The organism is Mucilaginibacter sp. KACC 22773 (assembly GCF_028736215.1).
Taxonomy (GTDB): Bacteria; Bacteroidota; Bacteroidia; order Sphingobacteriales; family Sphingobacteriaceae; genus Mucilaginibacter.
The window spans coordinates 1,672,475-1,903,160 of record NZ_CP117883.1 but is presented as its reverse complement, the minus strand read 5'-3'; the positions used below and the strand labels follow the sequence as shown (position 1 = coordinate 1,903,160).

The 230,686-nt window shown below is 43.1% G+C and carries 209 protein-coding genes, 1 tRNA gene, 1 pseudogene and 1 riboswitch (2 of these 212 cut by a window edge); of the genes and pseudogenes, 90 read left to right on the top strand and 121 right to left on the bottom strand.

Features of this window, described 5'->3' with window-relative positions:
• The 8 genes from PQ469_RS08350 to PQ469_RS08315 form a co-directional block, all read right to left on the bottom strand.
• Positions 1-2,580, bottom strand: the 5' portion of a protein-coding gene (locus PQ469_RS08350; protein WP_274212541.1) for a SusC/RagA family TonB-linked outer membrane protein. Its footprint begins 516 nt before the window's first position; 2,580 of the gene's 3,096 nt are visible here — the first part of the coding sequence; the start codon lies at positions 2,578-2,580; its stop codon lies beyond the left edge, outside the window.
• A 108-nt stretch (positions 2,581-2,688) separates the two neighbouring features.
• Positions 2,689-3,690, bottom strand: coding sequence for a DUF4961 domain-containing protein (locus tag PQ469_RS08345; RefSeq protein WP_274212540.1), 1,002 nt, complete (start codon positions 3,688-3,690; stop codon positions 2,689-2,691).
• A 34-nt stretch (positions 3,691-3,724) separates the two neighbouring features.
• Positions 3,725-4,168: a DUF5004 domain-containing protein gene (locus PQ469_RS08340; protein ID WP_274212539.1), complete on the bottom strand. Its 444-nt coding sequence runs from the start codon at positions 4,166-4,168 to the stop codon at positions 3,725-3,727.
• A 24-nt stretch (positions 4,169-4,192) separates the two neighbouring features.
• Positions 4,193-5,944, bottom strand: a complete 1,752-nt coding sequence (locus PQ469_RS08335; protein WP_274212538.1) for a RagB/SusD family nutrient uptake outer membrane protein — start codon at positions 5,942-5,944, stop codon at positions 4,193-4,195.
• A gap of 310 nt (positions 5,945-6,254) precedes the next feature.
• Positions 6,255-7,076: an alpha/beta hydrolase gene (locus PQ469_RS08330; protein ID WP_274212537.1), complete on the bottom strand. Its 822-nt coding sequence runs from the start codon at positions 7,074-7,076 to the stop codon at positions 6,255-6,257.
• Positions 7,077-7,103: 27 nt separating this feature from the next.
• Complete coding sequence (locus PQ469_RS08325) at positions 7,104-8,489, bottom strand: SGNH/GDSL hydrolase family protein (RefSeq protein ID WP_274212536.1); 1,386 nt, start codon at positions 8,487-8,489, stop codon at positions 7,104-7,106.
• A gap of 182 nt (positions 8,490-8,671) precedes the next feature.
• A complete protein-coding gene (locus PQ469_RS08320; protein WP_274212535.1) occupies positions 8,672-10,369 on the bottom strand; it encodes an RICIN domain-containing protein in 1,698 nt (565 codons plus the stop codon).
• A 107-nt stretch (positions 10,370-10,476) separates the two neighbouring features.
• The gene (locus tag PQ469_RS08315; protein ID WP_274212534.1) at positions 10,477-12,828 is read right to left on the bottom strand and encodes a GH92 family glycosyl hydrolase; all 2,352 of its coding nucleotides are present in this window, start codon (positions 12,826-12,828) and stop codon (positions 10,477-10,479) included.
• Positions 12,829-13,547: 719 nt separating this feature from the next.
• Between PQ469_RS08315 and PQ469_RS08310 the strand changes: the two genes are divergently transcribed.
• The 6 genes from PQ469_RS08310 (at position 13,548) to PQ469_RS08285 (ending at position 30,077) form a co-directional block, all read left to right on the top strand.
• The gene (locus tag PQ469_RS08310; protein WP_274212533.1) at positions 13,548-17,735 is read left to right on the top strand and encodes a hybrid sensor histidine kinase/response regulator transcription factor; all 4,188 of its coding nucleotides are present in this window, start codon (positions 13,548-13,550) and stop codon (positions 17,733-17,735) included.
• Between the two features lie 499 nt (positions 17,736-18,234).
• Positions 18,235-21,540 (top strand): SusC/RagA family TonB-linked outer membrane protein, encoded by a 3,306-nt coding sequence (locus tag PQ469_RS08305; protein WP_274212532.1) that lies wholly within the window; start codon positions 18,235-18,237, stop codon positions 21,538-21,540.
• A gap of 10 nt (positions 21,541-21,550) precedes the next feature.
• Positions 21,551-23,395 (top strand): RagB/SusD family nutrient uptake outer membrane protein, encoded by a 1,845-nt coding sequence (locus tag PQ469_RS08300; protein ID WP_274212531.1) that lies wholly within the window; start codon positions 21,551-21,553, stop codon positions 23,393-23,395.
• A gap of 102 nt (positions 23,396-23,497) precedes the next feature.
• Entirely contained in the window at positions 23,498-26,836 is a 3,339-nt protein-coding gene (locus PQ469_RS08295) for a VCBS repeat-containing protein (RefSeq protein ID WP_274212529.1), read from the top strand.
• Between the two features lie 4 nt (positions 26,837-26,840).
• Positions 26,841-28,178 carry a vanadium-dependent haloperoxidase gene (locus tag PQ469_RS08290; protein ID WP_274212528.1) on the top strand — a complete coding sequence of 446 codons (1,338 nt, stop codon included), beginning with the start codon at positions 26,841-26,843 and terminating at the stop codon, positions 28,176-28,178.
• Positions 28,179-28,253: 75 nt separating this feature from the next.
• Positions 28,254-30,077 carry a glycoside hydrolase family 35 protein gene (locus PQ469_RS08285; protein ID WP_274212527.1) on the top strand — a complete coding sequence of 608 codons (1,824 nt, stop codon included), beginning with the start codon at positions 28,254-28,256 and terminating at the stop codon, positions 30,075-30,077.
• Between the two features lie 133 nt (positions 30,078-30,210).
• On the opposite strand, the gene PQ469_RS08280 is transcribed toward PQ469_RS08285, so the two are convergent.
• The 6 genes from PQ469_RS08280 to PQ469_RS08255 all read right to left on the bottom strand — a co-directional run bounded on the left by PQ469_RS08280 (position 30,211) and on the right by PQ469_RS08255 (position 38,534).
• On the bottom strand, positions 30,211-30,903 hold the full coding sequence (locus PQ469_RS08280; RefSeq protein WP_274212526.1) for a fasciclin domain-containing protein: 693 nt from the start codon (positions 30,901-30,903) through the stop codon (positions 30,211-30,213).
• 25 nt (positions 30,904-30,928) lie between these two features.
• The gene (locus PQ469_RS08275; protein ID WP_274212525.1) at positions 30,929-32,377 is read right to left on the bottom strand and encodes a RagB/SusD family nutrient uptake outer membrane protein; all 1,449 of its coding nucleotides are present in this window, start codon (positions 32,375-32,377) and stop codon (positions 30,929-30,931) included.
• Between the two features lie 11 nt (positions 32,378-32,388).
• Entirely contained in the window at positions 32,389-35,736 is a 3,348-nt protein-coding gene (locus PQ469_RS08270) for a SusC/RagA family TonB-linked outer membrane protein (RefSeq protein ID WP_274212524.1), read from the bottom strand.
• 223 nt (positions 35,737-35,959) lie between these two features.
• Positions 35,960-37,033, bottom strand: a complete 1,074-nt coding sequence (locus tag PQ469_RS08265; protein WP_274212523.1) for a FecR family protein — start codon at positions 37,031-37,033, stop codon at positions 35,960-35,962.
• A gap of 59 nt (positions 37,034-37,092) precedes the next feature.
• Positions 37,093-37,680: an RNA polymerase sigma-70 factor gene (locus PQ469_RS08260; protein WP_274212522.1), complete on the bottom strand. Its 588-nt coding sequence runs from the start codon at positions 37,678-37,680 to the stop codon at positions 37,093-37,095.
• Between the two features lie 425 nt (positions 37,681-38,105).
• Positions 38,106-38,534 (bottom strand): SRPBCC family protein, encoded by a 429-nt coding sequence (locus tag PQ469_RS08255; RefSeq protein ID WP_274212521.1) that lies wholly within the window; start codon positions 38,532-38,534, stop codon positions 38,106-38,108.
• 197 nt (positions 38,535-38,731) lie between these two features.
• On the opposite strand from PQ469_RS08255, the gene PQ469_RS08250 reads away from it, so the two are divergent.
• The 4 genes from PQ469_RS08250 to PQ469_RS08235 all read left to right on the top strand — a co-directional run bounded on the left by PQ469_RS08250 (position 38,732) and on the right by PQ469_RS08235 (position 42,096).
• Positions 38,732-39,820, top strand: coding sequence for a DUF695 domain-containing protein (locus tag PQ469_RS08250; protein WP_274212520.1), 1,089 nt, complete (start codon positions 38,732-38,734; stop codon positions 39,818-39,820).
• A 226-nt stretch (positions 39,821-40,046) separates the two neighbouring features.
• Positions 40,047-40,979, top strand: coding sequence for a helix-turn-helix domain-containing protein (locus PQ469_RS08245; protein WP_274212519.1), 933 nt, complete (start codon positions 40,047-40,049; stop codon positions 40,977-40,979).
• An 80-nt stretch (positions 40,980-41,059) separates the two neighbouring features.
• On the top strand, positions 41,060-41,416 hold the full coding sequence (locus tag PQ469_RS08240; RefSeq protein ID WP_274212518.1) for a hypothetical protein: 357 nt from the start codon (positions 41,060-41,062) through the stop codon (positions 41,414-41,416).
• Between the two features lie 8 nt (positions 41,417-41,424).
• Positions 41,425-42,096 (top strand): DUF4272 domain-containing protein, encoded by a 672-nt coding sequence (locus PQ469_RS08235; RefSeq protein ID WP_274212517.1) that lies wholly within the window; start codon positions 41,425-41,427, stop codon positions 42,094-42,096.
• Positions 42,097-42,124: 28 nt separating this feature from the next.
• On the opposite strand, the gene PQ469_RS08230 is transcribed toward PQ469_RS08235, so the two are convergent.
• From PQ469_RS08230 to PQ469_RS08215, 4 genes are all read right to left on the bottom strand, one after another.
• Positions 42,125-42,532, bottom strand: coding sequence for a DUF6855 family protein (locus tag PQ469_RS08230; RefSeq protein WP_274212516.1), 408 nt, complete (start codon positions 42,530-42,532; stop codon positions 42,125-42,127).
• A gap of 300 nt (positions 42,533-42,832) precedes the next feature.
• A complete protein-coding gene (locus tag PQ469_RS08225; protein ID WP_274213817.1) occupies positions 42,833-43,672 on the bottom strand; it encodes an IS3 family transposase in 840 nt (279 codons plus the stop codon).
• Positions 43,642-44,031 (bottom strand): transposase, encoded by a 390-nt coding sequence (locus tag PQ469_RS08220; RefSeq protein WP_274209199.1) that lies wholly within the window; start codon positions 44,029-44,031, stop codon positions 43,642-43,644. The genes PQ469_RS08225 and PQ469_RS08220 overlap by 31 nt, the downstream gene beginning before the upstream one ends.
• Before the next feature lie 104 nt (positions 44,032-44,135).
• Positions 44,136-44,615 (bottom strand): Dps family protein, encoded by a 480-nt coding sequence (locus tag PQ469_RS08215; protein ID WP_274212515.1) that lies wholly within the window; start codon positions 44,613-44,615, stop codon positions 44,136-44,138.
• Positions 44,616-44,710: 95 nt separating this feature from the next.
• On the opposite strand from PQ469_RS08215, the gene PQ469_RS08210 reads away from it, so the two are divergent.
• The 3 genes from PQ469_RS08210 to PQ469_RS08200 are packed head-to-tail and all read left to right on the top strand — an operon-like array spanning position 44,711 to position 47,153.
• A complete protein-coding gene (locus tag PQ469_RS08210) occupies positions 44,711-45,490 on the top strand; it encodes a DUF4905 domain-containing protein (protein WP_274212514.1) in 780 nt (259 codons plus the stop codon).
• A gap of 6 nt (positions 45,491-45,496) precedes the next feature.
• Positions 45,497-46,528 (top strand): LysM peptidoglycan-binding domain-containing protein, encoded by a 1,032-nt coding sequence (locus tag PQ469_RS08205; RefSeq protein WP_274212512.1) that lies wholly within the window; start codon positions 45,497-45,499, stop codon positions 46,526-46,528.
• Positions 46,521-47,153: a uridine kinase family protein gene (locus tag PQ469_RS08200; RefSeq protein ID WP_274212511.1), complete on the top strand. Its 633-nt coding sequence runs from the start codon at positions 46,521-46,523 to the stop codon at positions 47,151-47,153. The genes PQ469_RS08205 and PQ469_RS08200 overlap by 8 nt, the downstream gene beginning before the upstream one ends.
• A gap of 109 nt (positions 47,154-47,262) precedes the next feature.
• Here PQ469_RS08200 and PQ469_RS08195 read toward each other — a convergent pair whose 3' ends face one another.
• The 4 genes and pseudogenes from PQ469_RS08195 to PQ469_RS08180 form a co-directional block, all read right to left on the bottom strand.
• Positions 47,263-47,598 carry a superinfection immunity protein gene (locus PQ469_RS08195; RefSeq protein ID WP_274212510.1) on the bottom strand — a complete coding sequence of 112 codons (336 nt, stop codon included), beginning with the start codon at positions 47,596-47,598 and terminating at the stop codon, positions 47,263-47,265.
• Positions 47,599-47,692: 94 nt separating this feature from the next.
• A complete protein-coding gene (locus PQ469_RS08190) occupies positions 47,693-48,349 on the bottom strand; it encodes a 3-oxoacid CoA-transferase subunit B (RefSeq protein ID WP_090648966.1) in 657 nt (218 codons plus the stop codon).
• 57 nt (positions 48,350-48,406) lie between these two features.
• Positions 48,407-48,756: pseudogene (locus PQ469_RS08185) on the bottom strand (four helix bundle protein).
• A gap of 81 nt (positions 48,757-48,837) precedes the next feature.
• Positions 48,838-49,533 (bottom strand): CoA transferase subunit A, encoded by a 696-nt coding sequence (locus PQ469_RS08180; RefSeq protein WP_274212509.1) that lies wholly within the window; start codon positions 49,531-49,533, stop codon positions 48,838-48,840.
• Positions 49,534-49,755: 222 nt separating this feature from the next.
• Between PQ469_RS08180 and PQ469_RS08175 the strand changes: the two genes are divergently transcribed.
• Positions 49,756-50,298, top strand: coding sequence for a hypothetical protein (locus PQ469_RS08175; RefSeq protein ID WP_274212508.1), 543 nt, complete (start codon positions 49,756-49,758; stop codon positions 50,296-50,298).
• Positions 50,299-50,475: 177 nt separating this feature from the next.
• Here the strand turns inward: PQ469_RS08175 and PQ469_RS08170 are convergent, their stop codons facing one another.
• The 5 genes from PQ469_RS08170 to PQ469_RS08150 form a co-directional block, all read right to left on the bottom strand.
• Positions 50,476-51,561, bottom strand: coding sequence for an SGNH/GDSL hydrolase family protein (locus PQ469_RS08170; protein WP_274212507.1), 1,086 nt, complete (start codon positions 51,559-51,561; stop codon positions 50,476-50,478).
• 192 nt (positions 51,562-51,753) lie between these two features.
• Positions 51,754-52,116, bottom strand: coding sequence for a DUF8817 family protein (locus tag PQ469_RS08165; protein WP_274212506.1), 363 nt, complete (start codon positions 52,114-52,116; stop codon positions 51,754-51,756).
• A 100-nt stretch (positions 52,117-52,216) separates the two neighbouring features.
• Positions 52,217-52,735, bottom strand: coding sequence for a hypothetical protein (locus PQ469_RS08160; RefSeq protein WP_274212505.1), 519 nt, complete (start codon positions 52,733-52,735; stop codon positions 52,217-52,219).
• 19 nt (positions 52,736-52,754) lie between these two features.
• Positions 52,755-55,124 (bottom strand): endonuclease MutS2, encoded by a 2,370-nt coding sequence (locus PQ469_RS08155; RefSeq protein ID WP_090648932.1) that lies wholly within the window; start codon positions 55,122-55,124, stop codon positions 52,755-52,757.
• Positions 55,105-55,620 carry a DUF4296 domain-containing protein gene (locus PQ469_RS08150; RefSeq protein ID WP_274212504.1) on the bottom strand — a complete coding sequence of 172 codons (516 nt, stop codon included), beginning with the start codon at positions 55,618-55,620 and terminating at the stop codon, positions 55,105-55,107. Before PQ469_RS08150 ends, PQ469_RS08155 begins: the two co-directional genes overlap by 20 nt.
• Before the next feature lie 139 nt (positions 55,621-55,759).
• Here PQ469_RS08150 and PQ469_RS08145 point away from each other — a divergent pair, with 139 nt between their 5' ends.
• From PQ469_RS08145 to PQ469_RS08125, 5 genes are all read left to right on the top strand, one after another.
• Positions 55,760-56,449 carry a YggS family pyridoxal phosphate-dependent enzyme gene (locus tag PQ469_RS08145; protein ID WP_274212503.1) on the top strand — a complete coding sequence of 230 codons (690 nt, stop codon included), beginning with the start codon at positions 55,760-55,762 and terminating at the stop codon, positions 56,447-56,449.
• A gap of 173 nt (positions 56,450-56,622) precedes the next feature.
• Complete coding sequence (locus tag PQ469_RS08140; protein WP_274213816.1) at positions 56,623-57,078, top strand: GNAT family N-acetyltransferase; 456 nt, start codon at positions 56,623-56,625, stop codon at positions 57,076-57,078.
• Between the two features lie 255 nt (positions 57,079-57,333).
• A complete protein-coding gene (locus tag PQ469_RS08135) occupies positions 57,334-58,128 on the top strand; it encodes an RsiV family protein (RefSeq protein ID WP_274212502.1) in 795 nt (264 codons plus the stop codon).
• Positions 58,129-59,385, top strand: a complete 1,257-nt coding sequence (locus PQ469_RS08130) for an aspartate kinase (RefSeq protein WP_274212501.1) — start codon at positions 58,129-58,131, stop codon at positions 59,383-59,385.
• A 141-nt stretch (positions 59,386-59,526) separates the two neighbouring features.
• Positions 59,527-59,682: a Sec-independent protein translocase subunit TatA/TatB gene (locus PQ469_RS08125; protein WP_147052303.1), complete on the top strand. Its 156-nt coding sequence runs from the start codon at positions 59,527-59,529 to the stop codon at positions 59,680-59,682.
• Between the two features lie 366 nt (positions 59,683-60,048).
• Here PQ469_RS08125 and PQ469_RS08120 read toward each other — a convergent pair whose 3' ends face one another.
• The 3 genes from PQ469_RS08120 to PQ469_RS08110 are packed head-to-tail and all read right to left on the bottom strand — an operon-like array spanning position 60,049 to position 62,018.
• Positions 60,049-60,750, bottom strand: coding sequence for a pirin family protein (locus tag PQ469_RS08120; protein ID WP_274212500.1), 702 nt, complete (start codon positions 60,748-60,750; stop codon positions 60,049-60,051).
• Positions 60,713-61,264 (bottom strand): hypothetical protein, encoded by a 552-nt coding sequence (locus PQ469_RS08115; RefSeq protein WP_274212499.1) that lies wholly within the window; start codon positions 61,262-61,264, stop codon positions 60,713-60,715. The genes PQ469_RS08120 and PQ469_RS08115 overlap by 38 nt, the downstream gene beginning before the upstream one ends.
• 10 nt (positions 61,265-61,274) lie before the next feature.
• The gene (locus PQ469_RS08110; protein WP_274212498.1) at positions 61,275-62,018 is read right to left on the bottom strand and encodes a dioxygenase family protein; all 744 of its coding nucleotides are present in this window, start codon (positions 62,016-62,018) and stop codon (positions 61,275-61,277) included.
• Between the two features lie 204 nt (positions 62,019-62,222).
• On the opposite strand from PQ469_RS08110, the gene PQ469_RS08105 reads away from it, so the two are divergent.
• From PQ469_RS08105 to PQ469_RS08075, 7 genes are all read left to right on the top strand, one after another.
• Positions 62,223-62,522 carry a hypothetical protein gene (locus PQ469_RS08105; RefSeq protein WP_274212497.1) on the top strand — a complete coding sequence of 100 codons (300 nt, stop codon included), beginning with the start codon at positions 62,223-62,225 and terminating at the stop codon, positions 62,520-62,522.
• Positions 62,523-62,621: 99 nt separating this feature from the next.
• Complete coding sequence (locus PQ469_RS08100) at positions 62,622-63,230, top strand: phosphatase PAP2 family protein (protein ID WP_274212496.1); 609 nt, start codon at positions 62,622-62,624, stop codon at positions 63,228-63,230.
• Between the two features lie 83 nt (positions 63,231-63,313).
• The gene (locus PQ469_RS08095) at positions 63,314-64,630 is read left to right on the top strand and encodes an IPT/TIG domain-containing protein (RefSeq protein ID WP_274212495.1); all 1,317 of its coding nucleotides are present in this window, start codon (positions 63,314-63,316) and stop codon (positions 64,628-64,630) included.
• 285 nt (positions 64,631-64,915) lie between these two features.
• A riboswitch (cobalamin riboswitch) is annotated at positions 64,916-65,116 on the top strand.
• Positions 65,117-65,283: 167 nt separating this feature from the next.
• Positions 65,284-67,590, top strand: coding sequence for a 5-methyltetrahydropteroyltriglutamate--homocysteine S-methyltransferase (metE, locus tag PQ469_RS08090; RefSeq protein ID WP_274212494.1), 2,307 nt, complete (start codon positions 65,284-65,286; stop codon positions 67,588-67,590).
• Between the two features lie 58 nt (positions 67,591-67,648).
• Positions 67,649-68,653 (top strand): beta-ketoacyl-ACP synthase III, encoded by a 1,005-nt coding sequence (locus PQ469_RS08085; RefSeq protein WP_090648886.1) that lies wholly within the window; start codon positions 67,649-67,651, stop codon positions 68,651-68,653.
• A 127-nt stretch (positions 68,654-68,780) separates the two neighbouring features.
• Entirely contained in the window at positions 68,781-69,167 is a 387-nt protein-coding gene (locus PQ469_RS08080) for an acyl-CoA thioesterase (RefSeq protein ID WP_274213815.1), read from the top strand.
• A gap of 81 nt (positions 69,168-69,248) precedes the next feature.
• Positions 69,249-70,019, top strand: a complete 771-nt coding sequence (locus PQ469_RS08075; RefSeq protein ID WP_274212493.1) for an SGNH/GDSL hydrolase family protein — start codon at positions 69,249-69,251, stop codon at positions 70,017-70,019.
• Here the strand turns inward: PQ469_RS08075 and PQ469_RS08070 are convergent, their stop codons facing one another.
• From PQ469_RS08070 to PQ469_RS08050, 5 genes are all read right to left on the bottom strand, one after another.
• Positions 70,020-70,448, bottom strand: a complete 429-nt coding sequence (locus PQ469_RS08070; protein ID WP_274212492.1) for a VOC family protein — start codon at positions 70,446-70,448, stop codon at positions 70,020-70,022.
• Positions 70,449-70,587: 139 nt separating this feature from the next.
• Positions 70,588-71,448 (bottom strand): YitT family protein, encoded by an 861-nt coding sequence (locus tag PQ469_RS08065; RefSeq protein ID WP_274212491.1) that lies wholly within the window; start codon positions 71,446-71,448, stop codon positions 70,588-70,590.
• 139 nt (positions 71,449-71,587) lie between these two features.
• Positions 71,588-72,160 carry an isochorismatase family protein gene (locus PQ469_RS08060; protein WP_274212490.1) on the bottom strand — a complete coding sequence of 191 codons (573 nt, stop codon included), beginning with the start codon at positions 72,158-72,160 and terminating at the stop codon, positions 71,588-71,590.
• A 74-nt stretch (positions 72,161-72,234) separates the two neighbouring features.
• Positions 72,235-73,500 carry an MFS transporter gene (locus PQ469_RS08055; RefSeq protein WP_274212489.1) on the bottom strand — a complete coding sequence of 422 codons (1,266 nt, stop codon included), beginning with the start codon at positions 73,498-73,500 and terminating at the stop codon, positions 72,235-72,237.
• A gap of 26 nt (positions 73,501-73,526) precedes the next feature.
• On the bottom strand, positions 73,527-73,964 hold the full coding sequence (locus PQ469_RS08050; RefSeq protein ID WP_274212488.1) for a MarR family winged helix-turn-helix transcriptional regulator: 438 nt from the start codon (positions 73,962-73,964) through the stop codon (positions 73,527-73,529).
• Positions 73,965-74,099: 135 nt separating this feature from the next.
• Here PQ469_RS08050 and PQ469_RS08045 point away from each other — a divergent pair, with 135 nt between their 5' ends.
• Positions 74,100-74,492, top strand: coding sequence for a group III truncated hemoglobin (locus tag PQ469_RS08045; protein WP_274212487.1), 393 nt, complete (start codon positions 74,100-74,102; stop codon positions 74,490-74,492).
• A 49-nt stretch (positions 74,493-74,541) separates the two neighbouring features.
• Complete coding sequence (locus PQ469_RS08040; protein ID WP_274212486.1) at positions 74,542-75,417, top strand: glycoside hydrolase family 25 protein; 876 nt, start codon at positions 74,542-74,544, stop codon at positions 75,415-75,417.
• A gap of 5 nt (positions 75,418-75,422) precedes the next feature.
• Here the strand turns inward: PQ469_RS08040 and PQ469_RS08035 are convergent, their stop codons facing one another.
• Positions 75,423-76,199, bottom strand: a complete 777-nt coding sequence (locus PQ469_RS08035) for a hypothetical protein (RefSeq protein ID WP_274212485.1) — start codon at positions 76,197-76,199, stop codon at positions 75,423-75,425.
• Positions 76,200-76,504: 305 nt separating this feature from the next.
• Between PQ469_RS08035 and PQ469_RS08030 the strand changes: the two genes are divergently transcribed.
• Positions 76,505-79,219: a bifunctional YncE family protein/alkaline phosphatase family protein gene (locus PQ469_RS08030; protein ID WP_274212484.1), complete on the top strand. Its 2,715-nt coding sequence runs from the start codon at positions 76,505-76,507 to the stop codon at positions 79,217-79,219.
• 218 nt (positions 79,220-79,437) lie between these two features.
• Here PQ469_RS08030 and PQ469_RS08025 read toward each other — a convergent pair whose 3' ends face one another.
• The 3 genes from PQ469_RS08025 to purL all read right to left on the bottom strand — a co-directional run bounded on the left by PQ469_RS08025 (position 79,438) and on the right by purL (position 83,110).
• A complete protein-coding gene (locus PQ469_RS08025; protein WP_274212483.1) occupies positions 79,438-80,124 on the bottom strand; it encodes an NUDIX hydrolase in 687 nt (228 codons plus the stop codon).
• A 374-nt stretch (positions 80,125-80,498) separates the two neighbouring features.
• Positions 80,499-80,888, bottom strand: a complete 390-nt coding sequence (gloA2, locus tag PQ469_RS08020; RefSeq protein WP_274212481.1) for an SMU1112c/YaeR family gloxylase I-like metalloprotein — start codon at positions 80,886-80,888, stop codon at positions 80,499-80,501.
• A complete protein-coding gene (gene purL, locus PQ469_RS08015) occupies positions 80,888-83,110 on the bottom strand; it encodes a phosphoribosylformylglycinamidine synthase subunit PurL (protein WP_274212480.1) in 2,223 nt (740 codons plus the stop codon). Before purL ends, gloA2 begins: the two co-directional genes overlap by 1 nt.
• Positions 83,111-83,637: 527 nt before the next feature.
• Here purL and PQ469_RS08010 point away from each other — a divergent pair.
• Positions 83,638-84,681, top strand: coding sequence for a cellulase family glycosylhydrolase (locus PQ469_RS08010; protein ID WP_274212479.1), 1,044 nt, complete (start codon positions 83,638-83,640; stop codon positions 84,679-84,681).
• Between the two features lie 171 nt (positions 84,682-84,852).
• Here the strand turns inward: PQ469_RS08010 and PQ469_RS08005 are convergent, their stop codons facing one another.
• From PQ469_RS08005 to PQ469_RS07990, 4 genes are all read right to left on the bottom strand, one after another.
• Positions 84,853-86,130, bottom strand: a complete 1,278-nt coding sequence (locus PQ469_RS08005) for a glycosyltransferase (protein ID WP_274212477.1) — start codon at positions 86,128-86,130, stop codon at positions 84,853-84,855.
• 575 nt (positions 86,131-86,705) lie between these two features.
• Positions 86,706-86,924, bottom strand: coding sequence for a UPF0175 family protein (locus PQ469_RS08000; protein WP_274212476.1), 219 nt, complete (start codon positions 86,922-86,924; stop codon positions 86,706-86,708).
• Positions 86,925-87,222: 298 nt separating this feature from the next.
• A complete protein-coding gene (locus PQ469_RS07995) occupies positions 87,223-87,774 on the bottom strand; it encodes a hypothetical protein (protein ID WP_274212474.1) in 552 nt (183 codons plus the stop codon).
• Positions 87,767-88,204 (bottom strand): hypothetical protein, encoded by a 438-nt coding sequence (locus PQ469_RS07990; protein ID WP_274212472.1) that lies wholly within the window; start codon positions 88,202-88,204, stop codon positions 87,767-87,769. Before PQ469_RS07990 ends, PQ469_RS07995 begins: the two co-directional genes overlap by 8 nt.
• Before the next feature lie 631 nt (positions 88,205-88,835).
• Between PQ469_RS07990 and PQ469_RS07985 the strand changes: the two genes are divergently transcribed.
• Together PQ469_RS07985 and PQ469_RS07980 are read left to right on the top strand one after the other, a co-directional pair.
• Entirely contained in the window at positions 88,836-89,450 is a 615-nt protein-coding gene (locus tag PQ469_RS07985) for a hypothetical protein (protein ID WP_274212471.1), read from the top strand.
• Between the two features lie 7 nt (positions 89,451-89,457).
• Entirely contained in the window at positions 89,458-89,856 is a 399-nt protein-coding gene (locus tag PQ469_RS07980) for a pYEATS domain-containing protein (RefSeq protein WP_274212470.1), read from the top strand.
• Positions 89,857-90,082: 226 nt separating this feature from the next.
• Here the strand turns inward: PQ469_RS07980 and PQ469_RS07975 are convergent, their stop codons facing one another.
• Positions 90,083-90,910: an SDR family oxidoreductase gene (locus tag PQ469_RS07975; protein ID WP_274212469.1), complete on the bottom strand. Its 828-nt coding sequence runs from the start codon at positions 90,908-90,910 to the stop codon at positions 90,083-90,085.
• A gap of 142 nt (positions 90,911-91,052) precedes the next feature.
• Positions 91,053-91,448 (bottom strand): hypothetical protein, encoded by a 396-nt coding sequence (locus PQ469_RS07970; RefSeq protein WP_274212468.1) that lies wholly within the window; start codon positions 91,446-91,448, stop codon positions 91,053-91,055.
• Between the two features lie 505 nt (positions 91,449-91,953).
• Between PQ469_RS07970 and PQ469_RS07965 the strand changes: the two genes are divergently transcribed.
• Together PQ469_RS07965 and PQ469_RS07960 are read left to right on the top strand one after the other, a co-directional pair.
• Positions 91,954-93,018 (top strand): alpha/beta hydrolase family protein, encoded by a 1,065-nt coding sequence (locus tag PQ469_RS07965; protein WP_274212467.1) that lies wholly within the window; start codon positions 91,954-91,956, stop codon positions 93,016-93,018.
• 73 nt (positions 93,019-93,091) lie between these two features.
• Positions 93,092-93,646, top strand: coding sequence for a hypothetical protein (locus tag PQ469_RS07960; RefSeq protein ID WP_274212466.1), 555 nt, complete (start codon positions 93,092-93,094; stop codon positions 93,644-93,646).
• 210 nt (positions 93,647-93,856) lie between these two features.
• Here the strand turns inward: PQ469_RS07960 and PQ469_RS07955 are convergent, their stop codons facing one another.
• The 6 genes from PQ469_RS07955 to PQ469_RS07930 all read right to left on the bottom strand — a co-directional run bounded on the left by PQ469_RS07955 (position 93,857) and on the right by PQ469_RS07930 (position 100,458).
• Positions 93,857-94,453, bottom strand: a complete 597-nt coding sequence (locus PQ469_RS07955; protein ID WP_274212465.1) for a hypothetical protein — start codon at positions 94,451-94,453, stop codon at positions 93,857-93,859.
• Positions 94,454-94,624, bottom strand: a complete 171-nt coding sequence (locus PQ469_RS07950) for a hypothetical protein (protein ID WP_274212464.1) — start codon at positions 94,622-94,624, stop codon at positions 94,454-94,456.
• Between the two features lie 214 nt (positions 94,625-94,838).
• On the bottom strand, positions 94,839-97,553 hold the full coding sequence (locus tag PQ469_RS07945) for a DUF5686 and carboxypeptidase-like regulatory domain-containing protein (protein ID WP_274212463.1): 2,715 nt from the start codon (positions 97,551-97,553) through the stop codon (positions 94,839-94,841).
• 55 nt (positions 97,554-97,608) lie between these two features.
• A complete protein-coding gene (locus PQ469_RS07940) occupies positions 97,609-99,423 on the bottom strand; it encodes a cell envelope integrity TolA family protein (RefSeq protein ID WP_274212462.1) in 1,815 nt (604 codons plus the stop codon).
• A gap of 205 nt (positions 99,424-99,628) precedes the next feature.
• A complete protein-coding gene (locus PQ469_RS07935; RefSeq protein WP_090648758.1) occupies positions 99,629-99,820 on the bottom strand; it encodes a cold-shock protein in 192 nt (63 codons plus the stop codon).
• Positions 99,821-99,930: 110 nt separating this feature from the next.
• Entirely contained in the window at positions 99,931-100,458 is a 528-nt protein-coding gene (locus PQ469_RS07930) for a hypothetical protein (protein ID WP_090648753.1), read from the bottom strand.
• Between the two features lie 170 nt (positions 100,459-100,628).
• Between PQ469_RS07930 and PQ469_RS07925 the strand changes: the two genes are divergently transcribed.
• Together PQ469_RS07925 and PQ469_RS07920 are read left to right on the top strand one after the other, a co-directional pair.
• A complete protein-coding gene (locus PQ469_RS07925; protein ID WP_090648749.1) occupies positions 100,629-101,084 on the top strand; it encodes a GNAT family N-acetyltransferase in 456 nt (151 codons plus the stop codon).
• A gap of 21 nt (positions 101,085-101,105) precedes the next feature.
• On the top strand, positions 101,106-101,906 hold the full coding sequence (locus PQ469_RS07920; protein ID WP_274212459.1) for a GNAT family N-acetyltransferase: 801 nt from the start codon (positions 101,106-101,108) through the stop codon (positions 101,904-101,906).
• Positions 101,907-102,022: 116 nt separating this feature from the next.
• Here the strand turns inward: PQ469_RS07920 and PQ469_RS07915 are convergent, their stop codons facing one another.
• The 3 genes from PQ469_RS07915 to PQ469_RS07905 all read right to left on the bottom strand — a co-directional run bounded on the left by PQ469_RS07915 (position 102,023) and on the right by PQ469_RS07905 (position 105,076).
• Positions 102,023-102,847, bottom strand: coding sequence for an energy transducer TonB (locus PQ469_RS07915; protein ID WP_274212458.1), 825 nt, complete (start codon positions 102,845-102,847; stop codon positions 102,023-102,025).
• A 326-nt stretch (positions 102,848-103,173) separates the two neighbouring features.
• A complete protein-coding gene (locus tag PQ469_RS07910) occupies positions 103,174-104,004 on the bottom strand; it encodes an energy transducer TonB (RefSeq protein WP_274212457.1) in 831 nt (276 codons plus the stop codon).
• Positions 104,005-104,209: 205 nt separating this feature from the next.
• Complete coding sequence (locus PQ469_RS07905) at positions 104,210-105,076, bottom strand: energy transducer TonB (protein ID WP_274212456.1); 867 nt, start codon at positions 105,074-105,076, stop codon at positions 104,210-104,212.
• Positions 105,077-105,372: 296 nt separating this feature from the next.
• On the opposite strand from PQ469_RS07905, the gene PQ469_RS07900 reads away from it, so the two are divergent.
• On the top strand, positions 105,373-105,729 hold the full coding sequence (locus tag PQ469_RS07900) for a hypothetical protein (protein ID WP_090648727.1): 357 nt from the start codon (positions 105,373-105,375) through the stop codon (positions 105,727-105,729).
• Between the two features lie 372 nt (positions 105,730-106,101).
• Complete coding sequence (locus PQ469_RS07895) at positions 106,102-107,409, top strand: ammonium transporter (protein ID WP_274212455.1); 1,308 nt, start codon at positions 106,102-106,104, stop codon at positions 107,407-107,409.
• Positions 107,410-107,926: 517 nt separating this feature from the next.
• Here the strand turns inward: PQ469_RS07895 and PQ469_RS07890 are convergent.
• The 3 genes from PQ469_RS07890 to PQ469_RS07880 form a co-directional block, all read right to left on the bottom strand.
• A complete protein-coding gene (locus PQ469_RS07890) occupies positions 107,927-108,520 on the bottom strand; it encodes a DUF4468 domain-containing protein (RefSeq protein WP_274212454.1) in 594 nt (197 codons plus the stop codon).
• A 216-nt stretch (positions 108,521-108,736) separates the two neighbouring features.
• The gene (locus PQ469_RS07885) at positions 108,737-109,804 is read right to left on the bottom strand and encodes a porin (protein WP_090648712.1); all 1,068 of its coding nucleotides are present in this window, start codon (positions 109,802-109,804) and stop codon (positions 108,737-108,739) included.
• Positions 109,805-109,988: 184 nt separating this feature from the next.
• On the bottom strand, positions 109,989-111,611 hold the full coding sequence (locus PQ469_RS07880; RefSeq protein ID WP_274212453.1) for an ammonium transporter: 1,623 nt from the start codon (positions 111,609-111,611) through the stop codon (positions 109,989-109,991).
• A 623-nt stretch (positions 111,612-112,234) separates the two neighbouring features.
• Here PQ469_RS07880 and PQ469_RS07875 point away from each other — a divergent pair.
• Entirely contained in the window at positions 112,235-114,409 is a 2,175-nt protein-coding gene (locus PQ469_RS07875; protein ID WP_090648705.1) for a glutamine synthetase III family protein, read from the top strand.
• 302 nt (positions 114,410-114,711) lie between these two features.
• A complete protein-coding gene (locus tag PQ469_RS07870; protein WP_274212452.1) occupies positions 114,712-115,296 on the top strand; it encodes an RNA polymerase sigma factor in 585 nt (194 codons plus the stop codon).
• 24 nt (positions 115,297-115,320) lie between these two features.
• Here PQ469_RS07870 and PQ469_RS07865 read toward each other — a convergent pair whose 3' ends face one another.
• On the bottom strand, positions 115,321-115,539 hold the full coding sequence (locus tag PQ469_RS07865) for a hypothetical protein (RefSeq protein WP_274212451.1): 219 nt from the start codon (positions 115,537-115,539) through the stop codon (positions 115,321-115,323).
• Positions 115,540-115,769: 230 nt separating this feature from the next.
• Here PQ469_RS07865 and PQ469_RS07860 point away from each other — a divergent pair, with 230 nt between their 5' ends.
• From PQ469_RS07860 to PQ469_RS07845, 4 genes are all read left to right on the top strand, one after another.
• On the top strand, positions 115,770-116,948 hold the full coding sequence (locus tag PQ469_RS07860; RefSeq protein ID WP_274212450.1) for a FecR family protein: 1,179 nt from the start codon (positions 115,770-115,772) through the stop codon (positions 116,946-116,948).
• 237 nt (positions 116,949-117,185) lie between these two features.
• Positions 117,186-120,524: a TonB-dependent receptor gene (locus tag PQ469_RS07855; RefSeq protein ID WP_274212449.1), complete on the top strand. Its 3,339-nt coding sequence runs from the start codon at positions 117,186-117,188 to the stop codon at positions 120,522-120,524.
• Between the two features lie 19 nt (positions 120,525-120,543).
• The gene (locus PQ469_RS07850; protein WP_274212448.1) at positions 120,544-122,346 is read left to right on the top strand and encodes a RagB/SusD family nutrient uptake outer membrane protein; all 1,803 of its coding nucleotides are present in this window, start codon (positions 120,544-120,546) and stop codon (positions 122,344-122,346) included.
• A gap of 99 nt (positions 122,347-122,445) precedes the next feature.
• Positions 122,446-123,567 (top strand): glycoside hydrolase family 76 protein, encoded by a 1,122-nt coding sequence (locus PQ469_RS07845; RefSeq protein WP_274212447.1) that lies wholly within the window; start codon positions 122,446-122,448, stop codon positions 123,565-123,567.
• Between the two features lie 537 nt (positions 123,568-124,104).
• Here the strand turns inward: PQ469_RS07845 and PQ469_RS07840 are convergent.
• Positions 124,105-125,499: a sensor histidine kinase gene (locus PQ469_RS07840; protein ID WP_274212446.1), complete on the bottom strand. Its 1,395-nt coding sequence runs from the start codon at positions 125,497-125,499 to the stop codon at positions 124,105-124,107.
• 508 nt (positions 125,500-126,007) lie between these two features.
• Between PQ469_RS07840 and PQ469_RS07835 the strand changes: the two genes are divergently transcribed.
• Positions 126,008-126,445: a helix-turn-helix domain-containing protein gene (locus PQ469_RS07835; protein ID WP_274212445.1), complete on the top strand. Its 438-nt coding sequence runs from the start codon at positions 126,008-126,010 to the stop codon at positions 126,443-126,445.
• Between the two features lie 230 nt (positions 126,446-126,675).
• Here the strand turns inward: PQ469_RS07835 and PQ469_RS07830 are convergent, their stop codons facing one another.
• The 15 genes from PQ469_RS07830 to PQ469_RS07760 form a co-directional block, all read right to left on the bottom strand.
• Positions 126,676-127,050 (bottom strand): response regulator transcription factor, encoded by a 375-nt coding sequence (locus tag PQ469_RS07830; RefSeq protein WP_274212444.1) that lies wholly within the window; start codon positions 127,048-127,050, stop codon positions 126,676-126,678.
• Positions 127,047-128,201, bottom strand: a complete 1,155-nt coding sequence (locus PQ469_RS07825; RefSeq protein WP_274212443.1) for a PAS domain-containing sensor histidine kinase — start codon at positions 128,199-128,201, stop codon at positions 127,047-127,049. Before PQ469_RS07825 ends, PQ469_RS07830 begins: the two co-directional genes overlap by 4 nt.
• Before the next feature lie 665 nt (positions 128,202-128,866).
• Positions 128,867-129,376: a hypothetical protein gene (locus tag PQ469_RS07820; RefSeq protein ID WP_274212442.1), complete on the bottom strand. Its 510-nt coding sequence runs from the start codon at positions 129,374-129,376 to the stop codon at positions 128,867-128,869.
• Between the two features lie 18 nt (positions 129,377-129,394).
• Positions 129,395-130,063, bottom strand: coding sequence for a BON domain-containing protein (locus tag PQ469_RS07815; protein WP_274212441.1), 669 nt, complete (start codon positions 130,061-130,063; stop codon positions 129,395-129,397).
• Between the two features lie 304 nt (positions 130,064-130,367).
• Positions 130,368-130,847, bottom strand: coding sequence for a phosphoribosyltransferase (locus tag PQ469_RS07810; RefSeq protein ID WP_274213814.1), 480 nt, complete (start codon positions 130,845-130,847; stop codon positions 130,368-130,370).
• A 20-nt stretch (positions 130,848-130,867) separates the two neighbouring features.
• A complete protein-coding gene (locus tag PQ469_RS07805; RefSeq protein ID WP_274212440.1) occupies positions 130,868-131,644 on the bottom strand; it encodes a dienelactone hydrolase family protein in 777 nt (258 codons plus the stop codon).
• A gap of 349 nt (positions 131,645-131,993) precedes the next feature.
• Positions 131,994-132,677 carry a DUF998 domain-containing protein gene (locus PQ469_RS07800; RefSeq protein WP_274212439.1) on the bottom strand — a complete coding sequence of 228 codons (684 nt, stop codon included), beginning with the start codon at positions 132,675-132,677 and terminating at the stop codon, positions 131,994-131,996.
• Positions 132,678-132,755: 78 nt separating this feature from the next.
• A complete protein-coding gene (locus PQ469_RS07795; RefSeq protein ID WP_274212438.1) occupies positions 132,756-133,220 on the bottom strand; it encodes an Hsp20/alpha crystallin family protein in 465 nt (154 codons plus the stop codon).
• 98 nt (positions 133,221-133,318) lie between these two features.
• Positions 133,319-134,419, bottom strand: a complete 1,101-nt coding sequence (locus PQ469_RS07790) for a baeRF3 domain-containing protein (protein WP_274212437.1) — start codon at positions 134,417-134,419, stop codon at positions 133,319-133,321.
• A gap of 27 nt (positions 134,420-134,446) precedes the next feature.
• Complete coding sequence (locus PQ469_RS07785; RefSeq protein ID WP_274212436.1) at positions 134,447-134,968, bottom strand: YciE/YciF ferroxidase family protein; 522 nt, start codon at positions 134,966-134,968, stop codon at positions 134,447-134,449.
• Positions 134,969-135,416: 448 nt separating this feature from the next.
• Positions 135,417-136,424, bottom strand: a complete 1,008-nt coding sequence (locus PQ469_RS07780) for a hypothetical protein (protein WP_274212435.1) — start codon at positions 136,422-136,424, stop codon at positions 135,417-135,419.
• A complete protein-coding gene (locus PQ469_RS07775) occupies positions 136,411-136,914 on the bottom strand; it encodes a P-loop nucleotide/nucleoside kinase family protein (protein WP_274212434.1) in 504 nt (167 codons plus the stop codon). The genes PQ469_RS07780 and PQ469_RS07775 overlap by 14 nt, the downstream gene beginning before the upstream one ends.
• Positions 136,911-137,435: a universal stress protein gene (locus PQ469_RS07770; protein ID WP_274212433.1), complete on the bottom strand. Its 525-nt coding sequence runs from the start codon at positions 137,433-137,435 to the stop codon at positions 136,911-136,913. The genes PQ469_RS07775 and PQ469_RS07770 overlap by 4 nt, the downstream gene beginning before the upstream one ends.
• Positions 137,436-137,474: 39 nt before the next feature.
• On the bottom strand, positions 137,475-137,771 hold the full coding sequence (locus PQ469_RS07765; protein ID WP_274212432.1) for a universal stress protein: 297 nt from the start codon (positions 137,769-137,771) through the stop codon (positions 137,475-137,477).
• 88 nt (positions 137,772-137,859) lie between these two features.
• Positions 137,860-138,339, bottom strand: a complete 480-nt coding sequence (locus PQ469_RS07760; protein WP_274212431.1) for a lysylphosphatidylglycerol synthase transmembrane domain-containing protein — start codon at positions 138,337-138,339, stop codon at positions 137,860-137,862.
• A 312-nt stretch (positions 138,340-138,651) separates the two neighbouring features.
• Here PQ469_RS07760 and PQ469_RS07755 point away from each other — a divergent pair, with 312 nt between their 5' ends.
• The 5 genes from PQ469_RS07755 to PQ469_RS07735 all read left to right on the top strand — a co-directional run bounded on the left by PQ469_RS07755 (position 138,652) and on the right by PQ469_RS07735 (position 142,989).
• A complete protein-coding gene (locus PQ469_RS07755) occupies positions 138,652-139,173 on the top strand; it encodes a YciE/YciF ferroxidase family protein (RefSeq protein WP_274212430.1) in 522 nt (173 codons plus the stop codon).
• Positions 139,174-139,177: 4 nt separating this feature from the next.
• On the top strand, positions 139,178-141,148 hold the full coding sequence (gene ftsH / locus PQ469_RS07750; RefSeq protein WP_274212429.1) for an ATP-dependent zinc metalloprotease FtsH: 1,971 nt from the start codon (positions 139,178-139,180) through the stop codon (positions 141,146-141,148).
• On the top strand, positions 141,145-141,780 hold the full coding sequence (locus tag PQ469_RS07745; RefSeq protein WP_274212428.1) for a hypothetical protein: 636 nt from the start codon (positions 141,145-141,147) through the stop codon (positions 141,778-141,780). Before ftsH ends, PQ469_RS07745 begins: the two co-directional genes overlap by 4 nt.
• Positions 141,773-142,096 carry a carboxymuconolactone decarboxylase family protein gene (locus PQ469_RS07740; RefSeq protein WP_274212427.1) on the top strand — a complete coding sequence of 108 codons (324 nt, stop codon included), beginning with the start codon at positions 141,773-141,775 and terminating at the stop codon, positions 142,094-142,096. Before PQ469_RS07745 ends, PQ469_RS07740 begins: the two co-directional genes overlap by 8 nt.
• A 203-nt stretch (positions 142,097-142,299) precedes the next feature.
• Positions 142,300-142,989 (top strand): DUF6629 family protein, encoded by a 690-nt coding sequence (locus PQ469_RS07735; protein ID WP_274212426.1) that lies wholly within the window; start codon positions 142,300-142,302, stop codon positions 142,987-142,989.
• Positions 142,990-143,287: 298 nt separating this feature from the next.
• On the opposite strand, the gene PQ469_RS07730 is transcribed toward PQ469_RS07735, so the two are convergent.
• A tRNA-Ser gene (locus tag PQ469_RS07730) sits at positions 143,288-143,375 on the bottom strand.
• A 264-nt stretch (positions 143,376-143,639) separates the two neighbouring features.
• Here PQ469_RS07730 and PQ469_RS07725 point away from each other — a divergent pair.
• The 4 genes from PQ469_RS07725 to PQ469_RS07710 all read left to right on the top strand — a co-directional run bounded on the left by PQ469_RS07725 (position 143,640) and on the right by PQ469_RS07710 (position 147,049).
• Entirely contained in the window at positions 143,640-144,611 is a 972-nt protein-coding gene (locus PQ469_RS07725; protein WP_090648540.1) for a polyprenyl synthetase family protein, read from the top strand.
• A gap of 74 nt (positions 144,612-144,685) precedes the next feature.
• Positions 144,686-145,174: a group II truncated hemoglobin gene (locus PQ469_RS07720; protein ID WP_274212425.1), complete on the top strand. Its 489-nt coding sequence runs from the start codon at positions 144,686-144,688 to the stop codon at positions 145,172-145,174.
• Positions 145,175-145,387: 213 nt separating this feature from the next.
• Entirely contained in the window at positions 145,388-146,176 is a 789-nt protein-coding gene (cdaA, locus tag PQ469_RS07715; RefSeq protein ID WP_090648530.1) for a diadenylate cyclase CdaA, read from the top strand.
• A gap of 39 nt (positions 146,177-146,215) precedes the next feature.
• Complete coding sequence (locus tag PQ469_RS07710; RefSeq protein WP_274212424.1) at positions 146,216-147,049, top strand: sterol desaturase family protein; 834 nt, start codon at positions 146,216-146,218, stop codon at positions 147,047-147,049.
• Positions 147,050-147,337: 288 nt separating this feature from the next.
• On the opposite strand, the gene PQ469_RS07705 is transcribed toward PQ469_RS07710, so the two are convergent.
• A complete protein-coding gene (locus PQ469_RS07705) occupies positions 147,338-147,697 on the bottom strand; it encodes a hypothetical protein (RefSeq protein WP_274212423.1) in 360 nt (119 codons plus the stop codon).
• A gap of 195 nt (positions 147,698-147,892) precedes the next feature.
• Between PQ469_RS07705 and frr the strand changes: the two genes are divergently transcribed.
• Both frr and PQ469_RS07695 read left to right on the top strand, forming a co-directional pair.
• A complete protein-coding gene (gene frr / locus PQ469_RS07700; RefSeq protein WP_090649487.1) occupies positions 147,893-148,456 on the top strand; it encodes a ribosome recycling factor in 564 nt (187 codons plus the stop codon).
• A gap of 73 nt (positions 148,457-148,529) precedes the next feature.
• A complete protein-coding gene (locus tag PQ469_RS07695; RefSeq protein WP_274212422.1) occupies positions 148,530-150,287 on the top strand; it encodes an ABC transporter ATP-binding protein in 1,758 nt (585 codons plus the stop codon).
• Positions 150,288-150,370: 83 nt separating this feature from the next.
• Here the strand turns inward: PQ469_RS07695 and truA are convergent, their stop codons facing one another.
• Positions 150,371-151,174 (bottom strand): tRNA pseudouridine(38-40) synthase TruA, encoded by an 804-nt coding sequence (gene truA, locus PQ469_RS07690; RefSeq protein WP_274212421.1) that lies wholly within the window; start codon positions 151,172-151,174, stop codon positions 150,371-150,373.
• A 197-nt stretch (positions 151,175-151,371) separates the two neighbouring features.
• On the opposite strand from truA, the gene PQ469_RS07685 reads away from it, so the two are divergent.
• On the top strand, positions 151,372-151,548 hold the full coding sequence (locus PQ469_RS07685; RefSeq protein ID WP_274212420.1) for a hypothetical protein: 177 nt from the start codon (positions 151,372-151,374) through the stop codon (positions 151,546-151,548).
• Between the two features lie 90 nt (positions 151,549-151,638).
• The gene (xth, locus tag PQ469_RS07680) at positions 151,639-152,415 is read left to right on the top strand and encodes an exodeoxyribonuclease III (protein WP_274212419.1); all 777 of its coding nucleotides are present in this window, start codon (positions 151,639-151,641) and stop codon (positions 152,413-152,415) included.
• A 241-nt stretch (positions 152,416-152,656) separates the two neighbouring features.
• Here the strand turns inward: xth and alaS are convergent, their stop codons facing one another.
• A complete protein-coding gene (alaS, locus tag PQ469_RS07675; protein WP_274212418.1) occupies positions 152,657-155,314 on the bottom strand; it encodes an alanine--tRNA ligase in 2,658 nt (885 codons plus the stop codon).
• Positions 155,315-155,535: 221 nt separating this feature from the next.
• On the opposite strand from alaS, the gene PQ469_RS07670 reads away from it, so the two are divergent.
• On the top strand, positions 155,536-155,751 hold the full coding sequence (locus tag PQ469_RS07670) for an addiction module protein (protein WP_274212417.1): 216 nt from the start codon (positions 155,536-155,538) through the stop codon (positions 155,749-155,751).
• Positions 155,744-156,034 carry a type II toxin-antitoxin system RelE/ParE family toxin gene (locus PQ469_RS31375; RefSeq protein WP_443192803.1) on the top strand — a complete coding sequence of 97 codons (291 nt, stop codon included), beginning with the start codon at positions 155,744-155,746 and terminating at the stop codon, positions 156,032-156,034. Before PQ469_RS07670 ends, PQ469_RS31375 begins: the two co-directional genes overlap by 8 nt.
• Positions 156,035-156,335: 301 nt before the next feature.
• On the opposite strand, the gene PQ469_RS07665 is transcribed toward PQ469_RS31375, so the two are convergent.
• From PQ469_RS07665 to PQ469_RS07650, 4 genes are all read right to left on the bottom strand, one after another.
• Positions 156,336-158,522 carry a DUF3858 domain-containing protein gene (locus tag PQ469_RS07665; protein WP_274212416.1) on the bottom strand — a complete coding sequence of 729 codons (2,187 nt, stop codon included), beginning with the start codon at positions 158,520-158,522 and terminating at the stop codon, positions 156,336-156,338.
• An 8-nt stretch (positions 158,523-158,530) separates the two neighbouring features.
• Positions 158,531-160,408 (bottom strand): transglutaminase-like domain-containing protein, encoded by a 1,878-nt coding sequence (locus PQ469_RS07660; RefSeq protein WP_274212415.1) that lies wholly within the window; start codon positions 160,406-160,408, stop codon positions 158,531-158,533.
• A gap of 199 nt (positions 160,409-160,607) precedes the next feature.
• Positions 160,608-161,138, bottom strand: a complete 531-nt coding sequence (locus PQ469_RS07655) for a hypothetical protein (RefSeq protein WP_274212414.1) — start codon at positions 161,136-161,138, stop codon at positions 160,608-160,610.
• A gap of 51 nt (positions 161,139-161,189) precedes the next feature.
• The gene (locus PQ469_RS07650) at positions 161,190-161,852 is read right to left on the bottom strand and encodes an SH3 domain-containing protein (protein ID WP_274212413.1); all 663 of its coding nucleotides are present in this window, start codon (positions 161,850-161,852) and stop codon (positions 161,190-161,192) included.
• A 128-nt stretch (positions 161,853-161,980) separates the two neighbouring features.
• Here PQ469_RS07650 and PQ469_RS07645 point away from each other — a divergent pair, with 128 nt between their 5' ends.
• The 3 genes from PQ469_RS07645 to PQ469_RS07635 all read left to right on the top strand — a co-directional run bounded on the left by PQ469_RS07645 (position 161,981) and on the right by PQ469_RS07635 (position 164,335).
• A complete protein-coding gene (locus PQ469_RS07645) occupies positions 161,981-162,313 on the top strand; it encodes a hypothetical protein (RefSeq protein ID WP_274212412.1) in 333 nt (110 codons plus the stop codon).
• Between the two features lie 181 nt (positions 162,314-162,494).
• The gene (tcmP, locus tag PQ469_RS07640; protein ID WP_274212411.1) at positions 162,495-163,577 is read left to right on the top strand and encodes a three-Cys-motif partner protein TcmP; all 1,083 of its coding nucleotides are present in this window, start codon (positions 162,495-162,497) and stop codon (positions 163,575-163,577) included.
• A complete protein-coding gene (locus PQ469_RS07635) occupies positions 163,574-164,335 on the top strand; it encodes a DUF5131 family protein (protein ID WP_274212410.1) in 762 nt (253 codons plus the stop codon). The genes tcmP and PQ469_RS07635 overlap by 4 nt, the downstream gene beginning before the upstream one ends.
• Positions 164,336-164,337: 2 nt before the next feature.
• On the opposite strand, the gene PQ469_RS07630 is transcribed toward PQ469_RS07635, so the two are convergent.
• Together PQ469_RS07630 and PQ469_RS07625 are read right to left on the bottom strand one after the other, a co-directional pair.
• Positions 164,338-166,698, bottom strand: a complete 2,361-nt coding sequence (locus tag PQ469_RS07630; RefSeq protein ID WP_274212409.1) for a TonB-dependent receptor — start codon at positions 166,696-166,698, stop codon at positions 164,338-164,340.
• Positions 166,699-167,049: 351 nt separating this feature from the next.
• Positions 167,050-167,958: a serine hydrolase gene (locus tag PQ469_RS07625; RefSeq protein WP_274212408.1), complete on the bottom strand. Its 909-nt coding sequence runs from the start codon at positions 167,956-167,958 to the stop codon at positions 167,050-167,052.
• A gap of 60 nt (positions 167,959-168,018) precedes the next feature.
• Here PQ469_RS07625 and PQ469_RS31370 point away from each other — a divergent pair, with 60 nt between their 5' ends.
• The 5 genes from PQ469_RS31370 (at position 168,019) to PQ469_RS07610 (ending at position 172,660) form a co-directional block, all read left to right on the top strand.
• Positions 168,019-168,114, top strand: a complete 96-nt coding sequence (locus PQ469_RS31370; protein ID WP_443192802.1) for a DUF433 domain-containing protein — start codon at positions 168,019-168,021, stop codon at positions 168,112-168,114.
• Entirely contained in the window at positions 168,077-168,226 is a 150-nt protein-coding gene (locus PQ469_RS31365) for a DUF433 domain-containing protein (RefSeq protein ID WP_443192801.1), read from the top strand. The genes PQ469_RS31370 and PQ469_RS31365 overlap by 38 nt, the downstream gene beginning before the upstream one ends.
• A gap of 489 nt (positions 168,227-168,715) precedes the next feature.
• Positions 168,716-169,756: a tetraacyldisaccharide 4'-kinase gene (lpxK, locus tag PQ469_RS07620; protein ID WP_274212407.1), complete on the top strand. Its 1,041-nt coding sequence runs from the start codon at positions 168,716-168,718 to the stop codon at positions 169,754-169,756.
• On the top strand, positions 169,740-170,555 hold the full coding sequence (locus PQ469_RS07615) for a purine-nucleoside phosphorylase (protein ID WP_274212406.1): 816 nt from the start codon (positions 169,740-169,742) through the stop codon (positions 170,553-170,555). The genes lpxK and PQ469_RS07615 overlap by 17 nt, the downstream gene beginning before the upstream one ends.
• 8 nt (positions 170,556-170,563) lie before the next feature.
• A complete protein-coding gene (locus tag PQ469_RS07610) occupies positions 170,564-172,660 on the top strand; it encodes a putative porin (RefSeq protein WP_274212405.1) in 2,097 nt (698 codons plus the stop codon).
• 302 nt (positions 172,661-172,962) lie between these two features.
• Here PQ469_RS07610 and PQ469_RS07605 read toward each other — a convergent pair whose 3' ends face one another.
• On the bottom strand, positions 172,963-174,144 hold the full coding sequence (locus PQ469_RS07605) for an asparagine synthetase B (protein ID WP_274213813.1): 1,182 nt from the start codon (positions 174,142-174,144) through the stop codon (positions 172,963-172,965).
• 291 nt (positions 174,145-174,435) lie between these two features.
• On the opposite strand from PQ469_RS07605, the gene PQ469_RS07600 reads away from it, so the two are divergent.
• The 3 genes from PQ469_RS07600 (at position 174,436) to PQ469_RS07590 (ending at position 176,768) form a co-directional block, all read left to right on the top strand.
• Positions 174,436-175,599, top strand: a complete 1,164-nt coding sequence (locus PQ469_RS07600; protein ID WP_274212404.1) for a PDDEXK-like family protein — start codon at positions 174,436-174,438, stop codon at positions 175,597-175,599.
• A 107-nt stretch (positions 175,600-175,706) separates the two neighbouring features.
• Positions 175,707-176,144: a peptidylprolyl isomerase gene (locus PQ469_RS07595; protein ID WP_274212403.1), complete on the top strand. Its 438-nt coding sequence runs from the start codon at positions 175,707-175,709 to the stop codon at positions 176,142-176,144.
• Between the two features lie 105 nt (positions 176,145-176,249).
• A complete protein-coding gene (locus PQ469_RS07590; protein ID WP_274212402.1) occupies positions 176,250-176,768 on the top strand; it encodes a DUF5606 family protein in 519 nt (172 codons plus the stop codon).
• Between the two features lie 224 nt (positions 176,769-176,992).
• Here PQ469_RS07590 and PQ469_RS07585 read toward each other — a convergent pair whose 3' ends face one another.
• The 4 genes from PQ469_RS07585 to rlmH all read right to left on the bottom strand — a co-directional run bounded on the left by PQ469_RS07585 (position 176,993) and on the right by rlmH (position 179,871).
• Positions 176,993-177,403: a Dabb family protein gene (locus PQ469_RS07585; RefSeq protein WP_274212401.1), complete on the bottom strand. Its 411-nt coding sequence runs from the start codon at positions 177,401-177,403 to the stop codon at positions 176,993-176,995.
• 354 nt (positions 177,404-177,757) lie between these two features.
• Positions 177,758-178,207 carry an SUKH-3 domain-containing protein gene (locus tag PQ469_RS07580; RefSeq protein WP_274212400.1) on the bottom strand — a complete coding sequence of 150 codons (450 nt, stop codon included), beginning with the start codon at positions 178,205-178,207 and terminating at the stop codon, positions 177,758-177,760.
• Between the two features lie 17 nt (positions 178,208-178,224).
• The gene (locus PQ469_RS07575; protein WP_274212399.1) at positions 178,225-179,160 is read right to left on the bottom strand and encodes a cation diffusion facilitator family transporter; all 936 of its coding nucleotides are present in this window, start codon (positions 179,158-179,160) and stop codon (positions 178,225-178,227) included.
• A gap of 237 nt (positions 179,161-179,397) precedes the next feature.
• Complete coding sequence (gene rlmH, locus PQ469_RS07570; protein ID WP_090645149.1) at positions 179,398-179,871, bottom strand: 23S rRNA (pseudouridine(1915)-N(3))-methyltransferase RlmH; 474 nt, start codon at positions 179,869-179,871, stop codon at positions 179,398-179,400.
• A 66-nt stretch (positions 179,872-179,937) separates the two neighbouring features.
• Here rlmH and PQ469_RS07565 point away from each other — a divergent pair, with 66 nt between their 5' ends.
• Entirely contained in the window at positions 179,938-181,749 is a 1,812-nt protein-coding gene (locus PQ469_RS07565; protein ID WP_274212398.1) for a MutS-related protein, read from the top strand.
• 636 nt (positions 181,750-182,385) lie between these two features.
• Here the strand turns inward: PQ469_RS07565 and PQ469_RS07560 are convergent.
• The 7 genes from PQ469_RS07560 to PQ469_RS07530 form a co-directional block, all read right to left on the bottom strand.
• Positions 182,386-184,932: a TonB-dependent receptor gene (locus tag PQ469_RS07560; protein ID WP_274212397.1), complete on the bottom strand. Its 2,547-nt coding sequence runs from the start codon at positions 184,930-184,932 to the stop codon at positions 182,386-182,388.
• Positions 184,933-185,062: 130 nt separating this feature from the next.
• Positions 185,063-186,034: an acyltransferase family protein gene (locus PQ469_RS07555; RefSeq protein ID WP_274212396.1), complete on the bottom strand. Its 972-nt coding sequence runs from the start codon at positions 186,032-186,034 to the stop codon at positions 185,063-185,065.
• Positions 186,035-186,078: 44 nt separating this feature from the next.
• Positions 186,079-186,603 carry a hypothetical protein gene (locus tag PQ469_RS07550; protein WP_274212395.1) on the bottom strand — a complete coding sequence of 175 codons (525 nt, stop codon included), beginning with the start codon at positions 186,601-186,603 and terminating at the stop codon, positions 186,079-186,081.
• Between the two features lie 32 nt (positions 186,604-186,635).
• Positions 186,636-186,845 carry a cysteine-rich CWC family protein gene (locus PQ469_RS07545; RefSeq protein ID WP_274212394.1) on the bottom strand — a complete coding sequence of 70 codons (210 nt, stop codon included), beginning with the start codon at positions 186,843-186,845 and terminating at the stop codon, positions 186,636-186,638.
• A 373-nt stretch (positions 186,846-187,218) separates the two neighbouring features.
• On the bottom strand, positions 187,219-189,591 hold the full coding sequence (locus tag PQ469_RS07540; RefSeq protein WP_090645134.1) for a ribonucleoside-diphosphate reductase subunit alpha: 2,373 nt from the start codon (positions 189,589-189,591) through the stop codon (positions 187,219-187,221).
• A gap of 168 nt (positions 189,592-189,759) precedes the next feature.
• On the bottom strand, positions 189,760-190,731 hold the full coding sequence (locus PQ469_RS07535) for a ribonucleoside-diphosphate reductase small subunit (RefSeq protein ID WP_274212393.1): 972 nt from the start codon (positions 190,729-190,731) through the stop codon (positions 189,760-189,762).
• A gap of 584 nt (positions 190,732-191,315) precedes the next feature.
• Entirely contained in the window at positions 191,316-191,678 is a 363-nt protein-coding gene (locus PQ469_RS07530) for a methionine-R-sulfoxide reductase (RefSeq protein ID WP_274212392.1), read from the bottom strand.
• A gap of 161 nt (positions 191,679-191,839) precedes the next feature.
• Here PQ469_RS07530 and PQ469_RS07525 point away from each other — a divergent pair, with 161 nt between their 5' ends.
• Entirely contained in the window at positions 191,840-192,400 is a 561-nt protein-coding gene (locus PQ469_RS07525) for a hypothetical protein (RefSeq protein ID WP_274212391.1), read from the top strand.
• 126 nt (positions 192,401-192,526) lie between these two features.
• Here the strand turns inward: PQ469_RS07525 and PQ469_RS07520 are convergent, their stop codons facing one another.
• The 8 genes from PQ469_RS07520 to PQ469_RS07485 all read right to left on the bottom strand — a co-directional run bounded on the left by PQ469_RS07520 (position 192,527) and on the right by PQ469_RS07485 (position 200,786).
• Positions 192,527-194,071 (bottom strand): serine hydrolase domain-containing protein, encoded by a 1,545-nt coding sequence (locus PQ469_RS07520; RefSeq protein WP_274212390.1) that lies wholly within the window; start codon positions 194,069-194,071, stop codon positions 192,527-192,529.
• 191 nt (positions 194,072-194,262) lie between these two features.
• A complete protein-coding gene (gene sucD, locus PQ469_RS07515; protein WP_274212389.1) occupies positions 194,263-195,141 on the bottom strand; it encodes a succinate--CoA ligase subunit alpha in 879 nt (292 codons plus the stop codon).
• Positions 195,142-195,375: 234 nt separating this feature from the next.
• Positions 195,376-195,648 carry an RNA polymerase sigma factor gene (locus PQ469_RS07510; protein ID WP_274212388.1) on the bottom strand — a complete coding sequence of 91 codons (273 nt, stop codon included), beginning with the start codon at positions 195,646-195,648 and terminating at the stop codon, positions 195,376-195,378.
• An 11-nt stretch (positions 195,649-195,659) separates the two neighbouring features.
• Complete coding sequence (locus tag PQ469_RS07505; protein WP_274212387.1) at positions 195,660-196,253, bottom strand: cupin domain-containing protein; 594 nt, start codon at positions 196,251-196,253, stop codon at positions 195,660-195,662.
• Positions 196,254-196,495: 242 nt separating this feature from the next.
• Entirely contained in the window at positions 196,496-197,971 is a 1,476-nt protein-coding gene (locus tag PQ469_RS07500) for a glycoside hydrolase family 30 protein (protein ID WP_274212386.1), read from the bottom strand.
• A 181-nt stretch (positions 197,972-198,152) separates the two neighbouring features.
• Positions 198,153-198,482 carry a hypothetical protein gene (locus PQ469_RS07495; protein ID WP_274212385.1) on the bottom strand — a complete coding sequence of 110 codons (330 nt, stop codon included), beginning with the start codon at positions 198,480-198,482 and terminating at the stop codon, positions 198,153-198,155.
• A gap of 116 nt (positions 198,483-198,598) precedes the next feature.
• Positions 198,599-199,864 (bottom strand): C4-dicarboxylate transporter DctA, encoded by a 1,266-nt coding sequence (dctA, locus tag PQ469_RS07490; RefSeq protein WP_274212384.1) that lies wholly within the window; start codon positions 199,862-199,864, stop codon positions 198,599-198,601.
• Positions 199,865-199,994: 130 nt separating this feature from the next.
• Entirely contained in the window at positions 199,995-200,786 is a 792-nt protein-coding gene (locus tag PQ469_RS07485) for a hypothetical protein (RefSeq protein ID WP_274212383.1), read from the bottom strand.
• Between the two features lie 319 nt (positions 200,787-201,105).
• Between PQ469_RS07485 and PQ469_RS07480 the strand changes: the two genes are divergently transcribed.
• Positions 201,106-204,039, top strand: coding sequence for a leucine--tRNA ligase (locus tag PQ469_RS07480; RefSeq protein ID WP_274212382.1), 2,934 nt, complete (start codon positions 201,106-201,108; stop codon positions 204,037-204,039).
• A gap of 134 nt (positions 204,040-204,173) precedes the next feature.
• Here PQ469_RS07480 and PQ469_RS07475 read toward each other — a convergent pair whose 3' ends face one another.
• Positions 204,174-205,934, bottom strand: a complete 1,761-nt coding sequence (locus tag PQ469_RS07475; protein WP_274212381.1) for a DUF885 domain-containing protein — start codon at positions 205,932-205,934, stop codon at positions 204,174-204,176.
• Positions 205,935-206,018: 84 nt separating this feature from the next.
• Here PQ469_RS07475 and PQ469_RS07470 point away from each other — a divergent pair, with 84 nt between their 5' ends.
• The 10 genes from PQ469_RS07470 to PQ469_RS07425 all read left to right on the top strand — a co-directional run bounded on the left by PQ469_RS07470 (position 206,019) and on the right by PQ469_RS07425 (position 212,624).
• A complete protein-coding gene (locus tag PQ469_RS07470) occupies positions 206,019-206,141 on the top strand; it encodes a hypothetical protein (protein WP_255369811.1) in 123 nt (40 codons plus the stop codon).
• 268 nt (positions 206,142-206,409) lie between these two features.
• Positions 206,410-206,532: a hypothetical protein gene (locus tag PQ469_RS07465; protein WP_274212380.1), complete on the top strand. Its 123-nt coding sequence runs from the start codon at positions 206,410-206,412 to the stop codon at positions 206,530-206,532.
• 91 nt (positions 206,533-206,623) lie between these two features.
• Positions 206,624-206,812 carry a hypothetical protein gene (locus tag PQ469_RS07460; protein ID WP_274212379.1) on the top strand — a complete coding sequence of 63 codons (189 nt, stop codon included), beginning with the start codon at positions 206,624-206,626 and terminating at the stop codon, positions 206,810-206,812.
• Between the two features lie 156 nt (positions 206,813-206,968).
• Positions 206,969-207,706, top strand: coding sequence for a hypothetical protein (locus PQ469_RS07455; protein ID WP_274212378.1), 738 nt, complete (start codon positions 206,969-206,971; stop codon positions 207,704-207,706).
• Positions 207,707-208,300: 594 nt separating this feature from the next.
• Positions 208,301-208,723, top strand: a complete 423-nt coding sequence (gene rpsL / locus PQ469_RS07450; RefSeq protein ID WP_090645085.1) for a 30S ribosomal protein S12 — start codon at positions 208,301-208,303, stop codon at positions 208,721-208,723.
• 19 nt (positions 208,724-208,742) lie between these two features.
• Complete coding sequence (gene rpsG, locus PQ469_RS07445) at positions 208,743-209,210, top strand: 30S ribosomal protein S7 (protein WP_090645082.1); 468 nt, start codon at positions 208,743-208,745, stop codon at positions 209,208-209,210.
• A gap of 160 nt (positions 209,211-209,370) precedes the next feature.
• On the top strand, positions 209,371-211,482 hold the full coding sequence (gene fusA / locus PQ469_RS07440) for an elongation factor G (protein ID WP_274212377.1): 2,112 nt from the start codon (positions 209,371-209,373) through the stop codon (positions 211,480-211,482).
• Between the two features lie 135 nt (positions 211,483-211,617).
• Positions 211,618-211,923: a 30S ribosomal protein S10 gene (rpsJ, locus tag PQ469_RS07435; protein ID WP_022830652.1), complete on the top strand. Its 306-nt coding sequence runs from the start codon at positions 211,618-211,620 to the stop codon at positions 211,921-211,923.
• 171 nt (positions 211,924-212,094) lie between these two features.
• Positions 212,095-212,409 (top strand): hypothetical protein, encoded by a 315-nt coding sequence (locus PQ469_RS07430; protein ID WP_274212374.1) that lies wholly within the window; start codon positions 212,095-212,097, stop codon positions 212,407-212,409.
• Positions 212,410-212,414: 5 nt separating this feature from the next.
• Positions 212,415-212,624, top strand: coding sequence for a hypothetical protein (locus PQ469_RS07425; RefSeq protein ID WP_274212373.1), 210 nt, complete (start codon positions 212,415-212,417; stop codon positions 212,622-212,624).
• 315 nt (positions 212,625-212,939) lie between these two features.
• On the opposite strand, the gene PQ469_RS07420 is transcribed toward PQ469_RS07425, so the two are convergent.
• The 4 genes from PQ469_RS07420 to PQ469_RS07405 form a co-directional block, all read right to left on the bottom strand.
• Positions 212,940-213,350, bottom strand: a complete 411-nt coding sequence (locus PQ469_RS07420; protein WP_274212372.1) for a VOC family protein — start codon at positions 213,348-213,350, stop codon at positions 212,940-212,942.
• Positions 213,351-213,435: 85 nt separating this feature from the next.
• The gene (locus tag PQ469_RS07415) at positions 213,436-213,792 is read right to left on the bottom strand and encodes an MmcQ/YjbR family DNA-binding protein (protein ID WP_274212371.1); all 357 of its coding nucleotides are present in this window, start codon (positions 213,790-213,792) and stop codon (positions 213,436-213,438) included.
• A 9-nt stretch (positions 213,793-213,801) separates the two neighbouring features.
• A complete protein-coding gene (locus PQ469_RS07410; protein ID WP_274212370.1) occupies positions 213,802-214,365 on the bottom strand; it encodes a hypothetical protein in 564 nt (187 codons plus the stop codon).
• A 1-nt stretch (position 214,366) separates the two neighbouring features.
• Positions 214,367-214,714 (bottom strand): VOC family protein, encoded by a 348-nt coding sequence (locus PQ469_RS07405; protein WP_274212369.1) that lies wholly within the window; start codon positions 214,712-214,714, stop codon positions 214,367-214,369.
• Positions 214,715-214,994: 280 nt separating this feature from the next.
• Between PQ469_RS07405 and PQ469_RS07400 the strand changes: the two genes are divergently transcribed.
• Together PQ469_RS07400 and pruA are read left to right on the top strand one after the other, a co-directional pair.
• Positions 214,995-215,189, top strand: coding sequence for a KOW motif-containing protein (locus PQ469_RS07400; protein ID WP_274212368.1), 195 nt, complete (start codon positions 214,995-214,997; stop codon positions 215,187-215,189).
• Between the two features lie 98 nt (positions 215,190-215,287).
• Positions 215,288-216,925, top strand: coding sequence for an L-glutamate gamma-semialdehyde dehydrogenase (gene pruA / locus PQ469_RS07395; protein WP_274212367.1), 1,638 nt, complete (start codon positions 215,288-215,290; stop codon positions 216,923-216,925).
• Positions 216,926-217,048: 123 nt separating this feature from the next.
• Here the strand turns inward: pruA and PQ469_RS07390 are convergent, their stop codons facing one another.
• From PQ469_RS07390 to PQ469_RS07345, 10 genes are all read right to left on the bottom strand, one after another.
• Positions 217,049-218,479 (bottom strand): serine hydrolase domain-containing protein, encoded by a 1,431-nt coding sequence (locus PQ469_RS07390; protein WP_274212366.1) that lies wholly within the window; start codon positions 218,477-218,479, stop codon positions 217,049-217,051.
• 16 nt (positions 218,480-218,495) lie between these two features.
• The gene (locus PQ469_RS07385; RefSeq protein ID WP_274212365.1) at positions 218,496-219,035 is read right to left on the bottom strand and encodes a hypothetical protein; all 540 of its coding nucleotides are present in this window, start codon (positions 219,033-219,035) and stop codon (positions 218,496-218,498) included.
• A 3-nt stretch (positions 219,036-219,038) separates the two neighbouring features.
• Positions 219,039-219,965, bottom strand: coding sequence for an aspartate carbamoyltransferase catalytic subunit (locus PQ469_RS07380; protein WP_090467170.1), 927 nt, complete (start codon positions 219,963-219,965; stop codon positions 219,039-219,041).
• A gap of 156 nt (positions 219,966-220,121) precedes the next feature.
• Complete coding sequence (gene pyrR, locus PQ469_RS07375) at positions 220,122-220,670, bottom strand: bifunctional pyr operon transcriptional regulator/uracil phosphoribosyltransferase PyrR (protein ID WP_274212364.1); 549 nt, start codon at positions 220,668-220,670, stop codon at positions 220,122-220,124.
• Between the two features lie 116 nt (positions 220,671-220,786).
• Complete coding sequence (locus PQ469_RS07370; RefSeq protein WP_274212363.1) at positions 220,787-221,182, bottom strand: ACT domain-containing protein; 396 nt, start codon at positions 221,180-221,182, stop codon at positions 220,787-220,789.
• An 8-nt stretch (positions 221,183-221,190) separates the two neighbouring features.
• Positions 221,191-221,736, bottom strand: coding sequence for an RNA 2'-phosphotransferase (locus PQ469_RS07365; protein WP_274212362.1), 546 nt, complete (start codon positions 221,734-221,736; stop codon positions 221,191-221,193).
• Between the two features lie 73 nt (positions 221,737-221,809).
• Positions 221,810-222,202 carry a type II toxin-antitoxin system VapC family toxin gene (locus PQ469_RS07360; protein WP_090645023.1) on the bottom strand — a complete coding sequence of 131 codons (393 nt, stop codon included), beginning with the start codon at positions 222,200-222,202 and terminating at the stop codon, positions 221,810-221,812.
• On the bottom strand, positions 222,181-222,396 hold the full coding sequence (locus PQ469_RS07355; protein ID WP_274212361.1) for a hypothetical protein: 216 nt from the start codon (positions 222,394-222,396) through the stop codon (positions 222,181-222,183). The genes PQ469_RS07360 and PQ469_RS07355 overlap by 22 nt, the downstream gene beginning before the upstream one ends.
• Before the next feature lie 120 nt (positions 222,397-222,516).
• Positions 222,517-224,496, bottom strand: a complete 1,980-nt coding sequence (gene rpsA, locus PQ469_RS07350; RefSeq protein WP_090646178.1) for a 30S ribosomal protein S1 — start codon at positions 224,494-224,496, stop codon at positions 222,517-222,519.
• A gap of 190 nt (positions 224,497-224,686) precedes the next feature.
• The gene (locus PQ469_RS07345) at positions 224,687-225,358 is read right to left on the bottom strand and encodes a hypothetical protein (RefSeq protein ID WP_274212360.1); all 672 of its coding nucleotides are present in this window, start codon (positions 225,356-225,358) and stop codon (positions 224,687-224,689) included.
• 169 nt (positions 225,359-225,527) lie between these two features.
• On the opposite strand from PQ469_RS07345, the gene tyrS reads away from it, so the two are divergent.
• From tyrS to PQ469_RS07325, 4 genes are all read left to right on the top strand, one after another.
• A complete protein-coding gene (gene tyrS, locus PQ469_RS07340) occupies positions 225,528-226,811 on the top strand; it encodes a tyrosine--tRNA ligase (protein ID WP_274212359.1) in 1,284 nt (427 codons plus the stop codon).
• Between the two features lie 133 nt (positions 226,812-226,944).
• On the top strand, positions 226,945-227,439 hold the full coding sequence (locus tag PQ469_RS07335; RefSeq protein ID WP_274212358.1) for an Xre family toxin-antitoxin system antitoxin: 495 nt from the start codon (positions 226,945-226,947) through the stop codon (positions 227,437-227,439).
• Positions 227,439-227,894: an RES family NAD+ phosphorylase gene (locus PQ469_RS07330; RefSeq protein WP_274212357.1), complete on the top strand. Its 456-nt coding sequence runs from the start codon at positions 227,439-227,441 to the stop codon at positions 227,892-227,894. Before PQ469_RS07335 ends, PQ469_RS07330 begins: the two co-directional genes overlap by 1 nt.
• Positions 227,895-228,137: 243 nt before the next feature.
• A complete protein-coding gene (locus PQ469_RS07325) occupies positions 228,138-229,022 on the top strand; it encodes a GLPGLI family protein (RefSeq protein ID WP_274212356.1) in 885 nt (294 codons plus the stop codon).
• A 26-nt stretch (positions 229,023-229,048) separates the two neighbouring features.
• On the opposite strand, the gene PQ469_RS07320 is transcribed toward PQ469_RS07325, so the two are convergent.
• Together PQ469_RS07320 and PQ469_RS07315 are read right to left on the bottom strand one after the other, a co-directional pair.
• Positions 229,049-229,753, bottom strand: coding sequence for a PH domain-containing protein (locus PQ469_RS07320; RefSeq protein ID WP_274212355.1), 705 nt, complete (start codon positions 229,751-229,753; stop codon positions 229,049-229,051).
• A 59-nt stretch (positions 229,754-229,812) separates the two neighbouring features.
• Positions 229,813-230,686 carry the 3' portion of a LuxE/PaaK family acyltransferase gene (locus PQ469_RS07315; protein WP_274212354.1) on the bottom strand. Its footprint extends 113 nt past the window's final position, so 874 of the gene's 987 nt are visible here — the last part of the coding sequence; the start codon falls outside the window, past its right edge — the gene reads right to left on this strand; it ends in the stop codon at positions 229,813-229,815.

The window sequence follows — 230,686 nt, the reverse complement described above, 5'->3', positions numbered from 1 at the left end:
AAACTGGTTAATCACGTGGTCGCCGTTAAGGTCTTTATACTTCACATCTCCGGCCTGTGGCGTGTAACCAACCGTGGTGGCGCTGGTGGCTGCATCCTGCGCGTTTTTAAAGAAACCTAAAGCAGTATAGCCAAATATTACGTCGTTTGATAAGCCGGTGTGCCTTAACCATGGATATGGCGCGGGCTCTTCATCGCTGAATACATTGGTTGATGTTTGGCGCGTTGCATTAGCCGTTAAAAAGTAGTTTAAATTACCGGCGTGATCCTGGTAGGTTAAGGTAAGCTCGGTACCTTTATACAGCTTCACGCCAATATTCTCGGCCGAGTAGGTAGTTCCTAACAAGGCTATGCTATTGCCGCGGGTTTGTAACAGGTCATAGTACCTGTCGTGAAAGTAATCGGCAGTAATTTTAAAGTGATCTTTAAACAGGGATATATCGGTACCAATATCCAGCTTTTTGGCGTTTTCCCAACGGATGTAAGGGTTAGCCAGGGTATTTTCATTATAGCTTTGAATTACGCTGCGGGCAGTACCCAGTGTATAAGGATAGCCGATTGACGTACCATATGTTTGCAAAAAGTTGTAGTAACCAAAATTATCAACATTGGCATTGCCGGTTTTGCCATAAGTGGCACGCCATTTCCATGAACTTATCCAGCTAATATCTTTTATAAAACGTTCCTGCCCCATTTGCCAGCCTAAGCCAACGGCGTAAAACATGCCATACTGGTTACCAGGCGGATACCTATTGTAGCCGCTGCTGTTGGCCGATGCTTCAATAAAATATTTTCCATCGTAGTTGTAGCCCAGTTTGGCTGCCCTGTTGGTGGTAACACCAGATAAGTCATAGTTTAATACAACCGACCGGGTATCATACAACAACATGCCGCTTACGGTGCCTTTTCCAAACTGCCTCTCGTAATTTAAAGCGGCCTGCGCAAAAGAATAACGGGCGCTTGATACCGTGGCAAAGCCGTTTGATTGCGATATTGGTGTACCTACAGCCGAGTACGAACTATCCTTGTTAAGCAAATAGGTATTGTTTTGCAACGACCGGTTTACCAGGCCCTGCGATTCAAATGCCAGGTTGCCCTTTAGTTTTACGGAGAGGCCTTTTGTTACGCTGCTTAAATCGTAATTAAGATCGAGGTTGGCCATTACATCGTTACTGTTGGTGCGCTGGTAGCCCGAAAACTGCGATTGCGACAACAGGTTATTGGTAAACAACGTAGTACCGCCGAATGATCCGTTAGGGTTATAAACCGGGTAGGCGTTGTTTGGCGTATTGTACAAGGTGTTCAGGATGCCCGAGTAGCCTGTTCCCGGCTGGGTGGCCTGTTGAATACGGCCAAACAATTGCAAATCAACCGTAAACTTTTTGGTAACGTTTACACTCAGATCCGAATTGATAATGTAGCGGCTAAGTTCGTTATTGGTATTATAAGTTGCAGCCGGCGAGGTTTTAAACATGCCCTGCTGATCCATATAGTTTAATGAAACACTGTACTGCGCTACGCTGCTGCCGCCGTTAACATTCAGTTTGTAGCTGCTTATTGGCGAACTGTTACGCAGCAAGGTGTTAAACCAATTTACGTCCGGGTGATGAGCAGGATCGGTATGGTTGCGATAAGCGTTAAAGTCATCGGCGCTGTAAATGGTTGGCTTACCGTCGTTTTGCAGCGCCTCGTTATATAAATAAGCATACTGGTAGGCCGGCAACGGTTTCGGCAGATCAAGAGGGTGCTGCGAACCTGCTTCGGCCGTAAACGAAATGCGGGGCGCCCCAGCCTGGCCATGTTTGGTAGTGATCAACAAAGCACCGCGCGAGCTGTTGATACCCAGCAATATATTTGATAAGGCATCCTTTAAAACCGATACCGATTCGATACTTTCCGGATCGATAGAAGAGATTTCGCGCTGTACCCCGTCAATGATGGTTATTGGCGTTTGTCCGCGCAGCGATAAACCTATTTCGGTATTATCATTTGCCGAGTAGTTGTTGTGCTGCACCACGTTGCCAATAAAATCGGCCACGGTTTGGGTGCTGGTTTGCGGGCTGGCAAAGCCACTGTACTGCTGCGTATACAAGCCCGGCAGCTGCCCCGGCAATGCATGAGTATACAACGATGCCGGTGTGGTTGTAAGCTGGTTGGTATAAATGGCAGCAACCGATCCCAGGTTTGCAGCTGCCTTTTTAGTGCCGTATAACACATTTATCGTTTCGGGCGCTTTCAAATAGGTATCAAGCAATTTTATGGTGAAAGGGCTTTTACTGCTGATTTTTACCTCGCTGGTGTAATAGTTAACCATCGTAAATACCAGCTTATCGCCGGTGGCAGCATTAATCTCGAAGCGACCGTCTTTATCAGTAAAGCTGGCATCGGTTTTACCTTTTATCATTACCTTAACCCCGTTTAATGGGTTGGCATATTCATCAAGTACAACCCCGCTTACCCAACCAGGATGGGTACTACCCCTGCCTGTGGTATCCTGCATAGCTGCGTACCCGGTTTTTACCAGCATAAGCATCAATATGACGAAACCTGTAAAGCATTTCTTTAAGTAGCAATAAGCCATAGTATAAGATTTAAATTGTTGGCAATAATTAAATATCGTTTTAGCAGCTACCTCAACCTGTGATTTTAAAAACAAGGTTAATTCAGCATCCTTTTGTATTATAATTGGTTACGAGCACTTAAAAGTGTAAACAAACGGCGCCAGTGTGTTACCATAGCCAACCTTTGCAGTGCCTGTTTTATCGGTAATGAAGTACTCTATTTTCGTGATAGTTTGCGCGGCCGTTGTATTAAAAAACGACTTGGGCCAAAACGTTAGCTGGTACTTTTTACTGTTTGGCACCGCTTGTATCATTTTGGTTTTATCTGTTTGCTCGCAAACGCTGATGGTTTTACCATCGCTGGTATAGGCGGTAGCGCACAGGTAAGTTTCGGCAGCGTTGCTTAGCGGCGTGCTAACAACAGTACCATCAAAGGTTAGCGTAATGATGTCGTTATCTAACGATTTTGGCGGGTTAACTGTGGTTAGCTGCGGATTACAAAAATCAATCAGGTCGCCGGTGCCGCCGGTAACTTCAAAGCAGGGTGTTACTACTTCGCTGTAATAGGTACCAAACTGATCGCTGGTAAAGCCGTGGCCGGTATCGGTAATGGTGTAGCCTAATTTTACCAGGTAGTTGTTATTATCGGCAGCAACCTTTGTTTTAATGGTGATATCTCCCTTAAATTCAACCCCGCCGGTGTGTGAATATGCTTTATCTGACTGATAAGCCACCCATTCCATATCGTCAATAAGGTTACCGCCAATCTGGAAAGTCTTTTTCATGTAGGCTGTCCAGGTTAAACCGTTTCCGTTTTTGCCTAAGGTTCCTTCGGGTATCAGTGTCATGTTACCGCTGCCCTGCGCGCCGGAGTATGTTACAACGGTATTTTGGGCCGCTTTCCATCCCTTGGGTACCAAAAAGCCAAACACCAGGTAGTCGGGCCCGCCATCTGCCGCCGTTGGTATAGATAGGTGTACAGTTACGGTCATTGTAGACCCCGCTGTTGCAGTTGCAGGCTGGTCAACGCTGGTTATCACCTCGCCACAGCAGGCCAGTACAATAGCCAGGGCAGTTAAGGCGCAAAACTTCCATAAACCTTTACCTTTTATATGTAAATATGATCTCATAAAATCTGTTGTATTAGTATGTTATGGTTTATGGTTAGTTAACTTTTTGCAGTACGTATACATAGCTGTTGTTTGGGCAACCTGGGCTAAAAGTGATACTCAGCTGCCTTTTACCATTCACAATAGGATAATTGAATGGTGTTGATACAGCAGTACCACCGGTTGCCGTAAACGTTATTTTAAACGGATATTCCGGATCATCGAGCGAGAATTTGCCGTTGGCGTTTACCAAAAAAGGCAGCGGGTTTTCAATGGTGTAGCCGCCATCTTTAAAGTTTACCCTGAATTTGGTAAAATCGATAAGGGTTGTAAGTTCGGTGCCGTTACGTGTTGCCCTGATCACCTGCCAGCTGCCCGTGATATCTTTGATAGATTCTTTTACCGGCAATACCTTTTCGGCTTTGCATGATGTCATCAAAATAGCCGCTATCGCTACCAGCAAAAAGCCGCACTGTTGCATTATATTATTCTTTTTCATTTGCTTTTTAGGTTATAATGATGATCAATACCCCGGATTTTGTAACATCTCAGGCGATTTAGCCACCTCCGTTTGCGGGAAAGGCCACAGGTACATAGCCGTGCGGAAGTTGCGCTTGCGCACCGGGAACGTTTTATAAGTAACCGATGCATTATTGCGGTCAACCTCCATACCGTAGGTTTGGAGGTTGTCGGTCTGGTCGGCTATTTTCCAGCGGCGCACATCCCAAAAGCGGTGCTCCTCAAACGCCAGCTCAATACGGCGTTCGTTCTGAATGGCTTTACGCATATCGGCCTGGCTTAACCCGGTTGGCAACTGGTACGGGTTTAACCCTGCGCGCTGGCGGATAGCCTCAACAGCCTGGTAAACCTGTGTGGTTGGGCCTTCATATTCGTTGGCAGCCTCGGCGTAGTTAAGCAAAATTTCGGCATAACGTATTAATGGCCAGCATCTTTTGGTTGGATGTGTAAAATCCTGCGATACAGCATCCGGATCGAGCATTTTGTTGGTGTAATAGCCTGTACGGGTGCCCACATTTACCGCATCGGGACCGGTTGATTGACCGTTATACGTACCGGTAAAAATATTAATAGGCGATTTGCCCGACGACAGCCTGTTTTGGATAAGCGTTTGATCGCGGATAACCGTATAATCTAAACGCGGATCGCGGTTGGCATAAGGGTTTTGCGGATCGTAGCCGGAAGTTGGGTCGGTGATGGCTTTGCCTGTGTTCATCGGGAATGCATCAACCAAACCCTGCAAAGGCAGGGCTCCATTTTTGCCCGTACGTGATGGTGGCTGCCACAGGCTTTCAAAATCGGCATTATTGCCGCGCATCAGCTCAAAAATGTATTCGGTATTAAAGGGCAAGGTAAACAGGTGCTGAAAGCCATAGCCTGCTGCAGTAGCGTTATCCACATTGAGTTTATAGGCTCCTGTGCCAATTACAGCAATTGCGGCATCTTCGGCCAGTTTCCAGCGTTCTTTATCGTAAGAGGCATAGCCTACCAGCTCTTTTGTAGCGCCATCACCTATCGATTGCCCATTAAATAACGGGCTTGCAGCATACAGCAAAACCCTTGATTTTAAGGCCAGGCAAGCCCCCTTTGAAGCGCGGCCATAGTTTAAGCCGCTTTGAACGGTTGGCAACTCCAGCGCGGCTGTATCGCAATCGGCCAAAATATAGTTTACCGTTTCGGCGTAGGTATTCCGTTTTGCGGGAATGGCATCTGTATAGTTATAAATCTTATCGTTAACTATATGCACCCCGCCGTAGTGTTTTAATAATATAGCGTAGTACCAGGCCCTTAAAAAATGGGCCTCGGCACGCATCTGGGTTTTGGTAAAATTATTTATAGGCGACTTTGGCAAATTGGCCAGCAGCTGGTTTACCGCGCGGATGTTAGTGTAGCTGTTTTTATAAGCATCATCGGTAACTACAGCCGCATTGATAGTACCTGATTCAAAAGCTAAAGCGGTAGAACCGGCTGATGTGTAAACCTCCGCTTCGTCCGAAGCAGCATCAAGCCCGCCGTTGGTTGTGGGCGATAAAATAGGCCCGTATAAAAAGCGGCCGGGGTTAAAGCTGAACCCTACATTACTGTAGATATTTGACAAAAACGCCACCGTATTGGCGCTATCGGCAAACACCGTGCTTTGGGTTAAGTTTGATGTAGTGGTTTGCCCCAGGAAACCATCCTTTTTACAGGATGACATGCCCCAAAGCGCAAGCCCGAACATCGAAAAAGTAAGAACCTTGAAGTAAATTTTTTTCATATTACAGGTTTATTTACAATAGCATATTTTAACACTACAAGTCCATTTAAATTAAATCAAAAAATCGATTTAGCTAAATTTGGCAGCTTTACGCAGATTGCCCTAAAAAAAAGTATATTGGTATTAGTTGGTTTATAACAGATGGTTAATCTGACTGCTAATTTAAATCATAAAAACGATTTAGCAAATTTTTCGAACACTTTTTTTTAATTTATTTTGTTTGCACTAAAAGCCGCTAAAAATTAAAAAAGTGGTTAAAAACCGGGCTAAATATTATAAGCCCGGTAATTAAATTTCGTAACACTATCCCCTACTTTATTTTGTTAAAGTAGCGGCTAAAAAACAGCGCCTGGTAAACAACCGAGTTGCTCCAGAATTCCCAGGTATGCGCTCCCGGCCTTACCGTAAAATCATGCGGAATCTTACGCGATAAAAGCTCATTATGAAAAGCAACATTCGCCGGGTATAAAAAGTCATCATAACCGCAATCAAACGTAATAAGCAGCGAGTTTGGTTTTAACAGGTATATCATATTGATAACGCTGTTTTTTTCCCATCGTTCGGGGTATTGGCTGTATTTGCCCAATACCTGCTCAATACCAAACGCGTCCGAAAAGGGCCTGATATCCAGCGCGCCGCTCATGCTGCCTGCCGCGCCAAAAGTATCCTGGTGCTTAAAGGCAATATACATGGCACCATGCCCGCCCATACTTAAGCCGGTAATAGCCCTCCCGCTCCTATCGGCAATTGTTGCGTAATGCTTATCAACCCAGTTCACCAGTTCGGTTCCAACATAAGTTTCGTATTGCCAATCCTTATTCATAGGGCTATCAAAATACCAACCGGCAAAATTGCCATCGGGGCATATTATCATCATTTGATACTCATCGGCCAGTTTGGTAATGGCTGGTACTTTTAAAATCCAATCGCTGTAATTGCCGCTAAAGCCGTGCAACAGGTACAGCACCGGGAACTTTTTGCCCGCCTGGTAACCGGCAGGCTTTATTACTACCGCCTTAATATCCTGGCGCATGGCGTTACTGTGCGTTAAAACGGTATCTACTGTAGCTGCATCAACCTTTATAAAGCTTATAAAAAAGACTATAAGGGCTATTATTGTTCTTTTATTCATATGGGTATAGGTAATTTCCGGTTATGGTTATTTGGCAGCTATAATGGTAATGCGGTGATTTTTGGGTTTGTTAATGGCATAAATCTGGTCGGTTAATACATCCGTTTCTTTTTGCCAGGCATCGCGCAGGCTTTTGTAGCGGGCGCGGCTATAGTTATCTTTATTACCATTCACAAAAATGTCTTTTACAGCGTATTTTTTTACGGTATCCATAGCGGCGTTACTATCGTTGTGCAGCAAACCTTTGCCCTTTAAAAAATCATACTGCATCCAAACATACATTCTTGTGCGGCGCTCAATATCCCAACGCTCTTCGTTCAGTTCGCGAACCTGGATGGCCTGTTGGTATTGGGGAGTTGTGGTAATTTCGGCCATATTAACGCCATCGGCCAGTTGCCGGGCCGACCAACTGCCTATCTGCTCGCCGTCAATCATCACCTTGTAATCGCCGTCCTTAAGGCCTTTAACGCTCAACAATTCCTGGTTAAACTCTTTGGTAAACGGCACTACTTTTAGGGCATCTGCCTGCTTTTTACGATTGCCCCAGCCACGCGGAATGGTATCAATAGGATAAGGCAGCGAATTGGCCAGGTAATTAAACGCAACCGAATCTGCACCGGCTGTTATATTACTGATGCGGCAGTTTACAGCTTTCAAAACTTTTTTGTTTTGGGCATTGATGCTTAAATCGGCAACATACTGATTATCCAGCCCCTGGGCTTTTAAAAACAGGTAGGCCATTACCAGGTGTCCATCGTTATCGGGGTGCACCCTATCGTTAGGCGTAAGGCTAAAAGTGGAATCCTTTGCCTGTTCGCGCTGGTTGATGGCTGCCATAGGGTGATAAAAATCTACATAACCGTAGCCGTTTCTTTTAGCCGCCTCCTGCTGAAAATCGATAATTTTTGAAAACGCTATACTTTTCTTAGGATAGATATTTTTTGTGGTGAACTTAGAAGTTTCATCGTATGGAGAACCCAAAATAAAGATCTTTTTAATAGCCGGCAATTGTTTCAGCTTATCCTCCAGCATGCCGTAATATTTATAGCTCCCCTGGATCCTTTTATCCATCACATCCTGTGCGTCGGCACGGTACCACTCAAAATAGCCACTATCATTCATGCCCCAGGTAAGGGTTAAAACGTTAGGCTTTTTATCAAGCACATCATCATCAAACCTATCATAAATCTGGCCTATAACGTCGCCGCCAATACCCGCGTTAAAACAGGTTATCCGCGCGTTGGGGTAATGCGTCATATAATACAACCAAATGTACGAGTGGTAATGCCCGCCATCGGTAATGCTGTTGCCCACAAATGCCACCCTGTCGCCCGCCTTAAACGGGGCGATTTTTTGTGCGCTGGCCCAAATGGAAAGGCTAATGCCGGCTAATAGTAAAAATGTTTTTTTCATTGTATGTTAATTCAAGTTATTTTGTTGTTACCGCCTCAATAATGAGCATTTCGAGCGATTTGAGAAACCTTATAAAACCTGCATCCAAACCTTGCATATCTGCTTTGCATATTGTATAAGATTTCTCTTTCGCCCCTGCGCTCATGCCTGCACTGCTCTTTAGAAATGACAATCTTACCCACCTACAATCCCACCAGCGAATATGGTATCCTTACCCCTTTTACCTGGTAATAATTGGGGTCCTGGTTATTATTAAAACAGGTTTGAGTTGAGCAGCTTCCACCATCGGCATTGTAATTTAGGCAATAGGTAACCAAAAGCTCGTTATGCCCATTATTAAACTCGGGATGTATTGCCGGCGTATAATATTTAGCCAGGTGCCCGTTGTACATATCATTAATGGTAAATACCAATTGCGGCGCAGTAAACGGCCCCTTCGGACTGGTTGCTGTAGATATATAAATATTGTGGTTGCCCGGATCGCAGAAGTAACCCAGATCCATTTGCATCATTACATATTTGCCGTTCACTTTTGATATGATTACGTTTTGTTGCGTTGTATTGCCCGAACCAACCGTAATTGCAGCTGTTGATGCAGATTGCAGGCTGCCCGACCAGCCTGTGCCCGTCCAGAATGTCCAGCTGGTTGGGTTGCTCACCGCAAACCGCGCCAGGAATACATTTGATGAATTAAAATAAACACTTTTGCTGCCATATACATAAACTGAATCTCCCGCCGGATTTTTCACCATCCCGTTGGAAAAACCGACATCAGTTTGGCCCGACATACCATTTGGCGTAAGCCTTGTTGCTGCACCCCAGTTTAAACCAGCCGTGTTTTGGTTAATGGAGTACACGGCCTGGTTTGCAGGGGTCGATCCGTTTGCAGATTCATAAGTATACAACAAAACCTTGCTGCCTGCCTCAATCCCAATGCCCGGCCAGCGATAAGTGCTGTTATGGTCGCCGGGGCTCTCAATGATCTCCAGGTTGCTAACGGGCGAATTTGTAGTAGTTATATTGGGCGTTAATGATTGATCCCAGCTATGACTTGCCGGCTGCAATAAAGCCGAATTATGGTATTTAAAAAACTGGCAATACAATTGGCCGTTTGATTGCAGCTGATCGGCCGCATACGCATCCTCGGTTATCCAAAGTACCTTTCCGCTATTGGCTCCATAGGTAAGGGCAATACTTTTACCTTCATCAAAAGCAACGGTACCGTTTACCCGGTGAAAAAAGTTTACCACATCATCATCACGATATGATTCGGCAGCGATGTTGTTTAATACCCATTGCTGGGAGGTGTTGCCAGATACAAAAGGCTCCTGCGTTATGGCGGTGCCATTACTGGTTGAAGCGCCCTCGTTGGTTACCGCCAGGCCGTTGCCTACATTAATAATTTTGTACACATTGGTACCTACCGATTGGATGTACCATTGCTGCGCATTGTTAGTATTGGTTTTATCCTGCCATAAGCCTACTCCCGGCGTGGTAGATGCCAGGGGTACCTCAAGGTATTTGCCGCTGGCAACATTCATGAGTTTAAATTTGGTGCTGCTGGTAATGGCGCCGGTACCTTGCTGAACAATGTACCATTTTTGATTAGGGTTTGTTGCCGTACCGCTGCCAAAATATTGGTATTGCTGGGCAGCATTGCCATCATTTAACATGCCTACGCCATTTATTTCGATGATTTTACTGCTGGATAAATTACTGATATAAAAAGTGCCATATGCGGATACAGGCGATCCGGACAACGGAATTTTGGCACCTCCGGGATTAGTTACAGGGGGCTCGGGTTTAGCCGATTTTTCGCGCTTGCAGGCAGCAACTAAAGTGGTGCCGGCAATAAGCAGGGTAAATAATTTGGTTTTCATAATTTGGTTTTGATTAATTGATAGATATATAATTTATTATTGGTTTCTATAAATCGATTTAGCATATCTTCACAATTCAACCACTCTTTATTAAAACATATTCTATATTAAATTCCCCAGTTTTTATTTGGCTTGCTGCCCATGGTAAGCTCGAGTGTGCCGCCCGCGGCTATATCTTTAAAGTCGAGGTAACACTTGTTGTAAGCCCTGCCGTTTAATTTGGCACTTTGGATATAAACGTTTGCCACCGAATTTTTGAGCGCAGTTATTGTAAACGTTTGCCCTTTGGCATACTTACGGTCGAGCCTTAAAACTACTTTATTAAATACGGGGCTGGTAATTTCCTGCCGGGTATCGCCGGGGCAAACCGGGTGAATGCCACTGGCAGCCAGCACATACCAGGCTGACATCTGGCCCACATCTTCGTTCCCAACCAGGCCTTCAACCGAATTGTGGTAGGCACGGCGGCAAATCTCCCGTGTCCATTTCTGGGTAAGCCAGGGTGCGCCCAGCCGATTATACAAAAACGGCACGTGGTGTACCGGCTCATTAGCGTGGTTGTAATAATCGTTCCACATCATGTTATCGGGGGCCTTTTCAAAAAAGTTGTTCAGGTCGGCAATGGTTTTGGCGTTGCCACCCATCATTTGGGCCATGCCCTTTACGTCCTGCGGTACAAACCAGCCTTGCTGATAGGGGTTACTTTCAATAGTACCGTACCATTGTTTGGTGCGTGCCGAATCGGGCCAGGCTTTCCAGTTGCCGTTATCATCTTTGGGCCTGTACCAGCCTTTTTCGGTATCGAACACGTTTTTGTAGGCCTGCCCTCGTTGGGCATATTTTGTGGCGTCGGCAGTTTTCCCCAGCCATTTAGCCAGTTGGCCTGCACACCAGTCGGTATAGGCGTATTCTAAAGTTAAGGATAAGCTCAAATCGCCGCCCGTAAAACCTTTATCGCCATTGCCAAATTTTTCAACAGAGCCCACCGCAAGGCGATAAGCCTCGGGCACGTTATAGTTACGGATGCCTTTGGCGTAAGCGTCGGCAATTACCGATACTGCCGGGTTACCAATCATACAACCGCTATAAGCGTTCATGATCTCCCAGCGTTCCAGGTAATCCATTTTCTTTTCCTGCGCTAATGTTACCAGCGAATTGATCTCATCGTTTACCAGGCCCGGGTTGATGATGGTTTGCAGGGGCATCTGGCTGCGGAACACATCCCATCCGCTAAAAATAGTCCGCTTGTTAAAATTAACCGCGTGATGCGCTTTACCATCGCCACCCGGATACTTGCCATCCACATCGCTTATAATCCGGGGATCTATCATGGTATGATACAAGGCTGTGTAAAAAACAGTTTTTTGCTCAGGTGTGCCGCCCTGCACGCTTACTTTTGATAAAGCCTTGTTCCAAAGTGCAACAGCGTTTTGGTGTACGGCATCAAAATTCCAGTCTTTTATTTCGGTATTTAAATTGTTCTTCGCTCTGGCAATACTGATAAAAGAGATACCTGTTTTAAGTAATACCTGCTCATTGGCGCTGGTTGCAAATTGCGTGTAAAAACCCAGGTGTTTGCCTTGTTTTTCTGTTGCGCCTTTTAATACTTCGGCTTCGGCAACCCTATCTAAATATCTTTTTCCGGTTACATCGTCCAGCTTACGGCTCCAGTCATCGGGGATATTGGCACTCCAAACACCAAAATCCTTTAGTGGCTTGCTAAATTGGGCATAAAAATAAACGGTGTAATCGGCATGTCCATCGCCATTTCCCCAGCCGCCGCCGTCGGGCGTGCATTTCATCCAGCCTTCAATAGTATGGTCATTAACAACTTTTACGTATTGCAGCGTTGAAGTACCCCCTACCCTGCGGGCCAAATCAATTTGGATCCGCGAATCGCTGCCTTGCGGAAAGGTAAAACGCAGCATGCCGCTGTGCGGGGCAGCTGTCATTTCGGCCTTAATGTTATGATCGGTCAACAAAGCACTGTAATATCCGGCCGATGCTTTCTCACTTTTTTTATCGTATAGCGAGCGATAGCCTTTCATGGAGCCATCCGGTTTACCGGCTATGGTGTACATTTTGCCTGCGGTAGGCATCACCAGGAAATTGCCCAGGTCGCCGTACCAGCCTATACCGCTCATTTGTGTCATGGCAAAGCCTTCAATACTGATTTGCTCATAACTGTAACCAGGGCCGTTATCGCCGCCTGTAATGGTATTAGGGCTTACCTGCACCATGCCATACGGTGTAGTGGCCCCCGGAAAAGTTTTGCCCAGGCCATGATATGTACCTGCATCGGCAGTACTTGTACTGGCACCTATAAAGGGATTAACGTAACCGGCGGGGCTTTGGGCTTTTAATAACGTTACACTAATGGCAAGTGCTGCAGTTAGCAATACAGTGAAATATTTTTTACCCGGCAAAGCCGCAAACACGGCCCGTTTAGTTTTGCTCATCTTTTAATCCCCGAAAAATATATTTAAGAAGCGGTTATCCTTAATTGGTAATTATCGACCAAATTATCTAATAAAAACGATTTAGCAAAATTTTGTGAGATAATTTTTACAAAGTATTTTTATTACTACGAAATACATTGCGAAGCTGTACTTATGCCGGTCCGTAAAACAGATCAACCATAGCCGTTTATTTCATGGCGGGTTTATATCGGGGAATAAACTGTAAAACGATACTCGCACCTTCAAAAAAACCGGTAAGGGACAAATGTTATCAAAACAAATTTTGAATGCAGCTACATCACAAAATATTTAAAAAGCCCGTGGTGCCGGCAACCCTTCAAAAGCGCAAAAATATGATGTTGAGGCGCAGGAAATATTTCTTTGAAATTATTTGTGTTTTTTTGCCTGTTTATGATAAAAAATCGTCTGTTAACCGCATTGGTCTACAGATAATTTGCATTTTTTTTCCACATAATTTAAATGCAGCCTGCAATACTTCCGTCAGTTTGCCAGACAAATAGCAACAGGAACGGGCCGCAAAAAGAGCAACCAGCCGGTGTATGTTTTCAAATAAAAAATCGGGAACATACAAGTGTCGAAAAACGCAGCAAACTAAATTTTATTGTTTTTGATATGTTATTTATTTTAAATAAACTACATTTGAATATGGCGTTTTTTTGAAAAACGCCTGGCCTTTCATAACCTGTTATTAATACTTAATGAGAAAATTATTACTTACCCTGGTAGGCGTATCTGCCTTTTCCCTTTGTTTTTCTCAAAATTTATTTACCAAAAAAATAACGAAATACTCATTGAAAGATGGTCTTTCTTTTGGTATAATCAATGGCATAACCCAGGATAACAAAGGATTTATCTGGTTTGCTACCAGCGATGGCTTAAACCGGTTTGATGGTACAAATTTCAAGGTATTTAAGCTGGATCCCAATAATCCATATAGCCTGCCAAGTAATTATGTTCAAAGCATATTTAAAGATACGCAGGGGGATATTTGGATATCATCCAGAAGAGGGATTTATAAATTTGATACCAACAAGGAACGGTTTATAAAATTTGCCCCCCCGGGGGTTCCTCCAACCTATTTAAACAATGTAAACAGTATTTTTGAAAATAATAAAAGCCAATTGTGGTTTTCGTGTGGCGCATCAGGGTTCTCTTCCTACAATATAAAAACTCATCAGTTTAAAAATTATACTAAAAAGGAACAACCTGGTTTATTAGGCGATTTATCAGTTACTAATGTTGTTGAAGATGCGTACGGGCTATTATGGGTAGGAACAAGGGACGGCGGCCTTAATGTTTTTAATACGAGTAATGGAGTGGTTTCAAAAAACTTGAATAGCCAGTTCGCACTTAAACTTATTCCCCAGGGCCTCATTACTTCTATTTATGAAGATCATAATCATAACATTTGGATAGCAACCAGTAAAGGGCTGGTGCTTTATAACAGAAAAGAAAACAACTTTCGCGTTTTTTTAGGCTCAACTTATAAATTGCGAAGCAACTATTTTTTTTCGCTTTTGGAGGATGAACATAAAAATTTGCTTGTTGGCCTGCTGGATGGAGGATTATATACTATAAATCTCGACAAAGCGGCAAAGTCATCCTATAAAGATATAACCATTGATCCGGTGCGATCAGAAGATAATTATAGCATTACCGCCCGTACCATCGAAACCTTATTCCAGGATCGGGATAAAAATATTTGGGTTGGCACTTATGGCGATGGAATTTATTTATTGAGCAACGTTCCGGAAAAATTTCAAAAATTCCAGAGTGAGCTGAAAGATAATTACGGCAGTAGCTTTTTAAGATATTATGGAATGTGTATGGACGACGAGGGGTACCTATGGATGGGTACCGACGGAGATGGGATATACAAGAAAAAACTGAGTGGCGAGGTTGTAAAATATTACAGGGCCGACGGACAAAAAGGCTCCTTAACCAGTAATAATATACTCTGCGCATATAAAGATCATTCCAACACATTGTGGTTTGGCTCGTACTCGCATGGATTATTCAGGTACAATAAAACAACTGATTCTTTTACTAATTTTTTTCATAAAGCAAGTGATCCCACAAGTATCTGTTTAAACGACGTAAGGTCCATCATTGATGATTCAAAAAATAATTTATGGGTTGGCACCAATGGAGGAGGCTTGAGTTTATTGCCCGCAGGCAGCGATAAATTCATTAATTACAACCCACAAAATAGCGGCATTGGATCAGATTATATCCGGGCACTTGCAGAGGATGGCAATGGCAACCTTTTTATAGGTACATCGGCATCCGGCCTTAAATATTATATAAAAGATCAGAATAAGTTTGTTAATTATTTTAGTGAAGCCGAAGCAGAAAAGTTTTTGCCCAGCCACTTTATATATGCTTTGTATTTAGATGAAAACAAAAACCTTTATATAGGTACCGAAGGAGATGGCCTTGTTGTGTATGATACACAAAACAAAAAATTTAAAAGATATACTGAAAAAGATGGATTGGCTGATAATACAGTAAACGCGATACAAAAAGATGAGGCCGGCGGCATTTGGATAAGTACTAACAGAGGATTATCGCGGATTGACCTGCAAACAGGCAAGATTATTAATTACGATAGTTCTGAAGGGCTGCAAGCCGGACAGTTTAACCCAGGTTCGTCAATGTACAGCAGTACTAAAAAGTTTATGGTATTTGGCGGTACCGAGGGTTACAATGTATTTTATCCGGCAGAGGTTAAGCAAAACTCATTTAAACCCAAAGTTTTGATTACAGGGCTCCAGCTGTTTGGCAAAGAGGTTGAAGTGGGTCAGAAGGACAGTATATTAAATGCCGGGATTAATGAATCAACCCAAATCACCTTAAAGCCCGACCAACCGGTTTTTTCGATACAATATGTGGCATTAAACTATGCTTATGCCGAAAAAAGCGAATTTGCCTATAAATTGGTGGGATTAGAGCAAAACTGGAATTATGTAAAAAATCAAAAATCGGTTACCTACCGCTATTTGCCGGCCGGCGATTATATATTTAAAGTTAAAGCGGCAAACCAGGATGGTATCTGGTTTGAAAATTATGCAACATTTAAAATAAAAATTCTGCCCCCATGGTATCAAACCTGGTGGGCATATATGAGCTCTTTGCTAATAATAGCAACATTGATTTATTACTATTTACGCTATCGCAGCAACGCGGCCCGGTTAAAGTATGAAGTAAAAATAGCACAGATATCTGCCGAAAAAGAAAAAGAGCTTAACGAGCGAAAACTGTCGTTTTTTACCAATATTTCCCATGAGTTTCGGACACCGCTTACCCTAATTATCAACCCGGTTAAAGAATTATTATTTAACCCGGGAGCAAGAGAGACTGAAACAAACAACCTGAGTATCGTTTTTCGTAACGCACGCCGGCTTTTAAGTTTGGTTGATCAGTTATTACTATTCAGAAAAGCGGAGAGCGAATCTGACAGCCTTAAAATCGTAAGGTTAAATATTGTAAACTTATGTAAAGAAGTTTTTTTATGCTTCAGCCACCAGGCCAAAAGTAAAAACATATTGTTTGACTTTGTTTCCGAGACAGACACGATAGAAGTATTTGCCGACAGGGAAAAAATCGAGATCGTTTTGTTTAATTTGATATCAAATTCATTAAAATTTACGCCGGATAATGGGATGGTAAATTGCTATATATCCCAAACAGAAACATTGGTGAATATAGAAATTAAAGATACAGGACGCGGAATTGCCGAGGATATAGGGGAAAAGTTATTTGATAAATTTTACCAGGTGCAGGATGAGACGCCACTTAGTGGTGGATTTGGCATTGGCCTTTACCTTGTAAAAAAGTTTATCGAAAGCCACAAAGGGAACATCAGTTATACCAGTTTAAATGGAGCGGGCACCATATTTAAGGTTTGCTTGTTAAAAGGAAAAGAGCATTTAAGCCCGAACTTTATTTTTGAAGATGTTATAGAAACCTCCGTTTTTTTAGACGAGCTTATTGAGAGTTATGAGGAAGTTCCGGGGCTGAATAAAGATTCAGGTGCGGCCAAAAGTAAAAAAAGTGATCCATTTGATTTCGAATCAAAATCTATGCTTATTGTAGATGACAATGCACAGATGAGACAATACCTGAAACAAATTTTCTCGGCAAAGTTCGAAATTTTTGAAGCGGCTGATGGTGCCGAAGGTTTAGATAAGGTATACCAGTTTTTGCCGGATATAGTTATCAGCGATGTTATGATGCAAGGAATAAGCGGTATAGAGTTATGCAGCAGGATTAAGGAGGACCCAATACTAAGCCATATCCCGGTCTTATTATTAACCGCCAGCTCATCTCCCGAAATAAAACTTAAAGGCATAGAAGGCGGCGCCGACGATTATATAAGCAAGCCATTTGAGCGGGAATTACTTTTAGCCCGCGTTGAAGGTATCCTGAAAAGTAAAAACAGCCTTCAAAAATATTTTTATAATGAAATTACCTTAAAATCAAATGACCTTAAAGTTCCGCCGGATTATAAGGAGTTTTTGGCGGCCTGTATCAAAGTGGTTGAAGATAACTTAAGCGATAGTGATTTTTGCATCAAAACCCTGGCCGATGAGGTAGGAATGAGCCATTCTAACCTCTATAAAAGGATCAGGGCCATTTCCGGGCAATCTGCTAATGGGTTTATACGGTTTATTCGTTTAAGAAAAGCTGCCGAAATGTTCCTTAACACCGATTGTACCGTTTCTGAGGCTGCTTATAAGGTGGGCATAAACGACCCTAAATATTTCAGAGAGCAGTTTAGCAAACTATTCGGACTTAACCCTTCTGAATACATAAAAAAATTTCGCGTTCCATTTCATGCCAATATCACCAGGAATATTGTAAAGGTTAAAATCAACAAAAATTAATTTCTTAAAAAGTAGCGAAAATTTAAATATTAAGCATTTTTTTACCAATTACCCCCTCAAGTTGTATGAATTTACCTCTCTTGGGCGGTGTTTATTTTACCCATCTTAGTACTGCCAACTATAAATGTACTAACCACATTTAATTTTATTGAAATAACGGTCGATAAGTAGTGTTAACTTGAAAAACGCAGGTTTGACTACGATATTATTTTAGACACAAAAATGTTACAAAGGCTTATCCAATTAATAGCTTAATAAAGGATAGGCGGCCTGATAGTATCACATATTGCGCCGATAAGGATACCATCCGGGTTTGCTTTTTGTAATCCATTGCCGAATACAACCAATTAATTTATATAAAACCTAAATAAGCAATATGGAAGAAAAATAAGCACAGTCACCCACAACCCGGGGGAAAATAATCGGAACGAATTTACCCCCTCCAATTATCCCGCTTTTATAGCGTGCATTAAATATTAATTAACTTAAATAAGCTAATATGGAATACAATTTACATAAGACTGTAAACTTGTTAAGGGTCTTTAAAATTGCGCTAAGTCAAATATTAATAGCATTAATATTTGTTGGTTCGTCATTCGCCGGCGCCGCAAAAATCGAAAAAACAAATTTTACAAAAACAAACGAGGGGAAGATCAACGAAAACGCCCCGATAAAAGTTACAGGAACAGTAACTGATCAGTCTACCGGCGAAACACTGGTTGGCGTATCAATATTGATTAAAGGTTCAAATGTTGGCGCGGTTACTGATGTAAAAGGAAAATTTACTATTACAGCTCCTGAAAATGCAGTGTTGGTTGTATCATACATCGGCTATACCACATTAGAGGTGCCTGTAGGTGGCAAACCTGTACTAAATATCAAGCTACAGTCATCATCAAAAGGATTAAACGAGGTTGTTGTGGTTGGTTACGGTGTGCAAAAGAGAGTAACCGTTACCGGATCAGTTACAACCGTTAAGGGCGACGAATTGGTAAAATCGCCTGCTGTTAACCTTTCTAACTCTATAGCCGGACGCATGCCAGGCGTTGTTGCCACGAATGCAAGCGGCGAACCTGGTTACGATGGTTCAACCATCCTAATCCGTGGTAGAAACACCCTGGGCAATAACGCTCCGTTACTTGTTATAGACGGGGTTCCTGCGCCTGCCGGGCAAACCAGTATAGACCGTATAAACCCTGCCGATGTTGAAAGCATCTCGGTGTTAAAAGATGCATCTGCAGCTATTTACGGTGCAAGGGCGGCTAACGGTGTTATTTTGATTACTACCAAACACGGTAAAATTGGTAAACCAGACCTTTCTTATACTTATAACAAAGGATGGGCCCGGCCAACTACTGTACCTAAAATGGCCAATTCAACAGAATATGCCACCATGGTAAATGAAATAGACCTGTATGGTTTGCCTTCACAATACTGGGCTCCTGCCTCTGCTGCATTCAAAACAGCGGGGAAATTTACCAGGCCGGATAATGGGGCTACAACAACGGCTACCTTTCAGCCAGCCGATTTCCAAAAATTTGCTGATGGATCTGATCCATGGGGACACCCTAACACAGATTGGTTTAAAGCAACAATAAAAGACTGGTCGCCTCAAACACGCCAAACTGTTCAGTTATCAGGCGGTTCTGAAAACATTAAGTACCTTACCTCAATAGGGTACCAAAATCAGGATGGATACTATAAAAACTCGGCTACAGGGTATAAGCAATATGATTTCCGTTTAAATGTTGATGCCAAAGTTAATAAGTACATCAACACCTGGGTTGGCGTATCAGGCCGCCAGGAAAACCGCTTTTTCCCGGATGGAGGAGGTGCCAATGATATATTCAGGATGTTGATGCGTGGTTACCCCTACAGGCCGGCTTATTGGCCAAATGGCTTACCTGGCCCCGATATTGAAAACGGCCAGCAGCCGGTACTTATCACTACCAATAAAACAGGTTATGCTAAGGATACCAGGTATTATGTACAAACTAACGGCAAAATAGAGATATTAGTTCCGGGCGTAGAAGGGTTAAAAATCACGGGAAATGTTGCTTTGGATAAATATATACAACAAACCAAAAACTGGCAAACGCCATGGTATGTGTACAGCTGGGATAATGTTACCAAAGATGCAAGCGGCACCCCTGTACTTACCAAAGTAGCCCGCGGGCCAGCCCAGGCGAATTTAAGCCAGGGATCTGACGACCAATTGAGCAGTTTGCTTGAGGGTATCATAAGCTATAACCACAGCTTCGGCAGCCATAACGTTGTATTGCTTGCCGGCGTAACCAAAGAAAAATCAAACGACAGCCAGTTCGCCGCCAACCGTAAATATTACAACTCTATTGCTATCGATCAATTAAGTTGGGGTGGCAACTCAGAGATAGGAAACTCCGGCAGCGCCTGGCAAAAAGCGCGATTAAATTATTTTGGCCGGGTTAATTACAACTATAAAGAAAAATACCTGGCTGAGTTTTTATGGCGGGTAGATGGTTCTTATATGTTTCCCGAGAATCACCGTTTTGGCTTTTTCCCTGGTATATCTGCCGGTTGGAGAATTTCGGAAGAGGATTTTTTTAAAAATAACATAAAATTCTTTCAAAATTTAAAATTGCGCGGGTCATGGGGACAGATGGGTAACGACAACGTTGTTAAACCTGGTACCAACATATTAGCAGAATACTCTTATCTGTCATTATACAACGTTGGCTCGTACATTGTAAACGGGGCACCGGTGCAAACATTGTCAGAGAACGTGGCGCCAAACCCCAATTTCACATGGGAAGTAGCCAATAACACTAACGTTGCGTTAGAAGGAACTGTATTAAACGGAAAATTAGATTTTACGTTGGAAGCATTTTTAAACAAACGTACGCAGATATTATGGGCGCCTACAGCTTCGGTACCTGCAACAGCGATACCAAGATGGTTGCTACCTCCTGTAAATTATGGAAAAGTAACTAATAAGGGATGGGAATTTCAATTGAATTACCATGACAGGGTTGGTGAGGTAAGCTATAATGTAGGTGTTAACGGCGGATATAACAAAAACAGGATCGATCAATGGGACGAGGCTCCCGGAGCACCCGCCTGGCAAAGATCTACCGGGCACCCTATCGGAGCTCAGCTTTATTATGTATATGACGGCATATTCTCTACCCAGGCGCAAGTTGATGCCAATACTGTTGATTACAGCGCCGTTGGTGCCAGTACGCTTCGCCCGGGCGATATGAGATATAAAGATTTGCATGGTAAAAAAGATGCCAATGGTAAGGATATTGGGCCAGATGGTAAAATTACCGGTGATGACCGTATTTGGAGCGATAAAAGCACCACGCCTACTTTCCAGGGTGGTTTTAATTTTGGGGTACAATATAAAAATTTCGACCTGACTGTTTTATTCCAGGGTGCAGCGGGTTCTCAGCTCTTCCTGCAAACAGAGTCTGGAACTATTGGTAACTTCCTGCAATATAGCTATGATCATCGTTGGACAGTTGACAACCCAAGTACAAAAGACCCGCGTACGGTTGATAGAAATAACCAGTATTTTTCAAGCGGAAACACTTATTGGTTACTAAACATGAATTATATCAGGCTAAAAAATGCCGAATTGGGTTACACGCTTCCGGTGGCGCTAACTTCAAAAGTTGGTATAAGCAATTTGCGCATATATGTAAATGGTCTTAACCTGCTTACATTCTCTAAACAGAAAATATTTGACCCTGAAGCGACCAGTTCGTCGGGTCAGTATTATATACAGGGAAAAGTTATGAATATGGGTGTAAGCGTAAAATTTTAATTTGAACGATATGAAAACATTTATAAGAAATATTTCAACAATCGCGATACTGTCGGGAGTGCTGCTTGCGTCGTGTAAAAAGGAATTTTTGAGTACGCAACCCATGAACCAGGCATCGGCAGAACTCACCTGGGCCGATCCAAACCTTTCTGAGGCCTTTGTGACGGAGCTATACAACGGCCTGCATGATGCCGGGCTGAACCAAGAGAATATGGATTGTATTACCGATAATGCGCTCTATAATTTTGGAAAGCAGAATATAATGGAAGGGAATATAAGCCCGGATAATTTAGGCTGGGTGAACAATACCTATGAATGGAACGAAATGTATGCCAGGATAAGGTCGGCTAACCTTGCTTTAGAGCAACTTGCCAAATCTAAGCTTGACAAAACGCTTGTAGACAGGCTTACCGGCGAGGCGCACTTTATGCGCGCGTATTTTTACAATCAAATGCTGCGCTATTATGGCGGCGTTCCGCTTGTAAAAACCACTTATACACTTAATACTCCTGATTTTACTATTGCCAGGAATACTTACGCAGAATGCGTTGATTTTATAGTAAGCGAACTGGATGCAGCGAGCACGTTGCTGCAAGGCAAAGATTTAGGAAAAGGCCGAGCCACAAGTGATGCTGCTTTGGCGTTAAAAGCGCGGGTGCTAATGTATGCAGCCAGTGATTTGCATGACCCCGTAAAATTAAAAACCATAAGCACCCTAACCGGTTATGCGCACCCCGAATATTTGGGCTACACAACCAGCGACCACGATGCCCGCTGGAAAAAAGCTCAGGATGCCGCATTGGTTATATTGGCTAAATCCGGCACATACGGTTATGCACTTAATTTAAGTGCACCTGCTACTGCCGCCGATGGATTTACAAATTATCAAAATTCTTATTTATCAAGAAATGGGGGCGAAAAAGAGATCTTGTTTGCCCGCTATTTCAGCAATAGCAAGGATGAATGGGGTGCATGGTACGGCAGGAACAATTGTACTAACGGATACCATGGCTGGACATCAAGCGAGCCTACTCAAAACATGGTAGATGATTATGAAATGATGGACGGCTCAAAATTCGATTGGAGCAAACCTGCACAAGCGGCAGCCCCATATACAGATAGGGACCCACGCTTTTATGCATCTGTCTTATATGATGGCGCGCCCTGGAAACCACGTACACCTGATGGCGCGGGGATAGACCCTTATAATGAAATACAAATGGGTACCTATCAAACCGGCAGTTCTGGCAGTCCTGTAGCTTATTTTGGTTTGGATACCAGGAATGGGCCTATCGAAAACTGGAACGGTACCCGTACAGGTTATGCCATCAGGAAGTTTATGGACCCTAACCCGGCCATTGTAGATCAGAACACCCGGTCGGAAGTGCCATCGCCCTTAATCAGGTACACCGAAATTGCGTTCAACTATGTAGAAGCATGTATTGAACTTGGTCAGGAGACCGAGGCCCGAAACTGGCTTAATAAAATCCGTTTCCGTTCGGGCATGCCGGCAATTACAGATGCAGGCGCCGCGCTTAAAGAGCGGTACCGCAACGAACGCAATGTAGAAATGATGTTTGAAGAACAACGTTTTTATGATGCACGCCGCTGGATGATTGCGCCAACAACGCTGGGCAATAAAGTAAGGATCATGAAAATTACGGCGACTTTAAAGGCAGGTAAATCCGTAAGTGTTTACAGGCATAGTACCGATAATTACAACTACACCTACACAGTACAGGAACTTGACCCCGGAGTTGAAAACCGTACATGGAAGGATAGAGTTTATTTTATGCCTATTAGCAGGGACGAGATTAACAAAAACAATAAGTTAGTTCAAAACCCTGGGTATTAATTAAAGGGATATAAAATTCTTATATATTTATCCTAAAGAATGCCGGTGGTTAAATGCCGGCATTCTTTTAAAATTTTAACCTATAAATTTAAACGGCCCTTGGTGAACACTTACATTAAATTATTTCCACAGTTACTTTTAACCGGCATTATTGCATTAACAGGTTGCGGGCATCCAACCGAAGATAAGGGTACCGATGGAAACAACGGCACTCCCCTATTTACTTTACTCGCCCCGGAACAAACCCACGTAGATTTCAGCAATACTTTAACCGAAGGACTGAATACCAACGTGTTGATGTATGAATACTTTTATAACGGCGGCGGAGTTGCAACGGGCGATTTAAACGGCGATGGTTTATTGGATATATATTTTACCGGCAACATGACCGACAATAAATTGTACCTGAACAAAGGACACATGCAGTTTACGGATATTACCACCGCTGCAGATGTAGCAGGCCGCCCCGGCCCCTGGAAAACAGGAGTTACAATGGCCGATGTAAATGGCGATGGTAAGTTGGATATTTACGTTTGTTACTCAGGAAACTTAAGGCCAGAAAAACGCCAGAACCAACTATTTATCAATGGCGGGAACGACAAAGATGGCGTTCCGCATTTTACGGAACAGGCACAACAATATGGATTAGCAGATACCGGATACAGCACACAAGCTGTATTTTTTGACTACGACAGGGATGGCGACCTGGATATGTTTTTATTAAACCACAGCCCTATTCAGCTGCCTGTTTTAGATGAGGTAAATACAGCGGCTATCTTAAAGAAATTAAATTCGCCTAATGGCGTGCGACTATACAAAAACGACAATAACGTTTTTAAAAATGTAACAGAACAAGCCGGAATAAGCAGTTCTGATTTAACCTACGGCCTGGGAGCGGCAATAGCCGACATTAATGGTGACGGATGGCCGGACATTTATATATCAAATGATTATACCATACCCGATTTTATGTACATCAACAACGGCGATGGTACCTTCACCAATAAATTGCAATCTTCACTGGGGCATACCTCACAGTTTTCTATGGGGAATAATGTTTCCGACATAAATAATGATGCCTTACCGGATATTTTTACGCTTGATATGCTTCCTGAAGATAATCACAGGCAAAAGCTATTATTTGCACCTGATAATTACGAAAAATTCGGCTTAACGCTTCGTACGGGGTTCTATTACCAATATATGCGCAATATGCTGCAAATAAACAATGGGAATGGTACTTTCAGCGAGATAGGGCAACTATCAGGCATCTCCAATACCGACTGGAGCTGGGCTCCCCTATTTGCCGATTATGACAATGACGGCTGGAAAGACCTGTTTGTAACCAACGGCTACACCCGCGATTTTACCAACATGGATTTTGTAAAATATATGGGCGATTTTTTGAAGGATAAAAGATTAATGCGTAAGGATATATACAACCTGGTACAACAAATGCCATCATCGCAGGTAAAAAGTTACCTTTTTAAAAACAATGGCAATTTAACGTTTACCAACACCAGCGCCTCATGGGGCATTACACAATCATCAAACAGCAACGGCGCAGCCTATGCCGACCTGGATAACGATGGTGACCTGGACCTGGTGACCAATAACATTAACCAGCCTGCATTCATCTATCAAAACGAATCAGATAAACAAGCAAATAACCATTACCTGCAACTCAAACTAAATGGTGCGGGTAAAAACACCGAGGGTGTAGGGGCAAAAGTTACCATTTATACAAAAAACAAAAAACAGTACCTGGAACAGATGCCAAGCCGCGGCTTTCAATCCAGCGTATCGCCTATATTGCATTTCGGATTAGGTAACGATAGTGAAGTTGATTCGTTGCGCATAGTATGGCAGCAGGGCAAAGAGCAGGTGATAAAAAACATCAAAGCAAATCAACAGTTAACGCTGGATGAAAAAAATGCTGTTAACACTTCTTTGTTACCCAGGGCCGTAAAGCCTATTTTCGCAGAGGTGGCCTCACCAGTAAATAACAAACAGGAAAAAAATGCGCTTAATGATTTTAAAAGGCAGCCACTAATGGTAAACCCGTTATCATTCACTAGTCCGTGTATGATAAAAGGCGATGTAAACGCCGATGGCCTGGAGGATGTGTATGTAGGTGGCGGTAACGGAAAACCAGGCACCATATATTTACAAGAAGCAGGTGGTAAACTCGCCGTAAAATCACAGCCTGCTTTTGACGCCGATAAAAAAAGCACCGATGCGGATGCCGTATTTTTTGATGCCAATGCCGATGGCAAACCAGATTTATACGTGGCCTCCGGAGGTTATGATAATTATACAGCTGATGATCCTTTGTTACAGGACAGGCTTTATTTAAATGATGGAAAAGGTAATTTCACCCGGGCAGCAAAAGATGCATTACCCGCAATGCGAAGTAGTAAAAGCTGTGTGAGAGTAGCTGATATTAATGCCGATGGACACCCCGACCTATTTGTAGGCGGCAGGGTGATACCCGGCAGATATCCGGAAACTCCACAAAGCTACATCCTGATAAATGATGGCAAAGGACACTTTACCGACCAAACCGTAAAATACAACCCAGGCCTGCAACATATAGGTATGGTAACCGATGCTGCGTGGGTAGATATGAATGGAGATAAAAAACCCGATTTGGTTTTAGTTGGCGAATGGATGCCTGTAACCGTAATGATCAATGAAAACGGAAAGCTGGTAAATAACACAAAGGCTTATTTTGACAAGCCCAATAGCGGCTGGTGGAACAAAATATTAGTAGAAGATTTTAACCACGACGGGCACCCCGACCTGGTTGTTGGCAACCAGGGGTTAAATACCCAATGCAAAGCCAGCGATAATGAGCCGGCAGAAATGTATTATAAGGATTTTGACGATAACGGCGCAGTTGATCCTATCTTTTGCTTTTACATTCAGCATAACAGCTATCCATATGTTTCAAGGGATGAGCTTTTAGAGCAGATCAGTATGATGCGCCCGCGTTTTCCTGATTATAAGAGTTATGCCGATGCTACGCTTACAGATATATTTACCCCGGTAGAATTAAAAGACGTAGGACATTTACAAGCCAATAACCTGGCTACTACCTGCTTTTTAAGTGATGGCAAAGGTAAATTACATTCATCCCCGTTGCCTTTACAGGTTCAGTATTCACCCGTTTTTACAATAACCGGTCTCGATTATAATCATGACGGCAACCAGGATTTACTTTTATGCGGCAACATTAATAGGGCCAGGCTTCGTTTAGGCAAATACGACGCCAATTATGGCATACTGTTAAAGGGCGATGGCAAGGGACATTTTGAATATATTCCTCAACTTCAATCTGGGTTTAAATTATGGGGCGACGTAAGAAGCGTTATAGAAATTAATCAAACATTATTATTCGGGATCAATCAACAGGGAGTAAAAGCCTATAAAGGATTTTAATTTTATGAAAAGGAAGGCATTTTTAACAACTATCCTGTTTACAACGGCTATTTTATATAACAGCTGTAATAAAAAGCAGGCTCAGCCGGCATTAACAAGCGCCGATATTACCAAGGTAATTGATCATATGACGGTTATTATGATCCATGATGTAACCAACCCTCCTTTAGCCGCTCGTTTTTTTTCATATACCTGCCTTGCAGGATATGAAGTTATTTCGGAAAACGACAAAAGTGTTAAAAGCATGTATGGCGTTTTAAATGAATACCCTGTTGTTAAAAAACCGGCTTATGCCAAAGGATATGCCTACCAGTTAAGCGCATTAATAGCCATGATGGAAACTGCCGGAAAGCTGCAGCCATCAGGTAGCTTATTAATAAAATATGAGCAGAGTTTTTTGGATTCGTGTAAAAAGATAGGTTTTACCGACGAGGTTATCGACAGCTCAAAACATTATGCGCAGGCTATCAGTAAGCAGATACTGGCTTATGTTAAAAAAGACAAATACAACAGGATTAGTAATTATACAAGGTACACCCCGCTTGGCAAAGAGGGGACCTGGGACCCTACCCCACCGGCTTATATGGCCCCTGTTGAGCCTTATTTTAACACTATTCGTCCGCTCACGCTTGATTCGGCCTCTCAGTTTCTGCCCGCCCCCCCTATACCTTTTTCGGCCGATAAAAATAGCGCCTTTTATAAATTCATGATGATGAATTATAAAGCAAGCGCCGAAGGATTAACACCCGAGCAACGCACTATAGCAGGCTTTTGGGATTGCAATCCATTTGCTGTTCAGGATAACGGGCACATGCTGATAGGGTTAAAAAAGATTTCGCCAGGCGCACACTGGATGGGGATTACCGGTATAGCCTGCAGACAAACAAAAACCGGTTTTTCAAAAGCGCTGGAGATTCATACCATGGTGGCCATTGGATTGCTGGATGGTTTTATATGTTGCTGGGACGATAAATACCGCACCAACAGGGTGCGCCCTGAAACTGCAATACGTAAATATATTGATGTTAACTGGAAGCCGCTGCTGCAAACACCGCCCTTCCCTGAGTACATCAGCGGCCACTCGGTTATATCGTCGGCATCAGCAGTAATACTTAGCCATTACTTCGGCAACAATTTCCATTATACCGATAATGTGGAACAAAAATATGGCCTTGCCCCCCGCAGTTTCAATTCATTTACACAGGCCGCTACCGAAGCAGGTATGTCCCGTTTTTGGGGTGGCATTCACTTTAAAGATGCAATTGATAATGGCATAATACAAGGAGTTAAAGTTGGCCAATGGGTATTGGCCAAGTATGAAAACCCGTCGATACATCATTAAATAAAATAATTTTTGCCTGCAATCTATTCTGTCCCAATCTAATGCTAACCCAACTCACACTTTAATAATGCCCATATGAAACTTAAATACCTTGCACTATCTATACTGTTCCTTTTAAATGTCATTAACACAATTGCTCAAACCCATACCTTTGCGTTAGGTGACGATGCCTTTTTATTGGATGGCAAACCTTTCCAGATGATATCGGGCGAGATGCATTACCCCCGGGTACCGCGCGAGGCCTGGCGCTCGCGTATGAAAATGGCCAAAGCGATGGGACTAAATACTATAGGAACTTACGTGTTTTGGAACCTGCACGAACCGCAAAAAGGAAAATTCGACTTCACAGGAAATAACGATGTAGCAGCATTTGTGCGCATAGCCCGGGAAGAAGGACTATGGGTAATACTGCGCCCAAGCCCCTATGTATGTGCCGAATGGGAATTTGGCGGTTATCCGTATTGGCTGCAAAACGAAAAAGGGTTAGAAGTACGCAGTAAAGAGCCCCGGTACCTTAAAGAATATGAAAGCTATATTAAAGAGATAGGCAAACAACTGGCCCCGCTGCAAATAAACCACGGTGGTAACATATTAATGGTACAGATAGAAAACGAGTACGGCTCCTACGGCAGCGACAAGGAATACCTTGCTATCAATCAAAAGTTCTTTAAAGAGGCCGGTTTCGATGGCTTGCTGTACACCTGCGATCCGGCACCCGATTTGGTAAAAGGCCACTTGCCTGGCCTGCTCCCGGCCGTTAACGGGCTGGATGACCCCGCTAAGGTGAAAAAAATCATCAACGACAACCATGATGGTAAAGGCCCATACTATATTGCCGAATGGTACCCGGCCTGGTTTGATTGGTGGGGCACCAAACATCATACCGTACCAGCCGAACATTATGCAGGTCACCTTGATTCTGTATTGGCAGCAGGTATATCTATCAATATGTATATGTTTCATGGCGGTACAACACGCGGATTCATGAACGGCGCCAATTATAAAGACGGAACTCCTTACGAGCCGCAAATCAGCAGCTATGATTATGATGCCCCATTGGATGAGGCAGGTAATGCCACCTCAAAGTTCATGAAATTCAGGGAGGTAATACAAAAACACTTGCCGGCCAGCGTGAAGCTGCCTGCTGTTCCGGCAGCTAAACCGGCTGTAGTTATACCGGCTATTAAGTTTGCACGTTCGTTAAGCCTTTTGAATGCCTTGCCCGCCCCCAAAGCAAATATAACCCCGCTTACTTTTGAAGACCTGCGCCAGGACTATGGCTTTGTATTATACCGTAGTGCAATCACAGGGGGTAAAACCGGTGTACTTAAGCTTAAAGAATTAAGAGACTATGCGGTAGTGATGATTAATGGCAAAACCGTTGGCACGCTTGATCGCCGGCAGAACCAGGATAGCTTAACCCTTACTTTGCCAGCCGGAAAAGTAACTTTGGATATTTTGGTTGAAAACCTTGGCCGAATCAACTTCGGCAAGTACCTGTTACAAAATAAAAAGGGCATTACCCAACAGGTTCTTTTTGCCGGCAACGAAGTGCTGCATTGGAAAATGTATTCGTTACCCTTCAACAACTTAAATACAGTGAAATTTGGCACAGCTAAACATAAACCCAGTTCGCCATCAATTAAAAAGGGAAGTTTTAACCTCGGCAAGGTTGCAGATACCTACCTTGACCTGAGCCACTGGGGCAAAGGTGCGGTTTGGGTGAACGGGCACAACCTGGGGCGGTATTGGAATATTGGCCCGCAGCAAACCCTATACCTGCCTGCAGAATGGCTAAAAAAAGGACGTAATGATATCGTTATCCTGGAACTATTGAAACCGGAACAAAATCAACTATCCGGCTTGAGTAAGCCGGTATTAGATCAACTACAGCTTTAAAAACAAAAAGCACTAATGATAAATCCATATGGATACTATTCCACAACCGGAATTTATCATCAGTGCTTTAATTTTTGATTAACCTGCCACAGCAGATTTTCCGATGCGGCAGGCATCAAATAAAGTTTAGGTATTATTTAGTTTGATAGAAAAGGACCCTGTCTATTACCTGTATGGCTCCGTTCACGGGCAAAATATTGCTTGTTCGTACACTTACATATCCCACAGAATTCGGAAAATCATTTAACCGCATGGTAAAATTCTGGTCATCGTTAACACGTAATGTCATCACCGAGGTAGGGTTTAACGGATCGTAATTTAACGGCTCAAGTGTGGTAGCAACCACGTTACCAGGCGATAAGTTATTAAATGAATACGCCCCTTGTACAATTAAATACAACAGGTAATTTTTAACCTGCTCTTTGGGGTAATCGCTCCACTTTTTACCCGGAACACCATTTACCAGGTATTTCCCCCAGTAACAATCGGCTGTAATTGTGGGCACTTTATTTACCAGGGTGGTTCTGTAAATGGCATCGTTATGCAATAGGATAAATGTACAGTTTGTTTTAATGTACAGGTTTGTATCTATCCCCGAATATTCAATAGCCTGCCGCATCAGTTTAAAAATGGTATCCTTACCGGCAAAATTGTAGCTGCGGTCCTTAATGTATTGCCAGGTGGTTTTATCAATATGCGGATCGAGCACATAAGGGTGATAATCGGCATTTTCCTGCAACTTTAATCCGGCCACATTACAGCCCGCCATGCTTATTAATAAGCCTGCAAAAACTAACCATATGGATGCTTGTTTTATCTTTTTCATTTGATATTGTTTTAAAATGCCATGATTAATAAGGTGGATTCTGAGTTAGCTTAGTATTAGCGTTTAATACGTTTTGATTGATTGGCCACAATACCTTTCTCGGATCGCCAAAACCGGTAGAAGGGAATCCCTTGGCCAACTGCCTGTTCCTGATCACCGGATCCATAGTGCTGATGATGATGTCGTTTCTTTGCAAATCAAACCAGCGCTTCGCCTCGCAGAAAAATTCCAACTGCCTTTCGCGCAGGATACCGTTGGCATTTACCGGGCTGCCGTAAAGCATGGCATCGGCATTGGCAAAATCGCTTGCCTGGTACGCAGGCAGGCCCGCCCGGGTATGTACCTTATTCAGATAAACCAGGGCGTTGGCAAGGTCGCCTGTTTTGTTTAAAGCTTCGGCCCTCAGCAGGTAAATATCGGCCAGGCGATACAGCGGAAAATACAAGTTGGCCTGTGGCGAAGGAGGATAAATCTGGTTACCGTTCTTATCCAGGTTTGGGGCATAATACTTTAATATTTTATCGTGGTTACTCACTTTAAAATCAACACTCTGAGAGCCCCTGATATCAGCCGTTACCGTTGTATAATAGGTCCATAAATCCGGATCAACAGCAAAATCACTATTGGTATCACCGGCACCTATCTCCTGCGAGGTTTTGTTACCGCCATCAACCGTAAAATCCCAGTTTAAACTCCAAATGTTCTCTTTTGTATTTGTTGGGGCAATAAAATTGTTTTTCCAATTGGCGGTGGCTTCCAAACTGTAACGGTTTAATTTAAACAGGTTGTCGCACCATAATAAGGCATTAGTATAATCGTGGTTATACATGTAAACGTCCATCAACATGGCTGCAATCCCACCTGAATTCAGATTCCATACTACGGCGGCTGTATGGTCAGACAGGTCATAAGCTTTAAGCAAATCTGGAAGGATGACGTTTTTTACAATATCAGCCGCCGGCGTTACACTCTTGTATGGGTCGGTACTTAAATCTTCATAAGGCTCTGTCCATACTGGCACATTTCCCCAAAGCCGTATCAACCAAAAATAGCAGTAGGCCCTTATACCCAAGGCCTGCGCCTGCAGATCCTTTGACAAAACAGGATCGATACCATCAATAGCAGGAATATATTTTATGGCAAAATTAGCCCGGCTTATAGCAGCATATATCAGCGTCCAGTCGGCACCGGTGGTAGTGGGCGTTAATACGTTTAGTGCCAGGGGCAGGCCATCATTATAGGTAGGATGAAAAGTAAGATTATCGCTCCGGCCATCCCCCCAATAAATATACTGGGTGTTAAACATATCCTGAATGCCATCATAAATCCCGGCTATACCGGCCTTGGCATCATCGGCTGTTTTCCAGAATTTACTGCTGGCCAACTGACTTTTAGGGGGCTGATCCAACAGCTTTTTGCAGCTAAAAAACGCAATGGAAAGCATCAAAAAAGTAATGTGTAATATTTTTTTCATGATTAAATTCATTAAAAATTAACGTTTATTCCAAAACCATATTCGCGCCTCCGCGGGTACCGGCCACTGTCATTCCCGGGCGTTAATGCCGAACTTGAAGAAAACTCAGGGTCGTACCAGGAATAATTTGTCCAGGTGAGCAGGTTTGCTCCATACACATACGCCCCAATATTTTTGAGTTTAATGCGCGAAGCTATATTTGCAGGCAGGTTATAGGTAAACTTTGCATAGCTTAGCCTTATAAACGAAGTATTTTCCAGGAACCTGGTTTGCGTGCCCGGGAAATTCGCGGTTGAATTTTTACGGCCCATATAAGGTATATTGGTAATATCCCCCTGGTTTTTCCACGAATTATAAGTGGTATTATTATCGGCAACAATGCCCGATGTTGCCAGGTTATCTAAAGTTTGCCTTGGGCTGTTATAAGCCTCTCCGCCCCAGGTGGTGTTAAGCGTAAACGACAAGCTAAATTGTTTGTAAGTAAACGTATTGATGATAGCACCGTAAAACGATGGCTGGGCATTACCAATGATCTGCCTGTCGTTAGCATCAATCACGCTATCCTTTTTAACGTTGTCAAATATCATATCGCCCCCCAGCAATAAAGCTCCGCCAGCGTACATATGGTGCACTGTACCCGTATAAGTATTACCGTTCAGCTCATAGCCCGTGGCAGTTTTACCATCGGCAGATACGCCAACCGGTGTTAACCTATTCCAATCACCGTCATAAGCGTTTGAGGCATCATACCTGTAAACGCCCAGGCCCTTGTAGCCATAAAAATCGCCGATTTTGCCGCCCTCCTGAACCAGGTAGGTAGCGCCTCCTGCCGTGGCCAAAAATGGTTGATGATTGTAAAGGCTCCTGATTTTGTTGCGCTCGATAGATAAACTCGCGTTAATATTCCAGATAAAGTTTTTGGCAGCAACCGGTGTTGCGTTTACAGAAAACTCCCAGCCGTTATTTGCAATATCGCCAACGTTTACATATACGTTGGTAAAACCCGTCTCCACGGGAATATTACGTTGATAAAGCAAATTTTTAGTTACCTTTTGATAATAATCAGCTGTTATATTGAGCCGGGAATTGAAGAATTGAAGATCTAAACCAATGTTTTTCTGAATGTTACTCTCCCATTTTAATTGCGTATTGCCAAATTGGTTGCTTAAAACTACGCCATTGATAGCATTATAAAAGGACGAGCCAAAAGTATAAATCAGCAGATTGGAGTTGGCCGGAATACGATCATTACCCACCTGCCCATAGCTCACTCTCAGCTTAGCATCGCCCAGGACTTTTTTAGACCAACTCATGAACGATTCGTCGGAGAAGCGCCAGGCAGCAGATGAGCCATAAAAATTACCAAACTGATTGGATGAACCAAATTTTGACGATCCATCCCGGCGATAAACTGCGCTGATGATGTACCGGCTTTTGTAGTTGTAACCTGCACGGGCGTAAAATGATTCGCGGCTGGTTGATCCGGCGTCGGTACCCGTATTGGTCAAATCTACAGTACCGGCAACGTTTGAGGTATATATAGTTTCGTTTGCATAATTTGTACCCGCTATTTTAAAGCTGTTATTCTGCGTTTTTTCGGCACTTATACCTGCTACGGCAGATATGGAATGGTTTTGGCCAAATGTTTTATTGTAATTTAAAAATCCCTGGTATGCCCAGTTGGTGTTAACGGCAAAATTCTCCCTCCCCGAATTAACCAACGGGTTGGCACTGCTTAATAATTTAGGATCAAAGAAAGTATTATGGGGCGTTGATAAACCAAAATCGAAGTTATTGGTTAAGCGCAGGTCCTTGGTAATGCTATAATCAACCTGGTTAAACAAATCGCCGGTATACGTATTGGTTACGTTAACCTCCAGTAATGCAACTGACAACTGGTTGCGACGCCCGCTAATGTAACCGGTTAAGGTACCATCGGGATAATACAACGCTAAGTTTGACGGCCGCTGAAATGCCTGGTTAATGGTATTACCTTCGTTAATGTTATTGTTGGTATTGAAACCAAAAGATAAACGGTTGCTATATTTAAACTTAGGCGATACCTGGTAATCTAAATTAAAACGGGCCTGCAACGTTTTTGAATAGCTGTTAACTATCAGCCCCTGATCATTAATATACCTTATGCTTGAGTAGTATTGTACGCTTTTTTCGCCGCCGCTCACGCCAAAATCAATGATATCTTTTTTGGCCAGTTGTGTAATTACGCTCTGATTATCGTTATCTGAGTTAAAAACCACATTTAATGAGTCGTTTGTGGTGGTTGGTTTATCGGGGCTATTACCGTTGTACAAATTTCTTTCAACACGCAGGTCTTTTGAGTTTGGCTGCTCCAGCTTATGGGCCATTACGCCAAAAATGCGGGCATACTGGGCGTTAATAAGCGGCTTACCCGGCTGCCCACGCTTGGTTGTAATTAATATGACACCATTGGCTGCCTGCGAACCATAAATAGCGGCGGATGCAGCGTCTTTTAGCACCTCAATTGATTGGATGTCATTGGGGTTTACGTTATCGGCACTTTGGCTTAAAATACCGTCAATTACAAACAAGGGCGAGTTACCTGCACTTGAAAAAGTAGATCCGCCGCGTATTTGAATAGAGCCTGTTGCGCCAGGCTCGCCCGAGTCATTTACTACCAATACGCCTGATGCCTGTGATTGTAAAGCATCGATAAGGTTTATGGGATGGCGTTCTTCTATCTGTTTGGCAGTTACGGTTGATATTGCCCCGGTTAAATCGCGTTTTACCACCGATTGACCGTACCCGGTTACCACTACCTCGTTTAAATCGGTAGACGATTCCTTTAGTGTAACATTGATAGTTTTACGATCGCCAACCGCTACTTCTGTAGATATAAAGCCGATAAATGAGAACGTTAACACAGCATCGTTATCCGGCGCGTTGATGGTAAATTTTCCGTCTAAATCGGTAACAACACCCGTTTGCGCCCCCTTTACCCTTACACTTACACCCGGTAGCGGCCCGCCTTTATCGTCAGTTACACGCCCGGTAATATACCGGGGCGGCGGCTGTAAGGTTTTATCAAAAATTATAACCAGGTTGTTATTGCCCAGCTTATATTTTAAATCTGTTTTGGTTAGCAATACATCCATCGCCTCGCTTATCGAAGCATTTTTAAGGATGATGTTGCCAATATTCTTTTCATTCAGGGCATCGTCGTTGTAAACAAAACGATAACTGCTTTTTTTCTCAATTTCGGTAATCGCCTTTTTTACCGAAACATCATGAAGATTAACGTTAATTTTATCCTGGGCGTAGCCTTTTGCAAAAACCTGAAATGCAGATATAATTATCAGGATTAAGGTACACTTTGTCATGAGTAATATTTTTAATAGGCATTGCAACCGCACATTACTTATGCGGCAAGCATTTTTTTTCATAATTTAGTATTTAGGTTACTTTAATTATTGGTTTAAGAAGACTCGTAGTTGCGGTACCAATTATTGCGGGGAATGCGACAACATTCTCCGCTTTTTTGGTTTAATAGTTTTAAAGTTCAAATTTTATCATAGGCATATTTTTAGGTATTAACATTATTGGTTAGTAAATAATCACCTTTTTGTACTCAATCAAAAAATTAAAATTGCTGGTTGCTCTTAGTGCCTCCAACGCTGTACTTAGCGACTCCGTGGTGAATTTCCCGCTAAACTTTTTCTCCTTTAACCCATCATTTTTAAATGAAATGGAAACGCCATACCATCTTTCCATTTTTTTTGCCACTTCATCAAAATACTCGTTATCAAATACCAGTTTATTTTCCAGCCATTGCGCTTCTGACGGCAACGAGTCGGTTTTTGCGGTGCGCAAAGTGCTCAAGGTAATCAGGGCTTCGTCTTTATTGTTATGATTGTGTTTGGGATTAAGGATTGTCAATTTCTCGGCGGGTTTTAATATAATCCGTTGTTTTGGCCCCGTAGTGGTAATCAATTCTATTCTCCCCCGTATCAGTGATGTTTCAGAAACATTGTCGTTTGCATACGACCGGACATTAAAAGCAGTGCCCAGCACTTTTATACGCATAGAAGCCGTATTTACAATAAATGGATGTTCGGCATCTTTCACAACATCAAAGAAAGCCTCGCCGGTCAGGCGTATTTCCCTGTTGCCGTTACCATAATTTGTTTTGTAAAAAATTTCGCTCCCTGCGTTAAGCCAAACCTTAGTGCCATCGGGCAATACAATCTTGCTAATGTTTCTTCCAGCTGCTACAACTTGATAGGTTTTAACATTATAGTTACCTGAATAATTTTTCCAATAAAAAAAAGACAATAGGGCAAACACCAGGCAAGCCGCTGCAACGAGTGCCTGAATAACCCTACGCTTTGTATTTTTATTCCGGGGGACAGCCTCGTTAGCAGGGCTTTGAAATGTATCGGAATCTGTGTTACCGGTTTCGAGTCGGCTCTCGAGTTTATCCCATTTTTGCTGAAGTTTATGCGGAATAAAACGGGGTGGCTTATTGGGATTTTGCCGCCACATGGCCTCTAATATTTGTATGGAATAAACATCGGCCCAGGGCTGCATGAGCAAATGATGCAGTTGACGAAGCTCTTCGGGAGTAGCCTCGTTATTAAGTTTTTTGCCAACAAGTGTCCAAATAGTGTCCTGATCCATTTTTTTGCTTCAGAAACAAGGACAGGAGAAAATGAAAATACCCCAGTGAAAAATAAAATTTAATTTGAGGATGCTTTTTTTGTTGTTCTTTTATGGTGATGAGGCGATGCAGATATTGCCGTGGCTATTGCCTTAAGCGCATTTTTCATGTGATACTCAACGGTTTTAACTGAGATATTTAGTATCTCGGCCACCTTACGATATTTCAAACCGTCTTCCTTAACTAATTTAAATACTACTTTGCATTCATCGGGTAGCCGCTGTATGGTATAATTGATGATTTTTGCGAGTTCATCGGTGATGATTACATCCTCAACAGAACCATTGGCATCTTTAAGCTCAAAACTAACCGATTCTATATCAACACAAGTTATCCGATTTGACAAATTATGATTGATGGCCCTGTTTTTTACCGCTACATATAAATAAACCGTCAAATTGTTCACTTCTGTTAGCCCGGCCCGGTTAGCCCATATTTTCACAAAAACGTCGTCCACAATCTCCTCGCCTACCTCCGTTACCTTCACGTAGGAGCAGGCTAACTTCAACAACCTTTCGTAGTATAAAAAGTAGATCTTTTTAAAAGATGCCAGATCACTGTCACGCGCAATTTTTATTAATAGATCTTTAATATTAATATTTAACATTCTTTAATGAGGTTTTGGTACGCGCATTTACAGGGGGGAAATGCATACAATTGGTTACGCTAAATTTAGTTGAGAAAAACAAAGCAGAAGTAAACTATAATAGCTTATTACTAATCTGCTTTTACAATTCGAACAAGCAGTGGTTGTTGAGGCGGGTCTTAAAGCGAAGATGGAGGGAAGATCAGGAAATTGCTGCGCCCAATAAAATACTTCCTTGCTATAACAATGGTATCAAAAAAAAAAGCGGACAGAGACGAAAATCCGTCTCTGTCCGCTCAAGGTTTTCCCACATGGACTCGAACCACGATTGTCTGAACCAGAATCAGAAGTGCTACCATTACACCATAGGAAAATATCAATCAAGCGCAGATTACGCCTGCTTAATATGCAAATATAAGACCAATGGCTTTATTTAGCAAAAATAGTTAAAGACTGGTTTCAGTATATTTTTTGAAATTATCCAGGATAGCCTGCCAGCCTCCCCTTTGCATTTCAATAGGATTTTGCGTTTCGGGGTCAAATGTTTCCGTTACCTTAGTGGTGTCGCCATCGCCAATAAACTCAATTCTTACTTTCCGGCCATCACCAAGCCCATATTCTATCAGGCTATATTGCGCTACGTTACTGTAAACACCTTCAAAATCAAAACTGAAACTTCCATCTTTTGCAGCCATGGTTGTTTTAAACTTGCCGCCTGTTTGCGCATCGTTATCAGCATAAGGCGCGTGCCAATCGTCTGATGCATGGCACCATTGGGTAATATGCTCCGGTTTAGTCCACGATTCCCAAACTTTTTCTATAGGCGCGTTTATGGTGGCTTCTACGGTGATAGTTGTTTTAGCTGCTGTTTCCATTTTATTTTTTTGATTGATTTGCTGTTGATAAAATTAGCAGAATATTTTAAAACGGAATATGGCTAAATGCGACATTTGTGGGGTGCGAATTACAGGTAGAAATGTTTAATATAATTAATTGTGTTTTTATATTTGGCGCAACAATAAGCATCCTTTAGCACAATAATTCTGCCCTATCATTAAAAAAACTATAGCCGATGAGTTTTCTAAAGAATATATTTAAAGGTGGCGAACAACCTGTTAGGTCGTACGCAGATTTTTGGACTTGGTTTCAAAAAAATGAAAAGGCTTTTTTCAGAATAGTTAAAGAAAAGAGGGATATCCACAAAGATTTTTTCGACAAACTTTCGCCAAAGCTTAACGAGCTAAAAGATGGATTTTATTTTTTAACCGGCATATTTGATGAGCATACCGTCGAACTTGTTTTGACTGCCGATGGCGCTGTCAAAAACATTCCCTTTGTAGAAGAACTTGTTAAAGCCGCCCCCCAAATAAATGGTTGGAAGTTTACCGCACTGAAACCTGCTTTAGACATTACAAACGTATATATCAAAATGGACGGCTATAAATTTGCAGATGAAAACATCCATTTTTATGCAAACAATTCGAATGAGTTCCCTGATGAAATAGACATCACCGTTTTACATGACGACCTTACCCAAAAAAATAAAGACACCATCATCAATGGGATATACATTTTCCTTGACAATTTCATTGGCGAACTAAATTTTGCAACCACCATAGATAATATGAATGTTATAGGTAAAAGCGAGGCAGAAAAAGAATTAGTACCAATAGCGAAACTAAAAGATTTTTTAAAATGGCGCGAAAAAGAATTTATTGAAAAGTACGAAGGCGTAAGGCACAACACAGAAAATGACACTTATTCGGGGCTTGAAGCAACCCTGAACAGCGGCAATCCCGTGGTGGCTATCATTAACACCGATTTACTCAACTGGGACAGCAAGGCATCTCACCCCTGGATTATGAGTGTGGAAATTAAATATGGCGGTACAGCCAATAACGGCATGCCCGACAACAAAACCTATCAACTGTTGGATGATATTGAAAAGGATATACTTCATGAATTGAAAGACTTCGACGGTTACCTGAACATTGGCCGCCAAACTGCAGAAAACACCCGCGATATATATTTTGCCTGCAAAGATTTCAGAAAACCATCCATTGTAGCTTATAGTATTGTACAAAAGTATTCCGGCCAGGTTGATATAACATATGATGTTTATAAAGACAAATACTGGCAATCATTCGAGCGGTTTAGATAGTTATGGCATGCGGTGAACAGCAATTACTTCTTGTATTATTTTCACGAATTGCAACTAAAATGGTGTAAAGGCATTGCTTACTATATTCAAATACCGTGCGTTTTAAAATCGTAGTACTTGAAATACAGATTGAGTAAGAAAGCATCATCCATTTATCATATTCAAATCACGATCAGTTTAATTGATAGATGATTTATACTTTTATCTTAGTATATAACAACCAGCTATGCAAGCCATCACTATCGACGAATTTTATAAACAGGTAGGTAAAAACGATACAGAGTCGCTGTTACCGGCCGGCATCAATAAAGAAATAGGACATTTCAATATATTCAACCTGGAAGAACTCATTCCTCGTTTTAAAGACAACCCCGGGCATATGCCCTACAACCGCAGGGCTTACTACAAAATAAGCCTGGTGAGGGGGAAAAACATTGCGGAGTATGCTGATAAGGTGATCCACATCGAAAAAAATGCTTTGCTTTTTGCTACGCCTAAAATACCCTATAACTGGGTACCGCAGGATACGGACCAGGCCGGATATTTCTGTATTTTTACCGGCGATTTTTTAATACAATCAAAAAGCGGTGCCGTGTTAGATGAACTCCCCATCTTTCGCCCGGGAGGCTACCCGGTTTTCCAGGTTACCGATGCGCAGGCAAACGAACTGGAGCTGATGTTTAAAAAAATGCAGCAGGAAATAAGCTCCAATTATTTGTTTAAGTATGATCTTATCCGCAATTATGTAATGGAGGTAATTCATTACGGCCAAAAGCTGGAGCCCCTAACCACCTACAACAGTGCGCATAATGCATCGGCCAGGGTATCATCCCTGTTTATCGAGTTGCTGGAAAGGCAATTCCCGATAGCATCTCCGCAGCAAAAAATAACATTACGAACTGCGCGCGATTATGCCGACCGCCTGGCCGTGCACAGTAACCATCTTAATAAAGTTTTAAAAGAAAATACCGGCAAAACCACAACCGAGCATATTACCAACCGACTTATCCAGGAAGCCAAAATACTGCTTAAACAAACCGATTGGAACATATCAGAAATTGCCTACAGCCTGGGATTTGAACAGCTATCGCACTTTTCAAACTTCTTTAAAAAACAAACATCACTATCACCAATTGAAATACGGGCAAAAATTGTTTGAAATTGATAAATAGCTGATTGATGATTGCAAACATGTTATGGACAATGGCACGTAGCTTAGCGCTATAACAAACCAACATCATGACTCTCAAATTAATTAGCAGCGCCCTTATCATATTTGCAGCCTTTATGAGCATAAAACACGGCTGGCAGGGATTAACCATGAAACCTGGCGCCACTGGCCCCGAAGCAGAATTGTTTGGCAAATGGAATTTAAGCCCCACTACATTAAAAGTAATATCGCTTTTGACACTGCTAAGCGGAATACTTATCCTTATGCCGCAAACTTTTGTAGCAGGTAACATTTTAAACGCCGCCCTGATATTTTTCCTGATGGTGATGTTTTTTTACATAGGGGAATTGAAAGCCGCTTTAATTGAGATACCTTTTTTGCTTATCCCATTAGTGTTGATATATTTGAAATATCCACTTGGATAAAATTACTTATGATAAACAAATCGTCCATTGATAGAAAAAAAGCAATTGAAAAACGATTGAGCGATCATGGCATAGGTGATATCAAAATACAGTACCTGCCTTATCTTGATTTTGATCCTGAAAGCTTTGCAAAACCTTTTGACGTTGGCTGCCGGATTATCATTTTGTATGCAGTTTCGATTGCAGCACAGCATGAAAAACATCGTCAAAAAATCATGAACTGGTTAAAAGCTGAGGGCCTATGGGAATATGTTAGTGAACGGGAAACAAAATTGTTTGAAGGAAAAGTTACAGACAGAAAAGCACTGGTAAATTTTTCATGGCAAATAGAAGCGGCTTACGTATTGGCCTGGTCACTTGGATTAGTTACAAAACTTTCGGTTTCATGCCAGCCCATAGACGACGAGGAATTTAATGAATTTGATACCGTTGTTCCTTTGGCTGGCGAGCCTTTAAATGATTTTTTAACAAAACTGCATTATATCGACGAAACAACCATCATCGACGAAAACCTTTTTAATGAATTGGTTACCACTTACCTGAGAGATATTTATTTTAACGGCAACCCAAACACATCGACGGTAGACCGTGTCGTTTCTTTCGAAAGGCATAAAGCGCTGAACTGGCTTCGCCGCTTCTCCGGAATTGAAGAGTGGGACGAAACAGATACCTCAACCTAAATTGCGATACGCGATAGCGTTTATATGGTTATTTTGCCCGCATTTTATTCCCTTTTGCCTCATGCGTTATCTCTGCAACTCCCAGTGCTTCCATTAATGGTGGTATATACATGCCAAAACGGCCACGTAAACCTTTCTTGAGCCCATACCAGCCACCAACAGGATTTTCGGAGGATCGTCCCCATGCTTCAACAGTGCTTTCTTTGGCCGGCTTTTGCTCGTCGGCACTTCCCAGTTCCATCCAGTCGCCGTGTTGCTTAAGCATTGTGTGCAAATCTTCAAGGCAACGGTAATCATACAGTAACACCGTTTTGCCAACGGTGCACACCAAAACTTCTTTACCATCTTTTACATCGGTGTACATAGTATATTCTGATGATAGCGGCGGTGTTTTAAGGGCTAACGGGTTTTCCTTAGTGTCAATTTGTTCTTTCATTTTATGAAAGCTAAATTAAGGTCTGTCTGAATATTTTATCAATTGGTTTATTGACTTTAAAGTTAGGAGATAATCAGATACACCAGTAAGGTTTGCTATGATTCGTCAGCAAAAAATCCCTAAAAAAAGCCGCTTACAATGTAAGCGGCTTCTGTCATGTCCTGAAAAAAGTAGACACTTTATTGTTTGTTACTTGAGGTGTTAATAAGTCGGAAACTCGTAGAGTTTTCGACTTATTAACACCCTTTTCTTTTTTTGCTTCTTTTTTTCTTTTAAAATTTCCTGTTGCTTGTTAATAACTTAAGCAGCAATATGCACCTGCTGCGGGGTTGCTAAATTCAGTGACCAGTGTGGCCGGTCCGTATTATACGACCATATCGCTTCTTTTACTGCCTTTACCGCATTGCCCTCAGATGTAAAAGCTTCATCTAAGCCATATTCCTGCTTTAGAATGCCGTTTATCCGCTCGGCTGTAGCATTTTCATAACAATGGTTCGCCTCAGTCATGCTGATCTTTATTTTGGCCTTCTTCAGCAGCTTTACATAATCCTTACTGCAATACTGAATTCCGCGATCTGAATGATGAATCAGGTCTTTGGTATCCGGGCATTGCCTGATGGCCATTTTCAAAGCATTAATAGCTCCTTTTATCTTTAAACTATCCGATAAATGCCAGCCCACGATCTTCCGTGAGTAGGCATCTGTGATCAGGAACAGATACACAAAGTCATCCTTTGTTCGGATATAGGTAATATCCGAAACCCAACCCTGGTGCGCCTTATGCAGCAGTTTATCTTTCAACAAGTTCCTGTATACCCTAAAACGATGGTAAGAATCTGTCGTTGAGATATATTTACGACGCCTCTTTACCAATAAACCGTTCCGCGCCAACAACTCAAAGAACTTATCCCGGCCAAGCTTTATTCCCGCTTGCTTCAGATCACCCTTTAAAACGGAGTACAACTTCTTGCCTCCTATACGCGGGTGACGCCTACGTACATCATGTATAAGCGACAATACCAACTGCTCATTTAACAGTTTCTTATCCGCTGACTCTACGGCTTTATAATAACCACTCCTGCTTACTTCGAAATAGCTACATAGCTCACTTAGCGCGTATCGCTTCCGGAGGAATCCGATGCTGCTGTGCCAAACTTTTTTTTTAAATCTGTCCCGTATAGTTTACCTGCCTGCCTGATCACTTCCTCTGCGCAATCTCTTGACAAATAGGCATCTGCCAAAGCTAATTTTAACTTCTTGACCTCTTTCTCTAACTCCAACAGCCGGTCTTTCTCATCTTTCGTTTCCACTCTAATTACCGTATTTAATAAATGTTGTTTCCCTAATTCTTTAAGCCATTTGTTTATCGTCTCTGCCCCACCTATGCCATAACGACGATTTGCTTCTGAGATCTGCAGACCCTCCTGTTCAATCTCATTGACTACTTTTTGTTTAAAGCTAATACTGTACCGAATTACTTTTCGCTTACTTTTTGTCATTTTTCCTGATTATTTAAGTTAACTATACTGTCAACCTATTTCAGGACAAGACATTCCTCTCTTAATTCTTGACTCTTAATTCTTGCTTCTATTTTATTAACGCCTTAATCCTCGTTAACAAATGAACGCAGCATCCAGGTATTTTTTTCATTAAACTGCATAAAGCGGTTCACCATATCGTTGGTACCGTCATCGCCGGCTTCCGCTGTAATATCCAGGATCTCCCTTTCTTTGGCTATCAGGGCGGCAAGGTCGTCAATAATGGCCTTTACCATTAGGGTATCCTTTAAACCAATGGTTTGAATTTCTTTAATTTGGGCGGTTTCGATATAGTCTTTAAACGTACTATACGGTGGTTTACCTAACGACAGGATCCTTTCGGCCAGTTCATCAATGGTTAATAAAGCAGCGGTATACAACTCCTCAAATTTAAGGTGCAATGTAAAAAAACTTGGCCCTTTTACATTCCAATGGCATCCGCGCAGTTTTTGGTAATGGATGTGGTAGTTTGCCAAAAGATCGTTCAAATGGTCGACAACCGGCTTTACTTTTGTTTCTTCTAAGCTAATTTGTTCAGCATTCATAGTAGTAGTGATTTAGTGCTTTTAATACCGCCGCAGCGGCAATGTTTGGTAAAATTAACACTGTTTTGAAGATATTAAGCATATTTACACACTTTATGACAAAGTTGCTACCATTCATCCAACATCAGTGTAAATGGCCCGTGTGGCGTATCGAGATTGACGGGCCGGGTAATATTATATTTCTGGAAGTACGCAATAGCGGGGATAAATTGGTTTCATTTACATCAATCAACCTGGATAGCGGCATCGTAAACTTTGAAGGTCTTACTACTCCCGAGCGATGGCTTACCGGTATCGAGACCGCGTTTGACGGAGTACTTGTTTTGCATAATTATCAATCAGAAAAAGGCCCGGCACACAAGGGATTAACAGCTATTGACGGGCTGTCCGGAAAAACCTTATGGAGCAATTACACCCTGGCATTTGATCATCTCTCGGCAACTGGACCGGTAGTTTACAATACTCAAATACAGCCCCCAAAGCTCGTTCTGGCCGATATCAAAACCGGGGGAATAGTAAGAACCTACCAGCCTGTTATTGATGTGGGCTTCAACAACCATATTTTAAGCCCGCAGGTGTTACCGGCACAAGCATTTAAAAGTTTGCCCCCCGGTGTTGACGCCTACGGAAATACCGTGGATTACCTTGAGCACAATAATTTTAGAATTGTATCTTTGCACACGTTTTTGGACGGGCAACTTAAACAGCACCTTTATATTTTTGACGATGAGGGTGGTACTGTTTATCACGATTTGTTGCAAAGCGATATACAAAAATTGCAGCCCGAGGCGTTTGTAGTACATGATAATAAACTGATCTACCTTAAAAACAGGTCGGTGTTAATAGTTTTAAATTTACAAAATACTGTATTATAACATATTATGAAATTAAAGGTCCTTTTATTGATCGCTCCCCTACTAACCATTTCTGTCTCCGTTTTTGCAAGCACTGCTAAAGATTCCATTGGTGTTGAAAACCAGAATGGTAAAAAAATCATCCTTCACAAATTAGATCCTAAAGACAATTACTACTCCATAGGCAGGCGCTATAAAGTAAGCCCAAAAGCCATTATCCAGTTTAACAACAACGCACCGCTTAAAATTGGCGGCACCATTAAGGTGCCTACCGACCTGCCATTTGATGAAGCCCAAACGGCAACTACAGTGCAGCCAACAAAACCGGCGGTACAACCGGCTGTAGTACAGCAAAAGACCCAGGTTCAGCCCGCTGTTACCAAAACGTCACCGGTAGTTCAGCAACCGGTAGCACAGCCACAGCAGGCACCGGTAGTACAGCAACCCGTGGCAGCAACACCAAAACCAGCTACACCGGCACCGGCAACAACGCAGCCAGCTACAGCGGTAAATATGGATAACGTACAACAGTATAAAATATCGGCCGGCGAAACAATTTACTCAATTGCCAAAAGATTCAATACTTCGGTTGAGGACATCAGGAATTTAAACAACTTAAGCTCTGATGATCTAAAAGCCGACCAGATAATCAAAGTTCGTACCGGTATGCCGCCAGAAGAACGGACGGTTGCCAAGCAGGATGTATTGAAAACCGATTCGGCAAACATGCCAATTGATAGTGCCGACGCAAAATTTAAAGCCAACCGTTTTGGCTTATATGAAAAAAACGAAAAAGGCGTAGCCACCTGGATAGATGATACCAGCCTTGACCCTAAAAAAGAATTGGTGTTACACCGCACCGCACCAATAGGCACGGTTATAAAAATCACCAACCCGATGAATAATCATACTACTTATGCTAAAGTAGTGGGTCGTTTTACTGATAGCGAGGCTACCAAAAATGTGCTCATTGTAATGACCAAAAACACTGCCGATGCTTTAGGCGCATTAGATAAACGCATTAACGTAAATATCAGCTACGGAAGCCCGAATGAATAAACCTTATATTATTGGAATTGCCGGTGGAAGCGGATCTGGCAAAACTTTTTTTTTGAAATGTTTCCTGGAGCATTTTACTGCTGATGAAGTATCGTTGGTGTCGCAGGATGACTACTATATCCCCGTGGCGCACAATATGACCAAGGAGGAGAATAAGCTATACAACTTTGATTTACCCTCGACTATAGATGACCGGCATTTTCATGATGATATTGGCAAGCTTTTAAATAAAGAACCGGTTATTAAGCATGAGTATACCTTCAACAACCCCGATGCCATCCCAAAGGTGCTGGAAATAAAGCCTGCCCCAATCCTGATAGTAGAAGGCCTGTTTATCCTGCATTTTAAAGAGATTGCCGGCATGCTGGATATGAAAATTTTCATAGAGGCCGAAGACGACATAGCCCTGCAGCGCCGCCTTAAACGCGATTTGCTGGAACGTGGCTACTCGCACGATGATGTGATGTACAAATGGGTAAACCATGTGGTGCCAGCTTATAAAGAGTTCCTGTTACCTTACAAAGATGAATGCGATAAGGTGATAACCAACAACACACACGTTGCGGACGATATCATCGCAGTAACAGAAGAAATATCAGCTAATTTGAGAGAAAAGCTTTTTTAAAAGAATTTGAAAATTTGAGGATTTGAGAATTTTAAAATGAAGCCTTTTTGATTTGAAAATTTGAGGATTAACAAATTATTTCAGACATTTTCAAATCTTCAAATTAAAATCAGTTTCCTATAATTTTCCTGGTTTCGTTGTGGTAATCGGTTTTGGTAATTACGCCGGCCCTGAACAGGTTTCTCAATTTTGTAAGTTCAGCTTCTATTTTAGGACAGCAGTTGTGGGTATTGAGTTTGTATGATCGCAGCGGGTCTTTATCAGTGCGGAGCGCCCACACTAACGAAATTATCCAGGCTATCACCGTCCAGCCTAAAAGTACATTAAGCAATAATACTGATGTAAAGTTATTTTTCTCCCTGGCCATTATAGATGGCAACAGATAAACGGGCATTGTAATGGATAACAAAATGAATATTAGTATCAGTTCTGGATAATCTATCATAACTTAATTTAATATTGTCATTTATACGCAATAACTTATCTGTAAGATGCAAATAATTTTCTATTAATGCCATACCTCATTAAGGTATTTTTTTTTAGAGCACTATCTCCGGCACCTCTCCTTCTATAATTAACTCCCCGGCGGTCGCTTTTATTATCTCTTCTACAGTTACGCCGGGGGCTCGCTCCAGTAATTTAAAGCCGCCCTGCGGCAAAACGTCAAATACGCCCAGCTCGGTTACTATCTTTTTTACACAGTGCACGCCGGTTAAAGGCAAGGTGCACTTAGGTAATAACTTCGATTCGCCCGCTTTGTTTACGTGCTGCATGGCTACAATGATATTTTCTGCCGATGCCACCAGGTCCATAGCACCACCCATACCCTTCACCATTTTGCCGGGAATCTTCCAGTTGGCTATATCCCCGTTCTCGGATACTTCCATGGCGCCCAGGATAGTCAGGTTAACCTTCCTGGCTCTGATCATCCCGAAACTCATAGCCGAATCGAATATTGAGGAACCAGGCAGCATGGTAATAGTTTGCTTACCCGCGTTAATTACATCCGGGTCTTCTTCTCCCTCAAACGGAAATGGCCCCATCCCCAACAACCCGTTTTCCGATTGCAAAACCACATCCATCGTTTCGGGGATGTAATTGGCCACCAATGTGGGGATACCTATACCAAGGTTAACATAGTAACCGTCTTTTATTTCTTTGGCGATGCGTTTAGCGATGCCGTTTTTATCTAACATAAAATTAATTTGAAAATTTGAGGATTTGAAAATTTGAAGATGGATTTAATTTTCATACTATCCACTTTTTGCACTCGCTATAATTTTTGATAATATTTTATTGATCACTTTCAACTTTTCAATCAATGACATACTAAACGGATAACCCTTAGAAAACTGGCAAAGCAATAGGAAATACTCAGTCTCGTCGGCTTCCTTAGCAGCTATTTTAAACTTATGTATAAATCATTTTTACTTTCCGCATTTTGAGCTTCACGCACATTTGCCCCAATTGATGTCCCGGATCTGATGATTTGCTTCGCAATAGCGAATTTCCTATTAGCTTCCAACTCCTCCGAAAACTCAATAATATCAAGCGCGAACTCAAAAGTCAATTTAACAATCAGGTTTTCTTTATCGTCTCTCATTTAATCATTCTTATCCATTTTTAACCATTTTCAAATCTTCAAATTATTCATACATTTTCAAATCTTCAAATTCTCAAATTTTCAAATTACTCTCACCGTTCTATGTTCAATCCGTTTTTCGTAGTCTTTACCCTGAAAAATCCTATGTACATAAATTCCCGGCGTATGAATGTGATCGGGATCCAACTCACCAGGTTCAACAAGTTCCTCTACCTCTGCAATGGTTACCTTTCCGGCCATAGCCATAACAGGGTTAAAATTCCGGGCGGTCGATTTATAGATAAGGTTACCCATGGTATCGCCTTTCCAGGCTTTTACAATGGCAAAATCGGCATCAAAAGCCATTTCCATCAGGTAATCTTTACCATTAAAATTGCGGACTTCTTTGCCTATTGCTACCTCGGTACCAACGCCCGCCGGGGTAAAAATAGCTGGCATGCCGTAGCCTGCGGCCATACACCGTGTTGCCAGCGTACCCTGAGGGATTAGCTCCACCTCAAGTTCGCCGCTTAACAGCTGGCGTTCAAATTCGGCGTTTTCGCCAACGTACGATGAAATCATTTTTTTTACCTGGCGCTGTTGCAGCATCAGTCCGATGCCAAAGTCATCAACACCGGCATTGTTGCTGATACAGGTAAGCTGGCTTACTCCTTTTTTTACCAGTGCGGCTATACATTTTTCGGGTAATCCGCATAAACCAAAACCACCCAACATCAGGGTCATACCGTCCCGGATGTCGCGAATGGCCTCATCGGCATCACTTACTACTTTGTTCATGTTTTATAATTGGTTAATTCAAAACTACTGATAAGAGTCAAGAATCAAGAGCAAGGAATCAAGATTTTTTCAATCGACGGTCACCAACGATAAATTATTCGCGCCACCATACTGAAGCAGTCTTAAATTTTAACTTTTGATTTTTAATTATTCATAATAATTAAACAAATAAAACAATTAGAAAATTAGAACATTGTAATTATACATCAACACATAAAACCTATGGAATTAAAAGATAACGGGTTTGGCGAAAGCAATGACTTACCAAACGAACAAACGCAAAATAAGCCTAATACATATCGGGTAGACGACGATGATAACCTGACGGAAGAAAACCTGCAGCATGGCTACCCAACATCGAAAGACGACATGAAAAAACAGGATGCCCCCGGTATGGAAGGGCAAGGCATGGGCGGGCAAAGTTTTGGCGAAAATAACCTGACCCCATCGGGTGATGACCCGGCCAATCCGTCGCAAAACGCGGGTTATAACAATGAGTACTTCCGCCGCACGCAGCCATCTGAAGAGCATCCGGAAAATAATAATTTTAAGGATCCTAACCAGTCAGGGTATTCAGATTATAATGCGGCTACAGGTAGCCAGGGTAACGGCGAAAATACCGGTAGCGAGGAAGACGAAAAACCCGGTGAATCGCAGCAACAATACCAGGAAGGAACCGCCGATGATGACGGTCAAGGCGAAGACAACCAAGCCAATATACCAGGGCCAAATGAGGTACCTGACCAGCAGAAAGTTGGGGAATAAAAATTGATGTGCAGATATGCAGATTTTAGATGTGCAGATTTTTTTTTGAACTCGGTATTTTCTGATTAAATGATTTACAGGAAATGTGGCTTTGCAAATCAAAATCTGATAAATGTGCTTAATCCAAGTTCAGACAAAAATTATCTGCACATCTGAAATTTTAAATTTGCACATTTGTCACCACTTAATATTCTTGTCCATAAACGCTATCAAGTCATCGGCCATGGCCTGCTGTTCCTTAGCGCTTGGGTGCCCTGGCGTATTCTTGTAAGGGATCATGTGAGTGTAAATGCCTTTATCGCTTAAACTTGCAACGGCCTTTTCGATATATCCGGGCCATGGCGAACCGTCTTTGGTGGCATCCATACTGCCCAGAATGCAAAGGATTTGGGCTTTAGGATATTTTTTGCGGATATTTTTTACCATCTCCCGGTAGGCTTTGACGATTTGATCAGCCTCGGGTGGCTTTGTGCCGAAACGTTCTTTAAATTGTGGGTTATCAGGCATTTTAACTATCCACGAATCGTTTTGAAACAGGTTGATTACCACTACATCGGGGGTATATTTTGTAAAATCCCAAAGGCTTGTCGGGTCGGTTGGGTCAAGGCGATTATACATTTCGGTCATAATGAGCGGGAACCAGCTTACCAATACGCCTATGCCGCTTTTAGCCGTTGCCACATAAGCCGCATCATAATGGCGTGCTGTTATAGCGGCATAGCTAATATAGCCGTTCTCGTAAGGGGCACTCCCTCTATCCTGCCCTGTAGTATCTTCAACAGCGTAACCGCAGGTGATAGAATTGCCAAAAAATTCAATTTTGCGTTTTTTAACAGGTGGCGCCGGTAATATAGATGCCCCTTTATCCAATATAAACTGCACAAAAGTGGTTTTACCCTTATCCCATTCGGTGCGTTTGAATAGTTCAAGGCTATGGTTACCGTCGGGAAGGCCTTCGGCAAGGGTGTATGTTTTCTGGGCATTTTCCAGGTGTAAGGTGTTGGTTACCTTACCATCTACAATAATTGTAAAATAGTTTTCGCCCCGCTCGTCCTGTAACACAGCCGATACGCCGGTACCTTTAAAGTTAATTACGGCCGATGAACCTGTCCAGTAAAATTCCGCAGCCTCATCGGTCATGTTAATGCGGCCGGTATAGCGGATATGGGTATCCTTGCTTTTGAGCACCAGGCTTTGCGCCTGGCAGGTTGATAGGGCCCCTGAAGTTACCAGGAACAGAATTATAAAGTATAATTTACGCATTTTTTTACCGGTTTACAGGCCTAATTTATGAAAATTGCCGGCGTAAAACAAACCGGTAAACACCCCTCCTGCCATGCACCGTTCGCGCACCTTCAACATCCTTTTAAACACCAAACTCACACCTTTCCATGCCTTCGCAAGCACCTTTGAAGCACACACCAACTAATGACCTAATGACGCGAAGCAAAATGACTAATCAACCGGAGTACCAAATTGCAACAGGTACCCGTTGTAATCGTAAATGGCAAATTCGCGCATGCCAAAATCAAAAGTTTCAATGGGGTAACAAATGATGGCCTGTTCTTTCAGTTCCTTCCACAGCTCATCAACTTTATCCGTACGGATGTACAACGACCCGGTAAACTTGGGCATCCCGAAGGGCTCATGCTCACTGGGTAGCGCAAACATAATTTCGATATCATCGCGACTAACCGTTGCCCAACCCCAGCGCTCATCATATCCAACACATGTAAAGCCCAGGTTACTAATGTAATAATCTACCGTTTCCCGTACCTGCCGGGTGTATAACATTGGAGTGATAGTTTTTAGGCCCATTGGTTTATAATATTTGGAAAATATACTAACTTATTTCAAATAAACACAAGTTATTCCTTAAACCGGGATGATGAATTTTTACAGCGTGGCACTCACCAGTTTAATTATCCTCCATCTTTTTTGTTGATAAATTAAACCTAAAATCTGTGTAGTTATATTCATAAAAGCCATCAAAACCCATAATAAAATGATGTTCCCAATTTTTGAAATATTCCTTGGCTTCAGTCCGATTCTTGAAATTCAAAATATTAATAAGCAATACTTTCTGATTTTCGACATTTATATAGCCCACATACTGCCTTTTGTAATTACTAAAGCCAGGCGTAACATCTGCTAAAACTTTTCGTCCATACAATTTTTTTCCATCTATTATTTGTGGATGTTTGGAAATGTGAGTTAAAGCCAGTTCCGCCTCCTTAATATCACCAATCGTAGGGGTAAATCTTCCCTTTTGTTCTGCATCTATATCAACCTTATTTTTAGCAGGGAATACGTAACCAGAATAATTTTCACCCTGGATACTAAACGTGGTGTCACTCCTTAATATATCAGGCTTAATGACACTTTGTGCTTTTGCTGATAAATTTATTAAAAGAAAAAAGACAAACCAATATCTCATTCTAAATCAATAATGACTTTTATTTCAAATATACATAAGTTATCCCGTCCCCACCCCTGTCAGCATGCTCATCTTCCAATCTGTCAACCTGGTCATATTTTTTGAGGTATTGGCGTATCATTTTGCGCAAAATGCCATCGCCTTTGCCGTGGATGATCTTTAGGTTACCAAAACCCATCATCAGGGCGCGGTCAAACAGTTTTTCGATATTGTGCAGCGCATCTTCGGTGCGCTGGCCGCGTACGTCAATCTCCGGACTAAAATTAGCAAAATCGCTGGTATGCGAGTTCATGGTACGCCTTACCTCTTTAGGCACCGACGATTTGCTCACCCGCTCCACCTTTTTCTTTTTAGCCACCGTGCGTAAATCGCCAATGGCAATTACCACGTTATCACGAATGATCTCTATCACCTGCCCGGTAGTTTCAGAATCGGTTAATTTTACCCAGTCGCCAGGCTTCAGCTCTTCCTCGGCGGAAGCGGCGGGGCTTTGTTTTACCGGCTCAACTTTTACTGTGTTCTTTTTAAGCTCAATATTCAGGTTTTCGCGCAGGGTGCGGGTTTTCTCCTTATCGGCGTTGCTGCTTTTAATTTCAGATATGGTGTTTTCCACCAGCTTATTGGCGTTCAGGATAATATTTTTGGCCTGGTCTTTAGCCTCGCGTATCAGTACTTTTTTATTTTCGTCCAGGTAACTTTTCAGCTTTTCGTTCTCGGCCTGTAACTCGTTCACCTTACGCTGCTGCTTGTCCAGCTTTTGTTTGGCTTCAGATATCTCGCGTTTTTCGCGCTCCAGGTCAACCAACAGGGTGTCTACCTTTTTCTGGCCTTCGCTTATTTTATTGCGGGCAAGGTTAAGTACACTTGGCGGCAGGCCTATTTTTTGGGCTATCTCAAAAGCATACGAGCTGCCGGGCTTGCCAACTTCCAGCCGGTAAAGCGGCTTCATCTCTACGTTATTAAACAGCATCGATGCGTTTTCTATCCCCTCGGTGTTGCTGGCGAAGATCTTGAGGTTGCTGTAGTGCGTGGTTACCATCCCCCTCACCTTTTTATGGTTCAACGATTCCAGCACGGCCTCGGCAATGGGCCCGCCAAATTGCGGGTCGGTACCGGTACCAAACTCATCTATCAGTATCAGGGTTTTACCATTGGCCTGCTCCACAAAATTTTTCATTTTGGATAGATGGGCGCTATAGGTACTCAAATCGCTCTCGATGGATTGATCGTCACCTATGTCAACAAACATCTGCTTAAACACACCTATTACACTGGCTTCGGCAGCCGGTATCAGCAAGCCCGCCTGAACCATCATTTGCAGCAGTCCAACCGTTTTCATACAAACAGATTTACCGCCCGCATTAGGGCCCGATACTACAATAATGCGTGTACCTTCATCAATCTGTACGTTTAAAGGCACCACCGTTTTTTGCTCTTTTTTAAAATTCAGGAACAGCAGCGGGTGACGGGCATTAAATAATTTTAGTTTCGGCTCGTTCACCACCTGGGGCATTTCGCCTTCGATATCAATGGCAAACAGGGCCTTAGCGCGTACAAAATCAAGCTTGGTTAACAGGCTGTGGTATGATAGCAAAAGCGGCGCATAAGGCCTTAACTCGGTTGTTAAAGCCGTCAGAATTTTTACAATCTCACGGCGGCGTTCAAATTCCAGGTCGCGTACACGGTTGTTGAGGGTAAAAACCTCTTCGGGTTCCATATAAACGGTTTGGCCCGAGGCCGATTCGTCGTGGATAAAACCTTTTAGCTTACGCTTGTTTTCGGCCAGCAGCGGGATACACAACCTGCCATCGCGTACCGTGAGCGATCCATCGGCCGTCCAGCCGCTTGATGACGCATTTTTAAATATCTGGTCAATCTTTTTGCGGGCTTCCTGCTCGGCTTTGGCTATGCCCGATGTTATTTCCTGTAACTCGCGCGATGCATTGGGGCGTATTTTTCCTTTAGGGTCAATAACCGCGTCAATCTTTTTCAGGATGGCTTTCTCAATAGGCAGGTGCTCAAAAAGCGCCTCCAGGTTGGGGTAAAGGCCTTCCCGTTCGCTAAAGTAAGCGATAACGGCAAATACGGTTTGCAGGGAGGCCTGCACCTGGTAAAATTCTTCCTCGCTCAAAAAAACACCTTCTATACGGGCTTTATTGGCCAGGGATTTAATATCAAAAAAATGATGAATGGGTAGTGCGGCATCGTTTACCAGGATGTTTTTGAACTCGTTGGCCTGGCTTAAAAACTTGGCAATCTGGTCGTAATTGCTCATCACCTGTATCTTATCAACCATTTGCTGGCCCATTTCGCTCAGGCAATGAGCTTTTATTAATTCCTTTACTTCGGTAAACCCAAGCTTATCTACACTATTTAATGGGTACAGCATTAAGTTTTTTTCTATGTTTTAATTTTTTTGCCGAGTCGATTTTTGAATTCATCGCTCTTTTGATTTTTGCTTGTTTAGCTAAATCGTTCTTTAGCGAATCGGCCTTCCGCGCCATCACGCTTTCCCTGATTTTTGCCTGCTTAACCGAATCGGCTTTTTGGGCAGCAGTTTTCGGTCTAAGCATCGCTTTTCTTACCGAATCGGCCTTCAACGAATCGGCTTTTTGATTAGCCATTCGCTGTTTGTTTTGAGCCAGGTTAACAGAATCCGACATGGTTTTTATCCTAACCTCAACAGAGTCATATATTTTAAACAGCTTATCGGGTTCGCTGGCGTAGTACTGCATGCTTTTCCTGAACTGGGCCGAATCGGTATTGAATTTTTTAAAGGCTGCTAAATATTTGCCCATGCCATATTTGTACAGGCTATCGCCCCCCTGCAAACCGTTATATAACGAACCGTCTATGAGGTGTATCTGTATCAATAAGCCAGTCATTTGTTTGGGCTGGATAAATTTTGAGGGGACACTATCGCTTTTGCAACCGCACAAAAAAAGTGTTACTGAAAAAAACAAGGTCAAGTATTTATACATTCTGTAATTTAGCGGCTGATTAATTAAGCAAATTTACGGATAAATGAGCATTGCAGATAATATCAAAAGCTTAAAAAAAGAAACGGAGGCCGACAAGGTAATATTGTTAGCCGTATCAAAAACAAAACCCGCTGCCGTATTGCAGGAAGCATATGATGCCGGGCAGCGTTTATTTGGCGAAAACCAGGTACAGGAACTGGTTGAAAAATACGAGCAATTGCCCAAGGATATTGAATGGCACCTGATTGGCCACCTGCAAACCAATAAGGTAAAATACATAGCATCTTTTGTAAGCATGATACAATCTGTTGATAGCGTAAAGCTGCTACAGGAAATAAACAAGCATGCCCAAAAAGTCGACAGGGTAATTGATTGCCTGCTGCAAATTTATATTGCCGACGAGGAAACAAAATTCGGGCTGGGTTTTGATGAGGCGATAGAGCTATTACGATCTGATGAATTTGCAGCTTGTAAAAACGTTCGCATACGCGGGTTAATGGGCATTGCCACTAATACCGATAACGAAAAGCAGGTAAAAGAGGAATATTACGAACTGAAGACCTTTTTTGACGGAATAAAAGTGAGCTATTTCAGAAAAGATGATAGTTTTAACATTTTATCGATGGGCATGTCGGCCGACTATAAAATAGCCATTGAGCAAGGCAGCAACATGGTACGCCTGGGCAGCACTATTTTTGGCACCAGGGTGGTGAAGCATTGGAAGAATAATTAGTTGGTGAGTGGTTGATTGGGTTGATTAGGTTAATTAAGTTGGATTAGGTTGATTATGTTGTCTGAATCAGAATTAGAAGAATTAAAGGATTTATAGAATTGGAAAACGAACAAATAACAAACAATATTAATCAAAAGCTCCCCCTTCAGGGGGCGGGGGGGGCTTCGGCTACCTTGCGTGTTGCCACCGTTGAAGATTGCCCGCGACTGTTGGAACTGGTGCATGAGCTGGCACTGTTTGAACGGGCGCCGGAGGAAGTAACCGTTACTTTAGATGAATTTATTGATGCCGGTTTTGGCGCCAAACCTGTTTGGAAGGCTTACGTGGCCGAAGTTGACGGGTTGATAGTGGGTTTCGCGCTTTATTATATCCGCTACTCAACCTGGAAAGGCTGTCGCTTGTACCTTGAAGATTTAATTGTTACCGAGGCATATCGCGGCCAAAAAATTGGCAAGCTTTTGATTGAAAGGTTAATTGTGGAAGCCAAAGAACTTGGCTTTAGCGGCATGGTTTGGCAAGTGCTTGACTGGAACGAACCGGCTATTAACTTTTACAAAAAATACGAGGCTAATATAGAGGCGGGATGGCTTAATGTATCGTTGTCGAAAGAGCAGTTGGAGAGGTATTAAGGCATTACTGCATGACGGCGACAACTCACCCCGACGAGGCTGCGCCCGTCTGCCCCTCTCTCCGACTGCGTCGCATAGAGGGGCGATAAAAAAATAAAAATTGGAGTTCACCCTCTATGCGGCGTAAGCCGGAGAGAGGGTCGGCCAGCGTAGCGTAGCCGGGGTGAGTCGTGACCAGCGTTCAAAAACAATACCCTTGTAAAACCAAACAAGCTATTGGTGTATTAAGCTATAACTACTAAAACAACATCTAACATGAAAACCGTCAGCAGGCTTTGTTTTATTTTAGCCGGATTTGCGTTTGCATCCTGCCAATGGAGTGTTAAACCCAAAGAAGATAAGGTGGTTTTTAAAGATACACTTCGTTATTCAACGGACGGCCTTACTACGTTTCCGGCCACGCTCCCAGGACAGCCAGTAAATCATAAGGACACCGTTGTAAAAGCAAGATATGTGGTTTTTGAAGGGCAACCAAGGCTTAATGATTCGGTTATGCAGAAGTTATCGGGCATTTTTACCAATGGCAATGCCGATATTAAATACCTGCACAACGCATCCAAATTTTTACTGGCTTATGCAGATTATTTAAAAAAGCATCCTAAGTGGACGGTAAGCGCCTATGCCAAAGTACTGATGCAGGATTCCAGCATAACCACCCTCGAAGTTGGTGGTTATACCTACCAGGGCGGCGCACACGGATCATCGGGAACATATTTTATCAACTGGAATACCAAAGCCAACAAAAGCATCACCTTAAATGATCTTTTTATTGACGGTTATGCCGATAAACTAAAGGCCATTGCCGAGGGGATTTTCCGTAAGGAGGAAAAGCTAAGTGATACAGCATCCCTGGCCCGCGACTATTTTTTTAAGGACAATAGATTCGCGCTGAACGATAATTTTTCGGTTACACCCATAGGGCTCAAATTCATCTATAACCAATATGAAATTAAGCCTTATGCTGCCGGGATAACCGAGTTATTTATCCCCTATTCACAAATTAAAACATTGCTCCGGCCAAATTCGGTTGTGGGTAAATTCATTAAATAAATGCTTGTATTTAAATTCGGAGGGGCATCAGTTAAGGATGCCGATGGTATTATCAATTTAGCCAGTGTTGTAAAGCAATACGATGGCCAACAATTACTCATCGTGGTATCGGCCATGGGCAAAACCACCAACGCGCTGGAGAAGCTCACCAAGGCTTATGTAGATCAAACCGAGGATATGCATAGCATCTTCGACAGCATCAAACAATATCACTTTGATATTTTGCATGAGTTGTTTGATGCCAACGATCCTGTTTTTGATGATGTTGCCAATACTTTTGTGGAAATTGACTGGGCCATTGAAGATGAGCCGCACGATAGCTACGATTTTATTTACGACCAGGTGGTATCTATTGGCGAATTGGTATCAACCCGCATTGTATCTGCTTACCTTAACAAAGCCGGTATAAAAAGCCAATGGCTTGATGTGCGTGGCTATATCCACACCGATAACAGCTACCGCGAGGGCATTGTACAATGGGATAAAACGCGGGCAAGCATCAGCAAGGATATCCCTGCCATGCTGCAAAAGGGCGTTGTGGTAACCCAGGGTTTTTTGGGTGGCACATCTGAAAACTTTACTACTACTTTGGGGCGCGAAGGGTCTGATTACACCGCATCCATTTTCGCCTCCTGTTTGGATGCCGAATCGGTTACAACCTGGAAAGATGTTCCCGGTATCCTGAATGCCGACCCCAAATATTTCGCCGACACGGTAAAATTTGATGAACTATCTTATACCGAAGCTATCGAGATGACCTATTACGGCGCCAGCGTCATCCACCCAAAAACAATAAAACCTTTACAAAACGCCAAAATACCCTTGCTGGTGAAACCCTTCACGCATCCCGATGCTCCCGGCACCGTGATTAAAGAAGATGGCTTCAACAAGTTTGAAAAGCCGGTTATTATCCTGAAACAAAACCAGGTATTACTTTCCATTTCGCCAATTGATTATTCATTTATATCCGAAGATCACCTGAGCGGCATTTTTGGCTTGTTTGCCCAAAACCAGGTAAAGGTAAACGTAATGCAAACCTCGGCCCTTAGTTTTACGGTTTGTTTTGATTTTTATGAAGAGCGTTTTGAAAAACTGCTGCGTAATCTTAAGCAGGAATTTAAAGTAAAATACAATAGTGGCTTAACGCTGATTACCACCAGGCATTATGATGAAGATTCGCTAAAAGAATTAACTGCAGGCAAAACGATCTTACTGGAACAAATCAGCAGGAATACGGCGCAAATGGTGGTGCGGTAAGGTATTTTCGGACGCGACAACCTATTCATCGGCACAAATTAGCGCCTCGCCGATACAATGCCCTATGTAATATGTTGCTTTGATACTTTTAGGTTAATAAAGAGTTAGTAATTAAAACATTCATCAAAAAAATTTAAAATTATGGGATTAGGAGCACCTGAAATAATACTCATCATTATTGCAGTATTGTTATTGTTTGGCGGCAAAAAAATCCCTGAGCTGATGCGCGGCATGGGCCAGGGCTTAAAGGCATTTAACGATGGTAAAACCGAAAAAGACGCAGCCATTAAAGAATAATTTAACTTAAAAAAGGAAAACCAAAAAAGGCGCATGAGTTATCTCGATGCGCCTTTTTTGATTACAAAACACGGTAGAACCTTTTACAGTATTATTGTCAATAAATATTATCTGTATAAACAAGGCCTTATGCTGTAAGTAAACCATGTTTTTACTTTAGCATAAGGCCTTGAGTTTTCCGTGTACCCATAACTTAAAAAAATGTCATACGATAGAGCAACGGAGGGCAAAGAGCGGGAGCGCGAAAGAGAAATCTTGAACGCCATGCATCATAACCAATTATCGAAATGCAAGGCGTTTAAGATTTCTCCTCACCCCTCCTACTTAGCCCACCTCTGGTTCGTTCGAAATGACATTTTTTTTATTTTATCCCTCCATTTCCAAAACCAGCATCACGGCGCTATTACTTAAAGCCTCCATATCAGCTTCTTGCAGGCCCCACAAAGCAAGGCCGTCGCGTTCGTGCATCAGGCGGCCTTGCAGCTCAAAGGCGCCTGCAATTACAAATGCATAAAACAGCGAACCGGGTGTTTTCAACTGATAAAGGGCATCGGCACGTCCATCAAACCGACCTATGTGCAGGTTAAAAGGCAGCCTGAATAAAGTGGGAATAATACTTATCAATTCATTTTGCCTGCCCACAAAATCAAAGCAAAAGGTTTGCTTAAAAAACGGGAACACTTCTGTATCAGCATCTATCTGCAGCTGTAAAAAGTTAACCCAATCATTTGGGTATGGGTTATTTAAAGTTAAAATATCGCCGCTGTTTGCGTAATTAATATATACCTCGCCTACATCAACTACCGTACTTTTCCCTTCGGCATCCTCAACAAGCAGGGCGCCGGTTACCGGCACCGCTACAAAATAGCAGGCATGTTGTACCTGTATGGTAATTGATTTACCGGCAGCCAAAATCTCGTCGTTAAATACACGCAGGGGGCCAAAAGCCTTACGGTGCTCATTAAAATGCCCGTCGTAATTAAAAGTGCTGCACCGCCTGAAGGTATTATTTTCGGTAATTACCCGCTGATCAGCAAGGTGAATCTGCCCGGGTGAGGTCTTTTCCATGTTGTTGCAATTTTTGGAGTGAATGAATATTTACGTATGGCGGCAGCTTAAACAGGTTGCTCAACACTTCTTCGTCGCCGGTTGCTTCGGGCCGGTAATCGGCTACCAGCAAAAAATCGGCAATGGTATCGTGCCAGGCCAGTGCCTCTGTATAAAAATTAACAGCCACCTGGTGCCGGGCTTTGTCGTTAATATCAGAGTTGATGATTTCGAACTGAAATTTATTGAACTTTAAAAAACGCTTACCCACGTTATTAAGCACATCGGGCACTATACCATTTAGCTGCTGCAAATACCCGGTTATGGCCGGGGTAACCATGCCGGCAAGCCTTTTGGCGTTTGGCACGTGTTTTAGCAGGTCGGCATAGCTGGTAAAAGCGGTACCGTGGCTGTAGTTTTGGGCCTGCATTTTAAACTCCATGTACGATGCCTCAAACACCACCTTATCCCATTGTTTGGCTGAGTTTATATCGATAATTTTTCGGTAGCAAAGTGTAATTACGCGGGTGTCCATGTTAATACGGTTAAGCAGGTACGCTCATGCTGATTGATAGTACAAAGCCGGCTGTTTTACTGCCGGTAATGGTAGCCAGTTCCAGTGTATCACCATCGCTGAACACGCCGTCGGTAGCGTTATAGGTATAACCGCTCATTCCCTTACTGTATCCTGCCACAGTAGCCAATGCAGTTCCCGTACCTTCAGGAAAAGCTATTTGTGTAACCTTTAGTGATGTACCTGCCGAATTATATATATGCACATGAATGTGCGTTGCACGGCCGGTGTACCAACCGGGGAAAATAGAGGTAAAACTAACCAGGCCGTTGGCATCGGTAGTTTGCCTGCCACGTAAAAAATGTACCGAAGTGTAATTGGTAGCTTGTGAGCCACTGCCGCCATACTCCGAATAATTGCCCTCGGCATCGCAATGCCAGATATCAACCAGCGCGCCCGATAAGGCATTACAACTGTTATTGCTGTTGTTAACGGTAATATTAACAGTCATTTTATAACCGGTACGGTCGCCGGTAATATCGCTGCGCACATATGATGCCGGTGAATGGGTTGGATAAGGCCCCTCTGTTTCGGTTTCGATAACGCTGCAGGTGCCTGAGCTGGAACTTGACCCGGAAGAACTACTCGACGAAGAAGTGGTGCCTGATGTACTGCTTGTAGTAGTGGTTACTGAATCTTTTTTGCAGGCTTCAACCAATACCGATGTTGACACTGCGCCTATCATCAGGCTTTTTAAGAAATTTTTACGTTCCATGATTTTAATCTTTTTAGTTTATATTTTGTGATGCCGGTTAACGATTCAAAAGTAAAATGTATCAGGAAAGTGACATACCATGTGTCGGTAAGCGAGAGGTTTGTGTCGATGAAAAGATCGATTAGTCCTCAAAAAGAGGTAACTGATAAGGGGAAATAGCCACAGAAAGAGGAAATAATTATATTAGCAGAGTAGATAATTGAGATGATAAGAAAACTTAAAATAACAATTCTGGCTTGTACCGACTATGATAATTATCCGGGATGGGTTAGGTGTTGCTTTTATGATATATATAATAACCTACATTATATAGAGGAAAAAATACCAGTTATCACAGAACTTGATTTGAATAAAGGCAGTGAATATCCACAAATAAGTGATATCCGCTGCAAGGTTATAAATTGGGAGGAAGACATTGTAACAGTAGATATAAGTATACCATTTGGAATTGAAGATGAAAATGGAGAAACCGTTTTCCTGGTATATGCCAGGCAGATAGAATAATCCAGATTAATCAAAACACAACATGGAATTTCAATCAAAACAACAGGGCATAAAAAATAGTATATTGGGCTTGATAGGTTACATCGTTAGCATTCTTTTATGAGGCAAATTTTCCGGACAAGTTTTTTGATATTCATTCTATTACAGGCTTTTTTTACGCTTAAGATTAACACCGCCACCGCACAGTTACGCACTCCACCATTTGATGATGCCATCCTGATAAATTTACAGGAACACCGCACTCCGGCCCAAACCGGTTTTTTCCTGTTTATGAGCAATCACCTGGAATATGGCAATATTGGCGTACCTGCGGGCCTGCTGGTTGGCGGTATCATCGGTAATAATAAGGAGATGCGGCAAAATGCCCTGTACGTAGCCAGCAGCACAGCCATCTCTGCCGGGTTAACCCAACTGATCAAAATGCTGGTAAAGCGCCCGCGGCCATTTATCCAGAACATCAGTATCACGCCTGTTTACCGCCCCGGAAACTACTCTTTTCCATCGGGGCATAGTTCATCATCATTTGCCACAGCAACGGCTTTATCTGCCGCTTATCCAAAATGGTATGTGATAGTTCCCGCGTATCTATGGGCGGGCTCAACCGCGTATTCAAGGATGTACCTGGGGGTACATTACCCTACAGATGTAGCAACGGGTGCGGGACTGGGAGCTGCGAGCGCGTTGCCGATGTTGTTTTTGAAGAAGTGAGTGTTTTTGGCTATTTTTTAATTTAATCACCCCCATTACAAGATATTTGTTTATTTTAGGGTAAAATATTACTAAATCTTATCATGACATTCTCTTTAGCAAAACTAAAACCTGCTTATTTATTTCTGTTTTTTCTGTCGCTGGTTATCGTAAGTTGTTCAAAAAAAGGCTCGGATCCGGCTCCGCCTGTTGATAATACTCCAAAAGTTACAGCGCTAAGCGTAACGACTGGCATATATAATACCGAAGTAATTATTACCGGTAACAACTTTAGTTCCACAGCAGCAAACAATCAAGTATTTTTTAACGGCAAAGCAGCAACTATAACTGCTGCAACGGCAACAAAGCTTACTGTAAAAGTTCCGTTAGCTGCCGGTACAGGCCCGGTAAGTGTTAAAGTTAGTGGTAGCACCGAGGTTACCGGCCCCACTTTTACTTATCAGCAATCATGGGTGGTAAGCACTTTTGCAGGCACTGGTGCAAAAAGTTATAAAGATGGCACCATAACAACAGCCGAATTTAATTTCCCAACGGGATTAGCTTTCGACGGATCCGGAAACTTATTTGTTTCTGAAGAAGGAAACGATGATATCAGAAAGATAACACCGGATGGAATTGTAAGTACTATTGCGGGAAACAGAACCGAAGGACATGATAACGGGAACGGGACTGCGGCAAGTTTCTGGAATCCAGAGGGGTTAACTGTTGATAATGCCGGTAATATCTATGTAGCCGATTATGCAAACAATATCATCAGGAAAATAGATCCATCTAAAAATGTCACTACCTTTGCCGGGCAAAGAGCCATCGGCTTTAAAAACGGGCAAGGTATCGCAGCAAGTTTTGCCGGCCCTACAGATATTAAAATAGACGCTTCGGGCTTCCTTTACGTTTCTGATTTAACCAATGAGGCGATCAGGAAAATAACTCCGGACGGTTTGGTAAGTACATACGCAGACATAAAAGCGCCTATCAACAGCAATACATTTAATTTTCCGTCAGGTATCGCGTTTGACACCCAAAATAATCTTTATGTAACAACCTTTAGTTTCAAGGTTCAAAAAATAACCCCGGGAGGTGTTATATCTACTTTGGCCGGCAGCGGTGTGAGGGGAACCACCGATGGCCCTGCTGGCAGTGCGAGCTTTTACGAAACGTTTTTGGCGGCAACAGACAAGGATGGCAATGTTTATGTAACAGATAGCAACTTGATCAGGAAAATTACCCCAGACGGGAAAGTAACTACCCTTGCCGGAATTGAAGCACAGACTGGAGCAACAGATGGCTCGTCAGCTACCGCAACGTTTAACCATCCTATTGGTATCGCGGTTGATAAAAATGGAAATATATTTGTGGCGGACACACAAAATAATATTATCCGCAAAATGATTTTTGAGTAATTTATGATTTTTTTGAAACATGTAAACCCAGCTATAACCGGGTTTACATGTTTTCGAACGTAAAGATTACATGGCTATGAAATTTCTGCATCCAAAAGCGGAGGCTTAACTTTCTATGTGTTCAAACAATGCCCCCAATCAAGGGAACGCCTATAATTCATTATTTATTCTCAATCTTAAACTTGAACATTCCTCAAAGCTCAAGCATCTTCAAATCCTCAAATTTTCAAATTCTAAAAATCTTCTCCACATTTTTTCCCATCTTCGTCCCCAATAAAGTTCTTTACTTTTTTTCTGCAGAGTGGTTCCCGGTGTTTAAAGCACAGGGATTAATAAGGAACCGTGTGTAAATCACGGGCTGTCGCGCAACTGTAAGTAACACAAAAGGTTGTTGCCTTTAACAAAGTCCATTGTTCGCCCCGCGCGAATGAGAAGGACGGCAACAATGTTACAAGCCAGGATACTTGCCCCTATGTAAAAGACAATGCTTTCGCGCAATGAAGCAGTAGTCGAAGAAAAAAGAATGACGTACATGGCCATTATATGCCCGTATGTTATGCTTTTGTCTTTTATTACCATTTACTCCGAAAGCATACCGAAAACCGTAAGGAGCATTAAGTCAACTTAATGTTTAACCAAAAACGTTTTAGCGTATGCTCAAAAACAATCTCGGGTACCCACGTGTAGGTGCCCACCGTGAACTCAAAAAGGCCAGCGAACAATACTGGGCCGGTAAAATTACCCGCAACGATTTGTTTGCCGCTGCCCGGCAAATTCGCCTGCAAAACTGGCAAACCCAGGTTGATGCCGGTATCGACCTGATCCCCTGTAACGATTTCAGCTTTTACGACCAGGTATTGGATACCTCGCTCATGCTGGGCAACATCCCCGAACGGTACACACCCGTATTAACCCAAAACAAGGCCAATACCGAAATTGACCTGTATTTTGCGATGGCCCGCGGTTATCAAAAAGATGGACTGGATGTTACAGCCATGGAAATGACCAAATGGTTTGATACCAACTACCATTACATTGTGCCAGAGTTTGTACAAAATCAGCAGTTTAAACTATTTAGCGAAAAAGTGTTTGACGAGTTTATCCTGGCCAAACAACACACCGGCAACATACCAAAACCGGTATTGGTTGGCCCGGTAACCTACCTTTTATTAGGTAAAGAAAAACAACCCGGTTTTGATAAGATAGACCTGATCAAAAAACTGGTGCCGGTTTACGTCGAAGTGTTAAAAAGATTAGCAAGTTATGGTGCTGTTTGGGTACAGCTTGATGAGCCCTTCCTGTCGCTTGACCTTACTGACAAAGAGAAAGCCGCTTATGCTTATGCCTACATGGAGATAAGCAAGCAATGCCCGGGCATTAAAGTATTGCTTACTACCTATTTTGAGAGCCTGCACGAAAACACCGAACTGGCCGTAACCTTGCCGGTAAGCGCCATTCATGTAGATTTGGTTCGCGCTCCCGATCAGTTGTACAAAGTGCTCACTGTTTTGCCCGATAGCCTGAGTTTATCGTTAGGTGTAGTTGATGGCCGTAACATCTGGAAAAACGATTACGTACGCTCGTTAACCCACATTAAAAAAGCCATTGCCGTATTGGGCACCGATAGGGTGATGATAGCGCCAAGCTGCTCGTTGCTGCATACCCCGTTCGACCTGGAGCTGGAAACCGCCATCATTCCCGAGATAAAAAACTGGATGGCCTTTGCCAAACAGAAACTGAACGAAATAAATGAATTGGCGCAAATCATCGGCGGCAACAATGAATTACTGCAAGAAAACCTGCGTGCCCTCACCAGCCGCAGCCTTTCAAAACTCATTCATAAGCAGGATATCAAACAACGCGTGGCAGCCATAACTGATGCCGATGCGCAACGTGAAAGCGGATTCATCACCCGCCAAAAAATTCAGCAGCAACGCTTTAAATTACCACTGTACCCTACAACTACCATAGGATCGTTCCCGCAAACTGATGATATCCGCTCGTTAAGGGCAAGGCTTAAAAAAGGAGAGCTAACCGAAGCTCAATATGATGCCGAGATAGAAAAAGCCACCGTTGACGCCATCCGCTGGCAGGAAAAGATAGGCCTGGACGTGTTAGTTCATGGTGAATTTGAACGTAACGACATGGTTGAATACTTTGGCGAACGTTTGGATGGTTTCCTGTTCACCAAAAATGGCTGGGTGCAAAGTTATGGCAGCCGCTGTGTTAAGCCACCTGTTATTTATGGCGATGTAAGCCGCCCCGCGGATATGACGGTAAGATGGAGCAGCTTCGCGCAGCAAAACACCGATAGGCTGATGAAAGGCATGCTAACAGGCCCGGTAACTATACTGCAATGGTCGTTTGTTCGGGATGATCAGCCACGGTCCGAAACTACCAACCAGATAGCCTTGGCCATCCGCGACGAGGTTGTTGCCCTTGAAGCAGCGGGTATTAAAGTGATCCAGATTGATGAGCCTGCCATTCGGGAAGGGTTGCCATTGCGTAAAAAGGATTGGCAAAACTATTTGAACTGGGCGGTAAAAGCGTTCCGCATTTCGGCCAGCGGCGTAAGGGACGAAACACAAATCCATACGCACATGTGCTACAGCGAGTTTAACGACATTATTGGCAACATTGCCGATATGGACGCCGACGTGATTACCATTGAAACATCGCGCTCGCAAATGGAGCTGTTAGCGGCTTTTGCCGATTTTAAATATCCAAACGAAATTGGCCCCGGTGTTTATGATATCCATTCGCCGCGCGTACCTACTGTTGATGAAATGGTAAGCCTGCTGGAAAAGGCATCTGAATTACTCCCCGCCGGCAATTTATGGGTTAACCCCGACTGCGGATTGAAGACCCGTAAATGGCCGGAAACCCAGGTGGCGCTCATAAATATGGTGGCCGCTGCGAAACATCTTCGGGCTTTAGTTGTAGAAACAACAGTATCCTGACAGGTAAAAACAGGCAATTTGCGTATACTTGCCTGTTTTTTCAGATTTTTGGCATTTTATGAGATTAAAAAGTAACGCGGTTATTACAGGGGTTGGGGGTTTTGTTCCGGATAATATATTAAGTAACAGTGATTTAGAGAAGATGGTTGACACAAACAGCGATTGGATCGTATCACGTACAGGAATTAAGGAAAGAAGGATTTTAACCGACCCCACACTTGCCACCTCAGATATGGCCGTTGCTGCTGTGAAAAATTTGTTAGAAAATACAGGTGTTTCCGCAGAAGAAATTGATTGCCTTATTATAGCTACATCTACCCCCGATCACCTGCTTTTATCAACCGCCAGCATCGTGTGCGATAAAGTTGGTTTAAGCAACGCCTGGGCTACCGATGTTAACGCTGCCTGCAGTGGTTTTTTATATGCCTACACGCTTGGTGCAAGCCTGGTAGAAAGCAACCGGTACAAAAAAGTAATTGTAATTGGCGCCGACCAAAACAGCGCTATTATTAATTATAAAGACCGCAATACCTGTATCCTTTTTGGCGATGGCGCCGGCGCTGTTTTGCTGGAGCCTACCACCGAGGATATAGGTTTAATTGACAGCGTTTTTAAAACTGATGGCCATGGCCGCGAATACCTGCTGGTGCCTGGCGGCGGTTCAAAAATTCCGGCTACGGTAGATTCTGTTGAGGCTAACCAGCATTACATTCGCCAGGAAGGCAGGATTGTTTTTAAGGCGGCCATTAAAGGCATGACAGAAACCTGTACCGAGGTATTAAAACGCAACGATATGACGATAGATGATGTAAACTGGCTGATACCTCACCAGGCCAATTACCGCATCATCCATGCCGTTGGCGAAAACCTTGGCTTGCCCGAAGATCGTGTTAAGGTAAATATCGACAGATATGGTAATACTACAGCAGCTACCATACCGCTTTGCCTTTGGGATTTTCAGAACGATTTTAAACACAACGATAACATTATTTTTACCGCCTTTGGCGCCGGCTTTTCATGGGGTGCAACCTTGCTGAAATGGGGCACTTTGAGGAAAGCGTAGGATAATTTTCAATTAAATAACATGACGGGCCTGTCATCCTGAGCCTGTCGAAGGACGCGCGGAGAGGCCTTAGCCCGCTATGCTTCGACAGGCTCAGCATGACAGGCCTTTTAATTTTGTTCGCTCCATGACCATCGAAGAAAGAATAAAAGCATCCGAAACACGCATTTTTAAAACCGTGTTCCCCAATAACACCAACCATTACGATACGCTGTTTGGCGGCTCGGCTATGGCCATGATGGATGAGGTAGCGTTTATAACCGCCACACGTTTCACCCGAAAAAGAATGGTTACCGTATCGTCCGACAGGATTGATTTTAATAAACCTATCCCGGCCGGCACCATTATTGAACTGGTAGGCACCGTATCGCATATTGGCAACACCAGTCTGAAAGTTTTGGTGGAGATTTTTATAGAAGAGATGTACTCCTTTGTGCGCGAAAAGGCTATTACCGGCACATTTACCTTTGTAGCTATTGACGAGCATAAACACCCGGTAAAGGTTGTGGATTAACGTAATTAAAATCTCTGCTTTAACTAAAACGCCTATATTTATACCCGTTAGTAAAAATCAATACAGGTTAGTATTCTGGCAATGGGCATAAACAACACCAATAAAAGACGAGACTTTATCAGAAAAATTGGCTTAGGTGCTATTGGCACCCTGGCCGCGCCTTATGTGTTTGCATCTCCTCAAAATAGGGTTAAAGCGGATGTTGCACCCAAAACCATCCTCTTCCAGGGCGATTCCATAACCGACGGCGGGCGGTCATACGATAAAGACTGGAACCATATTATGGGCCAAAGTTTCCCGTACCTGGTAGCAGCCAGGCTTTGGTTTGATCATCCGGACCAGCAGCTGATGTTTTTAAACCGGGGCATCAGTGGTCATACCGTGCGCGACCTACAGGCGCGCTGGCAAAAGGATACTTTAGATTTAAAGCCCGATATCCTGAATATCCTTATTGGTGTAAACGATGTGCACCACGTAATCCACAATAACAATCCAACTACGGTTGATCAGTTCAGGGACGATTATGATGCCCTGCTTAATCAAACTAAAACCGCGCTCCCCGATATAAAATTGTTGATTTGCGAACCATTTATTTTGCCGATTGGCCAGGTAAATGCTGATTTAAAACGCTGGCAGGACGAATTAACGCCGCGACAATTAGTGGCTAAACAAGTGGCGCAAAAATACAATGCCGTTTTTATACCGCTGCAGGCCATATTTAATGCGGCACTCAAAAAAGCGCCAGCCGAATTCTGGATCTGGGATGGCGTGCACCCTATGCCGGCCGGGCACGAATTGATAGCCCGTGAATGGATTAAGGCAGCAAAAAAGAATTACGGTTTCCCGGCTTAGTTAAACTGCAAACAGTTGCCCCATATCCTTAAAAGCCTTAAACTCCAATGCGTTTCCGGATGGATCAAGGAAAAACATGGTGGCCTGTTCGCCGGGCAGGCCCTTAAAACGGATGTAGGGTTCTATAACAAATTTCACATTAAGGCTTTTTAATTTAGCCTCAAGCGCAACCCAGTCATTCCATTCCAGTACCACGCCAAAATGGGGCACCGGTACATCGTGCCCATCAACCGGGTTAAAATGATGTTTGGCATCATCAACCGGTTTGGGTTTCAGGTGAATAACAAACTGGTGGCCGTATAAGTTAAAGTCTGTCCAATTCGTATCGCTGCGGCCCTCGCTGCATCCCAAAACTTCACGGTAAAATTTGCGGGCCTCGTCCAGGTCATAAACCGGCACAGCAACGTGAAAAGGTGTTATTTTGCTCATAACTATTTAAACTCTAAATTAACAGCCCATTTTACTCACAACTCACAACTCACAACTCACAACTCACAACTCACAACTCACAACTCACAACTCACAACTCACAACTCACAACTCACAACTCACAACTCACAACTCACCGCTAATGTAATCCTTTACGTTTTAATAATCCCCCTGTAGTATCATCCACGCTTTGCTGTACAATGAATGCCTTAGGATCTATCCGCAGGATGGTTTGTTTTAACGACGGAATCTCCAACCGGGTGGCAACGGTAAAAATAATGTCACGTGGGTCGTTTACGTGGCCATCCTTGCCGTAACCACTTTTACCCTGGTAAATGGTAACCCCCCTGCCCAACGAAAGCGTAATTGCCCGGCGAATGGCCTCGCTATGGGTAGATACTACCGTGATACCCGAATACTGCTCAATACCGTTCAAAATAAAGTCGATCATTTTGGCGGCAGCCATATAGGTTAATATCGAGTACATAGCCGGCTCAACGCCCAGCAAAAAGGCAGCAAGCCCGAATATCACTACATTCAGCAGCAAAATAAAATCGCTCACTTTTAACAGCTGGGTTCGTTTGCTGATGAGCACCGCCGCTATTTCGGTACCATCAAGTACGGCGCCGCCCCGCATAGCCAGGCCGCTGCCCGTACCTATAAAAACGCCGCCAAAAACCGCTGTAAGCAACTTATCATGCGTTACATCCGGAAAATTAATTACTACCAGGCTTACCGATAGTAAGCCAATGGCAATAGTACTTTTTATGGCAAACCACAGCCCAAGCTTTTTATAGCCGAGCCACAAAAACGGCACATTAATTAAAAAAATGAGCAAGGAAATGGGGATGGCCGAGATATCTGCAACCAACATTGATACACCTGTTACCCCCCCATCAATAAAATGGCTGGATAACAGGAAACCCTTAAGGCCAAAGCCGGCTGCCAGGATGCCCAACCCGATAGATATTGATTCTTTGATGACCTTCATTACCTTCATGCCCAAATATAATTTATCCGGCGCTAAAACGGGTTTTAATAAAGCAGATAATTAAGAACGAAGTGGTTTTGAGATGCAAAATATAAATAGTTTAAAGTGCCAAAACCTAAATATCCTAACTCCTGGCTATTTAAAAGTGCTAAACCTGTAAAATCAGTTTAGCAATAATCTCATCTGTGGTGCCTACTTCTCCAATCCTCGGGAAAATATATTTCAAACTGCTATCGTGTGCATCGGCAAACCTATCGCTCATAGCATCGCTGGCAAAGGCAATATTATAGGCAAATTCATTGGCGCTGCGGGCGGTAGCTTCAACACCTATGCTGGTAGCCAAACCGGCCAGCACAATTTGGGTAATACCACGCTTTTGCAATTCGTCATGCAGGCCTGTTTGGTAAAAAGCGCCCCATGTTTTTTTGGTTATCCTGATGTCGCCCTCTTCTACTTTAATTTCGGGCACTATATCCAAAAAATCCGGACCAGGTACCGAACCGGCGTTTGGATTACTATCCCTGCGGGTGGCAAAAGCAGCCGAGCCTGCAGGGTTAACATTTACTATTACAACGGGCAGGTTTGCCTTACGAAAAGCTGCAAGCAACTTAGCCGAGTTTTCCAATACCTGGCCCATAGGATGCGCCGTGGGCATTTGCACAACAGCCTTTTGTAAATCAATTAATACGAGTGCGGTGTTTTTATCAATTGTAGTTATCATATAATTTGCATTTATTTCAATTATCGCTGTTAGTATTCAATTCGTGTCCATCAAATTCGTGAAATTCGTGTGTATCAATTCGATGTTAGTGAGTTAACAGGAGAGTGTTGCAAAGATGCTTCGGTAGCTTTTTTGAGCCTCGTTTTCCTGAGGTACCTTAATTGCAACAAACCCAGCAGCAGCGCCACAAGGCCTTCGCCTAAAACAGTATCCGGAACGCCTATTTTTTGCGAGATAGCCCCTACCAGCAAGCCCCCCAAGGGCTGCATTCCAAAAAATGCCATGGCATAAAAACTGATTACCCGGCCGCGCATAGCCGGATCAACGGTAGTTTGAATGAGTGTATTGCTGATGGTGATCTGGGCCATCATCCCAAAACCTGTAATAGCTGCAAACAAAAGGGCGATATAATAATTGGGCATATGCGAAAACAACGCCAGCCCCCCGCCGAAAATCAGTGTACTTATGGCCAGTATCTTTTTAAGGTCTCCCCCTACTTTTAATGATGCCAGGAATATGGCGCCCGAAAATGCACCCAAACCTATCAAACTATCTATTACCCCAAAGGTTGATGCCGTTCCCTTAAAAATATCCTTGGCATAAACCGGTATCAGCGTATTAAATGGCAAAACCATCAGGCTTATTAAGGCCAAAATTACCAGCACAAACTTAATTGAAGGCGTATTTTTGATATAACTAAAGCCTTCTTTAAGCTCAAAATAGATATTGTGCGCATGTACTTTCGGCTTGGATTGGGGCAGCTTCATTAACAATATCGAAGCAATTACAGCAATAAAGCTGGCGGCATTGGCACCAAAGCACACTACATCGCCAAATTTCTCCAGCACCAGGCCGGCTATACCCGGCCCAACCAGTCTTGATAGGTTTACCATAGATGAATTAAGCGCCAGCGCATTGGGCAAATCGGCTTTATCATCAACCATCTCATAAACCAGCGATTGACGGGCAGGCACATCAAAAGCATTAATGATACCCAGAAGAGCGCTTAAACCGATGATTTCCCAAATCACGTATCGCCCAAAAAACACCAGCGCTGTAAGTAAAATGGCCTGCACCATTGATGCCGCCTGGGTAAACAGCAATAATTTATAACGATCATACCTATCTGAAACTACCCCGCCCAAAAACGAAAATAAAAACGAAGGGAACAGGCTGGCAAAAAGGGTAACCCCCAATAAAAATTTAGAATGTGTTTGCGAGTATATTACCCAGCTAACAGCGGTTTTCTGCATCCAGGTGCCTACCAATGATATGGATTGCCCGGTAAAATAGAGCCTGTAATTCCGGCTTCTAAATGCATTAAAAGTGTTTATATTCATTACTCCCCTATCCTTTTACAAAGGCTTTATTCAAAATCAACAATTTTTGTTAGCGGGCCAATGGCTTTTTTTATCAATTCCTGTTCCTCTGGCGTACAGGTTGCTGTTATGGCATCATTAAGCCAGGCGTTGCGCTCGTTACGCACCTGGTATAGCATGTTGCGGCCAAGATCAGACAAAGTGATGATGGCTTTACGCTTATCGGTTTCCGAGATCCGCCTTTTAATTAAACCGCGCTGCAGCAGGTTGGCCAATATCTGCGACATGCTTTGGGTAGTTATTTTTTCCATAGCCGCCAGTTCGTTAGGCAGCAATTCCTGGTGCTGATCAAGCAGGGCAATCGTCGACCGTTCGGTTAACGACAGCTTGTCGGCTGTAACCGAATGTTTTCGCAGTACTTTAATCAGCCTGGTTACAACTGTACGCAGGTCGGCTGCCAGTTGAATATCTTTTTGCTCTGTCATTTTTATTATAAAGTAAACTTATAAGTTTACCTTACAAATATAAGGTAATTTTAAGCATTTGTTGAATTACCTCTATTTTTTACATTGGTGTTATATCACTTTGGGTAGCTTTGCTGTGGAATTGCTGGTATAGCCATGAGTACAAAACACGATATAACTTCATTAGATGATATCAAACTATTAGTTGATACCTTTTACAATAAAGTTGGCGAAGACGTTTTGCTGGCTCCCGTTTTTAACCAACGCTTAGGCGATGGCTGGTTGCCCCACCTGGAAAAAATGTATACCTTTTGGCAAACCCTGCTCTTACAGGAACATACGTATAATGGCGCCCCGTTTCCGCCCCATGCACGCTTACCTATTGACGAAAAGCATTTTAATGAGTGGCTGAATTTATTTACAGCCACAGTTGACAGCCTTTTTGCCGGCGAAAAGGCCGATGAAGCCAAATGGCGTGCCGGTAAAATGGCCGAAATGTTCCAATATAAAATAGCCTACTTTAAAAATAATCCGCATAATATCGTTTAGCTATTTATTTACCGGGCAATATGCGGGCGCATTTTAGTAATTTTGCCTTGTGCCGCCACCTGTTAAAAAAACACCTGCCAAAACCACAGTTCCGGTAAAACGGAAAGCTGCCGCGAAGAAAAAAACATCGTCCGCAGTTCCTACAGGATGGATATTTGCTGCTATTGGCTTACTACTCATAGTGCTTTCTCCTTTTTATTATGGCTATGTTTTAAAAACGGCAACCGCAACCTGGCGATGGATACTGGATGCCGGCGAGCCCACTAATTACCGTACCTATAAAAGTTTTGGCGTGCGCATACCGGCCAATTATACCGTGCACGGCATTGATGTGTCATCGTACCAGGGCAAAATAAACTGGCAAAAGGTAAAGCAAATGAACGAGGATGGCGTACATATCAAATTCGCATTTATTAAGGCTACTGAAGGTGTTTTAATGACTGATCCTTATTTCCAGCGCAATTGGCGCGAAGCTCCGAAGGCCGGCCTGATTTGCGGCGCGTACCATTTCTTTTTGCCCCAAAAAAGCGGCTTATGGCAGGCTAAATTCATGCTGCAAACGGTAAAAATTGAAAAAGGCGACCTGCCGATGGTTGTCGACGTGGAGAGGCTATACCGCACCACACCCGAAAAAATGCGTACCCAGCTTAAGCTGTTCATTCACCAAATAGAAACTAAAACCGGTGTAAAACCCATTATTTACACCAACCTAAGTTTTTACCGGGACTACCTGCAAGGCTATTTTGACGAGTACCCGCTGTGGATAGCCCACTATTACCAACCCCAATTAAATGTAAGCAGCAATACCAACTGGCAGTTTTGGCAACACTCCGACAGGGCCCATATCAATGGCATTAATGAAAGAGTTGATATGAGTATTTTTAAAGGCGATACTACTGCTTTTGAAAAATTGCTGGTGAAGTAAAAAAATCACCCCGTTATCCCTTCTTTCTTATAAACATTCATCAAGCTATCGGCCCGGTACCTACGTCCCTCCTTTAAAAAGGCATAGTATGGCGCTACGAGTTTAGCGGCAGATGACAAAGGGTATTTATCCAGCAGATAGCTGTAAGCGTCTTTAAAATAATCGCTTAAATTGTTTTTATCGTCCATAACCCAGGTGTTATCGGTTCCCTGGAGCAGTGCCTGCAAGTAACTTTTTTGGTTAATGGCAGCATCGGCAATGCTTATAAAACCGGGGTTGTCCTTAACAAATTGCTCCCACCATATTTCCCTGTCTACCAACTGCTTTGCGCTTATAATTATCGAAGCATCCTCCACGTAAATAGCCTTATTCTCCTTATTTAATTGCTCCAGGTACACCTTCATAACCGGCGAAACAGCATCATAAAACCACCTGGCTATAAAATCCCTGTCTTGCCCCACATAGGTATCCCCTTCTTCCATAATAATTGTAAAACCGTTATCGTTTAATTGCTTAAGGTATTTTGCAACTTTTACCGGCAGTTTGCCTGGCTTTACTTTACCTATGAGTATAGTATCGCTTCGGTCGGCACGGTTAAAATGGGTATCATCAAGACTATTATTCAGTTTATCGTAGTATGCGCTAAAAATCAAAAAAGCGGTGTCGCAAGTGGCAGGCGCTTGTCCTTTAAATAAATCTGCATACCTTCTCGCGGCCTTTGTGGCATTTTCCGGATCGGTTAAATTTAAAGATTTAATAAATACCACATACTGATTAAACAAGGGGTTTGTATATTGCGGCTTATTCGTGGTTTTAGTTTTAGCCGGCTTATTAGCCTTAACAGCATGTTTCGTTTCTGCCGAAGGTTGCTTTTTATGTGAACAAGCGCACAACACAATTAAACACATACACAGGAGTACACAGTTTTTCATGGCAGAATGGAAGTATCTTGCATAAATATGAGCAATTTGTTTGGAAACAGAAAGCGCAACGATAAGTCGATGACTCCGCTATGTGCAACGCAAGTGTATCATATATCAAAACTTTTAGCGCCGAAAGGCCTCCATCATCCAGGACATCTTATACTATGAAAATATCTACATTATCTTTTTGTGCTTTATTGATCACGCTGTTTTCTGCCTGTCATTCGGTTATAACCGATGGCACCAGTGGCAACCAGGAACAAAGCAATATGCACAGCACCTATGACGATAGCACCTTAAACGATAAGATATTGCCTGTAATGATGCCGTACAACAGGCTAATTGATCCGGCCGGTAAAGTGGTGCGCTTTGGCGACCCGAATTTTGAAAACCATAGCCTTGATATCAAACTGATCCCGGGAACCTCGGTTTTAGCCGTTGAAGACCGGTACGGCATTACCCTCATAGATTCTGTTGGCAGCAAGGTTATAGCACAATGGACTTATACCCAGGATAAACGATACAACGGCCTGATGAGCACCTATTCGGGCTTAAAGGTTCATAAAAATGGCTCAGAAACACAGATTTTCTGGAGCGCCGCCAATGGCGATTCGCATAAATCATTTGTGATGCAAGCCGTATGGGACGGGCAAAATATCAGTATCAAAAATGCATTTGAATTCAAACCCGCTGCGCCATCGCCGTTGGCCTTGCCCAATGAACTGGTTATTAACAATGAAGCCGGTACCGATTATTTATATGTGGCTTTAAACGGCAACAACCAGCTTGTAAAAATCAATCTAAGCACCGGCCAAACCATTTATACCAAACCAACCGGGGTAGCGCCTTATGGCCTTGCGCTTGTTGGGCAACGCCTGTTCATTACCAACTGGGGCGGTGCCGAACCTGCCGATACAACCAGCAGGGAAACCGCGGGCGTACCTTATGGCAAAACCTACATCGACCCAAAAACAGGCGCAACAAGTACCGGGAGCGTACAGGCATTTGATATTGCAAGCGGGAATGCATTGAAAGAAATTTCCGTTGGCCTGCATCCTAATGTTATCATAACCGATAAAAGCAACAACTTTTTATATGTTGCCAATGCCAACAGTGATAACGTATCCGTAATAAACGCAGCAACTTTTAAGGTGATTGAAACCATCCCGGTAAGGTTGATGCAGGATAAAAATGGCTACATAGGCGATTCGCCAAACGCACTTGCGCTCAGTAACGACGGTAACACATTGTACGTTGCCAACGGGCTTGATAATGCGGTTGCGGTAGTTCAGCTTGGGTCAGTTTCATCAGCTAATGGCAAGGGTAAAACAACTGTTAAAGGTTTTATCCCTACCGAGGCTTATCCAGGCGGCTTACTGGTTGTTGACAACACCCTTTTTGTAACCAACCTGGAAGGCGAAGGATCAAGGGTAAGCACCAAAGAGTTTAAAGCCGGGCCTCAGGTGCCTGATGATGTTACCGCTTATAACTCGCACCACGAAAAGGCTACGGTATCTATCATCCCCTTACCTGATGATGAGTTATTAAAAACATATACCAATCGGGTTAAAACGCTTAACCTTACCTTCAGGCAGGATATAGCACAACTGGTGCCACGTAAAAACATCGCCCCTAAGCCAATGCCTTATCGTATTGGCGAACCATCGGTATTTAAGCACGTATTATACATTATCAAAGAAAACCGCACTTATGACCAGGTTTTAGGCGATTTGCCACAAGGTAAAGGCATGCCCTCGTTGTGTATTTATGGCGATAGCATCACCCCCAACCAGCATAAACTGGCCAAAGATTTTGTATTGCTTGATAATTACTATGCATCCGGCAAATGCTCGGCCGAAGGGCACCAATGGACTGATGCCGCCATGGTGACCGACTACGTAGAAAAAAACGTGCGCGCCTGGTTCCGCAGCTACCCGCACGTGCAGGAAGACGCGTTGGTGTACGACAAGAAAGGTTTTATATGGAATAACGCCGCCGACCACGGTAAAAAAGTACGGATCTACGGCGAGGCATCGGCACCGCATTATGATGAAAAATTAAGCTGGACGGATATGTACAATAATTATAAAGCCGGCATCCCGCTTAAGTTTTATAACACCAGTACCATATCAAGGGTGAGGCCCATGCTATCGCAAAACTACCCCGGATCGGACGAGTTAAAAATAACCGACCAGATACGGGCCTCGGCTTTTATCAACGAGTTAAAGGGCTATGAAAAACAAGCCGGCGATGAACTGCCCGAACTGATGGTAATGGCGCTATCAACCGATCATACGCAAGGTACCCGGCCAGGCCTTCCTAAACCGGAAGCAATGGTGGCCGATAACGACCTTGCCCTTGGCCGCATTATTGAAGCCGTATCCAAAAGCCGTTTCTGGAAAAACACCGTGATATTTGTTACCGAGGATGACTCGCAAGCCGGGTGGGACCACGTATCTGCTTACCGTACAACCGGTTTTGTTGTAAGTCCGTACAGTCAATTGCAAAAAACCGTATCAACCAATTATAACCAAACTTGCGTTGTACGGTCGATAGAACAAATATTGGGCATCCCGCCGATGAATATTATTGATGCAACAGCTTTGCCCATGTTTGGCTGCTTTAGCGACAGGCCAACTGCCTACACTTACAACGCTGTGCCAAACCGTATCCCGCTAAATAATATCAACCCTAAACTTGCCGCGCTTAAGGGGCAGGCTTTATATTTTGCCAAAGCATCATCAAAGCCAGAGTTTGACCATATTGATGGCGGTAACGACGACATGCTGAACCGCATTTTATGGTACGCCGCAAAAGGTAAAAAAACTTACCCCACAAAATTAGCGGGCAAAGCCGGCAAGGATGATGATGACGATTAATGAGGCCCTGGAGATGCCCCCCCCCCTCTTTCTTGATAAAGCGCGGAAAATTGGCGCATTGATAGCTGTATCGAATGCGGTGGGGCCGACAGGAAAAACGGGGCCGAGGAGCATAAAGACGATAGTTATATACGTGGTAGCTGGCTGTAGGCTGACTTATTTTCCCGACCAATTGCCCCGCCGGTTCACAGCTCGCCCAATAAAAACTGTGCAAAAAATTAAATTTCGAAATTGATACCTTGTTTTTGAAGCTGGAAATATTTTTCCTGGTTAAAACGGAACAGGTTTCCTGGCCTGCCCGCTCCCTCAAGCACTTGTTTTTCTGTTGTTTCTTCCAGGAAACCAAACTTGACGACTTTCTTCTTGAAGTTACGCCGGTCCATCTCTCTATCCAACACGGCCATATAGAGTTTTTCCAATTCGGAGAAGGGAAATTTTTCTTCCAGCAGCTCGAAGCCTACCGGTTGGTAAAGGATTTTGTTTTTGAGGCGATCATGTGCCGCGCCAATAATCGTATTATGATCAAACGCCAGTTGAGGGACTTTTTTTATATTGAACCAGGCCACCTCGGCGGCGTCGGTATCAGCCTTAATCTCGAATGCATCCGGTTTAACCAAGCCATAGTAAGTGATGGAGATAACCCTGTTACGCGGGTCGCGACCCGGATTGCCAAAACTATATAGCTGTTCCAGGTAGGTGATGCTGATGCCGGTTTCTTCTTTTAATTCGCGTTGTACGGCATCCTCTAATGATTCATGGTTGCCCACCAGGCCGCCGGGCAATGCCCATTTATTTTTAAAAGGATTGATGTTGCGTTTAATCAGCAACACGGATAGGCCTTCTTTGGAGGTATATCCAAATACTACGGCATCAACGGCTACTTTAATATCCTGGGTGGTGGGCATATTGCAAAGTTATCAATATGCGGAAAATTTACGCAAATTATTAGCGATGGTTATTTGTCTGAACTCGGATTAAGCAGATTAAAGGAATTACAGGATTTTTTTCTTAAACCAATTGATCCTTCTGCAAATCAAAATCCCAAAAATCAGATAAATCTGTTTAATCCGAGTTCAGACAATTGCATTAAGGATCGACGCGGATACCGGCCAATGTGGCTAAGGCCTGTGCAGTATGAGCATAGAGCCTGGCCGCAGGCAACGCCCACATTAGTATCAAGTAGTAAGACTGCTGCATTGGTTTTTAAGCCCGAAAGTCTTTTGTCCGAATGTCAAATCTTGATACTTGATACTTACTACTTACTACTTACTACTTACCACTATCCTTCATACAACTCCAATGGCAAGCCATCCGGGTCTGCGAAGAAGGTAAAGCATTTACCGGTAAGTTCATCCACCCGGATAGGTTCTACCTCTACCCCCAATTCCTGCAGATGTAATACGGCCTCGTCAAGGTTATCCACCTCAAAGGCTAAGTGGCGCAGGCCGGCAGCTTCAGGATGCGACGGACGTGGGGCTGGGTGTGGAAATGAAAAAAGCTCAATCTGGTAGCGGTCGCCCACTTCCAGATCAAGCTTGTATGATTGCCGTGCTTCGCGGTAAACCTCGCGCACTATTTTTAAACCAAGTATCTCGCTGTAAAAATGTTTCGACTTTTGGTAGTCGCTACAAATAATGGCGATGTGGTGTACCCGGTTCAGTTTCAGCATTATTCGCCTAATATTGAATGTAACACATTGCTGTGTACCATTTTAACATCGGTAACGTGGCCAAATAGTTCGCCATCTACATTCAGGAAACCGTTATTTACAGTACCCAGCAGGCTAAACTCCGTTTCGCTGGTGGCCATAAACTCTACAAAACGTTCCTGCTCTTCTGGTGCTACGGTTACCACTATCCTGCCTTGCGCCTCGCCAAAAAGGAAAGCATCTTTACGGATAGCCGCATCCGTTTCGATATCAAAGCCCAGGCCGTTTGGCATGGCGGACTCTAACAAGCAAGTATATAAACCACCATCGGCCACATCATGGCAGCTTTCAAGCACGCGGTGTTTAATGAGTTCTTTAATGGTTTGCTGCGTAGCATACTCTTTTTCGATATCGAAATACGGGGCCGGGCATGCGGTAATTTTATGCCATGAGGCCAGGTATTGCGATGAAGCGATATCATTTACCGATTCGCCTATCAGGTAAATCAGGTCGCCTGGTTGTTTAAAATCGGCGGTCATGATATTTTCGGTATCTTCCATTACGCCCAGCATACCAATAGTTGGTGTTGGGAATACCGAACCGCCATCGGCAGATTGATTGTAGAAACTTACGTTACCACCGGTAACAGGGGTTTCAAACTTGCGGCAGGCATCGCCCATACCTTTAATGGCGCTTACAAACTGCCAGTATACTTCGGGATTATAAGGGTTACCAAAGTTTAAGCAGTTGGTAATAGCAACAGGCTCGCCACCGGCGCAGGTAATGTTACGTGCGGCTTCGGCAACGGCTATCGCTGTACCCGTGTAAGGGTCGGCGTATACGTAGCGCGAATTACAGTCTGTTGTTAATACAATGGCCTTGTTGGTATCCTTAACGGCTACAACGGCTGCATCGCAGGCCAGGTTGGCTGTCATGGTTTGTACACCTACCATGCTATCGTACTGGTCGGTTACCCAACGTTTTGATGCCAGGTTAGGGTGTGCAGAAAGATGCTCGGCAACCTCAACCAAATTGGCGGGCTCGGCAACATCATCAATATTAAATTTCTTGTTTTCGGCAAAATAAGCGGGCTCGCGGTATTCGCGTTCGTAAACAGGGGCGCCGCCGCCTAAAACCAGGTCATCGGCAGGTACATCGGCTACTTTTTCGCCGTGCATGTAGTACTCTAAACGCTGGGTATCGGTAACCTCGCCTATGATGGCGCAGTTAAGGTCCCATTTATCAAATACGGCTTCCACCTCTTTTTCACGGCCTTTATGTACCACAATCAGCATGCGCTCCTGTGATTCAGAAAGCAGGATTTCGTAAGGCTTCATGTTTGGCTGGCGGGTAGGTACCAAATCCAGGTCGATACGCATACCATGCTCGCCTTTGGCACTCATTTCGGAGTTGGAGCAAATGATACCGGCAGCGCCCATATCCTGCATACCAACCACGGCGCCGGTTTTAATAACTTCTAAGGTAGCCTCTAACAACAGTTTTTCCTGGAAAGGATCGCCTACCTGTACGGCAGGCAAATCGTTCACCGAATCTTTGCTGATATCCTTCGACGCGAAGGCCGCGCCATGGATACCATCTTTACCTGTGGCCGAACCTACAATATAAACAGGGTTACCCACGCCGTATGATGTTGCCGAAACGGTTTCGCCCGCCTTAACAATACCTGCCGACATGGCGTTTACCAACGGGTTAACGTTGTAGCAATCGTCAAAAAACAATTCGCCGCCAACGGTAGGGATGCCAAAGGCGTTTCCGTAATGGCTGATGCCTTTTACCACACCCTTAACCAGCCACTGGGTTTTCTCCAGCTTAAGGTCGCCAAAGCGCAGGGAATTTAGCTGGGCAATGGGCCTTGCACCCATGGTAAATATATCGCGGTTAATACCGCCCACGCCGGTTGCAGCACCCTGGTAAGGTTCAAGCGCCGACGGGTGGTTATGTGATTCTATTTTGAAAGCGCAGCCAATGCCATCGCCAAGGTCAACCAGGCCGGCGTTTTCTTCACCTGCTTTGGCCAGCATACGGTCGCTGTCTTTAGGCAGGGTTTTTAGCCAGGTGATGGAGTTTTTGTACGAGCAGTGTTCGCTCCACATTACCGCAAAGATGGATAGTTCGGTAAAGTTGGGCACGCGCCCTAATATCTCTTTAATACGTTCAAATTCTTCGGGTAGTAAGCCTAAATCTTTGGCGGTTTCAACGGTGGTTAATTCCTGGTGCTCCAAGGTAATATTGTTTTATTTTGAAAGGATGCGCAAAATTAGGAAAAAAAGCGGAAAGGCGAAAGGTAGTATTGAGATGGAAAAAAGTCCGAAAGTCCGGGAGTCCGAAAGTCGGGAAAGAGGAATGCCATCTGACAACTGACCGATCGGACTTCCGGACTTTTCTCCCGTCTTGATACTTGATACTAACTACCCGCTGCTAAAAAGCGTTGGTTGTTTAATAAAAGAAGCGTATACACATACCCTCTTTAAAAGAAACTCACAGGAAATGGAATTTGCAGTTAGAAAGCTGAGGGACAGAAAAAAACACGCAAATGCTGAGTTTACCCCCTTACAATGCTGATTAAGCCAGTCATTATATTGCACATTGCCATCTACCTTAGCCTCACATTATAAACCAACCAAAACTTCCTGGTTCTGATTATCAACTATTGCGTACTAACCAATTCCGTAGCCTATGCTTTGACGGCTTTACGGGATATATGCCAAATATGCTTGCTAACCAACCAATTATAAACCAAAAAAACCAAATGAAAAAAACCTTAATTTTCTTATGTTCCATTTCTGTTTTTTGTAGTTGTACAAAAAACACTGCCGACCTGACACCAGCGAACTCATTGGCAAATGCCAAACCAACAAGTTCGGCAACCACAATGGCGGTTGGAGCTGCCTCCATAGCCGGTGTAAACTGGGCCGATGGCCGCGATAACTTTGTGGATGGCTGGGTTATCCCATCCGGTTTAACCGCTTCCGACAGTTACAGCACGGTTAATGCAAAAGCCAATTCAATATTATCGGGCTTTCAAACCAACATGCCGGGCGTCAATACAGTAAGGTTACCTATTAATTATCCCAGTGTATCCCAGTCGTGGTGGAGCGCTTATACCGGTGCCATAGATGCAGCCCTTAACAAAGGAATGAAAGTAATTATATGTTGCTGGGATAGCGCATCGGCCAACGACGGATTGATAGATAACATGACCAATTTTTGGGCCATGTGGCAAACTGTAGTTAATAAATATGGCAGCAACAGTAACGTTTATTTCGAGGTGTTTAATGAACCGCACGGCTACAGTTTATCCAGTTTAACAACCATCTATGCGCAGTGGCTGGCTAATTATCCCAGCGTTGCAAAAGGCAGGGTGTTGCTAAGCGGTACTGGCTATTCAGACAACGTAACCGGGGTTGGCGCCGACAGCCGCTTTACCAGCTGCCTGCTTTCATTGCATAACTATGCTTATTGGTCAACACACTCTACCGCTGGATGGCAAACCGACTGGCAAAACAGATATGGCAGTTATGGTTCAAGGACTGTAGTTACCGAATTTGGGGCAACAATGAACAGTGGTAAAGATTACCAGAATGGTTCACAATCCGACAATGAGATTGCTTACATCGTAGGATCGAGTAATGTATTCCGGAACAATGGTATTGCCAGCGTTTACTGGCCTGGCCTGAGAGACAATGATAGTTACAGCATCCAAACAAGAGGCGGAAGCGGCAACAACATCACCCTCACCACTGTCAATTCTTCCGGCGTCTTCCGCGTTCGTTACGGTTGGGGACTAAACTAACCGTTTTTACAATTTACCTTTAATATATATTCAAGAATATCGTTAGCAAGACAACCAATAAGGCCGCCTCATATGCAATTATGAGGCGGTTTTTTATTTCGGGCTCTTCAATACCTACTTGAAAAGAAACTCTAAAGCCGTCTGCCATGTATAAAACTATGTAGATTGGGCTTAATTTCCGGTAACTGCTTCATTAAAGTACTTTTCAATTTCGTTCACCGCATTTTCAAGTCCTTTTTCATTCCTTATTTGCCCGCCAATAGCTGCCGCATTGTTCCTTACTTCATTGATTTGAATTTTTGATAGCGCCGAAATCAGCTTATCGGCATCGAGTTTTTTAACCGGGATATGCACCCCGAATTTCATCCGTTCGGCTATTTTGCCCCAGGTTGGCTGGTCGGTGTAAAACGAAATAATAATTACCGGCAAATTGCTACGCAGCATAGCTGCCAGCGTACCCGCGCCGCCGTGAAACACCCCAGCTTTGCATTTTGGTAATACAGCCCCGTGGTTTACATATTTTGCTACAAACAGGTTTTTATGCACCGGCAAGTTTTCAAAAAGCGACCAGCCTGTACAAAACAAAACCCGCTCATTGGTTTTATTTAAAATGGTGTTTAAAATGTTTATAAACTTTTCGGTATTGCCAACACCGTTACTGCCAAAGCCAATGTATATGGGTTTATCACCTTGCTGTAACCAATCATTTAATGTGGCCGGGGTTTCGTCCCTAAACTGGCCTGGTATTTTTTCTTCAGGAACAGTTAAAAAACCGGTTATTTTATGGTTATCATCCCAATCTTTAGGTTGCGGAATCAGGCTGGGGCTTAAGCAATATAAGTCGAGTGGCTGTTGCTTGCCAATATAGTCTATAAGGTTTACTTTTAAAATGGGCAGGCCTAATTCTTGTCTGAATTCGTTGGTCTCTTTCTTTACAAACTTCCAGAAAAACAGGTGCGCCAGCTTATAGGTAAGTTTATTATACCAGGGAAAATTCAGGAAATCAAAATCGCCCAAGGGGAATTCAGCTGTAGGTACAACCGGCGGCATAAAATAGGTCAGCGCAATTTTTTTATGTTGTTTTTCTGCAATCGCGCTGGTAATGGGCAGCGTTGCTGCATTGGCTATAATAAAATCTACCTGGTTAATTCCTTCTATACAGCTTTTGCGTAAAGGCCCCCTTATTTCATGAAGCGCTTTAAAAAAGTACTTCATCAGCTTAATCGCATTCTCTGTTTTTAGTACACTTTGCCCCTCCGGCGAATTCATCATTTCCTCGGCATTTCCATACAGCGGATGAAAGGCAAGGCCATAGCCCTCCACCAATTCCTTAAAATTTCCTGGCGCCGCAATAATTACCCGGTGCCTTTTGTTGATAAGCCCTAAAGCCAAAGCAATATAGGGCTGTATATCGCCCCGTGTTCCGTAAGTAAAAATCCCTATGTTCAATTGTGGTTGGTTTATTTACAAATAAACTGATACAAAAGGAATTGTTTTAGTAATTGGTAAAAAATTAATGGGTGATATGAAGTAATCAATAGGCCTGGAATGAGGACGCTAACTTCTCCCCCAGCGGGGGAATAGCTTTGTAGCAAAAAAGCAAAAATGAAGCTCCGTGCCAGAGGTACGGAACCTTAATAACATTGCGGGAACGGCGCACTGCCAAGAAACCGTTTCTACACCCTGCAAATCATTTTTGACTTTTAACTTTTGAATTTTGACTTTAACAATGGCGTTCCCTGCGGGCCGGGCTTTCTGCTCATACGCCTGCAGGCATTACGCTCATTGGCCGGTATCCGCGCCAATCCCTAACGCTTTTGTCTGAATCAGAATTTTCAGAATTAAAGAATTAACAGAATGAAAATTGAATACTTCCGCTGGCTTTTTCCATTTTAGCGTCTTGTGCGTTTGGAGTGGGCGGCTGACTTGTGATATGGGACATTTTAGCGCAAGTCTTGTGCGTTTGGATGTGGGTGGCTGACTTGTGATATAAAGAGCTGATATCGGTAATAACAATAGTATTTTCAGGCATGATCCAGGTCGGCCTCAACACTTGGGTCAAGGTAGTTTACGCCAAAATTGATCAGGATTTCAGCAAAATCCCATTTTTTCATTCCGCACATTTCGGCAGCCTGGCTTAATGATAGTTTGCCAGCCTCGTACAATTTGGCTGCAATCAAACGCACGGTTTCATCATGCGCTTTTTCCAGCGCATCAGGAACCTGTATTGTAATCGTAGTCATACTATAAAGATAAGCATTATTCAAATTAAAACGTAACATGTTTTATCAGAAGCAGGTTCCGTCCCCCCTCAAACAACGGCGCGGATTACTGGTAAAGCATAAGACCGATTTCCTGGCTCAAAAACCCCGTTTCGGTTAAAAATATTAACCGCCAGTGGTGTACCACCCCGTACCAGGGTGTACCAGGGCGTACCACCCCGTACCAGGGCGTGTCATCCCGTATCAGGGTGTGTCACCTTGTACCGGTACAGTACACTTTAACGCTAAAACTGCCTCATTCCAGAAAAGTTCGCCAACACTATCCTTTATCAATCTCGCTAACCCTTATCGAAAGTATCCCAAATGCAAAGGTAAGCGATACGAAAATCAGTTGGTATATTAGTAAAAACAGCAGCATGCTATAGTTTAACATGGCCGATGACGACGACTGGATAACCGTGCGTACATCGTCACGGCCCCACTCCCTTATTAAGTTGGCTTTACTGCCTGTTTCCTGCAGCCCCTGCCTAAGTTCGCCCTGGGGCCATACCGGGAAAAACACGGGCTTCGAATCCTTATACCCCACAACATACTGGTTAAAAAGGAACAGGTAAAAAAACAATGTAAGCCCAAATGTTACTATCGAAACGATAGCTAAAAGATTGATAGTTTTTACAGAAAGGGATTTGAAATAGCCGGAGTTGAACCTCAATATTAAAAGCGTAAATACGCCAAAGGATTCTATAATGCCACAAAACAGGTATTTTGAACTATCGGGCGGTACCCCTATATTGCTTAAAAGCACCCCCAAACCCGGAATGGTTGCAAACACTCCCGAACCGGCTTTTAAAATAGTTTTCCATTTATTCATTTTGAAAATCTACAGTGACTTTTTGAGTTGGTTCAATATCCATCGGCCTGGTATAGTGCGTACGGGTAAGGAATTTATTGCCCAGCTTAAATACCACTGTATAAACAGTTTCATCAATGGTTACAGCTGTATTTGTTTGATCGCTATCCACCATGTAATCACTCAACAAACCGATATGATCTTGCCACGTGGTGTTTTCAAATTTGCTCTTCCAAATTCTGTGCGGTATTAAATATACGCTGGCTTTTTGCGGTTGGGATTGCAGCGTTAGTTTTATCCGCATATTAATACCGCCATATTTAACAACCTGCGTCTCGCGCCCCCACCAAACAGCCCAGCAAGTGAGCATCTTATGCTGATCATAAATTTTTCGGGGGATGCGCACCTTAATTAAATAACCAACAGAATCTTTATCTATTACCGTTGCCAAATCATACCAGTTTATTTCGGGGGTATTATATGTAAGGGCAAAGCCTTGAAGCGTGCCTGCAGCTTTTATCTTAGATGTAGGGTTTACGTGTAAAAAGGCCGTTATAACCGAATCTTTTTTAAGCGTGCTATCGGGCGAGTTAACCCATTTACTATAAATTGAATCTAACTGACCGGCATAAAAACGAAGACTATCAGTTTGCGAAAAACCCTTTAAGCTACATGAGCATAAAGACCAAAAGGATAGCAGCTTTTTTTAAAACACATTGCAAAGTCATACTAACAGGCTTAAGAGGGCACAGATTGACTGGCATTTTAAAACGGAGAAATTAAAATACCGGCAACTTATAACAGACTGAATATTAAACTAATATAGTGAATAAAAAGAATATGTGCAACCCATTTTTCCGCAGGTGCTTTAATTTCGGCCGGCACAGGATAATCTTGCCGGGGGGATATCAGTATAAAGTGTAAAACATCATTTACAATAGTTTACATTTCATTTACAATAGTTTACAATTTGCGATACAATAACTTTATTTTAAAGAAATTCATTTACCTGAAATTTAAATAAGCTTTACATTTAAATAAGTTTTTTCAAGTAGCAAATTAAGGTTGTAACTCGCATCGACATGACCATCGGCTCGCTTATCTACACAATACTGCCAATATTTGGGATGATCATCATTTTGCTATGCATGGCTATGTACCGATGGGGAAACCAGGCAAAACTGATAGAAAAGCAACACTTTGGGGGCTATGGCCTGCAACTCGATATTTCGGTGATAACGTTATTTATATTAATTGCGGTACTCTCCATCGCTGTTAGTGTTTTCTTTTATTATAAATCAACAGACAGCAAATTAACAGCTTATGAAACAATGATTAAAAGAATGCAGCTGGACAGTATAAATACTAAACAAAACACCTACGAAACCATCACCATTTTAAAATCAAATTTTTTCTGCTACCGGTTTAAATTAAAGGACCTTCCAAACGGCATGCCCCCGGAGGTATCTTCATTAAAATTTACTTTTTACAAAAACTATAATGACATTCAAAATGGCGTTGAGCTGCCTGTTAAACCGTCGGGACAAGGTTATAAAGTCACTTTTTATTATACTAACGAAGATTTTCAGGATGCCTACCCTAAAGTAGTGCTGGAAGATACGAAAACAAAAAAAAGATGGGTGTCGCCTACATTTAACCCAATAACTCCTACTGTTGAACTGATCCCCGAAAATTGATTGCGCCATGAAAATTGTATCAATTTTGTTTCTCCTATTATTAACCTTGCCCGAATGTTGGGGACAATCCCGGCCTGAACATTTTGACAATGAGTACAAAGAATATAGTAATAACAGAACCGATTATAAAAGCTGGAAGGTTTTTGTAATAGGCAACCCGCAATTTATAAATTCAATAAAACAAATTGATTATACGCTGGATGGTACTTATGGGCAGCAACATATTGTGGTAATAAACAACAGTGATAATCCTTTTTTTACGATGTGTAATAAAGGCTGGGGAGAGATTTATATAAAAATAAGAATCAGCTACAATAACGGCTTAGCAGATACATTTGAATCGTACCGGGTAGATTTAACGTCGCCTAATAAGCGAAATATAAATTTAATTTGTAATGACAGGTAAATTCTGCACTTGAGTGCCGCCCCCCAAGATTTGTACACCAGTATGTTTTTATATGGTTATAAAACGCAAACTCCCGGATGGAGTTAAACATGGGGAATTGGGTATTTATTACGCTGCATGGTGTTTACTTATCAACGGGGTATCCCCATAGTTATAACAACCTCAGCGAAAATACTTTGCAGTAGCTGGGAGAGCATAGAGACCACAAGATTCGCGGTCAATCTCGCTATTTCGGAGCAAGGTCGCCGTACCAATAAGCAGCTGTTACACCGCCATCCATCAAAATGTCGCTGCCGGTAATGAAGGCTCCGTCTTGCCCCATAAGCAAAGCGCCTACGTTTCCAACCTCGTCGGGAGTCCCGGCTCTTCCTACAGCGGAGATATCGATCATTTTGCGATAACCTTCGCCGCGGGGGCCGCTTAGTTCATCCTTAGCCAGTGGCGTAATAATAATTCCGGGGCTAATCGCGTTGATCCGCGCACCACGTTTGCCCCAAGTAACAGCTTCGGCCATTACGCGCAGAGAATTCCCTCTTTTGGATAATTGGTAAGCATGTAATGAATCTTTAACCTGGGCAGGCTGTAAAAAATCTAAAGAAAGCAATTCGTCCGCAGGTGTGGTTGCCAACGCCTTATCCTGTTCAGGAGTTAATGCTGGCAAGCGGTGCCCCGACTGGGAAGCGATAACTACGCCGGATCCGCCGCTGGCTATCACTTTGCCAAATTCTTCCAATACGACAGCGTTGCCATAAAGATCGACATGCAGTATCGTTGAAGGCGATGCCTGTGACGGCGAAACACCGGCGGCTTGTATCAATCCGGTTATGCTGCCGATTGATGTCGCTTTTTCAACCAACGCCTGGATAGACATACGCGACGAAATATCGACCGTTGTGGCGCTTACCTCAAAACCTGCCTCGCTCAACACTTTGGCGGCAGCATCTCCATTCTCTTGCTTCAAATCGGCCAGCAAAATATGCTTTCCGGCACTAACCCTGCGTGCAATAGCCTGCCCTATGGAGCCTGCGCCAATTACTACAATTACACTCTTCATAAATATATGCTTGTTTATGTTAATTATTACGACACAAAAATCCTACCTTTTTTATTGAATGTTATACGAATCATCCTCTCCGGCTTCTAACCACCTCCATTTGTTAACGTTGATCCATTGCTTGCTGGCGTACGGCAATGGGTTACAATGCAGGCGCGCTATATATGCCATATGCATGTTTTTCCCAAACCTTTAAAGGGACAAGTTTTTCATGCTCAAAATCGTCGTAATAAATGGCATAAGTACCTGCATTCACCCTAAACCTATAGTGGGCAAACAAATGATCATTAGCATCGTCGCACACCGAAACTTTGTAATACTTTTTGCTTAAAGTAGGCGTGCTTTCTATATAAGCTTTTAACGTCCGCTTCTCTTTAGTATGTTCTGCCATATACTTCCTGGCCCTTATAATCTCAGGTAACGAGTTTATCAGTTTTAAAACCTTCTTTTCATGCTTACTTGTGCCGATAGCGTCCTGGGCTTCTACCCCGGTTATAAACAACGTTAAAATGAAAAGGGATACCAGTAAACGTTTCATCAATATTTTTTGATTAAAAATAGCTTTTTGTTTCAGTATGTGATGAGAATTTTGATTCCCGGACATGGAAATCCCTTTTACACTTCTTCATCTACAAACGGTTAACCTTTAAACGATAATACACTTCCAAGCTGCCTCGTAGAGGCTACCTGTTTGTAGAAAATAAATAGTGAACCCTTTTTTTGCTCCTTAAGAGTTACATTTCTTCAGGGTCAACTTTTAAAAGTGATTTCCCTGAATTCCCGGCGCGTCGTTTTTATTTTGCGTGAATTTCACCCCCGCTTTTTACAGCTTCGCCCTTTTTACACTTTGCCTCTACCCCTAAAAAAACATCTTTGCATCATATAAACAGGTATAAAGCTTAATAAGCCTGGAAAATGGAACAGGAACCCCACATACCGCCGGTTCGCATCCCTTTTTCGGAAGTTTAGCGCTATTTGTAAAACTCAGGCCTTGTTTTAAGGCTATGCATCTGAAAAAAGGTTTAACATTTAACAACCAGCCGATGAAAGCGATCCAAAAAATGAAAAACATTTTATTTAAAACCATGCTGCTGCTTGTGATATTGCCGGCGTGTTCAAAAAGCGGTAACACTACCAAGACCCCGCCGCCAGATGACGACCTGCAGGGGCCTATTTCCCGGCCGGCATCAGGATACGGCGCTGATGGCTCCTACCAGGTTGCCGAAATCAGTTTCGCCAATCCCGAATACTCGGGCACCAGTGTAACCATCTTTTACCCGGCCGGTATCAGCACGCCCAGGCCAACCATATTTTACTCGCACCCCTATGGCGGCGAAAATAAGGAATACAACCGCGGGCTGTTTGAATTCATTGCCAAAAAAGGCTATGTAGTGGTGTTTGTTCCGTATGCAACAAACGATATCAGTGTCGATCATCGTTACTATACCCTGTGGGCTGGCTTTACCAAAGCAGCGGCAGATTACCCTAATATTATAGATACCAAAAAAGTGGGCTTTATGGGGCATTCCTTCGGCGGCGGAGCCTCCATAGGCCTGGGCTATAAAGCTTTTACCCAAAACGGTTGGGGACAAAACGGGCGTTTGCTGTTTACGATGGCGCCCTGGTACAGCTACCAGATTACCCAGGCCCAATTGCAAAGCTTTCCGGCCAATACTAAAATGATAAGCCAGGTTTATGATGAAGATGTGATTAACGACCACCGGCTGGCCATCGATATTTTTAAAAACATCAATATAGCCAATAGTGAAAAGGATTTCTATTACCTCAAACCATCTACAGTTGCCGGTTACAATTATACCACGTACCACACGCTGCCCAATTCAAGAAACGCGTATGATGCTTATGATTACTATGGGGTATACAGGCTACTGGATGCGCTGATTGATTACAGTTTTAACGGCAGCACTGCCGGCAAAAACGTGGCGTTGGGCAATGGCTCAGCCGAACAGGTAACCATGCCGGGATATAATGATCAATTTATGGTCCCGCTTGAGGTTACCGATAACCCCAGCCCCAAATACAGCCAAAGTAAATATGAGTTCTCTTGCGGAAGCCCAACCAACCCAAGAAGCATTAACTGTAATTAGCAGACAAACACCAAAAACACCATACCCTCAAAAAAACTAAAATCAATATATTATCAACTACAATAAAATCACTATGAAAACAAAATCGTTATTCGCCATGCTCTCTGTTTCACTGCTTGTATTTGCCTGTAAGCCAAAAAACGGCACCGGTGAAGCTAATGGCAAAACTGATAGTGCAGTTAAACAAGATACCCCGAAAGAGACTGTGGCCCATGCCGATGCGCCGGCCGGTAACAGCCCCAAAACGTACACCATATCGTTTACGCCCGATAGCGCCCTACTTGGCAAACAAAAAGAAGCAAGCATAAAAATAAGCCCGGTAAGCGCGACCGACCTAAGCGACCCCGACGGCAAATCGGAAGGAATTGAAATGACATTTAAGATTACGATTACCAATAAAAATAAAATTGGCAGCAGCAGCGTTGGTGTTTCACCGTCGGATTTTCGGTTGGTGCTTGATAATAATACCTCCATATCGCAAACATCCGGAGGTTATGTTTCTGCCGAGGCCGAATCGACAAAAGAATCAAACGAGATAACTTACCGTTTGCCAACCGGCACTAAACCCAAAACATTGAATTTGTTTTATGACGAAACAAGGGCAGCGGTAGGTGTGAGTTTAAAGTAACACGGGCGTTATAAATGCGCATGCTTTTAATATCGAACACTGAAAGTAATTTTCGGTGTTGGACATTCGAAATTCGGTGTTCGATATTATTGGTGCTTCGTTTTTGGGATAGGGTTGCAAAAGCCAAAGAGTTTTTACGCAAACTCCCTCTTCCAGACAATTTAACAAAGAAAGAAGCATCCATAAAAACGATAAAGAAAAGAAGTTGGCTCAAAAGCACATCCTACCTTTTAAAAACGGTTTCAGGTTTTTACTAAACCAATCCGGACTATCATCATGAATAATAAATTGGTTGGTTTCTTTCTCGTAGTTAGCCACCAATATCAATTCACCATGATTATTTGAATCCAGCAAAACCAATTCATCAATCATATAAAAATTGCCCTTCAATAAGGGAATTGTATTGGCGTACATCTCACGGATAACTTCGGGCTTTACCAGGTGCCGGCCACTTTCATACCGTTCCTTAGCTCTTGTCAGGCATAAATTTATATCGTCGGTAAAAAACAATATTACGTGAAGTTTATTTTCGTGCCGGAAGTTTTTTATTGAAAGTATATATTGATATTGATGGCTATATCCAAGATTTAGCTCGAGTGCAAAATCCTCGTTCCGAATCAGTTTTTGACGTATTGTGTTTCTCACACGATGAATAGAATATTCGTTATAGTCGACATATCCTTGTGCTTTGTATTTAAAGCGCATTTCATCCTCGTTCAAAATATCCAATTCAGGATCAATAAACTCATCACCGCTGGTGCTTTTGCCTATCCCTGGCGGACCAGCAATAATATAAATAGCCGACATTTATCTTAAAACCTTGGTGCTCCCATCGGCATACTCCGCTATAAAATCCCCTCCTTTTTTATAAACCATAGGTTGGCCTATTGAAAAAAGATAAGCTTTTGCTCCCTTTTGCATACTGCTAAGCCACTCCCCGCGCTCGGCAGGAGTCATCAACCAGGGCTTCTTTGTCATTTTGCCCTTTTTAACCATTAATTCTAAAGGAATATCCTGCTCCATCGCAAATTCAGTATATTCAAAAATACAAAATAACCCGATAGGTTTTTGTATTTTTTTATAACTCTGATATCTAATGACCTGCCAGTAAAACCCCTCCCTGTTGTCCTTGCGTACATTGCCACCACGCCCCCCCAAGGACGAAATTAAAAAAAAGCCGAAGCTCCTCCCCCTAAAAATCGGGGTTAATACTAAACTTAATGCCGTACTGGTTTACGCCGGGATGGTCGAGGTAGTTGAAGCGTTTGATAACATCAACCCGCAGCAATTTAAATATATTGCCTATACCAACACCGGCCTCGACGTAAGGAGTGCTACCCAGGGGGTAGGTGCCGTTGGCGTTGCCCAGTGCCGGGGGCAGGTTATACAGGTTGGCAGAGTACAGCGGATTGTTTTCATTACGTAAACCGCCATATATGGCTTTAAACGAAATAAATTCGCGCCATTTAAGGTGTTCTATCAAAGGTATCTTATTCAGGAAAAAGCCGTTGAAGGCATGGGTTATATTAATACCGGCGTAATGGTCGGTCACAAATTCCAGGTAATTCATGTTGTTATAACCATCGGGATTGTACCTTAACGACTGATTGGCCGATGGAATATTGAGCAAAGGAAACGGCACTTTACCTGTAATAAGGGCACCCAACAGCGTGACATCCGTGTAACCTAATTGCGAAAGGTAAAAGCGCTTATAAATATTTGCCGATATGTTATTGTAATCATAAGCCCCATTGAGCAGGCCGGCAAAGCCATGGTTAATTTGTAAGTTAAAAATTGGGTATTTGCTATAAATGGTATGGCGTTCGCGCGGGCCTTGTATTATTTGCTCGTGGGGCGCATACCGCAGGCCCAGGGCAACTTCGCTGGTTGTGAGGCTATTGATTAAGCTATTGTCGTTATTTGATTGAAACAACAACGTTCCGGCGGGTCGCTGGTTCCAGTTGCGAAAGGCCAGGTTGTACGAGAAATGATTTTCGAAATCCTTAACATAGGCCACCGTAAAAATGCGGTTATACAGCCAGTAATTGGTGGTACCGGTATGAAACGATGTAAGCGCGGCCTGTTGGCTACTTACGGCAAAGCTTTGCCCCGGCAAATCGACATCATACCGGTAGCTTATTTTAAAATAGTCGTTAGGGTAAACGTATGGTGCTGTTTTATTTAAAGAAAAATAGGTTACCAAATTGTATTTGGCTTTTTCATCTTTTATGCCGTAAGCTGTATAGCCTTCCAGAAAAATGAACCTGCTGAGTTGCGGCGTTGTGCGCCCGCCCACCTGGAAACGGGCCCCCTCCTGGTTATCATATGCAAAAAAAGATCCTATTGGCCCCAGCTGAGTAGGCCCCACAGCTGCAAACCCGCTGGTAAGGGTTCCTGCTATCCAGGTTAGTTTTTTAAAAGATGGCATACCCTCCAGCCGGTTGATATTTGCGTATAGGTGCGCTTGCTGGGCGGTAAGGCTATCGGTGCGGTGCTGCGCCCAGTAAACGGTATCGGGCTTGTTTGAATTTTCCGCAGTTTGCTCGCTTTTACCTTCGTAAAACAACGCTGTCTGCGGCTGATTTAGCTTGTAGTTATCATAACTCACGGTACGCCGGCCATATACGGCGGTGCCTTTATTTTTCAGGATGCCAAAGTCGGCCACCACATCACTCTTTTTAAGGTAATAGCGTCCATCGGCGTGCGGTTCAAAATCAAGATTGATTTTGAGGCTGCGCATAAAGTTGATATTAATTTGCTTGTTAACATTCAGTTCGCATGATTCTACGGCGTAACGCCCATCCATCGTGATCAGGATACGGCCTTCAAAAAGGAGATCGCCTTTATTGCGTGGCATAAAGCTGAGCTCGATAAGTTTGCCTTTTTCGGTTTGGATGGTGTCGGTAATAAAAAATTTGTAATACTGCGGCGAATGGTTGGCAATGGGGCTCAGGAACTGGTTGGCAATTATAAATATATTATTTTCGTAAATATCAATATTATTGCCGTACAGGCGGTTAAAGTAAATAGCCAGCCCAACAGTATCAGTAAATTTTATAATATTAACTTCTTTTTGGGCAGTTAAAACCCTAATGGATTTGGGCGGGCTTTTACGGTAATAGTTTTGAAATAGCTTCTCGCTAAAATAAACCGGCAGGGAAGTTTCCTTTTGCCCGTTTATTTGCAGTGTAGTATCAATCATGAACTTATACTTGCCAAAAAACTTGCCATTGATAAGCTTTGGCGACAGGTGAAAAAGAGACATGCCGATGCGCTCGTACTGGTCATACTGTAGGTAATCGGAGCTTTCCATCCGGTTTTGATCCTTATGGTCTATCACCTGCTGAATGAGTTCGACCGCGGGATTGTCCTTATTGCGGTAACGCTGCTTTCTACCCGATTTAATGGCCACCTCCTTTAGCTCGGTTTGGCGGCTGTGCATCCGTATTTGCAAATTGGTGGCCTGTCCCGGCTTTACAGCCCTGGTAACCGACTGATAACCCACGTACGAAAACGTAACCAGGGTAAAAGCGCCCGGCGCCTTTAGCAGAAAATTACCCTGTTGATTGGAGGTGGTACCAAAACTACTGCCATTAAAAGCAATGCTAATGTAAGCCAGTGGCAAACCCGAAGCATCATCCACAATGCGGCCACTTACTGTAGTAGTACGGCTTACTTTCGCGGTATCTGTTTGCTGTGCAGCCGCGTGTAACGAAAATAAAAGAAAAAAAATCAAGCCACCTTTAATTGGCTTACCGGTAACCAGGCTCCCAAAAAAATGGCCTATGCGCTGTGGCAGCAAAATTAGCTTAATGGCAGGGTTACAAAAAGTTAGTAGCAAAAAAGTAAATAGCAAATTAAACAATTTAACGTTAAGAACAGGTTTGAAGTATTTATGTTTCCACATAATTATTAAAATAGGCGCTCCTCCATCAGGCCAAACGCTACCAATCTGGCGTTTATCAACTTGATTTTTCTTTACCTTGCAGCTTCTCTTTAAATTTTTGGTCTTCTTTATCCTTTTTTTCCTGCGCCTTTTTCAGCGCTTCGGCCTTTTCTTTTTGTTCGTTTTGGGTAAGCGGCTGATTTTTTGCCTTTTCGTCGGCCTTTCCTATGCCGGCACAGCCTTTAAGACCGCCGAGCAGGGTAAGCCAGATGGTTTTAAAGTAAGGAAAGTTTTTGGGCCGAATAAAAGCGACATCGGCCACGCGGGGTATAGTTTTGTCGTTATCGGGGTTATCGCTTTTAAGTATCAGTGCATTTGCCAATAGCGATTTGATTCCTTTTGTGGCGTAACCTTTTTGTTCGTCGGGTTTCAGCACATCAACCTTTAGGTTGTTATATAAAAGTGTAACCTTGCCCGTAGATAAATGCTGATTGCCGTGGATATTAAAGTCAAGACTGGTTACACTGCCGGATGTAAAGCGCACCAACCCAAGCGGCATTACAGCGGTATTAACATCGGCCAGTTCCATGGCGCCCATGTGGCCTTTGTAGCTGTAACTATAGCCGGCATCGGCAAGGTTAAAGCCAAAGCTTAGGTTTAACCTGCCCGTGCCCATAAACAATGTGCTAAGGCTTACAGTAGCCAGGGGCTGTTTTTGCAACAGGGCTGTTTTATTGGTAAGGTTAAGAAACCTGCCTGTTACAGCGTTAAACTTTACGGTACCGGTTTTGTGCGATTTATCTTTCTTGAATTCGCTGTAATTTACATCAAGGTTTTTAATATCAAGGGTATCAATCTGCAGCCCCATTTTTAACCGGCGAATAGCCCAGTTAGGAAAAGTGACTAACCTATCGGCAGTTTTAAGCGGCCCGTTGGGGTTGCTGAACATGCTGAACTCGCCCCTGCTTAGCACCATTCGGTTTACATCCAAACTTTGGCCCCGGCTATAGTTCCGGTAGTTAAAATGGTGCAGTATAATGGCATCCAGGTGCAGGCCAAAACGGTCGGTTCGGCTTTTGGCCAGGTATTCACTCAGGGCAAGCGGCTGTACATCTACCCCGGCAATATCAAGCCGCGAGGTTTTGGTGGACAGCTTCATTGAATTTATTTTATAGGTATACAGCCCGTTTGCCGATTTACCCGTATAATGCTTAAGACGGGCAACAATATCACGGCAATAAAGCGTTCGGGTGGTATCTGCCTGCGTTGTGGAATCAATAAGAAGGCCGGTAGCGTGTATATCCACCTCTTTTAATACATGGACGGATGGCTTCGGGCCCGATTTATCCCGGTAGGTAAAGCTGATACCGCCCAGGCGGATATCGTCTACATGGATCAGCTTAAAACTTGCAGAAATCTTTTGATAAAGGGTGCGCTTGTCTGCAGGCTTTTTGGGCTGATGCTTATATTCGTTTTTGCTGATGTATATTTCTGGATTGTTGAGGTCGATCAATGCTACTTCTATCTTTTTATGCAGCCAGATATCTAAGGGATGCGCGTCCGAAACTTCCAGTCGCTTTACTTTTAGTTCCAGTAAATGACCGGGGGCATTGCCAGACTGTTGCAGCCTGTGGGATATAGCGGTATCGGGGGTAAAGGTGATATCGTGCAATACGGCGCTGCCATTAAATACGTTCAGATCAAGTTTGCTAAAATTTACCCGGTACAGGCTGTCGGTGCCTTTAAGCACAGCCTCTTTAAATTTCGACGAGAGGGTTCTGCTTAAAAAACTATTTAAAAAAAGCACCACCGCGATCAGGATAACGGCCAATATGGCCACACCTATTGTCGCTGTTTTTCGCCACCTATTTTTAAAAAACCAAGCCGTCATAATTCATTTGTTTTTGCATTCAGCAACCACAACGGCGGCTTTTACTGCTTGTTTAACAAGAGAATGGAGAAATTGATTTTATAAATTCAAAAGTTAATAGTCAAAATTGATTTACGTAAACGATAGAAAACGATGCCACGACCAAAGCCCAAAAAAAAGCCCGCTCCTTTGCAGGAACGGGCTTTACAAATGATTATATAGAGTATTAAACTATTTTAACATTTACTGCATTTGGGCCTTTACGACCTTCTTCTACGTCATAGCTAACTGAGTTATTCTCGCGAATGTTGTCAATTAAACCAGATGAGTGTACGAAAATTTCGCTTCCGCCATTTGCCGGGGTAATAAATCCGAAACCTTTTTCGTCATTAAAAAATTTTACTGTTCCTTGTTGCATTATATTGTATATTAATAAGTTGCAAACATACACTAAATAATTGACATTTTTACTATTGGTAAAATAGTTTAATTTTTGGTAAAAAATAAGCTTTATTAAAAAACAGGCAATTAATCTTTGTCTTTATGGCCATGCCCCTTGCCGTGTCCATTACCATGGTCATCATCGCCCCCTTCATTCTTTTGCTTCTTATATTTTTGCTTGTCCCAACCCTTGTGCTTTCCATTATCCCAATGGTCACGATATTTTTCGTCACGGCTATCGCGGATAATAACCTGGTCATGACGGCCCTTGTAAGTGGCGTACTTTGTACGGTAAACGTTGTTCCTTAACCACGGGTCCCTTTCGTTTATTACAACTTTGTAGCTTTGATAAGGATCAAAATTACCGTATCTGCCGGGTAGTACACTTGCCTTTATCCAGGCATTGTTTTGGTAGTAAACATACTGATGTGTTGGCACGGAGTAATATACATCAATATCGGGCATATAATAGTAACGGGCATAATCGTAACCAACGGGCCCCCATGCTGGCTGACTTCCGATGTTGATACCAAGACTTACACTTACCTGGGCATCGGCTGCCTTAAAGCTAAAAAAGCTTAACAGTGCCATTACGGCGAAAATTATTTTTTTCATATAAAGTTAATTTGTAAGTACGACAATGTATTATCAAAAAGGTTTGATTAACGCATTTATTACTTTATTAAAATGCGTGGTTTCCGCAATTCAAAGCTGATAAAATTCCATTCCTTAAAATTATCTTACCTCAAATCCAACTTTTCTGTATCTTCTGTTATTTTTACAACATGAACACTCTCCGTATCACCCGCACCACCAGCAACAATCCCGATTTCCGCACGCTGGTAACCCAACTTGATGCTGATTTGCGCAACCGAAATGGCGACATGATGGACATTTACGACCAGCACAACGTGATCGAAAAAAATGATACCGTGGTGGTAGCTTATCTTAATAATCAACCTGCCGGGTGCGGCTGCTTTAAATTATACGATGCTGACGCGGTGGAAGTAAAACGGATGTTTGTACACCCCAACGCACGCGGCAATGGTATAAGCAAATTGATTTTAAATGAACTGGAAACCTGGGCGCATAGCTTAGGCTACAAATACACCGTGCTTGAAACCGGCAAAAAGCAAGTGGAGGCGTTGAGTTTGTATCCAAAATCAGGCTACTTACCCATTCCTCAATATGGGCCATATGTTGATTTGCCGGATAGCATCTGCTTCCGGAAGGTGTTGTAGTTACTAATATTCTTCCCCTGTATGGAAACCTCAATATTTACTCAACCAGACATCGGCCTGCTTAATCAGTTACAACCAGCCGACTGGCCCGATATTGTGCCTAATTTTTACTTTTATGTTGACTCGCCTTTCTGCTTTCCGATTAAAGTAGTTATTAATGACGCCATAGCCGGCATCGGCGCGGCCATCATACACGCCGATGTAGCATGGCTGGGCCACATCATTGTACACCCCGAACACAGAAGCAAAGGTATTGGCTTTTACATTACACAAAACCTGGTTGATATTGCCCACCAACATCGTTGCCAAACCATCAATTTAATTGCTACCGCGATGGGTGCGCCTGTTTATGAAAAAGCCGGTTTTATCACCGAAACAGAATACCTGTTCTTTAAAGATATACAGATACAACTACCAGGATTACCCACAACAAATATCAAAACGTACCAGGAAAAATTCCTGCAACAAATTCTGGCTATCGACCAAACAAACTCGCAGGAAAACAGGGAGCCACTACTCCGCGATCATGTTGAAACAGGATTGATATACTGCAACGATGATACCATTGAAGGCTACTATTTGCCAGGCCTTGGCGAGGGTTTGATAATTGCCAACACCGCGTGCGCAGGTATTGAGCTGATGAAACTACATTTACGCACCAATGATAAAATTGCATTCCCTAAAAATAACAGCAATGCTGTAAACTTTTTGTATGAAAAGGGGTATAAAGAAATACGCACCGCCAAAAGAATGCGCCTGGGCAAAGCCCGGAATGTAATATTTTCCAGCATTTACAACCGGATAGCGGGCAATATTGGCTAAAAAAAGCCCCCGGACAAGCTCCGGAGGCCAAACACAATCACCATTCTACACACACTGCTCACTCATTACTCACCATTGACTCAACTCACTGCTCAACATTCACTACTCACCACTCACTATTCGGCTAATTGAAAATTCATTGGTATTACATATTTAACCCGCACGGGCTGGCCGTTTTGCATGCCGGGTTTCCAGGCCTTCGCCAGCTTTAGTACCCGGGCGGCTTCTTCATCAAACCCGTAACCGGCCCCACGTTCAACCTTTATATTTGACAGCGAGCCATCTTTTTCTATCACAAAACTCATCAACACTCTGCCAGATACACCCTGCTCCTGCGCTACCGCCGGAAACCTCAAATTCTTTTGCAAAAATTTACTCCACGCCGCTGCACCACCTACCGGTTCGGGCATTGCTTCAAGGGTGCCATCCATATCATGTATGGCATTATCAACCGCAGGGCCGGTACCTGTTGTGCCCTTATTTGTATTAACATCCATGGCATTGCCAGGTTTATCAGCTCCTTTACTATCTGTGGCTCCAATTGTACTTGCCATCAATTCGGCATTAGTATGCGGTTGCACAATGGGATCATTAGGTACCACAACGGGTGGCAGGCTTGCAACTGTTTTTACCGGCTCAACAGGCTTAGGTGGTTCGGTAGATTTTGGAGGTTCGGCCTTTTTTGGCGGCGCAACCGGGGGTTGAATCAGAACGGTAGTCAGATCAACAGGAGTCATTTTAACCATTGCCGCAGGTTTGCCTTTAAAAACAAAGGTCGATACTATGATAACCGCGATACCTGCAAAAGTTAAACCCATTGCCTTACTCATGGTTCGGCCATAGTGTTGTCTTAATTCATAAGCTCCGTATTCTTTGTTACGATGGTCAAATACAAGGTCGAGCCACTCGGCATTGTACAAATCAAATTTCGTGATAGGCATATTTTAAAGAATTAAATTTCCATTATAACGAATAGGCATTTATTATATTTTACAAAACATGAAAAAATATCATATTGTCAAAAAAATAAATTTCATCAAAATTTCATTTTCTTATGGGTTGCGTGTTACGATTTGCGAGGCTCGGGTTGCGTGTTACGAGGTTCGGGTAAGGCGCATCAATTAATTTGCCTGGCTCCTATTCTGCCCGAACCTAGCAACCCGCAACCCGAACCTTTTAGCTTGTCCTCGCAACCCGTAACCCGGCCCTGACATCCCCAACCTTGTAACACGCAACCCGAACCCGGTCCCCCCAACCCAACCCATCACTAATTCTCATCTGCCAGCTGAAAAGCAAACGGAATGCTGTAAGCTACGCGAACCGGGTGTCCATTCTGGATGCCAGGCTTCCATGGTTTGGCCAGTTTTAACACGCGCACCGACTCCTCATCTAAACCGTAACCCAGGCCGCGACTTACCGTTATATTTGATAACTGGCCATCTTTTTCAACAATAAAGCTGATGTAAACTTTGCCCGATATATTGTTTTCGCGCGCCAAAGCCGGGTACCGCAGGTTGTTTTGTAAAAACCTGGCCCAACCGGCCATTCCGCCATCGGGCTGTGGTAATACTTCTACCTCAGTAAAAGGCCTTACCTTTTCATCCTCGGTAATAGGGTTAGCCGCACCAGCGCCCCCTTTTGCGCCAGACGTCTCCAAAATATTTTCGGGTACATCTTCACCACTATGATCGGTACTGGCTATGGTTGACTTTTGAAGATCGGCGACGGTATGCGGGTCGACCGTTTGCTCGGCCGGCACCACAACAGGCGGCGGAAAGCGCAGTGTTTTTGAAAGTGTTTTGGGTTGAGGCAGATCCTCCGATTTTGGGGGCAAAATTTTGTGCTCTTTTTCCGTTGTTGGCGGTGGCAAAGGCAGCGGCATTGGATACTCATGAACCACTATTGTATCAACTTTATGCCTTAATGCCACACTTGCCACCACCCAAACTGTAATGGCGGCAAAGGTTAACGCCATGGCTTTACCCATGGTACGGCTATAATGCTGCCGCAGTTCGTAAGCACCGTAGGTTTTGTTACGATGATCAAATACAAGGTCGAGCCACTCGGCATTGTACAAATTAAATTTTGTTGCTGACATAGTTTAAAGAATTTTATTCTAAAAATAACGACAAATCAAAACAAATAGTATATTTTATTTTGATTTAATCGATATTTACCAAATAAAATTCCGCGAGATGGCAAAAACCTTCGTATTGGGATAGCAAAAGGCCCCGCGTTGTGCGGGGCCAATCGCCCACTCCTGCCCATCATAATACGGGGCCCGGCAACCTAAAGACTCACAACTAATTACTCTCGGCCAATTGAAACTTAATTGGTATTACATATTTAACACGCACCGGCTGGCCGTTCTGCATGCCCGGTTTCCAGGGCTTAGCCAGTTTAAGTACCCGCAACGCCTCATCATCAAGCCCAAACCCTACGCCGCGCTCAACTGTTATGTTTGATAAGCGACCATCTTTTTCGATAACAAAACTCATGATCACCCGCCCGGATACACCTTGTTCCTGCGCCACAACAGGAAACCGCAGGTTTTTCTGCAAAAAGCTGCTCCACGCTACTGCGCCGCCGGCAGGTTCGGGCATAGCCTCAAGAGCGTTAAAATCATGTATGGTATTATCCACTACAGGAACAACCACCGGCTTTGTACCGGTACCATCCCTGGCGCCCGACTTATCAGCTACATCAAGTACGTTTTCAACATTTTCGCCACCTGCAACCTTAACATCAGCATTACCAATAGCACCTTGAATTTTACTAATTACCGGCGGCTCAACAGTTGGCTCGGTACTCACAACCACCGGGGTAACAAACCTGGTGGTTGATACCTTTTGCGTTGCTTTAACCGGCGCTACTGGTTTTGGTGGTTCAGCCGGCTTTACCGGTTCGGCTGGTTTCAATGGCGCAGCAGGTTTTACAAGCTGCGGGGTTAAATCAACAAGGGTTATTTTTAAATTATCGGGCGATTTTGGTTTAAAAATCAGGCTTAGCACTACAAAAACAGCCACACCGGCCAAAGTAATGGCCAGTGCTTTTGCCAAAGTACGCCCATAATGCTGCCTTAATTCGTAGGCACCGTACACTTTGTTACGATGATCAAATACAAAGTCGAGCCACTCGGCTTTGTACAAACTAAATTTGGCCGATTGCATCTTTCAAAGAATTATTTATACATAAATAACGATTTCAAAGACGTTATATTTTACAAAACCTCAATAATACATCTATAAATTAAACAAATCCGATCAAAACCTACCGCTTAATAAAAAACTTGTAAAATTTTATTTTCGGCGATTATTTCTTGCAAAGGCCACGTTATCACGCGCTTTTTCCTGTATTCAGTGAATTAAAAAAACAATATCTATACATATTTTTCACATAAATGCACAAAAAGTTAAAAAACTTGTAAAAAAAACGCAATTATTTTATTTTTTTACTACTTTTAGACATGTTCAACAGCCTTTATCGGTTTACTGCGGTAATTTTCCTTTTGTTTTCCGGGTTTTCAGCCTCGGCAAGGGGAGGATTGTATCATGCCAGCCATAAAGACGATAAAAAAACCTCCGTATCGGCCACAACCAACCATCATAGTCCTTACAGCTATGATTACAGCCTTAACAACGTACCGGTACAAATTATAAATCTCCAGCAGCATCGGGGTTCGCATTCGCTGCCATTCCTTTACACAAGCCCCAATTTTTACACCATACACGTAAAGTATCTCAATTTTATTTGCGGCAGGGGTACAAGCGAGCTATCGCGGTTCCGCAAACTCATTCTTTTTCCGTTCCACGCTTTTTGGTAATAGTTAAACAATTTCATGCGGCTGTGCTGATTACACAACCGTGTTTATTGTTTTTTAAAACTTAGTTTAAATACTTACAGGCATTTTGATTGGGTGCCTGCAGGTACAGTTGTTGAACTGCCCGGTATTTTGATTGGGTACCGGGCAGTTTCTTCACCCGTCATTAAACTAAAAGTATTAACCAACCTCGTTTATACAGCGTTATGCATGCTCACATAAGGGCCAGGCGTTAGCAATTGGTTGTCATTGCAATAAAGTCAGTTATTGTAGTCACCATCAATATTTTATAAACCGGGCTTTTTGAAAACCTGGCTTTTTGCTTTAGGCATTAAGCTATCAGCTTTTTATTAACTATTCCCTAAAACCCTAAGCATGAAAAAATTCATACCATTTGGCATACTGCTACTTATTATAGTACTTGCCCTTATATTTCCTTCGGTTACATTAACAACCGTTAAAGACAGCAAAATTGATACCGGCGATACTGCCTGGCTATTGGTTAGTACAGCCCTTGTATTGATCATGACACCCGGACTTGCCTTTTTTTATGGCGGTATGGTAAGCAAAAAAAACGTACTATCAACCATGCTGCAAAGCTTTGTTTGTATGGGCGTTATCACCGTTATCTGGGTTATTTTTGGCTTTAGCCTTGCATTTGGCGATACCATTGGCGGTTTCGTTGGCGATCCGCGCACCTTTTTTATGATGAAGGGCACATTGGGCAACGCTACCTGGAAACTTGCACCCACTATTCCGCTGGTATTGTTTGCTATGTTCCAGTTAAAATTCGCGGTTATTACCCCGGCCCTTATTACCGGCGCATTTGCCGAGCGTATCCGCTTTAACTCATACGTTATTTTCCTTTGCCTGTTCATGGTATTTATATATGCGCCTTTGGCCCACTCTACCTGGCACCCTGACGGTTTCTTGTTTGGCAAAGGCGTGCTTGATTTTGCCGGGGGCACTGTTGTACACATGAGCGCCGGCTGGGCAGCCCTTGCGTCGGCATTATATTTAAAAGGCCGCAACGAAACATCGCATAATCCTGCCCGCATCAGCTACGTGTTATTGGGTACAGGTTTATTATGGTTTGGCTGGTTTGGCTTTAACGCCGGCTCTGCTTTAGGTTCGGGTACGCTTGCAGCTACCGCTTTGGCTACAACAACAACAGCATCTGCTGCAGCAGCAATGGCCTGGATGTTTTTTGATATCCTGCGCGGCAAAAAGCCGGGTGTACTGGGTGCCTGTATTGGTGCCGTAGTTGGCCTGGTTGCTATTACGCCTGCAGCTGGCTTTGTAACCATTCCCCACTCATTAATAATTGGTATTGTTGCAGCTGTAGTAAGTAACCTTGTAGTTATCTGGAGAAGCAAAACCAGCATTGACGATACACTCGATGTATTCCCCTGCCATGGCGTAGGCGGCATGGTTGGTATGCTGCTAACCGGTGTATTTGCGCATCAAAATGTAAATAGCGCCAACACTACAGGTAATGGCTTATTTTATGGCGAAACCCATTTGTTTTTCCTTCACCTGGTAACTTTAGTTGGCGTATCGGCCTTTGCTTTCTTTGGCTCATTATTACTGTTAAAAATAACCGACATGATAAGTACATTACGTGTTACACCTGAAGAGGAATTAGCAGGTTTGGATATTAGCCAGCACGATGAAGAATTGTAATTACGCGATTTGATTTACACTAATTTCACGAATTCGGTCGAATTTCGCTAATAAGCTTTTAAGTTCTTATACGAAAGGAGGTGTTCACGAATTATCGTATAAAAAAAAGGAAATTAAACAACCAACAATCAAACATAATATCAATTAACAAAAAAGAATTAACGTTTTTACTATTGTCTCGCCAAGGCTAACTAAAAACTAAAGCCGCCCTAAATTTTGAGGGGCGGCTTTTTTGATTCACACGAATTGATTCACACGAATTTCACGAATTGGATCGAATTTCACCAATCCACTTCAAAGCATGTTAACTTCAAAGTATGTTAATAAAGAGGAAGGTGCGTAAGAGCTATTTTATCAAAAAAAAATAAAACAGTCAGTTGGTAACAATGGCTAAAAATCAACTATTTAAAACAGAATCGCTACCGCAGTTTGAACCATTGGACTAACACAATGAACCAGCAGATAAGTAATAAAGCGACACCAATGAACCAGTGAACCAATGAACTAACACAACGAACTACCAATCCTTGGTTGATATCTTTTTCAATTCCTGGATTGTTTTTTTCGCCGGCGCTGTTTTTAGCATATACGATTTTAAAACCGCACCGTTTTGCCGGCTATAATTGAGTATCTTATCCAAATAAACGGCTACGTCTCTTTTCTCCAGCTTACTTTTTGCCTCCTCCATTGGAAATGTAATGCCAGGATCCAAAACCTCCATGCCATACCTGTCGCGCTTATAAGGGGTAAACTTAAAATCGGTAAACCAATAACGGTATTTTGAATCTTTAACTTCTATCCTTAATGAATAGCTTATTTCGCCGCCAGGGCTGCCCGATAATAACGACCGTTTCGACACCACGAAGCTACCCTCTCCGCTCAACACGCCCTGGGTTTCATCAGTTTTGGTAATTTTGAGTTTCCCCTTTGGATAGGCCTTGTGCATAAAATACAATCCCCGGCCATACAAGGTATCCTTGCTTAAACCTGGTTGATCAACCGTTTGATAGTAAATGTATTTATTACGTTCATCAAAGGCCAGCGTGTCTTTTTGCGCAATAACGTTCTTTGCGGAAAGGATACAAATGAGAGCAATAAAAATGTTTTTCATTTAAAAAGAGTAAAAAAGAGTCAAGAGTTAAGAGTCAAGATAAAAAGCATACCAGCTTTATTATTAGAGATCAGCAAACCAAGGCAAGGGCTTCAAATCTATTCAACTTTGAAGTCCTTTTCTTAATTCTTAACTCTCGACTCTCCACCGGTATAAAGATAAAAAGCCTCCCGGTTATATCAGGAGGCTTTTTGTAAAATAATGTTTTAATTTAAATTAGAACGCGTATACAGCGGCTAACAAAAACTGACCAGCTGATTTTGAAGGAGTGCCGTCACTCTTCCAGAAAACATCACCGGTTTTTGTATGATCTAACCTAAACTCAGGGATGAAAGTTAAAGGACCTGATTTGATGCTGCAAGTTAAGGTTGAAGCAAACACCGAGTTGCCAGGAGTAATGCCAATATCAGCACCACCATTTGTTGCTTTAGCTTTGAAATACTCCTCTCTTAAACCAAAAGTAACTGCTTTTGAAACAGCCAACTGAGGATATAGGGCATAACCAAAGTAGTTATAAGCACCCATACCTGTTTTACGGGCAGCATTTAAACCTAATTTAAACGCATCGGTTATCTGGTAAGCGGTGGTTAAATCCAATATAGTACCAGAGTATTTTCCGCTTGCAAAGTTAATGTAAGCTGTCCATCCTTTAACAGGTGCCAAAAACAACTGCGAGCCAAAGGTTGATACTTCTGGTGTAGCCGAATTTGATTTGTAAGTATTCCAGTTGTCATTAAAAATACCAGCCATCAAACTTACTTTATCAGAGAAAGCATAAGTTGCTTTAAAGCCTGCATTTTGGAACGGGCCTGCACTGAATAAATAAGAAGTTGAATAGTTAAAGTTACCTACCGGGCTAATTACCTCGTAACCAACAAATGTAGCCATGTAACCTGCTGTTAAGTTAAACTTATCGGTTACATCATAAGAAACGTATAAGTTTTGAATGTGGTAGCTTGAAGTACCAGCCGGCAATGACCCATAAATAGCATCAGGAATTGACTGCTCCTGGCCACGCGGACCAAATGACATTTCGCCAACAAACGATGCTTTGCCTACCTTTTTCTTTAAACCCAGATCGATCATACCAATTGATACTGAATTATTATCAGAACCGAAAGAGGTTTGAATGTTTGGCTTATTAGCAAAATCTTTTTTGAAGTAGGTATCTACCGACCCGTAGATTACCAAAGGCGCATCTGCAGTGGTTTTAACGGTATCCTGCGCTTTAACAACGAAGGAACCGGCAACAAGAGCTGATAAAAGTAAAAGTGTTTTTTTCATGATAACGATTTAATTGATTTGAATTTGATTTGGGTTGAAATAAAGCTTTCCCATTAAGCTAATGCACAACAATAGCCTTTAGTAAAAGCGGTTAAATTTTATAAGATTGATAAAAATACCTGTGCGGTTGGTTGTAAAAGATTGTCGGCATTAAACCAACCGCACAAGGCATTAAAGAATTTTATTATACTGCAGATGGAGATGTTACACCTTTATCAAAAAGGCCGCTTAAGCTGATCTCATCATCCTGGGCTGGATAAACTTCGATACCGTGATCGAATACATCGATACCGCCTGGTCCTGTTTCACCTTCCTCTTCAAGACGCAATTTCCATGGATTAGGCAATTTGTTGATGATAAACATCATTACATAAGTTACAATAAACACAGCAGCTGTGATAGTAAAGCTACCAATAAATTGCGCTTTAAGTACAGCACCGCCACCACCGTAAAATAAACCTGCAACAGGAGCTGAATTATCGGCACCGGTTGGGCCGGTAGCACCATATTGGCCAGATGCAAATAAACCCAACGATAAAGTACCCCAGATACCGCCTAAACCGTGTACAGAAAATGCACCGATAGGATCATCAATACGGAACCATTCTATTATGTAAATACCGGCAAAAATTACGAAACCGGCAACACCACCTAACATTACCGCGCCAAAAGGGCTTACCCAGTAACATGGGCAGGTAATTGCAACAAGGCCGCCAAGGAAACCGTTAATGGTAAAACCAAGATCGAATTTACCTTTGGTTGGCCCCCACCATAAAGCAGCAAGCATAGCAGTAAAACCACCGGCGCAGGCAGCAAGCGTAGTGTTGGCAGCAACACGGCCAATACCTTGCATATCCATTGCCGATAATGTTGAACCAGGGTTAAAACCATACCAGCCAAACCACAGGATAAAACCACCCACAGCGGCTACCAATAAGTTATGACCCGATGGTAATCCACCTTTTTCTTTATCATCGCGGGCAAATATCCTGCCCAACCGTGGGCCTAATACCATTGCACCGGCTATAGATGCTACACCACCAATAGTGTGTACCACTGTTGAACCTGCAAAATCGCGGAAAGGCTGAGCACTTAATGATTGGAAAATACCAGAAGTACCCATTAATGCTAAGAAACCATCCGGTCCCCAGGCCCAGTGACCTATAATTGGGTAAATAAAACCTGTAATACCTATACTGTAAAGGATATCGCCACGGAAGCTGGTACGGCCAATCATTGCACCAGATACAATAGTTGAGCAAGTATCAGCAAAAGCGTACTGGAATATCCAGTGTGCCAAAACAGGGATACCTGTTGAACCATAAGTATCAGGCGTATTTTGCAGGAAAAACCAGTTGGTGATGGTTTTGCCATCAGCACCTAAGCCGCCCCAGCCTATAAAGCCGTTACCATTACCAAACATAAACGCATAACCTACAGCGTAAAATAACAAACCACAAAGGCAAGTATCAAAAATACACTCCATTAAAACGTTCACGGTTTCGCGTTTGCGGGCAAAGCCAGCTTCGAGCATAACAAAACCCGCTTGCATACCAAATACTAAAAAGGCAGCAACCAGTGTCCAAACAGTGTTAACTGTATTAATTAACGATGTTTCATGAGCGGTGTAGGTTTCGGCAGCATGTGCAGACGTGCCAAGTACACCAGGTAAAACCATCATTGCGGCAAAAACCAGCAATAGGCCAATCATTTTTCCTGTAAAAATGGTAGCTCCCAGCGCCCATTTCTCACGTGTCAGCTGTCGGACTGAACTTAGGAGGTTTAATTTTGTAGAACTTACTTTCATTTGTCTTTTAATTTAGTTTGATTGTTTTTTAATAGTTTAATTTTAGTTTGATTGTTGTATTATATTAAATAGTTTGATTGCACAGCATTAATTCTTCAAAAAACAACCTTAAAAAAACACTCTTTAGGTTTTGACCAATAAACACTACACTTTTTTATAAAAAATATAATATTTATAGGGTTTATGTAAATTATTTCATGAAATTAGGTAGTTATTTTAACAATAACAAATTTTTAACAAAAAAAACATGATAAAAATTATATAAATTATCAAAACCTCAATTCAAAACTCAAAAACGGGTTAATTTTTAACGAATTTCAAATTACAAAAAGCCATAAATACCGATAAAATAGATTTACAAATACAAAAAAGTCATTTCACAGCATAAAACGCCAAAAAACATCTGTTTTTGTAAAAAAAATTAAAAAAAATAGCGTAAAAAGCAAATTTTAACTCCATCTGCTTCCAAAATACCTCTTTAACTTTCAAAAGGTTTTGCATTTATATGGCCGGCTATCAGCTCAAATCATTTTATTTCATTAAATTTTGATGAATATTTTAAAGGATAGTTCTATTTTTGAATTTGCCTTTATTTAAAACCGTATATAAACCTATATATAAAAATGCCTAACATTCGATTTAAAGCGCTTCAGGACGTTCTGAACAGGACCATCCCCGAAGTTAAACCGCCTGCCGCCAAAATTTCAGATTATTTTGGCGCCAATGTTTTCGATAAAAAGAAAATGAAGGAATACCTTTCTACAGAAGCGTACCAGGGTATCGTTAATTCCATAGAAAAAGGTGAAGCCATCCCCCGCGACCTGGCCGAACAAATAGCCTCGGCCATGAAATCATGGGCTTTGGGCAAAGGGGCTACCCACTATACACACTGGTTTCAGCCGCTTACCGGCACAACTGCCGAAAAGCACGATGCTTTTTTTGAATCGACAGCCGATGGCGGCGCTATTGAGCGCTTTAGCGGTGATGCTTTATCGCAACAGGAGCCCGATGCTTCCAGCTTCCCGAGCGGTGGCATCCGTAATACCTTTGAAGCCCGCGGTTATACCGCATGGGACCCGTCCTCACCCGCCTTTTTAATGGCGCGTACTTTATGTATACCTACTGTATTTGTTTCCTATACCGGCGAGGCATTGGATTATAAGGTACCTTTATTAAAGGCATTAAGTGTGCTTGATAAAGCGGCGGTTGACGTTTGCCATTACTTTGACAAAGGTATCGAGAAGGTAAATGCATCGTTAGGTTTGGAGCAGGAATACTTTTTAGTTGATATTGCCTTATTTAATGCACGTCCCGACCTTTATTTAACAGGTCGCACGCTTTTTGGCCATATATCTGCCAAAAACCAGCAGTTAGAAGATCATTACTTTGGCTCGATACCGGAGCGGGTGTACGCTTACATGCAGGATATGGAGGCCGAGGCCTTATTATTAGGTATACCATTAAAAACGCGTCACAATGAGGTCGCGCCATCGCAATTTGAATGCGCGCCAATTTATGAGGAAATAAACCTGGCCATTGACCATAACCAACTGCTGATGGATTTGATGGACCGTGTGGCCCGCCGTCATAACTTTAAAGTATTACTGCATGAAAAACCATACGCCGGCATAAACGGATCTGGCAAGCACAATAACTGGTCGTTGATAACCAATACGGGGAAAAACCTGTTGTCACCGGGCAAAACGCCTAAAAACAACCTGATGTTCCTTGCCTTTTTTGTAAATACAATCAAAGCAGTTCATGAACATGCCGACTTGTTAAGGGCATCCATAGCGTCAGTTAACAATGACCATCGCCTGGGTGCGAATGAAGCCCCCCCGGCTATTATATCTATTTTCCTTGGCAGCCAGCTAAACGATGTGCTGGATGAGATAGAAACTTCGCGCATCAGCAAAAAAATAAAAGAGGATAACCTGTTATGGCAGGGCATTCCGAAAATTCCGCAGATACTGCCCGATAATACCGACCGTAACCGTACTTCGCCTTTTGCATTTACCGGTAATAAATTTGAATTAAGGGCAGTAGGCTCATCGGCCAATTCGGCCAGCCCGATGACAATCCTTAATCTGATTGTGGCCGAGCAGCTCAGGAAATTCAAATACGATGTAGATAAACTGATTAAAAAGGGTGAAAAGAAAGATCTTGCACTCTTGATCGTTATTAAAAAATACATCAAAGAATCAAAAAACATCCGTTTTGAAGGCAATGGGTACAGCGAGGAGTGGGAAAAAGAAGCCGAAAGGCGCGGTTTGGCCAATATTAAAACCACTCCAAAAGCGCTGGACGCATTTTTGGCCGAAAAGGCTGAGATCCTGTTTGCCGAAACCGGTGTTTTTACTCCCCGTGAGGCACACGCCCGTCATGAAATACTTTTAGATAGCTTTTATAAAAAGTTACAGATAGAAGCCCGCGTAATGGGCGAACTGGTGCAAAATGTTATTATCCCTGCTGCAATAGCTTATCAAACCAAACTGATAAACAATGTAAAAGGCTTAAAAGATTTAGGTCTTCCGGCATCAACCTATGAGGCCCAGCTTGATATAATCACAAAAATTGCCGAACACGTAAACTTCATTAAAACCAATGTTGACCAAATGGTTGATGCACGTAAAACAGCAAACGCGGTAGAAGACATTCGCCAGCGCGCCATTGACTATGATGAGAAGGTGAAATCATTTTTTGCCCCTATCCGCTACCGGGTTGATAAGCTGGAGCAGCTGGTAGACGATGGCATGTGGCCATTGCCTAAGTTTAGGGAACTGTTGTTTCTTAAATAGTAACACACGAATCTCTCGGATTTATTCGAATTTCACGAATTCTCCTTTTTAAAATGCCACTAATTTTTGAATTAGTGGCGTTTTAAATTTATATAGGCGTGGGATGAATTTCACCTAAACCCTCATCGGCTTCAAAAAGATGCTGCGTTGTCGGGTTGCCACTGCAGTGCTGTACCCCATGCCGGCGGGCCTTCCATCAACACGCATGCGGATGTAGCTAAACACCTTTTCAGAAAAGTTTTTTGCATAAACCAATTTTTTTGAGCGATAATTGTATTACCATCATCCAATTGCCTATTTAAATGACTGTTAATGACATTGTGCTTTGCGAGCGCCTTATGGGCGGCGATGTAGATGCTTATAAGCAAATATATGACAAGTACCATAGCCAGTTGTATTATTACGCCTTAAGGTTTTTGAAAATGCCCGAGCTGGCCGAAGATGTAATCCACGATGTTTTTTTGAAACTATGGGAAATTCGGGAACAGCTAAAGCCCGAATATGGTATAGCCGGTTACCTGTACAAAATAACCCGGAACCAGGTATTTAAACTGATTAAAAAAATTGCGGCAGAAACAGAGCTAAGGGCCAAAGTAATAAGCATTATTGAAGAACAGGCCATAGAAAGCGAAGCCGATTTGCAATGGAACGAATATGCCGGGCTACTTGGCGGCGCAGTTGAACAATTGCCGCCGCAATGCAAAAAAGTATTTAACCTCTGCCGCCGGGAAGGTAAAACTTACGATGAAGCCGCACAAATACTGGGCATCAGTAAACATACCGTTAAAGAGCATATGATGGCCGCCATGAAAAGTATTAAAAAATATTTCAGACAAAATGCCGATATCGTATTCAGTTTGTTAATTATCGAATTGATGAACAAGTAGCAGGTGGTAATTGTACTGCATTTTTTACTTTTTATAACTTATACGTTCTAATATCTTCTTAAACTGCAAATGGGCATTGTCTTCGGCCGGCTCATCCTCATTATCCCACCAATCAAAAAGCAATTTCAATGAATTATAAGCAATTGGATTTTGCTTAAGCAAACTTTCTAATTCACCTAACTCCTCCCCGGTAGCCTCATTTGCCATTTTTTTGGTAACAAGCATCCAAATATGATCTTCCATATAATTCAGGACTATTAATTATTTTTCATTCGGCGGCAGCGTGCAATTTCATAAAAATACCTATATAAACATAGTATTATATGCTAAATTATCCAATAATATACTTATATACTATATTATGTGACGCATGCACTTGGTAAAAGGTTGCGCCATGGTTCGGAAATTGGCAAAAAATATTTTCACTTATACCCCCCCCCGAACATTCAGTTTTAGGATATATACAAACGATTATGAATCCTAAAAAGAACTATCAGCGGCTGCTGGACAAATATTTATTGAATGAATGTACTCCTGCTGAAGCAGAAGAACTGTTCGATCATCTAAAAAAAGATGAGTCAGGACGCTTATTGCTTAAAAATTTGCAAACAGGTTTCAACGAAGAAATAAACAAAGGCCGGATTCTCGATCCCGAAATAAGCAATAACGTGTGGCGAAAGCTGGAGGCCAATATTAGCCGGGAGCAACAACCCAAATCGTATCCGTTTAAAAAATGGATCTCGGTTGCTGCAGCAGCAATTATATTACTCGCGGCAGGTTTGTTTTTATCCAAGCCAAAACAGCATAACTACCAATTGGCTTCGCGCAAGGAAAGGTTTAAAAATGATGTAGCACCGGGCAGCAACAAGGCCGTACTCACCCTGGCCAACGGCCAAACAATTATTCTGAACCAGGCCAAAAACGGTCTGATAACCAAACAAGGCCAAACCACCATCAATAAAATAAACAACGGTTTACTATCCTACGAGGCATCGGATGCAGGCAACGCCCCTGTTCAGTACAATACAGTATCCACTCCAAGGGGTGGCGAATACCAGGTTATCCTTCCCGACGGAACAGCGGTTTGGCTAAACGCCGCCTCGTCATTAAAATTCCCTACAGCATTTACAGGTACCGAACGCGATGTGGAGCTAACCGGCGAAGCCTACTTTGAAGTTGCCAAAAACAAAGTGATGCCATTTAAAGTGATGACCAGCAAGGTGCAGGTTGAAGTATTAGGCACCCATTTTAACGTGAATGCCTATGACGATGAAGATGCCCAGAAAACCACACTATTGGAAGGCTCGGTTAAGCTAACCAGTAACAGCGGGCAGGTAATGCTGGAACCCGGGCAGCAAGGAAGCTTTAATAAACAAGCTGGCAATTTTCGCGTAGCCAAAGCGGATGTTGATGAGGCCATAGCATGGAAAAACGGCAATTTCATGTTTGCCAGCGAGGATATCCAGAGTATTTTAAGAAAAGTATCCAGGTGGTACAATGTTGATATTGTTTACCAGGACAACGCTCCAAAAAAAGCAATATGGGGTACGGTATCAAAATTTGATAATGTATCTGAAGTGCTAAAAGTGATTGAATTAACAGGAGTTGCTCACTTTACAATTGAAGGAAGGAGGATCACGGTGATGAAATAGTTATACACGCCTGCCAGGGATTAAAACCCGCTATTTTATTACAGTGCAAAAAAATCCAGAAGTGGTTGCAACACTCCTGGACAATTAAATGCCTGTTGGCAATAGCCCGGGTTACCCTTATATAAATCTTGACAAACCATATTCAGTTATAAACCCAAACTATTCAAAATTATGAATTTTTTTCCTCATTATTTATGCCGTAAACCAAGCGGCATCTATACTAAGATATTGCTAATAATGAAGCTAACTTTAGTTATAATGATAGGATTTTTATTGCAGGTTAGCGCAAAAAGCTATGGCCAGCGAATAAGCCTGTCGCAAAAAAATGTTTCGCTCGAGGAAGTGTTTCGCGAAATACAAAAGCAAACCAAGTTTAACATTCTGTGCGATGCAGAAATCATTCAGCAGTCGCCTTCTGTCAGCGTAAACCTGCGCAACGCTTCCATTCAGGATGCACTTTCTGTTTGCCTTGCCGGTAAACGTTTAACCTATGTTATTGATGGCAATACCATTGTAGTTAAAAGAAAAACCCAGGAAGAAAGTGCAAAAGAAAGCCAGGCACTTTTGGTAACCGGGTTAGTTACCGATGATAAGGGCGTGGCATTGCCCGGTGTTACAGTTACCATAAAAGGCACCTATTCGGCAACATCAACAGATGTTAATGGTAAGTACACCATATCTGTCCCCTCTTCCGCTTCGATATTGATTTTCACCTTCGTGGGCTTCGAAAACACCGAAATCCCTGTTGGCGCCCAAACTACTATCAACGTTAAAATGAAAGAGGCCGGTAATATTCTGAATGAAGTTGCCGTAGTTGGCTATGGCGTGCAAAAAAAGGTAAGTCTTATCGGCGCTCAATCAACAGTAAATATCGAGGAATTAAAACTGCCAACATCAAACATCACTTCGGCCCTGGCAGGCAGAATTTCGGGTGTTGTTGGCGTACAACGCTCGGGCGAACCAGGCAAAGATGTGGCCGACATCTGGATTCGTGGTATAGCCACTTTTGGGGGCGGTTCATCAAATCCACTTGTATTGGTTGATGGTGTGGAACGCAGCATTGACAACATCGACCCGCAGGATATTTCGTCGTTCACGATATTAAAAGATGCATCAAGCACGGCAGTATACGGCGTGCGCGGCGCTAATGGCGTAGTACTGGTACAAACCAAGCGCGGCAAGGTTGGTAAGGCCCAGATTTATTTAGATTATAACGAAGGGGTAACCACATTTACACGCCGCCCCAAATTGGCCGATGGCGTAACCTACATGAACCTGGTAAATGAAGCATTAACCACCCGGGGCCAGGCACCTAAATATACCCAGGATTATATTGACAAAACTGCTAACAACACCGATCCGTTACTGTACCCAAATGTTGATTGGCTTGATGCAACTTTTAACAAGCTGGGCCACAACCGCCGCGCCAACTTTAATGCCAGCGGTGGTGTTGATAATGCACAATACTATGTTTCTGCTGGTTATTACAATGAAGGCGGTTTTCTTAAAACAGATCAGCTTGCACAATATAACTCGGACGTTACCTACACCCGTTATAACTTTACAACCAACCTGAACCTTAAATTAAGCACCACCACCAAACTCGATCTTGGTGTTCAGGGATACGCAGCCCAATCAAACGGCCCTGCGCTTTCAACGCAGGATATTTTTGTGAACGCGCTTTCGGTTCCGCCGGTCGAGTACCCTATCTCCTACCCGGGGGGCTTTATTCCGGGCAAATCTGCAAACGGAGGTTTCAGAAACCCATACGCTGATTTAACCCGCCGCGGATACAATACCGACTTTAATAGCACCATACAAACTAACCTGCGCATTACCCAGGATTTGAAATTTTTTACAAAAGGCCTGAGTGCTACCGCCATGTTTTCATTTGATAACTATAGCGATCATAGCATCAACCGGTCTAAACGGGAAGATACTTTTTTTCCAGATAGCAACAACCCCTACAATGCCGATGGCTCACTTAACCTGGTGCGCACCTATACAGGCAGCGGTAATTATTTAAGTTACACCCGCAATAACGGGGGCCGAAGGCAATCATATACCGAGGCCGCCATTAATTACGACCGCAGCTTTGGCAAACACCATATTACCGGCCTTGCATTAGGAAACGCGCAAGACGGTATAGATGCATTTGCAGGTGATTTTACATCATCAATACCGCACCGTTACCTGAGTTTAGCCGGCCGTGGAACTTACTCTTTTGACGAGCGCTACTTTTTTGAAGCCAATTTTGGCTATAATGGCTCCGAAAACTTCGACCCCAAAAGGCGCTACGGATTTTTTCCGTCGTTTGGCGCAGGTTGGGTTGTATCTAACGAAAAGTTTTTCGCCCCTGTTAAGGATGCACTTACATTCCTGAAGTTTCGTTATTCTGACGGCTTTGTGGGCAGCGACGATTTAGGTGCCGGCCGCAGGTTTGGCTACCTGACCATAGTATCCGAATTAACCGATGTTAACAACGGTGGATACACTTTTGGCAAAGGTTTTGAAAACTCAAACGGCATTAATGTAACCGATTATGGTGTAAGCGTAAGCTGGGCAAAATCGCACAAGCAGGATCTGGGCATGGAAGTAAGAACATTGCATGATAACCTGTCATTAATTGTCGATCTTTTTAAAGAACACCGCACCGGCATATTTCTGCAAAGGCAATCGGTACCAGGCTTTGTGGGCCTGGTTAGCCAGCCCGAGGGAAATCTTGGTGTGGTAAATAATAAGGGTATTGATGCTACGCTCGACTACAATGCCCATTTTGGTAAAGTGAATGTAGGCCTGCGTGGTACATTTACCTATAACAAGGCTGTAGTTGTTGAAGATGACAGACCAACGCAAACATATCCATGGCTCGATCATCGTGGCCAGCCTATCCTGGCACGATACGGCTACCAGGCAGTTGGTTTATTTAAAGATCAGGCCGAAATTGATGCCAACGCCGTACCGGGCGATAAATCAAAAGTATTGCCAGGCGATATTAAATACAAGGATTTAAATGGCGATGGCTTGATAAATGCCTATGACCAAACAAAAATTGGTAACGGCGATGTACCATCAACTGTTTATGGTTTTGGCGTAAATGTGGCGTATAAAGGCTTTTACGTAGGTGCGTTTTTCCAGGGTATTGCTAATGCCGATATCATGCTGGGCGGTGCCGGAATTATCCCTTTTAATGGCGATGGCGGCGAAACCAACGTTTATAGCAACGCTGTTGACCGCTGGACACCACAAAACCCAAGTCAGAATGTATTTTATCCCCGTTTGGCTTATGGCGACAGCGAAAACTTCAACAACTCACAAGCCAGTTCGTGGTGGGTTAAGGATGTAAGCTTTATCCGGTTAAAAACCGCCGAACTGGGTTATAACCTGCCTGCGGGCTTATTTAATAAATTTCATGTAAAAGGCGCCAGATTATACCTTATAGGTTACAACCTGCTCACCTTCAGCAAATTTAAATTATGGGACCCGGAGCTTAACACCGATCAGAATGGACGTGCCGACGGCGCCAAGTATCCAAGTGTTAAAACCATTTCATTAGGCCTTAACCTGAAATTTTAACCAATAGCAATTCATCATTATGAAAAAGATATTTTTATTTGCAGCAATATTGGTATTAACGGCTACTACTTCATGTAAAAAGTATTTAGACCAGGTACCAAACGACAGGTTATCATTAGATGAGACCTTTAACAGCCGCGCCAGTGCCGAAAAATTCCTGGCCAATGTATATAGCAACATTCCCGACGAATTTGGACAGCGCTTTCCCGGCGGATCGCGCAACGCCGGTTTATGGACAGGCGCATCTGATGAAGCCGACTACGACTGGGGCTTTGTTTCATCAAACGATGTAAACATTGGTAACTGGGACGCAAACAGCGGCTTTGTATCATCATACTGGACAAACTTTTACAAGGGCATCCGTTCGGCTACGTTTTTTATAGCCAATGTTGATAAAGTACAGGATATGGCGCCAGCCCTTAAAACCCAATACAAAGCAGAAGCACAGGCCCTGCGCGGAATGTTTTACTACTACCTGATGCGCCTTTACGGGCCGGTAGTATTACTGGGAGACGAGGTGATACCGCCAGATGCGGCTTTTACCGATGTGCAATTGCCCCGCAGTTCATTTGATGAGTGTACAAACTATGTATCAACCGAGTTAAAGGCCGCCGCCGATCAGTTGCCCGCTGTGCCGTCAAATGACAGCAATTACGGCCGTATCACAAAAGGGATTGCACTGGCTTTCAGGGCGCAAACTTTGTTGATGGATGCAAGCCCGCTGTACAATGGCAACACCGATGAATCAGCTATGAAAAACGCCGATGGCAAGCAACTCATCAGCCAATCTTATGATGCAGCCAAGTGGAAAACAGCTTCAGATGCTTACAAAGATTTCATTACTCAATTGGTGCCTACCGTGTATGACCTGTTCCGCAAAAACGATGCAAATGGCAATTATGACCCTTACCTGTCATGCCGCGACATCTGGTTAACCGACTGGAACAAAGAGGTTATCCTGGCCAGGGCCAATAACTCGTTAAGCTCCCGCCAGTACGAAATGACACCTTATCACAACGGCTACGCATCAGAAGTTCGCGGTTCAGGTGGTTTGGGCGCTACCCAAAATATTGTTGATGCATTTTTTATGGCCAATGGCAAAAGCATCACCGATGCCGGCTCGGGCTATGTAAGTATCGGCAATTCAACCACCGATACCAAATACACCAAAGCGGGTATTTACAATCAATGGGTAAACCGCGAGCCACGTTTTTATGTGGATATTACCTATAACGGCAGCACCTGGCTGGATACCAACACAGGGCTTATAACCACCCAGTTATACAATCATGGCAACTCGGGCAAAGCAACCGGCGGTAACGATTACTCGCCAACCGGCTATATCGTGCGTAAAATGCAGGGCTTGGGCAACTGGAATGTGGGTGGCCGCACACTCATGCTGCTACGCTTAGCCAATATTTATATGGATTATGTAGAGGCCTTAAACGAGGCAGCGCCCGGCGATCCTGATATTCTTAAATACCTGAACCTCATCCGCGACAGGGCCGGCGTACCGGTTTACGGATCGGCTGATTTGCCTATACCAGCCGATCAATCGGCTATGCGTACCGCCATCCGCAAAGAGCGCCGCGTTGAGCTTGCCTTTGAAAACGTGCGTTTTTTTGACGTACGCCGCTGGAAAATTGCCGAGCAAACCGATAACGGGCCGATTTACGGCCTCAATATCAATGCCGACCTGCCCGACTTTTTGAAGGTGGTTGCGTTTGAAACCCGTGTTTTTAGCAAACGGCATTACTTTTTCCCTATTCCGCAGCAGGATGTGGATACAGATAAAAAATTAGTACAAAACCCGGGCTGGTAATACAGGCGGGAAAACTACGGCAGCAGCGGAAAACCCGTTGCTGCTTTTAAACAAGTCCCCATCCTGCCTTTGGGCAATGTTCCATTTAAAAACGTCATTATGAAAAAGTTAACCTGTTTTTTAGCATTAAGTATCTTCACCTGCTTCGTTAGCTGCAGCAAGGAAAAAGATTCCACACCCGCCAAAACAGCCGTAGTAAGACCAGTTGACCAGGACTTTACGGCAGGCGATGCCGACCTGGCTTATAACGCCTTTAACGGCGCGTTTTATGATCCGGCTAACAAGCTGTATTACAGCACCACCAAAAAGGATGGCGTAGCCGCTATATGGACACAGGCCATTTATTGGGATATGGCCATGAATGTTTACCAGCGTACCAAAGCATCAAGCCAGCTAACCATGATTGGCGATATTTACCAGGGCAACTATAACCATTATGATGGTTACAACTGGAGCAACCAGGCGGTATGGTTTATTTACGACGATATGATGTGGTGGGTAATGGCTCTGGCACGTGCCAACCAGATTACCGGCAACGCCACCTACCTGCAAAAAGCCAAAGAAGGGTTTGATCATGTTTGGGCGGGTTCATACGACCCTGTGGATGGCGGCATGTTTTGGGATTTTCAGCATAGCGGCAAAAACTCCTGTATCAACTTCCCCACTGTAATTGCGGCCATGCGCCTGTATACCATTACCGGCGACGCGAGTTACCTTGACAAAGCAAAATCCATATACGCCTGGAGCAAAACCAACCTGGTTGATGCATCGGGTAAAGTAAACGATAACAAGATTGGTAACAACCCCGCCGGCGGCCAGGATTATACCTATAACTCCGGGACAGCCATAGGCGCTGCGCTGGCATTATACAAGCAAAGCAATGATGCCACCTACCTGAGCGACGCCAAACTGTATACCGACTATGTAAAAAACAACCTGTGTACCAACGGTATACTACCCGCCGAAGGCGACTTTAACGAGCAGGGCGTGCTCAAAGCCATATTTGCTCAGTACGTAATGCAGCTGATAACCGAGGCAGGCCAAAGCCAGTATTTAAGCTGGATCCAAAACAACGTAAATACCGGCTGGAAAAACCGCGACGCTACCCGCAACCTCACCTACCGTAATTACGCAGTAGCCTGCCCTACCGGCGACATACAATCATACGAAGCCAGCAGCATAGTAACCTTTATGCAACTTTGCCCGCCCACAACAAAATAACACCCTACCTGTACCTATGATAGGTCTGCCGTTGAAAAACGGCGGGCTTTTTTGTAGCATATCGCCGCCAAAACGTTACGGTCGGAGCTCTGTTGGCATTCAAAGGGAGGATGTTGTATGATTAATCAAAAAACGGCCTGAGAATCGCCTATACAAAAACTGCCTCCATCAGGCACCAGAATAAATCACACAAAAAAGAGGCTGATCATAATTTAGGATACATAAGATAAGGTGCCAATTAATTAAATAGCCGGCATTCTGATGTTTTCACAAACGTCTATAATATACACCTTTTAGTGGTTTTGAATTGAAGAAGGTAGCTTTCTGTTAGTCGAATTATATCTGCTTTATAGTCTATTCCATGGGCACCTTACATGCTTAAATTAATTATTAATCCTTGGGCTACCGATTAATGATAAATTTAACAAAGTAGCAAGATTCTCTTTGTCCTGGGCTTGTTGATTTGGTGAGTCTATAACAATCACCTCTGGATGCTTGTTAATAAATAAGCTGATAGCATTCGCTGTGCTATGAATGTTACTGTTCATTAACAGGGAACGACATTTCAAAACAAGTTTCATGATAAGGTTCGCTGGTAAAACTGATGGCCCCCTTCATCAGCTGTACATAGCGCATAACGATGTTTAAACCCAGCCCCGTTCCGGGTATACACCCCGACTCATCTACCCGGAAAAAAAGAGTGAACAGTTTATCCTGATATTTTTGCGGCACACCTACCCCATTGTCCTTTATACTTATTCTGATTCTTTCGTTAGTCACTTCTGAGATCAGACTGATCCTGGCGTCGTGCCCGGCATACTTTAAAGCATTGGTCAATAAGTTTATGATTGCGTTCCGTATCAGGTTCTCGTCGAGCAGGGCTTCGTGGCCTTCACCCATATGCTCATAGTTCAGTTCGCGTTCGGGATTACCTTCTTTCAACTGATCTATGATTTCCTGGCATAGATCAGGCAGATCAAAAGCTTTAAAATGCGGAATAACCTTACCGTTGTCTAATTTTTCAAGCGATAAAAAGTCTTCCAGGATGGTCTTTAGATTGTTAACTATTCCTTTTATTTTCAGGGCATGCTTGATAATGCCGGGATTGCTTTCTTTTTCCGCGTACTTCTCGATCAACGAGGATGAAAGCAATATGGCACTTAAAGGCGTGCGGAATTCGTGGGATGCCAGGGTAACAAAACTGCTCTTTAGCATACTGAGCTCATGTTCCCGCTGATAAGCATCGTAGCGGTTACGCAATTCCTTTACAATCATGTAAATGAGAAAAGCGACGATAGTAAGTACCAGCGTAGTACCAACTACGCCGATTATTTTTTGCAGTGTCAGTGAGGCGGCGTAACCTTGCTCCCGCTTTCGCAGCAAAGCATTTTCCGTTTCTCTGATGCCATCAATACTTTGCTTAACCTTAGGATTTATCGCGTCCAGCGGGCTGCCGGACATCATATTCGCCTTTATGAGCGGCGCTATTGCCTGAAGTTTTAAGCCGGCCTTGAGCTGGCTTGTGAGTTTGACAGTTTGCCGCTTTACCTGGTTGTTTTTCGCGAGCTGTGTCAGTGTTATTAACTGCCTGAATAATTGACTGGTATCCCGGTTATATTGTTGACTTAACGCTCCACCGACATCAGGTATTGTACCCTTCCGAAGGAAAGCAATTATATTGATCAATAGCTCGATAGAGTCGACCTTTCTGATTACCATATATGAATGTCCAACCAATTTTTGTGTGCGCTGTTCGTTATTTAGGGTGATATAGGAGGCAATACCCAGAAAAAGGACGAGCATGACCGACGTTGCACAGCCGGCGTAAAACAGCCAATTGAATTTGCCCGGTAAAATCCTGAACCCATTTTTTAGGAGTTTCGGAACCGCTTTATTCATTGCTGTTTTAGCGTTTTGTACTCGTGTTTTCATTTTCGTCATTAAACATCAAGGGTAAGCTTCTTTGACGGTAAAAAAAATGACCATGCGCATGCTTCGCCGCGATCCTTATCATCGGTCGGCGCTCACCGATCTGTCAACCTGTTTGTTCTGCTGGTGATGGCGTGACGCAGGGGACGGTAAGGATATAGCAAAAAATCTTGATTTTGAGTATTTCCGATTATCAGGGCGCATCTGTTACGGTTTTTCAGATCTTTATTACATTTTAAAGTGGATCTTCACCAGTGCAGGCCAGCATAAAGACTTTTTCATTTCTGTCGGGGTGGTGTTCATCAACGACATGGTGTAGCTGGTAAAATTTTGCCGAAAAATGAACTCACCCAAAGGAGCATTACATCCAGACATCCAAATCCTGCCCCGGCGTTTGGCGAACCTATCTTTTCAGCGATGGCAATGACACATCAACCGGATTTTAGTGATCATAAACATTTTTAGGAATTATTTGTTAGTTAGTTTTAGTCTACTGTTAATTGTTAGCGCAATGAAGGATTTTTCCGAACAAAGACTTGATCAATCCCGTCTAATTAAGGATAGCCCATACATAGACGGGACGTTAAACCGACATCGTGGCAAGGTTGTCGAATGTGTCGTTCGTCGTCACCCGATGGGACTGAGTGAGATCGCACGCAGAGTGGGCATCAGCAGGCGGACGCTATATAACTGGTTTGAAAATGAGATGCTGGCCTGCGACCTGATCGGGCAGCTTGGAGATGTTATTGAACATGATTTTACGGCAGAATTTCCCGGAGAAGGTGACAAAATAAAAATGGCCCGGAATGAACAGCTAACCGGAGTCCCCCGCAATGGTTCGGTAGAGAGTCCGGTTCATTACTGGATGAATAAATATATCGAGCTGCTGGAGAGATATAACCAAATCTTGCAGGCCCAAAAAGGAAATGGCGCTCAAAATCTATCTTAAGCACCTGATAAACAGGCCAGATTTCTGCTGCGACCGTTAAATTTATACCATAGAGATAGCCGCAAAATTAGTTTAAAGCATTTTCATACTTGACAAATTAGCTGACAAGTTCTTGCTGGCCATCAACTTTAGCAGCGGCAACAGGCAGTCGATAGCCGGCAATTATAACAACAACCTATTTGCGATTATTTTTTATTGACTAACGTTTTGATACCGGTATTTCAGGTTTGTTAAACGGTCGGCTTATCAAAACACAGTTTAATCGCTTCGAAAAGTTCTTCGGGCTCAAAAGGCTTGCGGATGTATCCGCTGGCACCCATTTGCAGCCCTGCCGCCACGTCTTTTTTTTCAGCACTGGCTGTTAAAAAAATGAAGGGGATATGCCCGGTAGAAGGATTGGACTGCAGTTCGCCAAAGACCTCATAGCCATCTGCGCCGGGCATCATGATATCGCAAAGTATCAGGTCAGGCAGGTGCTCAGCCGCCAGTAACAGACCGGTTTTGCCATTTAACGCCAGGATGACCTTATAGCCTTCCAGTTCGAGCAGTTCACAGGTATTTTCGCGGATATCATCGTTATCCTCGATCAACAGAATCGTTTTCATAACCCTTGATTTAATGGAAATTCAATAATAAAAGTGGTTCCCTGGCCCGCTAAACTTACAAAATTGATACTGCCGTCTAATAATTCGACGTAGCGTTTAACAATATTTAAGCCGAGCCCGGTACCCTGAATATTAGTTGCATTTTTTGCCCTGTAAAATTTTGTGAATAAATTCTTTTGTTCGTCTGCTGGAATACCGATACCTTCATCGCGTACTTTGATGATTGCCAGCTGCGTCTCAGCATCGATATCCAGGTGCACGACCTGCTGTTGACCGGAATATTTGATGGCATTGGTTAATAAATTAAGAAAGATATTTCTCAAAATCTTTTTATCCTGAAAAATACCGCGCCGACCTTTATAGCCAAAATCAATATACTGCCCTGGTTTCAGCATACCGTTAACCTCTTCGATCATGTCTTCGGCAAATGCATATAGGTCGAAATCTTCCTTCAGCAATTCTACTTTGCCCTGCTCCACCTTGTCCAGCGAGAGGAAATCATCGAGGATGATGGTCAGGTTTTTCACGGATGCCCTGATCCGCTGAATATGCCTGTGTCTTTTATCTTCCTGATCAGCCTTGCCATAGGATTCGGCCAGCGATAAGCTGGACAGTATCGCGCTCAGCGGGGTCCGGAATTCATGAGAAGCCATGGCCACAAATCGGGATTTCATTTCGTTCAATTCTTTTTCCCTGACCAGCGATTGCGTAAGTTCCAGGGTTCGTTCACGGACTTTCGCCTCCAGTTCTTCACTTGATCGTTTCCGCTCCGTAATATCGGTAATAAAGGCCACCGCCAGTTGCTCATCTCCTAACTGGTAATGCCCAAGACTGATCTCAACCGGGAATTCTTCCCCGTCTTTTCTTCGGGCCGACAGGCTGAGCCCGTAACCCATCGGCCGGGCTTTTGGGCGGCTAAAATAGCCTTCCCGGTGCTGAACATGGTTTTTGCGGAAGCTGGCCGGCATCAACATTTCGACAAACTGCCCGTTTAGCTCCTCCTTTTCGTAACCAAATAGCTTTTCTGCACAGGGGTTACACAAAGCTATTCTTCCATCCCCGCTGATGACCAGGATACCAATAGTAGCATATTGAAATAAAGCCTTGAATCCGGCTTCACTTTCAAGCGACAGCGTTTCTTGCCCATTCATTATGCTGGGGTTTATATAAGTTATTGATTTTCAATTGGCGCTTCGTAAAGTTAAGTATTATATTCCTATTAAGAGTAATTATAAAAGAAGGGGGCGGAATAGAAAATTAGCTCAGTAAAGCAGCTGTCATTTATACCGGAATTGCCTCTAAAGGTTGACCATTTAAGATGTGCCTGCGGTGTCCTGCTCGTATATCAATTGTCGCAGGGCTGTAGACGCCGCAACTTTGGATGCTTACTTCAGGCGTAAAGTATCCCGGCCGACTTGCTGGCTGGAAGGGCTATTTGAAAGTTCGAATGGGGGATGCTTTCGGAAGTTCTTGTGAGAACTCCAATAATAAAATACCCGGATTGCTATTCCAGAGCTATAAAAATATCGTCATAACCTGATGCCGTTTAAGGCTGATGTAGCGGTGCTAATGGCGCGATCAGCAGTTCAGTCGTACTGGTTTTGAACAGAAGTTGTGGCCTACCCCTCCAAAAAAGCGGGGCGATCAGCCGGAACCGGGTCAACCGGGCAAGGTAACAGCCGAACACCAAACTTTGCTGGCCGGTTTTTTCGGGGGCCGGGCGCGACCATAAGCTTATTCATAACTATAAAAGAAAGCCTCCGCAAATGGTGTTCACGAAAGCTTCCCTGTTGTTGTGAATTGATTTAGTGGAATATTAAATAAACTTTCCTTCTCCATTTAGTTTTACCTTCATCCGCTTATCGCCGTTCTGCAGCAGCAGCTTAAAGGTCTTATCCGCCTTTTCTTTATGATCATAATAATGCACCTGGTAAATGTCCTGCGCGATCGTCCAATTCGGAAAGCGCTGCATGACTGCATCTCTGATAACCGCCGGCAGTTTGGTATTCTTGAATTTCTCAGCCGTGCGCAGCAGTTTGCCATCTTTATCATAGGCGGCCAGTATCTCGCCGTCGGGAATGTAGAAAGATATGTAATACCCGTCATAGTCGTCATCGTAATATTCAGACTTTTTCACATCGTAAACCGCTGCTTTGCGTTCCAGCATCCTCACGGGCTGAGCCATCTCGCGGTTATCCGCTGCATTAAGATATTTATAAGTCGAGACAATGATCCGCACCTCTGGTAAATTGATCTGTGCGGCTGATCTTGTTGCCAAGCCGGCGATAAGCATCGCCGGCATGAGTACAAATTTTAACTTTTTCATGGTTTTGTTTCAAAGAAATTAATACACCAGTTCCGGTTCTTCGATGGTCAGCTTGTTCTCCACATGATAAACACCCGGCGCCGCCCAGGCTACATCTTCGGCATCTTCGCTTTCGGCGAACGAGCGTACTTTGCCGGTCAGGATCACCTTGTTGCCGCTCGTGCTGACATTTACCTTCAGGGCATCAACCGTTGCATTTCTTTTAAATGCTGCCATGATCTTTTGTTCGAGTTCGAAGGGGTTCAGCCTGGGTTTGATCGTGATTAGGTTGATTACCGAACGAACACCCGAAAGATTTTGAATAGCCGTCCTGGCATTCACCCGCTGGTATTCCCATTCCAGTTCACCTTCCAGGGTAACCACACCGTCCTCCACTTTTATCTTGATCTTTTCTTCCGGAACGGCAGAGTGCCATTTCAGGGCATTGAAAACCGCATCGGCAACTTCCGCGTCGGTTTTCCGGTAGCTTGGAGATACGCCGATCTGAATGTCTTCCGCAATGGCTCTCACGCCTGCCACTTTTTTGGCCGCTTTCTCGGCACTTAATTTCTTGGAATAGGAATCTACTATTCCTGATAGCGTAACGATGCCGTTTTTAACGGCAACACCAATTTCAGATGAATTCAGAAATGGCCCCCATTTCAATTCATCCATTACATCTTTTTGGATTTCAATGTCTGTTTTCATAATAGTAATTTTTAATGGTCAATAATTGTTTATGAACACAAAGGACCGGAAACCGGGGAAGAAACCAAATGACACTCATCATCTATTAGTCTGATATGCATTACATTACGAAGAAAAGATATGGGTACGACTATTAAATTACGTTTGCAGAAGCGGTAAAATTACAGAGGTTGGCATAACACTGATAACGCAGCGCGGCAGCCATAAGGACAGCAATTTGAACCAAGGGTCCCCAGCGTATGCGGTAAATTGAGGCTTATTGGCAGTACGGACAATTATTCACGTTTATCACCATACATATAAGTCATCCCGCTTTACGTAACCGGTTAAACTTATCCAGGTAAAACGTTACCTCTTCGTCGCTCACCTCGCTGAAATTTTCATAAAAAGCACCCACGCCATAAAACACTTCGGGGATCTGCAAAGCAACGATCTCATCTGCCTCATTAGCCAATTTTTGAATGGACTCTTTGGATGCTACGGGAACGCCGACCACGATTTTACCCGGCTGGCCCTTTCGAAGCAGTTTGACTGTGGCTTTGATGGTATTGCCGGTAGCCATGCCGTCGTCGATGACGAACACGGTTTTGCCTGAGATATCTTCCGGTGTCTTGCCATCCATAAATTTTTGATACATCTCCTGTAGCCGGGCACGGATGGCCACCAACTCGCGCTGAATATATACGTCCGGGACATCGCGATGCGGTACCACAAAATGATCTGAAAGACTGGCAGCGCCGATGGCGTACTCTTTATTGCCGGGGTGTCCGATTTTTTTGGTCAGGACGATATCCAGTGGAAAGCCTAACTGCCGGGCAACCGTATAAGCAATGGGAACGCCCCCCGGGGCACCGCTAAAACGATCCCGCTGTCGTTTTGATATTTTTTTAATTGAGCGGCCAGTTCCCCAACCTTTTCCAGTTTGCCGGGTTCTTCAAATAAATGGGTCGCATCTTCCACAACCTCCAAATGTTTTTCACACTGCAATTCCTGGTAAGCTTCCCGATTAAATTCAAGCACCTGCGGATCTAAACTACCTACGATCAAAAGCGTGGGCGCTTCCACCACAGGCAGGTCTTCCATTGCCAGGTCGGGCCGGCCACCGCGGCATACAACGGCAAATATCCTGTCATGTAATTGGCTGGCCGCCCTGAGCGCGCAGGCTGCGCCTGTACTTGCACCAAAATAACCGATACTGGCATCTTTTGCCGCAGGCAGCTTTGCGAGCCAAATAGTGGCCGACACCAGCCGTTCTTTAAGCAAATCAATGGCAAAACGGTTATAATAGTTTTGATCTTCCTCTGGGGTCAATTGGTCAAATAAAAGCGTACCAAAGCCATGTGCCCGCAGATAGGTAGCCACGTACTGGTTGCGTTTGCTAAACCGGCTGCTGCCGCCGCCATGCGAAAAAACAATGATGGCTTTTGCAGCTTTCATTATAAATAATTCGCCTTTTAGCCTTACGTTACCCGCGGGTATACTGACTTCGCCCTGATATTTTATTTCCATCACCTTAACAGTAAGATCAACAAAAGCTTCGCCGTCAATATTTGACGGTAGTTGTAACAAACTTAATCGCATTTGCTTTCAGCAGGCATGATTTCGATCACCTAAATAACTGATTGTCATCAGGTAACGCCAGATAAAAACATCTTTACTTTATCAGGTGAATACAAAAAGGAAACGTTAACCTGCTTATTAAATTTAAAGATGACATACCTGAAAGAACGACATAAGCTGCCCGATTGGATCGGAAGAGAGTGCAGCGTTACGCTGATATTCTGGCTGGTTGTATTTCTGGCGGCGGCCATTATGGAAATCATAGGCTGACGGGCTCCCGGACAAAAAAAGCATAGCAGATGAAACATTAAAAAGGGCTCAATTTAATTGCCGTGGAAGGCAACTGGACTTCCAGCTATGATAAGTGAAATTAAATAGTGTAATTATTAAGCCGGGTGCTTCTGCCATTATAGGTGTAAATGGCAGTTATGTTGTTTGGCTTACGCAAGAGTACGACGGCGAGCACCACTACCCAAATCAGGAAAACGCCGATATTTATCCGCTCCCATATCCCGATGAACGGCGTAGGCTGGTTCCTGCCTACAAGCGGGGCCTCCAGGAATGTCAATATCCCGAAAACGAGCAGCACCACAAAAGTGATGATGGAATAGATCCGGAATGCCCGGCCAAAAGCCGCCGCCGCAAAACCCAGCGCCAGCAGAAACAGGACTTCGGTTACAACACCCAGGGCAATATGTAGCGTGTCAGAATAGGTGGCACCGCCGGCGGCCAGTGTCTCCCTAAGGTGCATTGGTGCAAAAGGCCAGAGCAGGCCGAGCCCGCCATAGGCGATCAGCAGTCTGCCGGCTGTACGCAGCGGACGGTTACCTTCTGCGGCTCTCCAAACCCCATAAGCAAATGCCATAACGAGTATAGTATAAGGCGCGCAAAGCCATTCCCACAACGTCCTGGTCGGTGCGCCGATGGCAGAGAGTTCACTCACCGTCTGCGAAGCCGAATGGTAGGCCGACCATTGCGAGGGCACAATAACATTCAGCGCTGCATACAACAGCGAAGAAAGGATGCCGCATATCAGTAAAACTTTTCGGGACATATCAGGGCGGATTTACCTGGATAAATGATAGACCCCGCCACCTTTTGGGGCGGGGCATAGGCCATTGGTTAAAGCGGCTTAATTTACAGCAATATGCTTCGCTGAAGGGCTTTTGACGGCGTGGTTATGCGGCACCGTAATTTTCAATATTCCGTTCTCGTATTTGGCCGCAACCTTTTCCTTATCAGTTCCTTCTGGAAGCGTAAAGCTGCGGCTGAAAGAAGAATAGTTATACTCCTTACGGGTATACTTTTCGTCTTTTTCTTCCTTGCTTTCTTCCTTTTCGCTGCTGATGGTCAACACGTCGCCGTCCACATCGATCTTAAAGTCATCTTTTTTTAATCCGGGGGCCGACATCGATAAAATGTATTGGTTCTTGTGGTCAGTAATATTTACCGCCGGGACATTCAGCTCCCTTCTCAAAAAGTGGCCGTCGAATAATTCATTCCAGGGCCTGAAAAAATCTTCAAATAATGCCGGCATCCTGTCGGTAAACAGTGAAGGAGCTTTTTCTGCTAATTTTGTTACTGCGTGTGTTTTCATAATGGTGAATATTTAATGGTTAATATTTGTTCAAATGTAAACCCTGGTAATGGGCCGATAAAAGGATGGCGGTCACCTTCATACATGACCTACATCAGCTATTCGTAATATTTGATCAGGGCAACCTGACCAAACCGCCCGAGAGCACCATCTTCGGTAAATACCACATCCCCGCCGCTTCCCAATACCTTTTCCAGTACATCATCCACAGCATCGCGGATATACGAAAAATGATTATAGGGTTCGGTAAGCGCTTCGATAGTGCCGGGCTCCACACCATGCTGGGCGGGGAACCGGTAGCTCTTTTCCACGATCAGCAGCTTGCCTTTGCCTTCACTGGCCGCCTGCCATACCTCCCGGATACCAACCGCAAGCCGAAACTGGTCAGCGGCTTCCTCAACTTGCTCGATCCATTGCTGCTGACGGGTGATTTTCCAGGCGTCCAAATGAGGTTCGATCAGCTCAGTCAACGCTGCCATGGAAGTATTGTCATAATTGCCACTTACGTAGCCAATTACCGAAGCAGTATACTTACTCTGCTTTCTAAACTCGCCCAATATTCCCCCGGTACCCAGTACAAGCACCGGCAGCTGATGTTCGCCGACCAGATCTCCCAGTTCATGGTCGATATGCGCCAGGAATTTCCTGGCCGTAACCCGTTTATGCTCAGTCATATCGGAGAAATTACTTATCCTTTCCGGCATGTCCCGCTCTTCCGTTTCAATTGATCCGGCCATGCGTGCTGGTAACGGGGTTAACCCGACAGCGTCTCCCAGGAAAAACCTGCTTTCCTGTCCGGTTAACAGCAACAGCAGAAATTTAATGTCCTGTTTTGCATTGTAAAGCAGGTCCCTGATCTCAAAAGATTCATCTACGATGATCTGCTGGGTAACCGGGCAATCCAGGTAAAGTACTCTCTCAAATACCGGCGATATGTAAATGGCCATACCTTTCTTTTTGGCCGGAATGTCCAGGTCAGCGGTCAGCGATTGAAGTTTTCGCATAATCAGCTGGCATTGCTCTTCGGGATAATACCGGCGCATCTCGCGTTCTGCATTATCCGCGGCAATTTTGACTATGTGGGCAGTTTCTGTTTTCAAACTGATATGAGGTTCAAGCGGCAGTATCAGCGATAAAGCCGGGCGGTAGTGTATCGCATCAATGACCTCATGTATTTCTGGGCTAAGGGTCGTATCCATAGTATTAATATTTGATCGTTGCTTTATTTATGAAGCCAGCGCAAACGGCGCTATAGCCTTTTTGTTCAATTCATGTTCGGCCAGGTACGAAAGCCGCTCATCCATGTCCTTTTCATCCAGCTCGGCCTGGTGAAACAGCAGTCCCGCCTTCTGAAGCCTGAGCGCGCCGGCAAAGGCGGCAGCTGTGCCATACACGCTGATTTTATAATGGTTGATCTGTTGAAAAGCTGCCAGCAAACAAGCATCTTTAATCTCGGGGCATGAACAACAGGCCAGCTTTTCGGCCGCCTCGGCGATATAAGTTTTCATAACACCGTTGGTAAGGTCATAGGCACTGATCTTCTCTTCTTTACAAAAGATCTCCAGCAGGCGGATATGTTTCTCGACAACATCCAGGTAGTCATTCATCAACAACCTGAGCGGCATAGAATTTTCGTTACTGACCCAGCTGATGATAGTGTTTTTTAGCTGAAGTTCAGCACTTTTCATCCGGCTGATATCCACGTCCAAAAGCTGACGGAGGCAAGAAATAGAGGGGATCGTTTCCATGGTTATAAGTTTAAAGGCAAAACTAACCGGCTGCTCGCGGCCTCGCAATGATTCGCGTCATGACCGCTCCTGATCGTTGTCACAATAAACTGACAATGGACCTGTCCATGATCAGTTATTACGGTGCCGGCAATCATTCTTCACCATTTGTATACCGGGTAACTTTGGATCTGTCAAATTCATTGTGATGTCAAAAAAGAGCAATATGCATAAGGGCCTCAGTGCCCGGTTTCTGATAAAAACAGATTTCCCGCTCTGCGAAAAAGACGAGCAGGCAAATTGCATGGAACAGGCGCGGAAACTGCAAAAGGAAGCATTGAAGTTATGGCGCGCATTAAAAAAGAAATATAAATGAAAAAGGTGCCAGTTCTCACCGGCTTTTCAGCCAATTGCGCCTATGCAGAGACGGCGAAGCTGGACATTGCTTATAACATACAATACGGGGAAACTAAGCTTCCATGTAATTGGCTAACAGTTGGAGATAACCCCTGGCCGAATGAATGCTTGCAGCAAAAACTTGCCGGTCTTTGGTTTCAGCTGCGCGCAAAAGCAGCACCTTTGCCCGGACATTGGCCCGGTAACATTTATAATAGACGTAAAGTGCAATTGTCCCCTGGTTTTGATCTATACCCAACATCCTGTGGTATTCGTTATAAAGCAGGTCGCTCAGGTCTTTTCTCCCGTAAGCTTCGATATCCATCCCCAGGAAGGCCAATTCATCCAAAATATCCAGTTCCCGCATCGCGTCATTAAATTCAATGCAGTCGAAGATCACCGGGTCATCATATAAGAAAATATTCGCGGTATGCAGGTCGCCATGCAGATCGCGGACAAATCCCTTAACAGACCGTTCCAAAATAGCGGAACGGTATTTATCCAGGAAACGGTTCGAGTATTGAATGGCACCTGTGATGAGCGTAGAAAAAGATGAGCCTAAATGCTGCCCTGCAAAAGTCCGCGCCGACAACAGATCATTAAAACGCTCCCCGAGGGCAGAGATATCCAGCGGTTGTGAAATAACTGTCGCTGCGCGGTGAAATGCGGCAAGTTTGGCTGCTAAAGAGAAAATCGTCTCCTCGCGTACCTGGCCCGCCAGTAGCATTTTGTTCATTTCTTTTGCAGAATCCATACGTACCATCTGCAGGGCATAATCCACTATCTGCCCGTTTTTCTGGTTTACAGAAAAGTCCACCCCGTTTTGACAAACCGGAATGACCCGTAAATACATTTGCGCTGCCAGTCGCCGGTTTAAAACGAGTTCCCGTTCGCAGTAGTATTTCCTTTTTTCTGATGATGTAAAATCCAGGAAGGAGAAGAGTACCGGCTTTTTGATTTTATAAGCGAAGCCGCCCGCCAGGATGATCCAGGAGATATGCGTCTCGATCAAAACTGGTTCTTCCGACTGAGCCGGCTCATCCAGCGCATCAGCCAGTCGCTTAATTTCACTTGTCTTCATGGTCATACAGGTAGGCTGTCGCGGTCTCCAGCATCTGATGCAATGAGCGCCGATCGGAAAACAACACCAGGTGAGGGCCCGTTAATGCCTCAAACTCCTGTTTTACATTTTGGTAAGCGGCAAAACCCGCTTCGCTATCCGGCCGCCGTTGTGCCACCCTTTTTTTGATTGTTGCTTCAGCAGCGCGCACCTCAATAAAGTATATCGGCAAGCTCAGTTCTTCTGCTTTTTCCATGAATAAAATTCGCAAGTTTGCTTTGTAAAAGGTAGCGTCCAGCACTACGCTTTGCTCATCGGCGATACCGGACTCCATTAGCGAAATCATCTCGAGGTAAACCGCTTTCTTAGCCAGGTCATCGTACCTCCCGTTTTGATTCATTTGCCGGCGAACCGTATCGCTGCTAATCAGCCGGGCGTTCAACCGGGCTGCCAATGCCGCTGCAAAGTAAGTTTTGCCGCTGCCGGGAAGTCCCAAAACCGCAACAATCATGATGACCTGTAATTTATTGGAAAGATCAGTAAGGGTATGCGCTGATGCGCAAGTTCTTGTTTGGCGATGCTATCACTAAAGAGCTTTTTAAAAAAGGAATATTGGTGATGGGTCATGGCCAACATATCGGCACCTGTTTGTTTACTGATCCGGTTAAGGCGACTAACCACTTCTTTTCCCCGGATCTCTTTATAGGTAACGGGGCGTTTCAGATCAGCGAGCTTTTCATTAAACGCCGCTGCTTTTTCCATCATCGCCTTGTCCATATCCCCATTAACCGTAACATGGACAATCTCGGTCCGGAAATCCAGTGTGTTGCTTAATACCTCCAGGTACATTATCGCTTCCAGATCGCCCGTTTCAAAATCTGTAGCGAAAACTACCTTGTTCAACTGGTCCAGGCCTGCTTTTGGCGGCACGATGAGTACCGGGCAATTAGCAGTTTCGATGATCTTCCAGGTATCGCTGCCAAAAAAAACATGATCGGCTACGCAATCGGTGGAGGCACCAGTTACAATCAACTCGAATGCATTTTTCGCAATTTCCGAGCGAAGTTCATCCTAAAGGCTTCCTTCGCAATATTGTGCGCGGAGCTGTGGTTTATATTTGCCGTCTGTACCTGTTATATAATCTTCGAGTTCCACCAACGCATGGTGAAGGGCTTCTTCGCCCTCAACAGGCCCTACCATTGCCCGGGCAATCATCGCTCCGCCGGCATAGCCGGGCATCACTGGTATTTTTGGGTAACAATGCCACAACACCAACCCGGCATGCAGTTGTTCGGCGAGCCAGGCAGCAGATTCGGCAGCGTGGCCGGCATTTTTGGAAAGATCCGTTAATACAAGGATAGTTTTCATAGCTATACATTAACTAATTACACCTGCAAATTATAAATTGTTAAGGGGCTGATAAATGACGGCGGGCATTTTGGAATATGACCCTGAGCTATGTTTGCCGCCGCCGGAGGTCCCGGTAAAGAAACAGACCCGCCGGCATTGGTAGCCAAAAGGTAAAAAAACGAAAAAGCAGGGTCACGATCAGTGCCGCGTGTACCGGCACACCAAGCAGCGTAAAAAAAAAGGTCATCGCACTTTCGTAAGCGATCAGCGCACCGGGCGAAACAGGTAATGAGCCAATTGCCAGGGTTAACAGCAATCCAAACATAACCTTGCAGGGATTAAGCATAACATGGAAACCCTGCAGGATCGCAAAGACCGTTATGGCATCCAGTGTGATGATACCCATCTGTAAGAGTACCGCCATGGCGACCGGCTTTTTAGGTTCATGAAGCGCGCGCCAGTTTTTCTGTTTACTTTTGGTTAAATACAAGGGGCTGGCTTTCGCAATAAACCGCCTGAGCCATTTAAACTGATTGAGTTTACGAAGGATAAATGCAAGTGCCCGCCTGTCGGAGATGATCAGCATCAATATGCCCAATGCCGTAAAAAATACAAACCCGGTGATGACGGTATAATTTATAACGGAGTTTACGTGTACGGTGCCGGCGCGGTTACCGGTTCAACCGTGGGATTTATCTCGGGCTGCGGCGCTACAACAGGGGTTTCCTCGGGCATCGTTTCTTTGCTATTACTTTACGGGGCATTAGCTTAAAATTTCATAACAAAGTAAAACGACCAAAGGCCGCTGATCTATGATAACAATCAGTATTCCTCATGACGCTCATCATCTGCAAGTAAAGTACCGTGGCTTAAATTTGAGTGTTAAAATGCAAAGACCATGGAAACCACTTCAACCATTGCCACCTTACGTCAGCTGCTGGATCATCAAACCGGAAAATTCACCAGCGGAGAGCTTCAGCTGCAAAAGAACTTGCCAGTATGGATCAATGACACAGGATCTGTTCAACTCAGGCAAGTGCTGCAAAAGTACCTTGACCAGGTGAATGTGCATATCCAGCAAATGGATGCATTTATTTTAGAAGCGCAGATTATCTCTGCAAACCGTGCTGATCCGGTTATGCAAAGCTTAACGGATGAAACGAACGAAATATTGGGTATTTGCAGAGACATCCAGGTTCGCGATGCCTGCCTGCTCGCCTGCATACAAGTGATTAATCATTATAAAATAAGCGCATACGGCACTGCCGCGGCATTTGCCGGGGACTTAGACCTGGAAAAGGCCGCAGCTATTTTCTACCAGATGGAGATCAATGAAAAAAACATCGACGATCGTTTGACGCAGCTGGCCAAATATGAAATAAATAAAGAAGCTAAATCACCGATCCAGATACCGGAATAACGCCATGAAAAATAATCAGCAGGTGAAACCCGGCAGGCCGGTAAAAAGAAAAACCAGGCCAGCATTCAGCTGGGTTTGGGTATATGTGATCATATTTCTGTATGTGATCCTATCGCCCTTGTGGAGCGGTTCGTATAATGTAAAGGAAACCACCTGGCAGCAATTTTCAACCACGATATTGAACCGCAAAGCGGTAGAAAGACTGGAGGTTGTTAACAAAGAGAAAGTTAATGTGTATCTCAAAAGCGCTTTTGCAAAGGATCCGGCATTCAAAGAAGTTTTTACGACCGCCTTTGGCAAGGGGATCAGTACCGGGCCGCATTATACCTTTACAATCGGCTCAGTGGAATCTTTTGAGCATAACATGGAGGACGCTGAGAAAAACTTTGCAGCGAACGAAAAGATCCCGGTGAGTTATTCCTATCAAAGTAACTGGTTGCTGAACATCCTCAGTTGGTTGGTGCCGTTTATCCTGCTGTTGGTCATCTGGAATTTCCTGATGCGCCGGGCTGGTGGCGGAATGGCGGGAACAGGCGGTTCTTCGATCTTTAATTTTGGAAAATCTACCGCCACTCTGATCGAAAAAGAAAACAGCACAGTAACTTTCGCAGACGTTGCCGGCTTGGACGAGGCTAAAGTTGAAGTGCTGGAGATCGTTGACTTTTTAAAAAAACCGGCCTCTTTTACCAAACTGGGCGCCAAGATCCCTAAAGGTGTGATCCTCGTCGGGCCGCCCGGGACGGGCAAAACCTTATTAGCTAAAGCTGTTGCCGGCGAAGCACAGGTTCCATTCTTCTCTATTTCAGGTGCCGCATTTGTAGAGATGTTTGTCGGCGTCGGGGCTTCCCGCGTCCGTGATCTGTTCCAGCAGGCCAAGGAAAAAGCACCCTGCATTATTTTTATTGATGAGATTGACGCCATTGGGCGCTCAAGGGGCAAAGGCGCTTTTTTAGGTGGCGCCAACGACGAACGGGAAAGTACGCTTAACCAGCTCTTGACCGAAATGGATGGTTTTGGTACCAATACCGGTGTGATCGTGCTGGCAGCAACCAACCGGGCCGACATGCTGGATCCAGCCCTGATTCGTCCGGGCAGGTTCGACCGCCATATTTACCTGGAATTGCCCAATATGAACGAGCGCGCCGCCATTTTCAAAGTGCATATGGCTGGTTTAACGCTGGCGACTGGCATTGACCGGTCGACACTGGCCGGACAGACACCCGGCTTTTCGGGTGCGGACATTGCCAATATTTGCAACGAAGCTGCATTGGTCGCGGCCCGGCGAAAAGCGGTACAAGTAGAAAAAGCGGATTTTATGGATGCAATTGACCGGATAGTTGCCGGCCTGGAGAAGAAAAGCAAGATCATTTCGCCCGAAGAAAAAAGGACGACCTCCTTTCATGAAGCGGGCCACGCGGTGATCAGCTGGCTCTTGAAAACGGTAGACCCGCTGGTAAAAGTTTCCATTATTCCGCGAGGAAAATCGCTGGGCGCAGCCTGGTACTTACCGGAAGAAAAACAATTGCGCAGCAAAACCGCTTTCCGCGAGCATTTATGCGCGACGCTGGGCGGACGGGCAGCCGAGGAAATCGTTTTCGGCGAGGTATCGTCCGGCGCTTTGGATGACCTCGAAAAGGTTACCAAAGAAGCTTATGCCATGGTTGTGTATTACGGCTTCAATGAAAAACTGGGCAATGTCAGTTACTTCGATTCTACCGATCAACGCGATCTGGCTATTCAAAAACCATTCAGCGAAGCGACCGGCGAATTGATCGACCAGGAGATCCGCAAGCTGGTGGCGCAAGCGTATCTGGACGCGAAAACCATCCTGGCGGAAAATAAAGCCTCGCTGGAGCAGGTGGCCAACCTGCTGTTAAAAAAGGAAGTGATCTACAAGGATGACCTGGAAAATATTTTGGGAAAGCGCGGTACAGCGTTTCCGGCTATTGATCTTAAAGTGGAAACCCTGTTGTGAAAAAAGATATCGCCACCATCGGCCTTTACGGAGCTATAGTCGCATTCATTGCCATGGTGGGTTACGGAATCGTGCAGATCCTGCAGGTCGCCGGTGTCACCGGCTATCCTTTGGATGACATCCTAATCTATGGCTTTTCCCTGGCCATCGCCCCGCCATTTTTGATCGCGATATTGGCATTACATCATATCGTGCCCGGCGACCGGAGATTTTGGAGCCATGCAGCTTTGTTATTTGCCCTGCTCTATACAGTTTATGTCGTGCTGATATATTCGGTCCAGCTGGCAACTGTTATACCTTTATCCTTGCGCGATGCTTCGGTTAGTATCCTTAGGGTAACACCGCATTCTTTTTTCTGGACGCTGGACGCGCTGGGTTATATATGCATGGGCTTGTCCACCTTATTCGCTGCTTTCGTGTTCAAAAAAGACGGCGCGCAAAAATGGCTCAGGCGGTTCATGATCGCCAACGGGCTGGTAATACCCCTAATCGGTTTTGCCTATTTTTACCCGCATTTTTCCACCTGGGTGTTGTTTATAGGGGCGCCCTGGCTGGTCACTGCGCCGGGATCGGTGCTTTTACTGGCTATTTTCTTCCGGAATTTTCACCATAAACCAGGAAATCATGAATAATAACCCATTAGCAGCTTTTGAACAGGAGGCTCCCAAAGTAGCCATAGCTTTTAACCAATTAGTCGAAGCGTTAAAACAAACGAATGGCCTTGATGCAAAAACCAAGCAGCTGGTCTATATCGGCATCAAGTCCGCGTTAGGCGATCCGAAGGCGATCTACTACCATGTGGCCATGGCAAAGGAGTTGGGTGCTTCCCGGGCAGAAATCGTGGATGCCATCCTTATTACTTTAACTGTTTGCGGCTTAAATGGTGTCGCCAGTTGTTTACCCGTTGCCTTATCGGTTTACGATAAACCTGATGGCGACGGACTTTAAACGATTTCAAACGTTACCTGCGGCATTTCGTTTTCCCTGATCGAAGCTGCTGCCCGGTATAGCGTTATTAATTGTAAGGCGCAATATTGAATTTAGTGCTATATTTAAATCAATACTAATGCGTTGCCAAATCAGGAAAACGGCCCGTTCGTCTCAACTCCTTTGGAATTTTAACACTCATCAAATCAAAAGGAGAAAGAAAAATGTGTTTTTCAGCAGGTGCAAGTTTTGGAGCCAGCGCCGTCCTTTCTGTAATAGGCGTCGCTACGCTCAGTAGATGTGGTAAGCGGCAGCAAATGGCCTTTGCCGGGATCCCGCTCATCTTTGCCGTGCAGCAGGTATCAGAAGGATTGATATGGCTCGCACTCCTAAATCCGGGTTATGCCCTATGGCTAAAACCGGCAACTTATACTTTCCTGGCATTTGCGCAGGTGGTCTGGCCATCCTGGGTGCCTTTCGCTATTTTATTATTGGAAACTTCTACGCCGAGAAAAAAGATATTGTATATAGCAACCGGAATTGGCCTGCTGGTATCCGGCTACCTGGCTTACCGGCTGATGACCCAGCCCATTCACGCAGAGATAGCGGGTATGCATATTTTTTATAGCCTGGGCTCGATGAATTCGGCGCTCCACGATTCCGCGATATTATATTTCCTGGCCATCGTTGTTCCCCCGTTTATTTCGAGCGTAAAAGGAATGTGGCTGTTTGGACTTTCCATAGGCATAGCTTACATCATAACCCATCTCTTTTTCGAGGATTATGAGCTTTCGGTGTGGTGCTTTTTCGCCGCGATTATCAGTATCGTCGTTTTCATCGTTTTATTCCGGCTACAGCAAACTTTAGCTGGTATTATCGGGCCGAAAGCCTTGAACCCGGCTGTGAAGTTCTAATAAATGCAAAGCAACCTGACGGTTGTCTGCTTCAGAGCTGCGCAGGATCATTTCCTGTAAATGGTCATAGGGCCGGTTAATGCCGGTAGCCAAAACAACTCTTTGGACGAGATCTGAGCATAGGTCAGGTATCTGCCAAATTACTGACGACATCGTACAAGATCGTTTAATCGTTTATCAATATGAACCGCGTAATAATGGATCGGATTAATTTGGTTTATTATACTTTTGACATAAACAAAAAAACGCCGTAAATAATTAATTTACAGCGTTTTGACCTTAATTTCAAAATACTAAGCGGAGAGGGAGGGATTCGAACCCTCGATACCCTTTTGAAGTATACACACTTTCCAGGCGTGCTCTTTCGACCACTCAGACACCTCTCCGTATTGCTAAATGGATTGCAAAGGTAAAATATTATTGCATTTGCCGCTAATAAAAAAGCGGGCACCTTTTTAAAGGCAACCCGCACACACAAAACTTTAACTCAACTTATAAATATGGCAATCACTGGTATTGACTGTTTATTGATCGGATGGTTTAATTTGAGTAAAAAATATTCTGCATTAATGCAGATAAATAATTTTAGCTTATGTTTGCCTCATATTGCCACAAGGCAGTTTTACACCATAAAAGCTTGTTTAGTTTAAATGCTGAGCATCAACGAGATTAAGAGACCTATCGCTGCCGATATTGATGCGTTCGAAGAGAAGTTCAAGTCTTCTATGCAAAGCTCGGTGCCGTTACTGGATCGCATTACCCATTATATTGTTAAACGTAAAGGCAAGCAGATAAGACCGATGTTCGTTTTTTTTGCTGCCAAAATATGTGGCGGCATCAACGAATCTACACACAGGGGCGCAGCATTGGTCGAGTTGCTGCACACCGCTTCGCTGGTGCATGATGATGTGGTTGATAACTCTTACCAGCGCCGGGGATTTTTCTCTATCAACGCTTTATGGAAAAATAAAATAGCTGTTTTAGTAGGCGATTACCTGCTATCTAAAGGCCTGTTGCTTTCTATCGAAAATAATGATTTTCAATTGCTGCGTATCGTATCAGATGCCGTTAAGCAAATGAGCGAGGGCGAGTTGATGCAGATAGAAAAAGTACGACGCATGGACATTGGCGAGCCGGTTTATTACGAAGTTATCCGTCAGAAAACAGCTTCACTTATCGCTTCCTGTTGTGCCTGTGGGGCGTCATCTGCCGGCGCGAGTGATGAGGTGGTTGAAAAAATGCGCCTTTTTGGCGAGAAAATAGGCATTGCCTTCCAGATTAAGGATGATATGTTCGATTTTGGTACCGATGATGTGGGTAAACCCCTGGGTATCGATATCAAGGAGAAAAAAGTTACATTACCCCTTATTTATTCGCTGGCCAATACTACGCCGTCTGAAAAGAAACGGATCATTAACCTTGTTAAAAACCATAACGACGACCCTGCCAAGATTGCCCAGATCATAAAATTTGTGAACGAGACCGGCGGTTTGCAATATGCCGAAACTCAAATGAAAAAATACCAGGACGAGGCTTTTGAAATACTGAATACTTTCCCGCCAAGCGATTCGCATACCGCCTTGGAGCAATTGGTGCGCTTTACTACCGAGCGGAATAAGTAAAGATTCCTGATTTAATTCCACATATTAAATTATACACTGCTATCTTTATTTTTGAATATAACGGCTTAAATAATATGGCAGCTAATAAAATCCCTTCGCTTTTTGAATGGGCCGGCGGTATGCAGGCTTTTGTAACTCTGTTTGATAAGTTTTATGACAAGGTTTTGGCCGACGAATTACTGGAGCCTGTATTTAAACATATGTCGGCTCAACACCGCCTGCATGTAGCCCATTTTGTTGCCGAAGTTTTGGGCGGCCCTAAAACTTACAGCGAGGAGGAGGGCAGCCATTTTATCATGATAAGCAAGCACCTGCAAAAATACCTGACCGAGGCACACCGCAAACGCTGGATGGAACTGCTGCTGAAAACTGCCGACGAATTACAACTGCCGGACGATCCCGAATTCCGGTCGGCATTTTTGGCTTACCTGGAGTGGGGTACGCGCATTGCGGTTATCAACTCAAAAGAAAGTGAAGCAACCGAGGCTGCCAACGCGCCGATGCCAGCCTGGGGATGGGGTGTGCCGGGTGGGCCGTATATACCAGGCGATGTTATTAAGTAAGCAACAGATGTGTAAATAATATCGAATAATGAATTTCGAATGTCCAACACCGAAGTTTCTGTTCGTTATTCGGCATTGGATATTCGGTGTTCGATATTCAAACCCTTCTAACTTTCTTAAGTTAGTAACTTACCTACGGCACACTAATTTATTTGCGGCACGCCAATGTTTCATCAGCACTTTTTAACTTGCCGAAACTTGTTAACTTCGTAAATGCAATCCTTTTTAAGCAGCCTTAAAATTACGCCGTTTGCCATACTGGATATCCTGTTGCTGGCAACCATTATTTACCAGCTTTATAACCTCCTTCGGGGAACCATAGCAGCAAACATTTTTATTGGGCTTGCATTTATATATCTGTTGTATTTCATTGTGCCCGAAACAAAAATGCCCTTGCTGGCGGGCATCCTGAAAAAGGTGGTGGATGTGGGTATTATCATCGTAATCATCGTATTTCAGCAGGAGATCAGGAAATTTTTACTATTGGTGGGCAAAAATGCTTCCTTGCAACGCAATAAGGCCTGGTGGCAGTATTTTTTTGGCAAAAAGGAGGTGGAGAAAAACAACTACGCCCGCATTAAGCCTATTATTGACGCCTGCAAAAGCATGAAGCAGACCCGCACAGGCGCCCTCATTGTATTTGCCAAATATTACGACGAGCAGTTTTATCAAAACAGTTGCGAGGTTGTAGAAGCCCGGATCTCCAAACGCCTGCTGGAAAGTATTTTTCAAAAAACAAGCCCGCTGCATGACGGGGCTGTAGTGATTGCTGAAAATAAAATTAAATCGGCCAGTTGTATTTTACCACTGACTGAAAAAACAGACCTGCCCGCGCAATTTGGCCTGCGACACCGTGCCGGTATTGGCGTAACGGAAGCCAACGAAGCTACTGCCATCATTATATCCGAAGAAACCGGCGAGATCTCTTATGCCAAACAGGGCCGCGTTAAAATGAATATCAGCTTCGCAGAGCTGGAAAAACTGCTGAATAAGGACTTCTAAGCTATATAAATTGTCATTTTTTTAACGTTTAATTAAAAGATGTTTAGAGGCTTCCGCATAGATGATCTGATCGCCATATCCAACGTTTTACTTCGGCTGGTTGTGCGTTACCTGTTATTTGCAGGATCATTTTACCTGGTATTTTATGTGTGGAAGAATAAAACCATCTGGCGCGCCAAAATACAGCAGCGATATCCCGAAAATAAGCACGTAATCCGCGAGGTGGTGAACTCATTTATCACTATTATTATCTTCGGCCTGGTTATCATGAGCGTTATTTACGCCAGTAAAGCTGGCTTAACCCGTATTTATCCCAACATAAGCGATAAAGGATGGGGCTATTACATTTTTAGTATTGTGATGATGATATTGATGCACGATACCTATTTTTATTGGTCACACCGTGCTATGCACTGGAAGCCTTTATTCAAAGCGATACATAAAACCCATCACCTATCTACTAACCCAACGCCATTTGCAGCGTATGCTTTCCACCCGCTGGAGGCTGTTATCGAAGTAGGCATTGTGCCCCTGATAGCTTTCACCATCCCGTACCATGGTACAGCGTTAACTTTGTTCTCCTTATATTCCTTATTGCTCAATGTAACCGGTCACCTGGGTTTCGAGCTTTTTCCGAAAGGTTTTGCCAGCCATAAGCTATTTAAATGGCATAATACATCAACCCATCATAACATGCATCACCATTTGGTTAAATGCAACTACGGGCTGTATTTTAACATTTGGGACAGGCTGATGGGCACTAATCACCCTGATTACGAGAAAAGTTTTAATGAAGTGGTTAAAAAACGGGGAGCGGCTGTTGTGGACGAAGCTAACAAGGGTGTGTTGATGGCTGAAGAACAGCCGAGGTAGTTTTCCTTGCATACTTTAATTTCACGGCGCGAAGGCCTGTCATCCTGAGTGGTAAAATTTGCGAAATTCTGAAGGGGAATGATATATAAAATAAAAGACCGTCATCCTGAGGTACGAAGGATCTATTCGCGAACTTTTCTATCGGTCATTCACAGCTGATAGATCCTTCGTACCTCAGGATGACAGAAAAATTGGACAACCCTGGATAACGTTAATCCCTGGCATTTCGTAAATTTTGCAACCCGCGTAACGTTGTTTTTTACCTCATAAAAACCTTTTACAACAATATTACGGCATTGATTTTGCCAAACTATCCAACTTTGGCGATCCATATCCTTTTATCAGCATGGTATAATGCATACCTGGCTCATCGGTTTTTATTACGGGCATCCTATCGGTACTTGATACTTTAACAACCGGCATCAAATAGCGCATAGGTTGGGCATCAGGCATTTGCAGTGCGCTGCCCGATAAAAGACCTTTTAACTGCGGTGATATAGGTTTTGTTGCAAAAAAGTTAGTAGCTGTTTTTGGCTTTAAAGTGGGGCTCCAGGTAATTTTATTGCTAAAAAAAGGATTAAGTGATATCTGCGCTTTTAACTGACTTACACATGTGGCCAAAATGATAATTAACAGTATTTTTTTCATAGCTGTAATAGGTTTACACTAAGATAAATACAAATGGGCATTATAAATGTTAAAAAAAGTTATTTAACATTTATAGCTAAAAACATACTTGCAAAAATTACGTTAGTTGGCAAACCATGGCGGGCACCAAATGATAAAACAGATGGCCTGCTGTTAAATGGTAGATTTTATTATTTTTGTGAAAAATTTAAACCGATGAGCGAACTCATTAAAAAACAAGTTACTGATGCAAAGGCATCCATGGAAAGGGCCATTGAGCATGCCGATAACGAATTAAATAAAATACGTGCCGGTAAAGCAAGCCCATCAATGCTGGATGATGTTACTGTTGATTATTACGGTACTGCAACCCCTTTAAGCCAGGTGGGTAGCGTAAACACCCCTGATGCCCGAACAATTATCATACAACCCTGGGAAAAATCGTTGCTTGCCCCTATAGAAAAAGCAATTATAGCGGCTAACCTTGGCGTTAACCCGCAAAACGATGGTATCATCATCCGTATTAACGTACCGCCGTTAACAGAAGAGCGCCGGCGCGATTTGGTTAAAAAAGCAAAAGGCGAAGCCGAAACCGGTAAAATCGCTATCCGCAACATCCGTAAAGATGCCAATGAGAAGATCAAAAAATTGAAATCGGAAGGCGTGTCTGAAGATGAAATAAAAGTAGGTGAAGCCGAAATTCAAAAGCTGACCGATGCTTATATCATCAAAGTAGATCAGCTTTCTGATGCCAAGGAAAAAGATATCATGACGGTTTAATATTAACCTTATGTCAAATTAAAAGGGAATGAGCTACTTAGCCATTCCCTTTTTTTATTTTTACCGCCGAAACATGAATATACTAATTTCTTACCTGAAAAAGCACCGCTGGATAGTGGTGATGGCGCTGTTTCTGGCTGCCATGAATATAGGCTTTTCGCTCCTTGATCCCTGGATAACAGGACGAATTGTAGACCGCGTTATTGAAAAACGCGGCACCCTTCATTACGATGAATACCTGCGCCAGGTATTAACGCTGGTTGGTGCTGCTATTGGCGTTGCTATGGTATCGCGTATAGCAAAAAATTTCCAGGATTATTTTACCAATATTATTACCCAAAAGGTTGGTGCAGCAATGTACGCCGATGGCCTGAAACATTCGTTAGAGCTGCCTTACCAGGTTTTTGAAGATCAGCGCAGCGGCGAAACCCTCGGTATTTTACAAAAAGTCCGGTTAGATTGCGAAAAGTTTATCACCTCGTTCATCAGCATATTATTTGTATCTCTTATAGGGATGGTGTTTGTAATTGTATATTCGGTAAGTGTAAATTACCAGGTAACATTAGTATACTTTGCCGCTATACCCATCATCACTTTTGTGAGCATGGCCATGAGTCGTAAGATAAAGACCATTCAAAAGAAGATAGTATCTGAAACCACGGCACTCGCTGGTTCAACCACCGAATCATTAAGGAACATTGAATTGGTAAAAAGCCTTGGTTTGGCCAAACAGGAAATAGAAAGACTGAATAGCACTACCTACAAGATACTTGATCTGGAGCTAAAAAAAGTTAAATACGTACGCAGTATGAGCTTTGTACAGGGTACCACTGTAAATTTTGTGCGGAGCGTAATGGTGGTTGTGCTATTGATGCTGATATTTAAGGGTTCATTATCGCCGGGCCAATATTTTAGCTTTTTGTTTTACTCCTTCTTTTTGTTTAACCCATTACAGGAGTTGGGCAACGTAATCCTATCATGGCGCGAAGCAGAGGTTTCCTTAGGCAATTTCAAAGGCATTTTAAGTACACCTATTGATAAAAAACCCGAAAAACCGGTAATGGTAGAGAAAGTTAACACGCTAACCTTCAGCAATGTTACTTTTAAACATTTAACCGCCAACCGCAACGCGCTTAACCACATTAGTTTTGAAACCAATACCGGCGAAACCATTGCTTTTGTTGGCCCATCAGGCTCGGGTAAAACTACGCTGGTAAAGCTGTTGGTTGGTTTGTACCAGCCTTTGGAGGGTGATGTTTTATACAACAACATTTTAAGCAAAGAGATTGATCTTGATCAGCTGCGCGAAAAAATTGGCTTTGTAACCCAGGATACCCAACTATTTTCAGGCACCATCCGCGAGAACCTGCTGTTTGTTCGCCCGGATGCAACAGACGAGGAGTGTATGAACGTATTGCAACGTGCCGCCTGCCAAACCCTGCTTGCAAGGGCCGATAAAGGCCTGAGCACCGTTATTGGCGAGGGCGGCGTAAAAGTATCGGGCGGCGAGAAACAACGCCTCTCGATAGCCCGTGCGCTGTTACGCAAGCCCGACATCCTGGTATTTGATGAAGCAACGTCATCCCTGGATTCCATCACCGAAGAGGAGATCACCGAAACCATACGTAACGTATCTGAAAACGAAAATCATATCACCATATTAATAGCCCACCGTTTATCCACAATTATGCATGCCGATTGTATTTATGTGTTAGAAAAAGGCCGCATCATTGAATCCGGCCGTCACCTCGATTTGATAAACCAAAAGGGCCTATATTATGCCATGTGGAGGCAGCAAATAGGTGAAAAGATTACCGCGGAAGTGGAGTAAGGGTTATTTGCAAGCGATTTTTAAACCATTGCTGCCAGGTAGTCGCTTATCAAGGCCATAGATATCGTTCAAGGTTTTAGGGGCTAATATTTCACTTCTGTTAAATACAACCCGCAGGCCGGTACGCTCATGCCCGCATTTGAGCGGTTTTTGCTTTCAATAATTTGCTTTACGGCTTCGGGCGGTATTTCTTTACGGCCTACCATCATCAGTGTACCTACTATGGCGCGTACCATGTTGCGCAAAAATCTATCGGCCGAAATATGGAATATCATGCCCTGTTCTGTTTGTACCCATTCGGCACGGCTTATTTTACAGTTATTGGTTTTTACCTGGGTATTTGATTTACTGAAACAGCTAAAATCAATATAGTCCATCATCATAGCCGCAGCCTTGTTCATCAACTCCATATCCGGCACATCGCGCAGCTGCCAGGAATATCCCCTTAAAAACGGGTCTTTATTAAAATGGACGTGGTACTGGTACGACCGCAACGTTGCATCGAACCGGGCATGCGCATCGGGACTCACAGCGATGATGTTTTTAATCGCGATATCAGCAGGCAGGATTGAATTGAGGCTGCGGATTTTAAGTCCATAGTCTATGGTCAATAGTCCATGGCTCTTTTCGGTCTCATAACCATGGTCTATGGACAATGGACTATCGACAACCTCTTCAACCACATCAAAATGAGCAAAAAACTCCTTGGCGTGTACGCCGGTATCCGTGCGGCCGCAACCTGTTGTTTCAATGGGTTGGCGCAGAATGGTGCTTAGCGCTTTGTTTAGCGTTTCCTGAACGCTGTGGGCATTTTGCTGAACCTGCCAGCCATGATAGGCGGTGCCATCATAAGCCAATTCAATAAAGTAGCGTTGTTTAGTCGTCACGCGGCAAAGTTAAATATTATCGCGGGGTTGCGGTTTCGTAATTTGGTCAAAGTATCCGGTAGTTGAAAACACTGGCAGCGTTCCACCAAACAAATAAATCAAAATACATCTCAAGGCCCGCTACCCAAACTTTCTATCCCTTCTAACGTCCTGTAACAAACCATCGGGAACGCAATCTTAATATATAAAATACTACCATGATCATCGTAAAAACCGACTCTTTTAGTACTCCCGCCCGGTTGGCGCTTTTTATAAACGAAAACAATATTAAACGCGAGGACATCCTGAGCATCACCGATGGCGCGCGTGGCTTAACCATCTTTTTCTACGGCGATTCGGAGATTGAAGAGATCACGCACGGATTATTCTCATAGCCGCAGCTTTCTACAAATAAATTTCAGCTTCCGACTAATTATGGCTTAATTTTCGCTAACTTTTTTACAAAAAAATCCAATTTTTACCACATGAAAATTGCCACCTATAATGTTAACGGTGTAAATGGCCGCCTGCCGGTGCTGCTGCGCTGGCTTGCCGAAACCGCTCCCGATGTGGTTTGCCTGCAGGAACTAAAGGCCCCCCAGGATAAATTCCCGTTGGAGGCCATTACCGGTGCTGGTTACAACGCCATATGGCATGGCCAAAAAAGCTGGAACGGCGTAGCCATCCTGGCCCGTAACAACTACGAAATTAAAGAGCTACGCAAGGGCCTGCCCGGCGACCCGGACGACGAGCACAGCCGTTACATTGAAGCCTTTATAAACGGCATTGTTATTGGCTGCCTGTACCTGCCCAACGGCAACCCCGCCCCCGGCCCCAAACTGGATTATAAGCTGCGCTGGTTCGAGCGACTTACCAGTCACGCATCGGGCCTGCTGGCGCATGGTGTGCCCGCCATAATTACGGGCGACTATAACGTAATGCCTACCGAACTGGATGTTTACAAACCTGAGCGCTGGCTGGATGATGCCCTCTTTCGCCCCGAAGTGCGCCTGGCCTTCAAAAACCTGGTCGACCAGGGCTGGACGGACGCCATCCGTAAACTATACCCCACCGAGGTGATCTATACCTTTTTCGATTATTTCCGCAACGCCTATGGCCGTAACGCCGGACTGCGTATTGACCATTTCCTGCTGAGCCCAGATGTTGCCGACCGCCTGCAATCCGCCGGCGTAGACCGTAATGTACGCGGCTGGGAAAAAACCAGCGACCATTGCCCGGTGTGGATTGAAATTGGGGAATAGTATCAAGTAGCTTCTTTTAGTATCAAGTAACGAGTATCAAGTATCAAGATAACTGCATGAAAAGTATCAGGTCGCAAGTATCAGGTATCAAGACCGCCACGGTAATATATCAGGTCATAAACCTATCATTGCGAGCGATAGCGTGGCAATCGCGAACTGTGCATGTCCACTATGTATAGTTAGCGATTGCTTCGTGCCTTATAATGACATGGTTTATCATTGGCATGGCTTATAATTTATACTACGCCACAAAACTTCTCGCCTTGGCCAATGCATTATCCAAACCGCTTACATCGCTGCCGCCGGCGGTTGCAAAAAATGGCTGGCCGCCGCCGCCGCCTTTTACTTCTTTGGCGAGTTCTTTTACGATGTTGCCGGCGTGCAGGCCTTTTTCTTTTACCAGGTTTTCGGCTATCATCACTGTCAGGCTGGGTTTGCCGTCAAAATCGGCTGCAAGGACCAGGAACAGGTTGGGTACAATATCTTTTAACTGGTAGGCCAGGTTTTTAATGGCTTCGGCGTTGGGCAGGGCTACTTTTTGGGCAATGAAGTTGATGCCATTAACAGCCTCTACTTTTTGTGCCAGTTCGTTTTTTAAGCCTGATGATTTCTCGAGGATGGCTTTTTCAATTTCTTTTTTCAGTTTGCTATTTTCGTCCAGCAGGCTTTCTATGCTTTTTGGCAGGTCTTTAGGGTTTTTAAGCAAATCTTTAAGCTGGTCGACCATGCGGCTTTGGTTGGTGATGTACACCTCGGCAGCAACGCCGGTTATGGCTTCAATGCGGCGCACGCCGGCGGCTACGGCGCTTTCGGCAATTATTTTAAAGAAGCCAATCTGCCCGGTAGCCTGTACGTGGGTGCCACCGCAAAGCTCCTTACTAAACTCATCTTCGAAAGTGATGACGCGTACATACTCGCCATATTTTTCGCCAAACAGGGCGGTTACGCCGCTGGTGATGGCTTCGGCATAAAGTACGCTGCGCTCTTCTTTCAGCGGGATGTTCTGGCGTACTTTTTGGTTTACGATAGCTTCAATTTGCGCCAGTTCCTCATCGGTAACTTTGGCAAAATGCGAAAAATCGAACCTCAGGTAATCGCTGTTTACCAATGATCCTTTTTGGTTTACGTGGCTACCCAATACCTGTTTCATGGCGGCATGCAACAGGTGCGTGGCCGAGTGGTTGGCATTGGTTTGCCCGCGCAAAGCAGGGTCAACAATGGCAGTTAAAGCATCCTCAATATCCTCGGGCAGGTTATCTACATGGTGAACAGTTAAACCGTTTTCTTTTTTGGTATCGGTTACCAAAATGATGGTACCATCCGGGAAAACCAGCTCGCCCTTATCACCTACCTGGCCACCGCTTTCGGCATAGAAAGGTGTTTTATCCAATACAATCTGGTATTGCTCTTTACCTTTGGCCGTTACCTTGCGGTATTTTACCACATGGGCAATGGTTTCGGTTTCATCGTAACCGGTGAAGATGGATGTTTCGTCGTCTTTTAGCGTGACCCAGTCGCCGGTATCAATGGCACCGGCAGAGCGGGAGCGAGTTTTTTGTTCTTGGAGGGCTTTTTCAAAGCCTTCGATATCTACAGCCCAACCTTTCTCGCGAGCCATTAATTCAGTTAAATCAATTGGAAAACCGTAGGTATCTGACAATTCGAAAGCAAGCGCACCTGGTAGTACTTGAGTATTATCAGTACCCCAAATTGATTCACCTACGATATTATTATTTAAATATTGTATTCCTTTTTCTAGGGTCCTTAAAAAAGCTGTTTCTTCCTCCAAAATCACCTTCTGCACAAAATCTTTCTGACTGTAAAGGTTATCAAACACACCTTTAAACTGATCTGCCAATAAAGGCACCAACTGGTTAAAGAAAGGTTCTTTAAAACCTAAAGTCTGATAGCTGTAACGCACAGCACGGCGCAGGATCCTGCGGATTACGTAACCGGCTTTATTACTTGCAGGTAACTGCCCATCGGCAATGGCAAAACTGATAGCGCGGATATGGTCGGCCAGTACACGCATGGCCACGGCTTCGTTCCAATCGGCATCGCCGGGTTTGGCGGCGCTATTGTATTTTTTACCGCTTTTCTCCGCAATAAACTGGATCATCGGCTGGAATACATCCGTATCGTAGTTGGATGTTTTGCCTTGCAGCACACGCACCAAACGCTCAAAGCCCATACCTGTATCTACATGTTTGGCCGGCAATGGCTGTAATGCGCCGCCTTTTAAGCGATTAAACTGCATGAACACGTTATTCCATATCTCTATCACCTGGTCATGGTCGGCATTAACCAGCTTCGCACCGTTTACTTCGGCACGCTCGCTATCGGGGCGGCTATCGTAATGAATTTCGGAGCAAGGGCCACAAGGACCAGTTTCGCCCATTTCCCAAAAGTTATCCTTTTTGTTGCCGGGCAATATGTGGGCTTCATCAACAAACTGCTTCCACAGGTCGTAAGTTTCGGTATCTTTTTCAAGACCTTCCTTTTCGTCGCCTTCAAAATAGGTAACGTACAGGCGGTCTTTGGGTAGTTTGTAAACTTCGGTCAACAATTCCCAACTCCAGGCTATGGCTTCTTTTTTAAAGTAGTCGCCAAAGCTCCAGTTGCCCAACATTTCAAACATGGTGTGGTGGTAGGTATCAATACCTACTTCTTCCAAATCGTTATGCTTGCCGCTTACGCGCAGGCAGCGTTGGGTATCGGCTACGCGGGTGGCCTTGGCTGCTGCTTCGCCCAAAAATATATCTTTAAACTGGTTCATCCCCGCGTTGGTAAACATCAGGGTTGGGTCGTTTTTAATTACAATTGGTGCCGAAGGAACGATAACGTGTCCCTTTGAAACAAAAAAATCAAGAAAAGCCTGGCGTATTTCGGTAGCTGTCATAGTGTGCAAATGTAGTTATTAGTCCGAAAGTGGGAAAGTCCGAAAGTCAGAAAAGTCCGGAAGTTGGGAAGGGTTAACTCCAGACGACGACTTTTCGGAGTTCCCGACTTCCGGACTAACAACTCCAGTTACTTTTCTGACTTTCCGACTTGCGGACTTTCCGACTCTCCGAACTCAAAAACTACTTTTTTAAATTTGCTAAATAAAGATTAAATTTGATTATGGAGACGCTAACAATTGACATTCAAAATGAACAGGAAAAAAAAGTACTCCTGGCTTTTTTAGATAGCTTAAACTATCAATATCATACCGACGATGATTACCAGTTAACTGATGAGCAGGAAAAAGAAATGGTTAAGCGTAAAGAAGATTTTTTAGCTGGTAAAACCACGTCCCGTCCGTGGAGCGAAATCAGGAGAAAGTACGAAGGTGTTTGAAATTGAGTTGCTTTTACAGGCCGAAGACGAACTTTCTGAAGCCTACGATTGGTATGAAGAACAACTCCCTGCTTTAGGAAAGAAGTTTTTCAAAGAAATTGACTATTATTTATCCCGGATATCTAAAGACCCATTCCATTTCCCTATTAAATATAAATCGGAACTGCGGGCTGCATCTTTAAACAAGTTTCCATTTCTGATAATTTATTGGGTTGATGAAATCGACCATAAAATTTTCATAACTTCTATTTTCCATACAAGCAGAAGGCCTAAATATTCCTGATCTTATGGATTTTAAGGTTTGTGAAGGAAAATTCCAGCCTTCCGAAGTCTATAAAACCTTGTAAGTCTTTCGCTGGCGTGTTACCCCCCTTTATGATTTCGTAATTTTGCCCCTATAATAAAACGCTTACAAAACGCTGATTATCAGCATTTTTTATTAATACAAATATGTCATTGCGAGGCACGAAGCAATCCCCGACATGCTAAGTCCCACATAGTTCGGGATTGCTTCGTTCCTCGCAATGACGGTTCTTTTTTAAAGTTCGTTCAAGATATTTTATGATCTTCCTCTAACTCAAACCCTACTTCTTCTCCAGCAAAATCTTCTTAGCGTTATAAGCCGCGGCCGCATCAATCATTTCGACCAGCGCGGGCCAGTCGGCGGCTTTTTCGAAGTTGTGGGTGTAGGCACGGGTTACTACAATATTTAATGTGTTACCGTTTATGCTTGCGGTTGATGAGAATGAGCCAGTTTTGTTCTCTTTTTTAATGTTCAGCTCTTCTACTCCTTTGGCTGTATAGCCCTGTGGGATAGCCAGCGATATAGTATATTTAAAACTGCGGGCGCAGGGCATGTAAACGTCAATAGTGCGCTTGCGTTCGGTGTCGTCCAGTTTGTAAAAACCGCCAGTGAGTTTGCCAACGTCAACCAGGTAATTGTTGCCTGCTTTTTTCACCATGTTGTTAAGCACAAATGATGAGCTGTACTTAAACGCAGGGTTGGTATTCTCAATAGCCGGGTCGATGATCCTGCAATCCTTTACTTCGGTTGGTTCCTGGTCGTATTTACCTTTAATTTCGGCGGTAAAGGCTTTTAACTGGTCTTTACGTTGCTGCTCAAAGGCATTTGAGTACTCGTCGGCTTTGTGTTTGCCTTTTATTCTTTTTGATAGTTCTTCGCCTTTTATCAGGGTTTGTAAACCTTTGTCAATATCGCCGGCCGGCAACAGGGATTTTTGGTCTTCAAGACGCATGAAACCGCTTTCGCTTACCTGCCGGGTAATTTTTAGCTTTTGCATATCTGTTGACAGCAGGTTTACCTGTAGCTGTTCGTCAATAAAATTTTTATCGCTGGCTGAAACTGATAACGAGTCGTCCTTTTCGGTAAAGGTGTAGTACTTGTTGGTAATGCGGTCGGGATTCAGGGCAATTACCTTTTCGCCTTCAAAACGCTCTGGTACTTCGCCAAAATGGGTAACCACATTGTCAAAACTCATAAAATAGGTTTTGGCCCTTTTTATGCGGATGATAGCATCAAAATCGTTAAATGTAAACATGTTATCGAGCGTATTGCTGATGCGTGATGCTACCATTAACACATCATGGTTAATGCCCAATTGGGTAAGCATCATACTCATGCCAATGGCAGCCGGCACACTGCGGGCGCTGCGATAATTCATCCCGTCAATATTTTCAAGCTCGTCACCGTCGTAGTTGCAAAACACCTGGAATTTCCATATATCATACAACACCTTGAATACGCTATCTGCGGCGTTATTTTTAAATGGTTTGCCGGTGTTAAAATAATCTTTGGTGCGTTTTTCGGCTTCATTAAAGCCGGAGTACTCCTCAAACGAATATTTAAACGCTTTTTTAATGGCCACCGCACGTGTATCATATGATGCATCGGCGCCGTTGTTAAATGTACTGCCAATTTCGATATAGGGATACTGGCGCAGGGCCGATACCCATATGTTACTTTGGTATTTAGGCATATTATGCAGCTTAAGGCTCAGCACCAGGTCGCCATCGGCATTGCGGCCGCCATCAAAATGCGGGGCGCCATTGGCATAAATATATTTTACGTCTGTTTTTTTATTGTACTGAAAATCGAGGCTGTAATACAAAACAGGGTACTCATCGGCAAGTACAAAAATATCGTCGTTATTTTTATAGGATGCGTTTTTGCTGTTTTCGTCAACATCAACGGTACTTACATAATAATCTAAAATATCGCCCACCTGCAAACCGGGGATGGCCAGTTTGCCCTTTTGGTCTTTGGTTTCGTTTTTAGTTAAAACCTCTTCGCCGGTATTAACAATTACCTCGCTACCGTTTGGCTTAACAATTTTTGCACCGATAAATGTATTATTGGTACTCACAAATTTGGTAAGGAAGAAGGACACGGTTTTATCCAGCTTTTTTTGATACTCCAGGGTTGAGTAATCTTCCAGCGATACTTTATCGTTAATTTTTACACGCTCGTGAAAGGTTTTGAGTTTAACGGTACGCAGGCTTGCAGCGGCGGTAATAATTAAAAACTTTATTTTGGTATTTGATGTACGGTTAAGGCTAAACGACCGTGCCAGCACAACAGCGCTCTCTTTGCTCAGGCTATCGGGCACTTTGGTAACTTTAAACTCGGGCGCGGTGGTACCCCAGATTTCTTTTTGTAATTGGGCGGCCTTTTCGGCATAAGGCACATTGTCCTGTGCAAAGGTTAAAGTAGTAATGAATAAAAAAAATAGTGAAAGGTAAAGTGGTTTCATTTAATATATCAGTTTGTAGGTTTTAGGATCAGGGTATCGTTGTAAGCCTTGCCCAGCAGTTCCACATCGTGGTTCCATTGCTCAAACCGGGTTTTGGGCAAGCTGGTATTTTTAATAAGCAGGCTTTTTTTGTACACCAGTTTGTTGGTCAGTTGGGTGTAGCTGATGTGAAACTCATAATCGGGGTTCACAATGTTCAAATCGGCAGGTATGGTTGCGGCTTTGTAGTTGGCAGGAATATCCAGCTCGGTTTGACTGTTGATGTTCATTTTATAGGCAAACCAATAATCAAGCTTGCGCACGGCGGGTTTAAAAGTAAAATCGGCCAGTTCCTTCTGGCTGTCGATATTGATGTAATAATCCTTACTAAACACGTTTACCGCATTTTTATGCTCCAGGTCAAACGCGGCTGTCAAATCCTTATCAGGGTTGGCAGTGCTGCTTAGCTTCAGGTTGTTAATGGTGTAATCGTTATTATCATCGGCCAGGTATTTCACCATAGCCTTATCCGTATTTTCGTGTTTAATGCTGTTTAAGCCGCTTAAAATACTTTCCTTATCCTCGCCCTTCCAGGTATAATTTACCTTGCCTACCAGGCTGGTGCCGCTTACACTCAGCTTGCTCAGTTGGTTGGTTGAGTTTTGTGAGAGCGGGGCATAAGGTATTTTATTCAGGATGTATTTATCGCCGTCTTCCATTAAAACCTGCCGGCCCTGTATGCGTTCGGCATATTCATTAAGGCTAAGGTAGCTTTCGGTTGCATCAAGGTAATATATTTTCCCTTTGTAATTTAAGGCACATATCATGTGGTTATCAACTGCCATTGATGGGGTTTGGTAATCATAGGCAATGTGTTTGGTACCCAGCCAGCACAGTCGGGCATCATAACCCTGCGATACCAGCAGCGCCTTGGTTAAATTGGCCATTCCCTTGCAATCGCCATATTTTTTGCGCAGCACTTCGTCGGCCTTCTCGGGCTTAAAGCCTGCCATGCCATCTTCAAAGGCAATATACCTGATGTTATCCTGTACATAATAAAATATGGCTTTTATCTTGTCTATATCGGCAGTAAGGCCGGCAGTTAATTCCTTTGCCTTCGCGCTGATTACGGCTTGATCGCCTGCCACATTTTTAACCAGCTCGCGGTACCAGGCATACTGATCGGCAAGGGAGCCGAAATAGGTGATCTGCTTGCCGCCCGGCGCCGCCGATTTACACAACACCAACAGGTGCGGGTAAATATAGGTTGGGCCGGGGCTGTTGGCCTCGCGTTTCATGGCCGGAATATTTGTAAACGAATAGGTGATAACATCGGCATCTTCGCCAGAGATGTATTCGGTGTTTTTTTTTATCCCGAAGGAGTTAAAGTTCATTTCTTTAATACCTACCTTCATCCAGCGCGGAATTTTAAGGCTTACCTCGCCCTGCTGTACTATTGCCGCATCCGAAAAATAGATGGAGGTAAAATACCTGGGGTCATTCAGGGTTTCTTCAAAAGTAACCGTGCCGATGCTTCCTTTTTTGGGCATATCCATCGGGAAGTAGCAAATTTTTGCATCCGAGTAAAAAACATCGTCCTGGCTGTAGTAGGTATAGGTTGGCTTAAACGACCGCAAGTTATGGCCATCAACCTTGCAAGTTACGGCATCAATACTGGTGTTATCGTTATAAAATTCAGATACCGGGTAGCTTACGCCGTAACTATTGCTCACGTAGGTATTACTCAGTTTCTCCTTAATTTCTACACGATTGGCCTGGCCGTTCCATTTAAACTGGTACTCATTTTTTAAGGCGGTTATAGTTACCAGCGAATCGCCTTCTAAAGCAAACGCCCCCAGGGTAAACAGCATACAGCAGGCGTACGCAATCAATCGTTTAAAAATCATATAATTAATCAGAGGATGAAATATAATACTATTATTTGAATTTCGGGGTTGGAAATTTCAATTTGGAATTTGTTATCCATCCTTAAAAACAACCGGGGCACAAACGGATAAAGTATTGATTACCCGTAAAAAAGTCAGTCATTGCTTGGTACCAATGACGGGGGGTATCCAACCATCAGCTCTCCAATCTTGATACTGACTACTTGATATTATTTAAATACTCCTTTGGTATCGGGTTGTCTTTTCGTTCTCCGTCAAAAAACCAGGCCAGTATCCAGAAACGGGTACCATCGTTAAACAATTCGATGCTGTTAATACCTCGCTCAATCACGGGGCCACCGGCAAAATTGCGCGATTCGTAAGTGCTAAATACATGATAAACGCTGCCGAAATGTTCTACCTTACGAGAAATCTCCCTTTCGTCAAAACCATCGCGCGAAAGCATATCATCCGACCGGCGGTGATATTCTTTCAACGTCATATAACCAAATTTTTGTTTGCCTTGCTTATCAATATATCCCGAGCCTACGTGGGCATTGGCAATATGCAGCAGGCTATCGCGCTCGTAGCTTACCTTCTCCCCTTTTTTTACCGTTACTACATCATAATAGGCTTTCATGATACCGTCAAGGGTACTCACGTTATCGCCATATTTGGTTACAACCTGTGCAGTAGTAAACTGCAGCAAACCTATAGTTAAAAACAGGGTTAGAACGGTTAATTTTTTCATGAACAGGAGATATGGTTAGACAGGTTTAAATAAAATCGAATTTAAACAATATCAGTCACAATCGTACGATGATATTTTTATCACACCTGCTTGCTGCTGTTCAACTTTAATGTTTTGCGCAGCATCTGCATTTTTATGTAACACCTTTTCAAAAAGCATCGCTTCATCCAGGCTAATGTTCTTTAAAAGCAGTTTGTGGTCGGCACAGCCGTCAAAATAGGTCTCGGTAGTCACGGCCCCGTTTTTGTAATAAATACTTGTTTCTTTGGTTCCTTTTTTGGGTATCCTTTTCGCAATTTTTAAAACCCCGTAGTTACGCTTAAGGTATGCATCTTCCGTTTCTACAAAGCCGTGATCATCCATTTCTAACGCAGGCATAGCAGACAGATAGCCATTAAACAGGAACCCTTTTTTACCGTTAAACTCCGCCTTTATCCACTTACCATTCAGTTGGTAGGGTTCTTTTAAAGCTGTGGTGTTAAAATCGACCGTTAAGGCCTTAGCTTCTCCCGCTGATTTAACAGGCTTTACAATGGTTCCGTAAGGAATGGTTGCAATGGTTTTGCTCTTGTCGTCGGGATTGCTTTTCAAGTTTACCCCAGCCAGCAACCATACTTTTAGCGATTTGGCCGTGGTATTTGCCTGTGCCACAGCTTTAATGTTGATACTCACGAATAGCGCAGAAACTACTATAATTGCGATAAGTTTTTTCATAGGTAAAAAATACAATGTTATAACAGGCTAAAGATACATAGCTAACATTTATTTAACTACCATAAAATAATAATTAAAACGTTAGTTACTATTTAGTGTTACCCTACTGCACCACAAGCATATACAGTATGATAACCGCCAAAATAATCCGCCATCGGCATAAATTCCACCATTATATTAACGACGATCTTAAGTCGGTTAAAGAGGAAACTTTTTTTAAAATAGTTTTTTCAGATCCCGCAGAAATGGACATGTTTAAAGACTGGATAAAGCAACACGGCGGCGATTACGATTACAATAAAGACGAAAGCCGCCAGGAAGGTAAGTTCCCGGCGGTCCCGATGTTTCATGATGAAATTTGTTGGTGCGATATCATGACCTACTACCTGATGCATGTAGCAGGTTATACCTTTTACTCAACCATTCATCCTTATAAAGGCGAGGTATACACTAAAAATTAGCTATTAACTTCAATATTATCTTGCGGGTAATAACAACCTTAGCAATATTACCCGCCATAAACATCGAACGAAATCTCATTTTCTAATTGCTAAGCCTTCACAATCATATTGATTGCTAAATATTTATATATTTAAATAATTATAACCAATTATTTGAAATACTAAAAAAATTAGTAATTTTATGCCCGGAAAAGACCTATTTAGAAAACCATTCGATGAAGGAACTTTAGCGAAACTTAATGTATTTAGAGACTACCTTAAAGAGTGGCTACCTGTATTTGTATCAAAAAAGGAACCAATTTGGACAACCATTCAGATTTTTGATTTTTTTGCAGGTCAAGGAAAAGACATGAATAACATAAGTGGCAGTCCACTAATTGCTTTAGAAATAGTCCAATCGCTTGAAAAGTTTATAAAAGAGAGAAATGTACAGGTCATTTTGCATTTTAACGAACTCGATAACGACAACTACACTTTTTTAGAAGAGGCGTTAAAAGGCATAGAGGGTCAATTTATTATTAAGAAATACAAAGAAGATTTTAGTACGTTATTTTTATCTCTATATGATTCTATGAAAACATCTGCGAATTTTTTGTTTCTTGATCAAAATGGAATTAAACAAATAACGAAAGATATTTTCAACAAGATCATTTCTTTGAAGCAGACCGATTTCTTGTTCTATATATCTTCCTCATATTTTAAAAGATTCGCTACGACGCCTGAGTTTCAAAAATATTTTTCTTTTGATGTGGCAGAAGTTCAACAAATCAACTATTACCATATCCACAGAAATGTTCTTCAACATTATAAATCATTAATCCACCAAAATAAACGATATTATCTCGCCCCGTTTTCAATCAAAAAAGGATCAAATATTTACGGGTTAATTTTTGGCACGAATCATACTTTAGGAATTGAAAAGTTCTTAACCATCGCTTGGAAAAATGACAAACTTCGGGGAGAAGCTAATTACGATATAGATAGTGAGCATATCGATCTAAAAACACCTTCTTTATTTGAACAGTATAATAAACCAAGTAAAAGACAGATATTTGAAAAAAATCTTACTGAGAGTATCATTTCAAAGCAATTAGAGTTTAAACATTCAGTTTATCTATATACTTTGAATGAAGGTTTCTTATTTAAAGATGCAAACGCCGTGTTAAACAGATTGAAATCAAATAATAAAATAAAATTTGATTTTGAATTGATTACCTCCAACTTGCATAAAGACGAAATCAATAAAAAAATAATTGTACTATGAGTAACTCAGGAATTGAATGGACAGAAATGACCTGGAATCCAGTTACAGGATGTAACAAAATCAGTCCGGGCTGTAAAAATTGCTATGCAGAGGCTATGTCCAAACGTTTAAAGTCAATGGGCATAGACAAATATAAAGATGGATTTAAGTTGAGAACTCACCCGGAAACTTTATCAATACCATTTACATGGAAAAAGTCTAAGGTGGTCTTTGTTAATTCTATGAGTGACCTATTTCATGATGATGTTCCATTCGAATTTATAAGCGCTGTTTTTTCTGTAATGAATAATACACCGCAGCATATTTATCAGGTGTTAACCAAAAGGTCAGAAAGGCTATTGGAGTTATCTCATAAACTAAAATGGACCGATAATATTTGGATGGGGGTATCGGTTGAAAATGATGACTATACTTTTAGAGTAGAACACTTGTCAAAAACCGCTGCAAAAACAAAATTTTTATCGATAGAACCTTTGATTGGCCCTGTAAAATCGTTGATTCTCAATGGAATTGATTGGGTTATAGTAGGTGGCGAATCAGGTCATAAAGCAAGACCTTTACAAAAAAAATGGATTGATTTTGTAAAAGTGAAATGCGAAGAAGAAAATGTTGCTTTCTTTTTTAAACAATGGGGAAAACCTAAATTCAATGTAAATCCCAGTGATCCAACAATTGACGTGAACCACCCAAAGCATGCTAAGGGTGGTTGTGAGTTGGATGGTGAGATCTACAGAGAAATGCCGCACAAAGCGGCCTGACGTTAAAAATTAGCGGCTACTGATACACCGTAAACCCTTGGGTTACCTAAGTGGGTAGCGCCAAAATCGTATGCGTAATCAATAGCTTTTTTGTTACCTATGTTGCTCTCCCATAAAAACAGGCTATAGTTTTTAGTATCGATGCCAATTTTGGCATTGAATTTACTGTAGCCTTTTTGCTCAATGGTGTTAGCAAGGTCAAAATACTGGTCGCCAAGGTAGCGCCACTCGCCACGGGCTATTAATCTTGCTTTTTGAGGGCCGCCCAGTGCGTAACCGTATTGCAGGGCCAGCATATTGGTAAATTTAGGTGTATAAATTTGCTTGTTGCCTTTTAAATCGACTATTTCTCCGTTGCTGCCAACCGCCAGGTCGGTATAGCGGGCATGGGTATAGCCAAAGTTATTTTCAATTTCCAGGCCTTTTATTGGTGTAGTGCTCAGCTCCACTTCAACACCTTTACTGCTCAGCTTGCCTGCATTTTTGGTTACGGTAATAGCATCGGGCAATATTAAAGTTGGCACCTGTGCGTCGGTAACACGGGTGTAAAACAAAGCCAAGTTGGCACGCAATTTATTATCAAAAAAATTATTTTTTGATCCAACCTCATAGTTGTTACTGTACTCGGGCTTAAAAGTGTATAGTGGTGGCGATGACGGGTCTGATCCCAGTTCGGTGATACCACCGGCCCTAAAACCACGACTATAAGTTGCATACAGATTATTATTGGCCGAAAGATGGTAAGCCAGGTTAAGTTTTGGTGAAAAGGCTTTAAAATTGGCCGAGGAAGAAGTATCCGAGCGGGTAACCATAGCATCGCCGCCATCAGGCTGAAACTCGCCTTTTACACTTTCTTTTTTATGTTCATGATCATAACGCAACCCGGCTGTAATATCAAATTGCGGACTAACAACATAGGTTACCTGGCCATAAACTGCCACGCCAAAATTTCTGTCGATATTGGTATTGATACTGGTAAAGTTGGTTATTGGCGAGCCAACCGCTGCCGCGTCAGCGCCAAAATAAGTTCCCTGTTTGTTTGGGGCGTAATGATAAAAACCATAAGCGCCGGCGGTCCATTTTAATTTAGAGGTTGAGGATGCAGGCGAAGTAAACCTAAACTCCTGGATACCTGTACGTACTTTATTCCAGTCGCCACCGTAATTATTTACAACGGATACCGCGTCGATAGGCGAAAAATCACCATCAATAGGTTTGGTATAATAACGGTTATTTACCTGGTAGGATGACTGCGAGGTAAAGTTAAAATCGCTGCCCGAATAATTGATGGCTAATGAAGCGTGGAAGGTATTATCAATCATTTTGGTAGTGGCGTTTTGATCTACCTGGTAAGGCTTACTCAAAGCATCATCCGGCGAACCGGCCAACGTAAAGGCACCGTTATTGCGGTTGTTAAAGTTTTTAACATTAAGCGTTAAAGCCAGTTTTGATGTAGCCAGGAATTTAAGGTAGTAATTTCCTAAAAAGAAGTGTTGTTTATCAAAATGGCTGTTATCAAACGTATTGGTATAAAAACCATTAAAGCCCGAGTAAACACCGGCCACACCTAAAAATAATTTATCTTTTATCAACGGTGCTTTTATACCCAGGGTAAAACGCTGCTGGCCGTAGTTGCCAAAATCGAGCCCGGCAAAACCGCTTACCGTGTTTGATGGCTGTTTGGTAATGATATTGATAACACCGCCTGTAGCATTACGGCCGTATAGTGTGCCCTGCGGACCGCGCAGCACCTCTATCCTATCTACATCAAGCAACTGTGGGATGTAAGTATCCAGGCCGTATTGGTTTACGCCATCAACATAAGTAGCTACAGCAGGATCATAGGATGTGGTAACTATACCCCTAATACCACTGACATTGCGGCCATCGCCGGAGCTGGCCGAGTTTAAGTTAGGGGCAATAGCTGTCAAATCTTTCAAATCCCAAAGCCGGTAATCTTTTATTTGCCTGGCCGATAAGGTTGTAACACTGAAAGGCACTTTTTGGGCATCCTCCTCGTATTTTTGAGCCGTTACGGTAACTTCATCCAGTTGGTTACTGGCATCTTTCAATTGAATACTTATTGGGCGCATAGTGCCGCTTAAAACAATCGATTGGCTTTTTGCAGCATAACCAACGGCGCTGATGCGCAAAATATAGCTCCCGGATGCAATATCTTTTAATGAGAATTTCCCGTCCTTATCGGCAACAGCACGGTAATTGGTATTCAGCAGATAAACAGTAGCGCCGGCAATACCCTGGCTTTTTTCGTCGGTTATAGTGCCCGATAAGTTGGCAATAGTTTGTGCTTTTACTATAATACTAAGTATAAGCAATACAAATAAAGTAAGTGTTTTTTTCATTTAATTGGTTGTAACTGGTATGTGTATTTTTAACACATTGATATAATTGCCAATTATAACAAACGGCATCCATTTAACTGCAAAGCAAACAGAAATTTTACTTAATTATTATGGGTTCATATCGCTGCGCTGTCATTAGTCATTGTCGCTGCGCTTGTCATTGGTCATTTCGCTGCGCTCGTCATTGGTCATTGGGCTTTTCTACTAAAAACAAGATGGTAAAAAATCACCATACGGGGCATTGGAAAAGGCTGTGCCTTTTCCAATGCCCAATGCCCAATGCCCAATGCCCAATGACCAATGACCAATGACCAATGACCAATGACCAGCGCAGCGGTAATGACTGCGCAGCTATTCATTCAGCATAAATTTATCTACACCTTCGACGGGTTTCCAGTCGCTGGCAGGTTCAAAATAATGCCATAGCAGGGCCGATATTTTTTTGATGAGCAAGCCTGCTTCATTACTTGTTCCCCAGCTTTGGTCGGTATTATGGTTGGTGATGATCGAGAATACATAATCGCCATGGGGCGCATTTACCAGCACAGTTTCTGACCGCGACTCGTCAACCGCACCTTGCTTGGATATGGTATGCACATATGGCGGAATTTGAGCCAGCGCGTGCTCGTCCCAGTAAATACGGCCCATGTTACGGTACATCCTTTCGCTGGCGGCGGGACTTACAGCTTCGCCTTTTCTGATCATGGTAAACAGGCGGCACATTTCATAGGGTGTGCTAACGCCCCAGCCATAAATTTTGCGGATAGCCTCGCGGCCGGCCACACGCGAGTTTACACGCATTACTTTAAAACCATTTTGTTGCAGCCAGTTGTTAATATAATTGCCGCCAACCAGTTTTTGCAGCCACAGGCTTGCGGTATTATCGCTCATGGTTATCATCAGCATGGCCACTTTACTCAACTGCACCGTATCCTTATCTTTGAACGAGCCTAAAAGATCCTCTCCGGCATATAAAAGCGAGTCGCGGTAAACCAGCTTTTGGTTATAATGCAGCTCGCCCTTCTCTATCTTGTCCATCAGTCCGCACTGAATGCTCACCTTAATCATACTGGCTGTAGGGAACAGTGTATCGGCATTAATAGCAGCGGTTTTACCCGTTTTAAGGTTTTGTACATAAATACCTGCCTGGCCATGAAAACCTTTAACGGCATCCTGTAACTGCACAGTTAGTTTTTTATCGGTTTGGGCGAAGGTGGCGGTGGTGAGGAGTAAAAAGGGGGTGAGAAGTTTGAGTTTCATGAGTGAATTGTTTATCAGATGCAAAATACTCAGTAAAATCAATAATCGTATCTTTATGATATGGATATTCAAAAGGTTGTCAATATAGATCAGGATATTTTAAGCGGAAGACCGGTATTTGCCGGTACACGAGTGCCGGTCGAGTCACCTTTTTGATCATTTAAAAGCAGGGATTTCTCTTGAGGATTTTTTAGACGAATTCCCTTCGGTTAAAAAAGAGCAGGCAATGTTTTTGATTGATAAACGACAGCAATTAAATTTCCTATAAGCTGTTTCACCTAACATCCAATAGCAACGCTGCTACAAATAGCCTTTAAATTTTTAGATTTGTTTCTTCTTTAAAAGGATAAATGAATAAACCATCGATTCCATGTTATTGCGAGGAACAAAGCATTTGTGGGCAAAGTACTACAAGCCCGCACAGTTTGCGACTGCCACGGTACGCTACTCATGATATGTTGGATAGCGATACAAACATCGGCTTTGAACGCAGGCTAATACTCACCCGGCGAGGCTACGCCCGCCGCCCTCTCTCCGGCTTCGCCGCAAAGAGGGGTTTGAAATTTCATTATTTTAGTTTTTTTAATACCGCGTTATTTACAATTCAAGCCCCTCTTTCCACCGCAGGTGAAGAGAGGGTGGCGGGCGCAGCCTCGCCGGGTGAGTCTTCGTCGCCATGCGCGCCCTATTTTGCCTTCAGAGTTTCACGAAATTTCACTACTACTAAACAAATGAGGCCTAATACTATTTACCCCATATGAAACTCCTCCGTTGGCTTCTATTCCCATTTTCGCTCATTTACGGCCTGGTTGTTACTATTCGTAACTGGTGCTATGATGCCGGGGTATTTAAAAGTACCGGTTTTAACCGCCCGGTTATTGTGGTGGGCAACCTTGATGCAGGCGGCGCAGGCAAAAGCCCCATGACGGAATACCTGATCCGGTTGTTTCAGGATGAAAAACCGACCATACTTAGCCGCGGGTACGGCCGTAAAACTAAAGGCTTTTTGCTGGCAGGCGATAACCCGCAAGCATCGGTTATAGGCGATGAGCCGGCCCAGTTTAAACATAAATTCCCGAAGGTTACCGTTGCGGTTTGCGAAAAACGGGTAGCGGGTATACAGCAGTTAAAAGATAAATACAGCCTGGTAATTTTAGATGACGCCTACCAGCACCGGGCGCTTAAACCCGGCTTTAGCATTTTGTTGTTTGATTATAACCGCCTTAACCAACCGCGACTGGTATTACCTACGGGTAACCTACGCGAACCGTTTAGTGGCCGCGAGAGGGCCGATGTTATTGTCATCAGCAAATGCCCGCCAACATTGGCAGATGCAGAAATGGCTATCATAAAAAAGCACATTAAGCCCCTGCCCCATCAGCAGCTATTTTTTACCTCCATAAACTACCTGGCCCTGCAAAATATGAATGGAGCTACTGTATATCAAAACATTGATGAGCAAACCGCCGTGTTTGTGCTTACGGGTATTGCCAATCCGGCGCCTTTGTTATCGCATTTAAAAAACCATACATCTATCGTCAATCACCATAAATATCCCGATCATCACCAGTTTAGCTTAAAAAATATCAGTAAACTTGCCGATGATTTTTTTGCCTGCACATCACAAAAAAAATTGATCATCACAACAGAAAAGGATGCGCAGCGTTTAGGGGAACAGGAATTGCAGCCGGCCATCAAAAAACTGCCCATTTTGGTACTGCCAATCGGTATTAGTTTTTTAAATAACGGCAAACAGCAGTTTGATAATTTAGTAACCAAATATGTTAGACAATATTGAAAGCACCGCCCGGTACATCAAAAACCGCATAGGCGATTTTGAACCCGAGGTAGGTATAATTTTAGGCACAGGCCTGGGTGGCCTGGTTAAAGACATCGTTGTTGAAAAACAGCTGATGTACTCCAACATCCCCGATTTCCCAATCTCGACATTGGAGTTTCATTCGGGTAAATTGATTTTTGGCACACTTGGAGGTGTAAAAGTGGTAGCTATGCAAGGGCGATTACACTATTACGAAGGCTATAACATGCAACAAATAACCTTCCCGGTTAGGGTGATGAAATACCTGGGCATTAAAACCCTTTACGTATCAAATGCCAGTGGCTCCCTTAACCCCGATTTTAAAAAAGGCGACCTGATGGTTATTGCCGATCATATTAACCTGCAACCGCAAAACCCGCTCATTGGCCGAAATTACGAAGAGCTTGGGCCCCGTTTTCCGGATATGAGCCAGCCGTACCAGCGCACGCTGATTGATAAAGCTTTAACTATTGCAGCGGCAAACAATATTACCTGCCATAAGGGAGTTTATGTTGCTGTAACCGGCCCTAATTTAGAAACCAAGGCCGAGTACACTTATTTAAGGATAATTGGCGGCGACGCAGTAGGCATGAGCACCGTACCCGAAGTTATTGTAGCAAACCATATGGGTATCCCGGTATTTGCCATATCGGTATTAACCGACGAAGGTTTTACTGATGTACTGGAACCTGTGTCGTTACAAGAAATTATAAGGGTAGCCGAGGAAGCCGAGCCAAAACTGACCCTGATCCTCAAAAATCTGATAGCCGGTAATTAGTGTAATTAATGCATCATAAGCTCAAATATATTTTATTGTTCCTGTTGTGCTTTGGCATACAGGCGGCTTTTGCACAATATGGCCAGGTAAACCGGGCAAGACCGCTATCAACGCGCGATACGGTAAAAACTCAACGGAAGGTTAGTGACGATGAACTGCTGGATAGCCTGCGCAAAAAAGAGGACAATAAAAAAGACTCTGTAATTTTCAGCGCCAAATTTATCCGCGTGACGATGGAGCGTTTCCTGAGCGACAGCACACAAACTTTCGCGCTGGATACCGGCATCTATAACTTTGAAAATTACAGTCCGCTTACCGATCCCCGCCATCCGCGCATCAGCCTTGGCTATAACGGCGTATCACAGCGAAGTATGCTGTTTGAGCCCGACCAAACCATTGGTTTCAACACCGGCCTGCACTCGCTGGATGTGTATGCCATAAAACCGCAGGATATTAAATATTATAACGCCAGGGTGGCGTACTCCAACCTCACGTTGTTTAACGGTTTTGGCAGTTCGGCCGAGCAGGTTTTTAAAATCATCCACACCCAAAATGTAAAACCAAACTGGAATGTGGGTTTTAACCTTAACTTTAACGGATCGCGCGGATTTTATAGCACCAGCAGCGTGTTGCAGCAAAATGTGAGCGATGTAAATGCTGCTTTTTTTACCTGGTATCAATCGCCCGGCAAGCGTTATAATTTACTGGCCAACATCATTTACAATAATTTAAAAGCGCCAGAAACGGGTTCAATCCTTAACGATACCATTTTCACAGGCAAAAGCAATTCCCTATTCTTTAAAAACTCGGCCCCCGTGCGGCTTCAAAACAGCTATCAGCAATGGACAGATAAAAGCCTGTATATAAAGCAGTTTTATTACCTGGGCCGTATTGATAGTTTGAACAAAGGCAAGGATAACTCCAAAATTTTGCCTACCCAGCGTGTAGCGCACACCTTATTTGTTCAAAACAGCAGTTATAATTACCTGCAAACAAATCAGCCCGATACTTATAATGTATTCCCCGATTATTATTACAGCTATAACCGGTCAAGGGACTCGCTGTCGGTAACGCATATCCAAAACGAATTTTCGTATAGTTTCTATCTCCGCAGTAAATCGGTAAAGTTTGTTAAAAACGAGGTAAAGCTCGATCTGGGCCTGGTACATGACCTTTATAACTACGCGCAATACGTAAGTGACACCGTGCTAAACCAGTATGGATACAAGTATATCCATCAAAATAAAATGCAGAATAATACCTTCCAGGACATTACCCTGAAAGCTAAATTCAGCTATCGTTTTAGCGACCGGCTCGGTCTTGAAGGCGACTTTAGACAGATTGTCCAGGGCCGCGACTTTGGCGATTACTTTTACGGTGCAAAACTTAATGTTGCAGGTAATGATAAAGCAGGCAAAATTATTTTGGAAGCGTATTCGCAAAACAGCTCACCGCCGCTCATTTATACCAACTGGATAAGTAACCACTATATTTTCCACAACAGTTTCCAAAACCAAAAAACAACCAGCGCATCGTTTAGCTATATCAACAACCCTTTGCAGCTTGATATCAAGGCCGAATACTTTTTAATTGCAGGGTACATGTATTTTACGGCCCAGGATGGCGGTATCGACGCCCACCCCGCACAGCTGAGTAATGATATCAACCTGCTTAAGATAAGTGTGGGTAAAAATTTAAGCTACCACAGCCTGCATTTTGATAACTACGTGGTTTACCAAAAAACAGATTATCAATCAACCCTGCGCACGCCCGAGGTTTATACTTATAGCAACCTGTATTTCAGCAAAACACTTTTCAACGTACTTAAATCAAACTTTGGCGTAAGCGTAAGGTATAATACACCGTACGTAGCACCGTCATACGCGGTAGGTATTGGCCAGTTTTACAATGGGCCCGATATTACTTTTACATCGTATCCTGTTGCATCGGTTTACTTTAAAGCCACCCTTCAACGCACCAACCTGTTCCTGATGTATGATTATGCCAACCAGGGCTTGCAAAGCAAAGGTTTCTACACCGTAAACCGCTACCCTATGCAAGATCATTTGCTGAAGTTTGGTGTTAGCTGGACGTTTTATAATTAGGGGTTAAAAAGAATCAAGAGTCAAGAATCAAGAATTAAGACGCCTGCGTGAGGCTTCTGCCTTCGTGCCTTTAATCTACACCTATGGTGGGCGTATCCCTGCGGGCCGGGCTAACCGCTCATACGCACACGGGCATTAGGCACGGGCCGGTATCCGCTTTTATCCCTTACGCGTTGGTCTGAATCAGAATTTTCAGAATTTAAGAATTAGCAAAATTTTGTCTGAATCAGATCAGAATGTTAATAGAGCTAACACGAGACAATTTTCAAATTTTCAAATTCTCAAATCTTCAAATTAATTCTTTACGTTTTCTGCTTCTTCTTCTTTGCCGCCGGGAATAATACATTGTTCAAAATCAAGCGATACCCTGCCGAATTGGGGTGAAGCTTTAAATCTGTTGGCGGATCGCCCACGGCATGTTGATAGTCTTCGGGATCGTGGCCGCCGTAAAAGGTCCATTGGCCTTTGCCGTATTCGCCGTGGATGTAGCGGGCTTCATTGGCGGTTTTCATTTCGCCCATGATGGTTACGCCGGGCTTTAGCATGCTTTTATTATAGGCTGTTGTAAGCCCCATGAAGCCTTTTATCACTTTGTCATGATCCTGGGTGAGCATGCTGGGCACTACATCCCATTTGGCCGAAAAATCAAACAGCGTAAAAAAATCGCGCTGGCGCTCCACCTGCCGGGTAGTAGTTACATCAATGTTGCTAAACTGGTGCGACATCGGGTTCATGTCCAGCGTAAAATTCTGGAAAGCGAAAGTTTGTGTAAAATCCAGTTTCGATTGTGCATCCGGGTCGGCCGAATCGCCGTCAAACATCCGTTCGCAGATATCCGTATTGGATGAGGCCAGGGCAATATCAAACGTATCAGTGCCCGAGCACATGGCAAACAAAAAACCGCCGCCCGCACAAAAATCCCGAATGTTTTTGGCTACCGCCAGCTTCATTTGCGATACCTTTTTAAAGCCAAGCTTATGGGCCAGCGCTTCCTGTCCTTTTACGTCATCATTATACCATTGTGCAAACCTAAAGGCGCCGTAAAACTTACTGTACTGCCCGGTAAAATCCTCGTGGTGCAGGTGCAGCCAATCATATTTGGGCAGATCGCCCCTGATCACTTCTTCATCATACACTACATCATAAGGAATTTCGGCATATTTTAAAACCAGGGTTACGGCATCGTCCCAGGGTAGTTTATTTTCCGGCGAGTAAACCGCCATTTTGGGTGCCTTCTCCAACTTAATCACATCCATATTTACCGATGGATCGCTTACCTCGGTAATAATCTCGCTCACCTTAGCATCAGCCAGCACCTGGTAGCTTACCCCACGGATTTTGCACTCCTCCTCCATCTTCTGGTTATACTTCATCATAAAGCTGCCGCCGCGGTAATTAAGCAGCCAGTCAACTTCCTCCCCATTTTTTAAAGCCAGGAAAGCTATTCCGTATGATTTCAGGTGATCTTTTTGCTCATCGTCCATGGGGATGAGGATAGAGGCAGCTTTTGTCAAAAGAGGTAAAAGGCAAAAGGCGAAAGGTAAAAGGTATTTGAAAGGCCGAGAAAAAGGTGAAAGGCGAAAGGTGAAAGGCGAAAGGTATTTTTTGTTTGATTGATTATTCACTATCCGGTGTGTGTTTTAAATTGATATCGGTTATCAAATGTAACGAATAAACGGGGAATGTATTACGATGAGGCGGGATTGAAATAAAGTTTAGAATATCTATAAATCTAAATTACTTACTTAGTACATTGCCAAACCTTATCATCACTAATGGAACTACACCAATATAAAAATCTACTCGACCAAGTAAATGCGATCAATACTCGTTACAAAAAAATCAACGAACTAACAGGAGAAAATTTTAACGTTTTTAGAATTCTTAAACTTGAATCCTCTGAGGTCAGGATGCATTCGGCTTTCCTTGCGGAATTACTAAACCCCAACGGTAGTCATGGACAAAAAGAAATTTTTCTTGAGCTGTTTATAAAATCTATTTGCTTTAAGAACAATCCGATTGACGTATGTTCATGCAAGATTAAAGTAGAGGACTATATAGGTCAGATAAGCGAAGACAGAACTTACGGTGGCAGAATAGATATTACCATCAAAGATAAGCACAATCATCAGATTATAATTGAGAATAAAATATATGCTGGCGATCAGGATCATCAGTTAACCCGATATTTTAACAACTCATCAAACGCCGATATTATATACTTGACTTTGGATGGAAAGCCCCCGTCAGATAATAGTAAAGGAGAGATGATTGAAGATGTACACTATAAATGCGTATCATACAAATATGACATGTTGCACTGGCTGGAACTTTGTCGTAAAGAAGTAACAGTCTATCCAATTGTAAGAGAAGCAATCACTCATTACATCAATTTAATTAAGCACCTAACCAATCAAACACTAAATCACAATATGGAAGAAGAGCTGAGCGACCTACTTAAATCGTACATCGAAGAATCGTGGGCAATTTCAAAAGCATTAGATGTAGCATGTCAAAAAGTTTCAGATGATTTTGGCAAAACAATTGAAAACCATTTTCAGGAAATTGGTTTAGAATGCAAATATGAAATAGCATTTGAAAAACGTTATAGCGGAATTTATATATGGCGACCTGAATGGAAGCATTTAAGTATAAGCTTTCAATTTCAGTACTTTGATAGGGAAATGATTTATGGAATTTTGCAAGAGGATCCTAATAAATTCGAAATCCCGATCGGTTTAAGAAAAGAAATATTCTCTTTGCCTGGCAACGGATTAAAAACAAGTGATTGGTGGCCATGGTTTAACAAGGTCGAATCACCTTATGGTAACTGGCACGAACTTGAAGCATGGCAAGCTATTCGCGATGGCCGAATGAAAACCATGATTATCGAAAAAACCGAATATTTACTCAATTTAGTTAAAGATATAGAACTTTAAGTTGCGTAACCCTTTACCTTTCGCCTTTAACCTTTTGCCTCTAAAATCCTTTTCCCTTTCACCTCAATTTTATTACCTTTGCCAACTGTTTTCAAAAAAACAAAGAAATGAGCAAAGCAATAATCAAAACTGAAAAAGGCGACATGACCGTAGAGTTTTACGATCAGGATGCCCCAAATACTGTAGCTAACTTTAAAAAATTAGCAAAATCAAACTTTTACGATGGTGTTATCTTCCACCGCGTTATCCCTAACTTTATGGTACAGGGTGGCGACCCAACCGGTACCGGTGCTGGTGGCGCAGGCTACAAAATTGATTGCGAATTGACAGGCGATAACCAATATCATGACCGTGGTGTGCTTTCAATGGCACATGCCGGCCGTAACACCGGCAGCTCACAATTCTTTATCTGCCATAACCGTACAAATACCGCTCACTTAGATCGTAACCACACCGTATTTGGTAAAGTGATTGAAAACGTTGACGTTGTTGACGCTATTCGCCAGGGCGATAAAATTTTAAGCATCGAAGTAATAGAGGATTAAGTTTATAGTGAGTGGTTGATTGAGTTGATTAGGTTAAATATTTAAACTTAATCAACCACTTAACTTAATCAACCTAATCAACTACTCTCCCAATCAACCAAACAAATGAATTTACAAGGAATTGTAGCCGTATCTGGCAAACCGGGATTATGGCGGGCGTTGGCTCAAAACAAAACCGGTTATGTACTGGAGAGCCTGGATGCACAAAAAACAAAACTGGTAGCCAACCTGTCAACAGCTAAACTGGCTGCCCTTACCGAAATAACTATTTTTGGTATTGAGGATGATATCAGGCTTACCGATGTTTTTGAGCAGATGAAAGCCGCCGCAAACGTACCCGACGCTAAAGCTGATGGTAAAAAAATGCGCACATTCTTTTACGAAGTGGCACCGGATCATGACGAGGAGAAAGTATATGCCTCAGATATGAAAAAGATCCTTACCTGGTTCCATATCCTTAAAGATTTACCGTTGTTTAACGAAGTGGATCCAACCCAGGCACCGGCCCCAGAGACCACAACAGCCGAAGTTGAAGAACCGGTTGCCGAGGTAGTTGCCGCCGAACCGGAGCCAGCTCCCGCTCCAAAAGCAAAAGCTAAAAAAGCCACAAAAAAAGCCGAGTAATCGGCTTTTTGCTTTTCTATCAATCTCTTTTTTTCGCCGCCGTTGTAAGGGCCCGTTAGGTAACCTCCAAAAAATCGTTGTGGTGTGGAAAGAAATATAATTAAATACGTAGCAAACTACCGCCATTGCGAGGAACGAAGTAATCCTAAATAATGTAGGACTTAGCCTGTCAAGGATTGCTTCGTTCCTAGCAATGACGGTTGATCTATTTAGAATTTCATTCCTTACGCTTCCACCGCGTCATAAACAATCACTTTTTCCCAAAGGTGGCTGCAATTTTTGATAAACTCCAGGTGTATGGGGTGGGTTTGATAGGTTGCCTGTCCGGCAAGGTCGCTAAAAAACATCAGTTCAGATACAGCCCAGCTGTTATCAACCACATCACGTTTTTCGGTGCTGGCAACAACGCCTACACGCAGTTTTTTAACGGTTTCTATTTTCGACAGGGTTTTAACGCCTGCAACCAGTTTGTCCCTATCTTCAACCGAACCGGGATTTTTAAGCCAGAAAAACACATGGTGTATTACGGGCCATTCTTCTTTTTGATCTATCATTGACATTGCAGATGCTGCTGCCGTTCCTGCTGCCAGGGCGGCTGTAGTGGTTATGAATTTTCGTCTGTTGGTAGTACTCATAGCAGGTTTATTATTGAGCGTTAAATTAGGAAGAATTATTTGAATAATCGTAGCCATCCGGAAACCAAACCCCTCGCCAAACAGGTGGAAATATGTTTGGCAAAACGTGTCCTACATCCAAAGTTGAAACATCAACGTTTTCAATTACGTTTTTTATAACAGGGATTGGTTCCCCTTTAAAGACAATCGTTTTCATTATAAAAATTGCATCATCGCAGTTATGTGCTGTTATACCACAACCGAACCCCAGGCCCATAGGTATCTCATTCAGAGATGCAAATTCAAACACAAACCAATACCTTATTAGCATTATACAGATTGATAAATTCCGTTGATGTTATGCAAAGCTGTCAATTAGGGAATATGCTCAAACTTTTTATCTGCGCAAATCGCCTCGATAGCATCTCTTCCATTTTCAGCAATAAAAATTAAGATATCATCGTATCCGCCGTAAACTTTTCCGTTAATATCCATCATCAATGTTAAATGATCCGAATATCCTTCGCCAATTATACAAAGCGTTTTATTATTTAAGCGGTCAGCGTATTTCTTTTGTGCCCAACCTGGATGCACCCCTTCGGTTGCCTTCTGAGCATCGAAATGAAATGAGTCTTTTTGCCCGGAAAGTTTATCAAAAAAAATCCGAAGCCATCCAAACTCTCTTAAAAACTCCTCAACAATGGGTATTAATGTAAAACCATCTTCTTTAAGAGATTGTCTGAAAAGATCTACGTCTATTTTCCGGCCTTTATACCAGCCTGCTTTTAAAAGCAAATTTTCAACGGCTGTACTAAAGTCTTTCATGCCAGTCACTTAAAACCCTACGCACATTCTGGCTGCCCGCACTTTTCATCGGCAAACTCGGGCTCAAAGGTGCTATGGTTTATTTCCATGTGTTCCAACCGGTGACGGAGGTCATGTTTAATACTATCAAAATCGGCCATATTCTCTGGTTTGATAACCAGGTGGGCGGTAAGTGCATTCTCGGTAGTGCTAAGTGCCCATACGTGCATGTGGTGCACATCTACTACGCCTTTGCCTTTCATCAGTTCGGCTTTTATTTTTTCCAAATCCATTTCGGCAGGTACGCCGTCCATCTCCAGGCGCAGGCTGTCTTTTAACAGCCCCCAGGTTCCGCGTAATATCACAATGGCAATAACTATACTTACAATACTATCAATCCAATACAGCCTGGTAAAATAGATGATAACGCCCGATATAACAACGCCAAGTGATACAATGGCATCAACCGCCATGTGCAGGTAAGCACCTTTAACATTCAGGTCGGTATCTTTATCTTTCACAAACAGCCAGGCAGTAAGGGCATTGATACCAATACCAATAAAAGCTACCCAGGCCATGGTACCACCTGATACCGTTTCGGGATTCAGGAAACGCATAATGGCTTCGTAAACAATAAAGCCAACAGCTACAAACAGGATCATGGCATTAAAAAAGGATACGATGATGGTCGATCTTTTATAGCCGTAGGTATACTTACTGTTGGCGCTTACTTTAGTAAGCTTAAAGGCCAGCAGCGCCAAAGCCAAAGAGGCCACGTCGCTCAGGTTATGCCCTGCATCGGTTAACAACGACAGCGAATGTGTCATAAAACCAGCTATGGTTTCTATAATTACAAAAGCCGAATTTAAGATGATGCCTACAATAAAGGCTGTATTCAAATGGTCCAGCTTGGGCGCATGATCATGGTGATGATGCCCGCCGTGCGAGTGAGAATGTGAATGATCGTGACCCATAGCGCAAAGGTAGGGTTTTAGATGTGCAAATTTCAAATTTTAGATGTGCAGATTATCCATCTTAATCAGAAGTTCATACTCTTCGGATGTGCAAGTTTCAGATGTGCAGATATGCAGATGAAAAAAACATATCTGCTAAAATCATTTAACATCTATCCCAGTCATCTGCACATCTGAAATTTGCATATCTGCATATCCCTCCTCATCTGCACATCTGAAATCTGCACATCTGCACATCTACTCGTGATGATACGGCTCGCCCTTCAAAATGGTGTACGCCCTGTAAAGCTGCTCAACAAAAAAAAGGCGGACCATCTGGTGCGAGAAAGTCATTCGCGACAATGAAATTTTATCGTTAGCACGTTGGTACACCGATTGATCGAACCCATAAGGGCCACCAATAACGAATATCAGGTTGGCCGATAGGCTGATCTCTTTTTTGTTGATATAGGCGGCAAACTGGGTAGATGTGTATTCGTTGCCTTTCTCATCCATCAAAATCACATGATCAAGCGGGCTTATTTTTTTCAGGATAAGCTCTGCCTCTTTTGCTTTTTGCTGATCTGCCGTGAGGGCTTTGGTATTTTTCAGTTCGTTAATCTCTACCAGTTCCAGTTTGGTGTAATGCTTCAGGCGTTTTACATATTTATCTATGCCCTCTTTTAAATAGGCATCTTCTGTTTTGCCAACGGTTAAAAACGTAATCTTCATATCTCAAACAAATAAACGTTTATTTAAAATATATGTGTTTATTTAGCCACAACTTTTTTACCAGGTATGCAACAGGATATTATTAACAATTATGAACAACGCGCCAATGCCGCACAGCAGGAAGCCGCCAAATATAAAAAGCTTGCCAATACGTATTCGTTATTAAGGCTCAGCATCTTCGCGCTTATTGTTGTAGCCATCAGCATTGCCGTGCAGCAGGATAATTTTACCATTGTGGCCGTGGCTTTTGTGGTACTTGTTTTTGCGTTTGCGTGGCTGGTATCACGCCAAAGCCGGTTCGAAAAACTTAAACAGTACTACGACGATTTGCAAAAAGTAAACCTGAACGAAATCGCCAGCAGCATCCAAACCCATGCCAATATGTATAACGATGGCACCCGCTTTGGTAACGAGAAGCATTTTTACACCTCCGACCTGGATATTTTCGGCAACGCCTCCCTGTACCAGTTGGTTAACCGCACAGCTACATCTACAGGCAATAACAAACTTGCCGAATGGTTTGATAAGCCGGCTACCAAACTCACCATTCTACAGCGGCAGGAGGCTGTTAAAGAAATAGCTACCAAAAACGATTGGAAGCTTTCGGTACAAACTCTATTGGTATTTGCCATTCAGCAGGATGTAAATCAGCTTAAAAACCTTTTCAAATACCTGCACCTTCCGCTTGATATGCCCGGCGAAAAATGGCTTGCCATGTATACCAAAATAGCGCCATATTTGTTTACCGGTGTTTTAATACTGGCCTGGTTTATCCCTTACGCCAGGCTGGCGGCCATTATAATAGGTATTGCTAACATGGGCATCGTATTCTCTAAAGCCATGTACATTAGCAAAGCTGATATGATTGCCGGTAAAATTGGCGATACCCTGGCCAAATACGCCGATGTATTTAAACAGGCAGAAGACGAGCCCTGGCAAGCCAGCTATAATGCCTCGCTTGCCGGATTGTTAAAAACCAGCCAAACTTCCAACAAAATAAAAGAGTTAGCCAACCTGATCAACAAACTCAATTATCACCTTAACATGATTGTCGGTTTTGTGCTTAACCTGTTCTTTTTGTGGGATATCCGTCAGGTAATAGCTATCGAAAACTGGAAACGCCGGAATAACGATAGCCTGGAAGCCGCTTTTGATGTCATCGCCGAATTTGAAGCACTTATCAGCCTGGCAAGCCTCACCATTAATTACCCCGACTGGGCTTACCCGCAAATTGAAGATAAGCCAGGTTACACACTTATTGCCCAATCACTTGCTCACCCGCTTATTGAAGCCACTAAACGCATCGAAAATAATTATGAGCTGGAAGATACCCATAAGATAGATATTATCACAGGCTCAAATATGGCGGGCAAGAGCACTTTTTTGCGCACCATAGGTATAAATACCGTACTGGCGCTTTGCGGCGCTCCTGTGTGCGCTAAAAGCATGCGGGTATCGGTTATCACCATCATTAGCTACATGCGCATTAAAGATTCACTTAACGAAAGCACATCAACCTTTAAGGCCGAGCTCGACCGCCTGCAAATGTTGCTGGCCGCGGTAGAAAACGAGCCCAAGATATTTTTCCTGATAGATGAAATGCTGCGCGGCACCAACTCTGTTGATAAATACCTCGGTTCCAAAGCCGTGATCGAACAACTGATCCGCAAAAATGCTGTGGGTATGGTGGCCACTCACGATTTACAAATTGCCCGCCTGGAAGATAAATACCCAGATTATGTACGCAACTTCTACTTCGATATCCAGGTAAAAGACGGCGAAATGCTGTTTGATTACAAGATAAAGCACGGTGAATGCAAAACTTTCAACGCCTCGCTGTTATTGAAACAGATAGGGATTAATGTGGAGGCAGAGTAGAATCAACAATTAAGAGTCAAGAATCAAGACGCCTCCGGAACGGCATTGCGAATATACTTCAGAATGATCCTAAAAAAATAGGGATGACGCGTTTGCTTTAGAGCCTCACAACAACCATGTCATAGCGAGTATCCATCAGCTTCGGCTGGAAAAAACAGTAATGACATGGTTGCAAATGGGGTTATTCTGGGTACCATCAGATTTGCGCTTCCTTTTAAAAAGCGGTGGAAAAGTGCGATTCCCCTCTTGAGAGGGGCGGAGGGGTGTGTTATGCACGCACAATGAAACGCGGAAAAACACACCCCTGCCAACGCACCTCCTACCGCGCCCCCTCTCGAGAGGGGAATAAAAAATACATTTGATAATCAACGTATTATAATCATGTCATTATAAGCGCAGCGTGGCAATCGCGAACCGTGCAGATCCGCCCTGTATAGTCCGCGATTGCTTCGTTCCTCGCAATGACATAGATTATTAAAAAAATATCGCTGACAATCAGCATTTTGCGAACACCTCACTATAAGGAGTAGCGACATGGCATCAATGTAACTATAAGTAAAAAAGAGCCGGAAGATTAACTCTCCCGGCCCTGCTATTTTCAAAAAGTCTTGATTCTTGACTCTTGACTCTAAAGTCTTATCTTCCTCCTGATGGTGTGCCACCCTGGCCACCACCCTGATCGCCTTGTTTAAGGTCATCGTTGTTTACGCCTTTTTTCTGTTGTTGCGGGTTGCTGAAGCTTAGTTTACCAAAGCTGTAGCTAAACGTTATACCGAAAGAGCGGAAAGGGAACGCGGTTGAGCTTTTTAACGAAAATGCGTCGCTGCTTATGTTTTGGTCGAAGTGTTTGTCGCGGGCAAATGGCTGAACGGTGTTAAAGCCGATAGCCAGTTTTTTATCCATAAACTGTTTCTTTAAACCAAAGGCATAAATACCGAATGCCGGGCTGGTACCTTGTATGGTACGGCGGGCCGAGTTGGTAAAGCCAAACAATTCGGCCAAAAAGTTATGCGGAAACTGGTATGATGCACTTCCGAAAGCCGAGTATTGGAAATAAACACCCGTTGCCGAAGCCTTATCTTTATAAGCATCAAATATGGTTGGGTTATAGGTATAACCATTGATGCTTGCCCGTATGGTTAAAGGTTTTATCGGGTTTATCGACCCAAAGAAACTTGCGCCAAACGAATTATTTTTACCAATGTTTTGATAAGCGGTACGGGTAGCATGTACTACCTGGTTATGGATGGTTTCGGTCAGTGTATCAGCGATACCCTCAATCATGTTGTTGGTATTTTTATAATAAACCGAGAAGTTGATCACCGATGATTTAACGAATTTGTTAATGTTCAGTTCTATGGTTTGCGATACTTCGGGCGCCAGGTTTACGTTACCAACCGTTTGGCTTTGTATGGAACTGCGGTTAATAAACGGATTTAAAAACTGCAGGCTTGGCCTTTGTATACGCTTGCTGTATGATAATTTAAGCGTTTGGCTGCCCAGTTGTTTCTGTATGGTCAGGCTCGGAACATAAGTTGTATAGCTGGTGCTAAATGGGCTTAAGTTCTGGTACAGATCGCCCACCTTATCCGGATCCTGGTAAGGATTCTGCGGGTCGCCTTTTATCCTGGTGTTTTCAACACGGCCACCTACCAGTAACGAATAGCTTTTTGGTAAAGTGAAGGTTAAAACAGTATAACCGGCGTATACGTTCTGGTTATAATCATACAGGTTCGAGTTCAATGAATCGCGAATGGCATTGTTGCCGCTGTTATCTGTATCAAATATATCGTAGTTACTGTTTATGCGGCGTTGTATGGTTTTACCGCCGGCCTCAATTTTTACTACTTTGCTTACAGGCAAAGTATAATCGGCCTGGAAAGTATATTCGTTGTTTTTACCATCGTTATTTCCCTTTTGGCTTGGGTTAACTGCTGTAAACAAGCTGTTGTAGTCTGTTTTGATAATGCTATGGCTCCATTGGCCCGAAAGCGTAAACTCCTCCCCTTCTTTTTTAAACTTGTGCGTATAATCAAGGTTCCAGTCAAAACCACCAAAATGATTGTGCGATTGGGTTGTACTTGTGTATTGGGTTAAAATACTCCCGGCTTGTATATTATTAATACCGTTTCCGGCAATATTAAAACCACCATCATTAAGTCTGAAGGTACTGTTAAAGCTGTTGAACGCATTAACCTCGTACCCCATAGTTACTGAGCTTATGACGCCATGCCTTTTAATACGGCTTGTCGAGTTGTTAAAGTTATGGCGGGTTATACTTCCATCAGCACCTTTAAACTGCTGATCGAACGTGGTTGTTGATGTTTGCGGCCAGGTTAAGTTACCGCCGGCATTAATGCCCAGGCTAAACCTGTTTTTATTATAGTTAAGGTTAATGTTACCGTTGTTTTGGCGTGTACCCACACCACCGCTTACCGAGCCGCTGATGCCTGATACATTTTTTTGCTTGGTAATGATGTTGATGATACCACCAGAGCCTTCCGCATCATATTTTGCAGATGGAGATGTTACCACCTCGATGCTCTTGATCTGATCGGCAGGGATGGTTTTTAAAACATCGGATAAACTGGCCGATGTGGCGCCGGATGGTTTACCGTTAATCAAAACTTTAACATTCTGATCGCCGCGGATTGATACGTTACCGTTAATATCCACGTTTACCAAGGGTACTTTTTGCAACACATCTGTAGCGTTACCGCCTGCAGATGTAAGGTCTTTTTCGGCGTTATAGACAATTTTGTCTATCTTGTTTTCTACCAGCGGTGCCTGACCAACGACATTAACGGTTGCCAGTGTCTTTGATCCTGGCGACAAATAAACCGTATTCAGTTTTGCATCGGGTTTTGAAGCCGTAGTTACCACAGGATCTATCGTTTTTGATGGATAACCAAGAAAAGAAATAAGGAGTTTGTAGCTCCCAGGCTTTACATTGTCTATCTTAAAATTACCTTTCGAGTCGGTTAAAACACCATTTATGGGCGATTTACCGCCACTGCGATACAGACCTACAGATGTATAATCCATAGGTTGTTTGGTAACAGAATCAATAACAGTACCAGATATGCGGCCAACAACTGTGGGGCCGCCGCCACCTACCCCAAATTGAGCTTTAGCCGAAACGGCAAAACAGAATAGAAGTATAAAAAAGTAAAAACGTTTCATTTATAAAGATTTTGGTAATTGGAGGCGAAAATACTTCAAATGTTACACCCCAATCCTTTATTTTTTTGATAAAATGCTAATTGTCATGTACATGTTACACTAAGATGAGATAACGGCAAACGATAATAAACTATATGTTATAATTCACTTGTTTTGATAATTTCAAACAAGGCTTCTCAACCAGTAAATAAAATCCCCAGGCAAACAAAATGCTCACGCCAAGGCCTGTTAAGAACTCTATTCCTTTAAAAAACAGTGATTTCGGCAACAGCATACCCAGGTAAACAACCAGGTTACTGCCAATGATATCATGGGTGAGGTACAGCGAAAATGAAATTTTAGAAAGAAAGCTGATAACAGGGTAACTTTTTAAAGGCAACAACAATATACCCAGGGCAAGTAATGCCGCGCAGGTTTGCGCCAAACCAACCGAATACACGCTGCAAGCGGTAATTAAAATACCAAAAACAAGCACATCATTTAAAGTTTTTCCTTTTACCTTATATAAATAATACAAAATACCCAGCGCAAACACCGGGAAGCTATTGATTAAAGTGTTGCCTGGCACCTTTAAAAATACCGGTAAAATATTTAACAGCAATAACAGCCAAGCCCCCCGTTTACCTGTAAACCATGGAAAACACAGCGCTACAAATAGGTAAAACTGAAATTCGATGCCCAACGTCCAATAAACGGGGCTTAAGTATGGCTGCCCCAAAAAGCTATTAAGATAGGCCAGGTGACAAACCGCGTTAACCCAATCGGGACAGTAATGGGCCACCCAAAAAAAGTTCATGATAATGGCCATCACTATCGAGATGATATACGGCGGTTCGATACGGACAACCCGTTTAAGGATAAAGCGGCTACTCAGCTTCCAGCTATAATTTTCGGGAATAGCCCAGCAAATGATAAAGCCCGATAACAGGAAAAACATATAAACGCCCAGCCAGCCGTAATTTAAAACCGGTAAGGTTTTACCACCCAAATGGTACAGCGTTACAACCAGCGAAGCAATCGCCCGGATATAATCAACCTGTTGAATGTGCGGTTTTTGTTTGATGCTGATAGCGGCCATGGTTAACCGGAAATTATTTGGCACTAAGATATCCTTTTTACGTTATGAGAGGAGATTGATGGAGGTAATCAATCGGCCGTTTGAAATATGCCATCTAATAATTGATCGCCCAATAAAAAGTCATTGCCGGTGATAATTCCCCGGGGAAGTGGCCTGCTTAGTAGGTCCTTGTCCAGAATAGCTATGTTGTTTACATAAAGAATGTTTTTAATTTGATCTTCAACCACTGTTAATGAAGTATCTTTCACAAATCCCGTATCGTCTGATTTAAGAAAACCCCAGCTTTTTAACTCACCGTTTATTATACACGAAACTTGTCCATAGGCAGCAACAGGCGCACACAAATTAATATAAAGCAAAACAGCGTTTTGCTGATTTTCAGATTTGGTTAAATAACATAGAAAACCAATAAAGTTAGACATCTCTCCATCTTGTGTTATATAGGATTCGAAAGCAATGTTGTTTCTAAACTGGTTGACAAGATCACCGTAATAGATGTTGATACCATCATCAGTTTTATTTCTGTCGATTGGCCAATCATCCCTGTAAGGCAGCCAGTTTAGGATTCTATTAAGCTCTTCGTTTGTTAGCATCGCATGCTAAAATAAAGAAATACAGGCCAACATCAAACTGAGCCTATCCCTACCCTATACTCCTGCTGCACAACAAGGAGGCAATTAGCACATAAACAGCCCTCGTACAGTTCACTCACATACTGCACCTCGTTTAGCGTAAGCTGCACGGTACTGCACTGGCACTTGGTGAATGAATTGGCTTTACATTCAAAAGGCGCCTCGCAGCGTTCGCAACGGATGATTTCGTGTTTGGGGTGCATTTTTTAGTCCGGAAGTCGGGAAAGTCCGGAAGTCCGAAAGTTGTTTTGTCAAAGGTCGACAAGTTTGATAGCAAATAAAAGCTTTCCAGATCATTATAATGTAAAAGAGAGGAAGTCGGAAAGTCGGAAAGATCAGAAGTCGGAAAGTTCAGAAGCTAACGGTAGGCTAAATATAAAAGACCAATGAGCTACGAAGCTTACCGGTCTTTTTATCTTTCGGACTTTTCCGACTTTCGGACTTTCCGGCTTTCGGACTTTTCCAACTTTCGGACTTTCCGACTACTAATAATGTAAAAGACCGGTAAGCTACTAAACTTCCGGTCTTCTTTTATCTTTCGGACTTCCCGACTTTCGGACTTTCCCGACTAAAAACTTACGCTGAACAAGTAACGCAACCCTCTTCCATCGAGCAGCTTGGGCCTTCTGGTACGTTGTCGGCCATTTGGTCTACATGGTCAGGTATAACCGGCTCCATGTTTGATCCGCCCTGGTTTTCAACCGTAAACTTAACAGCTTGCGAAGCAGCTTGTGTACGCAGGTAGTACATACCTGTTTTTAAGCCTTTTTTCCATGCGTAGAAGTGCATTGAAGTTAATTTTGAGGCGTTTGGCGCGTTGATGAACAGGTTTAATGACTGCGACTGGCAAACATAAGCCCCCCTATCGGCAGCCATATCAATGATGTTACGCATCTTAATTTCCCAAACTGTTTTGTACAGTTCTTTAATAGCTGATGGTATCTCGGCAATATCCTGAACAGATCCGTTTGCGGTGATGATCTTATCTTTCATAGCAGGTGTCCACAAGCCAAGGTTAACCAAATCGCGCAGCAGGTATTTGTTTACCACAATAAACTCACCGCTTAATACACGGCGGGTGTAAATGTTTGAGGTATATGGCTCAAAACACTCGTTGTTACCTAATATTTGTGAAGTTGATGCTGTTGGCATCGGCGCTACTAACAGTGAGTTGCGCACACCATGGTTCATTACATCAAGGCGCAGGTTTTCCCAATCCCAACGGGTGCTGGCAGGTGCTACGTTCCATAAATCAAACTGGAATTTACCTTTTGATAATGGAGAACCCTGGAAGGTTTCGTAAGGACCATCTTTGATAGCCAAATCTTTTGAAGCCGTCATGGCCGCAAAGTAAATGGTTTCAAAAATCTCTTTATTCAGTTGTTTAGCTTCATCACTTTCAAACGGCATACGCAGCTGGATGAAAGTATCTGCCAAACCTTGCACTCCTAAACCAATAGGGCGGTGACGCAGGTTGGAGTATTCGGCTTCTTTAACCGGGTAGTAGTTATAATCGATGATCTTGTTCAGATTTAAAGTAGCCTGGTAAGTAACATCATATAGTTTGTTATGATCAAACGTGCCATTGTTAATGTAGCGTGGCAATGCTAATGAAGCCAGGTTACAAACCGCAATTTCGTTAGCATCGGTGTACTCCATAATTTCGGTACAAAGGTTTGAGCTTTTGATAGTACCTAAATTTTGCTGGTTCGATTTACTGTTGGCAGCATCTTTATATAACAGGTATGGTGTACCGGTTTCAACCTGGGCATCCAATACTGCAAACCACAATTCCTGTGCTTTGATGGTACGGCGTGCACGGCCTTCTTTTTCGTATTTGGTGTAAAGGGCAACAAACTCATCGCCAAAACAATCGGCCAGGCCTGGTGCTTCGTGCGGGCAGAAAAGGCTCCACTCTTCGTTGGCCTCAACGCGCTGCATAAATAAGTCAGATACCCAAAGGGCGTAAAACAAATCGCGGGCGCGCATTTCTTCTTTACCGTGGTTTTTACGCAGATCTAAAAATTCAAAGATATCTGCATGCCATGGCTCTAAATAAATAGCGAAAGCGCCTTTACGTTTGCCGCCACCCTGGTCAACATAACGGGCGGTATCGTTAAATACGCGCAGCATTGGAATAATACCGTTGCTGGTGCCGTTTGTACCGCTGATGTATGACCCTGTAGCACGCACATTGTGAATGCTTAGGCCTATGCCACCTGCGCTTTGCGATATTTTTGCTGTTTGTTTTAAAGTATCGTAAATACCATCAATGCTATCATCTTTCATGGTTAACAGGAAGCATGACGACATTTGTGGTTTTGGAGTACCGGCATTAAATAAAGTAGGTGTAGCGTGTGTAAACCAACGCTCGCTCATCAGGTGATAAGTTTTGATGGCGCTCTCTACATCCTCTTTATGGATACCAACAGATACGCGCATAAACAGGTGCTGCGGGCGTTCAACAATTTTACCATCTACCTTTAACAGGTATGATTTTTCAAGGGTTTTAAAACCAAAATAGTCAAAACCAAAGTCGCGGTCGTAAATGATGGTGCTGTCTAATAATTCGGCATTTTTCTCAATCACTTCCCAAACATCATCAGCAATTAACGATGCGTTTTTGCCGGTTTTGCTATCCACGTAGTTGTACAGGATACGCATAGTTTCAGAGAACGACTTGATGGTGTTCTTGTGCAGGTTTGATACCGCAATACGTGACGCCAGTAAAGCATAATCAGGATGCTTCGTCGTTAGTGATGCGGCAGTCTCGGCAGCAAGGTTATCAAGTTCTGATGTGGTTACCCCATCAAACAAACCTTCAATTACCTTTTTTGCCACATCAATTGGGTCAACCAGGTTGAACCCGTAGCACAGTTTTTCAATCCGTGCCGTGATTTTGTCGAATTTTACCGACTCTTTTCTACCGTCTCTTTTTACTACCAGCATTTTTTTTTCAGTATTTAGTAGTTAGTATCAAGTAGCAAGACCTGAACCAACTCGTTTACGTATATATATTATTAACTCTTATTCTTTATTAACCGGGCGTTGATTAGGCAAACTTTGTTGACCACCGAACCTCTATTTGTAATCTGACTTAGTATCTTGATACTACTCTTAGAAATCTTCGTCAAGCGAAAACGCTTTGCTTTCGGCATTGTTTAATACGCCGCTTTTTTGGTAATCGCCAACACGTTTTTCGAAGAAGTTGGTTTTGCCCTGCAGCGATATCATTTCCATGAAGTCGAAGGGATTGCTGGCGCCGTAATGTTTTTCGTAACCAAGTTCGCCAAGCCATCTGTCGGCAACAAACTCAATGTACTGGCCCATCATTTTGGCGTTCATGCCAATCAGGTTAACAGGCAGCGCGTCGGTAACAAATTCTTTTTCTATTTCAACCGCATCGGTAATGATCTTGGTAACAGCTTCGGCGCTCAGGCGCTTGTTAAGCATTTTGTATAATAAACATGCAAACTCGCAGTGCGAACCTTCGTCACGTGAGATTAGCTCGTTACTGAAGGTCAGTCCCGGCATCAGGCCGCGTTTTTTAAGCCAGAAGATTGAGCAAAAGCTTCCCGAGAAGAAAATGCCTTCAACAGCTGCAAATGCTACCAAACGCTCGGCAAAGTTGCCGTTGTTTATCCAACGTAGCGCCCATTCGGCTTTTTTGGTAACACATGGAATGGTATCAATAGCATGAAACAGGCGGTCTTTTTCGGCCGGGTCTTTGATATAGGTATCAATTAACAGCGCATAAGTTTCTGAGTGGATGTTTTCCATCATGATCTGGAAGCCGTAAAAACAACGGGCCTCGGGCAACTGCACCTCGCTCATGAAATTCACGGCCAGGTTTTCGTTCACAATACCATCGCTGGCGGCAAAGAAAGCCAGTATGTGCGAAATAAAATGCTTCTCGCCCGAATTCAGGTTTTCCCAATGCTTCATATCGTCCGAAAGATCGATCTCCTCGGCTGTCCAGAAACTGGCTTCAGCCTTTTTATACATTTCCCAAATAGCCGGATACTTAATAGGCAGTATCACAAACCTGTCCTTGTTCTCTTTCAGTAATATTTCGTCTTCCTGTATCATAGGGGCACCTGTTTTTTTTCGTTTTATTGTTTACTTAGTGACATCAGACACCAACACCGGCCTTATTAAAAAATAAAGCTTTCATTTTGCTGCGACATGGCTTACAAATCACAGTTTTTAGTATGTAAATTCCTGACAGTTAAGTGTTTGCATTACTGGATGATGAATACATCCGACTGTCTGTTGAATACCTTTTTATTACCTTGTAGAACAAAGTTAATGTTTGAGTTGGTATGGTGTTAATGATAGTTTTTAACAAAGGCCCGAGTTATTAACACTTTGTCGATTTATTTTAAACGGGGCTTTGTTGAAAGAAATTTAATACACTTGATTACAGCCAATTAAAATCGCCCGGTCAAATGCATGGCTTAAAAACAGGACCGAACCAATAATTTAACATTACAAATTACTTTACTTAACACAGACAGTTATTGAAAAATAGACAACGCCTTTGCTAAAGGCTGGTATCAATCTCTAAATCGGGCTGAAAAAGCGGCCCAAAAAACCAAATGTGGATAAACAAAATGCCCCGCGGGATAAAACCAAACGGAGCATTCCTAAAAGTTTTAAGAAAGTTGTTGCGCTCAACCTGCCGGAACAAATTTCATTGACACTGAGTTTACGCAATGACGGGTGTTTTTTGGGGTGAGGTATTCGCCTTCGAAAACGTGGCCCAGGTGGGCGCCGCAATTGGCGCATACAATCTCAACCCGGCGTCCATCTGCATCGGGTACCCTTTTTACAGCACCTGGAATCTCGTCGTCAAAACTTGGCCAGCCGCAATGCGATTCAAATTTCGACTCTGAAGTGTACAGCGGTGTATCACAGCGTTTACAAACGTACAGGCCTTGCGCATGATTATTTAATAACGAACCGGTAAATGGCCTTTCGGTACCTTTATGCAGTATAATATATTCTTCTTCGGGTGTTAACTTATTGTATTCCATTTTAATTATTGAATGACTGAATTATTGAATTAGTGATTGAGAAAATCACCGTTTTGCTACATAAATATACGACAATTAAGGGGGATTGGATGTTTTGGGGTGATGTTTACATTGGGTTGACGTACACAATAAATACCAAAAATTACGGTTATCTTGCTACCATGAATCCATACCTCCTATTATTGGCGTTTGTGTTTACAGTTGGTAAACCAAAACATGATTGGGCTTTAGCTTCCTCGGTTCACATACATGAACAGATGACTGATACCCCGAGGCTGGCTATTTTAAACCTGGAAAAAAACCTGGTCAGTAGTTATTTTGACGAAGGCTCAAAGCCCACCGGACTTTCGCCGGATGAAATAGAAAAAGTAAATCTTTTGATTAACGAGGCGGTTACCCAATATAATATCGATAGCGAAAAAATTTACAAGCAAAACCTGGCAAATACAAAAAAGTACCCAGGCTCGGTTGCTTATGACCCGAAGATCAAATCGCCATCCACCTACTACAAACAAATTGTTGCTGTGACTAATGCAAAGGACGAAAAAGAAGTTTGGGTAAATTGCTTTTGTAAATTAGATGACTGGCGCCCCGACAATGACAAAAATTATTGGCGAAAAAATATTGTCAGGATAATGGACGGAGGAAGCTGTTACTTCAACTTAAAGATAAACCTAACCACCGGAACTGTTATTTGGTTTAGAGTAAACGGAGTGGCCTGACCCGACATAAACTACTGTCGTGTCAACAATAATGACGGATGTTCTTATAGCCCAAAGCCTTAAGTTCTAAGTCAAAAGAGAAAAAAACAACTTTAGACTTATGACTCAGAACTGTTTGACTTAACATTACGGCGTCACTACATCCAAATGGTACTCTTGTATCAGCGGAGGATTTTCGGGCGTCAATGTAAAGCTTACTTTAATATTGGCGTTCTCCCCTTTAATAATAAAATAACCGCGCAACTGGTTTTCCGGCACTACATCGCCAACACTTACCGTTTTACCGGCTTTGGCAAAGGCGGCAGCGGCAGCAACTTTTAATTTATCAGGAAAGTAATCCATAAAAAAGTTATCAGCAAAAATGCCGCTTTCTTTGGCTTTGCTCCAATCGGCAATAACTTTTAACAGGTCGTTTTTGCGTTGCTCCAATATTAATGATGCCGGCAGCTGGCGGGGTTTTATACCCGTTAAGGCCATAATGGTATCCAGCACCTGCGTATTGGGATAACCGGCCCGCGCATAGGTTAAATTGGCAAACGACACTACGCCGATACCATAATCGGTCATAATAGTCCATTGGCTGCCAAAGCCCGGTAAACCGCCGGTATGGCCAATATAAACACGGTTATCGCAATCCTTTGCCCAGCGCAGCCCATAAGCATAAGCGCTTACATTGGGGCAAGGGCGGCCTGTGGTTGTTTTGGCATTGGCTGTTAAATAGTTTACATCCCAGGGATACTGCATTTCGCGGATGGAGCTGCGTTTAACAGGGCCGGTTTCGGCATCGTCCCTTGGCGGCCAGGCATCCAGGTGCAGGGCCATGTAAATACTAAAATCCTCAATTGTGGTAATCAAGCCACCCATGGCACCGTAAGCGCCATCGTGCAGCAAGGGCTGCTCAACCCATTTATCATCCAGCCAGCGGTAGCCCAGGGCCAGTTGCTCTTTTGGTACTTTGGTATATTCCCAGTAGGTATGCGTCATACCCAGTGGCTTCAGAATGTTATCGTTAATATAAGTCTCATAGGTTTTGCCCGATACTTTTTTGATGATGTAACCCAGTGTGGCAAAACCCAGGTTGCTGTACTCATAACCCTGCCCGGGGTTATTGGAAAAGGAAACGCCTTTTTTGTATATGGCCACCAGTTCGGCATCGCTTACGGCCAGTTGCCTGTCGCCCCAGGGATTATCTTCCGGGTAACCGGCAGCATGGGTAAGCAGGTGGCGTATGGTTATGGGCGTAGCATCTTTAGTAAGGTATTTAGTACCCTTCATTTCGGGAATATACAGGTAAGCCGGATCATCCAGCTTGAGCTTCCCCTCATCGCGAAGCTTTAAAATGGCCATGGCGGTAAGGCTTTTGGTCATGGATGCAATACGGAAGGCTGATTTTGGCGTAGCCGGTACTTTATTTGGCACATCGGTATAGCCCAGGCCCACGGTATGCACCAGTTTACCATCCACAATAATACCATAGGCAACACCTGGCCAATGATTATCTTCGGCATATTTTTTATAAATCTGGTCTATAACCGGGTAAGTGGCTTCTATCTTTTTCAGCCTGTCGGGATCGGTAAAGGTTGCGGGTTTATAGGTTTGGGCGGTGGCTGCTGCGCAACAGGCGGATAATAAAATTATGCTGAATATTTTATACAGATGTTTTGCGATCATGGTGATGTTTTGAAGCTGATGTTTTAAAAATAATGATTTTTCAGCACTGTCTGAATCAGAATTCTCAGAATTTGAGAATTTTCAGAATAGAATACTTCATAAAATAAAAAATCCCGGCCAAAACTGACCAGGATTTAAATATGTTTACTTGCGAACCTTTCGCCTTTAACCTTTTAGCTTTCGCCTCAGACTTAAGCTAACTTAGCCAATTCCTCAGCCATAGCAGCGCCAATTTCGGCAGGCGATTCTACTACGCGGATACCGCACTCGGTCATAATTTTCATTTTGGCTGCAGCTGTGTCGTCGGCACCGCCAACAATTGCACCTGCGTGGCCCATACGGCGGCCCGGAGGCGCTGTTTGGCCAGCAATAAAGCCAACAACCGGTTTAGTACCAAATTCTTTAATCCAACGGGCTGCATCAGCTTCCATACCACCACCAATTTCGCCAATCATGATAATGCCGTGTGTATCCGGATCATTCATCAGCAATTCAACAGCTTCTTTAGTTGGGGTGCCTATGATCGGGTCGCCGCCAATACCTATGGCAGTAGTGATACCCAAACCGGCCTTAACCACCTGATCAACCGCTTCATAAGTTAAGGTACCCGATTTTGAAACTACGCCTACATTACCCTTTTTGAAGATAAAGCCAGGCATAATGCCAATTTTACTTTCGTCGGCAGTAATAATACCGGGGCAGTTAGGGCCAATAAGGCGCGCGTCCTTATCGGTTAAATATTCTTTTACCGCAATCATATCCTTTGTAGGGATACCTTCGGTAATACAAACAATAACTTTAATACCGGCCTCGGCAGCCTCCATAATGGCATCGGCGCCAAAAGCAGGGGGTACAAAAATGATAGATACATCGGCGCCGGTTTGGTCAACCGCGTCTTTAACAGTATTAAAAACAGGCCTGTCCAAATGGCTTTGGCCACCTTTGCCAGGTGTAACACCACCAACAAGCTGGGTACCGTAAGCAATCATCTGCTCGGCATGGTAGCTGCCCTCTTTACCGGTGAAACCTTGTACAATAACTTTTGAATCTTTATTTACCAGAACACTCATTGGTTTTTTTCGTTTAGTACGGCAAATCTAAAGTTTTTGGCCGAATGTCAAACCCCATAATAATTTAATAGCAGAATAATTTAGAAATGATAACATAAAAGTGACGTTTTGATATTGATCAGTTATAACTGCAATGCCTGTTTCTAAGTTTTTTCTGGGTGCCATAAGGTCATATCTATAGCAACGGGTGCTGCTTAATCACGCCCATAGGAGATGCGCGGGTAAAACCAAGCTTTAGGTTATTTGTGCCTGCGACGCCCGGTTCCTGGCTATCCCGGCCATCCAGATCAACAGGCGTTTATCCTGTTGGTGATAGGATTGGATGTTTGCCCAAATCTCCAATATGGTATTTGCCAGTATTTCCTCTGCTATTTGCCTGTCGCTGATATGGCAGCAAATGATTTTAAAAAGGGTTGCTGCATAGCTATCATATAAGGCGCCAACACTCGAAGGATCGCGATTCTCCATAGCACCGATGAGTTCTTTTTCTGAAAGAGTTGTTTCCATCAAATTCAAAATCAGGCAAAGCGGTGTTGCAAAATAGCGATAACGTAGGGAGATAGTATCTCTATATCATGATTAACATATAACGGAATTTCCAGGTGATCGCCAGGATTAAGCGTAAATACTTTATCGCCAACGGTACAGGCGCATTGCCCTTTCAGTATAAAAAAGCTCTCAGCTACCTCTTCATGAATCTCTTCGGGCACATTCAGTTTAGTTACTACCAGGGTTTGGGCAATATGCTCATCCTGGCGCAGCAGGTGAGCAAAAAAATCGTCAAAAGGTTCAGCAGGTAAAAGGTGTTCAACTGCGCTAAGCCAGGCAGTATAGCTGGAGTATTCGTCGGTCGCGGGTAAATTTTCTATATCGATGATGTCGCCTGGGAAACCCAATGCTGCCAATATGCTATTCCTGAGCCTTGCGGGAGGAGTAATGGCAGCTCGTTCGGCAAGTTTCTCAATCGTATCTTCAATTTTTTCCAACTCCTGCCTAATCATGGGATGTTCTCGGCTTAAAGCCACCACCTCCCCAGCTTTTTCCTCATCAAAAACATTAAAACAATGCTGTTCAAGGCTACCACTGTTAATATAGTCGTTGATATCTATCATAATTGGGGAATCAGGGTATCATGAGTTAATTGATTGCGGTAACCCCGGCCGGTAATCAGGTTCAGGCTAACGTGCAAATATAAAAAAAGTATTATATACCAGTTGCAGCATACTGGTTTAACCTACTCTTTATCAGTGTAAGCCAGCAGTGCCAGCAATGCAGGCGTATTATAAGCCGGCTTTCCACCTTTCAGCCATTGTGCCATCTGCGAAGATCTATTATAAGGCAATCATATTCATTTTCACTTGCTGCCTGCCAATAAAAATGTATTAAACGAATCAGCCTTTAGTAACGGGCTGATTGTTTTATTACCCAGCTTGATATTCACCATTTTGTCGGCATCCCCATCGTTTTGTATAACGATAACTACGCTGTTATCGGGATTTTTAAAGGCCAGCAAATTGTTAAATGTGCCGCTTGCCGTCAACAGCTTTGCGCCGGGCTTAACATAGTGACTCAGGTGCTTAAGCAGGTAATATTCGTAGTTAAACTTATAGGTGCGACCGGTGGTATCTACACTCACCAACGAGTTTTGCCGCCAGCCCCAGTGACTGATTCCGCCCTCTTTTAACGCAATATTCCAATACATGTAAGCGTTTGCGCCGCTGTTAAAATAATGTTTCATTAAATCCCAGGTATAACGGCAGTATTTCCAATCGTTTTGGCCATCGCCGCATTCCTGCTCGCTTTGGTACAGGGCAAGATTTGGATACCGTTGATGAATACCTGCTATGGCACCTTTACCGGCCCACTGAAAACCAACGCCTTTAATGTACTTAGCGCTTTCGGGGCTGGTTAGCAGGGTGTCTGTCAGTTTTTCGTTGGCGCGTTCAACCGTTCCGAAAAATACGTTTACTCCACGTTGTTCCATTTGAGGGCCAAGGTAGCTTACAAATTTGGCCAACCCATGTGCCGTCCAGGTGCAGCTTGGGAATACCTGTGCCGAATTAAACTCGTTTTGTGGCATCACCATGCCTATTTTAACGCCCTGTTGTTTATAGGCATCAACAAATTTGCCAAAGTATTTGGCATAGGTTTTAAAATATTGATCGTCCTGTATAAACATGTCGGTACCTTCTTTACCAACCTGGTCGGGTTTCAGGCCATTCTCTGCATTTGAGAAATCCATGCCGGTTAGTTTTATACCACGTTCCTCGTATTTTTTTATCATCTCCTTAGTAGGGATCATAGCGGCGGCATAATGCTTATTCTTTTTCATCCATTGCGGGGGGCTCCAGGGCGATGCCCATAGCTTAAGGGCCGGATTGAATTTTTGGGCATCTTTTATAAACGGCACCAGGGTATGCATATCATGCGCTATACTAAAATCCTTGAGTTCAAAATCGCCTTCGGTTTCATCGTAGGAGTACCAGTTGAGCGAAAAATCATTGGCGCCAACCGGCATCCGGCAAATAGTAAAGTTGGCACCTACACCGGGAGCAAATAACTCTTTCATGATGGCCTGCCTGTCTTTAACGCTCAGCAATTGCAGCGAGGTGTAACCGAGTTCGTTAAAACATCCTCCAAAACCATTAATGGTTTGCTTTGTACCTGCCGGCAATATTTCGACATCGACAGCATTGCTTTCACCAGCAACAGTTTTCAGATTGCTAACAGCCCAATGATCTGTTTTGGTAGTGGAAACCCATGTTACCTTTTGCGCAATCGATTGCAAACCAATACCTATAGTTACCAATAACAGGATAGTTTTTTTCATGATGATCTTATTTCTTTGTGTATCAAATACCAACTATCGTTTGATAGTCAGCCTGTTTATAAATGGCTTACAATTGAATAGAATCAATTGTGTTTTATTGACACAATGATAATTAAAAATTCCAATTTTAAAAAAAAGAAAAAATACATTTTACCGGCAGCTGAAAGCTGCCAGCAGGCTCTTAAGCAGGATTTGGTTTGGCGGTAATTTTCTTCCAGATGGAAAACCCGCCGTACACAAACATCAAACCAATAAACACGTATACCCAAACGGAAATATTGCGCCCGGCGATGATGAGGTAAAGATAAGGCAGGCTAAAACTAAGCGACGCAAGCAGCAAAGGAATAAGGATAGGTTTTTTGGCCCTGAAAACTTTGATCACCCAGCCCAGGAACGAAAAAAAACAGATCTTACTAACTAAATAAAGAATACCGATAAGCAAAGGATCAACCTCGTGCTTCTCCCCTAAGGCAATAACCCAGTCTTTAATAAGCGTGATATAATCCGTCATATATTGCAAGTTATACATTAACTGGTATATGTGGTGCCTGTCTACTAATTTATATCGTCAAAACCCAGGTTTTTTTATCAAAAGTAAGATCCGGGTCCTAATCAAAAGTTCCCCCTTCAGGGGGTTAGGGGGCTAAACTCCCCTTCGCTCTTCGCAATCACAATAGTAGCCACCCCGTTGCCAATCACATTGGTAATAGCCCGCGCTTCCGACATAAACCTATCCACCCCAATCAATATGGCCAGCCCCTCCACCGGGATAATTTTTATAGCCGCAAGCGTACTACTCAGCACAATAAACCCGCTGCCGGTAACACCTGCTGCACCCTTAGAGGTAACCATGAGGATGCCAATTATAGTTAACTGCTGCGCCAGCGACAAAGGCACATTAAAAACCTGCGCTAAAAATATCACACACATAGACAGGTAAATAGTAGTACCATCTAAATTAAAGGAATACCCCGTTGGGATAACCAACCCCACTACCGATTTGGAACAGCCAAACTTTTCCAGCTTTTCCATCATGGCAGGCAGGGCCGATTCGGAAGAAGAGGTACCTAACACAATCAGTATTTCTTCTTTAATATATTTAAGATATTGCCACAGGCTGAATTTATAAATGCGGCAAATGATATTGAGCACCACAAAAATAAACAGGAACATCGTTAGGTAAACCGACCCCATCAATATAGCCAGCGGCTGTAAGGTTTTTACACCGTACTTGCTAATAGTAAATGCCATCCCCCCGAAAGCGCCCAAAGGAGCAACCTTCATCACTATTTTCATGATATTAAAAAACACTTTAGATAGTTTATCAAACAAACTGATAACCGTTTGCCCGGTTTCGCCCATACGACTCAGACCAACGCCAAACAGGATGGCAAAAAACAAGATCTGCAAAATATCGCCTTTGGCAAAGGCTTCAAATACGTTACCGGGTACTATATGGGCTATAAAATCGCCCCAGTGCATTTCAGATGCTGCTTTTTCATACACGGCCAGTTTACCCGTTGTATCGGTAATGTTATGGTTTTGAAAACCGGCACCCGGTTTAATGATATTGGCAACCGTAACACCTATAATAAGAGCAAAAGAGGTTACTATTTCAAAATAAAGCAAAGCCTTCCCTCCTACCCGGCCAACCTTTTTCATATCGCTCATACCGGCAATACCCAGCACAATGGTAAAAAATATGATGGGCGCTATCAGCATAGTGATCAGGCTGATGAAGGTTTTGCTGATCAGTTCGGCGGTTGGAGCAAAACCTTTAAAGTTTAGGCCTACCACTACGCCCAGGGCAATGGCTACAAGCACCTGGAAGGTGAGATTTGAAACGAGGCGAAGCCCCCTACCCCCCTGAAGGGGGAACTTTTTGACTGGCATGAACTATCAGATAGTGTTATATTAAACAAGTATACGATTTTGGAGTTGTAGTTTGTTCAAAACGCCTGTTAACAAAAATCCCCGCTTACCAAATAAAGGCAACCGGGGATTTCATATGAGCGAAGGTTGTTTATAATACCTGGCCTGTTTTAATATTTATGGTGAATTTCTTTCCGTTAATGCTAAACTGGGCTTTATGGTTACCTATAAAGGAAATTGTACCGCTGTAGTTCCAGGTTTTCCCTTCATAGGTACCTTTGGTAGAAAAGGTGGCGTGGCCATCGGTTATATCAGTATCGGCAGCGCGGTCTATCATTAAGCCGGTAAGTTTAAAGTTGAAAGATGCGGATATAGCTTTTGCTTTCCCGGCCTCGGTATAAGTACCGTTTACATAAGCATTTAAAGTACCATCTAATTGAAGCTTTAAATTGCTTACACCAGGGTTAAGGCTTTTTAAAATGAAATTTTTGCCATATTTTTCGGTGATATTGGCACCGCCGCCAACTAATACCAGGTTTAAACTATCGTTAACCGTGATGCTCGACGGCTTGCTGTTTGTGCATAAAACTTCGTATTTGATTTTTTCCCAAAGGTCGAGTTTCGAAGTATCGCTATCGCCCAGTTTTAGCGAAAAGGCAGTATCAATCTTGAAACCGCAGCCAAAATTGCTGGCAGATTCGATCCTTGCTTTACCTTTTGACTTAAAAACAATATTGGATGGATAATCCAACCCGTCAGAAATGCTGAAACCACCTTGTTCGCCATATAAAGCCTGGCTAAGGTTTGAAGCAATCTCTGTGCTCACCAATGTCGGATCGGCCGTGTTTACAGGAGTGTTATCTTCTTTTAATTTGCTGCAACCAAAATAGGTTAGCACAATAGCCGCTGCGGCAATCAGGGTAAGTTTGTAATTGTGTTTCATGTTTAAGTTTTAAATATTCATTTCAAATTTAACGTTATTACGGCTAATTATAAAATAAGTTGAGTTTTTTTGGGTGCGGGTTTCCGGCTGCCTGGCCCGGGTACATAGGATCAGCTTTTCCGGTTTCGTTTGGGTGTTAAAAATGCGTGTAAGCGAAGAAAGTTCAGATTACAGATTCTGCCATTTCTGGTAACTCCATAATCCGATCCTGGCGACATATGCCATGAGCCCGGCACTTAAAACTGAACTAATCGCCAATAAACTACCATACTAATAGAGATTTTCTTAATTTCGCAACCTCATACGTATAACCAACAAAATGGACTATCAATTTAAAGATATAGAGCAAAAGTGGCAGCAATTTTGGGCCCAGAACAATACGTTTAAAGCCGAAGATAAAAGCGCCAAACCTAAGTATTATGTGCTGGATATGTTCCCCTACCCGTCGGGTGCGGGGCTGCATGTGGGCCATCCGCTGGGATATATTGCATCTGATATTTTTGCACGTTACAAACGCCTTAAAGGTTTTAACGTGTTGCACCCCATGGGTTACGATAGCTTTGGCTTACCGGCCGAGCAATATGCCATACAAACGGGACAGCATCCGGCGGTAACTACCGAAGAAAATATTGCTACCTATCGCCGCCAACTGGATCAGATTGGTTTCTCTTTTGACTGGAGCCGCGAAGTGCGCACCAGTTCGCCCGATTATTATAAATGGACCCAGTGGATTTTTATGCAGCTGTTTAACAGCTGGTATAATAAGGATGCCGACAAAGCCGAAAGCATTGCCAAACTGGTTGAACATTTTGAGCAAAAAGGATCGGCCGGTATTAATGCCATATGCGATGAAGAAATATTGAGTTTTACTGCCGCCGAATGGAAAGCGATGAGCAACCAGGACCAGCAGGCCGAACTATTGAAATACCGCCTTACCTACCTGCGCGAAAGTACCGTAAACTGGTGCCCCGCCCTTGGTACCGTATTGGCCAACGATGAGGTAAAAGACGGCTTCAGCGAGCGCGGCGGCTACCCTGTTGAACAAAAAAAGATGATGCAATGGAGCATGCGCATCACCGCCTATGCCGAAAGATTGTTGCAAGGCCTGGACACCATCGACTGGCCCGAGCCTTTGAAAGAAATGCAACGCAACTGGATAGGCAAAAGCACCGGTGCGTCTGTTCGTTTTCCAATAGATAAAACCACTCTCCACTCACAACTCACCACTAACTATATAGAGGTTTTCACCACCCGCGTGGATACCATTTTCGGTGTAACCTTTGTGGTGATAGCGCCCGAGCATGAGTTGGTGGCCAGTTTAACCACACCAGAGCAAAAGGCCGATATCGATGCCTATATAGCGGTAACCAAAAAGAAATCAGAGCTTGACAGGATGGCTGATGCCAAAACGGTATCGGGCGCCTTTACCGGCAGCTACGTTTTAAACCCGCTGAACGGCCAGCAAATCCCGATCTGGATTGCCGATTACGTACTGGCTGGTTACGGAACAGGCGCGGTTATGGCTGTGCCATCAGGCGATCAGCGCGACTATTTATTTGCAAAACATTTTAATTTGCCGATAGTGCAGATTCTCGACACTCAGAAAATAGATACCGAAGCCGACCCAACCAAGGAAGGCACTTACATCAACTCGGAATTCATGAACGGGTTGGATTATAAAGCCGGTACAGCTGCTGTAATTGCCAAACTGGAAGAGGTTGGCGCCGGTAAGGCAAAAATCAATTTCAGGATGCGCGATGCCATTTTTGGCCGCCAGCGCTACTGGGGCGAGCCGGTGCCGGTTTACTTTAAAGATGGATTGCCGCATTTAATTGAAGAAAGCCATTTACCATTGCTATTACCTGAAGTTGACAAGTATTTGCCTACTGAATCAGGCGAACCACCCTTGGGCAGGGCTGAAAACTGGAAACATCATGAAGGGGAATACGAACTAAGCACCATGCCTGGCTGGGCTGGCAGCAGCTGGTACTGGTATAGGTATATGGATGCAAAAAATGATAATGAATTTGCATCAAGAGAAGCCATTGAATATTGGAAAGATGTTGATTTATACATAGGTGGCAGCGAACACGCTACAGGTCACTTGTTGTATAGCCGTTTCTGGAACAAATTCCTGAAGGATATTGGTAAAGTGGTTGAGGAAGAGCCGTTCAAAAAACTGATTAACCAGGGGATGATACAGGGGCGCAGCAATTTTGTGCACCGTTTAATTTTTCAAACTGGAAATGATTTTGTTACTAAAGCTGTTGAAAACCCTGATTCCTACTTCCCTCTGTTCGTTTCTTACAACATAGCAAAAGCAATTTTACAAGGAAGTTATTCGCCTAATGATCTTAGAACAATAATTGCAGAAAATCTCGGCGATGATATTCTTGCTAAAATACCAATTACCACTTCTATGCACATTGCGACCACACACGTTGATGTGAACATAGTGGAGAATGAAATTTTAAATTTAGATAAATTTAGACTGTGGCGTCCAGAATATCATAATGCCGAATTTATATTAGAAAACGGCAAATACATCTGCGGTGTTGAAGTTGAAAAGATGTCAAAATCTAAATTCAACGTAGTCAATCCAGATGATATCATTAGCCGTTACGGCGCCGATACCCTGCGCATGTACGAAATGTTCCTTGGCCCGCTGGAGCAAAGCAAACCATGGAATACCAACGGTATCGAGGGTGTGTTTAAATTCCTGCGTAAGTTCTGGAGGTTGTTCCATAACGATGCCTGGGAATTTAGCGTATCGGGGGCCGAGCCTTCAAAAGCAGAGTTGAAATCGTTGCACAAGATCATTCGCAAGGTTGAGGAGGATATCGAGCGTTTTTCGTTCAACACTTCAGTATCCAGCTTTATGATCGCGGTAAATGAATTGACCGATTTGAAATGTAATAACCGTGCGATATTGCAGGATATGGTGATCATCCTATCCTCCTACGCGCCACACATTTGCGAGGAGTTATGGACTTTGCTGGGCAACCCGGCCGGTACATTATCTTACGCGCCGTTCCCTAAGTTCAACAGCGCTTATTTAATTGAGGATGATTTTGCTTACCCGATATCCATCAACGGTAAAATGAAAATGAACCTTAATATTCCGTTAAGCCTGGAGGTAAAAGAGATAGAAGAAACCGTATTGGCCAACCCCGATGTACAAAAATACCTCGACGGCAAAGCCCCTAAAAAGGTGATTGTTGTTAAAGGCCGGATTGTGAATATGGTGGTGTAGGTCCCCGCTTTGGATGTGCAGATGTGCAAATTTCAGATGTGCAGATGATGAAAAAAAATGAGAATAAAAAGAGAATGTCATCGCGGCTTCGGCTACGATGACATTCTCTTTTTTATTAAAAGGCATCCAGCCTCTTAAAGCACATCGCCCCAGGTGCTTTTGTCTTTCAGCATAATTTCTCTTAGCATGCCAATTTGCGGCATGCCGTGGTCAAGTACTGCATCATGGAATTTTTTGAGGGAGAAAGCGGCGCCTTCCTGTTTTTGGTAATCATCGCGTAGTTTCAGGATCTCCAGCTTGCCAATGGTGTAAAACAGGTAGCCTGGATCGAAGGTGCCGCGTATGGCCTCCTGCCTCGATGGTTTATCGCCCTGGTACCAGTTGTTCATGAAAAATTTGGTGGCCTCATCTACATTCATGCCCTGGGTATGGGTTTTGATGGATACACATAAGCGGCAAAGCCTCAGCAAGGCATCGCCCGATTGTGCCAGGCGGTATTTGGCTGCCTTTACCGTGTCGCCATTGTGGCCGTAGCCTTCATCGGCCATCATTTTTTCGCAATAATGGGCCCAGCCTTCCACAAAGGCATAGCTACCGAAGATCTTTTCAATTTTGGTTGCCGATGATGCATTCAGGTGCAAAAACTGGGTATAATGGCCCGGGTAGGCTTCGTGGATGGTTACATTGTCGGTAGTGTAATAGTCAAACTGTTTTAACCAGTCTTCTTTTTGCTGGGCCGTCCATTTAGGGTCTACAGGGGTTATATAATAATAGGCCTCGGTGGCAGTAGTTTCAAACGGGCCAGGCGTATCCATTGATGCGGTACCTGTAGCGCGGGCGTATTGCGGTGTTTCCTCCACCTTAACCCGCACCTGCGATGGCATGGTCACGATGTTTTTATCTATCAAAAACTGGCGAATCTGCTCCAGGTTCTTTTTGGCATCCGGGATCAGGCTTTCGGCCGTAGGATGATCTTTTTGCAGGTCGTGGTATACATCAACCGGTTTTTTACTGGGATTGATGATCTTGGCCGCGGCATTAAACGAATCCTGTTCTTTTTTTAACTGGGCCAGGCCAATTTCCAATATCTTATCGGGTGTAAGTTTTATCCCTTCACTGTATAACAGCATTTTTTGGTAGCTGGCTGTACCTATGGCGTATTTGTTATTGGCCTTGGGCAATTTTACTTTTTTCAGATAAGCGGCAAAATCATTTACTGCTGCTATAGCAGCCGCGTTAACCTTGTTAAAGGTTTTCATCAGTGTATCGTTCTTCACATCTTTTAGTGCAACCTTCAAGTCGCCGCCTAAAAAAGCAGCCGAGCCTTCCGCTATCTGGATGGCGGTTTCAACGTACGGCTTCGCCAGGGTATAGTTCAGGTTTAGTTTGGCATCGGCCATCATTTTAGGGGCCTGTTTTTCTATCGCGATGATAGATTTTACCCTATCCGCTATCGGTGCAAAATTGCGCTTTATATAAATACTCACATCAACCGCGCCGGCATAGGTCATGGGGTTTTTAGTAAAAGTACCCAGGTCTTCAAAAGTCCAGAGTTCCTGTTTAATGGCCGAGCGTAAAATGCGGTAATCGTAAAATGTTTTGGGGCTAAAGGATGCCGTATCGGCAGAGTTCAGTTTAGCATCAAAATCTTTTAACCGCGCCAGTTCTTTTTCGATAGAGGCCTTACTGATATCGGTAACCTTACCATCATATTGGTGATACCCAAGGGCAACGCCATTGGCCGGTCGCCAGGCCAGGTAACCGTCGAGGTAGTCGTCGGCTGTTTTTTGGAAGGCAGCATCGCCGGATAACGCATCGCTATTATTGGCTGCGGGCTTAGGCTTGCAACCGGCAAGGATGCAAAAAGGAATAATCAGTAAGGATATTTTTTTCATGATGACTGTATTGTAAAAACCTAAGTTAATGGTTTTGAAAACAAATAACAGCCAACTTATATTATAACTATAAAACATACCACTATGAAAAAGAAATTCACCGGCATACTGTTGCTTGCAGCAATGGTTGCCACCTTAGCTACAAGCTGCGCTCCGCCAAGGAACATGCCGCATCCGCCAACGCCGCCAAAACCCGCAGCGCCATAATAAGAAAAGCCTTTGACTGTAACGAGTTGGAGGCTTTTTTGCAGTGCAAACGCATCTAATTGGGTTAACATAACTTAACACATTTTAGATATATTTTTTATAAATATTTAATAATCAGTATTTTATATTTAATCACGGTTAACACTAAACTGATAGCGCAATTTAGGCGCATCCAAATATTTGCGCCTGTTGTTGGCCAACACAAGTCTCTTCGGTACCTCAATCATTTAACCAGTATCAGGTAATAAAAACAAGGTAGGCTTTTAACATGGCAACCTGCTACAAAAACACAGGCAAGCTGGCCGATTATAAAACCCGGAGGCTGAAAGCCAAAGAGTTTGCCATGCCCGAATCGCCCTATTACCAGCAGATCATTGACGCGGTTTTTTAATAAAATGCCACCCCGGTTAATCCTTTTCAAAAACAAATCGTCATATATATGTACGTTGTTTAATTAACAAGTACCATTAAAATTAAACACCATGAAAAAGAGATTTGTTGCATTTGCACTATTAATATCAGCAGTTGTTGTATCGGTATCATCTGGTTGTGTGGTACGCGATGGATATGGAAGAGGTTATCATCATGACAGGTACCGCTACCGCGATCATGACGACCACGGACGTGGCCACGACCATGATTACAACCATGGTGGCTATGACCATTACTAATATAAAAAGATTGTTTTGAGTGATTGTTTGTGAGTGATTGATGGCAAGGCGGTGAGTAATCACCGCTTTGTTTGTTTATTTTTGTGGATGGGGGGATAACGCCCCCATGTTTCAATTAAAATACAATATAATTATAAATCCGCATTTTGCCTGTAAATGAACTATTCAACAATCACCTCTTCAGATATGCTTACTGGTTTTTTACTACATGAACAAATTAAGTACTCCATAAATCAGATTTATCCAGTTGGATTGAATAAGAATACTATCGAGTATAAGCAGCACCCTAAAATAGTGCTTTTGATGCAGAATTTTGAGAATAGAACAAATAACCATAAACAGTATTATCAGCCGTGGATAATTTTTTTAAAAAAGTTACGCGCTAAGTCAAAAAAAAGTATCCGCAACTGTAGTGGGCCTTTCGATACATGTTTCAGCGGTGAATTGATTTTAGAAGAGTATGAAGACATGACCTTTCGGAGGGTTAAGAGGCTGTTTTTTTCGGTTAGTCAGGTTGCAGATTTTTTTACTGTTTACGGAATGGATGAGACTTTTATCAAAGACAAGGAAATGCCCTCGGAACCTGGCTATCGCTCAATAAATGTTATTACCGAATCACCCTATAGCGAATTCAAAATCGAATTTAATTATCTGCAGACTGCAATAGCCGAGCAATACCCTGGATACAAATTCGTTCCGATAAGAGTGTCGTTAGATTTAGTAAAAGGGTTACAAACTCCGTATAGCTACACGGACCAATGTAGCATTCACAGTGCTTTGTTTGATGCGTCATTTGAACTAAATCCGGTGAGATTTTTCAGGGGAGAAAAATATTATGGAAGTGGTATTACCAACATTAGCGTCAGCCTGCCACCTCCACCACCAATAGGTTAGACATTATTAGCAGTGGCGACCATTCTATATGTGCAAGAAAGGTTTCTACCCGAGTTAGAGCCTTAAATTGTGTAAAGTTTGTCATCTGACTATTTACTATTTTTTTTCCCAAGCCCGCAATAGCGATGGACGTGGATACCGGCCAATGTGGCTAAGGCCGGTGCAGTATGAACAAACAGCGCGGGCCGAAGGTATTGCCATTATTTAGATAAAGGGCTTTTTCTCCCTATATCATTTTAAATATAACAGTAAACATTAATCAACTTAGTAACTGTCTCTGTACATCGGGGATTGCTTCGTTCCTCGCAATGACGGTAGTTTAAGCCATTTGATTAACTATATCTATTGCTCTTCACTACGATTTTTCAAGGTTTTACCAGATGGGTACTCGCCATGACGATGCTTCGAATAGCGTTTTCAATAACTCCCCATAACGCCTAAATTATCAATCAATTACCCACCCAACGCCCCTTCCATCCACCAAACCAACCCTTTACAAAACTTTTTCTACCCAATCCCTTGAAAATCAAAAAATACTCCGTACCTTTGCAGTCCTTAAAATAAGGATAAAACTGTAAATACAAAAAGGAAAAAATGCCTACTATTCAGCAATTAGTTAGAAAAGGTAGAGTAGCTCTGGTTGACAAGAGTAAGTCGCCAGCGTTGGACAGCTGTCCACAGCGAAGAGGAGTATGCACACGCGTGTATACCACTACCCCTAAAAAACCAAACTCAGCAATGCGTAAAGTTGCCCGTGTGCGCTTAACCAACGGTAAAGAAGTAAATGCTTACATACCAGGTGAAGGTCACAACTTACAGGAGCACTCTATTGTTTTGATCCGCGGTGGTCGTGTTAAGGATTTACCAGGTGTACGTTACCACATCATCCGTGGTGCATTGGATACATCAGGTGTTGCCGGCCGTAACCAACGTCGTAGTAAATACGGAACAAAACGTCCTAAACCAGGTCAGGTAGCTGCACCTACTAAGGGCGCACCAGCTAAGAAGAAAAAATAATTAAGGAGGATAGAAAGCAATGAGAAAGTCAAAACCAAAAAAGAGAATTATCCTTCCTGATCCAAGGTTTAATGATACCCTGGTTACAAGGTTCGTAAATAACATGATGTATGATGGTAAAAAATCTACCGCATACGCTATATTTTATAACGCAGTTGATATTGTTGAAAAGAAAACCAGCGAAAGCGGTTTAGAAACCTGGAAAAAGGCTTTAAACAATGTTATGCCTGCAGTTGAAGTTAAAAGCCGTCGTGTTGGTGGTGCTAACTTCCAGGTACCAACCGAAGTTCGTCCGGAGCGTAAAATCGCTTTAGGTATGAAATGGTTAATCAGCTATGCCCGTCGTCGTGGTGAAAAAACCATGATGGAGAAATTAGCCGGCGAGATAATATCAGCAGCTAAAGGTGAAGGTGCAGCAGTTAAAAAGAAAGAGGATACGCACAAAATGGCTGAAGCCAACAAAGCGTTCTCACACTTTAGATTCTAATTAGTGAATTATTGAATTAGTGAATTATTGATTAGATAACATTATGCTAATCAGTAATTCATTATTTCGCCAATCACTTTCTAAAAATATAAGTGAATGACTTAATTAGTGAAATTCAATTAAATCACTAATTCAATAAATCAATAACTCAATAATTACCATGTCAAGAGATCTAAGATTTACAAGAAATATAGGTATTGCCGCTCACATTGATGCCGGTAAAACTACCACTACCGAGCGTATACTTTACTATGCTGGTGTAAGCCACAAAATTGGTGAGGTACACGAAGGTGCAGCTACCATGGACTGGATGGCTCAAGAGCAGGAACGTGGTATTACCATTACATCTGCTGCTACAACAGTTAACTGGAACTACAGGGGAAAAAAATACCATATCAACATTATTGATACACCGGGCCACGTGGATTTTACCGTTGAGGTAAACCGCTCACTGCGTGTATTGGATGGTTTGGTGTTCCTTTTCAGCGCTGTTGATGGTGTTGAACCACAATCAGAAACCAACTGGAGGCTTGCAAACAATTATAACGTTGCCCGTATAGGTTTCGTTAATAAAATGGACCGTAGCGGTGCCGACTTTTTAAATGTTGTAAAACAAGTAAAAAGCATGTTAGGCAGCAACGCCGTGCCTTTGCAATTGCCAATTGGTTCTGAAGAGAAATTTCAGGGTGTGGTTGACTTAATTAACTGGAGAGGTATTGTTTGGAATGAGCATGATAAAGGTATGACCTTTACCGAAGTGCCTATCCCAGAGGATATGATTGAGGAAGCTACCGAGTGGAGAGAGAAATTATTGGAATCAGTTGCTGATTACGATGAAACCTTAATGGAGAAATTCTTTGAGGCGCCTGAATCAATTACCGAGCGCGAAATTTTGGATGCATTGCGTAAAGCAGTGTTAGATGCTAAAATTGTGCCTATGGTTTGCGGTTCATCTTTCAAAAACAAAGGTGTACAAACTATGCTTGATTACGTGATGGAATTGTTGCCTTCACCAATGGATGTTGAAGGTATCATAGGCCATCATCCTGATACAGGCGAAGAGATTTTACGTAAACCATCTGAAAAAGAACCATTTGCAGCATTAGCGTTTAAAATTGCGACAGATCCTTTCGTAGGTCGTTTGTGCTTTATCCGCGTATACTCTGGTAACCTTGAGGCTGGTTCATATGTACACAACATGCGTTCAGATAACAAAGAGCGTATATCACGTATATTCCAGATGCATGCTAACAAGCAAAACCCTATCCCTAACGTAGGTGCAGGTGATATTGCTGCGGTAGTAGGCTTTAAAGATATTAAAACAGGCGATACCCTGTGCGACGAGAAACACCCGATCATCCTTGAATCGATGCAATTCCCTGAGCCGGTTATCGGTTTGGCTATTGAGCCTAAAACTCAGGCCGATGTTGATAAATTAGGTATCGCTTTAGGTAAATTATCTGAAGAGGATCCAACCTTCCACGTAAAATCTGACGAAGAAACCGGTCAAACCGTTATTAGCGGTATGGGCGAGCTTCACTTAGATATCATCATGGACCGTTTGAAACGTGAGTTTAAGGTAGAGGTTAACCAGGGCGCGCCACAGGTTGCTTACAAAGAAGCAATCACAGGCAGTGTTCAGCACCGCGAAACTTACAAGAAACAAACCGGTGGTCGTGGTAAATTTGCCGATATCCAGGTTATACTTTCACCTAATGATGAAGGTAAAGAAGGTTTACAGTTTGTGAACGAAATTAGCGGTGGTGCAATCCCACGCGAGTTTATCCCATCTGTTGAAAAAGGCTTTGCTGCTTCAATGGCAAACGGTGTATTAGCCGGCTTCCCGTTAACCAGCTTAAAAGTACGTTTAATTGATGGTTCGTTCCACGCGGTCGATTCAGATGCGCTATCTTTCGAGTTAGCAGCTAAGATGGCTTACCGTGAGGCATTGCCAAGGTGTAAACCAGTATTGCTGGAGCCTATCATGAAAATCGAGATCCTTACCCCTGAAGAAAACATGGGTGATGTAATCGGTGATATGAACCGTCGTCGTGGCCAGCTGTTAGGTATGGATTCACGTGCAGGTGCACAGGTAATTAAAGCTACTGTACCACTTTCAGAAATGTTTGGTTATGTAACCCAGTTACGTACCATCACATCTGGCCGTGCTACTTCAACCATGGAGTTTGATCACTATGCTGAAGCACCACGTAACGTACAGGAAGAAGTAGTTGCCAAAGTAAAAGGCAAAAAAGCTGCTGCAAATGCATAAATCAATTAGTGAATTGGTGATTTAGTGAATGAGTGATTTTTATAATTCACTAAATCGCTAACTCACTAATTCACTCAATAAATAAATCAATTACTCTAATAAATAGCTCTTAGGGTAATCAAATTAAACAACAACATGAGCCAAAGAATCAGGATCAAATTAAAATCTTACGATTACAACCTGGTAGATAAATCTGCCGAGAAAATCGTAAAAACAGTAAAGCCAACAGGCGCTGTAGTTAGCGGACCACTTCCGTTACCAACCGAAAAGAAAATTTTCACCGTTTTACGTTCACCACACGTAAACAAAAAGGCACGTGAGCAATTTCAATTATGCTCATACAAGCGCTTATTAGACATTTACAGCTCGAACTCGAAAACTGTAGATGCCCTAATGAAGCTTGAGTTGCCAAGCGGCGTTGAAGTTGAAATCAAAGTTTGATAGATGCCCGGCCCACTGAAAGGTGTGGGACAACATAAAAAAACACCATCCGGTTTCGGGTGGTGTTTTTTTGTTTAAAGCGGCTTATATTTAGCTATGCAAAAGGGGCTTTTAATAATAGTAATTCTGCTTTTAAGTTTCGGATGTTCCGAAACTCACCGGATACGCAAAATGGCCGATGCATTAGGTAAGTGTGAAAAAAAATGGCAATACTCTAAATTAGACCACCCAATAAAAGGCATAGTTTTATTACATACCAAGGGATATTGCGGATATGCACATATCCATGCCAACACCATTGTTATAATCAATAATGCCGATACTATTCGGATAGATGGACCTTGCTATACCGAAAATACAGCCGTGTCTGATTCTGTACTCATTAGCCCTTATGAAACTGATGGAGTGATAGGAGCTATTGGCGATGGAAAATACGACTGTACTATCATGAAAACCTGCTATGGTATAATCAAAAAAATCAAATAGTTTTAATGAAATCTTACATCGCTTATCCAACGGAACAGCAAGCCAGGATCATGATAGCATTCTTTAAGGCGCTTGATATATCCTATGAACAAGTAGTTTCAGATGCTTTACCGCCAGGTGTTTTAGAGAACATCCAAAGAGGACAAGAAGACATAGCCGCAGGAAGAACAGTAAGTCTGGAAGAATTTAAGAAGCGATTAAGCTCCGCTAAATAAAGTCTTGTTACTTGATACTAACTACTTACTACTTACTACTAAAAATGGCGATGCCCTTGGCCCGGGCTCTTTGCTCATACTGCACAGGCCTTAGCCACGTTGGCCGGTATCCGCGCCGATTCCTATCGCGAAATTTTGTCTGAATCAGAATTTACAGAATTTAAGAATGAACAGAATTTTAATTCAAGGAAGTCTAATAATTTGACAAATAAAGTTCAGAAATATTCATTCTCAAATCTTCAAATTCTCAAATCTTCAAATAATTCTCCACCTGCACATCAAAGAATCTTACTACTTGATACTTGCTACTTACTACTAAACGTGCTTCGGCAACTGGCTCATATCCATATACGCAAACTCCCAAAGGTGGCCGTCCAAATCCTGGAAACCCCAGCCGTACATCCAGCCATGGTCTTGCTTATCGTTTGGTGTGGTAGCGCCGGCGGCAACTGCTTTGGCTATCATTTCGTCGACAGCTTCACGGCTATCTAACGAGATGCAGTTGATGGCCTCTGTTACCTGGGTGGCATCAGCTATTTCCTTTTTGGTAAAAGTTTTAAAAAAGGGCTCGGTTATCAGCATAAAGAAAATGGTATCACTTATTACTAATGAACCGGCCATGTCGTTGGTAAACTGTGAGTTGAAGGTATAGCCCAGGCTGGTAAAAAATTCGATTGATTTTTTAAGATCTTTAACAGGAAGGTTTACAAAAATTTGTGTTGCCATGATAGTTTGTTTTTAATGGTTATGATACAAATGTAGCCCCCCAATGTTAAAGTAATGCGGTGCAGATACGACAATTAAAGGGTGTTTATTCCCCGCCTGTATTAAGCTGTTTTTTTACTCTGGCCGGCAGCTTATCAGCTATAAGCCGGTACGATTGTTTGATATAAAACTCCCAGGCCTTATGGCTAAGGCAATTAATATCGGCTATATGCACCCATTTATAGCGGCCGATATAAGCTTGTGGCGAAAAGCATTCCTTTTGAAGGGTTTCTTCAAAGTCCTCATCCGGCACTTTAACCGATGCTGTTACCGGCACCGAATCGGGCCCTGTAAACAGGAAAGTTTTACCGCCAACGTTAAAACACAGGTGGTGATCCAGTTTGATATCTTCGGTAACACCGGGCAACTGATGGCAAATCGATTGAAGGGTTTCTATGGTCATGGTGCGATGTTAATCTGTATCATAATTATATTTTACAAACCTCTGCTTGCCGAAAGCGGCTTTATGATACACATCTTTGGTGTATTTTTTATCTTCCTGCACATCATCGTAGGATAATCCGGCATCGCGATGCAGCACAAAATCTTTCTTTACCAAATCATATTTAAAAGTGGTGAACCGGTTCCACCGATAGCGGCTGCCGCCATAATATTCCAGCGAAAAATACCGGCCTTTAATGGTTATCCCTTCAAACGGATCGCCAAACATGCCGCCGCAGCCTTTACAAAGCACCACGCTATCGTTACGGGCATAAAGCGATAAACTGCCATCTTTTTTACCCAAAAGTATCAGCAACGGCCTTGCTGTTTGGTCGCTATCTGTTTCGTGGTTATTTTTTAAAGCTAATACAATATCCGGATAGGTATCCTGGTTAAGATCGCCGGTTTCATAGGCCAAAACAGCATAGTCCTTCGGTATAAACAGCCTCAGCTTAGCCAGGACAATCTTTTTTGATTGCGCAAAAGTTGAATTAACTATTATTAATAAACCGGGTAATACAAGCAGCTTTTTCATCTTACTTTTTATACAATTCAATTTTACGGCCGTCAGGATCAATAACTATCGCCATTAACCCAAATTCAGTTGATATCGGCTGTGATAAAAATACAATATTATTCTCCTTTAGCAATTCAATTGTTGTATCAAAATTATCTATCTCAAAACCTAAGCGCAGGCTTTTATCCGCTTCGGTTTGGCTTTTTGTAAGCGGATAAATTTCAATTACAGTTTCACCGACGGTGGCTGAATAATGGTAAGGAGAATCGCCATGTTTGTGGTATTCAAAAGCGAAATTTAATAACTCATAAAATTTGGCAAGCTTTTCTATATCACCTGTTCTGATGACTAATAGCTTTATTTTCATAATGAATAATTATTTCTACCCTTGTAAGATAGTCATTTCACTTGTTCCGGCGGCGTTATAAATCAGCCCATTTTTTTTCCATCTGCTCTTTTTATGCCCTATATTGGAACTGTTTACGGTGATATCAGCAATACATTAATTACTTTTAATCCAATTTACGGGCGACGAGGAAATAAGACTTATACGCTTAAATTTAAGTGGCGATACTCAAGGCGGGCCACGTTTAGCCTTGGATGGCTGAACGGGCGAGCATAGATTACCAACTAAACAAACAATAAATATGGCTACAGAAAACTTAAAAAATGGAGACGATTGTAAAGTTGTCGCCGGAACCCATGCCGGAAAATGCGGCAAAGTACGCGATATAAATACAAGCAAAACCGGGCACATTACCATTACCGTTGTACAAGAAAACGGCGACCGGTTTAAAACATTAGGAAAGAATGTAGTTGTGGTATCTCAAGAAAGTTCCTGAAATATAGACCCAACTCTACCCTATCAACATTTTGACACTCCCCTCACCCATCGTCAATCACAAATGCCTATCTTTGCCCCATTAATTGACGACCCATTATGCTTAAAGGATTTTTTAATGTCCCGGCTCCTGTAAACGAGCCGGTTTTAAACTATGGACCCAGAAGTTTAGAGCGTGTAGCCCTCAAGGCTGCTTTAGACGAGGCCCGCGCACAACAGTTAGATATACCTATGTACATTGGCGCGCAGGAAGTACGCACCGGCACCAAGCTGGAAATTCGCCCGCCACATGATCATAAACACCTGTTAGCTACTTTTAGCGAAGGTGATGCCAGCCATGTAACTGCCGCTATTGATGCAGCCCTTGCCGCCAAAGCCGACTGGGAAAACCTGCCCTGGGAACAACGTGCCGCCATATTTTTAAAAGCTGCCGATTTAATTGCCGGCCCGTACCGTGCTACCATCAACGCGGCTACCATGCTTGGTCAATCAAAAAACGCTTACCAGGCCGAGATCGATTCGGCTTGCGAGCTGATAGATTTTCTGCGTTTTAACGTGGAGTACATGACCGAAATTTACAAGCAGCAGCCCCCGGTATCGGGCAAAGGTGTTTGGAACCGTTTGGAACAACGCCCGTTGGAAGGTTTTGTATTTGCATTAACCCCGTTCAACTTTACAGCTATAGCGGGTAATTTACCTGCATCGGCCGCAATGATGGGTAACGTGGTGGTTTGGAAACCTGCTTACACGCAGATTTATGCTGCCAACGTGATCATGAAAATATTCAAAGAAGCCGGTGTACCGGCCGGCGTTATCAACCTGATTTACGTTGATGGCCCGGTTGCAGGAGACGTAATATTTAACCACCCCGATTTTGCAGGCATCCACTTTACCGGATCAACCAAAGTTTTCCAGAACATCTGGCAAACTATTGGTACCAACATCCACAAATACAAAACCTACCCACGTATTGTAGGCGAAACTGGCGGCAAAGATTTTGTGCTTGCCCACCCAAGCGCCAACGCCGACGTAGTGAGCACAGCCCTTGTTCGTGGTGCTTTTGAATATCAGGGACAAAAATGCTCTGCGGCTTCAAGGGCCTACATCCCTGCCTCGTTATGGCCCGCGGTAAAGGCTAACATGCAGCGCGATATCACCTCATTTAAAATGGGCCCGGTAGAGGATTTTGAAAACTTTATCAATGCCGTTATAACCGAAGTATCTTTTGATAAGCTGGCCAAATACATTGATGCTGCCAAAACCGACGAAGGGGTTGAAGTTGTTGCCGGCGGCAGCTACGATAAAACCAAAGGTTGGTTTGTGGAGCCAACCGTGCTAAAGGTTGAAGACCCATACTATGTAACCATGTGCGAAGAGTTGTTTGGCCCCGTATTAACCATTTACGTGTACGAGGACGATCAATTTGATGGGGTGCTTAACATTGTAGATAAAACATCTATCTACGCCCTTACAGGCTCTATTATCTCGCAGGACAGGTATGCCATTGCCAAAGCAACCCAGCATTTACGCAACGCAGCTGGAAACTTCTATATCAACGATAAGCCAACCGGAGCCGTTGTTGGTCAGCAGCCATTTGGCGGCGCAAGGGGATCGGGCACTAATGACAAAGCAGGTTCGATGATTAACCTGTTGCGTTGGGTTTCTCCGCGTACCATCAAAGAAACTTTCGATCCGCCGACAGATTACAGGTATCCGTTTTTGGCTAAGGAATTATAAAAGAGGCCCCGCCCAAACCCTTCCCTGAAGGGAGAGGGCTTTAAAAAGCTAAGAGGTTGTATCTTTCGATGCAGCCTCTTTTTGTATTATGTGTTATGTTTGAATATTGCCGGAGAAAGGCGCTTACTGCAACTTCTTCAAAATATTTATCCCAACCATATCTATTGTTTCACCGCAGTTTGATAATACCACTACAGCAAGATTTTTCTCGCGGTTAAAAGCTAAAAATGAACTGCTGCCAAAGGTACCGCCGTTATGAAAAATGTATTCTACGCCATTAACGGTGATGATGTGCCAGGCCAGGCCCAGTTTAGCATCTTTTTTAAACGTTAGCTGGTGGGTTAATTCCATCGCTTTACCCAATTTATCGTCAGGCGGATCCATATTGGCTTTAACATAGGTCAGCAAGTCGTTTACAGATGAATGTAAAGCCCCACAGGGCGCCAGGGCATCAAATTCCCATAAGGGGGTAACGTTGCCCTCGGCATTATAAACAATAGCTTCACGGGCCTGCAAGGCAGCTATTAAATATTGTGCTGTACTCTCCATTTTCAATGGTTTGCAAATCACATCGGCCACCAGTTGATCGTAAGTTTTACCGCTCACCTGCGCGAGTATGGTGCCCAACAGGCCAACTGCTAAATTAGAGTAAGCATATTGTTCACCCGGTACACTGTTTAGCTTACAGGTTTTTAGATAAGCAAACAGGAGCTTTTTATTGTATAGTTTATAGGGATTAAGAGGATCGGTGTTGGCGGGCAAATTATCAGGCATCCGTTCCAGGCCGGAAGTGTGGTTGCTTAACATAAGCAGTGTGATACCCTTTAAAGCGAGATTAGCCGCCACAGAATCGGGCAGGTATTTGGTGATAGGGTCACTCAGTTTTAACTTACCTTCGTTTACATAATAGGCCAAAATAACCGATGTAAAAGTTTTGGTGATAGAGCCAATCTCGAAGATGGTATTAGCATCGGGCAGGTTACTTTTGCCTTTCACAGTTTCGCCGTAACCGTAAGTGCTTATGTTATTATCTTTTAAAACACCAATACTCAGGCCAGCGGTATTAGCCTGTTCAATGTAAGGGGAAACAGACTCTGCTACCGCGTTATCTATGATGGTAAGCATTTTGTTTGACGTTGCAGCACGTTCTATCCTGTGGGCAGTAGCCTCTTTAAATGGCTGAAAAAGCAAAATATCAATCTTGTTAGCCTGGTCAAGGCCTATTAGCAATTGTAACGTAATGCTGTTGAATATAACTTTATAGGTAGCTACCTTATTATTTACAAAACTAACGAGCGATGATCCCTTGATTACACCCAGCGGAAACAGCTGCTTTTCGCTTACATTCCCGAAGGCAGTGCGGCTTAGCTGCGCTTTGAAGCTATCGCCCGCCAGGGCATATATGGAATCGGCCTGTTTGGCATTAAAGTAGCGTTTTACCAAAGCGAATACCGAATCGGTTTTGCGTTGCTGGATGCTTTGGGCAGATGCGGCAGATGAAATTATCGAAAATACGATGAGTATAATTAAACAATGGAGTGTTTTGGATTTCATCTTTAATAGTGTTAATCTATTGTTCGTCAAGTAACATTTGTTGAAAGCCTTCGCTCAGTGGGTCGGTCAGTTTCATAAATCTGACTTCATTATATGGCCATCTTATCCTATTTATTATAATACCGATTACAGCACCGGTTAGATACGTATAACCTATAAACGCAAACATGTTTCCAGGCTCATTAACAAGGTTTTGAAACTTAACTATAGATGTGGCTATCAGCAGGATGCTTACGCCCAACCATAAATAAGCCCCCAGAATTATGCCGCCATCAGTGATGCAATATAACCACAAGCCTTTTTTGCGGATCTCATCCCACTGTTTAACAAAATTGATATTATAAATATCATCCGGCGTAAGGCCTTTGGCTTTTAAGCGATTGATGTAAGATTGCTTTGCTTCGTAATGATAATAATCACGGGCTATAGATAACAGGAAAAAAAACGGGATATATAACGAATGACCAAAGTATGCCAACACTAAAACAAAAGGAAGAGCAATAATGGTGCTTTTATAATTCGATCTGATAAATGATTTAAGCAGCTCCCCCTTCATTTTTTAAGGTGTTTGTCCGGCCAGCAGGTACAGCACCGCCATCCTCACGGCCACGCCATTCTCTACCTGGTCTAATATAATAGATTGCTTGCTATCTGCTACGTCACTCGTAATTTCCACCCCACGATTGATCGGGCCTGGGTGCATTACCGTAATCTCTTTGTCCAACGAATCAAGTATAGTTTTATTGAGTCCAAATAGCATGGTATATTCCCTTAACGACGGGAAGTATTTAATATCCTGGCGCTCCAGCTGGATACGTAACATGTTGGCTACGTCGCACCAGTTTAAGGCTTTGATCAGGTTATGCTCCACTTTAACACCTAACGAGCCAATATATTTAGGGATCAGCGTTGTGGGTCCGCACACCATTACCTCGGCACCCAATTGTTTAAGGCAAAGGATGTTTGAAAGCGCTACGCGCGAATGCAAAATATCTCCCACAATCACCACCTTTTTGCCGGCTACATCTCCATATTTTTCGCGGATAGAAAAGGCATCCAGTAAGGCCTGCGTAGGGTGTTCATGCGCGCCGTCGCCTGCATTCACTATCTGGGCCTTTACATGTTTAGACAAGAAGATGCCGGCTCCTGCGTACGGGTGGCGCATTACCACCATATCTACCTTCATGGCCAGGATGTTATTTACCGTATCTATCAAGGTTTCGCCCTTGCTTACCGACGACGATGATGCCGCGAAGTTCACCACATCTGCCGAAAGGCGCTTCTCTGCCAGCTCGAACGACAAACGGGTGCGGGTGGAGTTTTCAAAAAATATGTTGGCAATGGTTACATCGCGCAAAGAAGGCACTTTCTTTATCGGTCGGTTTAAAACGGATTTAAAGGTATCGGCCGTTTCAAATATCAACTCGATATCTGCCCGGTTTAAATCTTTTATGCCTAATAAGTGCCTTGTGCTTAGTCCTGCCATTTTCTTTTGATTTCGGATTTCGGATGTTCGATTTCGTATTTCCGTTTCTTTATTTCGTATTTGTCATTGCGAGGTACGAAGCAATCTCGTAGCGTGCATAGCGCATTTGCAAAGTTCGCGATTGCTTCGTACCTCGCAATGACATGTTGGTTTACCTTATTCCTGTACTTCTGATATTAACACAATTTTATCCTCACCGTCGGTATCTTTCCAGGAAACAACAACCTTTTGCGATGCGATAGAATCCACCTCGATGCCTATGTAATCTGCCGCCACCGGTATATGCCTCGAGTATCTTCTATCAACCAACGCCAGCAATTCTACCTTCTCGGGCCTGCCAAATGCCTGCATGGCATCCATGGCGGCGCGGATGGTACGGCCAGTCCACAGTACATCGTCCATCATGATCACTTTTTTGCCTTCGATGATAAAATCAATTTTGGTTTGATTGGGCACCAATGGCGATCCCTGGCGGCGAAAATCGTCGCGGTAAAAGGTGATATCCAAATCGCCTTGCATAATTTTACTTTCGGGAAGAATCTTGCGAAGTTCTTCGGCAACCCTGCGGGCCAGGTAAATGCCCCGTGGCTGAATACCAATCAATACCGAACCCGAAAAATCGTTATGATTTTCAATTAGCTGGCGGCATAAACGTTGTATGGTGATCTGAAATTTCTGTCCGTCGAGCAGCGTTAGATTTTGCATCGTATGGGTGGATTTGGGCAAAAATAGTAAATAGTTTTGAAAGCCCCCTCTAAATCTCCCCCGGAAGGGGAGACTTTTTTAAATCACTGGAAATTTAGGCTTGGGTGCAAATCAAATTATTTATCTCCTAAACTCCTTAAAGTTATCATTGCCTTTTCCGCATCTTTCTTCGCTACAAAAATATGGTCATGGTAATAGGCGGCCACTACATTACAGCTGATTCCTTCTTTGGCCAAAGCGGCGGCAAAAGCTGCGGTAAGGCCGGTGGCTTCTAATGACGAATGGATGGTTAGTGTAATCCAGGCGGCAATGTATTCGTATTTTAAGACCAGCTGATCGGCAATTTCCTTTTTCAGAATAACTGTAACGGCTTCCTCTTCTTTAAAAATGCCCAAGACGTTTTTGATATCAACAGTATCAATATCGGTAACAGTACAATAAACATAATCCCCCTCATTCAATAAGGGCGTCATATTTTTCAATAGCGTATCAAGGTTGGTTTCTCCGGCCATGGCTTAAACTATTTTTGTTCAATTTTAAGATATTTAACAGGAATATTGGTAGTTAGCCAAACATTCTCGCTTGTTTGATAAAACACCCAGCCGTCGGCCGCTAAGGCCGCAGCATCAATTTCTATAAGCAAAGGCTTGCCGTGCCTCTTGCCTACCGAAATAGCTACTTCGCTCTCTGTTGATAAATGTACAAACTGTCGCTGCATGGCAAGCAAGCCATTTTCTTTTATGGCATCTATTTTATTTAACGATGTGCCATGATAAAGCAAAGCAGGCGGCTTAACAGCCTTTTCATCTAAAATCACTTCAATAGAATGACCGTGTGTTGCCCTTATCTTACTGCCGTCTTCACTAAATTCCCACCTCACTTTATCAAATGATTTGCTTAGTTCCACAATTTCAGCATTGGTAAAAACCTGCCCCTTTGTGGCGAGTGCCTTAATCAGTTCATCAACCGCTGCCCAGCCAAAATCATCAAGCTGGAGGTTCCCGTCTTCGGGATGATGTCTGAGCCAATAGCTAATGAGCTTACTGGTTTCTTTTGTATCCTGCATGGTATTTTATTATACGATAGTAGACAAAGAGCATATCTGCCAGTGAATACTAAAGAGTTATCAAGGTTAATTATTAGAAGTATTTATTAAATTGAGTATACGGATCAATAAGTTTTAATCCTTTGATACCCTTAAAGTCGCTTACATTATGAGTTATTAAATGAAGCTTCATTATTACAGCAGTAGCTGCTATAATTGCATCGGGAAGTTTAATCCTGTATTTTCTTCTGATTTCAATTGTTTTTGAAACGATATCATCATCAAGTTTGATAACATATGCCTCATCAACAAATGCAAGTATTTGTTCCGGCACTTCCGAAATACTTAAAAGTTCAATTTTGTTGATTATCGAGATTTGAGGGAATGAATCTATAATAGCGGATAATTGTTCGTAAGCTTTTTCAGGAAGTTTTAATGCCGAAAAATCGATTATTACGTTTGTATCTAATAGGTATTCCTGTCCCATTCGTTACGTATTTGATTCAATTCAGCTTGCATCGCATCAGCTTTTTCGGCGGAAATGCTGCCTTTTAATAGGGCAGATAGTTTTGAAGTTTTCTTTACATCGTGGCTAACTACCTGTATCAGATCCAACGCTTCAAGATCTTCTATGAGCTTAAGCGTTTTATCATCTTTTACTTTTATGGTGAGTGTAGTCATTATTGTATTGTGTTAATCAAATTTACAATATTCTGTAAACAAATTCTTTTATTTTTTGATCATATAAAAAAAGCCCTTCCAATTTCTCGGAAGGGCTTAAGAATATTACGTCAGTTAAGCTTATGCTTCTTCGCCTTCAGATTCTTTTTTAGCAGCAGGGGCTGGCGCAGCTTTACGGGCTTTGCTTTCAGCACCTTCCATTTGCTCTTTTAACTGAGCTAATACGCTAAGGTCGCCTAAAGTTGATTTTTCAACTGATTCTTTCACTTTTTTAACCGCGTTGCTGGCAGATTTTGCCTCTTTTTTGCGGTTTTCAAATTCCTGAACACGAGCGTCAGCGCGAGCTTCTTCCCATATACGTGAGTGTGAAATTACGATACGTTTGTTTTCTTTGTTAAATTCAATGATCTTGAATTCAGCAGCCTCTTCAGCTTTAACGCTTTTGCCGTCTTCTTTAACCAGGTGTTTGGTTGGCGCAAAGCCTTCAACACCGTAAGGTAAAGCTACGATAGCACCTTTGTCAGTTACTTTTAACACGGTACCTTCATGTATTGAATCAATAGTGAAGATGGTTTCAAAAGTATCCCAAGGGTTTTCTTCAAGCTGTTTGTGGCCTAAGCTTAATTTGCGGTTATCGATATCAAGCTCTAAAACAACCACGTTTAATTTTTCACCAACTTTAGTGAATTCATTAGGGTGGTTAACTTTTTTAGACCATGATAAGTCGCTGATGTGGATTAAGCCGTCAATTCCGTCTTCCAGTTCAACAAACACACCAAAGTTGGTCATGTTTTTAACTGTAGCAACGTGAGTTGTGCCGATAGCGTATTTCTCGCCAGCGTTTTGCCATGGATCAGGAGTTAATTGTTTAACACCTAAGCTCATTTTGCGTTCGTCGCGGTCAAGTGTTAACACTTGTGCTTCAATCTCGTCACCAACTTTCAGGAATTCCTGAGGGTTACGCAGATTTTGTGACCACGACATTTCTGATACGTGGATTAAACCTTCAACACCAGGGATGATTTCAAGGAATGCACCGTAATCAGCAACAGTAACAATACGTCCTTTTACTTTCGAGCCTACAACGATGTTTTCGTCAAGCGACTGCCAAGGGTGTGGAGTTAATTGTTTTAAGCCCAGAGCGATACGTTTTTTCTCGTCATCAAAATCAAGCACAACAACGTTGATTTTTTGATCCAATGCCAAAATTTCGCGCGGATGCTCAATACGGCCCCATGAAATATCAGTAATGTGTAATAAACCATCAACACCACCAAGGTCAATAAATACACCAAAGTCTGTAATGTTTTTAACAGTACCTTCCAATACCTGACCTTTTTCAAGGCGGGCAACGATTTCTGTTTTTTGGTTTTCCAAATCGTCTTCAATCAGCACTTTGTGCGATACCACTACGTTTTTAAACTCGTGGTTGATTTTAACAACTTTGAATTCCATTGTTTTACCAACGTACACATCGTAATCCCTGATAGGTTTAATATCGATTTGTGAACCTGGTAAGAAGGCTTCAACGCCCATGATATCAACAATTAAACCACCTTTAGTTCTGCTCTTCACAAAACCAGTGATGATTTCATCATTATCAAGTGCTGAATTAATGCGCTCCCATGATTTTTGAGTTTTTGCACGTTTACGTGAAAGTACTAACTGACCGTTAGCATCTTCTTGTGACTCTACAAATACGTCAACTGTGTCACCGATCTTCAGATCAGGTGTATCACGGAATTCTGATACTGAAACTAAACCGTCTGATTTAAATCCTACGTTTAATACTACATCTTTGTTGTTAACATTAACAACAGTACCGGTGATGATTTCGCCTTTGGTGATAGAACTGAAAGTTCCATCATACAATTTCTCAAATTTTTCACGGTCGCTATCGCTGTAGTTACCAAACTTTTTGTCATCTGCATCCCAGTCGAAATCTTCGCTCGGTGTAGCTGCAATTTTAGATTTGATCTCTTCGATCGAGATTGAATCAGCTTCTGATTCAATAGTTTCTTTTTCGCCAGATGCGGTAACTGTACCCAGTTCAGCTTCTTTCGCTTTTAATTCTTTTTCTGCTTCTTGTTTTTTTGCCATTAAATAATTTATCTCCTTTTCCCAATTTGTTAATTGGGACTGCAAAGGTAAGGACATAATTTTATTAAAAAAAGAATTATTTAATGTTAATTGCTGATAATTAAGGCTTTTTAGGCAGAAGGAGCGTTTTAAGGAGCGGGATGCATTAATAATGGCCTTTGAAATAGCGGATCAGCTCAATATCAACCTATTATATACCGGATAATTTATCACCTATCTCCTCAAAAATCGACATAAAGCTATCCAACAAATAATTGCGGTAGATGCCCAGCACATCATTCATCGCCGCTTCCTGCTGTGGCGTAAAGGGATCTTTCCAAATGCGCATGCAGATGCGCTTAAGTGCATAGGCTATCTGGTGGGTTTCGGCATAGGTATGCAGGTATTTACTCTCCTTAAATTTTTCATAAAACCTGAAAAACACTTCGGTGTTTTTCAGGCCCGAAAAAATTAAAAACGCGTTTATCGTTGCTGTTTTACAGCCGGATAGGTGATCATAAAACTCATCAACCTTTACCTTACCGGTGGTTAATAACAAATTATCTATAATAAGCTCCAATGCGATATGACCTAAAAAAAATGGCTTAACCGGTGAGCCTTCGATTGCAGGGCGCAGGAGTTTTTTTAACTCATGCGAGTGTGTGATAAAAAAATCAGAAGAGTGAAAATACCTGTCGACAGCCAGGTGCTTATTCCAGCCGACTATAATTGAATTAACATCGTTATCAGGGTGTTGCAGCTTTTCGGGGTGCAGAACAATGTGTTTATCGGCATTTTTCAACAGGTCGGGCAGCACCGTTCCCAATACGTGGTAACAGTTGCTGGTATCCCTGTCGAAATAATAATGTGATAAAAAATTCATAAGCCTCGAGTTGCAAAATACCCCGTTTTGCTCAAGATACAAAGAATAAGTAATTATTTGAAATAGAATTTACCTGTAGTTAACTATGTTACAAATCATGAATTGCCATCCATTCGCGCATATTCTGCTTTAGCTTTATATCTTTGCAACCTTTGAAACAACACTTAATATGAATTTTGTTGAAGAACTAACCTGGCGCGGTATGCTGCATACCATTATGCCGGGCACCGAAGAAATGCTTAATAAAGGCATGGCTTCGGGATATATAGGATTTGACCCAACTGCAGATTCGCTGCACGTAGGTCACCTTACACAGATCATGACGCTCATCCACTTTCAGCGCGCGGGCCATAAACCATTCGCACTGGTTGGCGGGGCTACCGGTATGGTGGGCGATCCTTCGGGCAAATCGCAGGAACGCAATTTATTATCTGAAGATGTTTTGCAACATAACCTGGAGGCTGTAAAGGCGCAACTTACCCGTTTCCTGGATTTTGACAGCGGCATGAATAGTGCCAAAATGGTAAACAATTACGATTGGTTTAAAAGTTTTACTTTTCTTGATTTTATCCGCGATGTTGGTAAGCATATCACTGTGAACTACATGATGGCCAAAGATTCGGTTAAGAAACGTTTGGAAGGTGATACTGGCATGTCGTTCACCGAGTTTACTTACCAGTTGGTTCAGGGATACGATTTTTATTACCTGTGGAAACACCATAATTGCACCATACAAATGGGTGGCAGCGACCAATGGGGCAATATTGTCACTGGTACCGAACTGATTCGCAGAAAAGATGCGGGTGAGGCTTTTGCACTTACTACCCAACTAATAAAAAAAGCAGATGGTACTAAATTTGGCAAAACTGAAAGCGGCGCCGTTTGGTTGGATGCAGAGCGTACATCGCCTTACCAGTTTTACCAGTTTTGGTTAAACACTACTGATGTTGACGCGAAGGCATACATCAGGATATTTACCTTGTATGATCGCGAAGTAATTGAAGCCTGGGAAACCGAGCATGATTTAGCGCCACATACAAGGGTGTTACAAAAAGCATTAGCAAAAGATATCACTATCCGTGTGCATGGCGAAGCCGAGTATGAAAAAGCGATTAAATCATCGGAGTTTTTATTTGGGAATGTTGGCATAGAGTTTTTAAGCGAACTGAACGATGCCGAGGTATTGGGTTTATTTGCTGGCGTACCCAACTTTGCAATTTCATTAACTGAATTACATGAGGGCATTAGCATTACCGATTTGTTAGCTGTTAAAACCGCTATATTCCCATCCAAGGGTGAAGCAAAGAAAACGATTGTTGGTGGTGGCGCGTCGATAAACAAAGTAAAGATTGCGACGGCCGATGACGTTTATAGTGCAGATGCTCTGATAAACGGGAAATTTATAGTAGCACAAAAAGGAAAAAAGAACTACTTTTTGATAGTAGCAGAATAAACACGTTATTATACTTGCGAAGTTTTTGAAACTTCGCAAGTCTTGAAATCAAAGAAGCGATGAGCCTAAAACTCATCGCTTTTTTATTGATTAATACTTGCAAATACGACATATGGTAATTATATTTGTATATATGTCGTACAAAACAAAAAAAGAAGCACAAAGTGTACTCCATGAGCCTATGGTTGCTTATCGCAACATGGGTACTATGCCTTCATTTTACAACTTGCTTGGAGGTACAAAAGCATTAACCCTCAACTCCGATTTTGACATCATTAACCTGGCCCGTCAGGGTTTTCCTAAAAGCGCTTTACTTTCACTGGCAAAAAAAATATCGTTAAACCTACAGGAGTTAGCCATTATCTTACACATTAGCGAGCGTACTTTACAGCGCTACGAAGATGATGCCATTATTAAAACTGAATACGCCGAAAAAGCCGTTGAGCTTGCCCGCCTTTATACCCGTGGGCAGGAAGTTTTTGGTTCGATGGATAAATTCAAAACCTGGATAAAAACGCCATCACTTATTTTTAAAGGCGAGGCCCCTGTTACCATCCTGGATACATCTGCAGGTTTTGATATGGTTTTTAAAGAACTGGGCCGAATTGAGCACGGTATTTTTGCCTGATGATACTATACCGCATTGCCAACTGCAACTATGCCGGTGATTTAACAGGCACAGGGGCCCGCTTATATGGAGGCCGCTGGAATAGTGAAGGTAAACCGATGCTTTACACGGCGTCATCACGGGCGCTAGCTGTGCTTGAGGTATTAGTTCATCTGCCTCCCCTATTAGTACCTGATAATTTTTGCCTTGTAGAAATTGAGATCCCCGAAGATAACATCTATGTGCTGAACCCTGCTTTGTTACCCGCAAATTGGCGGGAGATACCTCCTCCGGTTACATTGCGCCAATTAGGTGATGAGTTTTTGAAGAAACGTGAATGCCTGGCCATAAAAGTTCCTTCATCCATTGTACCTGCCGAATACAACTACCTTATAAATCCCTTACATCCAGCTGCATGGGCGATAAAACTAACAAACACAGAAGCATTTAGCTTTGATGAACGGCTTTTAAATTAGCAGTTATTTTTTGGGTGATTAGGTGCTTTAACTATCCCTATAATTGTTTTTAAAGTAACATCCCTTTTAAATCTCTCCTCTTACTGTATTAGCATTAATCCTGCCCCACCGACGATCAAGCTCAAACAAAAAAACGGCTGTTTTATCTTTTACTACAGGTTATAGTAATTGTAAAAACACTTGCAAATACAATAACTAAATTATTAGTTTTACAAAATCTCCAGACAAATTATATTAACCGGTATGAAAGCATTTATATTACTACTTATAAATATGTGCATTTTCGTTTACAATGCATCAGCCCAAACGCCCGATTTGGCAATTACAAAGGCCACTTATGAGTTTATTCATATAAGGGATACTGCCAACCGCACCAAGCCCTATAAAGAAACCATGGTTTTACTATCGGGCCGCAGTGCAAGTGTTTACCGAAGCCTTACCAAGCAACAACAGGAAGAAAAAATGGCTAATGAAATTGCAAACCAGGTTAAAGGGGCCGCCGACCCTAACCATCTTTCTTTAACTATTACTGGCGGCGGCGTGATAAGCAATGAAGAGTACTACCAATACCCCGCCACAAAAAAGCTATACACTGAGGAAAAAATCATTAATTTTTATTTGACAGAGGAACCATTGCCCGTTATTAACTGGACGATACAAAATGACACTTTGAGTATCGGCACACTGCATTGCCAAAAGGCTACTGCTCATTTTAAAGGGCGCGACTATGAAGCATGGTTCTGCGCCGACCTTCCTTTTAAAAACGGCCCGTGGAAACTTAATGGTCTCCCTGGTTTAATTGTACAGGCCGCTGATATAAAAAAAGAAGTTATTTTTAATTTTATGGGATTTGAGGATATCAGCCAAAGCAAACAAACCATACAGCCCCCTGCCGATGATATTAAAACACAGCCAAAAGAATTAGCCCGGCTAAAAGAAGCGAGGGACAAAGATCCGCAAGGATTTATGAAAAGCGCACATGGTAATTTCAACAGCAGTTCAAGAAACACAGGATTACCTTTGGCCAGTATAGACCCGAATAAGATATCGTCTATAAATATTATCAAAGGCGACAATTCAAACTCCAAAACAAATAACAACCCAATAGAATTACCCGAAAAAAAATAAACCTGCTTAGCGCAGGTCTGTTTTTTTTAAAAATCGCTTAACAAATCAAGCTTCTTGGCATTGTACTCTTCCTGCGATATCAGGCCGTTATCAAAAAGCATTTTAAGCCTTTTTAACTTTTCAGTGAGTTCATCCGGTTTTGGGGCCGCAGCTTGTTGCACAACAGGCTCAGGAGCCGGAGCTGGAACGGGTGGAGCAACATGCGCTGGCGTTGGTATTTGTGGTGCGGCTACCGGTGCCTGGGCAGCAAACACCTGCTGTGCGGGAGTTGTACGGGCCGCGTTATCAAACTGAACAGCGCCAGATTCTGCGCGTTTTTGCTCCAAATCGCGTTGGCGGCGGGCTTCGCGTTCAACTTCTTTACGTTCCTGGGCGTATTGGTATAGCTTACGGCCCTGCACTTTAGGCAGGTAATCAACAGCCATTTCGGCTCCGTTGGTAGTTTTTACGCTGAATATAGCGCCAATAATTTCTTCTTTTGTATATACATCAACAATATCCTTCCATACAAAATCAACAAATTTGATGGATAGGCCCAGGTTGGCCGGGGTAAAAAATAAGATACGCTTATTGGTTATGGCAATGCAATCCGGAAATAAATTCACCAATGGCTTTTTCTGAACCGCTATGTAAATGATCTCTTCACCAGAAGAAAGCAGGTCGACCAGGCGGAAATAAACTTTCTCAACCGTTTTTGGATCTTGTTCCTCGTTTAAAAATTTCTCAATCATGTTTTCAGCATTTATGATGCGTGCAAAAATAACAATAATACTTAAGTTGGCTATAAGTTTTAAGCAATCAGCAAATTACATCCACGAATATCGCTTTGATCAAACCTGCCCAACACCTCAAACGAGCCATCGGCATAAGTTTTACCCAGATCCTGTGTGGCTATGAACGAACAGGAATTGATATTAGCCAGGTCGATCACGTTAATTCCACCTGTTTTTCCATTGCTTAACGTAGTGATAGGATCGTTAGTATCGCGGATGATGATTTGCATCCAGGGCGGGCACTCAAAAATGCCATCGCCTTTTGAGTAAGCTTGTGATAACAGCTCCGTCATCCCGTATTCGGAATGTATAGTACTTACCCCGAACCCTTTACACAAAACCTGGTGCAATTCCTCGCGGATCATTTCCTTGCGGCGGCCTTTCATTCCCCCTGTTTCCATTACTATCAATTCGGGGAAATGAATATTGTACTGCTCAATAAAGTCAAGCAACCCAAAGGTAACCCCTATTAATAAAGTCGGCTTTTGAGCTTCCTGTTGTTTTATAAGTTGTTGGTAAAGTTCATCGTGGTTATATAAAAAGAAACCGCTATCCGGGTTATCAGACTGTTTTATCAAATCATCAACCATATAAATAAGCGATGAGCCTTCACGCTCCAAATAAGAAGGCAATAGCGCTAATACCGTATAATCCTTAATATCGCTATAAAACAAACTGAAGGCATTCCTGAAGCTATCTTCATACCACGTTTTATCAGTTACATGATGGCTACTGGTTACCATACCCGTAGTACCCGAACTGGTAAAGGTGACCTCAATCGGGTCATTTGAACTAACAATGGCATGCGATTTAAAAAACTCAATGGGCAAAAAAGCTATTTTTTCAACTGCAGTAACTTTTGCTAAATCGATTTTTAACCCTTCAATAAAC

Excerpts from the sequence above, each read along its gene's own strand:
- PQ469_RS08345 (WP_274212540.1), bottom strand. The coding sequence starts at position 3,690 with ATGAGATCATATTTACATATAAAAGGTAAAGGTTTATGGAAGTTTTGC.
- PQ469_RS08340 (WP_274212539.1), bottom strand. The coding sequence starts at position 4,168 with ATGAAAAAGAATAATATAATGCAACAGTGCGGCTTTTTGCTGGTAGCG.
- PQ469_RS08335 (WP_274212538.1), bottom strand. The coding sequence starts at position 5,944 with ATGAAAAAAATTTACTTCAAGGTTCTTACTTTTTCGATGTTCGGGCTT.
- PQ469_RS08330 (WP_274212537.1), bottom strand. The coding sequence starts at position 7,076 with ATGAATAAAAGAACAATAATAGCCCTTATAGTCTTTTTTATAAGCTTT.
- PQ469_RS08325 (WP_274212536.1), bottom strand. The coding sequence starts at position 8,489 with ATGAAAAAAACATTTTTACTATTAGCCGGCATTAGCCTTTCCATTTGG.
- PQ469_RS08320 (WP_274212535.1), bottom strand. The coding sequence starts at position 10,369 with ATGAAAACCAAATTATTTACCCTGCTTATTGCCGGCACCACTTTAGTT.
- PQ469_RS08315 (WP_274212534.1), bottom strand. The coding sequence starts at position 12,828 with ATGAGCAAAACTAAACGGGCCGTGTTTGCGGCTTTGCCGGGTAAAAAA.
- PQ469_RS08310 (WP_274212533.1), top strand. The coding sequence starts at position 13,548 with ATGAGAAAATTATTACTTACCCTGGTAGGCGTATCTGCCTTTTCCCTT.
- PQ469_RS08305 (WP_274212532.1), top strand. The coding sequence starts at position 18,235 with ATGGAATACAATTTACATAAGACTGTAAACTTGTTAAGGGTCTTTAAA.
- PQ469_RS08300 (WP_274212531.1), top strand. The coding sequence starts at position 21,551 with ATGAAAACATTTATAAGAAATATTTCAACAATCGCGATACTGTCGGGA.
- PQ469_RS08290 (WP_274212528.1), top strand. The coding sequence starts at position 26,841 with ATGAAAAGGAAGGCATTTTTAACAACTATCCTGTTTACAACGGCTATT.
- PQ469_RS08285 (WP_274212527.1), top strand. The coding sequence starts at position 28,254 with ATGAAACTTAAATACCTTGCACTATCTATACTGTTCCTTTTAAATGTC.
- PQ469_RS08280 (WP_274212526.1), bottom strand. The coding sequence starts at position 30,903 with ATGAAAAAGATAAAACAAGCATCCATATGGTTAGTTTTTGCAGGCTTA.
- PQ469_RS08275 (WP_274212525.1), bottom strand. The coding sequence starts at position 32,377 with ATGAAAAAAATATTACACATTACTTTTTTGATGCTTTCCATTGCGTTT.
- PQ469_RS08270 (WP_274212524.1), bottom strand. The coding sequence starts at position 35,736 with ATGACAAAGTGTACCTTAATCCTGATAATTATATCTGCATTTCAGGTT.
- PQ469_RS08265 (WP_274212523.1), bottom strand. The coding sequence starts at position 37,033 with ATGGATCAGGACACTATTTGGACACTTGTTGGCAAAAAACTTAATAAC.
- PQ469_RS08260 (WP_274212522.1), bottom strand. The coding sequence starts at position 37,680 with ATGTTAAATATTAATATTAAAGATCTATTAATAAAAATTGCGCGTGAC.
- PQ469_RS08255 (WP_274212521.1), bottom strand. The coding sequence starts at position 38,534 with ATGGAAACAGCAGCTAAAACAACTATCACCGTAGAAGCCACCATAAAC.
- PQ469_RS08250 (WP_274212520.1), top strand. The coding sequence starts at position 38,732 with ATGAGTTTTCTAAAGAATATATTTAAAGGTGGCGAACAACCTGTTAGG.
- PQ469_RS08245 (WP_274212519.1), top strand. The coding sequence starts at position 40,047 with ATGCAAGCCATCACTATCGACGAATTTTATAAACAGGTAGGTAAAAAC.
- PQ469_RS08240 (WP_274212518.1), top strand. The coding sequence starts at position 41,060 with ATGACTCTCAAATTAATTAGCAGCGCCCTTATCATATTTGCAGCCTTT.
- PQ469_RS08235 (WP_274212517.1), top strand. The coding sequence starts at position 41,425 with ATGATAAACAAATCGTCCATTGATAGAAAAAAAGCAATTGAAAAACGA.
- PQ469_RS08230 (WP_274212516.1), bottom strand. The coding sequence starts at position 42,532 with ATGAAAGAACAAATTGACACTAAGGAAAACCCGTTAGCCCTTAAAACA.
- PQ469_RS08220 (WP_274209199.1), bottom strand. The coding sequence starts at position 44,031 with ATGACAAAAAGTAAGCGAAAAGTAATTCGGTACAGTATTAGCTTTAAA.
- PQ469_RS08215 (WP_274212515.1), bottom strand. The coding sequence starts at position 44,615 with ATGAATGCTGAACAAATTAGCTTAGAAGAAACAAAAGTAAAGCCGGTT.
- PQ469_RS08210 (WP_274212514.1), top strand. The coding sequence starts at position 44,711 with ATGACAAAGTTGCTACCATTCATCCAACATCAGTGTAAATGGCCCGTG.
- PQ469_RS08205 (WP_274212512.1), top strand. The coding sequence starts at position 45,497 with ATGAAATTAAAGGTCCTTTTATTGATCGCTCCCCTACTAACCATTTCT.
- PQ469_RS08200 (WP_274212511.1), top strand. The coding sequence starts at position 46,521 with ATGAATAAACCTTATATTATTGGAATTGCCGGTGGAAGCGGATCTGGC.
- PQ469_RS08195 (WP_274212510.1), bottom strand. The coding sequence starts at position 47,598 with ATGATAGATTATCCAGAACTGATACTAATATTCATTTTGTTATCCATT.
- PQ469_RS08190 (WP_090648966.1), bottom strand. The coding sequence starts at position 48,349 with ATGTTAGATAAAAACGGCATCGCTAAACGCATCGCCAAAGAAATAAAA.
- PQ469_RS08180 (WP_274212509.1), bottom strand. The coding sequence starts at position 49,533 with ATGAACAAAGTAGTAAGTGATGCCGATGAGGCCATTCGCGACATCCGG.
- PQ469_RS08175 (WP_274212508.1), top strand. The coding sequence starts at position 49,756 with ATGGAATTAAAAGATAACGGGTTTGGCGAAAGCAATGACTTACCAAAC.
- PQ469_RS08170 (WP_274212507.1), bottom strand. The coding sequence starts at position 51,561 with ATGCGTAAATTATACTTTATAATTCTGTTCCTGGTAACTTCAGGGGCC.
- PQ469_RS08165 (WP_274212506.1), bottom strand. The coding sequence starts at position 52,116 with ATGGGCCTAAAAACTATCACTCCAATGTTATACACCCGGCAGGTACGG.
- PQ469_RS08160 (WP_274212505.1), bottom strand. The coding sequence starts at position 52,735 with ATGAGATATTGGTTTGTCTTTTTTCTTTTAATAAATTTATCAGCAAAA.
- PQ469_RS08155 (WP_090648932.1), bottom strand. The coding sequence starts at position 55,124 with ATGCTGTACCCATTAAATAGTGTAGATAAGCTTGGGTTTACCGAAGTA.
- PQ469_RS08150 (WP_274212504.1), bottom strand. The coding sequence starts at position 55,620 with ATGACTGGCTTATTGATACAGATACACCTCATAGACGGTTCGTTATAT.
- PQ469_RS08145 (WP_274212503.1), top strand. The coding sequence starts at position 55,760 with ATGAGCATTGCAGATAATATCAAAAGCTTAAAAAAAGAAACGGAGGCC.
- PQ469_RS08135 (WP_274212502.1), top strand. The coding sequence starts at position 57,334 with ATGAAAACCGTCAGCAGGCTTTGTTTTATTTTAGCCGGATTTGCGTTT.
- PQ469_RS08130 (WP_274212501.1), top strand. The coding sequence starts at position 58,129 with ATGCTTGTATTTAAATTCGGAGGGGCATCAGTTAAGGATGCCGATGGT.
- PQ469_RS08125 (WP_147052303.1), top strand. The coding sequence starts at position 59,527 with ATGGGATTAGGAGCACCTGAAATAATACTCATCATTATTGCAGTATTG.
- PQ469_RS08120 (WP_274212500.1), bottom strand. The coding sequence starts at position 60,750 with ATGGAAAAGACCTCACCCGGGCAGATTCACCTTGCTGATCAGCGGGTA.
- PQ469_RS08115 (WP_274212499.1), bottom strand. The coding sequence starts at position 61,264 with ATGGACACCCGCGTAATTACACTTTGCTACCGAAAAATTATCGATATA.
- PQ469_RS08110 (WP_274212498.1), bottom strand. The coding sequence starts at position 62,018 with ATGGAACGTAAAAATTTCTTAAAAAGCCTGATGATAGGCGCAGTGTCA.
- PQ469_RS08105 (WP_274212497.1), top strand. The coding sequence starts at position 62,223 with ATGATAAGAAAACTTAAAATAACAATTCTGGCTTGTACCGACTATGAT.
- PQ469_RS08100 (WP_274212496.1), top strand. The coding sequence starts at position 62,622 with ATGAGGCAAATTTTCCGGACAAGTTTTTTGATATTCATTCTATTACAG.
- PQ469_RS08095 (WP_274212495.1), top strand. The coding sequence starts at position 63,314 with ATGACATTCTCTTTAGCAAAACTAAAACCTGCTTATTTATTTCTGTTT.
- metE (WP_274212494.1), top strand. The coding sequence starts at position 65,284 with ATGCTCAAAAACAATCTCGGGTACCCACGTGTAGGTGCCCACCGTGAA.
- PQ469_RS08085 (WP_090648886.1), top strand. The coding sequence starts at position 67,649 with ATGAGATTAAAAAGTAACGCGGTTATTACAGGGGTTGGGGGTTTTGTT.
- PQ469_RS08080 (WP_274213815.1), top strand. The coding sequence starts at position 68,781 with ATGACCATCGAAGAAAGAATAAAAGCATCCGAAACACGCATTTTTAAA.
- PQ469_RS08075 (WP_274212493.1), top strand. The coding sequence starts at position 69,249 with ATGGGCATAAACAACACCAATAAAAGACGAGACTTTATCAGAAAAATT.
- PQ469_RS08070 (WP_274212492.1), bottom strand. The coding sequence starts at position 70,448 with ATGAGCAAAATAACACCTTTTCACGTTGCTGTGCCGGTTTATGACCTG.
- PQ469_RS08065 (WP_274212491.1), bottom strand. The coding sequence starts at position 71,448 with ATGAAGGTAATGAAGGTCATCAAAGAATCAATATCTATCGGGTTGGGC.
- PQ469_RS08060 (WP_274212490.1), bottom strand. The coding sequence starts at position 72,160 with ATGATAACTACAATTGATAAAAACACCGCACTCGTATTAATTGATTTA.
- PQ469_RS08055 (WP_274212489.1), bottom strand. The coding sequence starts at position 73,500 with ATGAATATAAACACTTTTAATGCATTTAGAAGCCGGAATTACAGGCTC.
- PQ469_RS08050 (WP_274212488.1), bottom strand. The coding sequence starts at position 73,964 with ATGACAGAGCAAAAAGATATTCAACTGGCAGCCGACCTGCGTACAGTT.
- PQ469_RS08045 (WP_274212487.1), top strand. The coding sequence starts at position 74,100 with ATGAGTACAAAACACGATATAACTTCATTAGATGATATCAAACTATTA.
- PQ469_RS08030 (WP_274212484.1), top strand. The coding sequence starts at position 76,505 with ATGAAAATATCTACATTATCTTTTTGTGCTTTATTGATCACGCTGTTT.
- PQ469_RS08025 (WP_274212483.1), bottom strand. The coding sequence starts at position 80,124 with ATGCCCACCACCCAGGATATTAAAGTAGCCGTTGATGCCGTAGTATTT.
- gloA2 (WP_274212481.1), bottom strand. The coding sequence starts at position 80,888 with ATGCTGAAACTGAACCGGGTACACCACATCGCCATTATTTGTAGCGAC.
- PQ469_RS08010 (WP_274212479.1), top strand. The coding sequence starts at position 83,638 with ATGAAAAAAACCTTAATTTTCTTATGTTCCATTTCTGTTTTTTGTAGT.
- PQ469_RS08000 (WP_274212476.1), bottom strand. The coding sequence starts at position 86,924 with ATGACTACGATTACAATACAGGTTCCTGATGCGCTGGAAAAAGCGCAT.
- PQ469_RS07995 (WP_274212474.1), bottom strand. The coding sequence starts at position 87,774 with ATGAATAAATGGAAAACTATTTTAAAAGCCGGTTCGGGAGTGTTTGCA.
- PQ469_RS07985 (WP_274212471.1), top strand. The coding sequence starts at position 88,836 with ATGACCATCGGCTCGCTTATCTACACAATACTGCCAATATTTGGGATG.
- PQ469_RS07980 (WP_274212470.1), top strand. The coding sequence starts at position 89,458 with ATGAAAATTGTATCAATTTTGTTTCTCCTATTATTAACCTTGCCCGAA.
- PQ469_RS07975 (WP_274212469.1), bottom strand. The coding sequence starts at position 90,910 with ATGAAGAGTGTAATTGTAGTAATTGGCGCAGGCTCCATAGGGCAGGCT.
- PQ469_RS07970 (WP_274212468.1), bottom strand. The coding sequence starts at position 91,448 with ATGAAACGTTTACTGGTATCCCTTTTCATTTTAACGTTGTTTATAACC.
- PQ469_RS07965 (WP_274212467.1), top strand. The coding sequence starts at position 91,954 with ATGAAAGCGATCCAAAAAATGAAAAACATTTTATTTAAAACCATGCTG.
- PQ469_RS07960 (WP_274212466.1), top strand. The coding sequence starts at position 93,092 with ATGAAAACAAAATCGTTATTCGCCATGCTCTCTGTTTCACTGCTTGTA.
- PQ469_RS07955 (WP_274212465.1), bottom strand. The coding sequence starts at position 94,453 with ATGTCGGCTATTTATATTATTGCTGGTCCGCCAGGGATAGGCAAAAGC.
- PQ469_RS07950 (WP_274212464.1), bottom strand. The coding sequence starts at position 94,624 with ATGACAAAGAAGCCCTGGTTGATGACTCCTGCCGAGCGCGGGGAGTGG.
- PQ469_RS07945 (WP_274212463.1), bottom strand. The coding sequence starts at position 97,553 with ATGTGGAAACATAAATACTTCAAACCTGTTCTTAACGTTAAATTGTTT.
- PQ469_RS07940 (WP_274212462.1), bottom strand. The coding sequence starts at position 99,423 with ATGACGGCTTGGTTTTTTAAAAATAGGTGGCGAAAAACAGCGACAATA.
- PQ469_RS07935 (WP_090648758.1), bottom strand. The coding sequence starts at position 99,820 with ATGCAACAAGGAACAGTAAAATTTTTTAATGACGAAAAAGGTTTCGGA.
- PQ469_RS07930 (WP_090648753.1), bottom strand. The coding sequence starts at position 100,458 with ATGAAAAAAATAATTTTCGCCGTAATGGCACTGTTAAGCTTTTTTAGC.
- PQ469_RS07925 (WP_090648749.1), top strand. The coding sequence starts at position 100,629 with ATGAACACTCTCCGTATCACCCGCACCACCAGCAACAATCCCGATTTC.
- PQ469_RS07920 (WP_274212459.1), top strand. The coding sequence starts at position 101,106 with ATGGAAACCTCAATATTTACTCAACCAGACATCGGCCTGCTTAATCAG.
- PQ469_RS07915 (WP_274212458.1), bottom strand. The coding sequence starts at position 102,847 with ATGCCTATCACGAAATTTGATTTGTACAATGCCGAGTGGCTCGACCTT.
- PQ469_RS07910 (WP_274212457.1), bottom strand. The coding sequence starts at position 104,004 with ATGTCAGCAACAAAATTTAATTTGTACAATGCCGAGTGGCTCGACCTT.
- PQ469_RS07905 (WP_274212456.1), bottom strand. The coding sequence starts at position 105,076 with ATGCAATCGGCCAAATTTAGTTTGTACAAAGCCGAGTGGCTCGACTTT.
- PQ469_RS07900 (WP_090648727.1), top strand. The coding sequence starts at position 105,373 with ATGTTCAACAGCCTTTATCGGTTTACTGCGGTAATTTTCCTTTTGTTT.
- PQ469_RS07895 (WP_274212455.1), top strand. The coding sequence starts at position 106,102 with ATGAAAAAATTCATACCATTTGGCATACTGCTACTTATTATAGTACTT.
- PQ469_RS07890 (WP_274212454.1), bottom strand. The coding sequence starts at position 108,520 with ATGAAAAACATTTTTATTGCTCTCATTTGTATCCTTTCCGCAAAGAAC.
- PQ469_RS07885 (WP_090648712.1), bottom strand. The coding sequence starts at position 109,804 with ATGAAAAAAACACTTTTACTTTTATCAGCTCTTGTTGCCGGTTCCTTC.
- PQ469_RS07880 (WP_274212453.1), bottom strand. The coding sequence starts at position 111,611 with ATGAAAGTAAGTTCTACAAAATTAAACCTCCTAAGTTCAGTCCGACAG.
- PQ469_RS07875 (WP_090648705.1), top strand. The coding sequence starts at position 112,235 with ATGCCTAACATTCGATTTAAAGCGCTTCAGGACGTTCTGAACAGGACC.
- PQ469_RS07870 (WP_274212452.1), top strand. The coding sequence starts at position 114,712 with ATGACTGTTAATGACATTGTGCTTTGCGAGCGCCTTATGGGCGGCGAT.
- PQ469_RS07865 (WP_274212451.1), bottom strand. The coding sequence starts at position 115,539 with ATGGAAGATCATATTTGGATGCTTGTTACCAAAAAAATGGCAAATGAG.
- PQ469_RS07860 (WP_274212450.1), top strand. The coding sequence starts at position 115,770 with ATGAATCCTAAAAAGAACTATCAGCGGCTGCTGGACAAATATTTATTG.
- PQ469_RS07855 (WP_274212449.1), top strand. The coding sequence starts at position 117,186 with ATGAAGCTAACTTTAGTTATAATGATAGGATTTTTATTGCAGGTTAGC.
- PQ469_RS07850 (WP_274212448.1), top strand. The coding sequence starts at position 120,544 with ATGAAAAAGATATTTTTATTTGCAGCAATATTGGTATTAACGGCTACT.
- PQ469_RS07845 (WP_274212447.1), top strand. The coding sequence starts at position 122,446 with ATGAAAAAGTTAACCTGTTTTTTAGCATTAAGTATCTTCACCTGCTTC.
- PQ469_RS07840 (WP_274212446.1), bottom strand. The coding sequence starts at position 125,499 with ATGAAAACACGAGTACAAAACGCTAAAACAGCAATGAATAAAGCGGTT.
- PQ469_RS07835 (WP_274212445.1), top strand. The coding sequence starts at position 126,008 with ATGAAGGATTTTTCCGAACAAAGACTTGATCAATCCCGTCTAATTAAG.
- PQ469_RS07830 (WP_274212444.1), bottom strand. The coding sequence starts at position 127,050 with ATGAAAACGATTCTGTTGATCGAGGATAACGATGATATCCGCGAAAAT.
- PQ469_RS07825 (WP_274212443.1), bottom strand. The coding sequence starts at position 128,201 with ATGAATGGGCAAGAAACGCTGTCGCTTGAAAGTGAAGCCGGATTCAAG.
- PQ469_RS07820 (WP_274212442.1), bottom strand. The coding sequence starts at position 129,376 with ATGAAAAAGTTAAAATTTGTACTCATGCCGGCGATGCTTATCGCCGGC.
- PQ469_RS07815 (WP_274212441.1), bottom strand. The coding sequence starts at position 130,063 with ATGAAAACAGACATTGAAATCCAAAAAGATGTAATGGATGAATTGAAA.
- PQ469_RS07805 (WP_274212440.1), bottom strand. The coding sequence starts at position 131,644 with ATGCGATTAAGTTTGTTACAACTACCGTCAAATATTGACGGCGAAGCT.
- PQ469_RS07800 (WP_274212439.1), bottom strand. The coding sequence starts at position 132,677 with ATGTCCCGAAAAGTTTTACTGATATGCGGCATCCTTTCTTCGCTGTTG.
- PQ469_RS07795 (WP_274212438.1), bottom strand. The coding sequence starts at position 133,220 with ATGAAAACACACGCAGTAACAAAATTAGCAGAAAAAGCTCCTTCACTG.
- PQ469_RS07790 (WP_274212437.1), bottom strand. The coding sequence starts at position 134,419 with ATGGATACGACCCTTAGCCCAGAAATACATGAGGTCATTGATGCGATA.
- PQ469_RS07785 (WP_274212436.1), bottom strand. The coding sequence starts at position 134,968 with ATGGAAACGATCCCCTCTATTTCTTGCCTCCGTCAGCTTTTGGACGTG.
- PQ469_RS07780 (WP_274212435.1), bottom strand. The coding sequence starts at position 136,424 with ATGAAGACAAGTGAAATTAAGCGACTGGCTGATGCGCTGGATGAGCCG.
- PQ469_RS07775 (WP_274212434.1), bottom strand. The coding sequence starts at position 136,914 with ATGATTGTTGCGGTTTTGGGACTTCCCGGCAGCGGCAAAACTTACTTT.
- PQ469_RS07765 (WP_274212432.1), bottom strand. The coding sequence starts at position 137,771 with ATGAAAACTATCCTTGTATTAACGGATCTTTCCAAAAATGCCGGCCAC.
- PQ469_RS07760 (WP_274212431.1), bottom strand. The coding sequence starts at position 138,339 with ATGCTGATCATCTCCGACAGGCGGGCACTTGCATTTATCCTTCGTAAA.
- PQ469_RS07755 (WP_274212430.1), top strand. The coding sequence starts at position 138,652 with ATGGAAACCACTTCAACCATTGCCACCTTACGTCAGCTGCTGGATCAT.
- ftsH (WP_274212429.1), top strand. The coding sequence starts at position 139,178 with ATGAAAAATAATCAGCAGGTGAAACCCGGCAGGCCGGTAAAAAGAAAA.
- PQ469_RS07740 (WP_274212427.1), top strand. The coding sequence starts at position 141,773 with ATGAATAATAACCCATTAGCAGCTTTTGAACAGGAGGCTCCCAAAGTA.
- PQ469_RS07735 (WP_274212426.1), top strand. The coding sequence starts at position 142,300 with ATGTGTTTTTCAGCAGGTGCAAGTTTTGGAGCCAGCGCCGTCCTTTCT.
- PQ469_RS07725 (WP_090648540.1), top strand. The coding sequence starts at position 143,640 with ATGCTGAGCATCAACGAGATTAAGAGACCTATCGCTGCCGATATTGAT.
- PQ469_RS07720 (WP_274212425.1), top strand. The coding sequence starts at position 144,686 with ATGGCAGCTAATAAAATCCCTTCGCTTTTTGAATGGGCCGGCGGTATG.
- cdaA (WP_090648530.1), top strand. The coding sequence starts at position 145,388 with ATGCAATCCTTTTTAAGCAGCCTTAAAATTACGCCGTTTGCCATACTG.
- PQ469_RS07710 (WP_274212424.1), top strand. The coding sequence starts at position 146,216 with ATGTTTAGAGGCTTCCGCATAGATGATCTGATCGCCATATCCAACGTT.
- PQ469_RS07705 (WP_274212423.1), bottom strand. The coding sequence starts at position 147,697 with ATGAAAAAAATACTGTTAATTATCATTTTGGCCACATGTGTAAGTCAG.
- frr (WP_090649487.1), top strand. The coding sequence starts at position 147,893 with ATGAGCGAACTCATTAAAAAACAAGTTACTGATGCAAAGGCATCCATG.
- PQ469_RS07695 (WP_274212422.1), top strand. The coding sequence starts at position 148,530 with ATGAATATACTAATTTCTTACCTGAAAAAGCACCGCTGGATAGTGGTG.
- PQ469_RS07685 (WP_274212420.1), top strand. The coding sequence starts at position 151,372 with ATGATCATCGTAAAAACCGACTCTTTTAGTACTCCCGCCCGGTTGGCG.
- xth (WP_274212419.1), top strand. The coding sequence starts at position 151,639 with ATGAAAATTGCCACCTATAATGTTAACGGTGTAAATGGCCGCCTGCCG.
- alaS (WP_274212418.1), bottom strand. The coding sequence starts at position 155,314 with ATGACAGCTACCGAAATACGCCAGGCTTTTCTTGATTTTTTTGTTTCA.
- PQ469_RS07670 (WP_274212417.1), top strand. The coding sequence starts at position 155,536 with ATGGAGACGCTAACAATTGACATTCAAAATGAACAGGAAAAAAAAGTA.
- PQ469_RS07665 (WP_274212416.1), bottom strand. The coding sequence starts at position 158,522 with ATGAAACCACTTTACCTTTCACTATTTTTTTTATTCATTACTACTTTA.
- PQ469_RS07660 (WP_274212415.1), bottom strand. The coding sequence starts at position 160,408 with ATGATTTTTAAACGATTGATTGCGTACGCCTGCTGTATGCTGTTTACC.
- PQ469_RS07655 (WP_274212414.1), bottom strand. The coding sequence starts at position 161,138 with ATGAAAAAATTAACCGTTCTAACCCTGTTTTTAACTATAGGTTTGCTG.
- PQ469_RS07650 (WP_274212413.1), bottom strand. The coding sequence starts at position 161,852 with ATGAAAAAACTTATCGCAATTATAGTAGTTTCTGCGCTATTCGTGAGT.
- PQ469_RS07645 (WP_274212412.1), top strand. The coding sequence starts at position 161,981 with ATGATAACCGCCAAAATAATCCGCCATCGGCATAAATTCCACCATTAT.
- tcmP (WP_274212411.1), top strand. The coding sequence starts at position 162,495 with ATGCCCGGAAAAGACCTATTTAGAAAACCATTCGATGAAGGAACTTTA.
- PQ469_RS07635 (WP_274212410.1), top strand. The coding sequence starts at position 163,574 with ATGAGTAACTCAGGAATTGAATGGACAGAAATGACCTGGAATCCAGTT.
- PQ469_RS07630 (WP_274212409.1), bottom strand. The coding sequence starts at position 166,698 with ATGAAAAAAACACTTACTTTATTTGTATTGCTTATACTTAGTATTATA.
- PQ469_RS07625 (WP_274212408.1), bottom strand. The coding sequence starts at position 167,958 with ATGAAACTCAAACTTCTCACCCCCTTTTTACTCCTCACCACCGCCACC.
- PQ469_RS31370 (WP_443192802.1), top strand. The coding sequence starts at position 168,019 with ATGGATATTCAAAAGGTTGTCAATATAGATCAGGATATTTTAAGCGGA.
- lpxK (WP_274212407.1), top strand. The coding sequence starts at position 168,716 with ATGAAACTCCTCCGTTGGCTTCTATTCCCATTTTCGCTCATTTACGGC.
- PQ469_RS07615 (WP_274212406.1), top strand. The coding sequence starts at position 169,740 with ATGTTAGACAATATTGAAAGCACCGCCCGGTACATCAAAAACCGCATA.
- PQ469_RS07610 (WP_274212405.1), top strand. The coding sequence starts at position 170,564 with ATGCATCATAAGCTCAAATATATTTTATTGTTCCTGTTGTGCTTTGGC.
- PQ469_RS07605 (WP_274213813.1), bottom strand. The coding sequence starts at position 174,144 with ATGGACGATGAGCAAAAAGATCACCTGAAATCATACGGAATAGCTTTC.
- PQ469_RS07600 (WP_274212404.1), top strand. The coding sequence starts at position 174,436 with ATGGAACTACACCAATATAAAAATCTACTCGACCAAGTAAATGCGATC.
- PQ469_RS07595 (WP_274212403.1), top strand. The coding sequence starts at position 175,707 with ATGAGCAAAGCAATAATCAAAACTGAAAAAGGCGACATGACCGTAGAG.
- PQ469_RS07590 (WP_274212402.1), top strand. The coding sequence starts at position 176,250 with ATGAATTTACAAGGAATTGTAGCCGTATCTGGCAAACCGGGATTATGG.
- PQ469_RS07585 (WP_274212401.1), bottom strand. The coding sequence starts at position 177,403 with ATGAGTACTACCAACAGACGAAAATTCATAACCACTACAGCCGCCCTG.
- PQ469_RS07580 (WP_274212400.1), bottom strand. The coding sequence starts at position 178,207 with ATGAAAGACTTTAGTACAGCCGTTGAAAATTTGCTTTTAAAAGCAGGC.
- PQ469_RS07575 (WP_274212399.1), bottom strand. The coding sequence starts at position 179,160 with ATGGGTCACGATCATTCACATTCTCACTCGCACGGCGGGCATCATCAC.
- rlmH (WP_090645149.1), bottom strand. The coding sequence starts at position 179,871 with ATGAAGATTACGTTTTTAACCGTTGGCAAAACAGAAGATGCCTATTTA.
- PQ469_RS07565 (WP_274212398.1), top strand. The coding sequence starts at position 179,938 with ATGCAACAGGATATTATTAACAATTATGAACAACGCGCCAATGCCGCA.
- PQ469_RS07560 (WP_274212397.1), bottom strand. The coding sequence starts at position 184,932 with ATGAAACGTTTTTACTTTTTTATACTTCTATTCTGTTTTGCCGTTTCG.
- PQ469_RS07550 (WP_274212395.1), bottom strand. The coding sequence starts at position 186,603 with ATGCTAACAAACGAAGAGCTTAATAGAATCCTAAACTGGCTGCCTTAC.
- PQ469_RS07545 (WP_274212394.1), bottom strand. The coding sequence starts at position 186,845 with ATGCACCCCAAACACGAAATCATCCGTTGCGAACGCTGCGAGGCGCCT.
- PQ469_RS07540 (WP_090645134.1), bottom strand. The coding sequence starts at position 189,591 with ATGCTGGTAGTAAAAAGAGACGGTAGAAAAGAGTCGGTAAAATTCGAC.
- PQ469_RS07535 (WP_274212393.1), bottom strand. The coding sequence starts at position 190,731 with ATGATACAGGAAGACGAAATATTACTGAAAGAGAACAAGGACAGGTTT.
- PQ469_RS07530 (WP_274212392.1), bottom strand. The coding sequence starts at position 191,678 with ATGGAATACAATAAGTTAACACCCGAAGAAGAATATATTATACTGCAT.
- PQ469_RS07525 (WP_274212391.1), top strand. The coding sequence starts at position 191,840 with ATGAATCCATACCTCCTATTATTGGCGTTTGTGTTTACAGTTGGTAAA.
- PQ469_RS07520 (WP_274212390.1), bottom strand. The coding sequence starts at position 194,071 with ATGATCGCAAAACATCTGTATAAAATATTCAGCATAATTTTATTATCC.
- sucD (WP_274212389.1), bottom strand. The coding sequence starts at position 195,141 with ATGAGTGTTCTGGTAAATAAAGATTCAAAAGTTATTGTACAAGGTTTC.
- PQ469_RS07510 (WP_274212388.1), bottom strand. The coding sequence starts at position 195,648 with ATGGAAACAACTCTTTCAGAAAAAGAACTCATCGGTGCTATGGAGAAT.
- PQ469_RS07505 (WP_274212387.1), bottom strand. The coding sequence starts at position 196,253 with ATGATAGATATCAACGACTATATTAACAGTGGTAGCCTTGAACAGCAT.
- PQ469_RS07500 (WP_274212386.1), bottom strand. The coding sequence starts at position 197,971 with ATGAAAAAAACTATCCTGTTATTGGTAACTATAGGTATTGGTTTGCAA.
- PQ469_RS07495 (WP_274212385.1), bottom strand. The coding sequence starts at position 198,482 with ATGACGGATTATATCACGCTTATTAAAGACTGGGTTATTGCCTTAGGG.
- dctA (WP_274212384.1), bottom strand. The coding sequence starts at position 199,864 with ATGCCAGTCAAAAAGTTCCCCCTTCAGGGGGGTAGGGGGCTTCGCCTC.
- PQ469_RS07485 (WP_274212383.1), bottom strand. The coding sequence starts at position 200,786 with ATGAAACACAATTACAAACTTACCCTGATTGCCGCAGCGGCTATTGTG.
- PQ469_RS07480 (WP_274212382.1), top strand. The coding sequence starts at position 201,106 with ATGGACTATCAATTTAAAGATATAGAGCAAAAGTGGCAGCAATTTTGG.
- PQ469_RS07475 (WP_274212381.1), bottom strand. The coding sequence starts at position 205,934 with ATGAAAAAAATATCCTTACTGATTATTCCTTTTTGCATCCTTGCCGGT.
- PQ469_RS07470 (WP_255369811.1), top strand. The coding sequence starts at position 206,019 with ATGAAAAAGAAATTCACCGGCATACTGTTGCTTGCAGCAATGGTTGCC.
- PQ469_RS07465 (WP_274212380.1), top strand. The coding sequence starts at position 206,410 with ATGGCAACCTGCTACAAAAACACAGGCAAGCTGGCCGATTATAAAACC.
- PQ469_RS07460 (WP_274212379.1), top strand. The coding sequence starts at position 206,624 with ATGAAAAAGAGATTTGTTGCATTTGCACTATTAATATCAGCAGTTGTT.
- PQ469_RS07455 (WP_274212378.1), top strand. The coding sequence starts at position 206,969 with ATGAACTATTCAACAATCACCTCTTCAGATATGCTTACTGGTTTTTTA.
- rpsL (WP_090645085.1), top strand. The coding sequence starts at position 208,301 with ATGCCTACTATTCAGCAATTAGTTAGAAAAGGTAGAGTAGCTCTGGTT.
- rpsG (WP_090645082.1), top strand. The coding sequence starts at position 208,743 with ATGAGAAAGTCAAAACCAAAAAAGAGAATTATCCTTCCTGATCCAAGG.
- fusA (WP_274212377.1), top strand. The coding sequence starts at position 209,371 with ATGTCAAGAGATCTAAGATTTACAAGAAATATAGGTATTGCCGCTCAC.
- rpsJ (WP_022830652.1), top strand. The coding sequence starts at position 211,618 with ATGAGCCAAAGAATCAGGATCAAATTAAAATCTTACGATTACAACCTG.
- PQ469_RS07430 (WP_274212374.1), top strand. The coding sequence starts at position 212,095 with ATGGCCGATGCATTAGGTAAGTGTGAAAAAAAATGGCAATACTCTAAA.
- PQ469_RS07425 (WP_274212373.1), top strand. The coding sequence starts at position 212,415 with ATGAAATCTTACATCGCTTATCCAACGGAACAGCAAGCCAGGATCATG.
- PQ469_RS07420 (WP_274212372.1), bottom strand. The coding sequence starts at position 213,350 with ATGGCAACACAAATTTTTGTAAACCTTCCTGTTAAAGATCTTAAAAAA.
- PQ469_RS07415 (WP_274212371.1), bottom strand. The coding sequence starts at position 213,792 with ATGACCATAGAAACCCTTCAATCGATTTGCCATCAGTTGCCCGGTGTT.
- PQ469_RS07410 (WP_274212370.1), bottom strand. The coding sequence starts at position 214,365 with ATGAAAAAGCTGCTTGTATTACCCGGTTTATTAATAATAGTTAATTCA.
- PQ469_RS07405 (WP_274212369.1), bottom strand. The coding sequence starts at position 214,714 with ATGAAAATAAAGCTATTAGTCATCAGAACAGGTGATATAGAAAAGCTT.
- PQ469_RS07400 (WP_274212368.1), top strand. The coding sequence starts at position 214,995 with ATGGCTACAGAAAACTTAAAAAATGGAGACGATTGTAAAGTTGTCGCC.
- pruA (WP_274212367.1), top strand. The coding sequence starts at position 215,288 with ATGCTTAAAGGATTTTTTAATGTCCCGGCTCCTGTAAACGAGCCGGTT.
- PQ469_RS07390 (WP_274212366.1), bottom strand. The coding sequence starts at position 218,479 with ATGAAATCCAAAACACTCCATTGTTTAATTATACTCATCGTATTTTCG.
- PQ469_RS07385 (WP_274212365.1), bottom strand. The coding sequence starts at position 219,035 with ATGAAGGGGGAGCTGCTTAAATCATTTATCAGATCGAATTATAAAAGC.
- PQ469_RS07380 (WP_090467170.1), bottom strand. The coding sequence starts at position 219,965 with ATGGCAGGACTAAGCACAAGGCACTTATTAGGCATAAAAGATTTAAAC.
- pyrR (WP_274212364.1), bottom strand. The coding sequence starts at position 220,670 with ATGCAAAATCTAACGCTGCTCGACGGACAGAAATTTCAGATCACCATA.
- PQ469_RS07370 (WP_274212363.1), bottom strand. The coding sequence starts at position 221,182 with ATGGCCGGAGAAACCAACCTTGATACGCTATTGAAAAATATGACGCCC.
- PQ469_RS07365 (WP_274212362.1), bottom strand. The coding sequence starts at position 221,736 with ATGCAGGATACAAAAGAAACCAGTAAGCTCATTAGCTATTGGCTCAGA.
- PQ469_RS07360 (WP_090645023.1), bottom strand. The coding sequence starts at position 222,202 with ATGGGACAGGAATACCTATTAGATACAAACGTAATAATCGATTTTTCG.
- PQ469_RS07355 (WP_274212361.1), bottom strand. The coding sequence starts at position 222,396 with ATGACTACACTCACCATAAAAGTAAAAGATGATAAAACGCTTAAGCTC.
- rpsA (WP_090646178.1), bottom strand. The coding sequence starts at position 224,496 with ATGGCAAAAAAACAAGAAGCAGAAAAAGAATTAAAAGCGAAAGAAGCT.
- PQ469_RS07345 (WP_274212360.1), bottom strand. The coding sequence starts at position 225,358 with ATGAATTTTTTATCACATTATTATTTCGACAGGGATACCAGCAACTGT.
- tyrS (WP_274212359.1), top strand. The coding sequence starts at position 225,528 with ATGAATTTTGTTGAAGAACTAACCTGGCGCGGTATGCTGCATACCATT.
- PQ469_RS07335 (WP_274212358.1), top strand. The coding sequence starts at position 226,945 with ATGTCGTACAAAACAAAAAAAGAAGCACAAAGTGTACTCCATGAGCCT.
- PQ469_RS07330 (WP_274212357.1), top strand. The coding sequence starts at position 227,439 with ATGATACTATACCGCATTGCCAACTGCAACTATGCCGGTGATTTAACA.
- PQ469_RS07325 (WP_274212356.1), top strand. The coding sequence starts at position 228,138 with ATGAAAGCATTTATATTACTACTTATAAATATGTGCATTTTCGTTTAC.
- PQ469_RS07320 (WP_274212355.1), bottom strand. The coding sequence starts at position 229,753 with ATGATTGAGAAATTTTTAAACGAGGAACAAGATCCAAAAACGGTTGAG.